A 230,618-nucleotide genomic window follows, 5' to 3' on the forward strand; every position below is an offset into this window, starting at 1 on the left:
TTTAAAAATGATGGAGGAGAAGCATTTAACTTATACGCTGAATTTATGACTACCTCTCCTTTGATCAGAATAGCCTCTATAATTCTTTACTCAGGTCTTATTTTACATATCATTTATTCCATTATACTTACCAGAAAAAACAATGCTGCCCGTCCTGTAGGTTATAAGCTTGCTCACCCAAATCAGAACAGTACATGGCGTTCTCGTAACATGGGTGTCTTGGGGACAATCGTTTTTATTTTCTTAGTTATACATATGCGTACCTTCTGGTACACCATGCATTGGGGCGATATTCCGGTTGAAAGTTATGGAGGAGCTGAAGTAAAAAATCTTTATAAAGTAGTAGTGTCTGCTTTTTCAGAGTGGTGGTATGTGCTGTTTTATCTTCTGGCATTGGTAGGGCTTGCTTTTCACCTTACTCATGGTTTCTGGAGCGCTTTTCAAACTTTAGGAATGAGCCATAAAAAATATACTCCTTTTATCAAGAGTTTTGGTCTCTGGTTCTCCATTATAATTTGTGCGCTTTTTGCCTCTATGCCAATTTACTTTTATGTACAAAGTTTGTGATCATATTTAATTACTAATCATATGAATTTAGATTCCAAAGTTCCGGAAGGTCCCATTGCCGAAAAATGGACCAAACATAAATTTAACCTTAAATTAGTAAATCCTGCTAATAAGCGAAAATATGATATCATTGTAGTAGGTACCGGCTTGGCAGGCGCTTCTGCCGCTGCTTCCTTGGCAGAACTGGGATATAATGTTAAAGCATTTTGCTTTCAGGATAGTCCTCGTCGTGCGCACAGCATTGCTGCTCAAGGTGGTATCAATGCTGCAAAAAATTACCAGAATGATGGTGATAGCGTTTTCAGGTTGTTTTATGATACCGTAAAAGGAGGTGATTATCGCTCTCGTGAAGCAAATGTTTATCGTCTGTCTGAAGTAAGTGTAAATATTATTGACCAATGTGTGGCTCAGGGTGTTCCTTTTGCCAGAGAGTATGGTGGCCTGTTGGCCAACCGCTCATTTGGTGGCGCACAGGTATCCAGAACATTTTATGCTCGTGGTCAAACCGGTCAGCAGTTGTTGTTGGGAGCATATGGTGCTTTGAGCCGCCAGATAGCCAACGGTAAAGTGAAAATGTATCCTCGTACTGAAATGCTTGATCTTGTAAAGATTGATGGTAAAGCAAGAGGAATTGTAGTGCGAAACCTGCTTACCGGAGAGATTGAGTCTCATAGTGCACATGCGGTAGTGCTTGCTACCGGCGGTTATGGCAATGTTTTTTTCCTATCAACCAATGCGATGGGTAGTAATGCCACCGCTGCCTGGAGAGCTCATAAGAAAGGAGCTCTATTTGCCAACCCTTGCTATACCCAGATTCACCCCACTTGTATTCCCGTTTCTGGGGAGTACCAGTCTAAGCTAACGCTTATGTCTGAATCATTAAGAAATGATGGCAGGGTATGGGTCCCCAAAAAGAAAGGGGATGAGAGAAAACCTCAGGATATACCTGAAGATGAAAGAGATTACTATCTGGAAAGAAAATATCCATCATTTGGTAACCTGGTACCTCGTGATGTTGCCTCAAGAAATGCCAAAGCAGTATGTGACGAAGGCCGGGGCGTAGGAGAAACCGGATTGGCTGTATATCTGGATTTTGCTGATGCTATCAAAAGGGATGGTGAAGATGTGATCTCTGCCAAATATGGTAACCTTTTTGAAATGTATGAGAAAATCACCGGCGATAATCCTTATAAAACACCCATGATGATTTATCCTGCTGTTCACTACACTATGGGTGGGCTTTGGGTAGATTATAATCTGATGACCTCAGTACCAGGTCTCTACTCTCTGGGAGAGTGTAACTTCTCAGATCATGGTGCAAACCGATTGGGTGCAAGTGCTTTGATGCAGGGCTTAGCTGATGGGTATTTTGTAATCCCTTATACAATAGGAGATTATCTGGCAGGAACATCCTACGATAAAATTCCCACTTCTCATGAAGCTTTTAAGAGTACTGAACAAGAAGTCAAAGAAAAGTTAAAGAAGATTGTCAGTATCAAAGGAGGCCAGACTGTAGACCAGTTGCACAAAAAGCTTGGCAGAGTGATGTGGGATAAATGTGGAATGTCTCGTACTGAGGAAGGCTTGAAAGAAGCTCGTGAGGAGGTGAAAAAAATAAAAGAAGAGTTCTGGAATGATGTGAAAGTATTGGGAACGGATGAGGAACTCAATCAAACGCTTGAAAAAGCAAGTAGGCTTTCAGATTTTATTGAATTAGGTGCATTAATGATTGAAGATGCACTTAACCGAAATGAATCTGCAGGTGGACACTTCCGTGAAGAATATCAAACTCCTGAAGGAGAAGCAAAACGTGATGATGAAAATTATTCATACGTAGCTGCCTGGGAATATAAAGGTGATGAAATAGCTGAAGCTTTACACAAAGAACCCCTTGTTTTTGAAAATGTAAAACTGACTCAACGCAGTTATAAATAAGATTTAATCATGAATGTAACCTTAAAAATATGGCGTCAAAAAAACGCTACTGATAAAGGAAAATTTGAAACGTATGAGATGAAAGACATTAATACCCATATGTCTTTCTTAGAACTTATAGATGTACTGAATGAGCGCTTAGAACAGGAAAGCAAAGAACCTGTTCATTTTGATCATGATTGCAGAGAAGGGATTTGTGGAAGCTGTGCGATGTACATCAACGGAAGACCCCACGGCCCGCAAAAAGGGACTACTGCTTGCCAGCTTCACATGAGGCATTTCAAAGATGGTGAGACTATTGTAGTAGAACCCTGGAGAGCGAAAGCCTTTCCTGTAATTAAAGATTTGGTAGTTGATCGTTCAGCTTTTGACAGAATCATACAGGCAGGTGGATATATATCGGTAAATACCGGTGGAGTACCTGATGCCAATGAAATCCCTGTTCCTAAAGAGATGGCCGATGAAGCTTTCAACGCAGCATCTTGTATTGCCTGTGGGGCCTGTGTAGCAGCATGTAAAAATGCCTCAGCCATGTTATTTGTGAGTGCTAAGATTTCTCAGTTAGCACTCTTGCCCCAAGGGCAGGTAGAACGCCAGCAGCGTGCCGAAAGGATGATTGCGCAGATGGATGCAGAAGGTTTTGGTGCATGTACCAACACTGGTGCTTGTTCGGCAGAATGTCCTAAGGAAATAGATATGGCCAATATCGCTCGCATGAATCGTGAGTTCTTAAAAGCGAAAGCTGGCTCATCTCAGATTGAAGTGAAATAGTACGGTTGGCAAATCAATAATAAGTACTAAAAGGTAGTCCGACAAGAATTAGCAAGCTCATGGCTTTTGTTTTACTCAAAAAAGCCAGCTTAATTCTGTCGGACTACTGCTTTATAGGGGAGAGAAGCGTAAAAAACTTCCTCTTAATGATTCATTCCCAGAAGCTAGTAATTTATTTTCTCCAGCCTAAGATCTAATTTTTTGTTGTTAGCATAATATTCAGAAATTAGCACATACCCGTGCTTTGCAGGCAATACCCGTACATCTGAAGCATCAACGCTCAGTGTAATCTTATCCAGTGCGTAATTTCCATCAGTATTAGAAACAGCACCAAAAGCCCAACCATTTTTTTCTCCTTTTCTTTTTTCAAAATCTACATAGCCCGTAGTCAAATTTGATTTGTCAGCACTTAGTTGAGTAAAAGTGTAGTCAAAATTGCCTACTGATTTTAAATAATGTCCCATTAGGGAGGTACTTACCCAACTATAACTTTGTGGTAGAGCAACTGAAGTTTTTTCTTTTTCAAAAATATCTACATCGGTTAAAATAAAATCCGGAGAAAATTTAAATATTACCAAGTCCTCTATTACCATTTTTACAACTGATGCACCACCTCCCATTGCCGCCATGGCGATTCCAAGACCATCAGCAGCCTTTCTATATTGTTCTGCAATAGCAAATACTTCACCTTTTGCATTTTTTACTATCTTATGAAAATAAAGGTATCCCATATCTTCAACTTTCCCTTTTTGACTTACAGGTAAAAACTGAGTAACATCTTTGAACCATGAAATATATTTTTCAGACGTTAGATTGCCTGACTTATCTATTTCTACCGAAAATATACCCAAACTACCGGATTTAAACATCTTGTCTTCTGCTGCATAATACTGCCCAAATAGGGTAGTATTGCCAGTCTGATCATCATGGAAGGAGTTGAGGATTTGAAGAGAAAATTGATTGTCTTCCATCTTTTTTTCAAACAGCTTTTTTCCGGTACGAATATCTAAACCCATCAGATAAAAGGTAGCATCCTTACTTAATATAGACGGCTTTTTTGCAACCACATTCAATATCATTTCAGAGGTAATGGTTGCCAATGAAGCTCCTTGTATTTCTTTAGATTCAGGATCTGAGGCATATGTCCAGCTTTTGAGACCGCTTTCAGGTATGAAGTCAATAGAATAACCAAGCTTTTTATTTTTTGTCAAATTATAATGTATAAATCCCTTGTCAGTGACAGCAAAGAGCTTATTTCCTTGAATTTCATTACTTGAGGCTTCAGTGTTAAATGTCGCAACATCATATTTTGATTCAACCTCTACTGTTTTTTCAGTGATTAACTTTCCTGACTGATCATATTGATGAAACTTAAGTTGCTTTTCTTTTACATCATAAAACTTTAGAAGAATTGACTTTTCGTTAAATGAACCTTCCAGAAGCGCTAAATATTTTGACTCTATAATCTCCCGGTTTCCAACTTCATTGAGATTTTGATCAAGTATCCTTAACTGATAAGCATTTGTTTTTCTGTCTACTTTATCTGTCTGGTAAAACATGTAATATCCTTTCACTTCATTACCTTCAATAATTGGCCCCATGTTTCTGAGTTTGACAGTCAGAAAGTCTGAAAAGTCTTTCTTTTGTGCTAAAATAGGGGAGACGGTAATCATGACAAGCGCCAAACATAGGCAGTAAAATAAAGTATTGGTTTTCATTTTTGAATTGATTAGATAATTAATATTGATTGATTTCTGAAGTGTACTTACCGTTAATGAATAAGGACTGATACTTCTCTCTGAGTAGTGATATTTCATCTGTTTTGTGCATCAGTTCGCAGGAGAGAATTTGAGCATGCAAGAAGTCTTCGTTTTCCTGATGATTTCTTGAATGTTTTTTCATATAGTAATATCCCACTTGGGCTAGCTCTGATAGCCTGAGGTGATGGATAAAATTCAATACCTTATTGTATTCCTCAGTATACTTTGGAGAGGGTAAATCAACATGAGAGGCAAGTACATGCTTTTCCTGTGCCTGATAGATTTGATACAGACATTTGCCTATCATACTATGTAAATAGGCTTGATTGGGATATTTTTGGAGCGCATTTAAGGTTAGATAAAGGCACCTTCCATACTGTTGGAACTTGTATTCACTTGAGATAATTTCTAATTCGCAGACAGCAAGCAGTTTGTCAAAATGTTCGTCTTCAGGGTTTTCCACTGAATACTCATTATCTGTATATATCTGTTTATTCTTTTCTTGTTGAAGCCAGTCAATTCTTTTCTGGCAATCTGGATGAGTTTTTAGTGAATCTTCATGTAAGTGATAAACGGAATTAGGAGTAGACCCAACGCCAAAACTCAAACTCTCTTCCAGTGCTAACCATTGATGATTAAATGGATATTCTGATGACTGAAAAACTTGTTCAAGTGATATTCCATTAACCGGGTTTTCTACATCAGTAGAATCCAGAATTTCTAAGGTTCTTATGGCCTGATTAAGATCGTATTTTGTATGATAAAAGTAGGATAATGCTAAGGAGTCTGCTGCCTTCTCATGTTTTCTACTGTGCCTTCTGCCTTTATATGCAATTTCTTTTAGCACCTCCGCAACCGCTGTTGTATTTCTGAATTTTCTCTTCTGAGCTTTCTTCAACTTCTTTTGAGTTTCCCGGGTATTCAAGGCTTTGATACTTTCCGCAATAGCGATATTTACATGATCTAAACTGTAATGGGCTAGTTCATGACAAAGTACAAAAGCTAGTTGGTCCGGATGCTCAAGCTTTCGTATCAAACCGATATTCAATAAAAGCGTCCCTTCTCCCAGACAACTGGCATTGGGCCAGGTGTATCTGCTGATTAGTAATCTGGGATTTAAGTTTTGTAAGTCAGGATTGGCTTGGATGATTTTATCAAAGATCTCATTGAAGTATGAGGTAAAATTGGCATCAGCAATAAAATGACCTTCATCAATCTGGTAGATCAAGTCATCATATCTCTGCTGATACACAGCAGCAATTTCTTCTTTATATGGACCCTGAAGTGAAGCAACATCATTGTTTAAGTTTTCAAATAAACTGTTTTTTAGTTCTGAGAAGTCACTGCTCTCAGTATCCAAAGGCTGATAGCTTTTCTGTGCTTGAGCGAAATGAGAATTGAAGGCCAGGACAATAAGTATAATATGCCCAAAGAGAAAGCTTAATTGTAACTTCATTTTTAAGTTTTTTAAAGTTCTTTAGGCTCTAAATGCTAATGATCATTTATCCTGAAAAGAGTGCTTCAAGGTAGGAGTTACCGGCCAACGATATAAGATTAGTTGAGTACTTTACTTACTGAAGTAAAGAATATAAATGCTTTAGTATGTACAAATACGTTGTATCAAAATCAAAATATAGTATGACTGGTGAAATATACTTATAGAGAAATGAGGGGAATTGCGTGGTTTGATTGCAATTTTAGAAAGGATAACCTTTAGATTTGCCGGGTGGAGTTGTGAGTGGGATTGTGCTTTTTTCACTCTTTTTCAATAGAGCATGGTTAATTTGTACAGTGATTAATATTTTTCATTGCACGGCATAAAAAAAAGGTAGCAAATCGCTACCTTTTTTATTAAAATTTATGAATAAAAGAGGATTACATCATTCCACCCATGCCACCCATTCCAGGGCCACCGGCAGGCATTCCACCACCTTTATCTTCTTCAGGCTCATCTGCAATCACACACTCGGTGGTCAACAACAGAGCAGCTATTGAAGCAGCATTTTCAAGCGCAAGGCGAGTTACCTTAGTAGGGTCAATAACACCTACGCTGAATAGGTTCTCATATTTGTCAGTACGGGCATTGTAACCGTAGTCATCTTTACCTTCACGTACTTTTTGTATTACTACTGAACCTTCCTGTCCTGCATTTTCAACGATTACACGAAGAGGAGCTTCAAGTGCAAGACGTACGATGTTTACACCAGTAGCTTGATCTTCATTTTCGGTGCTTACATTTTCTAAAGAAGAGATCGCACGAACCAGGGCAACTCCACCACCAGCTACAACACCTTCCTGAACAGCAGCGCGAGTAGCATGTAAAGCATCATCAACACGGTCTTTCTTCTCTTTCATTTCAACCTCAGTAGCAGCACCAATGTAAAGGATAGCTACACCACCAGAAAGCTTGGCAAGACGCTCTTGCAGCTTTTCACGATCGTAATCAGAAGTAGTATTTTCTATTTGCTGCTTGATCTGGTTGACGCGAGCCTGAATTTCATCCTGCTTACCAGCCCCATTGACAATGGTAGTGTTATCCTTGTTAATGTTGATCTTTTCAGCAGTTCCTAAGTAATCAAGTGTAGCATTTTCCAGTTTGTAACCTCTTTCTTCAGAAATTACAGTACCGCCAGTAAGGATAGCAATATCCTCAAGCATTGCTTTTCTTCTATCACCAAATCCTGGAGCTTTAACCGCTGCAATTTTTAGTGAACCTCTGATTTTGTTTACTACCAATGTAGCAAGTGCTTCACCGTCAACATCTTCAGAAATGATCAATAGAGGACGGCCAGTCTGAGCAACGCCTTCCAATACAGGGAGAAGTTCCTTCATCGCTGAGATCTTTTTGTCATAGATCAGGATGTAAGGGTTCTCAAGGTTAGCTTCCATTCTTTCTGTGTCAGTCACGAAATATGGAGAAAGGTAACCTCTGTCAAACTGCATACCTTCAACCAGCTTTACTTCGGTTTCGGTACCTTTAGCTTCTTCTACAGTGATTACACCATCTTTACCAACTTTATCCATTGCGTCAGAAATCATTTTACCGATTTCTTCATCGTTGTTGGCAGAGATAGAACCTACCTGAGCAATTTCATTTGAGCTGCTGATGGTTTTAGACTGCTTTTTAAGTTCAGCTACAACAGCTTCTACAGCTTTGTCTATACCACGCTTAAGATCCATCGGATTGGCTCCCGCAGCTACGTTTTTGATACCATGAGAGAAAAGTGCCTGAGCAAGTACGGTAGCAGTTGTAGTACCGTCACCAGCATCGTCAGCAGTTTTGGAAGCAACTTCCTTCACCAACTGAGCTCCCATGTTTTCAATAGCGTCTTTCAGTTCAATTTCTTTTGCAACTGAAACACCATCTTTTGTTACGGTTGGAGCACCGAATTTTTTATCAATAACAACATTACGACCTTTAGGTCCTAAAGTCACTTTTACAGCATTGGCCAGAGTATCTACTCCTTTTTTTATTCTGTCTCTAGCTTTGGTATTAAAAAATATTTCTTTAGCCATTTTCTTTGATTTTTAGGTTAGTGAATAAAAATTATAGAGTGCCAAAAATGTCAGACCCACGCATGATAAGGTATTCTTTACCATCAAAAGTGATCTCTGTTCCAGCATATTTACCATAGAGAACTTTATCGCCTACTTTGACAGTTAAAGGCTCATCTTTTTTGCCTGGTCCAACAGCTACGATTGTACCTTGCTGAGGTTTTTCTTTGGCAGTGTCAGGAATGATGATACCAGAAGCTGTTTTTTCTTCTGCTGCGGCAGGTTCTACCAGAACTCTGTCCTCATTAGGTTTGAATGATACTTGTGACATGTTGTTTAAAAATTAGTTTTTATTGTTCAAGAATTAAAGATAATCTGCATTGTGCCTATTGCATTTCTTATGCCAAGCTCAAAAAGTTCAATATTTGGCCGTTTTTAACGTCAATTTTTCAGTTTTGATAATTTAATGACAGAAGTAACGAATTTTGTCACTGACATTTTTTCACACTTGCTTTAAATGCTTCAAGTAATTAAATTTTAAAGATGTATAATATCCCATAAAAATTATATCTCTATGAAGTTAAACGAAGACTGGCTTACTAATGGACTAATTGATTTTGAGTACAAAAAATATCTCTTGCTGGCTTATCTAAAAGAGATTCAAAACCATTTTGAAGAAAAGAAACTTTATCCATTCCTTTCAGAATTAGTTTTTCACTATAACAATCTTCTTCGTTTAAAAGAAAACAAAAATCTTCTTTATGAAAATTTCCCTAAAAAGCTAAGTAAAGCTGACTTTGAAAAGCTAAAGCTTAGCTATCAGAGGATTATTCAGGATAGCGAGCTGATGAAGGTGATAGAAGAGATTGTCTACTTTGCAATTCCTAAACTGGAAGAAGGTTTGAACATAGGAGCAGATATTTATGAAGAGATAGCCAGACATATTGTCATTGAACCCGTTGGTATTGCGCCTCTTTTTAATGACGAAGGGTATTTGTTTATTTGTGAGTTTAACAAAAACTCAATTCACGTTTTTCGGTATCATATCACTACTTTCAAAGCATCCGAGGAGCAGTATAAGGGTATTCATACAGAGCTTTTAGATGTTAAGGAAAGAAATCTGGTAAATACTTTAGAGAAGATCAAAATAGAATTGATTCGTACAAATAAATCAATGCCCAATCCGGCAACTTTTGCAGCTATTGCTAAGCTCTATTGTCCTCTGGAAGAAACCCTATTACCAATTACCAAGCGAATGCTTATCAAGCAAATAGGACAGGCAGCATAAAAAAAGCCGGGACTAACCGGCTTCTATTTCATATTATCAAAGTTGATCTAAGGATTAACATCTTCTTCCGATAAATCTTCAAGGTCAAGTGTGGAGGTAGTATCTGCATTGTCATTACTACCGGGTACATCTGTATTCATATTAGGCAACACACTTCTATCTTGAGCACGGTCAATATTAGGACTGATACTACCATTTTCTGCAGTTTGGTTATCTATCAAAAAGCTAGAAGATAAGGTCAGTATTATTAATCCAATAGCCAACCCCCAAGTTAACTTTTCTAAGAGGTCTGTGGTGCGTTTTACGCCTATCATCTGGTTGGATGAACCCGCCCCTCCAAATTGAGAAGAAAGTCCGCCTCCTTTTGAGTTTTGTGATAAAACGACCAAAATGAGTAATACCGCTGCTACAATGGCAAGTGATATGATGAAAGTAAACATTTATTCAGCTTTTAAAGATTCTATTGTTTCCGCAAAATACGCTTTTTTCTGAGGATATTTCCAAATTAATTTCTGATAGATTTCAATTGCCTTATCTTTTTTCCCTTGCCTAGCGTAAATTTTTGCCAGATTCTCAGAAACAAGATTGTCACCTATTTCAGTACTCTGATGAGATAGATCCTCAACTTCTTCCACTTCATCAGATGAAGGTTTGATTTTTAAACTTAAGTTATCTTGAGAATTGATAAACTTATCAATTAGTTCATTTTGCAATTGCTGGTTATTTCCAAACTGAGTAGAAACAGATTCCTGGTTAGCTAATTCTTCAAGCACTATGGATGAGGGTGCATCAGATGAACTTGCATCAAGATCATGTAGGGAGTCAGAAGAATCAGCTATTTTTTTTTTTTCTTCGTCTTCGTCTTCAGAAAATTTATTCTTGCTCTCGCGTAATTTTCTTAGGTTTTCTTCCAGCTCATTATATACCTCATCAGATTGAATTACTTCATCTTCTTGGGCTGTCAAAGATGTATCAGAATCTACAGGTGGTTCGTAGCTTTCAGGTGTGCTAAAAGACTCACTACTTGAAATACTATGATGCTCATCAGCAGAAGAAACCCCTTCTTCAATATTTTCTTCACTAGAAGCTTGAGCATGATCAGCATTTCGGTCTATGTGAAGATCTTCATAAAAGAGAGCTTTCAGTAGGCTCCTATTAGGCGCATAGATAGCGGCTTTGCTCAAGGCATCATATGCATTAGGTGCTTGCTTATCGTGTAAGGCTTTAGCAAATAATGAACGAGCTAACTGAAAATATGGATAATTTTCTATGGTTTCCACAAGTTCAGCAACTTCACTGTCTGAGATTTCATTCGGATACGACATCAAATTAATTAATGTCTGCTTATTTAAACCCATAACTCAAATTTGTTAAACTAACAATTCTAAATGTTTAATCACCAGTTGGCCACAGATGCATTGAAGATATCAAAGATGATTTGATCAAAGATTTCATCAATAAGTTCATCTTCAACCGAGGAAGGATCTTGCTCAGCATTAAAATCAGCAAAGAAGGAAAAACTTCTATTGTCAAAGTTGAACTCATCATCCTGCGTATTAATATATGAAGCAGTGATTGTAATATTAAGTCTCATCAAACTCGCTACATCTGCCACTTCATCACTACCGGAGGATCGGGGAGCTACTGGTGTAAAGTCATATCTGGTAATGCTCCCTTCCAGCAGCAAATCACCATTATCGTCTACAAGGCTTAAATTAGTATTTTGTTGGTAATAATCTTTGATCTTTTCAGTGAAAACCTGACTCATGTTAGGAGGACCGCCTCCTGAGTCATCATAAAAGTTCTGAATTGAGATGGTTTGTATACCAGGCCCAAGGGAGGCGCCACTAAATGAATACACATTGCATCCATAAAAAAGAAAACCTAAAGCGATAAAAATTACTGAATTGATGATAAGGCTATTCAATTTCATACTGCTTAATTTTTCTGTAAAGCGTTCTTTCAGAAATACCAAGATCCTTTGCTGCATATTTTCTTTTCCTGTCATTCTTTTTTAAGGCTCTTATTATCATCTCTTTTTCTTTCTTTTCCAGCGATAGATCGTCGCTTTCCTCAGCCTCGTGAGTAATGTCTTCAATATTTGCTAACTCATAAGTATTATCATTCTCATTGCTCTTGTTAGGGTTAGCAATAAGGTAACGATGATTAGCTATTTCATTAGCTGTTTTGAAGGATTCTTCTGTCTCTTTTATCTCGTCTTCCACACCATTGAAGAAGTCCTGATGCTGTTCTAAAATATTAGAACCGTAATTTTCATTTTGTAGTACCTGATGCACCAGCTTTTTTAATTCATTCATATCATGGCGCATCTCAAACAAGATTTTGTAAAGAATATCTCTCTCAGAGAATTTTTCACTTTCTCCTGATTTTGCATAAAGTGCAGGCAAATTGCTTGTACTGGGAGGTAAGTAGCTTCTCAATTTTTCAGCATCAATCTCCCTGCTTTCAATTTCAAGGGTAGACATTCTCTCTACCAGATTTTTTAACTCTCTTATATTTCCAGGAAATCTATATTGTAGGAGTACTTCTTTGGCATCTTCCGTCAGGCTTATCGGCTTAGTGCGGTACTTTTCTGAATAATCCGCAGCAAACTTTCTAAACAACAAATCAACGTCATTACCTCTCTCTCTAAGAGGAGGGATATGGATAGGTACAGAACTGAGACGATAGTACAAGTCCTCCCGAAAAGTGCCTTTCTCCACTGCTTCCAGTAAATTTACATTGGTAGCGGCTACAACTCTAACATCGGATTTCAATACTTTTGATGAGCCTACTTTAATAAATTCACCATTTTCCAGCACTCTAAGGAGCCTTGCCTGGGTACCAATCGGCATTTCACCAATTTCATCCAAAAAGATAGTTCCTCCGTGGGTTACCTCAAAATAGCCTTTTCGTGAATCCATGGCTCCGGTAAAGGCACCCTTCTCATGACCAAATAATTCGGAGTCAATTGTTCCTTCCGGTATCGCTCCACAGTTAATGGCAATAAACTGACCATGTTTACGCGGGCTGCGATTATGTATAATCTTGGAAAATGACTCTTTACCACTACCGCTTTCACCGGTGATAAGCACAGACATATCTGTAGGGGCCACCTGTGCTGCAATTGCAACAGCATGATTTAGGCGGGAAGAGTTTCCAATGATGCCAAAGCGTTGTTTAATACTCTGAATTTCAGATTGATCCAACATAAAAATGCTTACTTGTTTAAAAAATATTCTTCTTCAGTTACCGCTTCTCCGATTAAAGTAGCCGCAGTACAATCTTTCACCCTGACATTAACGTAATCACCTTTCTTAAAGGACTCACGAGGAAACACAATCACCTTATTGGCAGAGTTTCTTCCCTGAAGATCAGCATCTGATTTCTTGGAAGTACCTTCTACCAGCACTTTGAAAACTTTTCCGATATCCCTTTGATTTCTCTCTAATGAAAGGTATTGCTGCTTTTCTATAATTTCTTTGAGTCTTCTTTTCTTTACTTCTAAAGGTATATCATCAGTAAATTTCTTGGCTGCCAATGTACCAGGACGCTCAGAATAGTAAAACATGTAGGAGAAATCATACTTTACATAATCCATCAGGCTCAATGTTTCCCGATGTTCCTCTTCAGTTTCTGTACAAAATCCGGCAATCATATCGGATGATATGCCACAATCATCTCCCAGAATAGTACGAATGGCATCCACTCTGTTGATGTACCACTTCCGAGTATAAGTACGATTCATAAGCTCTAAAACGCGGCTGTTTCCACTCTGAGCAGGTAAGTGAATATATTTGCAGATATTCTCATACTTTTTCATCGTATGAAGTACCTCATCGGTGATGTCTTTAGGGTGAGAAGTTGAAAAACGAACTCTCAAGTCATGATGCACCAAAGCTACCATTTCCAAAAGATTGGCAAAGTTGACAACCTCTGATACTTCAGACTTCTCAAGTCTAGCTTTATTATTTACTTCCGGCGACCATTTATAAGAATCAACATTTTGCCCAAGCAAAGTTACTTCGCGGTAGCCTTGCTCAAACAAAACTTTTGCTTCATTTACGATAGAATAAGGATCTCTACTTCTTTCCCGTCCTCTGGTAAAGGGTACCACACAAAAAGAGCACATGTTATCACATCCCCGCATGATGGAGATAAAAGCAGTCACACCGTTAGAATTTAATCTCACAGGGCTGATGTCAGCATAAGTCTCCTCTCTGGATAAGAAAGTATTTACAGAGCGTTCACCTTCATCTACCTGTCTGACAAGGTTAGGCAAGTCCCGATATGCATCCGGACCGGCAACCAAATCTACGATCTTCTCTTCTTCCAAGAGCTTACTTTTTAAGCGTTCGGCCATACAGCCAAGTACTCCTACCAGCAGTTCCGGCTTGGTTTTTTTAATTTTATTAAACTGGGTGAGACGTTTACGAACAGTTTGCTCAGCTTTATCCCTGATTGAGCAGGTGTTGAGCAGAATAACATCTGCACTTTCGTAGTCAGAAGTGGTATCAAAACCTTCTTTCTGCATAATAGAAGTAACTATTTCACTATCTGAGAAATTCATCTGACACCCATAGCTTTCTACATAAAGCTTTCTGTGCTTTCCTGTATTCTGATCTGGTGAAGTCTTAAACACTTCACAGTTTTCTTTAACCTCGTTTTCAGTGAGAATGTCTAAATCTTTAATTAGTTCTTGCATGCAGCTTTCTTCTGTTTTTGATAGGGCAAAGGTATATATTATTATTCAAAATATGTGACAAAATGGCAGTCATTTTAGTTCGTTTAAAATTGTCACAAATTTTTTAGAGAATAGGAGTGTTTTTTTCAAAAAAAAATGAGTTCTTACAAATCTTGAAAAATTACACTTTACTACTTTTTCAATAAATAATGATAATTATTGTAGCTTTTGGGTTAATTTTTTAGCATATTTGAGAAATTATAATGGGTTAAATACGTTTTATTTATAAAAACATAATTTTTGTTCGCTTAACTTACTTCAATTACTTATTCTACTATTATTAATTTGTTATTTTAATTAAAATATTAAAAGAATGACACAGAAAAATGCAATCATGAGAGTCTTTGTAACCTTGTTTATGGTCTCTGCTTTCTCAACAAGCTTTGTATATGCTCAAGACGAAGTTACTGATCAGCAACTTTATAAGTTTGCCATCGTAGAGGAAACAAAACAACTTTTCGCTGATGAACTTTCTGCGCAGATCACTGAATATGTAGAGGGTCAGGACCCTGCTATTAAAAATCGCTACAATGCACTTGCTGGTGGAGAAACTCCTGCAAATGATGCTGAAAAGCAATTCATAGGTCAAGTTCAGTCTATGGAATCAGATAGAAAAGAGGAGTTCACTGAAGCTTATAAGTCTTTGATAAAGAGAGTATTGGGTGCTCAGGATTATAGTGCAGTTAAGAAAGCAATAGCTTCTGATGCGAGAGTTAGAGCGAGATATTCTGAAATCGTTGAAGCTATTAGAGCTAGCAAAACTGATGCAAGTGCATCTGCCGGTGAATAGTATTAGATATTAAGCTAAAAAAAGGCTTGTCATTAATTTTGACAAGCCTTTTTTTATATCAGAAAATGAAAAAATTCAAACTTATCATTTAATACCTGATAGGCAATATGGTGTGCATCAAGCCTGCCAATCAATCCTTCATAATCTGCAGCTGACTGTAATTCAATACCTACCATAGCAGGACCTCTTTCTCTGTTGTTCTTTTTAGTATATTCAAAATGAGTAATATCGTCATTTGGTCCCAATACCTCTGCCACGAATTCTTTTAAGGCACCAGCACGCTGAGGAAAACGAATAATAAAATAATGCTTAAGACCATTATATAATAAGGCTCTTTCTTTGATTTCCTCCATTCGGGTAATATCATTGTTGCCTCCACTAACCACACAACATACGTTTTTACCCTTTATTTCCTCTTTGTAAAAGTCTAAAGCTGCCACTGACATAGCACCGGCTGGTTCTACTACAATAGCCTCCTCATCATAGAGTTTGAGAATTGTATCACATACTTTGCCTTCTGGGATTGTAGTAACATCATCCAGAACCTGTTGGCAAATTTCAAAATTCAGCTCACCAACTCTTTTGACTGCCGCACCATCAATAAATTTATCTATTTTATCCAGCGTAACCAACTCTCCTTTTTTTAGAGATTTAATCATAGCAGGAGCGCCTTCAGGTTCCAATCCTATTATTTTAGTATGAGGGCTGACTTGCTTAAAATAGCTTCCAAGGCCGGCAGAAAGGCCACCACCACCAATAGGTACGAAAACATAATCCAGAGGGACTTCAGTATCCAATAAAATCTCATAACCCACAGTACCCTGTCCTTCAATGATTTTTTCATCATCAAATGGAGGGATAAACTGTGCATTCTGTTCTTGGCAAAATGTCAAAGCTTTGGCATAGGCATCATCAAAAGTATCTCCAACAAGTTCAATCTGTATACTATCTCTACCAAACATCTTGACCTGCTTCACTTTTTGCTTAGGCGTTGGGTTAGGCATGAAGATAAACCCTTTAATCCCTAACTTATTACAAGCATAAGCTACTCCCTGTGCATGATTGCCTGCACTTGCGCAAACAACACCATTTGAAAGAGTTGAAGCATCTAGGCTGCTGATTTTATTGTATGCTCCGCGGAGTTTATAAGACCTTACTACCTGCAGATCTTCTCTTTTGAGATAAATATTTGCCTGATATTTTTCTGACAAATTGATGCTATGCATAAAAGGGGTATGATAAGCTACCCCTTTTATTCTTTGTGCTGCGTTGATGATATTTTCAACCGGTATTAGTTTCCTACCGGACTCAACTGTATCTTTCATAGAGTTTATTCTTTCGGACGAAGCTTTCTCACTTGAGCGCCAGCTTTCCACATTTCAGATTCTCTTAACTCATCCAGTTCTTTTTCCAGCTTAGGACGATAGTCTGATTTAGAGTTAGCTTCAATGGTTATTCTGGCTTCATTGCCACTGGCTACGCTGTCATAGAGGTCTTCAAATACGGGAGCTACGGCATCTCTGAATTTTTTCCACCAGTCTAAAGCCCCTCTTTGCGCTGTAGTTGAACAGTTAGCATACATCCAGTCCATACCATTTTCAGCGATCAGTGGATATAAGGACTCAGTAGCTTCTTCAACGGTTTCATTGAATGCTTCAGAAGGTGTGTGGCCTCTTTTTCTCAGCAAATCGTACTGTGCAGCGAAAAGTCCCTGGATAGCGCCCATCAGACTTCCTCTTTCACCGGTAAGGTCACTATATACTTCTTTTTGAAAGTTGGTTTCAAAAAGATATCCAGAACCTACACCGATTCCCAGCGCTATAACTTTTTCACGTGCTTTTCCAGAAGCATCCTGGTGAATGGCAAAGCTGGAGTTCAGACCCTTTCCTGCCAGGAATAGTCGTCTCAGACTAGTTCCTGAGCCTTTGGGGGCAACCAGGATAACGTCAACGTCCGCGGGAGGCTCAATACCTGTCTGATCTTTGTAAGTAACCCCAAAGCCATGAGAGAAATATAGCGTTTTACCAGGCTTCAGGTATGATTTTACTTTGGGCCAGAGAGCAATCTGTCCGGCATCAGAAAGCAAATATTGGAGGATAGTTCCTCTTTCACACGCTTCATCAAGTTCAAATAAAGTTTCACCGGGCACCCAACCGTCTGCAACAGCTTTGTCCCAGGTTTTTGAATCTTTTCTCTGCCCAACGATTACGTTGAAGCCATTATCTTTAAGGTTAAGAGCCTGGCCAGGTCCCTGGACACCATATCCAAGTACCGCGATGGTTTCGTTCTTGAGAACTTCTCTGGCTTTTTCCAGAGGAAACTCTTCTCTGGTTACCACTTCCTCTTCTACGCCACCGAAATTGATTTTTGCCATTTTTTAATTTGATTTTGGTTGTATTGAATGATTAAAATGAATGTTTTCCGTTGAGTTGAAGCTCATGAAATTCTTCGTCGGAGTACCACCCTTCCGGGTCCATGTTTTTCGCGTATTTGCTAAAACGATGCTGGTCTTTGACGATAGCAATCCTTCCCGACTTGCAGTATTCAACTACCCCATGAGGCTCCAAGAGATGAAGGGTAGTGGAAATGTCCTCTTCTTTTCCAGACTTCTCAATCACGATATAGTCATCTGAAGAGAAAGCAATTTTTGCCTGGTGCCGGTGGGCTATTTCCATGACTTTTTCTCTTTCTTCAAAAGAAGATGTTATTACCTTGAAGTAGGCAATCTGACCAAAGAAAACCTGATCATCTTCGTTCTCAAATACGACAAGTACTCCAATGATTTTTCTGATCTGTTGAATCAGTTTTCTGATTTTTGTTTCATCATAGTCAATCACAATGGTAAAACGAGAGATGCCTTTACGTTCAGTTTCTGAGACAGTCAGGCTCTCAATATTAATTCTTCTACGAGAGAATATGATGGTAATCCGGTTCAAGAGACCGAAATTATTCTCGGTAAATACGATGATTGTATAGCGCCTTTTCATAATATTTTAAATGCTTTTAATCAATGATTGATAGATTTCTTACTCAAGACGAATATCATCTACTCCCATACCAGATGGCATCATTGGGAATACATTAGCTTCTTTTTCTACAGAAATCTCCAGCAGGTAGGCTTCTTTAGAACTTAATAGTGTGTCTAGAGAGCTATCCAAATCATCAGCATGCTTACACTGATGCCCATTGATACCGAAACCTTTGGCAATGGTGATAAAATCAGGGTTAGATAGTTCTACAAATGAATAGCGAGTGTCAAAAAACAACTGTTGCCACTGTCTTACCATTCCCAGATAATTGTTATTGAGGACAATGATTTTGACTGGTAAACCGCTCTGAGCAATGGTGCCAAGTTCCTGAATGGTCATCTGGAAACAGCCATCGCCGATTACAGCTACTACTTCACGGTCAGGAGCACCCATTTTAGCACCAAAAGAAGCGGGGAGGGCATAGCCCATGGTTCCTAAACCCCCAGAGGTAAGCCAGCTGTCGGTTTTGCGAAATTTTGAGTAGCGGGCAGCAGACATCTGGTGCTGACCAACATCAGCTACTATTACTGCCTCTCCATTAGTTTTTTCAGAAAGCCTGCGGATTACCTCGCCCATCTTGATCTGGTCATCATGAGCGGAGAAGTCTTTTTCTATGACTTTGGTATACTCTTCATCGTAAAGCTTCTTAAATTCCTGATGCCAGCTTTCGTGCTTATTTTCATTAACCGCAGGAATTAATGCCTGCAAAGCTTCCTTGGCATCAGCGATCATAGCCACAGTGGGTGTCACATTCTTACCCATCTCCGCGTGATCAATATCTATGTGGATTACTTTAGCTTGTTTGGCATATGTATCCAGGTTACCGGTTACCCGGTCGTCAAAGCGCATACCCACCGCTATAATTACATCAGCTTTATTGGTAAGCTTGTTGGGTGCATAATTTCCGTGCATTCCCAGCATTCCTTTATAATTAGGATGATCTGAAGGGAAAGCAGAAAGGCCTAACAATGTACTGGCTACTGGTATATCTGTTTTTTCGATAAATTCTAATAATTCTTTCTCAGCTTTGGAAAGCAATACGCCATGACCAACAAAAAGTAATGGGCGCTTGGCCTGATTGAGAAGCTCAGCAGCCTTTGTAATGTCCTTTTCACGAGGCTTGCAGGCAGGTTTATAACCTTTGATTTGCTTACGCTTCTCGTATCTGAAAGGCTTAGACATTTCATCAAACTGGGCACATTTAGTAATGTCAATAAGCACTGGGCCTGGGCGACCAGACCTGGCGATATAGAATGCTTTGGCAAGTATGTATGGGATCTCATCCGCATCAGCAATCTGGTAACACCATTTGGTGATTGGCATAGCCAAACTCATTACATCAGTTTCCTGAAAAGCATCAGTTCCCAGAAATTTTTCAGCAACCTGTCCTGTGATACATACAATAGGTACAGAATCCAGCATGGCGTCAGCGATACCTGTAATCAGGTTGGTGGCTCCAGGTCCTGAGGTAGCAAAGCATACTCCCGGCTTACCGGCCATCTGTGCATATCCTTCAGCAGCATGGGTAGCACCCTGCTCGTGGCGAACCAGTATGTGATTCAGGGCATGACGATAATGGAAAAGCGCATCATAGATGGGCATAATAGCGCCACCCGGATAGCCGAAAATAGTATCCACTCCTTCCTCAATCAGTGAAAGGATGACGGCTTCAGACCCATTTACAATTTTATCGGTCTTTTCGTGTTTGGGCTTATTGCCCATAACAGCTAATTTTTGTGCATTTTCGGTGGCTATTGACATAGTTACTGGATTATAGATTCGTCAATAAATTTGAATTAAAATTGATCAGTCACACATCCTTCAGATGCTGACGAAACATTTTTCATGTATTTATATAAAATTCCGTTTTTTACTCGGGGCTCAGGTTTTTTCCATTCCTTTAGTCTTGAATGAAGTTCTTCGTCACTTAGTTCAACACTGAGTTGATTGTTGTTGGCATCAATGATGATTTTGTCCCCATCTTTAAGCAGGGCTATAGCTCCACCTTCGTAGGCTTCCGGTGTGATATGACCTACCACAAAACCGTGCGTGCCGCCTGAAAAGCGACCATCAGTGATCAGGGCAACACTTTTACCAAGACCAGCTCCCATGATAGCAGATGTAGGTTTTAGCATCTCTCTCATTCCGGGCCCGCCTTTTGGTCCCTCGTAGCGGATGACGACAACATCACCAGCTTTTACTTCATTGTTGGTAATGGATTTATTTGCGTCATCTTCACTATCAAACACTTTAGCAGCTCCTTCAAAGCGAAGGCCTTCTTTGCCAGTAATTTTGGCAACTGAGCCTTCAGGAGCCAAATTCCCGTAGAGCATCTGCAAGTGACCGCTTTCTTTGAGCGGGCTGGAAACCGGATAAATAACTTTTTGATCTTCTTTCAGCCCTTTCACTTCCAGCAAGTTTTCTTTGATAGTTTTGCCAGTGACGGTAAGACAATCTTCGTGAAGAAAGCCTTCCTCCAACAACATTTTCATGACTGCAGGTATTCCGCCTACATTGTGCAGGTCTTCCATGAGATACTTACCGCTAGGCTTAAGGTCAGCCAGGAAAGGCGTTTTATCACTCATTCGCTGAATATCATCCATATTGAGGCTAATTTCAGCAGCTTTGGCAATCGCAATGAGGTGAAGTACTGCGTTGGTTGAACCCCCCAAGGCCATTACCAGGGTTAGCGCATTTTCTAATGATGCTTTGGTAATAATATCTCGGGGCTTAATATCTTCTTTAAGCAAATTATAGATGGCCGGGCCGACTAGCTTTAACTCCTCTTTTTTGGCAGCACTGGTAGCTGGGTTAGATGAACTGTAAGGCAAACTCATACCCATGGCTTCTATTGCTGATGCGATAGTATTAGCCGTATACATACCCCCGCAGGCACCCGCAGTAGGGCAGGAGTGCTTGATAATTTCTTTGAAGTCTTCTGGAGTAATCTGATTGGTAATTTTTTTACCGTAAGCTTCAAAAGAAGATACAATATTGAGGTCTTCCCCTTTATAATGACCTGGGCTTATGGTTCCACCATATACAAGGATAGAAGGACGATTCAGCCTGGACAAAGCCATCATAGCACCCGGCATATTTTTATCACAGCCAACGATAGGCACCACGGCATCGTACCACTGGGCATTCACTACAGTTTCTATAGAATCAGCGATAATGTCACGGGAGGGTAGGGAGTAGGACATCCCTTTGGTACCCATAGACATCCCATCACTTACACCAATTGTATGAAAAATCAAACCTACAAGGTCGTTGGCCACTACAGATTCCTTCACATCTTTGGCGAAGCCATTGAGGTGCATGTTGCAGGTGTTTCCTTCATAACCCGTGCTGACAATCCCTACCTGCGCCTTTTCAAAGTCTTCATCTTTTAAGCCTACGCCATAGAGCATGGCTTGTGCAGCAGGTAATGACTCATCCTGAGTGATGGTCTGACTGTATTTGTTAAGTTTTTTTTCCATTGATAAGTAAGGCTGTGTGCTGTTTAATTTTTCGAATAAAAAAAGCCCTTCCCAGGAGTGAGAAGAGCTTACATATGATAATATAATTCTATTCTCACCCCGTCTTTTGAGTGACCACCACAATAATAAGGACGATAGAAAGAATAGAATTCACTGTCTTCATGATAAAACTCTGTATCAGTTATAAAAGTAAACATAAATAATCTTACTAATTGTTACAAACTTGTGAAGAGATTTTTATCATTTATTGAATAATCAATAATTAAGCATGTACTTTTTTAGACATGTACACCAGGGTTGCGATCTTATCGCCAACTTCTTCAGTACTATAATGCTTATCAGCATTGATATCTTCAGTGACATATCCTTCTTTCAAAGATTGATCTACTGCATTTTTGATTGCATTGCTTTCTTCTGTCATTCCAAAAGCATAGTTGAGCAACATGGCTGCAGAAAGTATTGCGCCTATAGGATTTGCTTTGGATAAACCGGCCACTTCAGGGTACGATCCATGGATAGGTTCAAATAGCTTTACTTTTTCTCCCATAGAAGCAGAAGGAAGCATGCCTAATGAACCGGTAATCACTGATGCAGCGTCGGTAAGGATATCGCCAAACATATTTTCAGTAAGCACTACATCAAAATACCCAGGATTCTGAATCAGTTTCATGGCAGCATTATCAATGTACATGTAATCTAACTTCACATCTGGATTGTCTTTGCAGCAATCACGAACCGTTTCACGCCACAGTCTGGAAGTTGCCAGTACATTGGCTTTATCTACCAGTGTAACGTGTTTCTTCCTCTTCTTCGCTGCTTCAAAGGCCAGCTTGCTTATCCTAAGGATTTCCTCTTTGGTATAGATGGAAGTGTCAAAAGCGGTATCTCCCTTTTCATTACGACCTCTGGGCTCTCCGAAGTAAATTCCACCGGTGAGTTCACGGAACACAACAAAGTCAACATCTTTTACAATATGCTCCTTCAAGGGAGATATATGGCTGATAGCTTCGTAACTTTTGACCGGACGTACATTGGAAAAAAGACCCAACTTTTTTCTCATAGCCAGCAAACCTTGTTCGGGTCTTACTTTAGCATTTGGATCATTATCATATTTAGGATGACCAATTGCCCCAAACAAGACAGCATCTGAATCTAGACAAAGCTCCTCTGTTTCTCTAGGAAAGGGATCCCCAGTTGCATCAATGGCTGCCGCACCTACCAACCCTTCCTGAAAAGTGAATTGGTGGTCGTAGGCTTTCGCAACCGCACGTAAAACCTTGAGTGCCTGCTTAGTTACTTCGGGACCAATTCCGTCGCCTGCTAGTACTGCTATTTTTTTCTGCATATTAGAATTAGATAAAGAATAATTAGTAAGTATTTTCTTGCTCGTAAGCCTCTATTTTTTCTTGTTGACTAAGTAGGTAATCTATATCATCGTAGCCTTGAGACAGACAGTATTTTTTATAATCGTTAATTTCAAAGGTTTCTTGCTTATCACTTCCTTCTATAGAAAGGGTTTGATCAGAAAGGTCAATCTTTAATTTCAGATCAGGATTTGCTTCATACATCTCAAATATGGATTGCAAGAAAGGATCAGTAACCTGAACTGGCAGAAGACCATTGTTCAAAGCATTGTTTTTGAAAATATCAGCGAAAAAGCTAGAGACTACCACTTTGAATCCATAATCGTATATTGCCCAGGCCGCATGCTCACGGCTTGAGCCACAGCCAAAGTTCTTTCCTGCCACCAATATCTTGCCAGACACCTCTGGATTATTAAGAATAAAGTCTTCTTTAGGCTTACCTTCATCATCATAGCGCCAGTCCCTGAAAAGATTATCGCCAAAACCTTCTCTGGTAGTAGCTTTAAGAAATCTGGCAGGTATAATCTGGTCAGTATCTATATTCCGAGTTGGAATTGGAACGATGGTAGATGTCAGTGTTGAAAATTTATCCATTAGGGTTATGTTCAGAAGTTCTTATTTAAATTTTAGTAGCTATAATCAGCCCAGTAGACCAATTCATTTTGGTTAAGTGGATATCATCTCGTTGCTCAAGATGAGCAATAAGCGATTCAACTTTTTCCTGATGTCCATCGGGCCAGTTGGCTTGAAAAAGCATATCATCAATCACATATAAGCCTCCCGTATTAAGCATATTTAGTGTCTTCTCAAGCTCGCTGTATTTTCCTGGCCAGGCATCGGCAAATACCAGGTCAAATCCTTCTCCACAATATTTGTTGATCCACTGGCTTCCATCCGTACAAATTAGCTGAACTCTTTGGTCATCTTTAAAAATCTCACTGGCAAAATTGATCAGGTCAGGATCATTATCAATAGAAATTACTTTGGAGGATTTGTCCATTCCTTCAACAATCCAGGAGAGTGACAAACCTGTACCGGTACCCAGCTCCAGGAAATTTCCCTGAGGTTTTGAGGCAACCAATGTTCTTAATATAGAGCCTACCTGACGATCGGAAGACATATTAAACCCAATGGATTTGGCTTTGTCTTCTATCAGGTCTAAAGCCGTAGGAATACCGGAGATCATGCTGTCATTCATTATGATACCAATTCTGGTTCTTCAAGCATTTCGCGTACGTCTGTGATGTAGCCTTTGAGCGCTGTAGCAGCAGCAGTCATCGGGCTGGCAAGGAAGGTCCTTGCCCCGGGACCCTGCCTTCCTTCAAAGTTTCTGTTGGATGTAGAAACACAGTATTCTCCTCTTGGTACTTTATCTTCGTTCATTCCTAAGCAGGCAGAGCAACCGGGCTGACGGAGTTCAAAACCTGCCGCTTCCAGAATTTTATCCAGACCTTCTTCACGGGCCTGTTTCTCAACTTGTCGGGAGCCGGGGATAATCATCGCATTCACATTAGAAGCTTTTTGTTTACCCTCCACCAACGAAGCTACCATGCGCAGGTCTTCAATACGGGCATTGGTACAGCTACCAATAAATACATAGTTTACAGCTTTGCCCAGGAGCTTTTCCTGTGGTGACAGCGCCATGTAATCCAATGATTTACTGAACGAAACCTGTTCGTCTTTTTCAATAGATTCTAAAGCAGGAACATTTTCCGTGATCTTGATGCCCATGCCCGGATTGGTGCCGTAGGTGATCATAGGTTCAATGTCTGATGCATCATAATGATATTCCAGGTCATATTCAGCATCGGGATCAGTAGGTAGTGTTTTCCAGTATTCAACCATTTTATCAAATTCTTCACCCAGAGGCGCGAATTTTCTGCCTTTTACGTAAGCAAAAGTAGTTTCATCAGGCGCAATCATTCCCCCTCGGGCACCCATCTCTATGCTCATATTGCAGATTGTCATGCGGGCTTCCATAGATAGGCTTCGTATGGTTGAACCAGTATACTCTACAAAGTAGCCGGTTCCACCACTGGCTGAAATCTTAGAAATGATGTAGAGAATGATATCCTTTGAAGTGACACCTTTGGCAAGAGTGCCATTAATCTCAATTTTCATCTTTTTGGGCTTGGCCTGAAGTACGCACTGCGTAGCCAAAACCTGCTCCACCTCACTGGTACCTATGCCAAACGCGATTGAACCAAAAGCACCATGCGTAGAAGTATGGCTGTCACCACAAACCATAGTCATGCCCGGCTGGGTAATGCCAAGCTCAGGACCAATTACGTGCACAATCCCTTGGTAAGGATGGCCAAGGCCGTACAATTCAATATCATGGTTAGCACAATTTTCTGTCAGTTTGTTGACCTGCGTACGAGAAAGTGCTTCTTTGATAGGCAGGTGCTGGTCTTTTGTAGGTACGTTATGGTCAGCAGTGGCAATAGTTTGTTTAGGACGAAAAACTTTGATTCCTCTCTTGTCCAATCCAGCAAAGGCCTGAGGACTGGTTACTTCATGAATGAAATGACGATCTATATAAAGTACGTCAGGGCCATTTTCAATACTGCTGACAACGTGTTTATCCCAAATTTTATCAAATAATGTTTTACCAGGCATAAGATTATGATTGCTGTTAATCCAGAAAGTAGTGTTAGTGAATAATGATTATGCTTATACTGACTTAGAAGAAAGTTCGTCAGCTAACTTTCGCAGGTCTTCATCCTGCACAATTTTGAGCTGGTCTGCCAGGTCCAGAAACTTTTCGTAGGCAACTTCTAGCTCATCTTTGGAGAGATCAACTCCAATGCTTTTAAGGTTGTGGTTGAGGGCGGCACGTCCGCTGCGGGCGGTAAGAATAATGGATGATTTGTCTACACCAACTTCTACAGGGTCAATAATTTCATAATTTTCGCGGTTTTTGATGACCCCATCCTGATGGATTCCGGAAGAGTGGGCAAATGCATTTTTACCTACCACCGCTTTATTTGCCTGCACCGGCATATTCATTAATTTGGATACCAGCTGACTGGTAGGATAAATCTGTCGGGTATTTATATTGGTAGTCAGGTTGATTTCAGGATGTTTCTTCATCACCATCACTACTTCTTCCAGCGATGTATTTCCTGCTCTTTCACCAATGCCGTTGATGGTACATTCTATCTGACGGGCACCATGTCTGACGGCAGAAATTGAGTTGGCTACCGCTAAGCCCAGATCATTATGGCAATGCGTAGAAAGTATAGCTTTGTCAATACCTGCCACATTTTCTTTGAGGTATTTAATCTTTTCACCGTACATATCTGGTAGGCAAAATCCAGTAGTGTCCGGAATATTCAGTACGGTAGCCCCTGCTTTGATCACAGCTTCTAGCACACGAGCCAAGTACTCTTGATCAGTTCTACCGGCATCTTCGGCATAGAACTCTACATCTTCCACATATTTTTTGGCATGTTTTACAGCAGCTACTGCTCTTTCCAACACTTTGTCTCTATCGGAGCGAAGCTTGGTATAAATATGTTGGTCGGAAGTTCCGATACCCGTATGGATACGTCCTCTTTTGGCAAACTCCAGGGCTTCCGCTGCCCGGTCTATGTCTTTTTCAACCGCTCTGGATAGTGCGGTAATCACCGGATTGGAAACCGCCTTGGAAATCTCAATGACTGATTTGAAGTCTCCAGGACTAGATATCGGAAAACCTGCTTCTATAACATCTACTCCCAACTGCTCTAGTGCTTTGGCAATGATTACTTTTTCCTCAGTATTCAATTGACAGCCGGGCACCTGTTCACCGTCTCTTAAAGTAGTATCAAAAATATAGACTTGGTCCGCCATAAAATTTAATTTTATTTATTTTTATGTTTTGCTGGAAAAATAGAACAATGATTTTGTGTAAAAAAGTCAAAAAAAATGATTTTTATCATGTCTGATGGTTTTGATTAAGGTTAATTATTAGCTAAATAGCCTATTATTGTAGGTTTTAAGGCTAAAATAAATACGATGTCAAAGCAGAAGTCGGAAGATTTATTTCACTTGATTAAATCTTTATCATCCAGTGAAAAGCGATATTTCAAACTACAGATGCAGGTGTATGGTGAAGACCAAAAGTCACTGAAACTTTTCCAAGCTATTGATAGGCAGAAAGTTTATGATGAGGATATGATCCTAAAATGTGAAGCTGAAATTAGCCCACAGCAATTTTCCAATCTCAAGGCACACTTATATCATCGGCTTCTTCACACCATGCGTTCTTTTCATCTCAAAAAAAATAAAGATATAAGTATAAGAGAGTTGATTGACCATGCCCAATTGCTCTTTGACCGTGGATTGTACAATCAGTGCAATAAGCTTCTGAAGAAAGCCAGGAAGCTGGCTCATAAAAATGATAATCTGGAGCTGATGCTGGAGATCCTGAAAATGGAGAAGCAGGTAGTCGCTCAGGGAATCGGGAATGAAAATCCGGAAAAGGTAAATGCGATTATCAATGAGGTTAAGGATGTAAACACCAGGATCTATAATATCAATACGCTATCCAACATCTTGGTACGGCTCAATAACTGGTATACAAAAACCGGGTTTGTGAGAAAAGAAGAATATCTGGAAGAGGTGAAGCAGTTTATCAGAAGTAGTATGCCAAGCTTTAACGAAGAAAATTTGTCATTTAATGAAAAACTCAACCTTTACAATGTTTATGTTGCCTATTACCTCTTTATTCAGGAGTTTGACAAAGCTTATGCCTATGCCAATAAATGGGTAAATCTATTTGAAGAAACACCTGAATTCATTCCGCTTAAGACCATTATGTACATCCGGGGAATCCATAGCCTGATGATTGCCCAAAACAAGCTGATGAAATATGGTGAATTTGTAGCCTCTGCTCAAAAACTAAAAAATGTTTATCATATTCCTGGTATAGAGCTCAATGAGAACATCAGGGCGATGTTGTTTAAGTACATTACTATTCATGATATCAACCGTTACTTCCTTACGGGGGATTTTAATGCGGGGATCTCGCTGGTAACCAAAATTGAACGCGATCTGGACCAGTTTGTAGATAAGTTGGGTAAGCACTCCACCATTATTTTTTATTACAAAATAGCCTGTATGTATGTTGGGAATAGCAACCATAAAATGGCTGTGTACTGGCTACAGAAAATCATCAATGAGCAAAATGTAGACCTTAGAGAAGATGTACATTGTTTTGCCCGAATTCTCAACCTGATCAGCCACTTTGAACTGGGCAATACTGACATTATTGATTATTATATCAAATCAACTTATCGTTTTCTGCTTGCCAAAGATGACCTGAACAACTATCAGAAGTATATACTCAAATTTTTGAAGAATTTGACCAAAGAAACTACTGAGAGCGAACTGGTCAAAAGGTTTGAGAACCTGAGATCGCAATTACTTACCTTGATTGACAACCCCTACGAAAGCCGTTCATTTAGCTACTTTGACATTATTTCCTGGCTGGAAAGTAAAATACAGAAAAGAAGTGTACAAGAAGTGATTCAGGAAAAAGCAAGACAAAAAATTAAAGAAGATCAAATGCGTGCTGCTTAACACAAAAGGGTAGTGAAGTTATTTTGCGAACAAGCTGATACCTGTAAAATCATTTGAAAAGGCTTAAAATCCTAAAGTGTCTTAAGTTAATATACTTAAGGAAATACTATACATATGACAAATTTTACTTTCAAAACTTAAAAAGAATGTATTTCTAAACTCTCAGTATTAATAAGTTGCGGATATCATTATGTCCTACTTTTTACAAAAAAATCAGTATTAATCTTAAAATTAGCCCCTTATTGTCAATCTGGTAGGCTTTCCCATACTGTATTTTTGATTTTTAAATTTCCTGAATTTTTTTAGATACACTTCAGCACACTATGCTATGATAAGGTAGCGGTGTAAGCTATTACTAGGTATTGAAACGAATTAATTCTTCTTTTTTGAGAACATTGTGCTGCGGATTCAAAAGATTATTCAACCAATCATTTTTTGTTGCACAAATATGAAAATTAAGAAGAAAATTATTTTATCAGTATCGCTGCTATTAAGTCTGAGCATACTGATCATCTGCTTTATATCTATTTATAATATCCGAACAAAGGGACAGAAGGAAATTATTGATTTTGAGAAGACCCAAATAGCGAGTAAAAAGGACTATCTGGTGGACATTGTAGATGTAGCCTACGGCATGGTCAAAACACAATATGAGAAGACCCAGGATACAGAATATGTCCTGAGCTATATCCATACCCTCCCGGAATATACTGAAAGTTTATCTGTTACGGAAGATGAAAACCTTCTTGACGAAGAAGACGATGTGACAGCTGAAGATCTACTTGCTACCTATGGCGATCAGGCCAGAGCGCAGATGATGAATGAGGTGTTGAAGGAGTTGGCAACTATTCGTTTTGATGGAGAGGAAGGATATTTCTGGATTACCGATAATGCTTTACCTTATCCTACCATGCTGATGCATGCTGCAAATCCGCAAAATGCAGGTAAAGTGATGAGTGATGAGAAATATAATACAGAAAAGCATCAGCAAAAGAATATTTATCAGGCCAGAGTAGAAGGTTGTGTCAAGCAGGGAGAAGCTTATATAGAATACATCATTGAAAAACCCGATACCAAAGAGGTGTTTGATAAACTTTCTTATTCAAAGCTGTTTAAGCCCCTGGGCTGGATTGTTTCTACAGGCATCTATATTGACCAGATAGAAGTAGTAGTAGCTGCAAAAGAAGCTGCCGTGCACGCACAGATCAAAGACATCATTATCAGATACATATTGGTTGCTGCGGTACTCTTGATAATAGGAAATGTGATAACCTTCAGATTCAGTGATAACCTCGCGCAAAGCATCAATAAGATACAGGAGCGCCTTGGGCTGCTCGCTGAGGGCAAAATGACAGATCTGCTGGAAGTAAAGCGCAAAGATGAGCTGGGGATGATGATGGCTTCAATGAACAATCTGGTAGAAGGAATGAATCAGTACACAACGTTTGCCAAGCAGATAGGAGAGGGGAAGCTTGACTCTGATTTCCAGGTACTCAGTGATGAAGATGTACTGGGTAACGAATTGATACAAATGCGCGATAAGCTGAAAGCTAATGCAGAAGAAAACGAAAAACGAAACTGGGTAACAGGTGGATTAGCAAAGTTTGTAGAAATTCTCCGAAAGAATAACGAAAATTTGGAGGTGTTGGGAGATGAAATTCTCAAACACATTGCGGATTACATGAAGGTAAACCAGGGAGCTATCTACATACTGGACGAAGAAGAGTCAGATACGCCATATCTCGTACAGATTGCAACCTATGCTTATGGAAAGAAAAAATTTCTGTCTAGTAAAATAGAAATCGGTGAAGGCCTTATCGGTCAGTGTTTTCTGGAAAGAGAGAAGATAGTTCTTACCGAGATTCCCGAAGATTATATCAAAATCACTTCCGGGTTAGGCCAGGCCCCTCCTTCCTTTATTGCAATTATACCACTGATCCATGATGAGGAAGTGATGGGTATTCTTGAAATCGCAAGTTTTCATGCATTACAAGATTATCAGTTTGATTTCCTGGAGCAGCTCTGCCAGAGTATTTCTTCTACAGTAAGCTCATTGAGGGTGAATATGCGTACCAAGAAGTTGCTGGAAGAAAGTCAGGGTATGTCCAATCAGTTGCAGGCTCAGGAAGAAGAATTGCGACAGAATCAGGAGGAAATGCAGGCTACTCAAGAGGAAATGGCACGCAAGCAGAAAGAACTGGAACAACTAAACAGAGAGCTGCAGCAGGAAATTGAGGCACTTAGAAGCCAAATAAAAACATCTGAAACTGCCTAAATCTATAGTAGTGAGATATACTTTACTGATTGTAATTTTCATTTTGGCAGGTATAGTTAACGTACATGCTCAATTCAAGCTTGGGGGAGAAATTCGTCCACGATTTGAGTATAGGCACGGAGCAAGAGATTTACCCGGAACTGAAGATAAAGCAGGTGTACATATTTCGCAGCGCAGCCGTTTGAATCTTGGCTATACATTTGAAAATAAATGGGAAGCTTATTTATCAATTCAGGATGTAAGAGTCTGGGGTGAACAGGGAGATAGGGGAGATGCATCAACATTTAATCTTTATGAAGGATGGGCACAGGCAAATATTGCAGATAAGTGGAAGCTTAAAATTGGCCGCCAGGAATTGGATTATGACGATGGTCATCTCTTTAATCCGCGTAACTGGGGACAACCAGGAAGAACACATGATGTTGGAGTGCTTAAATTTCAAGATTCCACTTTTCAAGCGCATTTAGTGGCTGGCTACAGCCAGAATAGGGCAAGTAACTTTGATAGCTTCTATGATCAGGAAGATTACTATAAAAATCTGCAAATGTTGTGGCTGGAAAAAGAGTTTTCCAAACAGTGGAGAGCTTCATTCAAAGCGATCAACCGGGGGCTACAGCGAGCTGATTCTACGATAGCTTATGATCATACAGTTGGAGGAAATCTGTATTTTCAACAAAATAGGTTTTCGTTCAGAGGGTTGGCGTATCGGCAATTTGGTGAAGGGTTAGATGTTGATCATAAACGTGCCTATATGATTTCTGCTCAGGCAGCTTATTATCTTAGCAAAAATTTTCAACTTTTATTTAAAGCAGACATTCTATCAGGAACCGACACCGAGAAAATGATGAATCCTCTTAATCAGGAAACTAATTCTTTTGATGTACTATACGGTTATCGGCATAAATACTATGGGCATCTGGATTACTTTTATCTAAACTTTACGCCCCCTACCGGCCTGGAGGATATTGTTTTTAGTTTCAAATACAAGCCTTTGCCTCGGCTTACCACAATGTTTGATTTACATTCTTTTTATACCCAGGCAACATTGGCTCCGATGTCTGATCTTCAATCTCCGGTTGAAAGCCATCTGGGAGAGGAACTGGATTTAGGTTTTGAATATGTTGCTTACGATAATGTGAAAATCAAGGGAGGCTATTCACAGATGTTTGCTACCGAAAGTATGGAAGTGCTCAAGGGAAGAGGTAGTAAGGATGAGCTTGCTAACTGGTTTTGGTTACAGGCATCTTTCAAATTTCAATAGAATTCTGAAAAAATTAAATTCTTTATTAACCAAGCCAAGTTAGGTATCTGGCAGAGAGGTTAGACTCTGCCAGAATCTGTTTTACCCAAATGCAGTTTCTACTGAGCCGCCATCCACACGGTAGTTGCTTCCGTTTACAAAACTTGCAAGGTCAGAACATAAGAAAGCAATGACACTGGCTACTTCTTCTGCCTGGCCTCTTCTCTGAACCTCAATGTGAGGCCTTTCATTTTTTAGAAACCATTGCACTGCTTCATCCACTGAAGTACCTCTTTCATCCGCCAGTTGTTCCATCATCTTATTGGTCATTGGCGTTTCTATGTATGCCGGAGAAACACAATTGACCAGCAGACCATCTTTTGCATACGCACGAGACAGACACTTAGAAAGATTGACAATTGCTGCTTTGCAAGCATTGTAAGGGCTTTCTTCTTCATAGGGCTGCATGGCATTTTCAGATGAAATTAACACCAATCTGCCCCAACCTTTAGATTGCATCTGCGGGATAAAAGCTCTGGAAACTCTTACCGCCCCCATCAGATCAATATCTATGGTTTCCTGCCAGTCTTCATCTGTTAGCTCTAAAAAATCACCGGCAGCGCCTCTGGCACCTGCACAATGCGCTAGGATATCAGCGCCCCTGTATTTGGCTTTTACTTCTTCGGCCAATTGTTCTACTTCTTTTAGGTTTTTCAAATTAGCCACAATGGTATTGACCTGATTGACACCACTTAAGTGAGAGCGAACTTCTTCTGCAGTCTTTTCCAACTGCTCTTTATCAATATCACTGATTACTATATTTACTCCTTCCTGAGCGAGCTTTATGGCAGTAGATTTGCCAATGCCAGAATCTGCACCGGTAATTACTGCTGTTTTTCCTTCTATTAATAAATTCATAAAAAAATTTGTTAGTACTGTTAAAAAATTAACAATAATACTAACCTGAAAATGGCGATTGTGTTATATCCTATTGAAGGAGAATACTAATAAACTCAGCTAGCTTTTTCTTTGGTAGATAATGAAAGTCTGAAAATAGAACTGATTAGAATGTATAACCCAGGCTCAATACAAATCTTCTGAGTAAGCGCTCTTCATCAATTATAGTTTCAGTCTGGCCTCCCCAGTCCCAGCCATTCATCGTATAAGTAAGGTGTGTGTTTTGCAGGCGGTAACCGGCACTTACAGTGAAAGCAGACTCTTTCATATTGATTTGATAACCCAGCCCTGCTTGCAGATGATATCCACCCTCAGCATCCTGATAATCTATCCAGTCAGCCTGGTCCTCAGGTTTCCACATAAATCCCCAGCCTCCATTGAAATAATAGTAGGGACTAACTTTGCGCTCCGTAATAAGCCCACGTAGGCTGGCATATAGTGGAGTGACCATAAAATCACCGTATTTGTCCAATCCAACCCCGCCACCGAGCATAAATCTGGGACTGAAAGCGAAACCATTTATGGTATGAAAAGAGACATTGGTGTAGCCATAGCCTTCGCTATCCTGCCCAAAAAGTAGCTGAAAGTTGATAGTATGAAAAAAGCCTCTTTCCCTTCGGAAAAAGGCTTTACTTGCTTCTTCAACTTCTTTTGCCTGGTATTCACCAAAATGAATGCTACTGATTTTCTCTATAGGAATGTTTTCTCTTTCCAGCTCACTGTATTCAAGGGTAATAAAATCTTCAAATACGGAGTGAACCAATGTGCCGTACACGATCTTTCCGTTTTTTAGTACAACATTTACTTTCTGTTGAGCCTGTAGTGCTACACTTATTAGAATGAGCAAACTTGTAATAAATACTGCCCTCATAGCGATGGAACTGAAATGATACTTAGTAGTTCAATATTGGTTGGGTCACTATAATCATATTGATACAGCCCATCATCACCGATAAGCATCAGCACATTATTCAGGGGGATGACATCGTAGGCATGGATATCATCAAAATGAGCCAATTGATTTTCACTGATAGCTTCTCTGTCACTAGCATCAAAAACTTTTAAGCCAAATTCACCTTCACATATAAATAATGTTCCCTCATCAATTCCCAGGCCGTGCGGATGTTCCATGGCATAAGTCTCTACCAATTGAGGATTGTAGGGATCTTCAATATCTATTACTTCCAGTTGGTTGACAAACCCCTGACACTCGGTTCCATTTCTTAAAGTTACATAGGCGGTATTTCCTTCAACCACTACGGGGTCACAACTTGTAATATGTTCGTAGGTTGATACATGTTGAGGATTTGCCGGATCAGCATTGTCATAGATATGCATACCATTCTGAGCACCGATAAAGAGTTTGTCTTCGTAAGGGAAAATGGTTTCTATCATAAATCCAACATTGATATCTTCGCCCTGCTCCTGAGGATTTGTCTCCTGACTGATGTCAAAAACCTGCATATTATAATCGTCAATGGTATACAGATAATCACCAACTATGGCAAAGCGAGCCATAGAACCACCGACTCCTTGTTGCCCACCAGAAGAACCTGAATTACTTTCTAAAGCGAAATTGGCTACATCTGCGGTGGCAGTAAAAGCAATACCACCACGGTAGTAGAACATTCCTGTTGCCAGCGGGTCCATTTCTCCTTCAATAACTTCAGTGGTTTCCTGCTCCACCCATTCGGTGATGACCTGTCCCTCTTCCACCGGAAAACCACCGTAGGAAGTATGGAGAGGAAATACGTTTTCTACTCTGTTTACCTCACGGATATCATTGACGTCACTAATGTCAAATACCAGTAAATCAATAAAGCTATCTGCGTAAAGAAAATTACCCTTTGCTGCCAGATCATAATTACCAGGGATATTGATAAAGGCCAATCTTTCAGGATCTGCCGGATTAGAATTGTCAATAATATGGATACCTTCTCCCGGATCGTTGAGAAAGAGGTGGTTATTGAGAAAATAAATTTTTCCGGCCTTTTTGATCGTGCGAGGAGGAAGCACATCCACCGAAGCACGTAACTCAGTAGTGGTCATATACACCGGTGTCATGTACTTGTAGGTACGAGTCACCTCTACCTTGTCGGTACACTGGTTCAACAGCAGTAGAGAAAAAATAGCTGTAAGGTTAAAAACCAGATAAAATAGTAACTTTCTTTTTGTTTGGGGAGCGATGGTAATGGTTTCCATAGTATTATTGGTATGGTGGAATACTTATTACTGAGACACTTAGATAAGGAGGAACGTTGGAATCGGGATATATTTTTTTGAAATATTGCCTTTAAGTTGCCTATTCTACAGAAAGGCTTAATTTCAACCCAAAATGATTTTTTATGATTTGCATTAAACTACCGTACACCGATTTTGAAGTAACAGAAATTGCTTTTGGAGCCTGGGCCATTGTAGGAGGATTCAACTGGGGCCCTCAGGATGAAAAAGATTCTATTGATGCGCTGAGAACTGCCTACGAAATGGGCATCAATTTTTTTGATACTGCCGAAATGTATGGCAGTGGCGCCTCAGAAAACCTGATTGACAAAGCATTAAGAGAAGTCAGAGAAAAAATAATCATCGCCACCAAGATCAAACCGGCTGACTTTTCATTTGATGATGTGAAGAAAGCAACTGAAGAACGCTTAAAAGCACTCAATACCGATCGTCTGGATTTGTTACAACTACACTGGCCAAATCCGGAAATACCCATTGAAGAGACTATGGGGGCTTTGGTAGAGTTAAAAAAAGAAGGTAAAATCAGGGCCTTTGGCGTCTCTAATTTTGGCAAGCAGGATTTGACTGAAGCATTTAAGTATACTGACGAAATCAGCAGTAATCAGCTTCCTTATAACCTTATCTGGCGGGCGATTGAATATGAAGTACTTCCCGAATGTAAAAACCGCCACCTACCCATCCTTTGCTATTCACCTATTATGCAGGGTTTGCTCACTGGCAAATTTTCAACTCCCGAAGAAGTGCCCGATGATAGAGCCAGAACCCGTCATTTTTCTTCTCAAAGATCACAGACCCGCCATGGGGAATCAGGTTTTGAAAAGGAAACTTTTGAGACCTTGAGGCAAATTAAAAGCATCGCAGACCAAATCGGTAAGCCCATGGTAGAAGTGAGTATTGCCTGGCTAATGGCGCAGCCAACAGTGGGTTCCGTGATCGTTGGCGGAAGAAATGCAGAGCAGGTCAAGAAAAATATCAAAGCTGCCGAGTTGAAATTGAATGATGATGTATTGGAGCAACTTAATAAAGCAACTGACCCACTTAAGCAGAAACTAGGCAAGAATCCCGACTTGTGGGAAGGAAAATCCAGAATTCAATAGCTTTAGGGAAACTTCTTTGATTCTTTATGTTTAATATATGAGTATCATTTTTTGATAAACAAAAAAATCAATGGGGCATCATCATGGAGAACATGATCATGAAGATGGACATCATCATGCGATAAGTAGCAATTTAAAAGTTGCCTTCTTTCTAAACCTTAGCTTTACGATCATAGAGTTTATAGGGGGATGGTTTACCAATTCTATGGCTATATTATCGGATGCTATTCATGATCTGGGAGATACTTTTGCTATCGGTTCTTCACTTTTTCTTGAGAATTATTCTCAAAAGGGGAGGAGTAATAAGTATTCATTCGGTTATAAACGCTTCTCTCCACTTAGCGCACTTATCAACTCAGTGATACTTTTAGCAGGTTCAGTAATAATTATTGTTGAAGCCGTACCCCGCCTGATCAATCCTGAATCAGTGAACGCTCAGGGTATGCTCTATTTGTCAATTGCCGGGCTTGTATTCAATGGTGCAGCAGTATTCCGATTGAAAAAAGGGGGTAAGTCTATTAACCAACGGACGGTGATGCTTCATTTGATGGAAGATGTACTGGGCTGGGCTGCCGTACTGGTCGGTAGTATTGTGATGATATTTGCTGACTTACCCATTATAGATCCAATTCTTTCTCTCTGTATTGCGGTTTATATCTTTTGGAACGCTTTCCAGAATCTGCGTCAGGTCATGAATATATTTTTACAGGCTATACCCGAAAATGTAGATATTGAAAAGGTAAAAGCTGCGCTGGCGTCCATTGAAGATATACAGGAAATGCATGATACACACATCTGGACATTGGATGGCAATTATAACATCCTGTCAGTTCATCTGGTAATCAGGGAAAATATGCGGCTCTCTGAATTAGCAGACCTGAGAACGAAAGTGAATGATGTATTAAAGAATTTTCAAATAGATCACATTACTACCCAATTTGAAGTGCCGGGAGAAGTATGTGAATTACAGAAACATTAAAGCAATGAAAACATCTACCATAAAGCAGGGTCAGGAAAGAAGCAAATGGTTACAAATTGCCTTCTGGTTGAGTATGGTTACTATCTTTTACAATATGATAGAAGGGGTAGTATCCACATATTTTGGTATGCAGGACGAAACACTCGCACTTTTTGGCTTTGGCGTCGATAGTTTCGTAGAGGTAATTTCCGGTATTGGCATTGCCCATATGATTTATCGCATGCAGACCAAACCTAATGTGGAGAAAGACCGCTTTGAACGTCAGGCGTTACGCATTACGGGTTTTAGTTTCTATCTATTGGCTGTAGGCATTGTGGCCAGCTCTGTATTAACCATTGTGGCTGGGGAACAGCCGGACACCACTCGGGTGGGTATCATTATCTCAGTAATCTCCATCATTACGATGTATGCCCTGGTACATTACAAAATTAAAGCGGGGAAAGCGCTAAACTCAAGTCCCATCATCTCAGATGCTAATTGTACAAAAACCTGCCTTTATCTTTCTTTACTTTTACTCACTTCCAGTGCTTTATATGAATTATTTCATATTCCATATATTGATGCAATAGGAGCATTGGGAATCGCTTTTTTTGCGTTTAAAGAAGGAAAAGAAGCTTTTGATAAGACAAAAGGTAAAGACTGTTGTGGGGGCGCCTGTAGCAGTTAACCAAGGTTCTTAAGTTGGATTTTGGGCGTTGACCTTTAGAAATGTAAATTTTTTAACCTTTCTCCAATGGAAAATAAGCTAGCGTACATTCATCAGGGTAGTGGAATTCCTATCCTGTTACTACATGGGTTTTGTGAAAGAAAAGAAATCTGGAATGATTTCATCCCAATCCTTTCTAAGGAAGCGCAGGTAATAGCACCGGATCTACCGGGGTTTGGTGAAAATCCTACTATTACCCAGGAAATTACCATAGATAGTGTTGCAGAAGAAGTTGCTGAATTTTTAAAAAGCATTAAGGTTCAGCGAGCTATCATTGTTGGACATTCACTGGGAGGATATGTGTCGCTGGCTTTGGCTGATTTGTACCCGCATCTTTGCAAAGGTCTTTGTCTTTTTCATTCTACTGCTAAAGCCGATAGCGGAGAGAAAAAAGCCAATCGTGATAAAGCTGCGGCTTTTCTGGAGAAAAATGGAACTGAAACTTTTGCTCAAAATTTTGTACCCTCACTTTTTGCCTCAGTAAATCATCAGAAAATGGCTGCTCAAATTGCAGTAATGAAGCAAATTGTGGCGGATACCCATAAAGATACTGCGGTAGCTTACACCAAAGCTATGCGAGATCGTCCGGAAAGACTTAATGTATTAGAAAAGGCAGTTTTTCCCTGTCTGTTTATCGCGGGCAAAGACGATCAGGCTGTACCTTATGACGATATGCTGCAGCAAAGTAAATTGCCGAGAGGAAATTCTGAACTGGTAAGCCTGGAAAATTGTGGACACATGGGAATGTATGAGCAGAAAAAAGAAAGCATTGAGGCACTTATTAATTTTATCAAAACCGTCAAAAGTAAGCCATAGTACTTGTAAATCAGCGGGAAAATAAGCAAGATTGTTTTTTTGATTTTCCAAAAAATTGATCAATGCAAATTGTCCGTTACTGCTCTATTATTTTAACAGCAGTTCTATTACAGCATAACCTAAAAGCACAAAGTTGGATAAGGATCAACCAGCTAGGCTACTTACCTGAATCGCAGAAAGTGGCTGTGCTGGTATCTAAGCAAAACTCTACTGTAAATGCTTTTACACTCCATGATGCGATGACTCATGAAGTAGTCTGGGAGGGGGGTAAAATACAATCTTTCGGAGCCTATGCTGCTTTTCAGAGTGGGCATAGACTCAATTTTTCTGATTTCAAACAACCAGGTGCTTATTATTTACAAGTCAATGAGACTACATCTCCTGTTTTCAACATTGGTCATGATGTTTACGATGGCTCAGCGGATGTTCTACTTCATTACATGCGACAACAGCGTTGCGGATATAACCCCTTTTTGAAAGACTCTTGCCATGTACATGATGGCTTCAGGATTTATCATCCATCCGCAGATTCTGCACATATCAATGTAACCGGAGGTTGGCATGATGCTACGGACTATCTGCAATACACTGCTACATCTGCCAATGCAGTATATCAACTGCTCTTTGCCTATCAGCAAAATCCAGATTCATTTGGTGACGAATATGATGCTACCGGACTGCCAGGGAGTAATGGAATTCCGGATGTATTAGATGAAGCTCGCTGGGGTCTGGAATGGCTTATGAAAATGAACCCCGCCCCTGGTGAAATGTACAACCAAATTGCTGATGACAGGGATCATGCAGGTTTTCGTTTGCCTAATCATGATTCAGTGTCTTACGGAAAAGGAAAAGAGCGTCCGGTTTACTTTATTACTGGTAAACCACAGGGCTTAAAATATAAAAATAGAGCTACCGGAGTATCCTCCTCAGCTGGGAAGTTTGCTTCTGCCTTTGCTATCGGAGCAATAGTTTTTAGCGAAAGTGATCCTGAATTAGCCAGAAAGCTTGAAAAAAAGGCTATTGAAGCTTTTGAATTTGGAGAATCAGACTTGGGCGTAAGCCAGACTGCTCCCGGCAATGCGCCTTATTTTTATGAGGAAGATAATTGGGTGGACGATATGGAGTTAGCTGCTGCGCAACTGCATGGTATGATGAGTGAAACCGAATTTTATGAAAAAGCGCTTTATTATGGAAAGTTGGAGAAGACAACCCCGTGGATGGGAGCGGATACCGCCCGTCATTACCAGTGGTATCCATTCTGGAATGTAGGTCATACTATTCTTGCTAATTCACAGGATTTGGTTCAAAACCAGTTTTTTAAAGCTTATATGAGATCAGGCCTGGAAAAAATCTACGCAAAAGGAAAAAATAATCCCTTTTTGATGGGAGTACCTTTCATATGGTGTTCCAATAATCTGGTTGCTGCCGCTGCATCACAAGCTCATTTATACCAAATAATTAGTGGGGATAGCGAATTTGCTGAGATGGAAGCTGCATTACGTGACTGGCTTTTTGGTTGTAATCCCTGGGGAGTAAGCATGATAGTGGGTTTACCTGAAGGAGGGAAATACCCTACCAAGCCACATTCTTCACTAACCCTGCTGGAAGGTTATGCACTTACCGGAGGCTTGGTGGATGGCCCTGTTTATGGCTCTATCTTCAATAATCTGAAAGGCTTGACCTTAATGGATGAAGATCCTTATGCGGATTTTCAGTCAGATCTGGTGGTTTATCATGATGATTTTGGAGACTATTCTACTAATGAACCTACTATGGATGGCACCGCCAGTCTGGTGTATTTTCTTTCTGCTTTAGAAAAAGAAGGACAAATTAAACGACCAGAAGGAAAGCTAAACTATTCTTTTGGAGCTATCAATAGGATGGATTCCACAAAGAAAAATATTAACCTTATGTTTTCTGCTCATGAATTTGCTGATGGTTATATACAAATTTGCAAGGCATTGAACCAACACCAAATTAAAGCATCATTTTTCTTTACCGGCGATTTTTATAGGAATCCGGAGTTTAGAGATATGATTATTAATTTGAAAAAAGATGGGCATTACTTGGGTGCACATTCTGATAAGCATCTATTATATGCCAGTTGGGAGAAAAGAGATTCAACATTGGTGAGCAGGAGTGTTTTCACTAAGGATTTAAAAAACAATTATCTTGAAATGGAAAAGTACAATATCCAAAAAGATGAGGCTCGCTTTTACCTTCCTCCCTATGAATGGTATAATGACACCATTGCTACTTGGACAAAAGAATTAGGTCTACAGCTAGTCAATTTTACAGCCGGTACTTCAAGTAATCAGGACTGGACATATCCGGAGTTGGGGGCTAATTATATCTCTAGTAAGCAAATCTTAGAAAATATTCTGAAAAAAGCAGACTCAGCACCTTCGGGCTTAAATGGACATAATCTGCTCATTCATTTTGGAACAGACCCCAGGAGAGAAGACAAACTTTACACTCATCTGGATAAATTAATTGCTCAATTGAAGGAGAAAGGTTATCAATTTAGCCGAATTGACGAAACTGCTTATTGATCATGCACTAAAGATTATGGCGGTTTAGAGCAACAGTACCGGATTATCAAGTATGGGCTTCTTCAGTTCGGGAGGTATTCCAAAATTATCATTGACAAAGCGATTGAGTTCATCCTGCGTTTTTTGTGAAAGAAGTTCTGCCATCTCGTCCATCGCCTGGCTGCTTATCATATATGGCATCATAGAGAAAACCATCTGGTTACCACGGCAATGGGCAAATATTTGATATTCAGTTTGATCTTTAATAGACTGACCGGTAAATGCACATTTACCAATCCATTCGTTAATATCCCAGTTATGTGCTTCTCTTAATTTTTGACTTTGCTCAACCAGATTACTTTTATGCATCATATATTTTTGCACTCTCTGTAGCGATTCTTTTGAGAGTTCATTTCTCATTTTTTCAGCACACTCTAAGCACATTGCGTATTCAAAGATTACATCAGTAGTTCCATATTCCGGATATTGTCTAATGGCTTTTTCAATTACGTACTCAGTTTCATTTTCCAGCAAAAGTTTGTTGCAACTTACGCAATGGCTAAAGGGTTCTTCTTTTTCAAAAGGATGAAAAATTGAAGGAATATCAGTTGCTGGAAATTTATGAAAATTCATCATGGTATTTTATTCGTCAATGTTATGTATGCCTATAAAAGTTTCAGTTTTCATCTGAAAAACAATCTTAATTATATTTACTTTTTTGGCAAAAGTGAATTTTAAGAAGAAAAAGCAGAATATCCAGTTAATAAATCTAAAAATTCTCTTTTTCGTATAACATTTTCAGATTCTTATGGATTTAACTGAATATGAATTTACAATCAGAAAAAATTATTTTGGAGAAAGAAAAAGAACCACTGAAATGGTCGGAGTTACCCGAGGGGTTTCAGAGATTACTTACCCGATCATACGATGAGTATAAAGAAATACTTTATGATCCTTGCCTCCACCCCTTGGCCAGAAAAATTCCTTCTTGGGAAGATTGGTTGAAAAAGCATGATATCTTTCTGGATAACTAAATAGGCTTAGACTTAGCCTTAGGTAGTTGATGAAGGATTAGAATGTCATTTTTTAGCTAAAGTCTAATCGTTAGACATTAATTTATTATAATTATTGGGTTCGTTTGCCAGTGAGATATGTACTAAAATATCAATAATTTCTGGCTACTTGTTTGTATTTCCATACTTTATCTCATTGCGTATCAGATAGATGCCATTTACAATTTTAAGATAAATTTTTTTGACAAAAATTTTATTTTGATTTGGAATAATATTTATCAAAAAATATTGATTTTTTTCATCAATGGAGAATTTTAATTTTTTTGATAAAATCATAAATTTTTAAACGAATTATAATTATTAGCTAGTAATTAGAGGAAATAAATCAAGTTTATAATGACAACTCAAATAAAAGTGAGTTTAGAAATAGATGTGGTTGTCAGTTTTTGAGTATTAAACATTCATTTGAATATAGAATTCTTATTCTATTAATTTTTGAATAGCCGTAGCGTACTTTTATGTGGGTTTTATGAGTATTTTTAATTAATTTTGAAGGAACTTTTATTTAACTATGTAGCTTTAAAAGTGACAATCATTCACTATCATTATACTTCGTTTATTTATATTTTTACAAAAACCGTTTACTTGAAGTTAAACATATATAATGATCATAAACTGAATTATTACTTCTCATAAGTTCCGATGTGAAGTATATAATTATGATAATGCACGTGAGTTTTAAATATCAAATTATCTTAATGATATTTATTTAAGTAAAATAATAAACTTATTTACGAGTTTTTAGTATAAAAGAAATGGTTAACATAATTAATATTTTTTGGTTTTACATGCCAATCTTAGACAGGAACTTATTAAAGAATTAGAATCAATATCATTTATACTTTTATTATGGAAGAAAGCCTATTAAGCGAAATCCAAGTAATATCTGACAACGGTAGTAACGATACTATCCATTATGATGACATTAAGGTAAAATCAGAATTACAGAATTTCATCACTCCTTTATCAGAAGACAGCCGAGAGCAGTTAGAAGAAAACATAAAACTCAATGGTTGCTTGGATCCGTTAACCCTATGGGATAAGAAGAACGGGGATTTAGTATTAGTTGATGGACACAACCGTTATCAAATTTGTTCTAAACACGATATCCCTTTTAGAGTAAGAATTATCAAGTTTGGCTCTGAGGAAGAAGCAAAAGACTGGATGATCAATCATCAGCTGGGACGAAGAAACCTTAACCCTGATCAGTTAAGTTACTTTCGTGGGCTTAAGTATGAGCGTATGAAAAAGAAGCGGGGAGGGTACGATAAAGTGCTCTCTAGTGGGCAAAGTGGCGATAAGACGTCAGAAGTGCTGGCTCGTGAGTTCAATGTGAGTGATCGTACTATTCTTCGTGATGCCGAATTTGCCAAGGGGATTGAGATTATTGCTAAGGGTAATCCCAAGATGAAGAATGATATTCTACTTGGTAGAATTAAGGTAAAAAAGAGTGATGTTCAAACCTTAGCTCAGGTCAAAGACATGCGCCAGATTGGCAAAATTAAAAATGAAGCTGATCTTTATAACAAAGCTAAGAGTATCCGTAAAGAAAAGGAAGCTCAAAAAGCTGAAAAGGTGCAGAATGAAATGGACCAGAGGGTAAATGAGGCCATTGAGACTATTAAAGGTAATGAGCCTGTTTTTACTAATAAAGAAGATAGGATCAAAAGGATAAAGGCCAATATTGTTTCTGCAGTAAACAAAACGATACAGCAGAAAGATAAAAATTCCCTTAAGGAAGTGAAAGCATATATTAAGCGATTAGAAGATGAGCTTTTCGGAAAATATGCTAATGCTTAATTACTAAACGCTTTACTATAACAAAAAAGGCTCTTATGAGCCTTTTTTGTTTAAGAAATTTACTAAAATAATACACAGGTTTTTACTAATTATTTGGAGGTGTTAAACAATAAGCTTCAATAGGCGCTTCTGCAGAATAAAAATTCATTTCCAAAGCTTTATTTAAATCTTTACATGCCAGTTGTGGATTACCGCTAAGGTAGTTTGCCAAACCCCTGTTAAAATAAATTTTTGCCTGAGTAGAATCCATTTGTAACGCAACATTAAAATCATTCACAGCTTCAGTATATTTTTTAATTTTGTAATACGTGTTACCTCTATTAATATATGCTTTAATGAGAGTAGGATTGAATTTTAAAGCATCTGAGTAATCTTCAAGAGCTCCATCGTAATCCATTATACTTTCTTTACTGTAAGCCCTCATCAACAACACTTCAGCATTTGTACTTCCAACCCTGATCGCTTGATTGAAGTCTTGTATTGCTTTCCTGTGCATGTTTTGAGACTGTCGCATCACACCACGGTTAAAAAATGACTGGTAGGTAGCTTGCTCACTTACTGCTAAGTCATAAGATTCATTTACCAGTTGCTTATACTGTGATTTTTTCGTTAGTTTTGACAAATTTGATAAAGCTACCGCATGGTCAATATGATGACTTAAAGCTTGCTGATACGCTTTAATGGCATTAAGAGTATCAGAATTAGCCTCCATCAAAAGACCTTTATTTACATAATAATCTGCTTCATTCGGATCTGTTAGAAGGGCTTCATTTAAATAGTATTCAGCACTATCTAAATGATTGAGTTTTAAATGCGTTAATCCTAAATAATTAAAAATTTCTGCCTTCATGTTAGACTGAAGGGTCGTTATGCCTGTAGCTGAAAATCCTGTAATATCATCCTTACCTTTAAAGTACACTGTAGCAGTTTCACCAGCAGGTTGTTTGAGCAAAACATGAAAATCCTCTAACGCATCTTCGCAGCGATTTTGGTGGAAATAAAGTTGAGCCCTGTTAAATCTTGCATCTGATAAACTAGGATCAATAAAAATGGTGATAGAATAATCAGTAATGGCTCCAAGGATATCATCCATTTTTTCTTTTATTTTTGCTCTAAGCAAGTAGCCTTCAATATAATCCTTGTCTTGAGCTACCGCCATATTAGTATATTCTAATGCAGGTCGGTACTGATGGTTCTGATAAAAAATATTAGCTTGTTTGTATAGTGCCTGAGGTGTTTCGTTTGCTCTTTGTGCAAAAATATATTGAGCAAATAGTAGTAGTATTAATGTATTGATGAATGCTTTCATGGAAATTAAACAGCTTTTTCAGTAAAAAAATTTGATTATGTCATCTATCAAATTCAAATATCCTGCTTCTTAATACTATAAGAACCCAATAAATATTTCATCTAAGACTCTATTTATATCCATTTATCCATTAACAGGCTCAATAGCAGGATTGTATAAGTTTATATTGTCTGCTATTGTATGAATCCTACAAAAATACTCGCTGAATCTATATGAACTGTACATAATGTTTTTATGATCCTCTTTAAATTCATCAAATGATTAGACTTTTACTTATTCACGTAAGATAAAACAACTATTTAAACTTAAGTTTGAGTAAGTAAGCAGGAAAACAACCAATAAGGTATAAAACACACGAATAGTCCTTTCATATTTGATTTTAAAGTATGGTAGCGGGTGATTTTGACAAAAAATAAATAAAACGCACAAGCGTAAGAAAGTCTGTCTCTGCATGATAAAACTAATGGAATAAACTCCGACTTTAGTATTTAGCATGGATACAAAAATAGACTTAACCTACATGATAAAACACCCTGACGTAATGTTACGTTTGGGAAATAAACCTATAATAAATTTGGTTGCTCTCTTTCGCATATTGCCAATTTGTTTATCTCTGCTTCTTTTAATATTAGTTGCAAAATCTTCTTTTGGAGTATCTTTCTTGGCTGAGAGAGATAGCTTATATGATGTAAGTGATCTGATAGATAAAAGTATATCTCAAAGTAAATCCGAACCTTCAAAAGCCTTAGAATTAGCCCTTCAAGCTTTAAAACAGGCTGAATATCTGGGGGATGAACAAAAACATGCTAAGGCTTTCCATACAGTTGGTCTGGCTTACGACTTATTGGGAGAGGATCAGTTGGCACTTAAGTACTTTCAATCTGCAATTAAGAAATACGAAATCCTTAAGGATACCTTAGGAATAAGTACTACACTCAACAATATAGGTGTTGTTTACGATGAATTAGGAGATTATAATGAAGCTTTATCTTATTATATCCAAGCCTTAGAGGCTACTAAGCAGTTGAATGATCCAGATGGTGAATTAAAACTGTATAACAATATTGGACTAATTTATACGGCAAATGAATTAGAAGTAAAAGCTTTAAAAAGTCTATACAAAGCTTATCAGATAGGAGTTGATAATAACTTAAATGTATCTATAACTTACCCCTTGCATAATCTTGGAGAGGCATATTTCAAGTTTGGTAAATATGATAGTGCCCTGTATTATTTTCTTAAGTCATATAAGGTTGATAAATCTGTTGAAGATAAGCAAGGACTAGCTATCAATCTACAGGCCATGGGGAAGGTATACCTGGCTCAAAAAAAATATGATAAAGCAAAATCCCATCTTTTAGAATCCTTAGAAATCCTCACTGAGATTGGAGATAAATACGAGCAAACCAACACGCTTACATTACTTGGGAAGTTATATTGCGGTATAGGAAAATATTCAAAAGGAATTGCTTATGCTGAAAAAGCATTAAAATTTGCTAAAGAATCAAATACCAAAAATCAAATCAGAGAGGCGTCTGAAATATTAAGTAACATTTACCGTAAACTTCCCAATTATAAAAAAGCCTTATATTATTCTGATTTAAGTAATGTTTACAAGGATAGTATTTATAATGAATTTAAGAGTAAGCAGCTTGTGCTTTTGGAGCTTAACAAAAAGGAAGTAGAAAATGCAGCACTATTGACTGACAATGAGTACAAGGCAGCCATTATGGATGATCAGCAGATACTTATTGAAAAACAAACATATGCCGTAATATTTGTATCTCTTGGTTTGGTATTAAGTTTCATTGCGGTTTCAGTTTTAGTAAATTCTAATAAGGATAAAAATCTAGCTAACAAAAAGCTGATCAGACAAAAAGAAGAAATTGAGAAGATTATCAGAGAACTAACCATTTTGAATGAAAATATCAATCTTCAAAAAAATGAGTTGCAGCAGTCAAATCAAATAAAAGATAAGTTGCTCTCCATTATTTCTCATGATTTCAGGAGTCCGCTGAATTCATTAGAAGGCATTCTGGATTTGATCACCCAGGGAAGAATCTCACCTGACGAAATGCAATTGGTTTCCAAGGAGCTAAGAGTGAAGGTAAATATCACTACAAGTTTGCTTGATAATCTTCTTAATTGGGCAAAGAGCCAGATGCAGGGAATCAAAACTAATCCTGCTTATTTTGACATCAAAGAACTTGTCAATGATACAATTCATCTTCTTTCTACTCAGGCAGAGAAGAAGGATGTCAGAATATTCAATCGGGTGGTAGATCCTCAGGAAGTGTTCGCAGACTATGAAATGACCAAGCTGGTAGTCAGAAACTTAATTAGTAACGCTATTAAATTTACTACTTCAGGTGATAAAATATTCATAAAGACTGTGCTCAAAGAGGATTTTTTAATGGTTATTATCAAAGATACCGGCAAGGGAATTTCTCGTGAAGAGCAGGTCAAATTATTTACCAGTGAAGCCAAATCCACATTAGGTACTGCTTATGAAAAAGGTACTGGCATAGGTTTGTTACTCTGCAAAGATTTTGTAGAGAAAAATGGTGGTATGATCAGCTTGGAGAGCGAGGAAGGGGAAGGCAGTACTTTTATGTTTAGTATACCTCTGGCAGATTATGAATGTGAAGAAAACGAACCTCAAAAAGAACTATCTACCAAACGGTAGATAGTTCATACTTTACCAGTAGCAGTTGTCTTATTCTGATTATTCAACCATCACCTTATGAGTAATTGAGGTATTTTTATCATGGGGAAGTCTAATTCTTAATATTCCGTGTTCAAAATAAGCCTCTATATCTTCCCTATTGATATACCTGGGAAGACTAAAGCCCCTGTAAAGTGATTTTGTATTATACTCTCTTCTGATATAATTTGGTCTAAAATCTTTTGCCTTGTCTTTCGTTTTTTCAGCTGTTACATTTAGTAATTCATCATTTACCTCAATACTAATTTCATCTTTCGTAAATCCCGGCAAAGCAATCTCAAGATCATATGCTTCTTCATTTTCTTTAATGTTTGTAGCCGGTGTCTCATGGCGGGTCATCCAAAGGTCATCAAATGGATCTCTGGAAAGAAATCTCTCGTTATCAAAGATACGAGCCGGCTCATCACCGATCCTGTGTAAGCCGTTGTGAAGAATATGTGGTCTCATGGCTTTAATAATTTGATCTATACTCTAAGATCACATATTATTAACAATAAAAATATGATATAGCTCATGAGAGGTAATGATCTAAATCATGTGAGCTCAATCTAGTAGTGCTAACTTTAATTTTTTTGAAAAGAAATTCATTATGCTGTTAATCATTTTTGGCTTGCCTGGATCAGGCAAATCTTATTTTGGTGAACATTTAGCCGACAATCTCAATTGGGAGTATATTAACAGTGACAGAGTGCGTAAAGAGTTCAAGATGCGTGGTAAATATGACCCTCAGGATAAGCAAAAAGTTTATGAATATATGTTTGAAGAAGCTGAGAAAGTTATCAAACAGAAAAAAAATATCATTATAGATGCTACCTTTAGTGATCCCGGACATTTGAAGAGAGCAAAAGCACTGGCTCAACAGCTTGGCACAGATTACAAACTGATTGAGATGAAAGCTGATGAAGCAACTATTAAAGCAAGGGTTAGTAAAGAAAGAAAATACTCTGAAGCAGGATTTGAAGTATACCAAAAAATAAAAAGTGAGTATGAAACCGTCAATGAACCTCATTTAATACTTGATACTTCAAATACATCTGTAGAAAATTTGATTGCTAAGGCTAAACAATACTTAAATTATGACTAAGGATGAATTTTCGCTCTTGAAAGAAAATGGGAAGATAGGAGATAAGCTAATTAGTGACAAACATCCTGAATTTTTAGAAACTCATATTTCTTACCTGCTCCTTTTTCCTGATTTTGTATACAAAATCAAGAAATCAGTTCAACTTCCATTCCTGGATTTTAGTAGTCTTTCACAAAGAGAGAAGTATTGTCATCAAGAATTAATGCTAAATCAACGTACAGCGCCATCTATTTACTTTGATGTACATGAGATTAGATCAAGTAATGGCGAATTAATTATCAATGGTTCTGAAGGGGATATCGTGGATTATTGTGTGCGCTTAAAGAGAATTGATAACAAAAAAGAAATGGATCATTTGTTAAGCCTTGGTGAAGTGAAAGTTCATCAAATGGATCAACTTGCAAAGAAGATCGCACATTTTCATCAGAGAGCAAAAATAGTTCGTAAAACTCAGTCTCTAGAACATTTGAGGTCAACTTATTCGCAAATACTTGAATGGAGTGAGACTGCAATTAAGAACCTAGGTCACTCTTATGATAAAATACTTCAAGACTCCTGTCAAATTTCCGATAAATACCTGGAGCAAAATATAGATAAGATCAACGCAAGAATTCAAAATGGTTTGATGAGGGATGTGCATGGTGATTTGCATAGTCATAATATTTTCCTGGAGGAATCACCAATAATATTTGATTGCATTGAGTTTGATGAAGATTTGCGGCAGATAGATTTGCTGAATGAAGTGGCCTTTTTTCTGATGGACCTGGATTACTATAACGCAACTGAGCTTGGGGTTCATTTTTACAAACAGTATCTGACTTATATGAATGAAGCTGGTATAAAAGGTCTGGAAGATGAAGGTTTGCTTGATTATTTTAAGATGTACCGCGCATCAGTGAGGGCCAAGGTGGAACTCATCAGCTTAGCAGGAAGCCAAAAAGATAATGAGCTTACTATGCATAAAAAAAATGCTGAACAATATCTCCAACTGGTTGAAAAGTATGCGAAACTAATTGTATAAAAAAAGTGGTACTTTGTAGCACCACTCTTTTATTTATGTAAGCAAAATTTAAGCTTTGAGAATTAATAATGGTCGTTGAGTGTGAAAAATCATGTGCTTGGTTCTGCTTCCATGGATTAGCTTGTCAATAAAGCTATGCTTTCTTGGAATCATCGCCAGCATAGAAGCTCCATGTTTTTCCAGGAACTTTTCTATGCCCTCGTTTACATTTTCACCTTCTATATCATAATGGTAAGTATGCCGGGTTTTTTTCAAAATACGATCCAAATCTTCTCCAGCCTCGAGTTCTTCTTCGGATAATTTCGTTTCTCCCTTACGTACATGAAGTATATCAACTTCAGCATGGAATATATTGACCATATTCAGCAACATGTTATAATCCTCTGGCTTTTGCACGTGTTGATAGTCAGTAGCAAGTACAATATTTTTCAACTGGCCAAAGCTTATCCCTTCAGGGATTACCAGAAGAGGAACTTTAGTGTGTTCGATAATATGACTGGTTGTACTTCCCAAGAGTTCTTGTAAGGCATTAGAGCCCCTGGTACCCATGATAACAAGGTCAATATTTTCTTTATTTATAGTTTCCAGAATATTTTCTTCAGCAAAACCTGACTGTAAGATGGTTTCAAAATTTAGTGTTTTGCTGGATAAGTAATCATTTTTGATTTTATCCATTTCTGCACTTACTTCTTTTCTCACATCTTCAATATCTACCATACCTTCAGGGTACATGCCACCCAGGGGGTAAGCAGTATCTGAAATAGCAGGTACACGGTAAGAATGAAGTACATACAATTTAGCATCAACTTCTTTGGCTAATTCCACTGCATATTTTAAAGCATTATTGGCTGTTTTGGAAAAGTCAGTGGGGGCTAGAATTTTCTTGATAGGTTTCATTACAATCAGATATTTAGTTTATGCAACAGATTCTTCGTATTGAGCTTGATAAGCATTCTGTATTACTTGTTCATTGATTAAAGCATTGATACTTCGGAGCAAAGACTCTTCTGTATTGATTATTTTCTGCAAAATTTTAGTTTCACTTTCAAATCCCACTACTCGCAGGTAGAGCGAAAGGGTCAAGTAGCTGCCCAGTTTATAATGACTGGCAAGCATAATTGTATTGAGAATTATAGTGTCGGTAATAATATTTGTACCTCCTTCTTTCATTGTCAGGAAAGCTTCTTTAAATATCCCGTTCATGCCTTCACCGGCAGAGGTATTAAGAGGCGATTTAAGACGACGAATTAGGTGATGATGTAAATGCAGTTTGTAATTTGTGCTTTGCTTCAGATCAAAAAGCAGGCTCTTTAAATTCTTGCCACTCGCTTTGTTGTCAAACACCTGTAAGTAGGTAATATACTGGTGTTCAGACCGGTACATTTTACTCAAAAGTGCAAAGGCAAGGTCCTGATAATTGTTAATCGCCTTCATAATTAAAAAAAATTTAGTATCTTATATTAAGTACTAATATTACATAGGTCTTATTATAAATATACTGCTAAAAGTCATCTTTTACTATGACTTTAATCATGTTATTTTTAGTTGATAAATAGTAACTTTTTAAAATACTAAACGGATACAGCTATGAAAACGCTTCACAAATTAGACAAACATGTAATTTATTTAAACGAGTTGGTTCTCCAGGTAGCTTCTAATCTTAAGCATCCAGATGATGTAAATTGTGCAGAGCGTGCAATTAAAGCTGTGTTGCTTACCGTAAGAAACTGCCTGAGCTTTGAGCAGTCAATTAAATTTTTAAATTATCTGCCCTTGCCTTTTAAGGCAATTTACATTAAGGACTGGCATATTGACGATCGTGTGCCTGAGCGTATTGAATCTATGAACGAATTCATGGATGAGGTCTACAAAATAGATCCGGGCTTATGTCAAAATGACTATAATGATCGTAATTCTATTAAGCAGGCTGTCAAGGCTGTTTTTAAAGTTATTGGCTTACACATTTCAAATGTTGACCTTAGGAAAGAACTGATGTTCCTTCCCGATGATTTACGTTTGTATCTTGAAGCTGAAGGAGTTGCAATAAAATCCAATGAGATGGATTCCAGTATTTGGTTATCTTAAAATGATTGTTACAAATAAAAGAAGGGTCTGAAATCCTGATAGATATTGCTGCAAATTATGAAAGCTGGCAAGACAACATTCTATAAACTAACCAACCTACCCTCATTTTTTGCTGATAGCTATGCCAGTTTATTTTTACCTGCTTTTTAAAATATTTTGCACTTATTCTAGAGATTGATCTATCTTAATTCTAATTATTTCAGTGTTGGTTTGGAAGTACCAGACATTATTAAGTACATTTCTACTATCAAATAGATGTAGAATGTTATTGAATTAATTAGATTGATATGAAAAATATTTTAACAAGTATAGATCATCCTGCAGTAGCTGCTGATGATGTTGATCAATTGGCAGATTGGTATTGTACCGTACTCGGCTATGAAAAATATCATAGAGATGATAAGCCGGTTTGGATGTTGAAAGCTCCTGACTCCAGCCTGATTGAAATAATGCCCAAGGATGCTACTCCCCGTCCTCAGCGTACTACCTGGACGCCCGGATGGTCTCACCTCGCCCTTAGAGTCAACAATATCGAGCAAGCCATTCAGGAGTTAGACAAACATAAAGTAGAGTGGCTGGGTGAAACAGTAGAGGCTATAGGAGGGGGTAAAGTACGCTCTTTTCAGGATCCTGAAGGCAATATGTTGCAGGTGGTTGAAAGAAAATTTAAATAACCCATTACCGCCACCATCGCCGCCAGAAGTCGGTGTACTTATCCTGACGGATTATCCCCAGAGGTCCATTATAAATACCGCCATCAATTATTTTATCAAACACACGGATAGTTATGGTATTGAGATCACCATATTTAAGTACCTCTGGGTTTAAATCATATTTTCTTACAGTAGTATATGCAAAATCATCATTAACGTTGTATTGTCCATTTTCATCAAAGCCGGTGCTGCCCACCAGCTGCCCATTTACAAAAGTCTGATCGTAGTCATCAATCATTCCCAAAAGTAGTATTTGATTTTCTCCCTCCATCTTCTTGGGCAGGTAAAAGATTTTACGGTACCAGGCATATCCATCATAATTAACAAAGCCCTGTTTTTCCCAAAATAATGGAGCCATCACTTTTTCCCAATGCATAGAACCCTTGTCTTCATCTTTCCATTTCATATTATCTCCCAATCTGAATTCCCATAATCCACTCAGGTCTACATCTAATCTGTTATAATCTGAGTTTGATACCAGGCCAATCATACCCGAAAGAATACCACCATCAATTTTGGCATCGTACACTCTTATGGCAATAGTGTTTTTCCCTCCGGGATTAAGATATTCGTCAGGTATGTGATAGCGACGAAAAGCACTGTAAGCAGTCTGAAAGTAAGGAGGGAAAGAACCTGAAAACCCAATAAGCTTACCATTAATATATACTTCATCCACATCGTCAATATATCCTAGTGATAGGTAAAGTTTTTCATGGCTTAAGGCTTCAGTTAACTCAAATGTCTTCCTGTACCATGCAAATCCATCATATGCGTGGAAACCCTGGGTTTCCCAGGCTGCGGGTACCTGTACCTCGTCCCACTGACTGTCATTGTATGTTATATCTGCCCATCGCTGATTATCTCCGATGTGGAATTTCCATTTTCCTTTCAAATCTAGTCTTAACTCCCATGAGGCTGCAATGGATATGAGAGGGCTTAAAACAAAAAATACAATGAAGCAATAGGTAAATTTATATTGGTAAGCTAATGGCATTAATAAAATTTACTAAAGATTCTTTTGATCAAAGTTTTCAATAAATATGCTGTGTAAATATATCGGTCAACCCACTTTTCAATACGGTATAAAAAGAAAACTGTTGGTTATCAGAATTGATTATGACTGCGTGCTTATTTGAAAAACCAATGTTTTTATTTTTGAAATCTACTCTGAAATCATATTTTTTCATGATATCAGAACCAATAATTCCCTGTACATTAATGTGAGTTTTATTTCTGACGGATGTCATTAATCTACTTAGGTCCATCGTATAAAAGCGAGCTTTGATCTCGCTATCACCAAGCGTTACACTAAGCTTCTTCGCCCAACTGAGCTGCTTTTTTTCTCCATTCAGTCCTTCAAGTTGATATGTAATATCTCTATTGACAGATGGAAAAAAACCAAAATATGCGGAAGATTTGATATTTAACACAGAAATATCCGAACCAGTGTCTACTATCAGATACGTTTTTTTTCCGTTGATCTTTGCAGCTACTATAGGTTTACGGTCCATATGAACTATCTCAATGTAGTTGTTATCAGATTGCTGAGCATGAAGATTGGAAGTGCAAACAGCTGATAAAAAGATAATTATTATTAATAAAGCTCTCATCTCTAGCGTGTTTATTACTGTTATATTAAACTAGTGTATGCCCAAGATGAGTATGCCATGTTAGCGTAAAAGAATGTAAAAAGATGTCATTTATATATAGTGTTGATTATCAATACTTTACGAGATAAAAAATTAAGTATAAAAAGTTAATACTTAAAAAAAGTATAAAATTGTTCTCTTTTTAAGTACAATTGTCTATATTAGCATCATCAACTTTAAAATATAATGATGATGGAAACAAAAACACTTTATCAGGATAAGTTGGAAAACGAAAGATATGGTCGTCCGCAAAACATCAGGGTATTGGTATCCACTTACCTTACTGAGTTGCGTGAGTCAAGTTCTGAGAACAAAAAAAGGCATGCTACTGCCGGATAAGCATCTTGTAGCCTATTCCGTGAACTGTAAGTATAATTTTTGGATTGGCAGCATCGGCTTCAATCTTATTTCTTAGTTTCACGATAAAGTTGTCTATTGTTCTTGTAGTGGGCTGTTCGTCTTCATAACCCCATATATTGTCCAGTAAGTCGTATCTGCTTACTATCTCATTCTGATGATCCCACAGGTACTTTAGTACCTCAAATTCGCGGTAAGTCATCTTTACTTCTTTACCATTTGCATATGCGGCATAGGTCAAAAAATTGAGACTTAGCTTACCAATTTGGACATTATTTTCTTTAGTATCCTTTGGCTCTTGCCCTCTTCTAAGTACGGCCTTAATGCGTGCTAATAACTCTCTAAGGCTGAAAGGCTTGGTGATATAATCGTCAGCACCCAATTCAAGCCCTAGTACTTTGTCTATTTCTTCTCCTTTTGCGGTAAGTAATATGATGGGAGTACGGTTATTTTGATTTCTAACTTGTTTACAAATGTCAAAACCTGACATATTAGGAAGCATCACATCCAGTAAGACAAGATCAAACCTGCCCTGAAGAATTGTTTCTAAGCCTTTTTTGCCGTCGGTTATGGTTTCAACTTGATAGCCTTCAAATTCCAGGTTATCTCTCAATCCCATGACCATACTGGGTTCATCTTCAACTACAAGAATACGGTTCATGAACTTTCTAAAAGTTTGGTGACTTTATATTTTATCGGAAAACAGAGCCGGAAAGTACTTCCCTCACCCAAATTGCTTATCAATTCCACCTTTCCATTATGTGCATCCATAATGTGTTTAACCAAACTCAAGCCCAGCCCTGTACCTTTTACACTATGAGAACCGCCACCTCTAAAAAACTTATCAAAAATAACTTTCTGGTTGCTTTCGGTAATTCCCTGACCTTTATCAGTAATCTCAGCATAATAGTACTGATCAGTGATTCCACTTGATACATAGATTTCTTTATTGTCAGGACTATACTTGATAGCGTTGTCAAGGAGATTAATAAGTGCCTCAGTAATGGCTTCAGGATCTCCTGAAATAGGCATTTCATCCGCTCCTGGCTCATATGCATACTTGAAACCCTGACTACTGATGTGGAATTCATAGGCATCTACCACTTCTTTAATGACTTCATTCAAGTTCAAAGGTTGCAGATTGTACTTACGTTTGCCTGCTTCTATTTTAGAAAAATTGAGAATCTTATTCACCATAGCCGTGAGTCTCAGGGTCTCCTGGCTGATGATTTTATAGTATTCTTGCTTTCTGTCTTCAGAACGAACGCGGTTGAGCATTAGGGTCTCTGCAAACATACTAATAAGCGAAAGAGGAGTCCTGAGTTCATGTGATACATTGGATACAAAGTCCGACTTGATTTGTGCCAACTCTATTTCTCTTTTGACATTGCGGAAAACAAACCAAACTCCGATCAATATGATGACATTCAGACATACAATCAAAATGATGTCATTCTTAATTCTCCTTTGTGCCAGTGCTTCAATGGTTTGACCATTTAAGTTGATGGTAAGGTAATGATTAGGGAAAAGCCAGAAAGGTAGTTGATGGAGTTGCCGGCCACTTTCATTCGTATTATCAGAAGTATACACAAGCAAATTGTCGTAATCACGGTAAGCTGATATTACGAACTTTTCCTGGGAGACAGCCTGTATTTTAGGCGCCAACACATTTTGAATAAAAGAAGAAGGGGTAAGGATAAATCCATAGATGAAGTTTGAAGGTTGATCAGCCTGCGGCAGGAAAATCTGGAGTTGGGAGTTTTGATCATCCAGAAGTGTAATGGGTTCAATTTTTCTGTACCCATTATCCAGATAAGAAAATAACCTATGAATCAGTGCTTTATTTTCTTCTAATGCCTCACTGATGCGCAAAACCAAAGTGTCATTTACATGGCGGCCACTACTTTCATTAAAAAGGTAAATATTGGAATAGTCAGCACTATCTACAGCAATGAGATAATTTAATGTCTGTTTTTCAGAAAAAAATGTTGAAAGTTTCGGTGTATTAAAAAAAGTGCTGTCTTCAAGAAGTAAGTCCACTTCAGAAGCCCATGCATTGAGTATATCCGCAGAATATTGGTTTACTGAAAAGAGTATAGCATCCAACTGGTTGTTGTAGATCTCTTCTATAATCAATTCATTTTTATTAAGAGAATTGATTTGGTATACAGAGAAAAACACAGCCGGAAGGAAAAAAATTAATAATAGTACAATCCCTATCTTGGTTAAGGTCTTGTTCATTGTATAAATTTTAGAAATGTCTTGCTACCGCTTAACACTAAAATAAAGTACCCCTCTCTAAATGCACTTCTAATTGAGGATTATTATTTGCAATGGCTTCCACAATGATTGGGTTTACAGGGGTTTCGTAAAGGTAGAGGTGCTTCAAGCCCTTCAACCTCAGTACATGCAATAGCCCTGCATCATCTACTTCAGTACTTGATAAATCCAGAACTTCTAGCGACTCTAAATTTTGAAGGTAAATCAATCCACTACCATTGATACGGGTTTGCTGAAGAAATAATGCTTTCAGTCCCTTCATTTGACTTATATGGTATAGTGCGTCGTCGCTGATATTACTGGCATTGAAGGATGCCCGGTGAATGTGAGGAAAAACAGCCTGAAGTTCAGCCAACTGATTATCATCAAAATCAGTGCAGGGAAATTTCATGCTCAGCGCTAATCCATTTTTGGTTTTCTCATCTTTTTCCAAAACAAAAGATTGCTCACTGTGTGCTACCAATTGAATTAACCCATCCAATTCCTGCTCTTTCTGAGCTTGTAAAAATATTTCTTGTTGAAGCTGTTGAGCCTGATCATTTAAGAGGGCGAAGAAAATGCTATCCTCACGAATTTCAGAAAGTGTAACCCCTTGCAGTGCTCCTTTTTCAATCCACTTTTCTAACAGTAGAATTTCCTGTTTTGTCAGAGGAGTTTTACCCTCGGGAGGCATATGATCATCATGACTTTCTTCCAGTGTGATTCTTTGATAAAGTTCACTATCATCAGGTTTACCGGGACTAACGGCAGTTTTACCACTTTTACCACCTTTGAGAAAATCATCAAAACTGGTCATCAGATAATCTCCTTTGGTTTTGTTCTCATTGTGACAAGCATAACACCTTGCATCCAAAGTACTTTGAATGACATCTTCAAATACCAGCATTTCTTCAATTGGTTTTTGCTGAATAGTGCTTGCTGGTAAAGTTTTGAGTGGAAAATGCTCAGTCAGAAAATCTTCACCGTGCGTTAATGAGCCTCCCAGGTGGCTGGTATACACCAGCAGAAGATTTGTCAGAAAGAGAATGGCCAGATAAGCATTAGTTAATCTGGTAAAATTTAACTGATAAGCTTTCCAAAAAAAGAGTAAAGAGATAAGTGCGCTCACTGCTACTGCAATTCCGGCATATAGGTGAGATTGAACAGTATCGCCTCCATACCCGCCACTCTGTACTAAAGCGAAGCCAATTAAAACTGCGGCCACACTAAAAAAAGTGGATAAGAAAAGTAAAAGCATTTGAAATGAGACTTGCCTTTCTATCCATTTAAGCCTCACTAAAGTTTCCCACAGCAAAAGGATGAATAGCAAAACGATAGGGAAGTGAATAACCAGGGGGTGAAAACGCCCGCTGAATAAAATCCATTGCGACACTCCCTCTTCCTTAAGGGGCCAGAAGGGTAAAGTCATCAGGAATAAAGAAAACAATATTGAAAAAAATAGCACTTTGTTAAACAGCTTTGTCTTCTTCAATGGGGCTAAAAGTTGATCGGACATACCTTTATCGCTAAGCATAAATTTCACAAAGTTCACCGGTACTATCTCCAAAGCACTCCTGAGGGATTTCATAAATATTGAGCATGGATTGATAAAGATTGGCTAGAGGTGTTTCTTCTTTGAATTGAAGATTCTGCCCTGTCCTTATTGCTCCGCCTCCTTTACCTGCCAGTAACACGGGTAGATTACGTGGAGAGTGGCGGTTTCCGTCCCGTATACCAGAGCCTAAGAGTACCATTGAATTGTCCAGCATATTTCCATCACCTTCGGGAATAGATTTCAGTTTGTTAAGAAAATAGGCATATTGTTCTACATGCCAGCGGTTGATGGTTTCATACTCATCCAGATGCTTAGGATCATCTTTATGATGAGAGATCTGGTGGTGGCTGCCAAAAACACCGGGCAGAAAAGTGAAATTTCTGTTGCTTACCGAGTTGCCAAACATGAAACTGCTTACCCTGGTCGCATCACTCCAGAAGGCAAGCACCATAATGTCCATCATCTGCCTGACCTTTTCAGTAATATCTACGCCCAGGTTCATTTCAGAATACTCATCAATACGAACATTGAGCCTGGCAATTTCTTCCCGAATATCATTGGTAATCTTGGATTCAAAAGCGCTTTGCTGCTCGTAGCTGTGTATCCTTTTCTCTACAGAACGAATGGATTCTAGATACTCCTCCAGTTTATCCTGATCGCTGCGTCCTAGTTTTCTTTGAAGACCTTTGGCATCATCCATCACCATATCAAGTACGCTTTGTTTCCATGGATCTTCTTCTTTTTTAGCATTAGGAACAAAGTTTCTGAACAACCTGTCAAAAGCTAAACGGGGGTTGATTTCTTTAGAGCAGGGTTGGGTAGGCGTTTGCCAGGAAATAGCTGAGCCATACAGCCGGGTAAAACCTACATTAGCATCAATGCCAGAACTAATCCTTTCCAGACCATATTGCAGTGAAGGAAACAAAGTCTGATGACCAATATGTTTGGCTATCATTTGATCTACGGATGTGCCCCCACTATGCAGATTATCTCCGGTCGTCTTAAATATGGGAAGGCAGGTTAAAAAGCTGGCTGTTTTGGTGTAATGACCGTCATCTCCCCGATAGCTACTGAGCCGATTTCTAAGCTCATTCAGTACCAGTATATCATCTTTGACATTTTGTAAAGGAGACAGAATAGGAGATAGCTCAAAGTTTCTTCCGTACTGAGTAGGAGTCCATTTATCGGGATGTACACCATTGGGCATGAACATGAAGGCTGCTCTTAAAGGAGGCTTTTGTAGTGGTGAAGATATCAGGCTATTTGGAACCATGGCATCCAGAAATGGCAATGCTATGCTTGCTCCTAAGCCTTTTAACATTCTGCGACGAGATATCTGCCAAGACTTTTTCATAGTACATCTAGTTTTCTTCCGTAATCATTCGTGCGGTAACGGAAGGGATATGAGTTTACAAGTTCTTTGATAAGGGCTGTAGAATTGAAATTACTTTCAATAAGTGCTTTGGTAAGATTTTGCATAGTAGGTTCATCTACAAACTCAATGGAGCGTCCAATGGCGTAGGTAAACATGCGTTCGGAAATAGTCCTTGCAAAATTGTCCTGCTTTTCAAATAATATTTTCTTAAGCTCTACCGGACCGTTAAAAGGCTCTCCACTAGCCAGTGTGTCCCAGGCAATGATAGGCTCTTCGGTACCATAAGTTTCTCTCCAGCGACCAATGGCATCATAGTGTTCCAGGCCAAAGCCAATGGGATCCATTTTTTGATGGCAGCTCCTACAGGCATCATTATCTCTATGTATTTCCAGCAAATTTCTAAGGCTGCTGCCTTCATGGGTTGACTCTTCAGGAAGCTCACCTACATCCGGAGGAGGTGGGGGTGGGGGAGTTCCCAGTATTTCTTCAAGTACCCATTTCCCTCTCAGCACAGGACTTGTTCTGAGAGGGAGAGAAGTTGAGGCAAGCACGCTGCCCATACCCATGACACCTCCCCTGCTACGATCCGTGAGCTTTACTTTGCGAATTTCTTCCCCTTCTACATTGGGTATGCCATAATGCTCAGCCAATGACTCATTCAGAAAAGCATAATCACTGTCAATCAGCTCAAGAAGCTTGTTACTATCTGTGATAATATGCGTGAAATAATCAACCGTCTCCTGGTACATGGCCTGTCTGAGTTTATCATCAAATTCAGGGAACTTCTCCGGGTCTACCGGGCTGTTGTTTTTTAGCTTAGTGATACCCATCCACTGGGTAATAAAACTTTCTGCAAAGCGCCTGGCTTTAGGATCTTGCAGCATCCTTTCTACCTGGGCATTAAGGACCTGTGGGTCATGAAGGTTTTGCCGGTAAGCCACTTCAAACAGTTCCTGATCGGGTAAACTGGACCATAAAAAATATGAAAGCCGACTGGCAAGTTCAAAGTTACTCAGGGGATAAGGCTTATCTACGGGCTGCTCATCTTCTACCTTATACAGAAACTGGGGAGAGATCAGCATCGCTTTAAGGCTTTCCTGGATAGCCGTATCAAAACGTTCATGGGTAGATAAGCTATCCGAACCTACATATACCTGCTGAAAAAGATTAATTAAATCATCCTTTTCTTCGGGCTTCAGAAAGCGGCGATAGGTTTTAGTAGCAAATGGGATAAGTACTTTTTTTGCAGCCAGGGTGGGATGCTCTAAGGGATCAATATCAGAAAAAACACGCTTTATCCAGAGAACAGCTTGCTGCCATATGGAAGGATTGTAGGGCTTAGGAACAATAGTTGTCCAGAGTTTGGGATTCTTATAAGTTTCCTCAACGATCTGATCTGCCGCTTCATAGTAGCGTTCCAGTTTTAGGGGAGTAAAAAATAGTGTTCGGGCATAATTGTCAAAACCGCTTCCTCCCGAGCCATCAGCAGGAAAAAAGGATTGAGCATCAAATTCTACTCCAATCAGATCTTTGATAGTGTATTGATACTCTCGGTGGCTTAACCTTCTAATTACCACACGACCTGAATTATTTTCTGTAAGAGAGCTTACCAGTATATCATTAATGCCTTCTACCAGTATCTCATATTCTTCATCAGTAAGTCGTGGCTTAGTATCTGGGGGCATCTGACCGGATTGCAGTTGTTTTACCACTTTGAGCCAGATATGACCATCATCCAGTAACCTACCCTGGTTTTCATACTTCTCCAGATTGATTCCTCCGGCTACTTTTCCCACATTATGACAGCTAAAGCAATGCTGATCCAGTACCGGACGAATATCTTCTATAAAATCATATTTGGGTTGGGCAGTAGATAATGTATAAGAGAGTAGAAGCAGAAATAATAAGACATGAGTAGTATTGATATTGATTTGTTTCATAAAAGCAATGGAATTGAGTGACTAAAAGTCAGCAGGAAAGCCCATCAATACCCATAATTTATAAAAAGTGCGGTATTTTTACAATCAAAACTTCCGCTCGTATCATCTTTGATGTTTTTATTTATTCATCTTCCACCTAATAATTAAAAGAAATAGCAATAATAACTTTATTATGAGCTATAACTTTACAATTTTGATTTCTTTTCATAAAGCTACTTTTTGTATCTGCTGACTAATTACAACAACCTATGAAATATTCTTTATTACCTTTATTGTTCTTCTTTTCAGCTTTTTCCCATCAGCTAAGTGCTCAGCAATCAGCCGAGCGGCTTATTAGTCATAACTTTCTTAGCGAATCATTTTCAAGCGTTCAGCTTCCTGACTTACTTATCCCTGTGAGTGAGTGGCATCCTTTTCCGACAAGTAGCGAGCGGCAGGCATGGGATAGTTTAGACGAAAAGATAAGATCCAGTTATATTAAGAAAGCTGAAGAAGCGCTTCAGGGGGAATGGAAAGATCTTCCCGCGACTGTTTTTCTGGAATTTGCCAGAAATGGCAATCGTTCAAATTTTCAGGAATTGCGTTCGTCCCGAAGAGAAATGCTTCTTCATCTGGTTCTGGGAGAATGTTTTGAAGGTAAGGGCAGGTTTACTGAAGCGATAATAAATGCGGTGTGGTCAATCTGTGAGGAATCATACTGGGGCGTTCCGGCTCATTTGTATCTACAGGAAGCGGGTCCCGGCTTACCTGATGTAGAAGAACCTACTATTGACCTTTTCGCTGCAGAAACTGCCGCGCTTCTTGCCTGGACTGAATATCTGCTGGGTGAACAACTGGATGAAGTTTCACCTCTGATTCTTAAAAGGATTTCGTACGAGTTTGATAAACGCATTTTTGAGCCATTTGAGATGCGTGACGACTTTTGGTGGATGGGCTTTGCCCGTGACCGGCATGTCAACAACTGGAACCCCTGGATCAATTCCAATATTTTGACGGCAAGCCTTCTGCACCTGGATGATCAGAAAAGAAAGTCTGCTATCGTACACAAGTCATTGCGTAGTCTGGACAATTTTTTGAATCATTATCCTGAAGATGGCGGGTGTGATGAAGGCCCGAGCTACTGGAACAGAGCCGCAGGCTCATTATTTGATTGCCTGGAAATATTATATGGTGCATCAGGAAATCAGATTGATGTATATGATGAAGCGCTTATTCAGAAAATGGGCTCATACATTTACAAGACATACATTGATGACGATTATTTTGTAAATTTTGCTGATGCTGCAGCTGTCAATACCATACAGGAGGATCTGGTTTTCCGGTATGGAGATCGGATTGGAGATAGCAATATGAAAGCTTTGGGAGCCAGTAAAGCCATGCAGCGTAATATTGAAGAAGACCTACCCACTGATGGTCGTAGCCTGGGGCGTCATCTTTACGCAATCTTCAACTGGGAAGATATAGCGCAATATCCAGTTACTGAAACCCCTTATGTCGCTGATGCCTGGTTTCCTGATCTGCAGGTGATGACTGCCCGAAGTGAGCAGGGTACACCACAGGGTCTATTTCTAGCTGCACAAGGGGGGCATAATGACGAAAGTCATAATCATAATGATGTAGGAAATTTTATCGTTTATGTGGATGGCCAACCAGCAATTATTGACGTAGGCGTAGAAGAATATACGGCTAAAACTTTCAGTCCTCAGCGATATGAAATCTGGACGATGCAGTCTGCTTTTCATAACGTGCCTACTATCAATGGGATGATGCAACTTCCCGGAAGGAAATATGAAGCCCAAGATGTTAAGTATGTACAAGATGTTCAGGAGATAAATTTTTCTCTGGATATCTCCAAGGCCTATCCTGTAGAGGCTGCTATAAATCACTGGAAAAGAAATATACAATTTGATCGTGATACCTGGGTACAAATCAGCGATGATTATGAACTGGAAGAGTTAAATGGAGAGTTGCATTATACTTTAATGACAGCATTTAATGTAGAAAAAGTAGAAGCAGGAAAGATTAAGTTAGTATACAGAGAAGGAATGAGTAATGCAGAAGCTTTTATATTTTTTGACGCAAATAAATTTGATCTTGAAACTGAAAAAATTGCGATTACTGATACTAAACTTCTCAAATCCTGGCCTGGCACAATTCACAGACTGCTCTTTACGGCCAAAAACCCCAAGAAAAAGGATCAATGGCGCTTCACCATTGCTAAAGATGAAGAGGTTGGAAAATACCTGTAGAGAGAAAAATTTAACCTTTGACTTATCATAATTCAATGAGAAAAATACTAAAACTACTAACATTAATTTTGGGCCTTCTGCTTTCAGGTCTGCAAGTTCATAGTCAGAACCTTACACTGCTTAATTTGGAGAACCTTCAGGAAGTTAAAGCCCATAGCAACTTTTTTAGGCAAGAAATCAAAGTACTATTGGATAGGGCTGATGTATTTTTAGATATGGAACCGGTATCGGTGATGGATAAAGGAGTAGTATCAAGCAGTGGAGACAAGCATGACTATATGAGCCAGGGACCTTACTGGTGGCCTGATCCGGATAAGCCTGCCGGATTGCCATACATAAGACGAGATGGAGAAAAGAATCCTGAAATTGAGCAGATTTCGGATAAGAAAGGCCTCCACGATCTGATTAGGGCAGTAGATATTTTAGGGCTGGCGTACTTTTATAGTGAAGAAGAAAAATATGCTAAGAAAGCTGCTGAATTGCTTAATACATGGTTTTTAGATCCTTCTACCCGTATGAATCCAAATCTGAACTTCGGGCAGGCTATACCCGGAAGAACTGAAGGTAGAGGAATAGGGATCATTGAAACCCGTGATTTTGGATACCTTTTGGATGCGATTACTCTTCTTGAACCTTCTGATGCACTGACACAAGAGCAGTACAGCGGTTTAGAGAATTGGGTAAAAGATTATCTGGACTGGCTGATCAATAGCCAGCATGGGAAGGATGAAGCAGTTCACGGGAATAATCACACTACCTGGTACTTCGTTCAAACCATGAGTATGGCAATATTTACCGGGCAAAATACATTGGCAAGGGAATTACAGGAAAGAGGACTAGAGTTGATCTTGGATCATCAGATTGAAGCTGATGGCAGTCAGCCCGAAGAACTTGCCAGAACCCGTACATGGGATTACAGTAGTATGAATCTGATGGCTATCTATTATTATGCAATTCTTTCAGAGAAACTGGGTAAACCAGTCTGGGATTATAAAGATCAGCTTATTCGTGAGGCTCTCAATTATTTGCTTCCTTATCTGAGTGATGACGTAGCATGGGAATATGAGCAGATTACCGAATTTAATGCAGACAGGCTGCTACCTGTCCTCAAAATCGCTGCGAATCATTATCCGGAAGGAATTTACGAGCATGTTTTTTACCAAAAATATGATATATCGCAAGATGAATTAATGCTCCCTTTACGCTTTCCGTAGATCTCTTCTATTCAATTGCAGATAAAACTATCTGTTTATTGAAACCTTTCATGTTTTTTTCTTTTTTAATTAGACTCTATCTAAATAACTATTAAATTGCGGCTGTCGTCCATGAATGAAGCGGAAATGCTCTTAATGAAAACTTTGGATCAACTTAAAGCCGGCGAAAAAGCCGTAATCAAAAATATCAAACCCTCTTCTTTAACAATCAAATTGTTGGAAATGGGTTTGCTGCCTGGAAAAGAAGTTAGCTTTAACTACCGTGCTCCGCTAGGAGACCCAATTTCAATTAGAATTTCAGGTTATAATTTATCCCTAAGAATTGACGAAGCGAGTCTTGTAGAAATTATATGAACTACCCTGCGGAAACATTAAGCCCCAGCCCCTCTCTAAAATCCAAACGCAGCATTGCGCTGGTTGGAAACCCTAATTCTGGTAAGTCCACTATTTTTAATCTGCTTACGGGATTGAATCAAAAGGTGGGTAACTATCCCGGAGTGACCGTAGATAAAAAAACCGGGAAGACAAAACTACCGGATAATACGGTGGCTGAAATCATAGACCTGCCTGGTACTTATAGTCTTTATCCCCGCTCTGCCGACGAAAAAGTAGTGCTGGATGTATTGATGCACCCAGAGAAAGAAAAGAGGCCGGATATTGCAGTAGTCATTGCAGACATGAATAATCTGGAGCGCAACCTGCTGCTCTTTACCCAAATTCGTGATCTGGCTATTCCTGCTGTATTGGTACTGAATATGGCTGATATTGCCCGTAGAAAAGGCGTTAATGTTGATGTAAATCTGCTTAGCCGTCGGTTAGGAAACGTACCAATAGTAAGCATGAATGCCCGTAATGGTGAAGGGATGGACGAGCTGAAAAAGGTGCTTAGCCAGGACATCGTTAGTCAGGAAGAGCCTTTTTTGGATGTATTCCCTCTAGCTTCGGAATGTATTGCTGAGGTAAAGCATATGTATGGGGTAAGCAATTACTATGAGGCTTATCAGTGGTTGCAAAGTGCAGAAAGTCTTTTGTTTATTGATGATCAACAGCAAGAACAAATAAAGAAAATACGGGATTCGTTTGGATTCCAGTCCAATGAACTCCAAATCAGGGAGACTACCGAACGATACCGAAAAATTCAGCAGATACTTCAGGATGCTATCAGTACTCCCAGTACAGCTCAAAAGCATTCATTTTCGGATCGCATTGACCGTGTGCTCACCCACAAAGTTTTTGGTTACCTGATATTTTTTGGAATACTCTTCCTGATCTTTCAGGCTATCTTTGCCTGGGCTAGCGTCCCTATGGACTTCATTGACTATATCTTTGCTGAATTTAGCGGATGGATACAGGATAATTTACCGGATGGAGTATTGACAAGCCTGTTAGCAGAAGGAATTATTCCAGGCGTTGGCGGAATTGTAATCTTCGTCCCTCAGATCGCTATTTTATTTGCATTCATCGCGTTACTGGAAGAATCCGGGTACATGTCCAGGGTAGTATTCCTGATGGATAAAATCATGCGAAAAGTAGGCTTGAATGGTAGGAGCGTAGTACCCCTGATTTCAGGTTTGGCCTGTGCGATTCCTGCGATTATGGCTACCCGTAGCATTGATAGCTGGAAAGATCGCCTGATTACTATCATGGTTACCCCACTGATGAGTTGCTCCGCCCGCTTACCTGTTTATACGGTTCTAATTGCCCTCGTGGTCCCCTCTACTCGTATCTGGGGCATATTCAACTTACAGGGTATAGTCTTGATGGGCATGTATCTACTGGGATTTGCCGCAGCGCTTGGTTCTGCCTGGGTGATGAAGCTTATCGTAAGAACCAAAGAAAGAAGTTTCCTAATCATGGAAATGCCTGCATATCGCTGGCCCCGTTGGAAGAATGTAGGTTTTACTGTGTTGGAAAAGTCTAAAACTTTTGTATTTGAAGCTGGTAAAATCATTTTTGCAGTATCCATTGTGCTATGGGTTTTGGCTTCTTACGGTCCGGGAGATGATATTGCGCAGGCAGAGCAGCAACTGAGGGAACAGGCCGAGAATTCTAATGATCTTGAATTCTTGGAGACTTTAGAGACTGAAATCGCTACTTCACGCCTTGAAAATTCTTATGCCGGTAAATTTGGCAAATGGATAGAACCCGTGATTAAGCCGCTAGGATATGACTGGAAAATTGGCATTGCACTGATTACTTCATTTGCCGCAAGGGAAGTATTTGTCGGTACTATGGCTACGCTTTATAGCGTAGGAGAGGACTTTGATGATGAAAGCACGATCATCGGACGAATGCGCTCCGAAAGGAACCCCGAAACGGGAGAGCAGGTTTTCAGACCGGCGGTAGCATTTTCGCTTCTGGTCTTCTATGCTTTTGCCATGCAGTGCATGAGTACCATCGCAGTGGTGTATCGTGAAACAAAAGGGTGGAAGTGGCCTGTTATACAAACAGTATATATGACAGTATTGGCCTATGTGTCGGCGCTACTGGTATATCAATTGTTTTCTTAAATCAGATTTTTTATGCTACAGGAAATTATTCTTATCGCCATATTTTTAGGCGCACTCTACTATCTGGGGCGCTTGATTTATAATAGTTTTGCATCTGATAAACCTTGTCCCAAAGGTTGCGGTAGTTGCGACGCTGTAGATTTCAAAAAAATACAGGAGCAGATCAAACAAAAAGAAGAAGAGAAACGGAAAGTAAATGCTTAGAAATTTCTTTATTCTTGGCATTTTATTGCTGCTAAGTGTCTCCTGTAATTCAGGGGAAGGGAAGGAGACTCAGGTGTTGCTGGTGCGGCATGCTGAAAAGGCACAAACTCCTGCGGATGATCCCCCTCTAACAGAAAAAGGACAAAGAAGGGCGGCTCAACTTTTTGAAAAATTAGGATCAGATACGATACAGGCACTTTATAGTACAGATTATCAGCGTACCAGGGCTACGCTAACTCCTATTTCAGAGCAACTAAATTTGCCAATCAATATTTACGAAGCACATGATTATTCTGGATTAGCTGAAAACATCCTCACCAATCATGCCGGGGAAGTTGTCCTAGTCTCAGGTCATAGCAATACAGTTATGCCTGTCATTGAAGCGCTCGTAGCTACTCCCCCTATTGACAGTATTTCTGAGCATGACTACGATTATATTTTCTCAGTAAAAATAGGTGCTGACGGAAGTGCGCAGGCTAAGGTAAGTGAAAGTCCGGTAGAGCAGTAAATAAACCACTATGTACTGCAAGTACATAGGTTCAGAAAAGAAAAAGAATGAAATTCTTATTCAAGGATAATGTTATCACTATGACTATTAGAAGGTCCACGATGATGCTCCAAATATTCTTGAACCATCTCATCAGTGATGTTCCCTGTACTCCAGGCACCATATCCTATTGCCCAAAATTGCCTACCCCAATACCGTTTACCAAGTTGCGGAAACTCTTCCGCGGCGGCCGCCTGAAGCCTTCGCGATGTCCTGCCCTTCAAGCGCTTTACAAGATTGCTGATACTCTGGGAAGGAGGATATTCTATATGGATATGTACATGATCTTTACTCACTACACCCTTCAGTATTCTTACATCTTCCGCATCACATATCTGTTTTATCAGACGGTTCGCTGCGCGATCGCGACAGCGTACCTGAACATCACCCTTAAGAACATGATAACGATACTTCGTTACCCATACTATATGGGCCGTCATCCAAGATACTGTATGACTGCTACGCCTTTGTTCCTTAATCATAAGGTAAATTTACAAAGGTGTGTAGCAACTAAAAGTCTTGCACAAAAGTGCATAGTTTTAACTAGCGATTGAGACCAATAAAAATAAGCATTCATTTACTATTATTCATAGCGAAGGGCTTTAACCGGATTGGCACGTGCAGATTTTAAGGTTTGTCCGCTGATAGCCAGAAGTGCAATACAAATAATAGCAAACCCAGGCAGTACAAATAGCCACCAACTTATGCCTATACGGTAGGCAAACTGTAGCAGCCATTCGCTCATAAGATAATTTGCAATAGGTATCGCAATAATAAGAGCGATGAGAATCAGGCGGAAATAACTTTTGGAGAGTAAGAACAAAATATTTCCTACGGAAGCACCCAATGCTTTACGGATGCCAATTTCTTTCGTTCTCTGAATACTGGTATATGAAGATAAGCCCAGCAGGCCCAGACAAGCAACTGCGATGGCCAGGCCAGCGAAAAGGCTAAATACCTTACCAAATCTGATCTCCGCCAAATACTGCCGATTATAAGTTTCATCCAAAAAGGAATATGAAAAAGTGCTGTTAGGAAAGATTCCTTCAAATGTAGCTTCCAACTGTTTAATACTACTTTGCACATTTTTAGTATTCAAACGAATATATTGGTAAGGGTTAAGTTCGCTATACCAGTGAATAAAAGGTGTAATGGGGTCTTTCAGAGAGTGAAAGTGATAATTTTCAACGACCCCTATGATGGTGGAAATGCTGTCAAACGTAAGCTTTTCACCAATCGCTTGCTCAGGATTTTCAAATCCAAGGATGCTTGCGGCTTCCTCATTGATGATAATTTTATGTGAATTATCTGTTCCTTTACGAAAAGGTTGCCCCGCCAGCATATTGGTATTAAGGCTTTGCAAATATCTGGCATCAATGCCATAATGATAATAGGTAGTGGATATGTCCCTTACCTCATCTCCTTCAAGGTTTATTCCAGAACTTGAGTTTAGTAAATTATAACCTGAACCAGGCATCGCTTTTGCTCCTGCTACGATTTCTACATCAGCAAGGCGTTTCCATTCCTCCTGTAGTGAGCTAAGCTTACTCGCGATTTGAGGATCATACCTTAAATCTAAAGGTAATTCAACTACCATTAACTGCTCAATGTCCAGACCAAGCTCCTGATCTCGCATAAAATTAAGCTGTAGGTATACCGTAAAGGTACCAATCATTAATACCACTGAAGCAAGAAATTGAAAAATCACTAAGCCCTGACGTAGCCAGCGGCCATGTGAACTACTTATTAGCTTTCCTTTTAGTACTGAAGTAGGTCGGAAAGATGATAAAACGAATGAGGGATAAAGTCCGGATAAGATGGTTCCAAATATAACCAGCCCAATGAGTAATAGACCAAATGAGGGGTCACTGAATAAACGAAATACCAACGGCTGACCACTTAGTTGACGGAAAGCTGAAAAACTTAGATACACCATAAGCACTGCCAGCAGCATAGCAGCAGTATTGGTGAGTAAAGATTCAAACAGAAATTGTTTTACCAGTTGAGCACGGGTACAACCCATCGCTTTTTTAATTCCTACTTCTTTGGCTCTTTCTACCGACCGCGCAGTGGCCAGATTAATATAGTTTACCCAGGCTATGATTAATATAAAAACCGCGATCACAGAAAGAAATGAAACTGTTTTGGCATCGCCATTTACATCAGGCTCATAAGTCTTATGAGAATGAAGATGTATATCCCGAATAGCTTGTATGACAAACTTTTCTTCACCAATTTGATCTTCCATGTCTTGGGTAAACTTATCAAGTTTAGCCTCAAAAGCTTTTTTATCAAATTCTGGAGCCATCAGTAGATAGGTAAATTCATTATTACCATTCCAGCTCAATTGATAATTGAGGGCTTCATCCTGAAGGGAAATAAAAGAAAGCAGGAAGTCAACCTTTAAGTGAGTATTGGTAGGTAAGTCTTTAATTACTGCAGTGATCTTGGCATTTTTCACTTCATATCCCATTCCATAAAGATCCAGCGATTTGCCTACCACATCTGTAGTGCCGAAGTACTGCCGAGCTTTGGATGCAGTAACCACAATTTCAAAAGGATCATCCAAGGCAGAAGAAGGATCACCTTGCAATACATCCACGCTGAAAATTGAAAAGAAGGAAGGATCAGTAAAGTAGAGACGAGTTTCTCTTTGCCGATTTTCTTCATGGCCTACTACTATTTGATTCTCGTCATGCAACCTTACGAAATCAACTACCTCCGGCATTTGTTCTTTGAGCTCAGGACCAGCCAGAGGATACATCTCTGCATCTTGTACCAGCAATACTCCCTCTTTATATCCATCCAGGGTAAGCCGATAAATATGCTCTGACTTTTTGTGAAAATCTTCGTAGCTCGTTTCATAATGAACATAATGCAATATCATCAGACACGCTGCTGTACCTAGGGCAAGTCCCAGTAAGTTTATAATTGAATAAAACTTATGCTTCAGTAGATTACGATAAGCGATAGTAAAATTCTCCCAGAACATAATTATGTAGGATTAATGTAATGCATTATTCATCATTAAGTTTTGATTTACAATGATTTTGCAGTGAGTGGTAATTTTTGTGCAGTAAGAGGATAAAAAGTGGAGTGAAAAAAAGCATAGCTTGGATAAGCTGACTTCAGAGTATCCTTATAATACAGGAGTGCATTTCATTAGCTTTTGTGAAAAAGCCGAAAAAAAATGCTATAAGATCGCAGAAAATGAATCGGGCCTTAGAGAAGAAAGAAGTAACATACTGTGTGAATTATGGTGTTGCGTAATGGAAAGAATTTAGAATCTTGGTATAGGCTGCCTATAAAAGGGATTAGAGAAAAAGCCTGAAATTAAACTTGCTGTCTTTAAGAAAACTGTATTAGTATTCTGTCTTCTTGTCTTGGGTTTCTTCTCAAGTGAATCCCAGGAATTGATGATTTTGTCAGAATTTTTATCAAAAGGAGATTGAGAAAGGAATAATCTATCACCAACAAATAATCAGCTTACCGATAGTACTGGGGAGATATTTCTGTTTTGGCCAAATGCGGACGTCAACGACAAAAAGAAGATAAGCATGAAGATCATGCTTATCCATAAATTTTCCTTACTGTCTTTTTTAAATTGCATACCAAATGGAATGTCTAACTGTACCAATCAAATTTAAAAAAATTGAAGTAAATACAAGTAAATCATTAAAAAATATCTTTTAAAGCATGAGATTTATATTTCAAAAACTCAAAAGGATCTGATTAACAGATTACACAAAGTCACTTGCCATTATAATGATATCGTTTCCTTTACATAAACTTGAGCATGATCCGGACACTATTGACTAAGTTAAAAGCGTTTTACTTTTATTATGTGAAACCTAACCACACCTACTCATGAAATCCTATCTGTTTTCTGTATCCTCCTTGCTGATTATTGGATTGTTTTGCTCTTTTATTTTTTCAATCAATAGTGATGATGCTCTCAATATCAAGGTAAAGGGCATTGAAACTAAAAATATTCTCAAAGAAGGAATCTCTCCTTCAGAATTTGCGCTGATGACGATTGAGCGCAACAATTCCCCAGTAAAAGTTCAGCAGTTTGAAATAGTACTTGCCAGAGGGACCCGCGCCATATTTCCTGGTTCTCAGACTGTTTCAGGCAACCAGTTTGATTTGGAGGACTTATCAGATGTAGCCAAAGCAGGAGATAGAATTGTCATTGAAATCCTAAAATTCAGTGGAGAGGAGAACATGGACAACAAATCTTCTTTCGTAGTTATCCAGGTAAAGTAACTGATAATCTCTACTTTAGATTGCTAAGCGTGCCCCTTGTCACTTTTTCTTATTGTGAAGTTGAGAAGTAAACATTTTGCGAGGAAATGGCTTTTAGCAGAAAGCAACAGCCATGAAAGCTCACATATTTTGTTTTCTCACTTTCATCAGTGCTTGTCTGTGGGCTTGTATTGATGAGTCACAACAGCAGTCGCCAATGCGCACACAACTTAGCTCCCCTTCGGGCAATATTGTAGTCAATTTCACTTTACTCAATGATGGTACCCCTGCATACTCTGTAAGTCACAAAGAATCACTTGTCATTGATACTTCTTCAATGGGTTTTGAATTTCAGGGGCAGGAACCTATGACTAGGGGGTTTGAATTGATCAGTACAGATACATCCTCAATGGATGATACCTGGGAAATGCCCTGGGGAGAACAGCGGACAGTCCGTAATCATTTCCGAGAACTAAAAGTAAATCTGAAAGAAAAAAATTCTCCGCAACGAAAGCTGGAAATTTACTTTCGTGCATATGACGATGGTATAGCTTTTCGCTACCATTTTCCTGAACAGGAAGGTGTGGATAGCCTGATCATTATGGACGAGCATACCCAGTTTCAGCTTACTGCAGATCACAAATGCTGGTGGATGCCCGGGGATTGGGATATCTACGAGCATCTTTTCAATACTACCAGTTTTTCTGAGATTGACGCGCTTGCCAAAAGAAATCATCCAGATCTTGCACAAACCTATATTCCTGAGAATGCTGTTAATACCCCGGTTACCATGCAAACCGCTGATGGTTTATATCTCAGTTTTCATGAAGCCAGCCTGATTGATTATGCAGGTATGACGCTTAAAGTAAATACTGACCAGTTGCTTATGGAAAGCGGGTTGGTAGGCTCAGATCGTCTGGGGTACAAAGTGAAACGGGCTTTACCTTTCAGCACTCCCTGGCGAAGTATCCAGATTAGTGAGGATGCCGGAGGTCTGATAGATTCCAAACTGATTGTAAATCTGAATGAACCCAACAAACTTGGTGATATAAGCTGGTTTAGCCCTATGAAGTATGTGGGTATCTGGTGGGAGATGCACCTGGGAATATCCACCTGGGATATAGAAGCTACTCAGGATATGTCAACTTTTACCACCAAAAAAGTAAGCAGCACCAAGCATGGAGCTACTACCGAAAACGCCAAAAAGTATATTGATTTTGCATCAGAGAATAATATTGGTGGACTGCTGGTAGAAGGGTGGAATACAGGCTGGGATCACTGGATTGGCTTTGAGGATCGTGAAGGCGTATTTGACTTTATTACCCCCTATCCTGATTATGATCTGGAAGAAGTGGTACGTTATGGCAAAGAAAAAGGTGTTGAGTTGATCATGCATCATGAAACTTCTGCTGCCCCACGTACCTATGAACAGCAGATGGACTCCGCGTATTCACTCATGCAGTCTTTGGGAATTCATTCCGTTAAAACAGGCTATGTAGGTAAAATCATACCCCAAGGTGAATACCATCATGGGCAATGGATGGTCAATCATTACAACAATACTATGATCAAAGCGGCTGATTACCAGATTGCAGTCAATGCCCATGAGCCAATCAAAGCAACGGGCTTGCGGAGAACTTATCCCAATATGGTTTCCAGAGAAGGCTTAAGAGGTCAGGAATATAATGCCTGGGCGTCGGATGGAGGTAATCCCCCTGAGCATTTGTCAATCATAGCTTTTACCCGTATGCTGGGTGGCCCTATTGATTATACTCCTGGTATTTTCAATATCAAACTTGCTCCCCATAAAGAAGGAAATCAGGTAAATACCACGATTGCACAACAACTGGCACTTTATGTGGTGATTTATAGCCCGGTACAGATGGCGGCTGATTTAGTAGAAAGCTATGAAGGCCAGCCTGCTTTTCAGTTTATCAGAGATGTAGGCGTAGATTGGGAACAGAGCAAAGTGCTCAATGGTGAAATTGGTGACTTTGTTACCATTGCCCGGCAGGAGAGGGGTACTGACAATTGGTTTGTGGGAGGCATCACCGATGAAAATGAAAGAAGCGTAACCATCAATTTTGATTTTCTGGAGCAGGGTAAGCGCTATAAAGCAATACTGTACCGCGATGGAGAAGATGCTCACTGGGATGATAACCCTACCAGCATTAGCATTGAAGAAATAGCGGTAGACCATACGACTGAGCAGACTATCAGAATAGCTCCTGGTGGTGGCTTTGCCATTAGCATTATTGCTGAAGATTAAGCAAACTGATTTATGGAATTGGAGCAAATCAGTCTTTATATCATGGCAGGCTTGTATATATCGGCAGGGATCAATCATTTTGTGATGCCAAAACTTTACCTGAAAATCATACCCCCCTGGGTACCCTATCCTATTATCACCAATTTATTTGTAGGAATAGCCGAAGTGTTATTAGGTTTACTATTGTTGGTATCAGCTTATAGGTCTTTGGCAGCCTGGGGCATTATCCTTTTGTTAATTGCCATATTTCCTGCTAACATTTACCACTTTCAACTCACCAGAAGAAAGGGAAAAGGAGTCTGGTTAACTCTTATTCGCTTGCCATTGCAGTTCCTGTTGATATATTGGGCATATCTTTACACTTAAGGTAAAATTATGCAAGCTGAGAATGAAATGCACATTGTTTTTGGGTAGCCTGTCAAAGATAGCATCCTTAATAGCCCACAAATCAATATTGCCGAGAAAAACCTGATTAGCCTGAATGATGATTTAAGGGTAGGACCTATTCTTGATCTGCATCAAAATGAGGGGCGCCAGCTACGACAAAATTGGCTGCAAAATTTAGAGTTTGATTTTCAAAAATTGTCAACTCAGGTTGAAAATGATTACCTGAAAATTCAGAAGATTAAGACAGATTTATCAGGAGGAAAGAAAGTGTATGTGTGGTCAGGGCGTACAGTTTTTGAACAATTAGCGGCTGCCCGTCTCTTGAGGGAACTGAATAAAGCTACTGATCTGCTTAAAATCCTTATTATTCCGCCTGATTTGAGCTTAACAACTAAAGCGGGAGGGAAATTTAAGCCAGAAACACCTGTAGTACTTGCCCCGGAACAGATGCATGTACTTCTGGAGTATTTTATTACGCTCAATGAAAAAGAAAATAAGAATTGGGTCAGGCAGTGGGAGACCCTCGCAGGTCAAACAGGAAATTTAAGAACCAGAAAGAACAAAGCAATAGAGCAGGTTGAGGAAGATTTTTTTGATAAAAATCTGCTAAGGTTTTGCAGTCAGGAATATATTGGAGCTGCCAGAGTTGTAGGCCATACGCTGATTGATTTAGATTTTAATGCAAGTGATGCTACTTTAAACTGGCGCTTACACAAATTGGTACGTTCAGGTCAATTAGTACATCAAGGTAGTCTGAGAGAATTACGTGATTACAGGGTCAAGCTACCCAATGCTAAGAGTAATGATGCGTCCAAACCTTAGTTTTCATCTTGGTTGAAAATAAAATGTAGAACACCCAAAAGGTATTCTACATTCAAAATCTATTACTTTTCCATAACAATATGGCTTAGATTGATGATATCATCATTCGGCTTATCCGGTTTGAGCACCATAAAGTAAACATCATGTCGTCCATTGATGGGTGAACTTAGGTCTGCACTTACTTTAGAGCGCTCTTCTCCAGTTGGCTCATAGCTTGTACTGGTAACCGCATCCGCTTCCTGAGAATCAAGCCTTACTTCAATAACTCCCGCTTTATCTGAAGCATATTCAAAAGTAAAGCCTTTGATACCACTAAGGTCAATGTTTTTGAGCAGTATGAATGATTTATGACTTCCGTCTCCCAGTGAATTTCCCCAGCGGGTAAACCCGGGATGTGCATCAGCAAAAGCTGTTCTTACCCGGGCATTTCGCAGCTTTATCATTTCTCTGCCTGCGAGTGGCCCTACACCATTGGCGCCTTGATCTGTATAGGTAGCGATCAGGTTATATTGACCATTAGGCTCCTCCTGAGCATTGTGCTGATCAAACTTGATAGACCCTTTCAGCGGAAGTGTTTTGAGCTGCTCCTTTGGTTCTGCCAGGGATAAGATGTATTCTGCCATCAGTTGGGCATCTTCCCGGGAGATCTGTGGATGAGCACTCATCACATGGGTAGTGCCCCAGTTTCCTGCACCACCATTGATGATTTTTTGAGCCAGTTGGTTCACTGCACCTGACTGACCTTTGTAGCGCTGTGCTACTGCCTGATAGGCAGGGCCAACAGAAACCTGATCTATGGTATGGCAGGCTTTGCAGTCGCTGTTGGCAATCAAGTTGCTACCAGGCATAATTCCTGCCAGTAAAGTTTCTTCCTGATGACCGGTCTGGTTTTCCTGGGGCACTAAACCGGGCTTAGGATTATAATCAAAATAGACCTTAACGTCCTGTTTATTAATCTCTTCTTCAGGATCGCTAACTTCTATGCTATAGTCAAAAGATTCACCCTCCCAGAAAAATGATTTGTTCTCATTGGTAACTATGGCTACTTCAGGTTTTGTGTTGCCTACTCTGACAGTAAGGGTATCCATAGCGGTCATCCCATCCTGGTCGCTTACTTTGAGTACGACATTATACACTCCGTTTTCAGTAAATGTATGGGTTGGATTTCGTTCTTCTGAGCCGACAGTTTTACCATCAAATAACCATTGGAAAGAAATTTCATCATCATTATCCAGATCTTTGCTTCCCCGGCTGGTAAAAGGTACTGTCAATGGTGCCTGGCCAGAGGCTTGTTGAAGAGCAGGTACTCTAGTATCTGAGGTAAGGCGCGCCACTTTCCTTCTAAAGGCCAACTCAGCAGTATCTAATATTCCTGCCTGTGCAATAGGCGCTCGGTTTCCTGTATTGTATTCAATCCTAACCAGCCTGGCATCATCATTATCAGCACCATAGACTGAGCCATATTCCAGCATATACATGATGCCATCTTTACCGAAAGTGAGGTCAATAGGCCTTCTGAAATCTCCATTGGTGGTCATAAAAGGTTCTGCACGAAGAAAGTCTTCATTTTCATCAAAACGGAGGGCCATCACCCAGTTGCGCATCCACTCCATAACGAAGAGCGTACCGTCGTAATATTCAGGAAAACGATTAGGAGAAGATGCATTTTCATCATAAGTATAAAATTCACCGGCCATCGCACTTCTTCCGCCTTCACCTAACTCAGGAAATTCTTCAGAAGCGGCATAAGGGTACCAGATCATGGGTGGGTTAGTAGGGGGCAGTTCTCTTAAACCGGTATTGTTTGGAGATTCATTGACCGGTGCTTCAGGGTCAAACTTTGGTCCGGCAGTTTCCGTACTAAAATCCCAATCTACATAGGCGTAATTATTCCCAATAAAATAGGGCCAGCCGAAGTTTCCGGGCTGTTTTGCCTGATTAAATTCATCATAACCACGGGGCCCCTGTATGCTGTCTTCTCCGGCATCAGGGCCAATTTCTCCCCAGTAAAGCACTGAAGTTTTAGGATTCACTGCGATACGATAAGGATTTCTCAGCCCCATAGTGTAAATCTCAGGACGTGTTTTTTCAGTACCTTCCGGAAAAAGGTTACCCTCCGGTATGGTGTATGTTCCATCATCCTGAGGGGTAATTCTGATAATTTTTCCCTTGAGGTCATTGGTATTGGCAGCCGATCGTTGAGCATCCAGACTTTCATTACCAGGCCGCTCGTCTATCGGTGCGTATCCTCCCGAAGGAAAAGGACTTGAACTGTCACCAGTAGAAAGATAAAGGTTGCCCTCTTTGTCCCAGGCAAAATCGCCACCATGATGCGCTCCGCTATTTTCCTGCACCGGAACTTGTAGAAGTACCTTTTCAGAGTTGAGGTCTAGTGTATTATCTGCTTTTACTGTGAATCTGGATAAATTAAAGAGAATAGGTTCTTTATCGTAAGGGGGGGAATAGTAGAGGTAAATCCAGCGATTCTCAGTAAAGTCAGGGTCAAGAGTAACACCTATGAGTCCTGTACCTCCTTCAGTGGCTACTTCAAAGCGATGGGAAAGTATATTTGTACTGTTTTGGGTATCATAGGCAAAGAGGTTAGCGGTTCTGAGTTCCGTATAGAAAATTACCCCCTCATCAGAAATATCCAATGTCATAGGCGTATTCAGGTCATTTACCAAAACACGCTTGACGAAGCGGTTTTCTTCAGGAGTCACTACCGCATAGGCTTTGCTATAATCCAATTTACTTTCTTCACCCATGGCATATTGTATACCTCCCAGCAAATGTTCCAGAAAAAGCGGCTCGGCATAGGCTTCATCGGTATGTCCACCTCCCGTATAAAAAGCTCTGCCCCCATCAAACTCATGGTACCAGGCAATTGGGTGTTCAGCCCCATTAGTACCACCGGTATAGGTATTTTCATCAAGCATGGCCAGTACCTGTATACCATTGTAAAATGAACGGTAGTTGTACCATTCATCAGTACGCGTCCAGTGCTCGGGCAGATGCGTGGTTGAAACATGGGAAGTATCAATTATATCCACGACCGCCTCACGCACATTAGAATTGCTGGGATGACTTTCAAAATGGGCTCCCATCAGCTTAGCATACCAGGGCCACTCATATTCGGTATCTGCTGCTGAATGAATGCCTACATAACCTCCTCCGGCTTGAATGTAACGCTCAAAAGCTGCCTGTTGCTCTGGGTTTAACACATCTCCGGTGGTATTGCAAAAGATGACTGCCCGGTAGTTTTTTAGCTTTTCATCTGTAAAATAAGAAGCATCTTTAGTAGTATCTACTGCAAAACCATGTTCCTCACCCAGTTTTTGTATCGCAGCTATACCAGCGGGTATAGAGCTGTGTACCCAACCTTTGGTTTTGGAGAATACCAGTACGCTGGGAGCATTTGAATACTGTATGCTGGAACAGGAAAAACAAACGAAAAGAAATAAACCAATGATTAATTGTGTAAAGACCTTCTTGAAAGTATACATCTAGCTAGACTTGAATATTTTTATGAATTTGTAAAATAATAGCTTCACTTTAATTTTCTTATAAGCACACTGATTTTTTTACAGATATTTTTATGAGTATTATTATAGGGTGACAGAAAAATTGGTTTTTAGAAATTGCAATTCAACAGCTATATTCTTGCATAATTTTGAGATTACTCATCATTGTTGTGCATTTATTACTAGCATTAAGAGCATCCTTCTCTATTATTTAAGTGGTTAAAGGGAAGTACATTTGAATGTGAAATGAGCATTATGGCATATTGAATTACATTAGATATGATAAATATCATTGTTCTCCATTGCAAAAAAGATCAAATTACACTTATTCAATATTTATTTACGCTATGGAAACCATTAGAAATATAGCACTGGCAAAAGAGGCAAATTGTGATTCGGATCATGTCCTTCAGTATGCGCTTAAGCTCACAGATAAACTGCAGGCAAAACTTACTATTGGTTTATGCTATCCTTCCGAGGCCAGTTCAATGAGTTTTTCCGGCTACATGAAAGACAATCCGGTTAAAAATGCTTTTCAATTTGTAAAAGAAGCTTATCTGGATCATGCAAATGTAGATTATCGCCTGGTGTCCTGCGAAACGGATATTTGTGATTATGCGGATGAGACACTAACAGTCTATCTGCCTGACTTATATCTAATGGACAAAACCCAGGTCAATGACTTGTATGCTTTCATTGATAGAGTGCATTGCCCGCTTATACTTTTACCTAAGAAGATAGAATTTAGAAATATTGAGCGCATGCTCATTGCAGCAGATCTAAACGATAAAGCAGGGGATTATACTTCAAGGTACGCTTTTCAACTAGCAGATATTTTTTCTTCTACTTTTGAAATGGTTGACATCAGCGATTTGAATGCATCAATCTTTAAGAATACTGTAAGTACTAAACAGGTAGAAGCTAAACATGATAAATCTGATCTTCGCATATATCCTCATGAACTGAAAAGCATGAAAAAGCCTGACTTATTGGTCATAATGGTGAAAGATAAGTTTTTTGGATTGATGAAATCTTTTTACGGACCTTCTATTGAACTTCTCAAAACACTGGATATCCCGGTGATGATTTATAAAGTATGATATTCTACTTAATGGTATAATACCAGAACTTTCTTTTTTCAAAGCTAAATTGGCTTCATATCTCTCAATACGTATCTTCGCATCTTCAGAAATTGAGTGTCAATCTTTTGTTCTGATATGTAAATTGCGTATTTACCTCTAACCTATTTTGATTAATATGAAGCAAGTTTTAGCCGCAGTTTGGCTGATGATTTTCATCACCAGTAATGCCAATGCCCAAAAGAGAGAATTAGCTGCTGACTCCACAGTGACCACCAATCATGAAGTAACGGTCAATGGTCAGCGTTTTTCATACACTGCTACCACGGGTACACAGCCTGTCTGGAATGAAGACGGAGAACCCATAGCCGCTTTGTTCTATACATATTACGAAAGACAGGGAGTCAACGACCGCGCAGCTCGCCCCCTGGTGATTTCATTTAATGGTGGACCCGGATCAGCCTCAGTATGGATGCATATTGCCTATACTGGTCCCAGAATATTGGCCATTGATGATGAAGGCTACCCGGTACAGCCCTATGGTATCAGAGAAAATCCTTATTCTATTTTAGATGTAGCCGATATCGTATATGTAAATCCTGTCAATACCGGCTATTCCAGAATATTGGATGAGGAAGTAGATAGAGAAACTTTTTTTGGAGTTAATGCTGACATTGAATATCTGGCCGAATGGCTAAATACTTTTGTTACCCGTAAAAACCGTTGGACCTCTCCCAAATACCTTATTGGTGAAAGCTATGGTACTACCCGGGTTTCTGGTTTAGCGCTAGAGCTGCAAAATTCTCAATGGATGTACCTGAATGGGGTGATTCTAGTTTCTCCAACCGGTTTGGGAATTGAGCGGGATGGACCAGTGGATGCTGCCAACCGCCTACCTTATTTCGCTGCTGCTGCCTGGTACCAGAAAGCTTTACCTGCTGAACATCAGCAAAAAGATCTGGATGAGCTTCTTCCTGAAGTAGAAGAATTTACCATCAATGAGTTACTTCCTGCTCTGGCAAAAGGAGGGTTTATTGCTGAAGATCGCAGGCAGGAGATGGCTGCTAAAATGGCTGAATACTCAGGGCTGACAGAGAAAGAGATACTTCAGCAGAACCTGGATGTACCTACCTCATACTTTTGGAAAGCACTTTTGAGAGATAAAGGTGGATATACTGTTGGAAGATTAGACTCTCGTTATCTGGGAATTGACCGTCAGCTGCTAGGAGAAAGACCTGATTATAATGCTGAACTGACTTCCTGGCTGCATTCTTTTACCCCGCCTATCAATTACTACTTCAGGAATGAGCTAAACTATATTACTGATATCAAATACAATATGTTCGGACCAGTCCATCCCTGGGACAGAAGTAATGATCAGACAGGTGAAAACCTGAGACAGGCAATGGCTCAGAACCCTTATCTGAATGTAATGGTACAATCAGGTTATTTTGATGGAGCCACTACTTATTTTAATGCAAAATATACGATGTGGCATCTGGACCCCAGTGGAAGGTTGCAGGACCGTCTGAGCTTCAAAGGCTATCGTAGTGGACATATGATGTATCTTAGAAGAGAAGATCTGCAGACGGCTAATGAAGATATTCGGGAGTTTATCAAGAGAACGCTACCTGGAGAAGGAGAACCAGCAATGTACAAATCAGAATAAACTTTCGCTTTCTCCTTCTTTGATAAGCCATTGGAGAGCTGTTTGTCGCTGTGAAGAATTACGCTGTGACACAGCTCTCCTCAATGCTCTTCTGCTTCCTACAAATACAGCTACTTTCTTCGCCCGGGTAAGTCCGGTATAGATCAGATTTCTGAATAACATATTATAGTGTTGCGTCAATAAGGGGATGATGACCACTGCAAATTCACTTCCCTGCGATTTATGAATAGTGATGGCATAAGCATGATCCAGTTCTGTGAGGTGGGCTTTTTCATAAATCACTTCTTTTTCATCACTACCCGAACCAAAAAGGACTGAACAGCTCATCTCTTCATTATCAATCTCTAAAATTCTGCCAATATCACCGTTAAAAACGTTAAGATCATAGTTATTTTTCCGCTGTATCACCCTATCATTCACTCTGAAAGTTCTTCCTCCAAAATCTAGCTGAGCTTTATCAGCCTGCTCGGGATTGACTGCTTTTTGTATCATTTCATTGAGATTATGGGTACCCAGGCTTCCTTTGCTCATTGGGCTTAATACCTGAATCTCCACATCTTTGCCAAAGTATTTTGGGATGATTTCCTGGTAAAGCTTTTCCACCATATCGACTGCGGAGAAGCCCCAATGCAAAGATGACCAGGGGTTCACCCTTCGCAGCACTTCTTTCAACTCATGTGTATGGGTATTGGCAGTAAGGAGCTTATCAATATCTACATGCGCAAATTTTTCTGGTATTACGAGGTTTTCCTTATACATCTCATAGCTGGATTCAGGTTCAGCAGCTACCAGACTCTCTTCATCATCCCGTTCGGCATATTTCTTAACTTTCTGTATAAAGCGAAGTTGCTCTTTGGTAGCTTCTTCCGAATCAATGAACAGGCAGTCTTCTCCCTTTTTCCAGAGGTTCGGGTGCTGGAAAGGAGTTGCAATTTTTGGAACTTGCCCCTGGTTGATCTGATGAGCGTACTGAATGATTTTGGATTGCGCTGCCTGCCGAAATACTTTGGTAAGGCGGGCACAGACGATCTTCTCAGATTCAATAAGATCTTTAAATACATTACCGGCACCTACTGAGGGTAACTGATCCGCATCACCGATGAGCAGCAGTTGTGCCTGCTGAGGTACGGCTCTGAACAATGAGGCAGCCAGGTGGACATCCAGCATGGACGATTCATCTACAATGACAAAATCACAATCCAGGGGAGTTTCTTCATTTCGCTTGAATCCGCCTTTCATAGGTTCCCACTCCAGTAAGCGGTGAATGGTTTTGGCTTCCTGTCCAATCACTTCACTCATACGTTGCGCTGCTCTGCCGGTAGGGGCAGCCAGCAGAACTTCTTTACGCATGGCTTTGAGCAATGCTACAATCACTTTGGTGGTAGTCGTTTTTCCACATCCCGGCCCGCCGGTTAGGATGCACAAACCACGGCTAATCACTTGCTGGACGCTAGCTTCTTGCTCTTCACTTAACTGAATTTCATGATAATCACAGTATTTTGTAATCCATTTACTGACTTTTTCCCGGTCTACAGTAATTTGCTCATTAGCCATGATCAGGCTTTTCTTGGCCAGATAATTTTCGTCAAAATAAAGAGAGTGGGCATAATAAGCAGTCTGTATACCTTCTGGGGTGGGTAAACTTCTGGTCTTGAGTTCATCCTCTTTTTCCATCAGCAAGAGTTCTTCTACTATTCTTTGTGAATCTTCAAGTTCCAGTAAAGCTGTTGTCTGCTCTACAATCTGGTCGGAGAGCAGGTAGCAGTGTCCTTCCTCACGAGCATTGTGTAAAATATGCCCTATGCCCGCCTGAACACGAGCGGATGAATCTTTGGCAAGCCCGAGGCTGAGGGCCACGCGATCTGCACTCATGAAACCAATACCAAAAATATCATGAGCCAGGCGGTACGGATTTTCCTGCACTACCGAAATAGCCTGTTGTCCGTAGGTTTTATAAATTTTGACGGCAAACAATGTGCTGATGCCATGAGACTGAAGAAACATCATCACTTCACGGATCTCCTGGTGTTCAGTCCATGCTTTCTGGATAGAAGCTAGCTTTCTCTGGGCGATGCCAGGAACTTCAGTAAGTCGGTCTATCTTTTTTTCAAAAACATCCAGAGTATCCTTTCCAAAATATTTGACAATACGACGTGCAGTCTTAGGACCTACTCCTTTGATAAGGCCTGAGCCGAGGTATTTTTCCAGCGCGTGTGCGGTGGCAGGTTTTCTTTCTTCTACCCTTTCAGCTTTAAACTGCCTTCCGTAAGTAGGGTGGTTGACCCATACGCCGAAGAAATTCATGGTGGCCCCGGCAAAAACCTTAGATTGATGCACAGTTACCGCGATTTCATTATTGGGTTGGTCAAAAGAATTAATTTTTAAGACTGACCATCCGGTTTCAGCGCTGTGAAAAGTTACCCGCTTCACGATGCCCGATAGCTTTTCTAAGTTTGGATTAGGGGAGGAGGTAGTAAGTGAATTCATGGTAAATTTTTCTCAAACCTGATAAGCCCTTTTTTATAGCTCATCTTCATCTTCTTCGTCTATTTGTTTTTGCTCCTGCTCACTGAAAATAATGGCTGACTTTATAAGTCCCAGAATATAATCTATTCGGCGGTCAAACTGGTCTTTTAGGTTTTTATATTGTCGGAGTACCTTGATAGGCCGCTCCAGATTTTCCAGTATCATTTTGCTGTATTCTGAAGGAGACTGAAGATGGCGGCTGGAAACTTCATTTTGTATTGCCTCAAGGTTGAGGATGGCTTTGGAAATATTACCGGCATCCCTTTCTCTATCAAGCTGTTCTTTTTTTCGTCGGTAATACAAATGATTGTAAAGTTTCTTCTCGGACTTATTCATACATTTTCATTTTCCTTCAAGCATAATGAGGGGTAAGATACTTAAATTAAGAATAATTTTAAACGCAAATCTTGATGAAATGATTGCGAATTGCAAGACCAAAATGCTGGAGATTCAAATATTTAGGTTTAACACAATCTTAAAATAAAGAGGTTGTAACTACTGTGGCTATACATTAGCTTTAAGCACGCATTGTGTCAATTGTAAAAGTGTTTTTCAATAAATCAAAATATGAAAATTAGCCTGATACCAGCCTTAATCCTTTGTATACTACTCATGTATGGAAATACCAAAGCCCAGTTTCTTGATAATAAAGTGATTGCTCACCGGGGAGCCTGGAAAGCGGAAAGATTACCCCAAAACTCAATTGCTTCTCTCAAACAAGCCATTGCATTAGGCTGCGAAGGCAGTGAATTTGATGTGTGGATGACGGCTGATGGCGTGTTGGTAGCCAATCATGATGCTGAAATTGAAGGGATGTCCATTGAAGAAAATAACTATAGCGATTTACTGAAAAAAAAGCTGCCTAATGGAGAAGTATTGCCCAGAGTGGAAGATTACCTCCGTGAGGGCATGAAGCAGAAAAAAACCAAGCTGATTTTTGAGATCAAAAGTTCGGATGTGAGTAAGGAAAGGACATTGGAGCTTACCCAGAAATCAGTAGAACTGGTGCGTAAACTGGGTGCTGAGGAGTGGGTAGATTATATTTCGTTTGACCTGGATGCCTGCAAAAAAATTGTGGAAATGGACGAAAGTGCCAGAGTAGCCTATCTGAGTGGAGATTTAAGCCCTCAGCAGGCCAAAGACGCTGGCTTCTGGGGATTAGACTATCATTTTAAAGTTTTTCAACAACATCCTGAATGGATAAAGCAAGCTCAGGATTTGGGACTTACCTTAAATTCATGGACTGTAAATGAGAAGAAAGTGATGCAGTGGTTGTTAGAGCAAAACTTTGACTTCATTACTACTGACCAACCTCAGCAATTGCTGGAGATGGTTGAATAAGGATATTAAATTTCACCTAACATTTTGGTAGTGTACGGATTAAAAAGTGTAAGTGGTAACTTTTTTGAATTGACAATAAAGAACTCATGCTTTTTTTTAACTTATTAACATTTACATTTTTTCTACTCTTCAGCTTGTTAGGATGTCAGGGTAAGCAGCAGGCTTCCGAACATGCAGAATCCTCTCAGGTCTCCCCCTCAGATTCAGCAGACTCAGATGTAGAGACTGAATACACAGGAGTATATAGTGAAGGGGAAAATTATAGCGAGTTCAAAGATTGCAGTTCCTGGGAAATTTATGCAATAGATTCTAATGATAGTAGATTATCATCAGCCTTTGATAGCCTTGGGTTGAGTTCTGGTGAAGCAATGTTTGTTCGCATGAATGGATCAATAGACCATTCGGGGCAAGATACATTGGCTGCTACTCAACCTAAATTTACAATCACTGAAGTTGTTGAAACCGCAATATACGATGGGCAAAATGCTTGTCAGTTGCCTCAGTCTAAAACTTTTACCTTTCGTGGAAATGAGCCTTTTTGGTCTCTGACAATCTCTTCAGATAGTATCATTTTTAATCATTTTGAACATGATGAGATGGCTTATCCATATGTTGAGCCGCAGTGGCAGGATAGTGTGTGGGTATACAATACATCACAAGACGGACAGAAATTGACTGCCCTTGTTTCAGAAAATGAATGTATGGACAGTATGTCTGGCTTTCGGTATCATACGCATGTCTATGTACAAACCCCGTTAGGTAATTTTGACGGATGTGGAGGATTAGAAGGAAGAGAGCATGATAATAGAGAAATATAAAATGTCAAAAAATTCACTGAATATGTTTCTGACAATGGGTGTACCTCTATGAGCATGTTCTTGAATATCTCCGATAAAATGAGTAATATAGACTATATATTTTAGCTGTATTTATGCTGATTATTTACCTTTTTAACCACGACATTTAGCACACCTCTGAGTGGTGTTTTTTAACCCTTATCAGAGTAATTATTTTATTTTTTAACCCTAAATATTTTTTGTCATGGGAATTTTCAGTAATTCAGAAAAACTATTAAATCTAAAAGATTTACTTCACTATGAGCTAAGAGACTTGTATAGTGGAGAAACGCAATTGATTGAGGCTTTACCAAAAATGGCCGAAGCAGCTAGTGATCCTCAACTCAAACAAGCTTTTCACGATCATCTTAATGAAACCAGGGCTCAACGAGAAAGACTGGATGAGATAGGTACTATGCTTGGAATTGATATGAAAGGTGAAAAATGCGAAGCTATGGCTGGCCTGATCAAAGAAGGTGAAGAGATCATAAAGTCAAAATCTACTCCTGAAATAAGAGATGCCGGTCTGATTGGCGCTGCGCAGCGTGTAGAGCATTACGAAATTGCTGGCTATGGAACAGCCAATAATTTTGCTCGCCAACTAGGATTGACAGAAGTTGCTGAAATCATCAGCTTCATTGAAAAAGAAGAAAAAATGGCTGATGATAAGTTGAATCGTTTAGCCAAAGAGAGCATTAATGTAAAGGCCAAAACTGCTGGCACAAGCCATAAAGCTTAAAGAAAACTTTCCAATTGTTAGTTAATTCAGTAAAAGGGGCTATCTATTTGATAGTCCCTTTTTTTTCTCTGTACTGTCAGATACTCTTTCTTCTCCACTTCTATGCATCCAACTCAAAACATGCTAAGCTCAAATGAGTTATAATAGTGGATTTTTTAAGCGAAAGTATTTCACAAATGCAGTCAAAATTTTTTAAAGTACACACATCGGTTTTTCAACAGTTGGCAGCTAATAAAAGATAGAAAGAAATGAATAATAGAAGTAGCAATGGTACCTATGCTAACTTTCTAATCCTTAAGGAAGTATTGGAAATCAATTTTCATCCTGATATTACTTTAAATCAGACCGTTTTAAATCAGGTAAATATGGAAAAGAAAGCATTTATGCTTACCCATGATCCTCTTCCTGAACTCTATGATATCAGCCAGGTGGAGAATGTGGTGTTGGACGGTAGTAAAGCGATTAATCTTGAAGTTAGAAAGCTGGCGGTCTACAAGGCTGATAAGGAAATAGAAAATATTGATCTTTTAAAAGAAATGGGCCAGATTGATGATGCCCATTATGGAGTTTTTGATGATAAAGATTCTGCCCGAGCGTGGTTGAATCAGGAATAGATATTCTTTTGGATTTTTTGTGAGAATTTTTACATGAATTAAACATATTTTTTATAAGCGATACCTCCACTCATGAGCATGACTAAAATTCAGCAAAGTAAAGCTATTATATTAGATCTGGACGGAATCATTACCCAAACCATGCAACTACATCAGGAAGTCTGGAAAAAAATGTTTGACGACTTTCTGGAAAAAGCCCATCCTTCTCAGCAGGAATTCAATGAGCAGGATTATTTGAAGTATGTAGATGGTAAGCCAAGATACGATGGTGTACGTAGCTTCCTGAAATCACGGCAAATTGAATTAGAAGAAGGCTCAGAAGATGATGATACTCAGGCTGATACCGTATATGGCCTGGGCAAAAGAAAAAATGAACGTTTTCTTAAGTTGCTTGAACAGCAGGGTGCTGAAGTGTATGAGGACACCCTAAAATATATTGAAAAGTGGAAAAAGGAAGGAAAAAAGCTGGCCGTAGTCTCTTCCAGCAAAAACTGTCGCCCGGTATTGGAACGAGCCGGCCTCATTGATATCTTTGATACTATCGTTGATGGTACTGATGCGGCACATCAATCTTTAAAAGGTAAACCCAATCCGGATATTTTTGTAGAAGCAAGCCAACGGCTGGACATCAGCCCTCAGGAAGCAGTAGTATTTGAAGATGCTGTAGCGGGGGTAGAAGCAGGAAGTAAAGGGAAATTCGGCTATGTAGTGGGGGTTAACCGAAACGACCATGCCGAGGCCATGAAAGATGCTGGCGCCGATATAGTAATAAATAGTTTAAGTGACCTGTGATAAAATAAAACAATGAAATTAAGAGAACTCCATGAACTCCCTTCAGCATTGGATCATGTAGATACTATTCTGAAGAAAAAAGGAGATAGACCATTTTTATTTTTCTTTGATTTTGATGGTACCCTCGCACCGATTGTTGATCAACCCGATAAAGCTGCCTTGACTGGTGAAAATCGTGAACTGTTACAAAAGCTTGCCGATATCTACAAAGTAGCTGTAGTCAGTGGCAGAGATAGGATGGATATAGAGAAAAAAGTAAACTTACCCAATCTATATTATGCAGGAAGTCATGGATTTGATATTGCGGGACCCAAAGATCTTAATCACCGGTACCCAGAGGCAGACGAAATCTTGCCGGAATTACAATCAGTAGCTTCCACCCTTGAAGAGTTATTCAAAGACGAGGATAAGATCAAGATTGAAAAGAAAAAATTTGCCATAGCAGTCCACCACCGGGGTGCTTCTACCGAACTGCTGAGTAAAGTTGAAGAAAAAGTAAAAGACAAAGTAGGTACAAGTGAAAGATTGAAGTGGGACAAAGGGAAGAGTATAATTGAAATCAAGCCTGATGTAAACTGGAACAAAGGTAAGGCAGTACTCTGGATCATGGATGAACTGGGGATGAGTTCTGATAAGTGCTTACCCATTTATCTGGGAGACGATACTACGGATGAAGATGCCTTTAAAGAACTTTGTGAAATTGGGGTCACTATTATGATAGAAGACCACGATCAGAAAACCTATGCACAGTATTGGCTAAATGATCAGAAGCAGGTAGCAGAGTTTATCAAACAAATTCTTTCTTATGTCTGAAATTCATGACTGGCAAATTGTCTATGACCAATATCATCCTGCGCAACAGCATCTTAGAGAATCACTTTGCACCCTGGCAAACGGTTACTTTGCCAGCAGAGGTGCGTATGAATTTGCCAGGGCTTCTTATGACTTTGAGGAGAACCCTCATTATCCGGGTACCTACATTGCAGGGGTATTCAATAAGCTTAAGTCACAGGTAGCTGATAAAGAAATTGAAAACGAGTCAATTGTCAATTGGCCTAATCCTTTTTATCTCACCTTTGAACATGCCGACGGAAGTGTATTTCACATTGATGAGGTTGAAATTCTGGATTTCCGTCAGGTGTTGGATTTAAAGAAAGCTAATCTTACAACTCAACTGACTTTTAAAGACGATCAAGGACGAGAAACGCGTCTGAAGAGTATCAAAATAGTGTCCATGGATAATTATCATCTGGCTGCTTTGGAGTGGGAGTTACAGGCCCTGAACTGGAGTGGTGAGATTACCATTATCTCCGGAATTGATGGCAACGTCAAAAATAAAGGCGTTCCCCGTTATAATGATCTGAATGGTGATCATCTAAAGATTGTAGAGTCAGGAGTATTTGATGATGAAGGAGAAGAAGGGCTTTTTATGCATTCCAAAACCAATAATACTGAAGTTAATGTAGCCCAGGCAGTCCGTACGGATGTGTTTGTGACAAATGACCAAACAGATTTTCAAAGGAGTATAGTTGCTCATGAACATCTGCTCACGCATCGCTACCGAGGAAATCTGAAAGAAGGACAGGTACTGAATGTCAGTAAAGTTCTTTCTTTATATACCATCAAAGATGCTGGTGTTGGAAATATTGTAAACGATGCCCAAAGGAAAGTGAGAAATGCCCCATCCATCAGGGATATGATGCAAAGTCATCAGATTGCCTGGGAAGCGATCTGGAATCGTAGTGATATTGAGGTGCAGGCCAAAGATAGTGTTCAGGTGTTGCTCAGGTTACATATTTTTCATTTACTCCAGGTAGCCTCTCCCAATACTTTGGATCTGGATGTAAGTGTGCCTTCCCGAGGGATTCATGGTGAGGCCTATCGTGGCAACCTGATGTGGGATGAGCTCTACATTTTTCCGGTCATCAATTATATGAAGCCTTCTATTACCCAGAATATGCTGAAATATCGCTTCTACCGTATGGGAGAAGCAAGAAGGTCTGCGGCGTCACATCATTACAAAGGAGCAATGTTTCCCTGGCAGAGTGGAAGCAACGGAGAAGAAAATGCTCAGGAAATTCATCTTAATCCAGAGTCTGGCCGCTGGATTCCTGATGATACGCATCTTCAACGACATGTGAACGTAGCAATCGCATATAACATCTGGACTTACTATAAAATTACCAATGACAGGATCTTTCTGGAAGATTATGGCGCGGAAATGATGTTCTCCGTCGCTTTATTCCTTTCCAGTATCACTACCTACAGTGAGGAGAAAAAAAGGTATGAAATTCGTAATGTTGTTGGTCCGGATGAATACCATACATCGTATCCGGATTCTGATCAGCCCGGCCTGAATAACAATGCTTATACCAACATTATGGTTGCCTGGGTGATGAAGCAAACTTTAAAAATGCATGATCGTCTTCCTAAGTTTGTGGTTGCCAACCTGGATAAAAAGCTAGCCATCACTGAAGAAACCCTAAAGCAATGGAAGGAAATTTCAGAGAAGATGTTTATTCCTTTTATTGAAGATGGTATCATTGAGCAATTTGAAGGATATGCCCTGCTGAAAGAGCTTGACTGGGAAGCTTACCGAAAAAAATATGGCAATATCCAAAGGTTAGATCGTATACTGGAAAGTGAAGATGATTCCCCGAATCGCTATAAAGTAAGCAAGCAGGCCGATGTGTTAATGCTTTTTTATCTGTTTACATCGTTTGAGCTGAAAGAAATATTTGATACACTTGACTACCCTTTTGATCCAATCAACATCATAAAGAATATTTCATATTATGAAAAGAGGACTTCTCACGGATCAACCCTTAGTAGATTAGTATATTCTTGGGTAATGGCAAGAGCACATCGTAAAATGTCATGGAAATTTTTTGAAGAAGCCCTGCGTAGTGATTTTGAAGACATTCAGGGAGGGACTACTGCTGAAGGTATACATTTAGGCGCTATGTCTGGTACGGTAGATATGGTTCAGCGTGCCTATACCGGAGCTTATGTTGACGATCATGGCATATTGTGGCTAAACCCTTCTTTACCCAGAGAAATAGACACAATTTCATTATCTCTGCGTTATCGTGGACAGTGCCTGCATGTTTACATCAGCAAGCACGAAATCAGGTTGCACCATCAAGAGGGCTGGTCTAAGCAGATTCGTGTTGGCATAAAGGACGAAGAGCATATCTACGAGCTGAAAATAGGAGAGAGCGTTTGTGTAGAATACTGATATTACCCTTACTTTATCAAAAATACTAAGTAGACGTAAGTTTCGTTGATGCAGTTGGGTATTTTTTGTTAATTGCCTGTCAATTTTGTTATTGATACTATTTATCAACAATCATGAACCAAACAAAGACTTTAGATCAATTAAGCATTAATACCATCCGTACGCTGTCTATGGATGCGGTGCAGAAAGCAAATTCAGGCCATCCGGGTATGCCCATGGGTGCTGCCCCTATGGCTCACGTACTGTGGACTCGTTTTTTAAGATACAATCCTGAAGACCCCAACTGGATAGGTCGCGATAGGTTTGTGCTTTCTGCTGGTCATGGCTGTATGTTACTCTATAGTTTGCTCCACCTTGCTGGCTATAAAGTAAGTATTGACGATCTGAAGAATTTTCGTCAGATACATTCTATTACGCCCGGCCACCCTGAATATGGCCTTACACCAGGGGTAGAGGTTACTACTGGTCCTCTGGGACAGGGGTTTGCTCATGCAGTAGGCATGGCAATAGGACAAAAGTATTTATCTACTACCTACAAGTCAGATGATTTTGATCCTTTTGACTATCATATCTATGGCATATGTAGTGACGGTGATTTGATGGAGGGTATATCTTCAGAGGCAGCTTCTATGGCGGGTCACCTTGCTTTGGGTAACCTCATCTTTTTATATGACGATAATGAGATTTCCATTGAAGGAGATACTGGTATCGCTTTTACTGAAGATGTGAAAAAAAGATTTGAAGCATTTCAATGGCAGGTACTGGAAGTAAAAGATGGAAACGATCTGGATGCTATTGAAAAAGCCATTGCTGAAGCTAAAGCGGATTCTACTCGCCCAACTTTAATCAAAGTACGTACGCAGATAGCATTTGGGAGTCCGAACAAAGTAGGAACAGCCGGATCTCATGGTGCTCCTCTGGGAGAGGATGAAGTGAAAGCCTCTAAAGAATATTTAGGCTGGCCCAGCGATAAATTTTTCTATGTACCGGACGAAGTCAAAAGCCAGTACAATGCACTAAAAGAAAAAGGCAAAAAGCTACAGCAGGAATGGAAAGACAAATGGAGTGAATACGCTAAAGCAAACGCTGATAAAGCCGAGATGTGGGAGGCTGCCAAAAGTGGAAAGCTACCTAAAGGTTTGGCAGAAAAACTACCCGTTTACAAAATAGAAGATGGTGCAGTAGCTACCCGTAAAGCTTCCGGCAAAGCGCTTAACTTTATTGCTGATCATTGCCCCTGGCTCATCGGAGGGTCTGCTGACTTAGCACCCTCAAACAATACAAACCTTAATGCTTTCAAATCATTCACGAAAGAAGACTATGGTGCTCGTAACTTTCACTTTGGAGTAAGAGAGCATGCTATGGCAGCAGCGGTAAATGGTATGAATTTAACAGAGGGTGTAAGAGCATACGGTGCAACATTTTTGATTTTCTCAGACTATTTGAAGCCTTCTTTAAGGCTGGCCGCCATCATGAAGTTACCAAGCATTCTGGTTTTTACCCATGATAGTATTGGCTTGGGAGAAGATGGTACAACCCACCAGCCGATTGAGCACCTGATGGCCATGCGCTTGATTCCCGGTGTGACAGTGATCAGGCCCGGAGATGCTAATGAGACCGTACAGGCCTGGAGGGTAGCAATGGAACATCATGATGGACCAGTAGCACTAGCGCTTACCCGCCAGGGATTGCCGACCCTTGACAGAAATGTGTATGCCAAGGCGGAAGAACTAGAAAAAGGGGCATATATTTTGAAAGAAGCAGAAGGTGAACCTCAGGTAATATTGATTGCCAGTGGCTCAGAAGTACAACTGGCAATAGATGCACAGCAGGAACTTGCTAAAGGTGGAGTTGCTGCCAGGGTAGTCAGCATGCCAAGTTGGGAGCTGTTTGAGGCGCAAAGTGATGCGTACAAGGAAAGTGTGCTTCCTAAAAATGTTAAAAAACGAGTTTCTATAGAAGCAGGCTCTACTTTAGGTTGGCATAAATATATCGGAGGAGAAGGCATGGCAATAGGACTGGATACGTTTGGAGAGTCGGCCCCAGGAGAGGAACTGATGGAGTTTTTTGGATTTACGGTGGAAAATGTTGTCTCTAAAACCAAGCTACTCCTTTAGAGAAGAAATTTGACTTTTAAAATACAAAAGCACACTAACTATAGTGTGCTTTTGCTATATATATACAAATATTATCATCAAAATATTATAAATCTCAGTAGTATATGGGATTTTTGATAGAAAATTCAGAATTTCAGTAGCTATTAATAATTTAAATTTTCTCTTTGTTAATCAGCGCTTATATTTATAAAAGTTAATTGAGTTTTCTTTTCAAATCAAGTGCATGTATAGGAGTCATTTTATTCTTGCGTGGCGTAATCTTCTGAAGCACAAGGCTTATGCGCTGATTAACCTCCTGGGGCTAACTCTGGGGATCAGTTGTAGTTTGCTGGTACTGTTGTACATCTTTGATGAACTCAATTATGACCAACATTTTCCTGAGGCAGAACATATTTACCGACTGAATTATCAGTATAAAAACGATACCTATGCGATAACAGGGTTTGTGAACTGGTGGGATGCAAACAAGGATGAACAGCTTCTGAAGTTATCCGCCTTTAAAGAAATCAAAGGGGTGGAAAAGGTAGCTCAGTTTAATGCTACTCATGGCGCCACCATGGACAAGCAACCTGTATATCTTAGTCTGCAAAAAAATGCGAATCGTGAGGAAAAATTTACTGAAAAAGAAGTGCTTCTTTCCAATACAGGAAAAGAGCTTTATGATATTTTTCAGTGGAAGCTTTTATACGGAAATCAAGAAAACAGCTTTAGTAACCCCTATGCTGCTATCCTTACCAGAGCCACTGCCGAGCGATATTTTGGTAAAAACTGGGAGGGTCGCGTTCGCGACCAGACCTTAAACTGGAAAGAGAACGAATATCCCATCACTGCTGTAATTGAGAATGAGGATGAAAACACACATTTTCATTTTGATGTCATCCTTCTTACTCCCGAGATACCTTCCTGGGGTGCCTATGTCTATTTAAAACTTACTCCTACAGCTTCACTTCATGACATAAATGTTGCTGTAAATGAACAGTTGGAACTAGTTGAGCCTTCCATCAAAGAAAACCCCGATGAGAAGGGAAGCTATTTACAGCAGATATCCGATATTCACTTTTCACGGAGTATTTTATTTGAACTTAGCCCTCCGGGTGATATACAGTATCTTTACATTTTTGGAGTCATTGGGCTGATTATTTTGTCCATCACTGTTACCAACTATATCAATTTATCTGTTGCCCTTTATTCAAGGAGAAGAAGTGAAATTGGTATGCGTAAAGTGATGGGTGCCCCCCGAGAGAGCATCACTTGGCAGTTTCTTGCTGAAGCTATATTGCTTTGTACAATCAGTTTGCCCTTATCTCTGTTGTTGTTAGAGCTTTGTATACCCTACTTCAATCAGATCATGAATCTGGAGTTAGAGAACTTATTCATCAATTCCTTTGGAAACGCTCTACTTGTATTGCTATTTACCATCATTGTAGGGCTGATTTCTGGTTTGTATCCTGCCTTATTGCTTTCTGGAAAAAATGTGCTGGATCTGATAAGAAGCCAAACAGGAGGAGTGAAAGAACGCTTTGCTCTTCGTAGGGTAATGTTTGTGTTTCAGTTTACATTATTGATTGCTTTGGGTTCTGCCACTATACTGGTAAATAGGCAGTTGAACTTTATTAACCATAAAAATCTGGGCTTTCACAAAGAAGGAATAGTCACATTTAATCCTGTTAGCTCAGAAAATTATCAAAGAATAAAAAACAGACTACTGAGATATCCTCAATTTACCCAGATAGGGCAGGGGATGGTTCCTGGGCTGGAGATGAGCGATAATGTATCGTATAAGCTGAGTGGGAGCGAAACGATGCATGACAACGCTGGTTTTTGGGAGATGGACTGGGACGCAGTCAAAGTATTGGGCATTGATATCTCTGATGTTACCGAAAGTAATGCTCCCAACGAAGTGATTATATTAAATCAGGCTTCGGCAATCAATCTGCAGGAGCAGCTAGGCATAGATGACAAAAATGAACTCCAGGGAAGAAATGTCACCACACATTTAGAATATCAGAACGAAGATGGCTCCTATGGTAATGAATATGTGATTGGAGGTTTTGTGGAGGATCTGCATCTATTATCTCTTAAAGAGAAGATTAGCCCAATGCTGATCAAGGTAGATAAAAATCCGGATATGGTTTACTGGGTAATATTGAAGGTAGATACTGACAAACTTTCAGAATCTTTAGATATTTTGAGGGAAGAATACGCTGAGGTGATTCCTGATACTCCACTGGAAATCAATTTTTTGGAAACCAGTTTACAGCAACTGTATGAGCAGGAACAACGGGTGGCCTCATTATCTTTTTACCTTAGCATAATAGCTGTAATAATTGCTACACTAGGGCTTATGTCTATGTCTGCCTATCTGGTAAGTTTGAGAACTCGTGAAATAGGCATCCGGAAGGTGATGGGGGCCTCGGTTATAGAGCTTTTGATGTTGTTGAGTAAGGAATTTATCTTCCTGGTAGGTGTGGCAACTGTCATAGCTACGCCTTTTGCTTATGTTTTTATCAACCGCTGGTTATCCGATTTTGCTTACCGAATAGATGTGAACATATGGATATTTTTGCTTACCGGCTTTATTGCTTTAATTGTTGCGGTAGCAATCGTAATTCTGCAAACCATCAAAACCGCCAATACCAAGCCAGCCATTACTTTAAAATCGGACTAAGGAATAGTTACGGTAAGTATTATGCAAAAAAAAGGGAGGCTAAAACCTCCCTTAGGTTTTAATAGAAATTGTTTTCTACACTTCAGCAGCTTCTGCCTCTTTACTGGTATGTAAAAAACCAACAGCCAATGAGTCTTCACCAAGGAAATGTTCTATATGGTGAGCTCTGTCTTCAGTTTTGAACAATAGTTTTTCCAATAAATTTTTGGTTGCATAGTCACCAAGCTCAAATGCGCTTTTGATTGACTTTCTCAACTCAATAGCAATCTTTTTCTCTGCTTGCATGTCGTTTTCCAGGCTTTCACGAATTCTGAAAACACCTTTGTTCTCATGCTCTACATATGATAGTTTAGAGAAGTCAGCAGGATTACTGGTTGGTGCATAACCCATCACTGTTAATCGCTCTGCGAGTTTATCAAATCCTTTATGCAACTCATCATAATTTTCTTCAAAAAACAAATGTAAATCGCGGAACTGTGGACCTTCTACCAACCAGTGATGCTTATGATACTGATGATAAAGGGTCATAAAAGCTGCAAGGTGACGATCCAGTTGTTCTGCCATTTCCTTTGCTACTTTTTTATCTAACCCAACCGGATTTCCATCGTACTCTTTTTGCTCTCTTAACTTATCCATAAAAATTCTTTTATTTTTAATTCAAAAAAGTTTAATTCTTTAATAATACAACTGGGAGAGGATGCTAGTGTTTTAACATTTGGTATGTGATTTTAAAATCAACATTTGTAAAGTCTATTTTTTCATATTGTAAGTAATAATGAATAACAACTCAATTGATACTGAGCGGAAGTCTATTCCTGAAACTAGTCCAAATGAAAGTATAGATCAGGAAAAAGATAAAACCATTAGGTTTTTGTTCGTTAGCCTGATGCTAGCGGTTCTACTGGTTTTGTCAATGCTTATCTACGTGGTGAATGAATATCTGGTAGTGCAAAATGCAAATGCACAATTTTTAAATGATCATTATAATTTTGGACCGGATCAACCCTTTTACAGAGAATCTGCTGAAGCTTATCTGAATTTTGTATTGCGGTTTATCATTATCTATGGGCTCATCAGTTTCTTCGGATTTGTATCATTCATTTTGCGGAGGCCCTGGCTCTATTTACTTATCATTGTTATGTCAGTAATTTCTGTGATCTATTTTTTTCTACTCTGAAACATTTTTAGCGCTTTCTTATTGATAGCTAAAAAAGGAAATGGCATATAAGAAAATTGCGCTGATTCTTGGTAATAGTCTTTTTCCGGAACACAGCTCACTGAATCCCAATCAACACACTTTGTTTTTTATGGCTGAAGATGTGGGGCTTTGTTCACACTTTAAATATCATAAGCATAAGCTGGTGCTTTTTCTGTCAGCAATGCGCTCTCATGCTGAGCAGATTGAGCAGGATTATCCTTTGCAATACTGGCAACTTTCTGAGAAGAATGCTCACCTTTCTTATGAGGAAAAACTGGAAGAGACAATTAATCAATATGCTTCCCTGGAAGAAGTAGTCAGTTATCAGATAGAAGATCATTTTTTTGAAAAGAGTATTAAAAAATTTTGTAGAGAAAAAGGGCTAAAATTCACCCAAGAGCCCTCTCCAGGATTCATCAATACCATTCAGGATTTTCAAGCTTACGTAGATGGTACAAAAAAGCCGTTTATGCAAACCTTTTATAAAGAGCAAAGAAAAAGACTGCACATACTGATGGAGGAGGAAGGTAAGCCGGTAGGCGGTAGCTGGTCTTATGATCAGGAAAACAGAAAAAAGCTTCCCCGCGACATTCACATACCCCCTCAGCCAGATAGTGAACATACTGCCCATACCCAGGAAGTAATTAGTTTGGTAGACAAATTATTTGAAGATCATCCGGGAAAAACGAATAATTTTAACTGGGCTACGACCCGCCGGCAGGCACTTTATCGCCTGAATGACTTTTTGGAGAATCGCTTTCAGCATTTTGGCCCTTATGAAGATGCCATAGATCGGCAACGCAATTTTTTGTTTCATTCGGTACTATCTCCCTACCTTAATCTAGGCCTGATCACTCCTGATGAAGTGGTAGACAAAGTATTAGCTTATGCTGAGGAACACGATACACATCTACCCAGTGTAGAAGGATTTGTTAGGCAAATAATCGGATGGAGGGAGTTTATGCGCGGTATGTATCATACCCACGATCTGAAAGGAAATTTCTTCCGACATAAAAGAAAATTAAAAGCATGCTGGTATGATGCATCTACCCAGATGCCTCCCTTAGATGACAGCATCAGGAAGGTAGTGAAGCATGCATACACGCATCATATTGAAAGACTAATGGTACTTGGTAATATCATGCTGCTCTCTGAAATCCATCCTGACGAAGTCTACAAGTGGTTTATGGAAATGTTCATTGATTCCTCCGACTGGGTGATGGTACCCAATGTATATGGCATGAGCCAGTTTGCCGATGGAGGGACTTTCGCTACCAAACCTTATATCGGTGGGGCAAATTATATCTGCAAAATGAGTGACTACCAAAAAAAGGGCGACTGGACAGATGAAATAGATGGGCTGTACTGGAGATTTATTGATAAAAACAGAAAGTTATTTGGCTCCAATCCCCGTATGTCCATGATGGTTTCTATGTATGACAAAATGGATCAACAAAAGAAAAAAAGACTACTGAGCGCTGCCGAGGCTTTTTTAAAGAGAACCACTACTGATTAATTTATTTGGCTGCATCTTTATTACCAATACATGTTTAATAAACTTGTGATCGCTTTTACTCTGATAATTTACTGTTAATACAAAGTTCTACAACTGCTATATCCCTTATTTATGTTGGTTTAGTTCTGTTAGCTTTTTAATTTGCTTGTTCTTAACAAAAGAAGCATAAGGATTTTTTTCTTTAAGCCCTAAAGCAAATGTAGAGCAGATAATCTAAGCTATTGAAGGGCAACTACTGACTACTATGAATTATTGATAATAAGATGAAAATAGCCATCATAAAATATAATGCCGGCAATGTGCAGTCGGTTATTTATGCATTACAGCGTTTTGGTTTGGAGCCCAAACTTACCGATGATGTAGAGTACATACAGCAGGCTGATAAAGTTATTTTTCCCGGTCAGGGAGAAGCCAGCTCTGCGATTCGTTATCTGAAAAGCAAAAAGCTTGATGAACTGATTATGAATCTCAAGCAGCCGGTCTTGGGCATTTGCATAGGTTTGCAACTGATGTGTGCTCATTCGGAAGAAGGAGATACACCTTGCCTGGGAATTTTTAAGGAAAAGGTGAAGAAATTTCCTCCTAAAGATAAAGTGCCGCATATCGGTTGGAATACCCTGGAAAATAAAAAAGGGCTGCTATTAAATGGTCTGAGGGATGATGCATACTTGTATTATGTACACAGTTATTATGCTGAAGTGGGGGAAGAAACAGTAGGGGAAACCAACTATATCCTGCCTTTTAGCGCTGTGATGGAAAAAGATAATTTTTACGCCATTCAGGCTCACCCCGAAAAAAGTGGTAAAGACGGGGAAGTAATCCTGAAGAACTTTTTAGACTTATAAGCAATATGGAAATCATCCCTGCAATTGACATCATTGACGGAAAATGTGTTCGTTTAACGCAAGGTGACTATGCTCAAAAAAAAGAATATCACAGCAATCCCTTAGTAGTTGCGAAGAAGTTTGAAGATCATGGTATCAAAAGACTTCACCTGGTGGATTTGGATGGAGCAAAAGCTAAGAAAGTAATCAATTATCATGTGCTGGAGCAAATTACCAAGCATACTTCACTAAAAGTTGATTTTGGTGGGGGAGTGCAATCTGATGCGGATCTCAAAATCGTATTTGAGATGGGAGCCCAGCAGGTTACCGGCGGAAGTATTGCAATACGCGAACCTGAAACTTTTATCTCCTGGTTAGCAACCTATGGTGCTGAAAAAATAATATTGGGTGCTGATGCCAGAGATAGAAAAATTGCCATAGGCGGCTGGCAGGAGTCTACTGGTCAAGATATTCTTGACTTCATCAAAGATTATCATGGAAAAGGAGTAAGCCATGTAATCTGTACTGATGTAGCCAAAGATGGAGTATTGGAAGGACCATCCATAGAACTCTATGAGGAAATTTTAGCAGTTGCTCCCAAAATCAAACTAATTGCGAGCGGGGGTGTATCGGGCATTGAGGATCTTCATAAGCTTAAAAAGATTGGTGTTTCTGGTGTAATCATTGGAAAAGCGATTTATGAAGGGCGAATTAATTTAGAAGATTTGAAGCCTTTTTTATAGTTTTGATGCACTCATTTTTCATAAAGCCCTTACCTTAGCGTTGTATTCTAGTTGAATAGCTTAATGCTGTTAATCAGTCTTTTAATTTAAACTCATGTTATCTAAAAGAATCATACCCTGCCTGGATGTCAAAGATGGCCGTACAGTGAAGGGTGTAAATTTTGTAGAGTTAAGAGATGCCGGAGATCCTGTAGAACTTGCAAAAATTTATGCAGAAGAGGGAGCAGACGAGCTGGTTTTTCTTGACATCACTGCTACGGTAGAGAAAAGGAAGACTTTGGTGGAGTTGGTAAGAAAAGTAGCCGAGCAGGTTAATATCCCTTTCACCGTGGGTGGAGGTATCAGTTCTGTGGAAGATGTGGCAGCTATGCTCAATGCCGGTGCAGATAAAGTTTCAATTAACTCAGCAGCTGTCAAACGCCCTGAGCTTATCAATGAACTGGCCGCCAATTTTGGTAACCAGTGCATTGTAGTAGCCATAGATACCCGTTTCGTAGATGGAAAGCATATTGTTCACACCCATGGGGGTAGGACACCCACTAACTTAGAAACTTTTGCCTGGGCGCGTGAAGTACAGGAAAGAGGAGCAGGAGAAATATTACTTACCTCAATGGACCATGATGGCACCAAGGCAGGTTTTGCCAATGCGCTTACCGGACAGCTTTCTTCTGAGTTGAGTATTCCAATCATTGCTTCAGGAGGCGCTGGTACCATGGCCCATTTTGTAGACGTATTTACCTTAGGGCGCGCAGACGCTGCCCTGGCGGCAAGTATATTTCATTACAAAGAAATTCCTGTACCCGAACTTAAAAATTATCTGGTAGGACACCAGATTCCCATAAGACTTACAGTCTAAGTTATGACTAAAAATAAACTTTCAGAGAAGAATTTAGCATTTATCAACCAGCTTTTAGAGATCATCAGTAGCCGTCATCATGAGGCGCAGAAAGATGCTGATTCTCCATCCTATACCGTATCATTATTCCGTAAAGGGATTAATAAAGTTGCACAAAAAGTTGGAGAAGAAGCAGTGGAATTAGTGATAGAAGCTAAAGACGATAATGCAGATTTGTTTAAAAATGAAGCCGCCGACCTGCTTTTTCATTATCTTGTTTTATTAGAAGCCAAAGGCTTTAGCCTGGTAGATATTATTGAGGTACTGGAAGAAAGACATAAGTAAAGCGTTATCTGCAAGTACCTACTCAAAAACAACACTTATGAAGTATTGGATATTTTCTGCGTTAGTGCTTGTGTGTATACATGCCAATGCTCAAAATGAACTGGAAAAACTGCCTATTAACTCTCAGGCCAACGAACAAAACCCTGTATTGAGTCCTGATGGCCAGACCTTGTATTTTGTACGTGAACATCATGCTGAAAATGAAGGCGGAAGCCGAGATGCTGGTGATATCTGGTACAGCCAAAAACAGGCGGATGGAAGCTGGTCCGAACCAAAAAATGAGCGCTCAATAAATAATCAGTTTTACAACAGTATTGTTGGGTTTGCCGAAGGTGGAAATAAAGTGTATTTGGTAGGCCATTACTTAGAAGGAGACAAGAAGCCTACCACCCAGGGAATATCATTTGCCAGAAAAGAAGGAAACGCATGGAGTGAACCTAAAGCGCTGAAGATTCCCTATTTCTATTCTAAGTCAGATCATCAGAGTGCTAGCTTACACAACAGTGGGCAGATTATGCTGGTGACGCTACAGTCGTATGATACCAAAGGCGCTGAGGATTTGTATGTCTTATTCAAACAGGGTGATGGTGCCTGGTCGGAGCCCAAAAATCTGGGTAATGACATCAACACGCCTTATCAGGAGATGACCCCTTACCTGGCTCCCGATGGAAAAACACTGTTTTTTGCCAGCAACGGCTATGAAGGGTTTGGCAGCAGAGACATATTTATGTCCGTAAGGCTTGATGATAGCTGGGAAAAATGGTCAAATCCCAAAAATCTGGGTGCCAGGGTGAATACTGAAGGAACAGAACTTTATTATTATTTGCCTACTGAAAGCGAATATGCTTATCTCTCATCCACTCAAAATAGTGATGGTCTGGGGGATTTGAACCGGGTAAGAGTTAATCCGGAAGAAGAGGAAATCTTAGAAGAAGTGGCTGATATCCCGCAAGTCCCTGAAGAGGATATGATACTTGAAGATGAGCCGGAAGAACCTACAGAAGAAATCGCTGTAGAAGTTGAACCAAGTCCAGAAGAAGAGGAAGAAGCAGCTGATTTAGTAGAATTCAGAGGGCAGGTGATGAATGAAAAAACCGGAGAGGTACTGGATGCTGAATTGATGCTGACATCATTAAAAAATGATACTTCACTAAACCGTAGCATTGAAGTTAATGATGATGGCTTTTTTACCGTCAACCTCACTGCGGATCAGGATTATGAAATTTCAGTAGAAGCTGAGGGTTTTATTAGAAAGCGTGATAGAATATTACTGAGTAACCAGACGCCAATTGACAACTCTGATATAATTGTCAGGAATTTTTCACTCTCTCCTATTGAGGTCGGAACTACAGTTAATCTTGAAAATGTACTGTTTGACAGAGGAAATGCTGAAATGCTCACAGGTTCTACAGAAACTTTAGATGAGGTAGTAGAATTTTTGAATGAAAACCCGAACGTTGTCATTGAAGTTTCTGGTCATACTGATAACCGTGGCCGTCCTGATCTTAACCTCATACTCTCTCAGGAGAGGGCTGAGGCAGTAAAAAGATATTTGGTAGCTCAGGGAATAGATGCGGCACGTGTTCAGGAAAAAGGATATGGAGGTACAAAACCTATCGCCAGTAATGCGATTGAAGAGGAAAGGCAGAAAAACCGAAGGGTAGAATTCACAATATTAGAAAAATAAAAACAAAAGCCTTCTAAACGTTCTCAGAAGGCTTTTTTTATACACACGCTTATTGTAGAATAGCGAAACTGATCGCTCCTAACTCTGTGATTTTCCCGACATTGACCTCTATATCATCTACAGTTTCAACATTTTCATTTTCAGGAAAATCTACTGAAATTTGGTATGTACCCGGCTTCACACCTTTGATTAAAAATCCACCTTCTTCATCAGTATAGGTAGTATAAGTGTAATCTCCATAGGTAGCGGTAATAAAAGCTTTCTCACCCATTAAAGCTATAATTCCTTCTATAGCCCCGCTATTTTCTTCAGCAGAACAATGAATTACTGGCTTTAGATTAAACTTATCTGAACCGGTAGACACTACAGATTGTCCAGCATCAAAATCCAGGATAAAATTATACGTAAATTCTTCTCTAAGTTCCTGATTCACATTAAGCTTCAGACCCGATTGCATTGCACTGGGTGTAGTAAGGGGAAACATTTCTCCATCAATTTTAAGCGTATTATTTTCTCCCAACACCAATCTAATCTGCGATAGTTTACCACTAGGAAATTCCGTATCTGCTAGAATTGCCTCTTCACCATTGACAAGACTCAAAAGATTGAAAACTTTGTCTTTACTTTCATCAGTAATAACTGAGCGCCATCCATTTTCATCTTCAGATGCATTAGCTTCACTGTGCACCAAAATGTCTTTTACTTCTACATTTACTTCCTCATAAGCTTCTGCCGGAGCATCAACCATTACGATTCTGAGTTTAGCAGATGTTCCATCTTTGTCGCTGCATGAACTGAAACAAATTCCACAGGCTAAGAACATTCCAATAAATAATTTTGTCTTCATAATCACATTTTATTTGGTTATGAGGACAAAATTAGGAGATTGCTGTATTTAAAAAATTCAATTAATATTTAAAAAGTACAATTTATCTTAGTTATTGACGGCTTCAGAATAGCATCATTGAAGTTGTGTTTATAAGCTATAATCATATAGAACTCCTTTAGATAATAACTCATATTGAGCCCAGCCGTTGAAGAGAAAACAATGGTAGATGATACTGAAATAGGAATCCATATTTACTAAAATTCATTTTTTTTAGCATAATCAATTTTTTAATTTTGTTGATGAAATTTTTTGAAAATGATAGTCAAAGAGACACATTAATATCACTTTTAAAATTATCGGGACCGATAGTTTTAGCCAATGTATTGCAGACTGCTTATCAATTAATAGATACATTTTGGTTGGGGAGATTGGGTGCAAATGCAGTAGCTGCAGTTTCTTTAAGTTTTCCTGTACTTTTTCTTATTATTTCTCTGGGAATAGGCCTGACACTTGGGGGGTCAATTATGGTAGCGCAATACAAAGGTATGGAAAACCAACGCATGGTTGATTATTCAAGTGCCCAGACTTTTTTTGTACTTTTCTTTATTTCCATCCTTTTGGCACTTCTTGGGTACTTTATCTCCGAACCCTTAATGATTATTATTGGAGCTAAGGGAGAAGTCTTGGAGGAGGCGGTGAGTTACTTTAAAGTTTCTTCAATAGGCTTCATCTTTCTTTTTCTATTTTTTGTGTTTCAATCCCTCATGAGAGGCATCGGTAATGTCGTAGTGCCTACTTATGTGGTACTTTCTACGGTTATCCTTAATTTATTTCTTGACCCGCTTTTTATCTATGGTTGGGGACCCATTCCACCGATGGGTGTTGCAGGTGCTGCAATGGCGAGTGTTCTGACCCAGGCATTATCTGCCATCATGGGTATCTGGATTTTATCAAATGGCAACTATGGGATTCAGCTTCATTGGAGTGATTTTAACTTTAACCTGAATTGGTTTAAAGAACTGATCAGAATAGGAGTTCCCTCAAGCCTGGAAATGTCTACCCGGGCTTTGGGATTAACTATGTTGGTTACTTTAGTTACTGGCTTCGGGAGTATGGTAGTGGCATCCTATGGTATAGGTGCTCGTATTCTTAGCTTCATCATTATTCCTGCACTTGGTTTATCTTCTGCAACTACTACCTTAGTAGGTCAGTACGTAGGGGCAAATAGAATTAACAAAGCACATGAAGTAGGCATACTGAGCGCTAAAGTCGCTTTTTATGGATTGACATTTGTAGGCTTAATACTTTTTCTGATGGCAAAACCCCTTACAGCTTTTTTTGTCCCCGGTGAAACTCAGGTGATTGAAAACGGTGCCTTATTCATTAAGATAATGGCTCCTAGCTTTGGTTTATTAGGCATTCAGCAGGTGATTAATGGTGTTTTTAACGGAGCAGGCTTCACCCTGGCTTCACTGTTGGTATCCATATTATCCCTTTGGATCATAAGGTTTCCACTGGCTTATTTACTGTCACATAATACGGGCTTGTCATATGACGGAATATGGTGGGCATTTCCTATTTCCAATCTTATTGCAGCTATTTTTGCCTTTTTGTGGTTCAACAGGGGTGACTGGAAAAGGAGAAAAAGAGTAAGTGTAGAATTTTAAGCGCTATAGAGATAATTTATTATCAGCAAAGTAAATCTCGGGTAGATAAGGCTTAAGCATACTGTAGTCTTTAAATACTTTCACTTTTACAATATTTTCCCAGGGTAAGTAGCTGGAGGACCAAACTTCAAAATAAATTCCTTTGATGGTATAAAGCTTGATGTAATAATTTTCTAGCGTTCTGGTCGCCAGATAGTTACCCTTTTCTCTCAGTAATCTAACTCTTTGCGTGAATGAAATCAGTTTAAAATCACTTAAATCCATAATTTCTCTATTTAATGCCTAACAATCAGTAATGTTGAAAAATTGTAACAATAAATAATCTCAAAAAATGCTACCAAATAAGGTAATTCTTGTTAATTGAATAAGAATACTCAGTAAATAAGATATTAATACTCATCAGTATAATCTACTGATTTATAAGTTAATTAAATATAAATTATTATGCCAATTTATGTAAAATCATAATATTATTTTACGAGATAGAGAATGATGGATTTGTAATATTTAAACAAAATTTTATAATGTTCAGCGGTATTGTAGTTAATATATAGCTGTAAAACTGATCAATATGTTCAGATTTTCTCACTTAACGTGCGCATTATTCACTAATAAGTGTCAATCAATTTTAGCCTCAAGGTTCTAATCTATTCCATTCTTAAATATATTAATGGAATAAGTACAAAAATGACTTATCACCACTTTTTTAGAAAAAGTCATAGGTGTAAGAATATAATTTTTTTAATAATTGATATGCTTCTAATATCAGTACTTTAGCCTGATAACCAACTGAAGTACATAATGCTTAAAAGTTTTTATTTGTACCTGACAATTTTGGTCTGTACGATCACACATACACAGGCACAAAAAGTGGTAGAATATGAATTGGTGAATATGGGTAGGGATGTGAATAGCATCTATCATGATTCTACCCCAATTGTTAGTCCTGATGGAAATACCCTTTATTTTACGATTACCAATCATCCTGAGAACACTAAGGGAGTAGAAGGAAGTCAGGATATATGGTATTCGGTGAAAGATTCTAGCGGAAATTGGTCAAAATCTGTGCATATGGATAAACCATTTAACCGAAATAGATACAATCAGGTATTGAGTGTTTCTTTGGATGGCAACCGACTTTTAATACGGGGTGGTAATGGAAGTGATGATCTGGGGTTTTCAATTTGCCGGAAAGTTAACGGTGTATGGCAAAAGCCTGAAGCACTGGATATTCCCGACTTTGATGATATGTGTAAAGGACAATTCAATGGTGCTTTTTTATCTTATGATGATCAGGCATTGCTTTTATATTTTAGTGAAAGACCAAAGAGTAAGTATAGTGATCTTTATGTAAGCTATCCTCAGGGTGGAAGCCACTGGACCAGGCCGGTATTGATCAAAAGCTTAAATACTCATATGGATGAATTTGGACCTTTTCTGGCGCCAGACAATAAAACCTTATACTTCGCCAGCAACCGCGGAGGTGGTATGGGGAATATGGATGTCTATGAAGCCCAAAGGAAGGGTGAGAGCTGGCTGAAATGGTCAGAACCAAAAAATATTGGTGCACCAGTAAATACCGGCGGCTTTGACGCATATTATTCTGTAGGACTGAATGATACCCTTGTCTTTACCACCAGAGCTTTCATGTCTGCTGATGGTGGCCATCTGGACATTTTTTCACTCAAAAGAATTATCAAAGAGGACCCTAAGATCAGGCTGGAAGGAGTAGTGATGAATAAAAATAACTGGGAGCCGGTTAAGGCCCATATTCGTTACAGTAAAGCCGAAGAAGTACTAGGAGTGATGGAAAGCAGCGAGGAGCGTGGAGAATTTAGTACTGCGCTTGCAGATACCGCTAAATATTATTTGGAGGTGAATGCAGAAGGATTCTTCAGTCATGAAGATAGTGTGATGGTTTACGGTAATATTCAGTCTGATACTGTTTTTTACAAAGAGATCTTCCTGAAACCTATTGAAGTAGGTGTCTCAGTACGTTTAAATAATATCTTTTTTGATTACAACAAATCCTCCCTACGCCCTGAGTCTTTTCCTGAACTCAATAAGGTAGTAGAATTCTTACAGGAAAACCCAAAACTGGAAGTAGAGATCGCTGGCCATACTGATGACAGGGGTACCGACGAATATAACGAAAAGTTATCTCAGGGTAGGGCTGAGGCAGTAGTTAAATATCTGATTGATAACTGGATAGATGAGTATCGTGTCAAAGCCAAGGGATACGGAGAAAGCAAGCCTGAAGTAGAAAATGATAGCGATGAGAATCGTCAGATCAATCGTAGAGTAGAGTTTACCATTCTTAAAAATTAATAAGTTGGAAGTTAATGGTAGGAAGCTTGAAGTGGGAAGTAGGAAGTAAAAAAACTTCTCTCTTCCCACTTCAAGCTTCCTGCTCCTCACTCCAAGTTTCCCTCTTCCTCTCAATAAGGCATAAATCTTTCATCTTTATAGCACCATGCCCAGTGCTCTCCTCTTTCGGCAGAAGTAACTACTGGATGTCCGGTTTCATGGTAATGCTTTGTAGCATGTTTGTTTACTGAACTGTTGCAGCAGTGTACTCCACCGCAGGTCTGGCATACCCTGAGATGTACCCAGCTGTCACCGGTTTTCACACATTCCTGACACTCCATGGCAGGAGCAGTCTTAATATGTTCTTTGTCAAAATGTGCACAAGGCGTAGGATCAACGGGCATAGCTTTAAGATTTTAGTTGAAAGTTGGTACCGGATTAGATGAAAGTTTAAAGGTCAGCGGTAATATAAAATACATCTGAACAGATTTACCCATTTCTTTACCTGCTTTCCACTTATCGTATTTTTTTACTACACTTTCTGCTTCCTCGCTAAGAACCTGATGAGGAGAACTGATGGCTTTGGCTTCTATTAACTTTCCCTCTTTATCAATAACAAACTTAATCAGTACTTTACCCTGAATATTGTTCTGGCGAGCAAAAGTTGGGTATTCTAGTTTTTTACCTACAAATTCGTAAAAAGCATCCAACCCATCACCTGGTTCTGCTTGCTCAATCTTTTTCTGATAATATATTTTGTTTCCTTCTTCATCAAAACGATGAGCCTGAACGAGTTCTCCATTATTGTATTCTTCCTCAAAGTACAGCTCTCCTTTTTGGGTATAACCGCTCCAGAGACCTTCTTTTTTGTAGTCTACAAATTGACCTTTTTCTTTTAGCCTGATTGAAACATACTCATAAAAGGCTTCATATTCCCCTGTACCCCGATCAACTTTTAAGTTGCCTTGCTCATCCCAAAACTGGTCAACGTAAAGTTGTCCATTTTCAAAGTATATATTTTGTCGGGGGCTTCCATCTTTATAATAGTATTTCCAAGCGCCAACTTTTTTATCATTATCATATCTGCCCTCGGATTTTGTCTTGCCGTTCTCATGATAACTGACAAATTCACCTTCTTTGTTACCATTGATATATCGGCCCTTTCTGTAAATATGGTCATTTAAGTAATAGTCAGTAATAGTACCGTTGCAGTTTAGGGTATTCAATTCATTCGTGAGGCGATAATATGTAGCATTTTCTTCTTCACATTTTTCCCAATTTTGATCAAAATAGAGTCTGATCTCATTTGGTAAAAAATCAAGAAAAGGATAATCGGATTGAAGAATGTTGGGAGCATACATGAACCTTTCAGTATAGCTAATGCTGTGAGGTAAAAAAATCCCCTTTCCCAAGGGATCATTGGTTTTATTGCTTACCACTCCTAATGAATTGTAAGCTTTTCCGGATTTAAATTCGCCTTCTTTGTATTTTTCTTCATACAGTCTTGTTCCACTATCGTCATAGTATACCCACCAGTCATCTTTGAAGCCATTAACCACCTTTCCAGAGACATATACAGTATCTTTCAAATTCAGTGAGAAATAAAACCCTTCCCACAGGCCATTACCACCTTTCACTTTTTCCGTACCACTCTTATCATAGTAGGAAAGTACCTTAAAGTCATTTGTTGTAAATTCTATGCTTTGTTTAGGGTTGCCATCAGGATAAAAATACTCCCATATGCCTACCATCTGGTTATCCTGAAACTCACCTTGCATCTTTTTCTCTCCATTGAGGTAATAAAAAGTGAAATTTCCGGACTTTACTCCTCCTACATATTTGCCTTGCATGGCAAGTTTACCTTCAACATAATAATCCATCACGGGTCCCAGAAATACATAATATGTGGTATCTATCCAAGAGTTTCTGAAGTAGCTGGCCTGTGCTTTGTTGTTGAGCGCCCAGACAGAGTCATAATACAGGCTGGCCCTACGTTGGGTATACCCTGATTGTGTGCAGATCATCAGAAAAAATATCAGGCTTATTTTCAACTTCATGGATTTGGCAGCGATTATTTTTTTGAAGTAATGATAGCAATCCAGTTTTCCTCACTCGGAGCGCTGATGCTGGTTTCAGAGTCTGTATTTGTTGTTTTTATTTTGTCCCATTGATTTTTTAGCAACTCTACCCACTGAATTTCTGCTTGTTCGCCCAGCGCAGATAGGTCAAGTATTACTTCTCCACCTTGGGGAAAGTAAATTACATAGGTTTTATCGGGTACCGCTCTCAGGTAAGCTTCATTTTCTTCTCTGTTCTGTAACAGATGGTTACATGCTTCTGCCGAATAATGATCATAACTATTCACTACCTTCCTCATGCAAGCTATTACTGCCTGTGCGGTATCACTTAGCCCCAAGCCAGAAGGGGGGCGATGAAAGCGGATGGAAGCAGCACCCAATAAGACATTTCGGACAAAGCGCTCCACTGCATCCTGATGGTTATGTCCGAATTTATTGCCATCCGCCCCGTAGACTTTTACATTGTTCACCGGACGTGTATGCTCTGAAAGGTGGATGCGTTGAATCTGATTAAGTCCATTGTCCCAGTGGACTTGTCCTTTATTGTGGTTATTTTGAGAAATATCTACAAAGTCATAAATCTCAGGATGGTCAATCGTAGAGCGATGGGCAACATGGTTCAGGTCCCAGGGGTCCCACATCTCTGTGGTAAATATTTTTTTGTCATATCTTTCCTCGGCTACTTTTTTGATGTAGCCCGACCAGAATGCACCCCAGTCGGCAGTGACGCTGGTTTCATTGTCCATGCAGTACAACACATGATCGTACTGCAAACTATGCTCAAGTAGCTTATCAATATATTTCTGCTGAAACTCCAGCACCCTGAAGTTACTTAACTGAGAAGGAACAGTTCTGAAGAAGTTATTTTCAGTATATACCGGATGGGAATCAACGACTTCACTCAGTTTGCTTCGTCTCTGATCATAATTAACATTGTTTTTTGGATTGAAAGGGTTGACATCCCAGTTTTCCCGGTAGAAATCAAAAGTGGCCCAGAGTTCTATCTGGACCACAATATCTCTTTCAGCCGTAAGCTGAAGAAAATGGGCAAATCGTTCCCAGTAAGCTTCATTAAACTGATTCAGGTCGTACAGACCTTCTTTATTTTTTGCAAAGGCCCAAAGATTACCTTCGTCTCTACTGGACATGGTGCAGCGCACATAGTTTCCACCTGCCTCCTGAAGCTGGTCCAGATGAGTTTCCAGCTCAGAGTATTGAAATAAGTTATCTTCAGTGGAGCCTCCCAGTAGTATGGTAGGTTGTCCATCATAAGACCAGAAGCGGGGATGATCAGCACTTATGCTTATACCTTGAGAAAAAATTAAATTGCAGGATAGTAAGAAACAGGTTGTAAGTATTGATACCTTCCACATATGCAAAAGTCATTAATTACCTAGCAAACAATATAGATAATTAAGAGGACTCTTGCCGAATTTTGTGTAAGAAGTCTTTAAGCAAGCTTTTTATGCGTAGCTAATATTTACAACATTATGCAGGTGATGCTCCCAATCGCTTCAATGCTTTAATATGTGAATAGATTGCATCGCCGAAAGTAGGTTTCACATTATAAGGCAACTGAAACTCAGCGGCGGTCTTTTCTACAATCTCGGAAATTTTGCGATAATGAACATGACAGATATTAGGAAAGAGATGATGTTCAATCTGGTAATTTAATCCGCCAATAAACCAGTTCAGCAGGCGGTTATTACGGGCAAAGTTGGCGGTGGTTGTGAGCTGATGAATCGCCCATTCGTTTTCCATATTTCCCTCATCATTAGGGAGTGGCTGCTCAGTGCCTTCTACAACATGAGCCATCTGGAAGATGGTTGAAAGTATAAAACCCGCCGTAAAGTGCATTGCCAGGAAGCCGATGAGTACCTGCCACCACAGTAGGGGAGTTACCAGTACCGGTAATACAAGCATAAAGAATACATATAAAACCTTAAGTCCAAGTAAAGACATGTACTCTCGGTCAATATTAGCATTTTTACCTTTGTACTCACCAGCCTTATGATATCTCAATAATTTATAAAAGTCATTGCTGAACATCATTAAGGTCATCAAACCATATAGGAACCAAACATATAGGTGCTGATAAGCATGAAAAGCTTTGCGCGGTGCATGTTTGGATAATCTGATGACTACTTTAGTATCTATATCTTCATCCTTTCCATGAATGTTGGTATATGTATGGTGATGGAGGTTATGTTGTATTTTCCAAACGTTTGCATTAGCACCCAGCAGGTAAATACTATTCCCCATCAGCTTGTTAACAAAACTGTTTTTAGAGTAAGAACCGTGCAGTGCATCGTGCATGACCGTCATACCTACTCCGGCTTTGGCAACCCCCATAATTATGGCCAATGGAAGCAGAAATGCAGCTGACCAGGGGAGCAGCAATACGCCAATATAGGCAGCCAAATAAATACCAATAAGCGTTATGGATTTAATTACCATTTCACGATTGCCATAGCGTGAAATGTTATTATCGGTAAAATACTGATTTACTCTGCCTCTAAGTGTTGTGAAGAAAACAGATTTGTCTTTGTTAATAAATTTCATGTAAAGAGATAAAGAGAAATAAGATGCTTAATACTAAGCGAATAATTTTTAAAAATACTCACTAAGTGTGGATAATCCTAACTAGCCAAATTCCTTAATATTTACTATAGATTATAGTCAAAAAGCAAAGTAGTGATGTAGTTGAAAAGACTTTGTCCTTTAATGAATAATAATCAATTTGATACAAGTAGAACACATATTAAGTTTAATTGTTGAACAATCAACTAAAAATTAAAGCATTAAAAAAATACATTTTTATAGAAAAAAGATCAGTACCTTGGACCAATGCAGCCTTATAGACAAATACAGCTATTTGGTACTTTTCTTTCTGCTCTTGAACCTATCGTCTAAAAACTGGTGAAGAAGGTCGTAATTACTTTGGTTAAAGATAGAGCTTATGTTTCGCTGTTTGCCATCTTTAAACAGCATATGGACAGCATGGAATTCTCCCCACCACAAGTAATAAGCTTTCTGTACTTCCCAGCTTTGCAGTTCGCTTTCCAGGTTAATTTTTTTTGTACTTAAGGGATATTTCATCACCAGCACATCATCTTCCATGTTTAAATCAACTCTTCTTCTTACAAAGAACAACAAAGGGACGACCAGTAAAAGTAGAATAACACAAGTGATGACAATGAGAAGAGTAGTGTTCATAGAATTCAAGTTTAAAAAGTGGGTTTACGCTATATAAAGCTTTGAGATAGCTTTAGTGTTTAAACTTTTTTAATAACTCATAACCATAATTACATCAAATGAATAGACAGCCATTATGGATATCCTGATTTTTTAAACTCACTTTTGCCCCAGTCCGAGCAAGCTATTCAGACTAATTTTGGCCTGTAAATTCGGTAAGGGCAGTGCCAGTTTATCCCCGGATTGGTGTATACTGATATTTTTATAGGTAGTAGGGGCAGGCGTCCGATGTACTTCTATTTCGTTTTTGTTAAGGTTTACCAGCCAAAGTTCCGCAATACCCGCCGAAGCATACAAAGGTCGCTTGATCTCATAGTCATAATCCCAGGAAGAATCCGCTACTTCAATGACAAATAAAACATCATCTGGCTGAGGTGTACGATCAACGTAAAAATCAGGATCAGCTTTCAGTAAACTAATGTCTGGTTCTGGTTCACTATGTTGAGGAATAGAAATAGGACTTTGAATTCTTACAATTGCTTCATCTTTAAGGTAGTTATTCAGAATTTTATTGATTCTGTCAACAACGGAAGCATGCTTTTTACCTATAGGACTTTTTTTGATGATTTCGCCATGAATTAATTCTACCTTATCCTCTTCGCACAACATACCCAGCTCTATCATGCGGTGGTAGGTGTTGGTATTTATAGTATGTCGCTCAAGACCTACAGCCATATCAGTCATTCAACATTGGTGTTAAAACAAAAATACAAAAAGATAAGGGAATATGTTTAAACAGATTTATTACACATATTGCTAACCCATAATGTCATCCAACTCTGTTAGACAATAAAAAGTGGTCATACTTTGCTATTAAAAGTGGATTACATTGGGTATCCAGTGTAAGCCAGTTCTGCTATCAAAAGTGGTCCACTTTCAATACCAGAACTCGACTACTTTTGTATCCTGATATGGCTTATTATTTAGCCGGTATAATGTTAGCATTTGTGAGTTATATCTCAGAAAAATCCAAGCACAGTGCCATAACATCAGATAAGTTTCCTTGCGGCGTGCAACGCCTGAATGAAGTTGAGGAGTTTGGAGATCAACTTCCTGTATATTCATACATTTAGTATTCTCCCTGATCTTGGTATCCAGGCGGGCAATAAACGAGATTTATTGATAAAATGTATGTTATACTCTTCCCCCTGTCCTCCAGCACTGCGTGCCGCGAAGGGATCTTTTTATGAATTAGCAGGGATTTTTGAAAAGAGCGTACTTTCTACTCTAAGCCCAAAGCTACCATCATAGCAATTCCAAACAGGTTTCCTTCGCGGAGCGCAGCTCTGAATGACAGTTGCGCAATAGTGGCTCGTATGGCAGCAAGTTTGTATTATGTAGTCATGAAAATCAAGCCAGCCTTCTGCTTATGGTAAAAGCCTCAGCAGGATTGTTGACCAAAATGGTCTTGATTTCTTTTTCACTGAAGCCATTATCGCGCATGGCGGGCAGCATAAATTCAAAAATATCAGTATAGGCTCTGAATTTTCCTCCATCGGGTTCACCGGGCCTGTACCATCCGGCATCGTGAGAAAGTAGAACTTTATCCAGTAATTGATTGGCTTTGAGTAGTTTTAATATATCCAGATACCTTTCTACGCTGCTTTCGCTGAGGCCATCCAGACTTACCCAGGCACCTTGCTGAGCAGCTTCCACATGCTTTTGATTGTCTTCTTCATTTTGTGAGTGTACCCATATAAAAGCATTGAGGGCTACGCCTTCTTCAGTGAGAATCTTCATTTCTTCAAATGCAGGCAATGCCGGGCCGGTATGAGAAGCAATGGTGAGCCCCGTGGCTTTATGGGTAATTGCGGCTGCTCTTACTAACTTGCTGTGCATGTCGGAAAGTGGACCGGAATCCACACCAATCTTCATAAAGCCCGGTTTGATGGTGGTGCCATCTATTCCATTCTCAAATTCATCAATCCAACGCTCTGCCAGTTGTTCGGCACTTTCTGAAAAGGCATGCTGAGGCAGGTGCTGATTTTCTCTTGCCCCATAATATCCTGTGTTGGTGATGATATTCAGCTCACTTCGTTGCGAAAGCTCTTCCAAGAGACGGGCATCTCGGCCCAGATAGGCAGGTGTACACTCTACCAGAGTCTTTACTCCCAGATCTCTGATTTCTATAAGATAGGGAAGTACCTTTTTCACCACCTGCTCCCGATCCCAGCGGTCAAAACTGATCTCGTCAGCTCCTATAAAGTCTACCAGGATATGTTCATGTATAAGTGTCATTCCTATTTTGCGTGCTTTGATAGAGCCACCTACCGTTATGACTTCTGAGGCCTTGGCAGATGCTGACAATGCGGGAAAAGGCATTGAGCTGGCGGCAGCCAGACACACACTCTGTCGGAGGAAGTTTCTTCGAGATACTTTCATGAGCTTAAGGTATTTTAGGTAATGTTGTTGTTATTTTCTGAGTCAACTAATCTAATACTCTGATGTTGATGGCTTGCACTTTAGGATTTTTTTCGGGCGATAAACTAAAAAATACTTCGGCATCTCCCTGTTCTCCTTTAAGAACAAATATGCCTCTCAACTGATTGATGGCTTTGATCTCTCCAATGTTTTTAATATTTCCTATTTGTTGGAAAGTCTCTTCTGCAGCAGCCTTACGGTGACTTCGGGATTGGTCAAGGTAAAAATTTTCGGCAAGAATTTCATTTCCAAGACTTTCATCCCAAGTTTGTATGAGTTCGGCTACCTGATCTTTACGAGTCTTCAAAATCTCAGAAGCTGGTAATTGAGGGTGAGGGAGCTCAGCTTTTTGAAGAATCAAATCCATCACTTTGGCATTGGCACTACCGGCCGGTGAATAAGTACGGTTGGCAAAGGAAATGATGCCTACCCCATATTCCGGATAGAAGCGATACTCACTTCCATAACCGGGTAATCCTCCGCTGTGACTTATTCGGGTATCTCCGTGACAATCTTTGCGAATACCCAGGCCAAAACCATAGCCAATCATGACAGAACAATCATTGCCCTGCCCGTCTTTAGCATCGGTAAAGAGTCGGGGATGGTGTATCTGTTGCATTTGGCGGAGAGAACTTCTTTTCACCGGACCATCACCCGTCGCATTGGAAGGTGGCCAGGCTGATAAATGGAAACTAACATATTTAGAAAAATCACTTAGAGAGGTGATTAGCCCTCCCATTGCCCCAAAAGCACCATCATGTAGCATGGGTTCTGGCTTCCACTGCTCATCTTCCCAGCGGTAGCCAATCGCTAACTGATCTTCGGGAAGTCCTTTATATTCCCAATGAGTGTCTGTCATGCCCAGGGGGAGAAAAATATTCTTCGTGATATATTCCTGATAAGGCATACCCGATACCCGGCTGATGATATAGCCCAACATAGCATAGCCCAGATTGCTGTATTCAAAATCTTCATTGGGTACATTGGACATGCTAATGCCATTGCTCAGAAAGTCCAGAAACTCTTCATCGGTATCTTCCAACTGACGATCACCCCAGGGATTATCTTCCGGAAAACCTGCTGTCATAGTCAGCAGATTAAAGATTGTGATAGGTGCTGCATCCCTGGTAGGATATTCAATATTGGAGAGTTCCGGCAAATATTGTTGTGCAGGGGCATGCAGATCAAGTTTACCTTCTTCGTTTAACTTCATGATGCCCATAGCTGTAAAGCTTTTGGTCATGGATGCAATCTTAAATAGCGACTGCTCATCAACTCCCACCTGATTATCCAGGTTGATTACACCATAGGCATCAGAAAAAATAAGAGAATCATCTACCACTATTCCGTATACATAGCCGGGAAAGTGCTGTTCTTCCGCATGGTCATTGAAAATATTGCTTATCTCTGGTGCTAGCTTTAGTATATTTTCTATGCGATGGTCTTCCTCAAACTTAGGAGGCTGATAGGTATTGGAATAACTTAGCTGAATAGCTTCAGCCTTAATTTCCTTTTTTTCAGCTGTATCTTTTGTCTGTGGGCTACAGGCCCACAAAAGAAGAAGCAGGCATACTGTGAGGCTAAGGTTAGGTAGTTTTTTCATACTTATAAATATAGCTGAATACAGTAAAAGGGGAAAGCGATAGATGCTTCAAGGTTTAAGATTGAAATGTTATGTTTTACGTTAAATGATAAATAGCTTAACCACTTTTGGATTTAGGACACTAACAAGAATTGTAAGAGGAATATGTAATGAAGTACAGAAGAGTAATAGTGATAAGGGTAAGCCAAAAAAAATGCAGCCAAATCACTTTGGCTGCAATGAGGTAAGCTTTTAATGCGACTTATACAGCAGCAACATGACCAGCTGTCTGCCCTCCGGCTGGTCCCTGGTAGGTGGAGCTACCAAAGGCAAGTACCGGGTAGAAAACAAAAGACAAGAGCAACAAACCGATGGTGAAACCTTCGCTATTGCCAAAGCTTTTGGATAACAGGTTTGTCGTCCAGACTGCTGCTACAATGTTTACCAAAGGAATAAAATAGAGAATAATCCACCAGGCTGGTTTGCCTACTATTTCCAGTAGTATGATGATATTGTAAATTGGAATGATAGACGCCCATCCTGGTTTACCCGCTTTGGTGAAAATCTTCCACATGGAAGCGATGATTAAGACAATAACTGCCAGATAAATGATTACAATCCCAATTCCCATGGATTGTGCTACTTGTTCGTTCATGATTTGTAAATTTAGTTTGAAACTATATGTAATTATATTAATAATTTATTGCACTAATTTTATTTAAAGCTCAGTTCTCTTTCAATGTAATTTTCCTTTCAGGATTTAGATGGAAGCTTATTCTGTAGCTATAGAAAAGAATGGAACTTAAATAAATGATAGGGAATTGTTTCTTCCTGATTCATTGTTGTACCTTCGCATCTCAAAATTTAATTCAATGATCACAGCCAATAATGTATCCCTGCAATACGGGAAAAGAGTTTTATTTGACGAAGTAAATATTAAGTTTACCCAGGGTAACTGCTATGGCATTATAGGTGCTAACGGAGCGGGTAAGTCAACTTTTCTTAAAATCCTTTCGGGAGAAATTACACCCACACGGGGTGGAGTGAGCATAGATACCGGCAAAAGGATGGCTGTCCTTAAGCAGAACCACTACGAATTTGATGAGGAGCAGGTATTGAATACCGTGATGATGGGACATAGTGTGCTGTGGAATATCATGAAAGAAAAAAATGAATTGTATGCCAAGCCTGATTTCTCAGATGCTGACGGAATACGAGCCGGAGAGCTGGAAGAAAAATTTGCTGAAATGGATGGCTGGAATGCAGAATCTGATGCTGCTGCTTTACTTTCCGGTTTAGGAATCACCGAAGCTGATCATTACAAACTGATGAAAGAGCTTAACGGCACCCAAAAAGTTAGGGTGTTGCTGGCACAGGCGCTATTTGGTAATCCTGATATTCTGATTCTGGATGAGCCTACCAACGACCTGGACATACAGACCGTTTCATGGCTGGAAGACTTCCTTTTAGACTTCAAAAACACTGTCATTGTTGTCTCTCACGACCGTCACTTCCTGGATACGGTTTGTACGCATATTGCCGATATTGACTTCAGTCAGATACAACTGTACACCGGAAACTATTCTTTCTGGTATCAGTCCAGCCAGTTGGCTTTGAGCCAGCGCAGTGCCGCTAATAAGAAAGCGGAGGAGAAAAAGAAGGAATTGCAGGAATTTATCGCACGTTTTAGTGCCAATGCCTCCAAATCCAAGCAGGCGACCAGCCGTAGGAAGTTACTGGACAAGATTAATGTGGAAGAGATCAAGCCTTCCTCGCGTAAGTATCCGGCAATTATCTTTAACCAGAACCGTGAGGCAGGTGACCAGATCCTTCTGATTGAAAATCTGAGTAAAAAGGTGGATGGTAAAACGCTCTTTAGCGATGTAAATATCAGGGTAAATAAAGGTGACAAAATAGCAATCCTGAGCAGAGAAAGCCTGGCAATTACCGCTTTCTTTGAAATACTGGCCGGTAATGAAAAAGCTGATGGAGGAGAATTCAAATTTGGACAGACCATTACGCCTGCTTATTTGCCTAATGAGAATGCTGAGTTTTTTGATACCAATCTTAATCTGATTGACTGGTTGAGACAATATTCCGAAGAAGAAAAAGATGAAGTGTATATCCGTAGCTTTTTGGGTAAAATGCTCTTTACCGGTGAAGAAACGCTCAAGAAGGCCAATGTACTTTCGGGAGGGGAAAAAGTTCGCTGCATGATCTCACGAATGATGCTTACCGGAGGAAATGTACTGATGTTGGATGAACCTACCAATCACCTGGACCTGGAATCTATTACTGCTTTTAATAATGCTTTGAAAGACTTTCCCGGCACAGTACTCTTTACTTCACATGACCACGAATTTACCCAGACCATCGCCAACCGTATCATAGAGATTACACCTAATGGTATTTTGGATAAACTCATGACATTTGACGAATACATGGAAGACGAGTACATCGCTTCTCAAAGAGATCAACTCTACGGTGGTAAGCTGGTAAAAGCTTAGTGAGATTTGTAATAGATATCTATTGAAGTTTCTTTAAAGTGTCTACAACACAAAAATTAATAAGGCTGACAGTGAGTGTCAGCCTTATTTGATTTAGCTCATTTTTTTTTCCTCTTTGGACGATAAATATGAGTTGCATGTCCATAAAGTACATCTGCGGCTTCCATAATAGTCTCAGACAGGGTAGGATGAGGATGAATCGTCAGCGAGAAATCTTTAGCAACCGCTGCCATCTCAACAGCCAGTACGGCCTCAGGAATTAAATCACCAGCGCTCTTTCCTACGATTCCTACACCTAGAATACGTTCTGTCTCAGGGTCAAAGATCAGTTTTGTGAGGCCATCATTTCTTCCCAGCGTAGTGGCTCTACCTGAAGCCGCCCAGGGAAACTTGACCACTTTTACCGGTATATCTTCTGCCTTGGCCTGCGTTTCAGTAATACCACACCAGGCAATTTCCGGATCGGTGAATACTACCGCGGGGATAGCTTTAGGCTCATAAGCTACTTTTTCTCCGGCAATGGCTTCAGCAGCTATCTTACCTTCATGGCTGGCTTTGTGCGCCAGCATCGGCTCTCCGCTTACATCACCAATCGCATAAATAGAGGGCTCAGCAGTTTGCCTTTGTTCATTCACCTGGATAAAGCCTTTGTCATCAGTTTCTACTTTGGTGTTTTCTAATCCTAAATTATTTGTCCTGGGCTTTCGGCCGATAGCGATTAAGACTTTATCAAACTTATGTTCCCCTTCGTGTTTGCCTTCCAGCTTTACCTTCAGCTTGCGCTTGCCCGTTATTTCAGCAACTTTAGTTTCCAGCATAATTTCCTCAAACAGATCTTTATTTCTTTTGGCAAAGATATCAACCAGGTCACGATCTGCTCCGGGCATCAACTTATCTGTCATCTCAACTACTGAAACTTTGCTACCCATACCAGCATAGACAGAACCAATCTCCAGACCAATATATCCTGCACCTACCACCAACAGATTATCAGGTACATCAGGTAAGTCAAGGGCAGTGGCTGAACTCATTACATTCTTAGAGAATTCAATGCCGGGAATTGAGGCAGGTTCAGAGCCGGAAGCGATAATGGCGTGCTCAAAGCTTACTTTTTGCTTTTTCCCATCATGTTCCACTTCCAGCGTATTGGCGTCTTTAAATTTTGCCATGCCACGGATATGCTCCACTTTCCTTTTACTACTCAGTTGGCCCAGACCACCTACCAGCTTTTGCACCACGCTATTTTTCCATTCTCTTATCTTCTTCACATTGATGTCCGGCTCGTCAAAGCTTAAACCGAATTCTGAGGCTTCCAGCGCTTCCTGTTTGAGTTTGACTACATGCAAAAGTGCTTTTGAAGGTATGCAACCTCTATATAAGCAAACTCCACCCGGATTTTCTTCGGGGTCAACCAAGGCTGTTTTCATACCCAGATCAGCTGCCATAAAAGCAGCGGCATATCCTCCCGGACCTCCTCCAACGACTACTACTTCATATTTTTGCTCTGCCATTATATTCCTCCTTCCATTAACATGACAAACGGGTCTTCCATCACCTGACACATCCAGCGCAGAAAGCGGGCTGCCTCGGCTCCATCTATTGCACGATGATCATAGGATAGTGAAAGAGGAAGCATGGTCTTGGGTTTAAACTCTCCATCTTCATACACCGGCTCTATCTGATTGCGGGACACTCCCAGAATAGCTACCTGGGGATGATAAACGATAGGGGTGAAGTTGGTACCACCTATACCTCCCAGGTTAGAGACTGTAAAGTTTCCGCCTTTCATTTCATCCATAGAAAGCTTGCCTTCGCGAGCTTTTTCGGCAATTTCCCCCAGCTCCAGGGCGATACTGGTAACCGATTTGCGGTCAGCATCCCGAATGACGGGTACGAGTAATCCGTTTTCAGTGTCTACCGCTACGCCAATGTTAATGTATTTTTTGTAGATAATCTCCTGATTTTCAATATCTACGCTGGCATTGAATTTTGGAAAAGCACGTAGCGCTGAAGCTGAAAGTTTCACCAGGACCGCGGTTACGGTAAGCTTGGCTCCGGCTTTGGCTGCCTTGGCTTCGTACTGCTCCATAAAGTCCTGAAGAGTAGAAATATTGGCTTTGTCAAACTGCGTGACATGGGGAACCGTTCTCCAGGCATTGCCCATGCTCCTGGCAGTAGCTTTGCGAATACCACTCATTTTCTTCCGCTCAACTTCACCCCACTGTGAAAAATCAGGTAGGGAAGTATCCCCGGTTTGAGAAGATGATTCTTTCTCTTTTTTAGGTGCTTCTCCGTTCGCAGCAGCTTTGACATCATCCGCAGTAATACGTTCACCGGGTCCGGTACCTTTTACAGCGTAGATATCCACATCCATCTCACGGGCCAGGCGACGAACCGAAGGAGCAGCAGGAACCTCACCTTTGTCTTTTTTCTTTTCTGAAGATTGCTCTTGCTCTTCCTGGTCTTCTTCTTTTTTCTGCTTAGATGCTTTCTCTTTCTCTGCTGCTTCTACCTCATCATCATCATCATCATCTTTTTCTTCATCGTCATCAGTATCTTCCTCCTCATCTTCTGAGTCCTGTTCTTCATCCTCAGCTTTGGCTTTTTTCTTATCTTCAGAAGTATCTTCTTCAGATTCATCTTCCTCTTTTTCATCTTCTCCGTCGTCTCCTGCTTCTAAAATCAGAATGACGTCACCGACATTGATTTCATCACCTTCAGATACTTTGAGTTCTTTCACTTTTCCTCCGGCTTCTGCTGGTACTTCCACCGAGGCTTTATCACTTTCAACGGCAATAATGGATTGTTCTTCTTCAATCGTATCACCTTCGCTCACCAACACCTCTACTATGGTGCCTGATTCGGCATCCTCAGAGATCTGGGGCATTTTAATTTCTGTTGCCATGCGTTATAGATTAAAAAGTTTTGTCTAATCGTTTATGTAAGGGAAAATTTCCGGGCTTTTTAGTGCAATAAACTGTTTAATAAGAGTCTGGCTTCATTTTATCAGCATCTATCTTTAAAGTTTTCATTGCTTTCTGATAAGTATTCTTTTTGATTTTACCTTCCTGCAGAAGCCCGTAGAGCGCAGAAAGTGCGATATGTCGTTGGTCTACCTCAAAAAAGTCACGCAGCTCGGGACGATTATCACTTCTGCCAAAACCATCAGTACCCAAGGCAATAAATGGCTTGGGAAACCACTGCGCTACTGATGAGGGTAATGCTTTGACGTAATCTGAAGCTGCTACATATACACCTTCTTCTTCACCTGTTAGTTCTGTAATGTAATTAACAACTTCATCATCAGGGTGAAGACGATTATGTCTTTCTATATCCAGGGCATTATGATACAGTTCCTTATAACTGGTCACACTCCATACATCGGCGGAAACACCATAGTCTTTTTCTAATAAATCTGCAGCTTTTAGAGATTCTTGAAGAATGGCACCACTGCCCAGTAAATGCACTTTTTTCTTACTCTTCTTCTCCGAGATACGAAAGCGATACATTCCTTTAAGGATTCCTTCTTCTACTCCCTCTGGCATGGGCGGCATATGATAGTTATCGTTCATGATGGTGATGTAGTAGAAGATGTCTTCCTGCTCCTGATACATGCGTCGGATACCTTCTTTTACGATTACCGCCAGCTCATAGGCAAAGGTAGGATCATAAGCCTTTAAGTTCGGTAAAGGGTAAGCCAATATATGACTTTGTCCATCCTGGTGTTGCAATCCTTCTCCGGGAAGGGTGGTTCTACCCGAAGTACCCCCGATGAGGAAACCACGTGCTCGGGCATCGGCAGCTGCCCAGATAAAATCTCCAGTGCGCTGGAAGCCAAACATAGAGTAGAAGAAGTAAAAAGGTATGGTATTGATCTGGTGGTTGGAGTAAGCAGTACCTGCCGCAATAAAAGTTGATATTGAACCTGCCTCTGTAATTCCTTCTTCCAGGATAGCTCCGGTCTTTGATTCTTTATAATACATGAGGCTATCCTTATCTACCGGCTCATATTGCTGCCCGATATGGGAGTAGATTCCAAACTGACGAAAAAGGGCATCCATACCAAAAGTACGTGATTCGTCAGGAACAACCGGGACGATGAGCTTGCCGATATTTTTGTCTTTCATCAGCTTGGACATCATCTGTACCATCACCATGGTCGTTGCTACCTGACGGTCGCCGGCTCCTTCTCGGTATTCTTTAAATGCTTTGTCATCAGGCTCCTTAAGTGCTTCTGACTTTGTCTTTCTAAACGGTATCAAGCCTCCCAGCTTTTTTCGTCTCTCCAACAGATATTTGATCTCTTTGCTACCTTTTTTGGGACGGTGGAAAGGAGCGTCAGCAATTTGTTTGTCAGAAATGGGCAAATCAAAACGGTCGCGATAGGCTTTTAGCTCATTTTCATCCAGTTTTTTTCTTTTGTGGGTAACATTACTGGCTTCTCCTGCTTCTCCTAAGCCATAGCCTTTAATGGTTTGGGCAAGAATAACAGTTGGTCCATCCTTGTATTCAGTAGCTTTTTTGTACGCATTATATACTTTAGTAGGATCATGACCGCCACGGTTAAGGTCGCTCAGCTCTTCATCGGACAAGTCTTCAACCATTTCCTTCAGTTCATCTGACTGACCAAAGAAATCTTCTCTGACATACTTTCCACCCTTAACGGTATAAAGCTGAAACTGCCCGTCTACTACTTCACCCATCCTTTTTACCAATGCTCCGTTTTGGTCCTTTTGAAGTAATGGGTCCCATTTGTTACCCCATACCACTTTGATCACATTCCAACCTGCACCCTTGAAGATTCCTTCCAACTCCTGTATTACTTTATAATTTCCTCTTACCGGGCCATCAAGACGCTGAAGATTACAACTGACTACAAATATCAGGTTGTTCAGGTTTTCACGACTGGCGTTGGGTAATGCACCAATAGATTCTGGCTCATCCATCTCACCGTCACCCAGAAAAGCCCATATTTTCTGATCTTTCTTTTCTTTTAATTTTCTGTCTTCCAGGTACTTGATAAAACGTGCATGGTAAATAGCCTGCACTGCGGTTAGCCCCATTGACACCGTAGGAAAACTCCAGTATTCCGGCATCAGCCGTGGGTGAGGGTAGGAGGAGAGGCCATCTTTACTGGCAAGTTCTCTTCTGAAATATTCAAGATTACTTTCTTTGAATCTACCTTCAAGATAAGAGCGAGCGTAGACTCCCGGGGAGGCGTGACCCTGAAAATAAACAAAGTCACCCCCGCTTTCATCTTCAGGACCTCGGAAGAAGTGCTGAAATCCTACTTCAAATAATGTTGAAGATGATGCATAGGTAGATATATGGCCACCAATACCGCTGGAGTTACGATTAGCTTTTACAACCATTGCCAGAGCATTCCAGCGAATCAGGTTGGTAAGCGTGTTTTCAATATCCAGATCTCCGGGGTATTCTTCTTCCTGATCAGCGGGGATTGTATTAATGTATGGTGTGTTTATGCTGTCATGTAGCTTTACTCCTTCAGATTGCGCTTTTTCTTTGAGTTTACCGAGGATTTCCCTGACCCGTTCTGGGCTCTCGTTTTCAAGAAGATATTCTAGAGAATCAAGCCATTCCTGATTTTCAAATGCATGGATTTCTGCAAGCTCTTCTTTAGACATAAGTGTAGATTAAAAAGATTGAATTAATAGTTAAAAATTGGGCTTACATTTATAAGCAGAATCATTTAAAATTGTTTGTGGAGTATGTGTACCCGCCATTTCAAAAAGTAGCGCAAACAACAATCAGTTCATGCTGTTATCCAGTTGTAACTTAATTTTTTAATCTTAAATACGAAATGATGGATAAGGAACTGAAAAACGAATACCGTGATAAACTGAGAAGATTTTTAGCTACTCCACACAGTGCAAAAGCCCATTTTGATACTTATCAGCAGGAACACAAGGAAGCCACATTTGATGAGTATACCAAAAAATTGGAGAACTTGCTGGATGATCTGGATGATGGTAAAATGGAAGATAAATCAAGTTTTTGCAAACAGATCAAATCTCTGAAATTACCACACAACCAGTTTGGATGTTGATAAGCAGGCAAAGCTGATCTTTAAGCAGCCCAATCTTTATATTTAAGAAGTGCTTTTTCTTTTAAGTTGTCGTTCGTACATCTGCTTAAATTGTAAATCTCCATAACCGTAGATGCCCTCACGCTTGGAGAAGATTTTAAAGGCAGTAGCAAAGTCATCAGATTTAATTTCCCGGATGATTTTCTGAATTGCTCTTTCAGGTCGGCTTAGCTCTCCAATTTTTGGATACCGCTCTATATGTGCCTGGATAACATCAGGCAGATAGGGGTAGCGGTTCTTTACCAGTAAAGACTGTTGCCTGAGTGTCTCCAAATCATTATGGATGAAAGCTTTCCACAGGTCAGTAAATAGTTGTATATCATCCTGACGCAGCTGTATTTTTTGCTCAAACGTTCTCATAAGTTCTTCGCTACTCATGTTACCGAAACCTGTCCACTCCTGATGATTAGGTAATATCAGAAATAGATAGTGATTTTTTATGCAAAGGGTTTTCTTAATAAAATAGAGCGTAAACCATAAATTAATCTGGCAGAAGAGGTCTCTTTCAAACCACAGGTATATTGAAGAATTGTCCGGAATCTGACCTATGGCTTCAAATTCATTTCTGGTCTTTTCTATATATTCATCAGTGGAAATGTTGTAATTTTTAGTCAGAAACTCAGCTCTCACTTCCCAAAAATTATCCAGGGTCTCGCTTTTCACCTCTCCATCCATCAGGCATTCGCGAACAACAAAAAATTTTCCTTTCAGAGTTGTTTGCTTCAACTGCTCATTTAGTGCATCTCCGTTTAAGATATGGTATTTCATAGGGGAACCTTATTAATGAAAAAGATGAGTTTACTGAATGTTTATTTATGGTGTTGAATCAAACAATTTAGAAGCTTAGCTGTATCTAATGTTGATAAAGTTATTATCGTTTAAGTATCATTCTTAATAGTAAGAAAATTAAAAACAACCACATGACACTTGAACAATTTAAATCCTCTATCCATCAGGATGAACCCATCAAAGGCCTAGACTCTACCCTGGAGGCAATGTGGTATGATGCCAAAGGTAACTGGGAAGCTGCTCACAATATTGCCCAGGACATACACACCAAAAATGGCTCGTGGATACACGCATATTTACACAGAAAAGAAGGTGATCTTTTCAATGCAAAGTATTGGTACAACAAGGCAGGAGAAACTATATTCAAAGGATCATTAGACCAGGAGTGGGAATACATAGTGAATTCCCTCCTGAATGAATAATATTAACAAAATGCATAGTTAAATTAAAAATATTATAATATTAATGTTTGCAAAAAGTTTGTTTTGCTAATGTGATATTACATTTTATCAAAATAGTTTGTGCATTATTGTGTACCAATTAATTTATACTTAATTTTATTTCCATATTTTTTTAACCCAAAAAAATCTCTTTATGTTTAAAAACTACTTTTCACAAGCAAACTCCTACTTAAAGATTTCATTGGTATTTATGGGCCTGCTCTTGGTATGGTCCTGCGAAGATGATGAAGTAGATATTGGAGACCCACCTATTGAGGGTGCTATCACTTACCAACTGGCCGAACAGAATAACTCGGGCATCAATGGATTTATCAAATTTTATGAAGTTGATGGTGTGGTAGAAGCACAAATCCAACTGGCTGGAACAGAATCAGGAAATATGTATCCGGCACACATCCATGGCAACTCTGCAGTTGAAACCGGAGATATTGAAGTGACATTTGAACCGGTAGACGGAAGTACGGGAGAAAGTATTACCACACTGACCAATCTTAGTATGGAAGATATTGAAAACTATGATGGTTATGTGAATGTGCATCAGAGTGAAAGCGATGATACAGTCATTGCACAATCTGACATTGGTAGCAATGAGCTAACCGGTAATACGCAAGGCTATGACCTTAACTTCATGACGGAAGATAGCATAAGTGGTACAATACTTTTTGAAGAGAGAGAAAATGGTTTTACCAAAGCCACTATAACGTTAGACAATACTCCAGGCGGTGGTACACATCCTGCTCATATCCATCAGAATACTGCTGCTGAAGGCGGTCCTATAGCTATCTCATTCAATCCGGTAAATGGTAGTACAGGCGTTAGTGTAACCAATATCAGAAGCTTTGACAATGGTGATGCGATTACCTATGAGCAATTGCTTGATTATGATGGTTATGTGAACGTTCATGAAAGTGCTGAAAACCTGGGAACTATATTATCTCAGGGAGACATCGGGCAAAATGAATTGAGTGGTGAATCTATCACCTATGATTTGGAGGAAAGAGCAGTGGAAGGCATTTCAGGTATCATTACTTTTGAAGAAAGAGTAAATGAAGAAATTTTAGCCACCATAATGTTGGAAGGTACACCTGAAGGTGGTTCTCATCCTGCCCATATCCATGAAAACTCTTACGTTGAAGGTGGAGGTATTGTGCTGACATTCAATCCGGTAGATGGAAATACAGGAATGAGTAGGACTAACATTACCTCTTTTGATGACGGTGGAGAAATTTCTATCGCCATTATAGAAGATTATGATGGTTATGTAAATGTGCACCTGAGTGCTACCGAACTGGGCACAATTGTAGCTCAGGGCGATATAGGTGCTAATGAACTTACCGGTGAGTCAGTAACCTACAATCTTGACGAAAGAGCGGTAGAAGGTATCAGCGGTACGGCTACCCTTTACGAGCGACAGAGCGGAAACTCTTTGATGGTAGTAGACCTGGAAGGTACTCCTGATGAAGGTAGTCATCCTTCTCACATCCACGCAAATACTGCTGCTGAAGGTGGACCTATCGCAATTTCCCTGACTCCTATCAATGGTACTACAGGTATGAGCATGACCACTATTCGTCAGTTTGATGATGGAACTCCAGTATCTTATGGCGAACTCCTGGATTATGATGGGTATATCAATGTGCATCTTAGTGCTAGTGAACTGGGAACCATCGTAGCGCAGGGTGACATGGGCCAAAATGCCCTTACCGGAAATTCTACCGTTTATACACTCAATGAAGTAAATAGCTCAGGCGTAAGCGGAACCGCAACTTTCTACGAGAGAAATAACGGTTATACTTTGGTAGAAATAATGGTGGATGGTACTCCTGCTTTAGGAATTCATCCGGCACATATACATTTCAACTCAGCTGAAGAAGGTGGTGGAATCGCTATTGATCTTACCAATGTGGATGGTGATACCGGAATCAGCAGAACCAGCATAGTAGCTCAGAATAATAACAAAGATATTACTTATGATCAGTTGCTGGAGTTTGATGGATACATCAACATTCACTTGAGTCCCCTGGACCTTGCAACTATTGTTGCTCAGGGTAATATAGGGTCAAATGTGACTGCTGAGGAACAGTAAACATAATTTGATACAAAAAGTAAAGGCTACCAGATTTTGGTAGCCTTTTTTAGTTATGCTTCAATAAGCTCCTGAGTGGCAATTAGTTGTTTTTGAAGATCGTAGGGGACAGGTGCAAATTCTGAGAAGCGTGTGCTGAAACTTGCCCTTCCCTGGGTAATTGATTTTAAGGCACTACAATAGTGAGTGATTTCTTTCAGCGGGACCCTGGCCTTAATGATCTGATACTGGTTTCGTGTGTCAATACCCTGAATGATCGCCCGGCGGGTTTGAAGGTCCGTCATCACCTCTCCCATCAGTTCCTCAGGCACCATCACTTCCAGTTCGTTGACCGGCTCCATGATTTTGGGATCTGCCTGTAGAAAAGCTCTTTTGAAAGCCTGCAAACCAGCTATTTTGAAGGAGATATCGTTGGAATCAACGGCATGCATTTTACCGTCATGTACCAGTACGCAAATATCACGGGCATATGAACCAGTGATGGGACCATCTTCCATTTTCTCCATGACTCCCTTGAGTATGGAAGGCATGAAACGGGTATCAATTACGCCTCCCACTATACAGTTGTAAAAAATCAGCTTACCTCCCCAGCTTAGGTTGATTTCCTGCTTATCTCTGATGTTAAAGCCCTGAGGGTCAGCCATACCTTCATTGTAGGGCAGTATGGTCATGGTAACTTCAGCAAATTGTCCAGCTCCACCGGATTGCTTCTTATGTCTGTAAGCTGAAGTAGCTTGTTTTTGAATGGTTTCACGATAAGAGATTCTTGGGTCTTCGTAGTGAACTTTTAGGTTATACACATGCTCCAGTCTCCATTGTGTGATGGATAAATGGAGCTCACCCTGCGCTGATAGAATGAGTTGTTTCAGTTCATTTGAGAATTCTATGCTCAGCGTAGGGTCTTCTTCATGCAGGTCTTTGATGACTTCACTCAGCTTTTCCTCGTCATTCTTACTTTCTGCCACGATAGCCACTCTAATTCTCGGTTCGGGAAAAATCATGGGAGCAAGCTTAACCTCATGGCCTATTTCATTAAGCGTATGGTTAGTGCTGCTGTCTTTAAGCTTTACTGTAGCGCCTATGTCTCCGGCAACGAGTTTCTGTACAGGATGGCGCTCATTACCATCCATGATATAAAGTTGATTAATTCGTTCGGTAACTCCGGTTTGAGCATTTACCAAATCCATACCCGTAGTAATTTCACCAGAACAGACCTTGAAAAAAGATACTTTTCCCAGATAAGGCTCAATCATGGTCTTGAAAATAAACAGGCTTAGCTTACCGTCGGCTTTGCATTCATAATCAGCTCCTTCTTCCGTCTTTTCACTCAACAGATCAGCTGCACCAGGGGCTACATTATCAATAAATCCCATCAGGCGGCCACTACCCATATTTTGCTTTGCTGAAAGACAGAAGATCGGGAAAATATCATGTTTTAACATGCCTACTCTGAGTCCTTGTCTTAATTCGTCTTCATCCAGATTACCCTTCTCAAAATATAGCTCCATTAATTGTTCGTCATTGATAGCTGCTTTTTCTACTAATTCATTATGCAGTTGAGTGGCTTTATCTTTTTCAGCCTCAGGAATCGGAAGTTTTTCAGGTTTACCACCATCTGCTGGAAATTTGTACATGGTCATTTTAAGCAGGTCAATGATTGCGTTGAAGCCATCACCAGGATTGTAAGGGTACTGCATAAGTGCAACAGCATCTCCATAACTGTTTTTCAACGAATCAAGCGTACCCTCAAAGTCAGCTTTATTGTGGTCCAGATGATTGATAGCGATAAGGGTTGGTTTTTTAAACTGGTCTATGTAATTCCAGATAATTTCGGTGCCCACTTCCACTCCATGCTGCGCATTGATGGTCATGACGCAGGTATCGGCAACTCTTACTGAAGACACAATTTCACCGATGAAGTCATCCAATCCTGGTGTGTCAATGATGTTGATTTTGTAACCCCGCCATTCGGTATGGAGAGGGGTAGCATAAATAGAATTCTCTCTTTGATGCTCAATTTCATGAAAATCAGATACAGTGTTATGGTTTTCCACTGTTCCACGTCGGTTCAAAAGTCCGGCTTCAAACAACATGGTTTCAGCCAGGGTTGTCTTGCCGGACTTGGGACTGCCCAACAGGACAACATTTTTGATGTGTTGATTGTCGTACACTTTCATAGTGAGAGGGGATTAGTGATAAACAATAGGTAAGAAAACGTTGCTAAACGCTCTTTAGCGGGAGTAATTTTAATTTACCAAAAAAGGGAGGGAAAGGAAACCTCAGGATATAAAAAAATAAATGAAGCTGCCGTAAAATTATCAGTTTCTTAACGGCAGCTTCTGAATGTACATAGGAGTATTTATTTGAGGGCAGTTTTTTTGACGCCTAACTGCTCCAGCAACCACTGATCAGTTTTTTCAACCTGTTCAGGAAAGCGCCAGTGGGCAGTTTCCTGGGCCAGCAACAACTGCTTGGGAGCATCCACTACATTATACACTGAATAAGTGGTGGTAGGAGGGCATACATGATCATTGTAGCCCCATGAAAAATATCCGGGCACTTTGATATGCCGGGCAAAGTTAACTACATCATAATAACTGGCAGTTTCCACTTCTTTAGGGTCAGCTCCGGAAGGATTGTCTTTATATTCCGCAAACATATGCGGCCAGCCACCAGCTCTTCCATGCAGGTATCCACTCATATCGCTGAGGGCAGGAAAGTAAGATACATAATATTGTACTCTATCATCCAGCGCTGTGGTAATTACCGACAAAGCTCCGCCCTGGCTACCCCCTTCCACTGCTAATTTACCATTGTATTCAGGTAGTGTCTCAATAAGGTCAATTGCACGAACGCAACCGAGATAGACTCTTTTGTAGTAATAATCGTCTTTGTCATCCAGGTTAGCATTCCAGTAGCCATCAAGGGCTCCATAACGAAGATTGTCATACACTACGGGGTCCAGATTTACCGGGATGCCATGTATGCCGATCTGAAAAGTAATTACACCCTGCTCTGCCAGGCCTACATCACCATTATATGGGCGCACGCCAGCACCGGGTACATTCAGTATTGCGGGATATTTTCCCTCTGCTTTGGGTACGCAAAGAACACCATACATCTTTCCTCTTTGATTGTAATTATTAATACTCACATGGTAAACATTTACCTTATCGGTACAGCGTTCGGGCATTAGCGTAAGATTGGGTTCTAAAGGAATTTTAGAAGATTCTTCAACCGCATCCTGCCAGAAGTCCCAAAAGTCATCAGGCTCCTTCACCGTTGGCTGTATGGATAAAGGGTCAAAGGCTGCAGTGGCTCGTCCTTCATACTTTTTGCCATCAATCTCAACACTGGCTTCGCAACGCAGAAAACCGGGTTGATTCATGCTTCCTCCCTTAAGTTTTGTCTGACCATTTTTGAGCGTAATGGTTTTACTTTCTCTTGCTGGCATCAGCTCGGGCATAATTTCATAGCTTAGCTCAAGGCCTTCAACCGGATTACCATTCCGGAGTACCTGTATGTGAAAGTCTACATTTTCACCGGTTTCATATATCCAGTCGTCATGGTCGGGTGAGATCACAACTTTGACCATTTCCTGCTGCGGCTGCGCATTTAACAAGATTGGAAAGGCCAGTATGACAATTAGGCTAAGTTTTTTTAGCATGTTACAGTTAGTTGTTGTTATTTAAAAATGAAGAAAGAAATCAAGGTTTCAAAGGTATCATATAGAAAGCAAAATTGCCCAAAACAATAAAGGATGAATCAGGTAAGCAAAATAAGTGGAATAAGGTGGATGGTAGTGCTTTTTTTTCTGCTCACCATCATCATGAATTATATTGCCCAGATTAACCCCTTTAATGGACAGACCAACGGGGAAGTTTCTGACAAATACAGTACGCTCATTACACCTGCTGATTATGCTTTTTCTATCTGGGGGATTATTTATCTGGCATTGGGAATATATGTTTTCTATCAGGCATTGTGGGCTCCAACCGAGCAAAAGGTATTTGATAAAATTGGCAAATGGCTCATCGTCAGTTTTATAACCACTAGTTTATGGTTGCCTGCTTTTCAGTATGAGTTGCTGGGCCTCAGTGTATTGATCATGCTAGTGATATTGCTATCTCTCATTATGACTAATATTATTCTGTTAAAAGATAAAACTATTATGGGTGCTGAGCGTGTTCTGCTCAAAATTCCTTTCGGCCTTTATCTGGGCTGGATCTCGGTGGCAACGATTGTAAATACTACCGTTTTACTCAAGTACACAACCACATTTTTCCTTAGTGCAAGTGAAATTCTGTGGTTGTGGATCATACTAGCTGTAGGATTTATTTTGGTAATTTTGGTAACTAAATTCAGCAGAAATGTGAGTGTATCACTCGTATTTGCCTGGGCATATTTTGCTATTGGAAATAAAGAAAGTCAGACAGAAGATACGACTACCATTGCCATTATAGCCGCAATAGTCCTTTTGGTAGTTTCTGCTATTTTCGCATTTCAATTTTATAGCACAAGCAGAAAAGTAGGGTTTGGAGGGAGGTGAAGTAAAATATATAGGTTTTGACTTACATCTTTTTTTTATATTTTACTGACCCTACACTAAAAATTACGAATGACAGCTATTAACCTAGATAAAGAGCCATCCAATGGGTGGAAAGGACTCGTACATTTTTGGAAAAATGATCTGGTTGCAGCCATCAGCGTAGCCCTGGTAGCTTTACCACTTGGACTGGGTATTGCTGTAGCTGCCGGTGCTCCTCCTATGTCAGGGCTCATTTCTGTAGTAGTAGGCGGGGTAGTAGCTACTTTTTTGAGAGGAAGTTATGTAGCAGTTAACGGTCCTGCAAACCTCTTGGTGGTAGTAGCATTAGCAGCTTCTGAAAATATGAGCGTAAACGGTGAGTCTGGTTTTCAGTATGCCATGGCTGCATTTGTAGTTTCAGGTTTCATTCAGTTGATTTTAGGTTTCTTTCGTTTGGGAAAACTCGCCAATCTGGTACCAGCAGCAGCTATACACGGGATGCTGGCAGCGATAGGTTTTTTGATTATTGGCACACAAATCCATTATGTACTGGGAGTTGAGGCAGATGTTTTAGCTTCTCTTAAACAAGTTCCCTCTGCATTACTGAGAATTAATCCATTTATTCTCATTATCTCCATTGCGAGTTTGTTGGTATTGGTATATTATTCTAGGATAAGCTATCGCTTTATAAGACTGCTGCCTGCTACCATGTGGGTGTTATTTATTGCTGTTCCTCTTTTTTTCTTATTTGACACTTTAGCTGCATCACAGTTTCTGGGAAGGTGGCAAATGGGAGAAGATTATCTGGTTCAGTTACCTCAGAGTATCACTGAGGATCTTATTCTTCCTGATTTTTCAAGAATGGATGAGCCTATCTTCTGGTTGACTGTATTTCTGGTTACTGTGGTTTTGTCTGTTGAATCATTGGCAATTTCAAAAGCGGTAGATAAGCTGGACCCTTATAAAAGAATCACAAATTTAGATAAAGATTTACTTGGAATAGGAGCGGCAACTGTCGTATCCGGCTTTTTAGGAGGACTCCCCGTGACTACGGTAATTGCTCAAAGTTCAGTAAATATTAACAATGGCGCTAAAACTAAGTGGTCCAATCTAATGCATGGCTTATTGGTTATGCTTTTCATACTGGCGTTTACCGGCATTATTCAACTGATCCCGATCGCAGCCTTAGCGGCAATACTTATCTATACTGGTTATATGCTTACTGCTCCTAAAGTATTTAGAAGGGCCTATCAACAGGGATGGGAGCAATTGGCAATTTTGGTGGTTACTCTGGTGGCAATTCTAAGTATCAGCTTGATCAGCGGATTATTTATTGGGGTGATATTTACCATCATACTTCACTTTTTCAGAAGTGGCATGCCACTAAATTTATTTATACGCTATACACGTAGTCCTTTTGTGAAGATAGTGCAGGAGACCAAGCGTACTTACCTTTTTAAGGTGAAAGGAATTGCAAATTTTGCCAACATCCTACAACTACAGAATAAGCTTCGGAGGCTAAAGGATGATAAGAAAATCATCATGGATTTTTCTCATGCCCGTCTGGTAGATTTTACAGTGCTGGAATATCTGCACGAACACGCTGAGAAATACAACAGAAATGGTGGTGAATTCCATTTCACAGGGCTTGATGTTCACATGACGTCTTCTCACCATCCCTACGCACTGCATGTGCTTAAAGCTCCTAAGCCTAAGAAAATTCGTCTGACCCGCAGGCAAAATGAGTTGAAACAGCTCGCCCAGTACAAATTATGGGATTACGATCCTGAAATTGAGTGGAATGTCACAGATCTGCAACGTTTTATGTTTTTTAAAACCAGACCGGTAGAATATCAGAAAAATCAATTGAATGGTGAAAATGAGGTTTTGGGTGTAAACTGGAAAATTTGTGACATAGCGCTGAAGAATGCTTTTGTGGCCTTTGAAAATTACCGGCTTACCGTGGAGGTACTTTCACTTCCTTTTGAAATTCCAAAGTTCTCCATGGAAGAAGAGTCTCTACTGGATAGGATGACGCTCATTGCTGACCAGAAAGATATTGATTTTGATGAGTACAAGAATTTCTCCAAAAAGTTTCTGGTGCAGGGACCGGATGAATCAGCCATCAGACATCTGTTTACTCCCGAACTGGTGAGATTTTTTGAGAGAAGTGAAATATATCATCTGGAAAGCATCGGCAAAGAACTATTGATTTTCCGTCATTTGCGTCTGACAAGTCCTCGTGAGATTGTGAAAATGGTTACCTACAGTGAAAAATTGGTAGAAAAGCTGCAAGAAGCAGCTTTGCTCAAAGCATAAAAAAGCCTTTCCAATTTGGAGAGGCTTATATTACTTTTTTTATAAATAAGTTATTAATTTTAGAAACGGACGCCTAATAAAATACTTAACGCACTATTATTAATTTCACTATTCACAATTTCTCCATTATCAGAAATCATACTGGGACTGGAACTGATATTGTTTAGCCCCTGGTAAAAACCAAATTCTATAAATGGAGTAATAATTTCCAAAGGCAAACCTAACCCTGCTTTTAACTGTACCCCATGATCATTACTGCCAATACTATTTGGAGTTCGCGATATAATAGGATTGTAAGAGAGTAAATAACCATATCTGTAATTTGCGCTTACAAAAGGCTCAATAGCATTGATCTTCTTTTTGGTACCTATCCCCGCACTTGCGTACAGATATTGCATTAACATTTCATTTTCAAAACTGCTTTGCTCAACACGCCCTCCCATTTGAGCATATCCTATTTCTATCGGAACAAACAAAAGATCAGCCAGAGGAAATGATTTTGCCACACCAAGTTGTATACCTCTACGGCTATCCAGAGCCACTTTTTCATTTCGTATCATATTTTCCTGTTGGGCAAAATTAGCCCCGGCTTTCACTTCCATATCCTTATAGAATTGAGCATGAAGAGAGGAAGAAAAAGTGAATAAAGCTAGAATTATGATATACTTTCTCATGCATATGAATAGTTTCATTATCACTGTTTGCATTAAATTATTTTTTGCAAAAACTAAACCTCAGACGATAAATTTAAGTGTATAAATGTGATTTTATAAGTATATTAAGTGTATTGTCTTACATGATCCAGTATTACTATTTATTTCTCACATTTAAACTTCTACGAAACGGATTAAGAAAAGTGATAACATTAACTATTTAGTGGAAAATTTCAGCTTTGATAATGAGATATTAATCTTGCTACTCACTCCTCAAAGATCTGGCAGGGTCAGTTCTGGCAGCTTTAAGTGATTGAAAACTTACGGTAATCAGTGCTATCGTAATCGCCAGCAGACCTGCTAATATAAAAGTAGCCACGTCTATAGGAATACGAAACGCGAAGCCTTCCAACCATTTTTCCATCACCCAGTAGGCTACCGGTACGGCAATCAGGAAAGCAATTCCAATCAGCTTGGTAAAATCTTTAGAAAGTAGAACCAAAACATTTAATACAGAAGCGCCCATAACTTTGCGTATACCAATTTCTTTGGTGCGCTGTTCGGCAGTAAATGCAGCCAGGCCTAACAGCCCAAGACAGGCAATGAAAATGGCTATAGCGGTAAATGTGGTAAACACCTTGCCTAACCTTTGCTCAGCCCTAAAAAGGGCGTCAAAATCTTCATCCAGAAAAGTATACTCAAAGGGTTCACCCGGTGCTTGTTCTTTCCAGAACCGCTCAATACTCCCCAGGCTTTCTGATAGTTTGCCAGACTGCAAACGAACTGAAAGGAAAGCACCATTCTTAGTATATAGCATTGCGATCGGGCGGATATTCTGTTTCAGACTTTGAAAATTAAAATCCTTCATCACACCTATCACTTTGAGCGTTCGTCCTTCGTTGTCACCATAGAAATTAATTTCTGCATTGAGGGGCGACTCCAGATTAAGTTCTTTCACAGCTGCCTGATTAAGAATGACTGCCGCAGTATCACTGGGAAATGATCTTGAGAAATTACGTCCTTCCAGAAGCTCAATTCCTAAGGTTGGAATATACTCATAATCACCATAATGCCAGGTAAGCAGATGGTCTTCATCCGATCCTTTCAAACGGAAAACTGAAGTATTATTAATATCAGGTGGAACATTAGTAGAAACAGCAGCACTTTCTACCACAGCTAAATTTGTAATCTGATCGCGAACGGTTTGAATTTTGTCTCCCAGCCTTCTTCCATTTTTGATGATCAGTACATTCTCTTTGTTAAATCCCAGGTTAATATTTCTGGTATATTCAAGTTGTTTGTAAACCAGAATAGTACATACTATCAGGGCAATAGAGATAAAAAACTGAAATACCACCAGGCCATTGCGTATATAGCTGCTCTTGAAACCTGATCTGATCTTGCCTTTCAATACATCTGCCGGGCGGAAAGCCGAAAGATAAAAAGCCGGATAACTACCTGCCAGTAATCCTACTACAAGGATAATCAGGACAAATACCCAGGCAAGCCAGGGTTGGGTGATGATGTTGAAAGAAATGTCTTTGCCAGAAATCTGGTTAAAAGGCTCAATCGCTAGACTTATCAACAGAATGGCGATGAGGGTGGCGATAGTACTTACCAAAATAGACTCGGTAAGGAATTGAGCAATCAGGTGACTCTTTACCGAACCCAAGGTCTTTCTTACACCCACTTCTTTTGCCCGGTTGGCAGATCTTGCGGTAGCCAGGTTCATAAAATTGATACAGGCAATAATAATCATGAACATGGCGATTGCGGCCAAAATGAAAACGTAGGTAATATTTCCGTTAGGTTCTATTTCAGCATCCAATTGAGAGTGAAGATGGATATCGGTGAGTGGCTGAAGAAAATATCCATATTGCCCTCCCTGTTTTTCAAACTCTTCCAGAGAGATGCCCATAAACTGCTGAACCTCTGGTCCAACATACTTTTCTACCAATACCTTCATTTTGTCCTCCAACTGAGCGACTTGTGCTTCAGTGTTTAGTACAAGATAAGTATATAGAGAATTAGAAAGCCAGGCATCATCTCTGCTAAAAGGAAGGGTTGACATGGAATATAACATGTCAAAGTGAAAGTGAGAATTGGCAGGTGTATCCTTTACAATTCCAGTTACTTCGTAATTAGAGAAGAAATCTCCAACATTTAGCGTTTTACCTAGGGCCGATTCATTACCAAAATATTTTTTGGCAGTAGACTCACTGATTACAATAGTATGAGGCTCTTTCAGTGCTGTGGCCGGGTCACCAGCCAGTAGTTCAAAATCAAAAACATCAAAAAAGCTGGAGTCAGCAAAAAACACTTGCGTCTCCGTAAAAACAACATCTTCGTATCGGACTACTTCACTTGCAAGTTTATAAAGTCGGGTATAATTATCTACCTCGGGAAATTCATTTTGAGCTACCTGACCTAAAGGAGGGCAGGTGACAGCTACAGCGATTTCCTGGCCGGAAATTCTTCCCTGAAGTCCCACTCTGTAAATTTGCTCAGCCTTGCTGTGAAATTTATCGTAGCTGACTTCATCCACCACATAAAGTACAATGAGCATGAAACTGGCGACGCCAACGCTTAATCCCAGGACATTAAGCAGGGTATAGAACTTCTGTTTAAGTAAGTTACGTAGACCTAGGGTAATGAAATTTTTGATCATCTTTTTACTTACAGCATAAGCCGGAGTTTTGAGTTTATGTTAATATAGATTGGGTGAATTTTATAATACTAACCTGTAAATTTGCGAATAATTTTGTTATTGATCTCTAAGTATTTTTACCGGATTACTATTGGCAGCCTTGTAGGTTTGAGACCCCACTGTAATCCAGGCAATGAGTAAAGCAAACAAGCCAGCCGCCAGAAAACTCCACCAGGGTAGTGCATCATGATAGGCGAATGTTTCCAGCCAGCGGTTCATGATCCAATAAGCAATAGGACTGGCAACTGCAAAAGACAAGATTACCAGCAAAGTGAATTTTTTTGCCAGCAATAACAGTATCTGAAGTACAGAGGCACCCATCACTTTCCTGATGCCTATCTCCTTAAATCTTTGTTCAGCAGTATAGGATGCTAATCCCACCAGGCCCAGTGCTGCAATAAACAGGGCAAGCAAAGAAAAGTAGGTTACTACTTTACTGAGGCGATCTTCAGCATTGTATTGTTCCTGAAACCGGTTTTTGATGGTATAATAGTCAAAAGGAAGATCAGGCATAAAATAAGACCACTGTTCCTGTAAATAAGCCAGGCTTTCATCCCATTGGTCCTCAGCTACTCTCACGATGATATTATTGGCTCTACCATTGGTCACCAGGAAGATAATGGGGGAAATGGGCTGATGCAATGACTCAAAATGAAAGTCTTCTACTACGCCTATAATTTTTCCACGACGGTTTCCTCCTCCATAATCAACACTTTTATCAATAGCTTCCTCTGGTGATTTCCATCCCATAGCGGAAACAGCTGATTCGTTGATAATAAAAGCTTCGGTTGAATCACTAACCAGCTTACGGTCAAAGTACCGGCCAGCAATCAATTCAACCTGAAGTGTATTGAGGTAATCGTGATCCACATGAATGTCAGCAACACGAAAGTTAACCTGCTGCATCTCTCCATCTACTTCAGCAGAAATGCCTTGAGAATCCAGTAATCTGCCAGAGGGAACCCTGCTACTCATACTTACATCACTAATTCCGGGCTGCTGTAGAAGCCTATCTTTGATGTTTTCGTATTGATTGTATATGTCTTCATTAATTGGGAGTACAGCGAGATGGTTATCATTGAAATTTAGCGGTTTGCTTTTTACATAGGCCAACTGCTTTTCAACGGTAATTACACCGATAATGAGTGCAATAGAGATTGTAAACTGAATTACTACCAGTGCAGAGCGCAAATACGGATGTTTGCCTTTAGGCTGCTGACTAGCCCTTAGAATAGTACTTGGCTGGAAGGATGACAAAATGAAAGCTGGATAACTTCCCGCAATGATGCCTACCAAAGCAATAGTGAGAATGATGGCTGTGATAAACCATACATTTTCCGTAAAGTCCAGAGAAATGCTCCGCTGAACAAAGTCATTAAAGTCAGGAATGAAAATGGCAAGTAACAGTAATCCCAGAATTAATGCTGCAAATGAAAGTATAATGGATTCGGTAAGAAACTGACGAATTAAATGTACCCTTAATGCGCCCATTACTTTTCTAACGCCTACTTCACGGGCTCGGCGCATGGATCGGGCAGTAGCCAAATTGATAAAATTGATACAGGCTATGACCAAGATGAAAATTGCAATGATACTGTATATGTATACATATTTGATGTCTCCATTAGCCTCAATTTCACTATCCAGATGTGAATGAAGGTGGATATCGGTTACTGGCCACAGGTGTAAAAGATTAAATTCTCCGGCAGGTATTCCGTTAAATTCGCCGAGGTGGCTGGTAATAAAATCGGGGAATTGGGCTTCCAGGGCTTGTGGATCATAACCTTCAAGGAGTAAAAGATAAGTAGCATAATTATTACTGCCCCATTGTTGCATCAGCTGCTCTCTGCCAAAGAAATTTTCAACAGCTTTGAAGGAAGCAATCAGTTCCGGATGAAAGTGAGAATTGGCAGGAATATTCTCCATAATACCACTCACCTGAAATTCAGCCTCATCATTGTAAATTAAGGTTTTACCTATTGGGTCTTCATTTCCAAAATATCTTTGGGCAGCAGTTTCAGAGATTACAATAGCATTTGGTTCTGCCAGTACCGTATTAGGATCTCCCTCCAAAAGTTTCCAGGAAAACAGTTTGAATGCTTCCTCATCCGCAAAGAAAAAATGCTCCTCTACAATTTTGATATCATCTTCTTCATTGGTAACAATGGGGTTATCACCCAGAAACCTGACTGCTTCTTCAACTATGCCCGGAAAATCATTCTCCAACAATGGGCCGAAAGGAGGAGCTACATGGCCTAAATGTAGACTTGTTTCTTTATCCTGGTTAAGCCATTCTCTGGAAACCCGGTAAATACGATCTGCCTTATCGTGATAAGTATCATAGCTCAGTTCGTACTGAACAAATAAAAATATCAGCAGGAAGGCCGTAATACCGACGGTAAGTCCAAAGAGATTAATGAAAGTAACCTGCTTGTATTTCCACAAGTTGCGGATGGCAATGTTCAGGTAGTTTTTCCACATGGGCTAAGTTGTTTTAGTTTAGGCGGTGTATTATACTTTATGTAACAAAATCAATTCATATGCCATGCTTCCAAACCTCTAAATTCAGCGATAATCGGGGTTTTACGAGATAACAGTTGTTCATATACGTACACGTTTGTACGGTAGTGGACAAAAAAAAGCGCCTTAAAAGCGCTTTAAATCAAGATTATTGTTTATAAATAAATTACGTTTTCCTATTTTGATCATAACCCTGACCATCATCCAGGCTAAGGATATGACTGGGTAAATCGGCAATGATAGATTTGTCTCCCAATATACCGATGGGAGTTTTCATAAGATGGGGGTCATGTTTCAACACGCTTAACCATTCGGTTTCTTCCATATTTTTACCCTCATACTTTTCCTTAAAAATATCCGATTTGACATCTATTAGCTTTTCAACACTTACCCCTAGTTTGGTTAGCAGTTGTGCCAACTGACTTTCAGTAAGTGGGTTTTTGGATATATCTACCTCATTTACATTCTGAGCAATTTGCTTAGCATAAGCAATGGCCTCCCGGTCTCCTTGCTTATCAAAATTGTAAATAAGCGTAATCTCTTTAGGGTTAAATTCCATAAAAAATAAATCTTGCTGTAAAAAATTAGTTTAACAAGTATAAGTTAATAACTGTATATGTGAATTAAGGTTTCTTATCTTCTTCTGCAAACGAAGGAATTACTGGTAAATGAGATTGCTCATTTGCCAGTTTTACCTCAAATGTTTCAGTTTTATAATCGTATTCTATGAGATATAGGCACAGGTTGGCATGACCAAATTCATCCATCTTACTTAGATCATAACCAAGCATCAAACATAGCAAGATACGCATCGCTCTTCCGTGCATGCATACTAGTACGGTATGTTCGTCAGGGTTAGCAATGATTTTTTCAAGGGCAGGCTTTTGCCTTTCCATCACCATATTTGGACTTTCGCCTCCTTCAATTGCCCTATCCAACTCCCCTTTGGTCCATGATTTTATAATAGAGGCATAGTACTCGCTATCTTCAGCATTGGCTACTTTCCCTTCCTTTTCTCCCCAGTTTATTTCATTCAGCCCTGCCAGCTTGGTGTGTGGCAAATCCATTTCCAAAAAGTGCTCCACCGATTGTATACTTCTTTGTAATACCGACGTATACACATGTTGAAATGGAATATCCTTATAGCTTTCGTAGAAGTGCCTTGCCTGAAGTCTTCCCAAATCGTTCAGCGGGGCGTCAATACCACTTCCCTGTACTACTCCTTTTCTGTTATATTCAGTTTGTCCGTGTCTTATTAAATATATTTTCTTCTTTTGCATCTGATAAAGTTGAGTTCAAAATCCCGAAGTTAAGAAATTTATGATAGATACTAATGTCAGCATTGAAACGATCAACGCACTATGTAAAGGCAATATGTGCGAACATTTGGCTATAGAAATAACAGATGTGAGCGAGAAGAGTTTAAGTGGTAAAATGCCGGTGGATCATCGCACCAAGCAGCCGATGGGTTTGTTACATGGTGGAGCCTCGGTAGCATTGGCTGAAACCTTGGGTAGCATTGCCTCAAGTTTGTGCATCAATAATAAAAATCAGTACCCTGTCGGGCTGGAGATAAATGCCAACCACCTAAGAGCTGTAAAGCAGGGGTTTGTTTATGCAAAAGCAGAAGCAATACACATTGGCAGGAAAACGCATGTTTGGGAGATTCGTATTACCGATGAACAGCAAAAACTAATATGTATCAGCCGATTGACCGTAGCAGTGATTGATAAATAGCAGCTAAAAATTATGGAAGAAGCCGTAGATATCAAACAGTCTTCAATATTAGATACGCAATTAGTACATGACCATTTTCTGGCGATAGGAAAAAGTAGAAATTATCCGATAGCTGCATGGCGACTGCCGGATGATGATGTACAACATATTATCATGGATGTTTCTGGTGAAGTAAAGCTGGTAGATATTGAACTGGAAACTATGCCTCCGGGATTTATCGTGAGCCCTTTTGCAAAAGATTTTTCTCAAGAAGCAAGCAAGGCAAATTTTATATACGCAGATCTGCATTATGATAGCCGGAGTAGAAGTATTCAGGCAAACTCGCTGAACCGTAATGGAAGGGCAGATGCAGAAAATATTAAGTCTCAAATCCTAAATGCTATAGAGAATCATAAAGAAATCCATCCTGAGCAGGAGGAAGGCGTAACGTATGAGCTTAAGCGCAATCAGCAAATGAGTCATGAGGCATTTCTGAAACTGATTGAAGATGCAAAGGAACAAATCAAAGATCAGCGTTTCAAAAAGGTAGTTCCGTCACGTTGTCAATATGTTCGCCTGCCAGATGATTTTAACATTGCCGCTACTTTTCAGCGCATGTGTAATACGTACCCTCATGCTTTCGTCTCAGTCATCGCTATGCCTGAATTGGGGGTTTGGCTGGGTGCTTCTCCTGAAATACTCGTGAAGACTTTTGTACAGGATGGGCAGAAAATGTTTAGCACTATGGCTTTGGCAGGAACTCAAAAGCTGGATGAAGAAAATAATGTTAAAAATGCAGCCTGGAGAGGAAAAGAGATTGAAGAGCAAGCGATGGTAAGTCGTTACATTATTAACTGTTTTAAGAGAATTCGTTTGCGGGAGTTTGATGAGGATGGGCCGCATACTGTTGAAGCAGGGAACCTGCTTCATCTACGGACTGACTTTACAGTGAATATGGATGTGGTGAATTTTCCCGAATTAGGATCAGTCATGCTAAAATTGCTCCATCCAACTTCAGCAGTTTGTGGTTTGCCCAAGGAGCCTGCTTTGCAATTCATAGATCAGCATGAACATTATGATCGGGAATTGTTTGCCGGTTTCCTCGGACCAGTCAATATTAACGAGGAGGTTAACATATTTGTGAATCTCAGATGTATGCAGTTACAGGGAACAAAAGCATTGATCTATGCTGGTGCAGGTGTCACTGCCGATTCTGAGCCAGAAAGAGAATGGATAGAAACATCAATCAAAATGGAGACTTTGAAGAAGGTGTTATATTAAAAAAGCTGCCAACAGGCAGCTTTTTTGGGATGTATTGTCAGTTTTGTTTGAGGGTACCTTTATAATATTCCAGTGCTGCTTTTTGAAAGATAATCTGATAGTCGGCCTGAGCTTTGGTAGAAAGCGCTTCCACATAAGCCGCATTGACACGATTAAGGTCAAGAATATTACCTACCCCTAGTCTGAATCTTTCTTTTTCTGCTTCCAGCGCTTTTTCAGCTGCTCTTACCTGAGCTTCAGCGGCAATAATTCTCTCCTGAGAGGTTTCATAATCAGCAATTGCAGTCTGAACCTGTTCAAAGATATTTCTTTCTAAATCTTCCATATCCAGGATTGAGTTGTTCAATAACTGTCTGCTACGTTGAACCTGAGTCCTGGTATTGAGATTATTAAATATGGGTATACTTAAATTTACATAGAGTACCTGTGATTGATTAATATCAAATAACTGTTCATTGAAACCGTAACGGACTTCTAAGTCAGAGTACTGTGAATATAGTTCATATCCAAGTATTAATCGGGGGTAGTATAACCCTTTGGTGGCTTTAAGCCCAAACTTATTAGCTTCAATACTCGTCTCCTGCTGTTTTATGTCAGGACGGTTTGCAATGGCAGTATTATATACTTCTTCTAATGAAATACTTTCCTGTAAAAGTTGATCTTTTGATAAGTTGGGTTCTCTAAATTCCCAATCCTTGAAAGGATCAATTTGTAAAAGTCTGATTAATTGAACCCTACTAATTTTGAGTTGATTTTCACTTTCAACAACAGTTAGTGCTGCTCGTTTAGCTTCAGCTTCCTGGTTATATTGATCCGCTATATTTCTTGTGCCTGCTTCTACAAATGTCTTGATACTCTCTGCTAATTCATTTTGCTGCTCCAAGTTAGCCTTGGCTATCCTCAGCAACTCCTGATTGAGTAATACTTGTAAATATTGTTGTGATACATCAAAAACTACATCCTGCTTAGTTTGATTGATCTGGTAGAGTTGTGATTCAGCAGCATGTTGCCTTTGTTTAATGGTATTGATAATGGTAAAACCATTGAAAAGAGTGATGCTAGAACTTAATCCACCATTTAAGCGGTTAACTTGCTCATCAGTAAATCCTCCGGAGGTATTATCAAACTGCCTTCCATAAATACGTTGTCCGGTAACACCGAAACTTAGAGATGGTGCAAGATTAGCATAAGCTTGTGCACGTTCGGCTCTGCTTGTCTCCAGTATGTTTTCTTGCTGCTTGATCTGGATATTTTCTCGTAGGGCAATATTTACAGCTTCCTCGTAGGTAAGCGCCAGGTCTTCCTCCTGCGCTTTTACAAACGTAGATAGGTATGTAGTCAGAATAAGGGCTAATGTGGATATGCGGATTAACATAGGACTATGCTTCTTGTTCTTTTTTTATGATTTCATCACTTTCCAGCGCACCATCTACAATCTGAATGATACGGTCGCTGTAGCTCGCATTATCTTCAGAATGGGTTACCTGGATAATGGTCATACCTTCTTTGTTGAGCTGTTTAAAGAGTTCCATCACTTCACGACCCTGCTCAGAATGTAGGTTACCGGTAGGCTCATCTGCCAAAAGTAACTTTGGCTTACCAGCTATGGCACGCGCTACTCCTACCAATTGCTGTTGTCCACCGGATAACTGCTCAGGAAATAAATCTTTTTTGGCTACCATCTGGAACCTGTCCAGGAGCTCGGCTACTCTTGCCTTACGCTCTTTGCCTTTCATATTTTGATAAAGTAAGGGAGTCTCAATGTTTTCAAATACTGTCAACTCATCAATGAGATGGTAAGCCTGAAACACGTATCCAATGGTATGTTTTTGCAATTCACTTCTGTGTCTTTCTTTAAGCTTGTGTACAGGCTGATCCAGTAAGAAATATTCTCCGGCTGATGGTGGGTCCAACAATCCGATAATATTGAGTAGGGTGGATTTACCAGCTCCACTGGGTCCCATGATGGTTAAAAATTCACCTTCTTTTACTTCCAGGTCAATCCCTTTTAGAATGAAAGTTTTTTTAAAACGGGACTGAACGTATTTGTCAACATCAATGAGCTTTAGCATAATAGAAGTTAGAGTTTATGGTTGTAAAATGAGTTTGCCAATAAGTATGCCAATGAAAAATAGCTTTATTTCATAGCATTAAAGCATATTTTGTAAATCTGAGCGTCCGATTTTGAATAATGGATGTACGATATCGTACATGATGTACTTTTTGAGGTATAATATTAAAGAATCAAAAAAAAATCTTTTAAATCAAAGTGGCTTAGAATTTGTTCAATGAGATCATCGTAAAAAATCAGCTTTTAGACCCTGATAATTTACTTCTAATGTCTAAGGATTGGGTCCCTGATACATTCTTACTATGTAATATGACAGCCGGATTGATATTGTATTTTTCTAACATTAAGTATTAATTTGAATAAAAATTTTAACAGACAGGAATATGAAGAAAATAGCAATTGCTTTGGTTTCAGGAGTTCTCTTGAGTGGATGTTATGCGCATGTTTGCCCTACTTATACTGTAAATCCGGAAAAGAAAGAAATTCAAAAGACTGTGAAGGTAGAAGAACTCAAAGTAGAGAAACCTTCATAATTTGTTGTAAACAATAAGGTGTAATGAATCAAAGCAGCCAAATTGGTTGCTTTTTTTTATAACTGTAGCGTAAAAGTTGTACCCTTTCCTACTACCGACCTCGCAGTCAAATTTCCATGGTGCATCTGCATAATACGTTGAGAAAGGCTCAGGCCAATTCCAGAACCATGATTTTTAGTCGTATAAAAGGGAATGAATATTTTTTCTAATGCTTCCGGTTCAATGCCTGGCCCGTTGTCAGTAATTTCAATAAATACCCTTTGCTCATGATCAGTAAATACAGAAACTATGATGGCTGGATCCTCAGTTTCTTCCAAAGCCTCAGCGGCATTTTTTAAGATATTAATGAGTACCATTTCAATCAGCTTAGGGTCTATTCTCACAATAAGGTGAGGAGGGTTGATCTTAACACTGATTTTCACATGAGATTTAGCCACGCCTGCTTTAATCAATTGCACTACTTCTTTGATGATATCGTCAATCTGTACTCTCTCAAAGTCTGGTTGAGGAATACTGGTGAAATTACGGTATGCTTCAACAAAAGTCACCAGTCCTTTCGTCCGGTTTTCAATGGTTCTCAGACTCATAGTGATATCTTCATAAGATTCTTCATTGAAAGAGACCATACCATTTTCGCAGATTACATCTTCCTGAATGATATCAATGGCGGTACCTGCGAGAGAGGCGATTGGAGTGATGGAGTTCATGATCTCATGACGCAATACTTTGGTAAGGTTTTGCCAGGCCTCTATTTCCTGCTGTTGTAATTCAGACAAAATGTTCTGAATGGATACTAGTTTGTAGGAACTTCCTCTAAGTCTAAGTTCAGTAGCATTGATAGACAGATGTAAATCAGGACTTGGCTTGTAAAGCGTTTTGGAGCCGGGAGGTAGCTGATTAATAATGTTATACAAATCATAGTTTACCCTGGCCAGATCGCTGATCTTATTGAGCTGATTGGTTTTAAGAAACCTTTTAGCCGTGTTGTTTACTAATTCAATCTTTCCTGTTTCATCATAGGACAACAGACCAACATTTACATGCTGTACTACGGTTTTGAGATATTGCCAGTTTTCCTCTTTTTCAGCTCTTGCTTTTCGGAAGGCATCAAATACCTCATTAAACATACGGTTGAGGTCACCAAAACTTTCTCCCAACTTGCTATCTCGGTTGAAACCGGCAGTAAAATCAGAGTATTTTACGGCTTCCAGAAAGCGGGTTAGCTTTCGGTTGGTCTCCAGCACATACTGATAAAGTTCGTAGATCTGGTAGGCAACCAGTAATGAAACGATAACTCCACTTGCAATACGGTTGGTGTAAAAGATAAAGTATAAGCAAAGCAACATACTGGCCGCGAGGAGAAGTATCCTGACCAGTAATGCCCATTCAAAACGGTTATATATCATACTTTTCAAGCCTACGGTATAAAGAGGCCCTGGTCAGCCCAAGATCTCCTGCTGCTTTGGAAATATTTCCATTGTGCTTTTTCAATACTTTTCTGATCAGCAGCTTTTCTACCTCTTCCAGGTCGTACTTTTCAATATGCAGCTCTTCCTGACCTTCGGTCTGTTTGTTATTATCAGCATTAAAGAAAAAGTCCTCTGCCTGTAGAGTAGGCTTACTGCTCAGAATTACGGCTCTTTCTACCGAATGCTGTAGCTCTCTGATATTACCCGGCCAGTGGTACTTTTGCATTCTTTTGATGGCGCTTGGGCTGATAGAATGTATTGATTTATTGTACTTTTTAGAATACAGGCTCAGAAAGTGCATAGCCAGGGGCTCAAGATCATCCAAACGTTCACGGAGAGGAGGTAAGTGAACCTCAATGGTATTAATACGATAGAGTAAGTCCTGACGGAATTCATTCTTTTTAACCATGTCGTAAAGCGGCATATTGGTAGCAAAGATCAGCCGGACATCTACATCAATCATTTTGTTAGTACCCACCGGGGTGATTTTTTTGCTCTGCAATGCGGTAAGCATTTTGGCCTGCAAAGGAAGTGATAAGTTGCCAATCTCATCCAGAAAGAGTGTACCATCAGATGCAGCTTCAAAACGACCCACTCTGTCTTGTTTGGCATCTGTAAAAGCCCCTTTAGCATGCCCGAAAAGTTCACTTTCAAAAAGGGTTTCAGTTACCGCTCCTAAATCCACGTTGATAAATACATTATCGGCCCTTTTGGAACGACGATGTATAGCCCGGGCAATTACCTCTTTACCAGTACCATTTTCACCGAGGATAAGTACGTTGGCATCAGTGCTGGCAACCTGCTCTATGGTTTCAAATACTTTAAGCATAGATGGGCTACTTCCGATAATGTCTTTAAATTTTGAATTGATATCCTCATTCATGATCTCCTGCTGAGACCTGAGCTGGTGGGCTTCATGGCGTGACTCACGTAAGCGCATAGCAGCGAGTACAGTTGCCAGCAGCTTCTCATTATTCCAGGGCTTAAGTACGAAGTCTGTGGCTCCTTCTTTAATGGCTCTTACCGCCATATCTACATCGCCATAGGCAGTAATCATGATGACCACTGCGGAAGGATCTCTTTCCAGTATCTGATCCAGCCAGAAGAACCCTTCTTTACCACTACTTACATCTTTGGTAAAATTCATGTCCAGCAGGATTACATCATATTGCTCATTGCTGATGAGCGCCGGAATGGCACCAGGGTTCTTGTCGGTATCTACCTGCAAAAAATGTCTTTTAAGAAATATCTTGGCGGCTTGTAATACATCCTCATTGTCATCAATGATGAGAATTTTGCCGGTCTTATTAATTTTTCTGCTCATACTTTTTAGAGTGAGGTTGTTTTTTGTTTTACACAAAAGTCAAAGACTGTACCGTAGCATATTGAAAATTAGCAAGAAAAGATAAAACATTAGTTTAAAGCATCCTAAGGGTTTTCAGAGGACACATTTTGTAAAACTGAAAATTTTAAATTTTTGAAAGTTAAATTGTTAAACGTACACAAACGTACAAAAATTGTTCGTTAACGTACACTTGATCCTCAAATAAAAGGCAAAATCAGGTGTTTGGGGCCGTTTTTTCCTTTGGCACAGTGTTCGTAAAGTTTGAGAGTGAATCAGGAGTCTAATTTGTGTAAATCTTGATTAATTGTTAATAATGCACAAAGTCCGGGAACATCCGGAAGCACAACCGCAAAAATTTCTTCATATGGGAATGGATCGTAAAATAAAAAAGAAAAAATGGACGACAAGCAGAATCATCGGGCTGGTACTGGGAGTAGGACTGCTTTCATTCATTTTATATAGTTTTCTCTTCGCAGATAATCGCTCAAAATTAAATGTGGAAAAAGAGAAAATTACAATTTCAGAAGTTTCTAGGCAGATCTTTCAGGAGTACATCCCTGAAACTGGGATTGTAATGCCAAGCCAAACTATCTATCTTGATGCGGTTGAAGGTGGGGTTGTGGATGAAATCATCCTGGAATCCGGCGCGCTGGTGGATGAAGGCGATACCATCATGACTTTGAATAACTCTAACTTACAACTTAGTGTGATGGAGAGAGAAAGCCAGTTATACGAACAATTGAACTTACTTCGTCAGACACGTTTGCAACTGGACCAGAATGACTTGAATCAGAAAGCCCAACTTGCACAAATTGACTATCAATTACAGTTACTCAAGCCTCAGTATAGCCGTTTTAAAGAACTTGCGGAGAAAAAACTGATATCCCAGCGTGAACTTGAGGAAGTGGAAGAGGAGTTTGAATATAATAAGCGTCGTCATGAGCTAACCTATGCATCGTATAAGTCTGATTCTATTTCCAGGTCTATGCAGCTAAAGCAAATCAGTATGTCTGAAGAAAGAATGCTCAAAAGCCTTGATGCTGTAAGTAACCTGCTTAATAATTTGACCATAACCGCACCAACTAAAGGATTATTTACTTCTCCTGATTGGGAACCTGGTCAATCCATAAATGCAGGGGAGCGCTTGGGACAAGTAGCATTATTGGATAGCTTTAAGGTAAGAGTAGCCATTGATGAACTATACTTACCTCGCATAGAAGTAGGACAGCAGGCTTCCGGAACTTTATCTGATGGTCAGGATTACCGACTGGAAATCTACAAGAAGTATCCTACAGTTTCCGAAGGTAATTTTGAGGTGGATATGCGTTTTATCGGCGAAGTTCCTGATGGCATTCGTCGTGGCCAGTCCCTTAGAATACGGCTTGAACTGGGAAGTTCTGAAGAAGCGGTGCTGCTTGCAACCGGGGGGTTCTTCAGAGATACCGGTGGTAACTGGGTGTTTGTTATGAACAATGATGGAAGCCGGGCTTACAAAAGAGATATTCGTCTGGGTAGAAAAAATTCTGAATACTATGAAGTATTGGAAGGGGTAGAACCTGGCGAGAAAGTAATTACATCTTCATACGAGAATTTTGGGGAAAACGAAGTGCTCGTATTCTAACTAAGTATCTTCTAAAAACTAAACTTAACTAATCTCATTCATTAAAATCTAACACTATGATTCGTACTCGTAACCTCAAGAAAGTCTTTACCTCGGATGAAGTAGAAACTACTGCACTAAATGATATCAATATTGAAATTAAAACCGGAGAGTTTGTAGCCATCATGGGACCTTCCGGATGTGGTAAATCCACTTTACTAAACATTATGGGCCTGCTTGATAACCCCAGCAGTGGTGAGTACCATTTTATGGATCATGAAGTGTCCAGATATTCTGAAAGACAGAGAGCGCAGCTTCGTAAAGGAAACATAGGATTTGTATTCCAGAGCTTTAATTTGATTGATGAACTCACAGTGCATGAGAATGTTGAGCTTCCGTTATTGTACCTTAAAGTACCTTCCTCAGAGCGTGAGAAGAAAGTGAAAGATGCGCTGGAGCATATGAATATCATGCACCGCAGAAACCACTTCCCTCAGCAGTTGTCCGGTGGTCAGCAACAGCGTGTGGCTATTGCAAGAGCCGTAGTAGCCAATCCTAAGTTTATACTTGCGGATGAGCCTACTGGTAACCTGGACTCTACCAATGGAGAAGAGGTAATGAGCCTGTTATCAGAACTAAATAAAGCGGGTACTACGATTGCCATGGTAACGCACTCACCTCACGATGCTACTTATGCCAACCGTGTCATCAACTTATTTGACGGTATGGTGGTGACCGAAAATATCAAAGAGAAATTCCATGTATAGATGGTTTTAAGCGAAAATACTCCAGCGGCAGTACTGAATAACTTGCCGCTTTTTTTATGTCCAATCCACTGAGGTGTGCAAAATTGAACAACAAATGTTCGGAAACGGCCATAATAAGAATAGGTTATTCATGTATTTTCCTGACTTTCAGTGTATTATGGGTAGGGCATGGGCTTTGGAAGTGTGGTATAATATCATCTAAACTGCCAAGTTTATGTTCCAAAATCTTATCAAAGTGGCAATCCGAAATATGGCTAAGGAAAAGCTTTATAGTCTCATCATTATTCTTGGATTAACCATTGGTATTGCAGTGATCATAGCTTTTCCCTTAGCATATTTCCTGATTGAGGAATGGCTCAGTGACTTTGCCTATCAAACAGATATTAAGGTTTTCACTTTTGTTGCTGCTGTATTACTCACCGTAGTCATTACCAGCCTTTCAGTAGGTTTCCAAACACTGAGAGCTGCTACAGCTAATCCAGTCAAGTCATTAAGAGATAATTAAAGCAAGTTTTAGTTTTTTTACACTACTGGAGTATGCTTAAAAATTATCTGCTTACAGCCATAAGGAATATCAGAAGAAACAAGCTTTCTTCCACGATAAGCATATTTGGTCTATCCATTGGTATTACTGCTGCCTTTCTCATGTTCAGATATATTCAATTTGAATTAAGCTATGACAATTATCATCAGAAGCAAAAACGCATATACAGACTAAGCACGGTGCTTTCAGGTGGCGCAAAAAGTGAACACTTAGCACCAACCGCTATGGCAGTCGCCCCCCAGATCCAAAAATTACTGAAAGAAGAAGTAGCACTTTCGGCCAGAGTTGTTCCATTAGAAGTGGTAGTAAAAATCAGTGATTATGAAGTGTTTAGAAATGATAAATTTTTTCAGGTTGACCCTGAGATCACGAAGATACTTGATGTAAAGTGGCTGGCCGGGGATTCTGTTCACTCCCTGAAGATGGCAAATGCACTGGTGCTGACTCAAAGCCTGGCTCAGGCTTATTTCAGTGATGTATCCTATGAAGATATTCTGGGAAAGACTCTAATACTGAACCGTAAAATTTTTACAGTAGAAGGAGTGATTGAAGATATTCCGCTTAATTCTGATTGGTATTTTGAAGCTCTTGTTTCTTTACAGAATAGTAAATATGAATGGTATGATTTTCAGGCCTTTACTTATGTTTTGCTAAAAGACAATGTTAATTTCGGAGATTTTCAGTTGAGCTTGCAGAATTTTGATCAACATTGGTTTTCACCGCTGATGCAAAAAGAATGGGGTACGGAAGAAACCTATGTTTACCATAAAGTAATTGCGCTTACTGATCTGCACTTTACTAACGATTTGATTGGTGATATGAAAGGTAAGGGCAATATGAATCTTATCATTGTACTTAGCCTTATCGCAATATTTCTGATAACTATTGCTGCAATTAATTTTATCAATCTGTTTATCGCTCAGTCTATCAAGAGAAATGTAGAAGTTGGCATAAGAAAGATAGTAGGTGCCCGCAAAACTCAGTTGATTCTACAGTATCTAAGTGAGTCAATTCTTTTTGCATTAATTTCAAGTGGTATCGCAGTTATTCTCATTCAGTCGGTGGAACCTTTATGGTATAATTATACCGGTATCAGCCTTGAATTCAATAATATATTTGATGAGAACATATTTTTTTACCTGATTCTGGTAATACTCATCATAGGATTATTTGCTGGAAGTTATGCAGCTTTTTTTCTCGCTTCTTCAAATCCGGTTAAGGCGCTCAAAAATAATTTTAGTTTCAACTCACCGAAGAGCTTTCACAACCTACTTCAACTCATTCAGTTTGCAATTGCCACAGGTATGGTATTGTGTACTCTGGTTTTTTATAAGCAACTGGATTTCCTGCTGAATAAGCAGTTGGGCTATGATGAAGAACAGGTAATGGTTCTGAATTTAGCTGATGCTCCTGATAAGATGGAGAGAATGAGCGCATTTAAAAGTTACCTGTTAGATAAGCATTATGCTGAAAGTGTTGCATTGGGCACCAAACCGGGAAATTTACACTTAAAAGGAACGGTGATTCAGGAAATGGATGGACAAAGTATTGAAGTTCCTGTCAATGCCATCTATGCAGATGAAGATTATCTGGAGGCATTAGGAATTTCATTAGTAGAGGGGAATAACTTTTTCAATGAAGAATGTGACTGTGGAAATCAATATCTGATTAACGAAGCTTTAAGTAGGGAGCTTCAATGGGATAAGCCAGTAGGAGAAAGTCTGAGTTTTGATGTTGAAGGGAAAATAATCGGAGTGGTAAAAAACTTTCATTACCAATCCCTTCATCACACCATTGAACCATTGATTATTATATTAAATCCTGAAGGAAGTACCCACGCATTGATTAAAATAAAGGGCGAAAAGATAGGAAACATTCAATCAGCCTGGCAGACATTTTTTCCCACCACACCCATCAATTATAGTTTTTTGGAACAAGAGCTTGCCGCTCAGTATACCACCGAAAAGCATATGATTGACCTTTTTACTTTTTTCTCTATCCTTACCATAGTGATTTCCTGCATGGGGCTTTTTGGTATGAGTGCTATGAATGCGCAGCTTAGAACAAAAGCAATGGGTATACACAAAGTGATGGGAGCCAGAAGACTTCAAATATTTTACCTCCTCAGTAAAGATACACTGAAAAATGTGTGCTTCGCTATTTTCATTTCCTTACCGCTGACTGGCGTAATTATGTTCCGATGGCTGAGCATGTTTGAATATCATGTAGCATTTGATTGGGTACAACTTTTTGTGGCAGGAACGATTGTGTTTTCACTAGCTATGTTCACTTCTTGCTATCATAGCTTACATATTACCAGAACTAATCCGGTACTTTCACTAAAAGACGAATAAAATTAATCTTCGCACATTGAAAAGCACTTCTTGCGTTTTCGGCAAGCATTTTGTATAACTATCTTCATCTGAATTTGTGTTGTTTGAAGACAGTTAGCATACTGGTAAGTTTTTTTGCTTTTTAGAAAGGTAAAATCTGCTGGTAGGTATATAAGAAGTGTGAAAACTATTGAAATAGTAGAAAAAACGTACTCTCTTTTGGCATATGCACGAAAATATGTTTGTATAATTGTACTTAAAAATGCGGCCCGTTTGTTATCATGTCTGCTTTCTAATGTCGATTCTATTGTCTTTCTGATAAAAAATATTCAAAAACAGTCTCATATTACATTCGCATAACCTAATAATTATTAATTGATCAAACTATGGAGATCAACACTGTACAAAAAAAGCAACCGGATAAATTGATGTTTTCGGTCAGAATTTTCAAGTCAATAAGTATTGCTCATATCGTAATGCTATTATTAATCGGTGGAGCTGCTGTGGGTACCAGTGGTTGTAAGGCCAAGAAAGAAGCACGTGCTGCCGCTGCTGCCAAAGCAGAGCGCATTGCTGAAGCAAGGGCCACTCTGCTAGCGATCATCAATGATAATGGTTCTATGAGTCTGGATGAAAAAGAAAGAGAGTTGAATCGTGTTAAAGACATGAATATTGATGATGCTGAAATTCAAGACCTTATTGCAAGGGCTGAGGCCATAATAGCGCGTGAGCGTGATGCCTCTGAAAGAGTAAGAGAAGCTACCGGTGGTAGAAAAGAAGCAGTAGCAGAAGATGCCAATACGCAATTAACCAATATTTTTAACGAACTCTCATCATCCAGAAGTACCTCTGATGCTAATTATCGTATCCGCGAGGCATTAGATATGTTTGCCTCACCTGATACGCCTGTACTCATTATCATCAGCCAGAGTGGTGGTACAACAGACTATGACGAACCTACTACCATCAGAAAGTATCTTGAATATCTGAAAGATACCAATAGTCGTCCAGCTGCAATTCATAATCTGGAAGTTGATGCTAATGGTAAAATCAAAGAAGTTGAACTTATTAAAAACTACCGATAATGCTTAACCTTAAATCTATTTTAGCTGCACTACTGTTGCTAAATTTAATCGTATTTGCTGCTCAGGCCCAAAGTGAATCCATCAGCCCCCAAAGGAAACAAGCCATTGACTCATTAGCGCTGGAAAAAGTACGCGATCTGAGTAAATATATCAGCATAGTGGGTAATAAGGATACTCCCTTTTCAGAAGCTAATCGCGTTATTGACCGTGCTGAAGAGCTTTTTGCTACAGGTGCGGAAATAGGAGTTTCTTCCCTCAATCGCTCAGAAATAGAATATTATGGCATAAGACCTTACTTTGAGCATCTTATGGCTTTGAACTATGATGAGGTTACAATTCGTTGGTATGATATTCAGTACATCAGTGATCTGGAAAGACAGCCTGACGGCACCTACGTGGGAGTGATTACCATCTACCAGCGTTTTGAGGGTAGATCAGACGATGGGCTGGAATATAAGGATACAACAAAGAAGGATATTACCGTATTTGTACAAAAGAAAGAAACCCAAATTGGTGGGAGAGTAATTGATTTTTGGGATGTGCTGCTAGGAGACATCCGTGTGTCAGAAACCACAACATAATGACGAAAATTTCTTTATTGCTGGGATTGTTACTCATGTCCTGGGCTGCTCAGGCTCAGGGCATTGGGGAATATTTAGGAGATGAAAGTGTTTTATACGCAGAAACCAAGCAGATCAATCAGTTTTTTCGCAGATTTAATGGGGAAGAGGACCAGGAAGGTAATCGCTACTATGCTGGAAATAAAAATTTTCAGGCTCCCCAGCTAAGAGATAAATATCTTAAAATGTTGTTTGACAATCAGAATCCAAGTTTGTCAAATGCTTTGAAAAGCGAATTCATTGATGAAGTGAACAGTAAGTCAGACCCAGTAATACTTGATTTTCATGGTGGAGAATGGTTTGCAGAGGTAAATGCCCGCTTTACATATAAAGGACGTGAGGAAAATGCTATACTCTTTCTAAGGTTACAGGAGGAAAAAGTGGGCTCAAAGTGGATTATTACCCGTGCTTATTTTGCTCCTTTTGCCAAGCTGTTTAGTAGTGATACCACCGGAGGTGTAGAGTTTTTGCATCCCATGAGTCATGAGCTGGATTTCATGAATCTTCGTAAAGTATTTCAGGATAATAAAGAAAAAGTTGATCAGTTTACTGCCAGAGGCTATCAACCTGATTATCTTTCTATTATGCTTTATGAAATCAAAAATTCTAACCTTAGGTTTAAAACGGTATCCAATGTTAAATTTCATTTCTTTCAGGTAGATGGCTGGTATTTTCAATTATCAAAATTTAATCGTCCTGGCTATAACCGGGGCTGGTTAATTTCAGATCTTGTAAAAGTAACTCCTAAAGAAAGAGAGATATTGACCAAGTACATTTATTACGAAAAATGAAAAAGCTTAAGCTTTACTACACATTCTCCTGCCTTAGCCTTGTATTTATTGTTTTTTCGTCCTCTGCTTATGCTCAATCACAGCAAAGAGAACTCTCCTCAGAGCAGGTAGACGAATATAAAGAACAGGCTACTCAGATGGTTTCTTTCCTGCAATCCATGATGAATATACTGGGGAGTGATAAGCCTACAACCAAACAGAAAGAAACAGTTATCAATGAGAGCTATAAAAAACTGTTTGTAGATGAAGAAGTGCAGATAGAAGATGACCTGGATGAAGAAAGGGTAGTAGTAACTAATAAAAATGTACAGGCTTATCTCAAAGATATTGATTTCTTTTTTAAGGATGCACGCTTTGAATTTAACGTAGACGATGTAAGCTACTATGTAACTGATGAAGGTAAAATATTCTTCAGGTTAACTACCAACAGAAATTTGCAGGGTGTTACTGTAGGCAATGATACGATTAACTCCAATCAGTTAAGATATATAGAAGTAAATTTAAATGAAGCTGAAAAACAGCTTAAAATTGCCAGTATTTATACTACCAAGCTTAGTGAAAGAGAAGAACTGGCCAACTGGTGGAATGAAGTTCCTTATGAGTGGCAACAGCTTTTCAAAAAAGAAATTGATGTAAGTATTGATAGTGTAAACTTCAGAATGCTCAAAGAAATTGCCGCTTTGGAGAGATTGGATGTCTCTGGCAATCGTTACATCCAGACGCTGGAGCCCCTTAGCCGGATGAACAACCTCACTTATCTTGATATCTCCGGCACAAGTATTTCTGATATTGTGCCCTTAAGAAATCTCACCAAGCTGGAAACCTTGATTTGTAGCCGTACTGCTATCAACAGTCTTGAACCCTTAAAATACTCTACTGACCTGAAAGAGCTTATTGCAAATGGTACCAAAATTAGCGATTTAAGCATTCTTACTAATTTTTCTCGCCTGGAGAAGTTATACATCAATAGCACATCCGTTTACGAATTGGTACCCCTCACTGGTATCAAAGATTTACGTTTTGCCAATACTGCGGTGACTTCGCTTGATAATATCTCAGGACTTGTCAGTCTGGTACACCTTGATTGTTCAAGCACCAATGTCAAAAACTTAGCACCTATCAGTGGAGCTGGCGCTTTACAAACATTGAATATTGAATACACGCCGGTAGATGACCTTAGTGCGTTATCTGGGCTTACCAATCTGGAGATTTTGTACTGTAATAATACGCCTATCAGATCACTTGATCCCTTGGCTGGTTTGCCTGCTTTGCAAAAAGTGTATTGCGATGAAACACCCATTACTCAGCAAGATGCTACCCGCTTTATGATGGTAAACAACAGTGTACTGGTTATTTACGAATCTGAAGCGCTACAAAGCTGGTGGGCAGATCTGGACAATTACTGGAAAGATATATTTACCCAGTATGTTACTTTTGATACTTTGAGCAAAGAAAAGCTGGCAGAGATGGCTAACCTGACCAGTATAGATATTAGTAATAAGCAGGGAATAACCACGCTTGAACCTTTAAGCAGGCTGCGCAACCTTAGAAAACTAAACTGTGCCAATACCAGCATACAAAGTTTAGAACCCCTCAGAGAACTTCTTGACCTGCAGAACCTGGATTGTTCCGGTACACTGGTAGATAGCATTGGTGCTTTGAGCGAAGCTTCTAATCTTAGCATACTAAATATTGAAAAGACCGGAGTAAGTAGTTTGTCTCCATTAAGTGGTTTGAGTAATATGGAGCATCTAAGTTGTGAACATACTCCACTAAATGAACCTGAAATACTATCATTCATCCGTGAGCATCCTGGTTGTTTGGTCATATATAAGTCTGATGAGCTTAGCCTGTGGTGGAACGAGGCATTATCTCCCGCATGGAAAGAAGCTATGAGAAATCAGATGTCTATCTCCGGAATACCCAGCAAAGATCAATTACATGAAATCGTTTTCACGGAAAAGCTGGTGATAAGTAATAATAGTGAGATTTGGGATCTTTCTCCCATCAAAGAATTTGTAAACCTGAAGGAGTTAGAAATCACGAATACAGCCGTTTCAGATCTCTCGCCTTTGAGTCAAATGAACTCACTTGAAAAATTGATATGTGCGCGCAATCCAATCAAATCATTGGAACCTATCGGTGGGCTAACAAACCTCAAATATCTGGATTGTCAGAATACTCCCATTGAAGATCTGAAACCTATTAGGAATTTAATAGAACTTGAAGTGCTTAACTGTTCGGGTACGCAGGTCAAAAAACTTAAGCACATATCTTCATTGATCAATTTAAGGGTATTAGAGTGTTTTAATACCAATGTGAAGAAGCTGAAAGCCCTGAAAGGATTATTTCAACTGGAGAGGCTTGCATGTTATAATACGCGTGTATCAAGTAAGGATGTGGAAAAATTTAAAGAAGATTACCCGGATTGTGAAGTGGTTTTTTATTAAATAAAAACATTCTTTAGGGTATATTAGGTTTACCATATAAAACCTGGAGTATGCTCTCTAATTTTTTCAAAAAAGCTTATTTGCTGATTCGGGAGACTGTAAAAACCTTTCAGGAAAACGATCCTGTGGTTTATGCAGCAGCAATCGCATTTTTTACGGTTTTCTCCTTACCATCTGTTCTCATCATTATTGTCAGAGTAATAGGTGATGTATTTTCGGTAGAAGAAATTCAGCAAAACCTTGCCAATCAGATAGGTGAACTGATCGGACCTGCCAGTGCGGATGAAATCATCAATATTATTGAAAGTCGTTCTACCAACGATTCCGGACTGCTATTCGGTATAATCAGTATTGTTTTTCTGGTCTTCAGTGCAACAGTAATTTTTGCTTTTTTGCAAAAAGCACTGAATGCAATCTGGAACGTTAAACCAAAGCCAAAAACAGGTGCGCTGAAATTTGCCCGTGATAGGTTGCTTTCATTTTCAATGATTATCATCCTAGGCTTTTTAATGCTGGTTTCATTAGCACTAGATGCGATTTTATCGTTTGCACGTAGCTTTCTGGAGCGTATCCTCTCAGACTATACAGTCTATGTGATGGAAGTGGCTAATTATTTTCTTGGCCTAATCGTAATTTCAGTAATATTTGGTCTTATTTTTAAATTTCTTCCTGATGCGAAGATAAGATGGAGAGATGTAGGAGTAGGGGCAGTGGTTACCGGCTTGCTATTTACGATTGGGAAATTACTGATCGGGTTAATGCTTTCAAATACCAACATTACTTCTACATATGGGGCAGCAGGTTCATTGGCTGGCATATTAATTTGGGTTTTTTACTCTTCAATCATTGTATTGATTGGTGCGATGTTTACCAAAGTATATGCTGCCAACATAGGAAGAGCGATCACTCCCAAGAAACACTCAGTGAGGATAGAAACCCGTGAAGTTGAAAAATAGGGGAGAAATATTTTTAATAACTCCCCTAAAATGATGAATTTATACAGCAGGATAGTTCCAGGGTGACCGATATTCCCGGGATAACAGCTTATTAGCTTCAGGGTCATTGGGGATGGATTGAGAATCTACATCCCACTCAATGCTTCTGCCTAATTTGCTGGAAAGCATAGCGAGTAAGCTCATATTGGTAGAATGATGCCCAATCTCAATATCACATACGGGCAGCTTATCACTTTCTATTGACTGCATAAAATCAGCCCACAATTCTTTGATATTCTGCTTATCAGGGTCGTGTAAAGTAGGCTCCTGATGAATAATTTGCTTTTTGTTATCTGCCGGATAAAAGGTCCAGCCATCAAGCCAACCCATGTGGAAAGTGCCCTCCGTACCGTAAAAATAGCAACCGATATTGTGTTTTTCTGCATGATTGGCAGCATAAAGGCGATGTTCCCAGACTGCAGTAAAATCCTCAAACTCGTAATTGACCACCTGGGTATCGGGAGCAGTAGTATTGTCCTCTTTTATATGTCTTGCTGAAAAAGAGTGGATTGACTTCGGTGCTTTTTCCTCTGTCCACCAAAGTATCTGGTCCAGCCAGTGAATCCCCCAATCCCCGATTTGACCGTTGGCAAAGTTGAGAAACTGTCGGAAACCTTTAGGGTGAATGCGAGGGTTATAGTTAACCAATGGAGCCGGGCCGCACCACATTTCCCAGTCTAAACCTGCTGGTGGCTCAGTATCTGGTGTAGGTTCACCCGGCCCTCCACCATAATGGACAAAAGCTCTCACCATACCTATTTTTCCAGCTTTACCGGATTTCAGAAATTCCATTCCTGACATATTGTGAGGTGAAACGCGGCGGTGTGTACCTACCTGTACTTTACGATTATTGGCTCTGGCTGCTTTCACCATAGCTACACCCTCATTTACGGTGTGTCCGATGGGTTTCTCTACATAGACATGAGCTCCATTATTCACTGCTTCAATGGTAATCAGAGGATGCCAGTGGTCAGGAGTGGCTACAATGACAATTTCGGGTTTTTCCTGAGCAATAAGCTCACGAAAATCTCTGTAACGTTTTGGCTGGTCGCTGGTGAGCTTGGAGGTTTCTTCCATCGCACTATCCAGTTGATTTTGGTCCACATCACAAAGGGCTACTACTTTGGAGGAGCCCGAGGCAATAGCTTCTCTGAGGATATTCATGCCCCACCAGCCGCTGCCGATGAGAGCAGTAGTATATTTTTTTTGCTGAAAGGAAGGTTGAAAAGTCCAGGCAGAAAAAGCCATGCTACTCGCTGCCGAGGTTTTAATAAAATTTCTGCGATCCATAGGTTTAGGTTGTTCAAGATAAGTCTATAAAGTAACTCTTAATTTATAAATATTATCCTATGGGTAAAAGAAGTGTGGTAAAATTGTGCTGTTAATGTGACGCAACTCTGCTGGCTCTCACCATCTCCGCTTTACCGGGAGGTCCGGCCAATGTTTCAAGCAATAAGCCTAAAGATTTAAGATCACGTTTGAGTTGTCCTTTTGCGCAATAGGTCACAAAAACACCTTCAACATCAAGTAGACTGCAAACCTTTGAAACGGTATCTAAGGTCCATAGTTCAGCCTGTTTGTTGGGAGCGAAAGCATCATAGTATATAATATCAGTACTTTCAGGAATGAGCTGAAAATCTTCCAGCTTTTGATGGACTTTTTTCATCTTGAAATTGGGTAATATTTCTACCCAATTATTCCATTCCGCATTATGAATATTTTCAAAAAGTTTGAATAAACGCTCATCCTGAAGCAAATCCAGATAGTTGAGCTTATGAATTATTTCCTCAGAAAGAGGATAGGCTTCAAGGGTAAGGTATTTAAAGTTCATTTGCGGTAGTTGTTGGGCCAGTTGTAGCGTAAGTATCAGGTTCAGGCCTGTACCCATACCCATTTCAAAAATCCGGATGTTATTTGCCTCAGGATGTAAGTTCAGCCAATGTTTGAGACCGGCGTTGATAAATACGTGTTGAGATTCACGAAGAGCACCATGTCGGGAGTGATAGGTTTCATTTAGCTCTATATTCAGTAAAGTGTGAGAGCCATCTCTCGTATGCATGATTCTTATCTCTTCCTCTTTCTCCATCTTTATTTTTTAATACTCTGAATTAGTGCTACTGCATGCGCTGCTACACCTTCTTTTCTCCCGACAAACCCCATCTTCTCTGAAGTTGTAGCTTTGATGGAAATGTCATTTACATCTACCTGCATCACTGCGGCCATTGTTTTCTGCATCTCAGGAATGTGAGGGTTGACTTTAGGAGTTTCCAGGCAAACTGTAGCGTCTAAGTTACCCAATTCGTATCCATACTTTCTTATCAAATCCATAACGTTGGCAAGTAGTTTTTTACTGTCAATACCCTTGTATTGAGGATCTGTGTCGGGAAAATGAAAACCAATATCTCTGAGATTGGCTGCACCCAAGAGGGCATCACAAATAGCATGAATTAATACATCAGCATCAGAATGACCTTTGGCACCGTGAGTATGGGAAAGTTGAATGCCTCCCAGCCAAAACTCCCGGCCTTCTTCCAACTGATGTACATCATAGCCGTAACCGATTCTTATTTTCATAATCTTACAGTGCTAAGGTGTTATAGTATTATGGTATCATAGTGCGATGGTGTCATTGGTATGGTTTAGATAGAAATAAAAAAACTATAATACCATAACACTTAGAACTATTTGATCCAGCTCTCTACTTCTTCTTTAGTAGGGTTTTTTACCTCTTTCAGCTTCATCTTTTTCCGCATTCCGCAAACATCATTAAATAGCTTATTGGGAGATGATTCCTGCAATTGTTCTATGGTAACGATGCCTAGCTTTTGAAGTATGGGAATCAGTTCTTCTCTTACTCCAATTTTTATGAAATCTTCATCTGAAGCTGTTTTTGCTTTTACTTCCGGCTTCATCTGAGGGAAAAACAACACTTCCTGAATTGATGGCTGGTTGGTCATGATCATGCTAAGGCGGTCAATCCCAATGCCAAGTCCGGCGGTAGGAGGCATGCCGTACTCCAAAGCTCTCAGGAAGTCTTCATCCAGGACCATTGCTTCTTCATCCCCTCTTTTCCCGAGCTTGATCTGGTCTTCAAATCGCTCACGCTGATCAATCGGGTCGTTGAGCTCAGAGAAAGCATTGCAGATTTCTTTTCCATTGCAAATGGCTTCAAATCGCTCTACCAGTCCGGGCTTAGAGCGGTGTTTTTTTGCCAACGGGGACATTTCTACCGGATAGTCGGTAATGAAAGTTGGCTGAATCAAAAAGGGCTCACATTTTTCGCCGAAGATTTCATCTATAAGCTTTCCTTTACCCATGGTATCATTTACTGGAACTTCAAGCTGATGGGCAGTCTCCCGTATTTGCTGCTCGTCCATTTCACTGATGTCAATCTTGGTGAAGTGCTCAATGGCTTCAAACATGGTAAAACGTTTCCAGGGGCGCTGGAAATTGATTGTATGTTCTCCAACCTGTACTTCGGTGGTACCATGAATATCCATCGCGATTTTTTCCACCATTTCCTCAACCAACTCCATCATCCATTCATAATCACGGTAAGCTACATAAAGCTCCATTTGCGTAAACTCAGGATTGTGGAAGCGCGACATTCCTTCATTTCTGAAGTCTTTGGCAAACTCATATACGCCATCATAGCCACCAACAATCAAACGCTTCAGGTATAATTCATTGGCGATACGCAGATAAAGGGTAGTATCTAAGGTATTATGATGGGTTTTGAAAGGGCGGGCAGCAGCTCCGCCGTATAAAGGTTGAAGTATAGGGGTCTCAACTTCCATATAACCTTTGTTACTCAGGAAAGAGCGCATGGAATTCACCAGCATGCTACGTTTACGAAACACCTCTTTTACCTCAGGATTTACGATCAGGTCAACATAACGCTGACGATAACGCTGCTCAGGGTCTTTAAAAGCATCATACGTTTTGCTACCCCCTTCACCTTTTACTTCTTTTACGATCGGAAGGGGACGTAATGATTTGGTGAGCAGTTTGAGTTCTTTTACATGCAAGGTGATTTCCCCAGCCTGTGTTGTAAATACAAAGCCCCTGATACCAATGATATCTCCAATATCCAGTAATTTTTTGAAGACGGTATTGTAAAGAGTTTTATCTTCTTCTTCACAGATATCATCTCTGCGTACATAAATCTGCATGCGTCCCGTAGCATCCTGGATTTCGGCAAATGATGCAGAGCCCATTACTCTACGGCTCATCAGTCTTCCTGAAAGACTTACATCTTTATAATCTGTTTTTCTTTGTTCGTAATATTGCAGAATATTCTTAATACTTACATTCACTTCAAATGGCTCGGCAGGGTAGGGATTAATTCCCATTTTCATGAGCTCCTCACGCTCTTCTCTTCTTCTGACTTCTTGATCGCTTAAAGGCATAATGGTTATTTTGTTAAGAGGCGCAAAAATAAAGATTAATCCTTAATCTTTAAACCTAAGTGATAGGATATATAAAGTAAAATCATCTCATTGATGATACTCCAGCTATGATCCTGACCTTTTAGGTTTTAACTTATTGTGGATAAAGAGCAAAAGAGGAAAATTTGTTGCAGTTTTTTTAAATCTGAGTTACAGAATTTTACAACAGTATTTGATGTTTTAGCTTTTCAAAATTTGCAATTTGCATAATTCTGGTACGTATAAAGGTTATTGGCACATAGGCTAACAAAATTTCGTTAACATTGCACTAATTCTGTATACTAGAATACTGAGGATTAAAAAATGAGGCCCATTAAAACCACAAAGTTGATCTCAACAAGGCTTATTTTTTTCAGTTTCGCTATCTTTTTGCTGCACGCGTGTGCTACCAAAAAGAAGGTTGCTGAAATCAATGCCCCAGCTCCCCTTAGCCTTTCCGAACAGGCTATCTTCACATACGGACAAGATTCTGTAATTGCTGATGACTTTCTGTACGTCTATCTGAAGAATAATGAAGATTCCCTACTGAATTTGGACAATGATGCCCTGGAGCAATCGGTAAAAGACTATCTGGAGCTTTACATCAATTTTAAGTTGAAAGTAAATGCTGCCTATGAGGCTAATTTACATCAGGCACCTGCTTTCCAGCAAGAGTTTGACAAGTACAGAAAACAACTGGCGAAGCCCTTCATGGTAGAAAACCGTTTTAAGGAGATGCTGGTGCAGGAAGCTTATGACAGACTGAAAGAAGAAATCCACGCATCTCACATTCTCATTAGTGTGCCGGAGCAAGCTACTGGAGCAGACACTTTGGAGTACTACCAGAAAGCGGATAGCATCCGATCACTGGCACTTGAGGGTAAGTCATTTTCTATGCTGGCCGAAAAATATTCTGAAGATCCTTCAGCAGCCCAAAATGGTGGAAATCTGGGATATTTTTCAGGCTTACAAATGGTGTACCCCTTTGAAACTGCTGCTTTTGGTACTCCTGTTGGGTCAATTTCTCAGCCGGTAAGGACTAATTTTGGTTATCATATTATCAAAGTACATGATCGTAGACCATATCAGGGAAAAGTGAAAGTAGCCCATATCATGGTCAGGTTCCAGAACGATGAAGAGGAAGAAGAGGAATCAAAATCCTATCAAAAAGCTATAGAAATTTATAATGAACTGCAGGCTGGAGCGGATTGGAATGAGATGACTGAGCGTTTTTCAGAAGATCTTTCCACACGATCCAGTGGGGGAGAGTTTCCTTATTTTTCTGCCGGGGGTAATTTGAATAACTTTGAAGAGGCCGCTTTCCGCTTAAGTAAGCCAGGAGATATTTCTAAACCAGTGAAGACTAAATACGGTTGGCATATTATCAAGCTCATTGACCGTAAAGGACTTGAGCCCTTTGAAATGCTTCGTCCACTCATAGAAAGAAAAATAGAAAGTAATCTCCAGCAGATGCAGGTAGAGGATAAAACAGTGGCACTATTAAAAGATGAAAATCATTATGAGCCTAATCAACCTATGATAGGTCAGGCTATTACTTATCTAAGTGCTGCACCAGAAATTGCCAAGCCTCACCGATTGGGAGTTTTGTTTTCTATCAGTGATACAGTTTTTACATTTTCTGCGCTGGAAAACTTTCTGGAGGAAAAAGAAATAAAACTACCGGTGGACAGTAGCAGAGCTTACCAGCTTTATGCTGAATTTGAAGAAGAAAGAATACTGTCTTACGAAGAAGCGCATTTAGCAGACAAATATCCCGAATATCGTCGTTTAGCTCAGGAATATAAAGAAGGCATACTTCTTTTTGATATTATGGAAGAAAGAGTCTGGGGCAAGGCCAGCGAAGACGAGTCAGCATTAAGGGCGTTTTACCAGAATCATAAGGAAGACTACCGCTGGAAGAAAAGAGTGGATGCCATCATTTTAGACGCAAAAGATGAAAAGACACTCAAACAGGCTAAAGAGCTTATTGGGCAAAAAACACTCACCGAGGACTTGATTGAGGAAGTAGAGACTAAAATAAATCAGGATTCACCCCTAAACCTTCAGGTTCATTTAGGTATATATGAAGAAGGTGATACACGAAGTGAGCCAGAGAAAGTGATAGATCAGGTAAACTGGAAAGTTGGAAACTATGAACTCAATCAAAATGAACGGTTTTATTTAGTAATAGTACGTGAATTTATTTCTCCTTCTCAAAAAGAATTTGAAGAAGTGAAAGGCAGAGTAATTTCAGATTTACAGCAAGAGCTTGACCAGAACTGGATTGAATTTTTAAGAAAAAACTATCCTGTAAATGTAGATGAGAAGGTATTGGCGCAATTAATACAACAATTAAAAGACGAAAATGAATAAATTAGCAATCCTTTTAGGATTCTTACTGCTCTTTGGTGCATGTAAAGAAAGAAATCTTCCCTCTTTTTTGAGGTTTAAGAACCAGGATGCTGAAGAAGGTGTAGTGGCTGTACCCGTTGCCAGAGTTTACGATAACTACTTATTTCAGCAGGATTTGGAAGGAATTTTAGACGATGATGTTAGTCCAGCCGATAGTACGAGTATCATCAATCGTTACATAGACTCCTGGATCAAGAAGCAATTGTTGATCGCAGAAGCGGCCACACAGATAAATTTTGACGAAGCTGAGCTGGAAAGAAAAATTTTAGATTATCGTTATGCCCTCATGGTATATGAGTTTGAGAAAAAATACGTTAATCAAAGAGTAGACACTGAGGTTTCAGAAGAGGAAATAAAAGCGTATTATCAGGAAAATAAAGATAACTTTGAACTGAAACAGAATATTATCAAGGGTATTTTTGCCAAAGTACCTCTGGAAGCTCCCCGAACCGGACGTTTGAGGAAACTGTTTCAGAGCAAAATGGATGAAGCAGTAAGAGAAGAAATTAAATCTTATTGTCTTAGTTTTGCAGCTTCTTATTCTCTGGATGATTCTGTATGGTACGATTTTGAGGATGTAATTAAAAATACACCTTTGGTGAGTATCCCCAATAAGGTTCAGTTTTTAAGAGAAAATGAGTTTATTGAAACCTCTGATGATATTTACGTGTATTTTGTTAAAGTTACCGATTACAAAATTACAGATCAGATATCGCCACTGGAGTTTGTAAGAGATGATATCATGAAAATCATCACCAATAAGCGTAAGGTGGCATTAACCCAAAAGCTGGAGGAAGAAATCTTCCAGGAAGCTAGTGAAAATAATGAGTTTGAGATATACACACCCACAACCCATGATCAAAGAAATTTTGCACAAGGTGAACCTTAGTGCCATTGCTTTTTTAGCAGTATTCATTTCGTTGACCTTTGCTCAGGAGCTTAGAGCACAATATAGCGGAGGCACTACCATTGATAAAATTGTTGCAAAAGTAGATAACTACATTGTGCTGCGCTCTGATTTGGAAGCAGCATTTTTGGAGTCTCAGCGTGATCCCAATGTAAAAATAGGGCGTTGCGATGTATTGCGTCAATTGGTGATTGAAAAAGTGCTACTCGCTAAGGCTGAAATTGACTCGGTAGTAGTATCTGACGATGAAGTTAATGCTAACCTTGATCGTCGTCTGCAGGCTTTTATCAGCCGATATGGCAGAGAAAACATAGAAGAGCAATTTGGCAAATCAGTAGAAGAATTTCGTGACGAACTTCGTGGAGACATACGCGATCAGCTAACTGCACAGCAAATGCAACAGACCATCACCCAGGATGTTAAAGTTACTCCATCAGAAGTAAGAAAATTCTTCCAGAACATTCCACAGGACAGTCTTCCTTTTTATTCAACAGAGGTTACTGTTGGGCAAATCGTAAAATTACCCACCGTAAGTAAAGACCAGAAAGATATTACCCGGAAAAAACTGCTGGAAATCAGAGAAAGAATATTGTCAGGTGAAAGTTTTGCTGAGTTGGCTGAAGAATACTCTGAAGATCCAGGCTCTGCTGTACAAGGCGGTGAGCTGGGATATATGGAAAGAGGACAATTAGTACCAGAATATGAAGCTACTGCGCTCCAGATGCAGCCAGGAGAGCTTTCTCAACCGGTAGAATCAGAGTATGGTTTTCACCTGATTCAACTTATTGAAAGAAGAGGTAATCGTTATAACAGTCGTCACATTCTTCTAAAGCCCAATTCTTCTGATTTGGATATTAAAAATGCTGAAGTGTTCCTGGATAGCTTGCGAGACAAGATCATGAATGATACCCTTGATTTTGCCAAAGCCGCGAAAGAGCATTCAGATGATAAAGAAACAGCGGGTAGCGGAGGCTTTTTCATGAGTCAGGATGGTTCTAACAGAGTGTCTACTGATCAAATAGATCCAGTAGTATTCTTTGCCATTGATACTATGGAAATTGGCGACATAACTCCTCCACTGGAGTACCGTATGCCTGACGGAAGAAAAGCTGTACGCATGCTTTATTACAAGGATAGAACCCGTCCCCATCAGGCCAATCTTAAAGATGACTATCAAAAAATTTATGATGCTGCTTTGCAGGAACGCAAAACCGATGCGCTCCGCAGGTGGTTCAATAGCGCTAGAGATGAAGTTTTTATAGAAATTGATCCCGAATATAGTCGTTGTGATATTACTGGCAGCATTTGACGCTGGTTCATTTCACAGTATTTATTTTTGATCGCTTTTTTTTCTAAACCAAACCTAAACAATGGATCAGCAGAATACGGAAATAAAACTAGCTGACAAGCTACATGAAGACTATCAAAATTTAACAAATGAAATCAGCAAAGTTGTAATTGGACAGGAAGAGGTGGTTAAGCTTCTTCTCACTTCTATCTTTTGTCAGGGGCATAGTTTACTGGTTGGTGTACCCGGTCTTGCCAAGACACTTCTGATACATACCATCGCTTCGGCAGTAAATCTAAGTTTTAATCGTATTCAGTTTACACCAGACCTGATGCCTTCAGATATATTAGGTGCTGAAACTATTGATAAGGAGAGAAATTTCAGGTTTATCAAAGGGCCGATCTTTGCCAACATTATTCTGGCAGATGAGATTAACCGAACTCCGCCCAAAACTCAGGCTGCTTTGCTGGAAGCTATGCAGGAGTATTCTGTGACAGTGGCTGGGGTTCATTATCCTTTGGAAAGACCATTTTATGTGTTGGCTACCCAGAATCCCATTGAACAGGAGGGAACTTATCCTTTGCCTGAAGCACAGCTTGACCGTTTTATGTTCAATATTCTGCTGGATTATCCGGCCTACAAATCTGAGGTTGATATAGTAAAAAATACAACTTCTGACAAAAATTATCAGGTGCAGGAGGTATTGACTGGTGAGCAGATTGTAGCTTACCAAAGATTGATCAGAAGAGTGCCAATCGCTGATAATGTGGTAGAATATGCTGTTACATTAGTTCATAAAACACGCCCTCAAACGTCAGGTGCTAGTGATGTGGCTAACGAATTTTTGGAGTGGGGAGCAGGACCCAGAGCTTCTCAGTATCTGGTGTTAGCTTCAAAATGTAATGCTTTGCTAAGTGGTAAATATTCGCCCGATATTGAAGACGTTCAGGCAGTTGCTAAGCCCATTTTGAGACATAGAATTGTGCGGAATTTTAAAGCAGATGCCGAAGGCGTGAGCATTGATAGCATCATTGAAAAAATGCTTTAGTAATTTCAATATTTAGCTAAAAAAGAAAACCGGACTTGTCCGGTTTTTTTATTTGATCCTCTTCAGAATCCATCGCCATTATAAATATTGAGGTAGTTACCGTCCAAAAAAGTTTGGTACTGCCGCAAGGGGTACTGAGCTAAACCTCCACTCGGGTTACCCTTAAAATCGTATACTGAATTCGCACAGCCTTCTCTCAGGAAAAGTCCTGAGGGATCTACATAAACGTACGCGCAGGCTTCATCTGTACGATAAGGACTAGCTTTTTCAAATGCACGGTAGGTACTGGCATTTTCACGATAGATCAAGATTCCTTTATATCCTCCCAGAATTTCAACGTAACCACCATCAATTCTGAGAGGAAGGTATTGCTGATTACTAAGATTTATGGTCGTATCTACCAGAACATAAGGAATGGGTGAAACCCAATTATCCTGTTCACAACTACTAAGTGACAGCGTAACTGAGCATACAAATACTAAAAAGAAAGATGCCTTTAGGCTTTTAATCATCATACTCTATTGATTTGCAATATGTTGTAAACAGCAAACGCAAATAAAGCAGGAAATGTATCAGTTAAACTGAGAAAATTGTTTTAGGAAACGAATATCATTTTCTGTGAATAGACGAAGATCTTTAATCTGATACTTGATCATTGCAATACGCTCTATTCCCATACCAAAGGCAAATCCGGTATATTCCTCTGGATCAACGCCACAACTCTCCAGTACAAATGGGTCTACCATACCGCAACCACCTATTTCTAGCCAACCAGTGCCCTTGGTAATTCTTTTATCAGCCTCAGACTCATTACCCCACCAGATATCCAGTTCTGCACTGGGTTCAGTAAAAGGAAAATACGATGGTCTTAGGCGTATTCCAGTTTCAGGTCCGAAAAGTTCTTTTGCAAAATGAAGCAGGGTTTGCTTGAGGTCTGCAAAACTTACATTTTTATCTACATATAAACCTTCAACCTGATGGAAAACACAGTGGGCACGCGCGGAAATCGCTTCATTTCTAAATACTCGCCCTGGCATAATCGCTCGGAAAGGCGGCTCTCCTTCTTCCATCATGCGTATTTGTACAGAAGATGTATGTGTCCTCAGAACCATATCAGGATTCTTTTCAATAAAAAAAGTGTCCTGCATTTCTCTTGCCGGATGGTTAGGAGGGAAGTTTAGTGCGGTGAAGTTGTGGCGATCATCTTCAATCTCTGGTCCATCAACCACCTGAAAGCCAATCCGCTCAAATATTTCTACTATACGGTTTCTTACCTGGGTAAGAGGATGAATGGCACCTAACTCATCGGGAATGGGAGGAAGCGTGAGATCAGGGACATCTAAAGACTGGGTACTTGCTTTTTGGGATTCCAATTCAGCAATCAATGTTTTAAACTTGTCCTGAGCAGCATTTTTCAGCTGGTTCAGTTTCATCCCTGCTTCTTTTCTTTTTTCTGGCTCTACATCTTTGATAGAACCTAAAAGGTCACCAATGACGCTTTTCCGGCTAATGAAGCGCATACGGTAGGCCTCAAGTTCGTCTTCACTTTGAACGGTATATTGATTGATTTCTTCCTTCAGTGCGTTTATTTGATCTTCCATTTTTTATGCTTCATTTCTGAATATTTCCTAACCAAAATATTTGGTAGAGAATTCTAGCTGATAAAGCGCAAAGTTAAAAGACCTTTGCTTTTCATTGCAATTTAGTAGGTATTTTTAGCGCGTTTATTTAAATAGTTGTATGTCTCTTTTTAAGAAAAACAAATACTATAAGCTATCAATCATAGGGGCTGGCAATGTAGGCACCCATCTCGCTATTGTATTAGAAAGTGCAGGTCATGCTATCAGAGAAGTGTACAGTAGACATATTAATAATGCTCAAGCATTGTGCGAACAACTCTATGAAGCTGAAGTTAAGCAGGATTTAAACTTCATTTCAAGTGATGCGGATATTATTATTCTTGCTGTGCCAGATGATAAAATCAAAGAGGTAGCTGAAAAACTGCTCGTGCCTGCCAATGCGATTCTCTTACATACTTCCGGGAGCATGCCTATGGAAGTTCTTGAAAAAAATAACGGAGCTTGGGGAGTAATATATCCTTTACAAACCTTCAGCAAACACAAACCGGTAAATTTTCAGGAAATTCCAATATTAGTGGAAGGCAGTGATCACGAAACACAAAAAACTATCCTAAGACTTAGTCAAAGCATAAGCAAAAGAGTGGAAGTAATGAGTTCAACCCAAAGAGCCGTTTTGCATGTTTCTGCAGTATTTGCCTGTAATTTTACTAATCATATGATCAGTGTAGCTGAAGATTTAGCAGGTTCATATCATATTAACTTTGAGCTACTCAAACCATTGATTGCTGAAACCATCAATAAAAGTTTATCCGCTGGACCTAAATTCGCCCAAACAGGACCAGCAATCAGAGGTGATATTGCTACTCTTGAGCGACAAGAAGCATTTTTGAAAAAAAAAGATAACCAGCTCGCTAAAATTTACAGATTATTATCAAAAAGCATCATGAATATGCACAGTTGAATAATTACTAAAGATATTGTGCCATTTCTTCCTGTAGCTTTTGAGCTTCTTTTCTTGCCTGCTCGGCAAAATCATTACCCTGTGAGGCATAAATAATGCTTCGGGAGGCGTTGATCAACAAGCCAATATCGTCGTTCATTCCGTATCTAACCACTTCGCGCAGGCTTCCTCCCTGCGCTCCCACTCCTGGTACTAATAAAAAATGCGAAGGAATTATTTTGCGTATTTCAGCAAGCGAACTTGCTTTTGTAGCACCTACTACGTACATCAGGTTCTGGTCAGTCCCCCACATTTTACTTTGTCTAAGTACTCTTTCATAGAGCTTTTCACCCTCTTCCTGAAGGATTAATTGCTGAAAATCCCGACTACTTTTATTGGATGTCAATGCTAAAAGTATGACCCATTTGTTTTTAAATTCTAAAAAGGGAGCCACGCTATCCTCCCCCATATATGGGGCAACAGTTACAGAATCAAAATTTAATTGCTCAAAAAAGGCTCGGGCATACATACTGGAAGTATTCCCAATGTCACCTCGCTTGGCATCGGCTATTGTAAAAATATTCTTTGGAATATATTCAATTGTTTTTTGTAAACTTTCCCAGCCACTTACCCCCAGACTCTCGTAAAAAGCAAGATTAGGCTTATAGGCAACACATAAATCTGAAGTAGCATCAATAATCTGCTTATTAAATGCAAAGACCGGATCTTTCTCTTTAAGCAAATGAGTAGGGATTTTTTGAAGATCAGTATCCAAACCGATACATAAGAATGATTTCTTCTCCCGTATTTGATCTATAAGTGTCTGTCGTGTCATAGTAGGCAATAAAAAAACCGGTAACTTATGCTACCGGCTGCAATTTAGAACTTATTATTTTTTTAACGAAGATCTACAACTTCTACTCCTTCGTAGTTACTGGTATCAAATGAAAATACAGAATTTGAAATTTCAGCATCAGGATTAAAATTACTGATCTCATAAGTATAGATAGTACCATTTTTATCAAAAATCTGCCATTGCTTCAGAGTTTTATCATCCTGACTAATATGCAAGCGAATTTTGAAAAACTGATTATTATTATTTTCAGGAAGAAGATCAATCACATCGTAAGTTTGACCGTTCATGCTTTCTTCTTCCACATACACATATTTGAAACCTCTTTTGTAGGCATTATATATCTGCGTTGGAGAGATATCACCCTCTGAGGGGTCGTAGTTATCAATGTTGACTTCATTAACTTCTTCCAGATAAGTCCAAACGGTATTGCCATCATTGATAATTTCCTGACCACCCATTTTCAGGCGGTATTTATCTCCATTGACAATTATTTTTCCTTCAAAATCTTCGCTTATAGATTGTGTAGTGTTTTCCATGGAATAGGAAAAATCTGACTCAAAAGATCCTATTTTCTGATATCTTTCACTCATGGCATCCAAAACCTCCTTAGCTTTTGGGTCATATTGAGCATATGCAGTCTGTACTATTAGTATTAATAATACCATCAGACTTCCTATCGCTCTATTTATAGTTATTTGTTTCATTCGTTAGATACGTAATTAGTTTTATTATTTATTATCAATATTATTCAATAACTGTTCCAAACTATATTCATCCTGAATCAGAACTTCACGGGCTTTACTACCTTCAAATGGACCTACCACTCCGGCTGCTTCCAGTTGATCAATGATCCTACCGGCGCGATTATATCCAAGCTTAAGCTTACGCTGAATCAGCGAAGTACTGCCTTGCTGATGATGCACAATGAGGCGAGCAGCATCCTCAAACATAGTATCCCGATTCTTCAGGTCTACTTCGGTGATATCATTACTTTCACCTTCTTCACCTACAAATTCGGGCAGATGATATGCGGAATCATAACCTCTTTGTGAGCCAATAAAATCACAGATTTCATCTACTTCAGGCGTATCAATAAAAGGACATTGGAGACGAATCAGTTCAGAATTGAGTGATAAAAGTGTATCACCCTGTCCAACGAGTTGCTCAGCGCCTCCGGTATCCAGAATTGTTCTGGAATCTACTTTAGAAGTTACTCTAAATGAAAGCCTTACCGGAAAATTGGCTTTGATAATACCAGTAATTACGTTTACTGATGGTCTTTGGGTGGCTACCACTAAATGAATTCCTATGGCTCTTGCTAACTGTGCCAGACGTGCGATGGGTGTTTCAACCTCTTTACCGGCTGTCATCATCAAGTCGGCCAACTCATCTATAATGAGTACAATATAAGGCAAGAAGCGATGCCCCTGCTGGGGATTAAGTTTACGATGGACAAACTTATGGTTGTATTCTTTGATATTTCTACATCCTGCATCTTTTAGCAGGTCGTAGCGATTGTCCATCTCAATACAAAGAGAATTCAGTGTATAAATTACCTTTTTCGTTTCCGTAATGATAGCGTCGTCACTGTCTGGAAGTTTTGCGAGAAAGTGTCTTTCTATTTTATTATAAAGCGTAAGCTCAACCTTTTTGGGGTCAATAAGTACAAATTTAAGTTGAGAAGGATGGCGCTTAAAGATCAGAGAAGTGAGTAAAACATTCAATCCTACTGACTTACCCTGACCAGTAGCTCCTGCAATCAGCAGGTGAGGCATTTTTGCCAGATCTGCAATATAGAGCTCGTTGCTAACTGTTTTGCCCAAAATAATGGGAAGCTCATTGCTGCTCTTCATGAACTTATCAGTAGTCACCACAGAGTTCATACTGACGATTTCGCGATTTTTATTGGGCACTTCAATTCCTATGGTTCCCTTGCCAGGTATCGGGGCAATAATCCTGATGCCCAATGCCGCCAAACTCAGTGCAATATCATCTTCCAGGTTTTTAATTTTGGAAATTTTGACCCCTGCTTCCGGTACAATTTCATACAAAGTCACGGTAGGGCCGATTGTAGCTTTAATGGATGAAATACCAATCTTAAAGTTGATCAGGGTCTCTACAATATTGTCTTTGTTATTCTCAAGCTCTTCTTTAGTAACTTTTACTTTCTGAGTATCATATTTCTCCAGAAGGTCCGGGGTGGGATAACGATAGCCAGAGAGATCAAGCGTCGGATCATAATTTTCCATCTGGCTGGAGAACTTTTCTTCCTTTTGCTCCTCCACTTCCAATTCATAATCAGCGTGGGTTTCGGGAGTGGAAGGAACATTATCTCTAGCTGGTTCTTCCTGAGGTAGGTTGACTTCTAACTCCGGTGAGTCTGAAACTGAATTTTTTTCTTTAGAAGATCTGGAATCTTCGTTAGTATCTAAGTCAAATGAATATGTATCATCAGCAGCTTCTTTTGTTTCTTCCTTCTTTTCTACAGTCTCTTTTTGCTGATAAGCAGGAGTGGTAACGCTTTCTGTATTCTCAGTCTGTATTTCCTCTTTCGGCTTTGGTTTCAGGTGAAAGAAAGTAGTGATATTAAAGAAGTAAATTACGAATACGAGCAAGGAGAAAATAAGTAATAGTATTGTTCCCCAGCCCATTAAGCCATTAGAAAGTAATGCAAGCTCATACCCCACGCCTCCTCCTAAGAAACTCCAGGGTGAGGGCCCTTCCTGACGAAAAACAATATAGCCAAGCAGAATGCTTGTCCAGATCAGAAAGAATGCTACAAATTTAAAGGCATTGTAGGGAGAAGCCAGTTCTCTTCTAAATACGACTTTTACACCAATAATGAAGAGTAGGGGGGGGATGAGCATAGAGGCAATGCCAAACCAACGATAAATAAAAAGATAACCCGAAAGAGCACCTATTAGACCCAACCAATTTTCTACTTCCAGTCCTGAAGCTTTTAGGTCTGTATCAAACACTGCCTCAGCTACACTTTGGTCAGCCTTACCGGTGAAGATGAATGAAATAAAAGCTATTGTGAGAAATACAGACAGTATAATAAGAAAGAAACCTCCCGCAAGATGAAATCTCTTATCATGATAAAAAGTGATCCTTTTCTTCTTCTCCTGTTGCTTTTTCGCCTTTTTATATGTGTTTGATTTATAGGTTTTCTCCGCCATACCTTTATTTTAGAACTGCCAAGATGCGATCAAAATTATAAAATAGGTTTCAATATACATAAAGCATACCCAAAACGAATGATTTATGTCCTGATGATATAAGTGTGCTAAAGAAAGAAAAAAAGAAAAATTTATAGCGTTGTAATCAATGTTTTTTGATCAATTTCTGTTACTCAACTGAATCTTATTTAAAAGGAATTATATGCAGCAGTTTTTAATAATTATTGAATAGCCTAGTCATGTCAAATCAAGAGAATACTATTTTGTGTGAATCTGAAAACGGACATGTAAGTATTTTGAACAGCGGAATTGCTTACAAACTTCATTTTAAGGGTATAATGCTGATTCTGACCTCACAACAGCTTCACGCCCTAAAAAAGTATTTGGAAAATCTAAATCCAGAAACCTGGTTCTCAACACCCCACGAAGAGTTTGCATTTATCTATTTTACGCCTCTCTGTGCAGATTATCTTATGTCGCGAGATGATTTGAAAGAATTACTTCAATTGCTGCTGGAGGCTACCGCAATGGTTAAGGTGCACCAAAGGTTATTTTTCAAAAACGAGAAAACTCGCATCAATTAGAAAAAAATTGCCCAACCTATTATTTAGGTTGGGCTGATAATACCCTTATGCATGAACTGGATTAAAAGTATTGGTTTTTTTGCCTTAGCCTTAGGAACTATAGTTTTGCTGGTCGCTTCCTACGTTTCTCTATCAAACAATCAACTTGTAATTGAACCTTACGCACTTGGCTTGGCTGCTATACTTGCAGGCTTTGTCTGTGTTAAAAAGTCTACCGAAGAATAATGTTTTCTTAACCTAAATTCACTCTATTCTTCTACCGATAGAATGCTATTTCCTTCCAGACTTTCAATTAATTCCAGTTTATAATTACTATCTGCCTGAAGGAAACCTACCCTTGAAACGATTGTTGCTCCTAATTTTCTCTTTTCAGTATTAGCTGTAAGCCCTAGCTGTACTTTACTTTTGCCTAATTCTTTTGCCCTCATTATTGCCTGAAAGAGCGCTTGCTTGTACACTTTTAGTTCAAAGTAAGTATAGTCAAGTCCCAGAATTACGCCCTGATAACTGTTTTTTCCTTTGTGGTTAAAAGCTACACCTATTAATACATTAGTTTCTCTTGAATAGTAGCAAATGCTTTCCCAATTAGGGTCTTGATTTAATGTTTTAAAAAGCTTTTTGGGGTAGGCTATATTATTAAATGCATGGTTTGCTTTATGTACTTGCCAATATAGTTCGTATGCTCTCTCCAATTCGTCTTCAGATAAGTTCTCTTTAAATTTTACTGTGATTTTATCTTTGTTTTTCAAGATATCTTTTCTCACATGACTTCTTGATTTTGGTGAAAGGCTGGATATATATTCTTCAGCATCGTTGAAATCAAGAGAGGCAAGCTCTGAGCCCTCGGGTAAATCTATTTTCAGGTATCCTTGTTGATAAAAGAAGTCTTTCAGCTCATCGTCATCAGCCAGTATATCTCTGATCATTACCATTTTAGTCTCAAACTTAGTTTTGAGCACTTCTATCTGACTACATAATATTTTCAGCGCTTCCTGATAATCTCTATGTTGCCGATCCAGAAAAAGGTGCTCTCCATCAGTAATTAATGAACCCATTGACAAAACTTTACTCATCAGGTAGTAAGGGTTACTTTCTCGTATTAACTCTAGTTCTTCCGACACACTTGATTTTGATAATGCATCATCTTTCCACAAGCCTACCGTAAAAAAAGTTGCCAGTATTATTTTGCCAGCTTCGTCTCTGATCATCAGGTAGATAAATTCCCAGTTATGATCCTCTCTTTCATTACCTTGAAATGCTTTTTCTAAAGCTTCCAGCCCTTCATAATCAAATATCCCTTTGTCTTCAAAACAACTATCCCAACTGGCTTTATTTATCATATTTATAGAGCGCTCTACCTGTACATTTAACTGATGAGTTTTATGCAACATACCCTCATTCTCATCTACCAATGGCAATTTAAATGTAGCTCTTACATTGTTGAGGTTGGTTCCTTCTTCACTCAAACTCTTTGGATAATGATGTACCATGGCATCCACCAATGCTTTGATTTCTTCTTTTTGGTTATGTCTTGAAATAGTAAATCTTATTCCGGTGTTCCGTACCGGTACTACCGGAAATGTTGCTACATTGATGTAAAAGCCTTCATTCATCAGTCTTTTGGCAAAATTGTAAGCCAATGCGGGCAAGCCGGTTCCTATAAAATGGACAGGGCATTTGTTTTCCTGGATTAAGGGAAGGTTGGTTTGTCTGATAAGTTGATTGCAGTAATCTACCTTTTCTCTCAGTTCATCTTGTAACAGATAAATCTCATCAGAAAGGTGAATTTTTGCAGAAGCCAAAGCGGCTGCGACACTAGAGGGCTCTAGTTGGGCCGAAAATGTTTGTGGACCACCAAAAATTTTACAGGTTTCATATAATTTTTCATCACCAAAGGCAACTACACTCCCGCTTGCTCCAAAAGTTTTGCTTAATGTACCTACTAAAACCATTTTTTCTGCCAGATCACCCACCTGACTCATCACATAGCCTGCTCCGTGTTTTCCGGCCCAGCTCATGCCATGTACATCATCAATATATAAGTGCAGCTGGGGATAAAGCTCTTGTAAATACTGTAGCTCATGAACTGGAACAGTATCTCCATACATTGAGTAAACACCATCTGCAGCATACCATACCTTATTGAATTTTCCTCTTGCTTTCTTCAGCAGATCTTCCAGCATATTCATATCATTATGCTTTACAAGCTGTACCGCTATTCCTCTTGGTTTTAGCAGTTGAGCAGCATTTTGTACACTGGCATGCACCTGTTGATCGAGGATAAGGGTATCTTCATCTCTTACAATGCTTGGTATGATTCCGATATGGGCTAAGGTACTGTTCTTGGTAATAACGATGGGCTTGCGGTATATTTTTCTCAATGCCTCTTCCAGTTCTTTATAGATTACAAAAGAAACATAAGTTTTTGAGAGGGGAAACTGTGTTCCATAGCGCATAATCGCATCACAGGCGGCCTCTTTGAGTCTTATATCCTGCTCAAGCCCCAGATATCCTGTAGTGCCAAAATGATAAAGCTGCTTTCCATTGATATGAATATGCCTTCCATCAAAATAATCTCCTTCAGTATACAAATGTGCGAGACCTTCTTTTTTTGCATTTAGAATCAAATCACCAATCGTGTCAAGTATATTATTGTGTTTAGACTTAGCCATTCTTGCTGGGGTATGTATTATGTGTTTATACTCAAATAACTCTTTCCTGTGATACGAAGAAATAATAACTGAAAGGATCTTTCTTATGGATAATGTCGGAAATCACAGAAAGAGAAAAGCTTTTTAAAATAGCATGTTGAGAGATATCTTTTCTTAGGGTTTCCGCATCTGACAATTTGTTGAAATATAAGAATGTAAGAAGCCCTTTTTCCTGGATCAGGAAATCTTTTCCCTCTCTTAAATTATACTTTTGACATAAGACGTTGATCATAACTTTTGATTCTATATTTGATTATTAAAAGTAGAATCAATTCTGTTAGCGTTCAATACTTTTTAGGGTTTATGTAATATTTCTTATGTATTTGTTTCTATGCACTGACTTAGTTTACTGAATTATTTTAAAAATTCGTGAAGATCATGAAATACTCATGATACTTATATTTTTAGTTTTTAATAGTTTTTTCAATAGTTTTTATTTAACTATTTTGGTTTGAAATTTAGTTCATTCCATCTAGATTATCTGGTTTTTTAGAGCATAAATACTTAAGTATAAGTTGCGTGTTTGGGCTCAACGCCTTCATTAGATTGTATATTCTTAAAAAAAGAATAAATTCTTTGATAAAATACTTATTTTAAGTATTTTTGACATTGATGTAAATAGTCACCTTAAACTGTTTGTACTATGAAAATAGATACTGGTACTTACCCAATACTTACACTAGACTTGTTTTCAATTGGTACTTCCGAACCATTGGTATTATCATTATTTGAATCGGATATTCCTGCCGGTTACCCGGCTCAGGCTGATACCCGGATTGCTCTGAAGTTGGATTTGAATCGTCATCTCATTAAGCATCCGGCTGCAACCTTTTATGCTAGAGTCAAAGGAGGAAATATGGAAGAATTAGATTTGGAGGATGGAGACATTTTGGTAGTTGACCGAGCTGTAGAATTAAGAGAAAACGACTTAGTAGTCTGTAAGGTTGATGAAAACTTTACAGTTAAAAGGGCTTATTTGAACGATTTGAGGCATAACTTAAAAACTGAGAGCCTGTCTTCTTATTTGATTCGGACTTTTGAACAACAGAATTTTCATGTTTGTGGCGTAGTAACTTTCATCATACATAAACCATAAAATGTTTGCCCTCATTGATTGTAATCATTTCTATGTCTCATGTGAGCGGGTTTTCAAACCTTATTTAGAAAATAAAGCTGTAGTTGTATTATCCAATAATGATGGCTGCATTATTGCGATTTCACCTGAAGCCAAAGCTTTGGGAATCAAAATGGGAGCGCCTGTTTTTGAGATTAAACGTTTTATCAGGAACCATAATATCACTGTTTTTTCATCCAATTATCCGTTGTATGGAGATATGTCAAAGCGGGTAATGAATACACTTCGTCAATTTTCTCCTGATATTGAAGTATACTCTATTGATGAAGCTTTTTTGCAATTGGATAAAGTTAGCGTACAATATCAGAACTGGAGACATTGGGGCACTCATCTTAGAGATACTGTTTATCAGTGGGTCGGCATACCTACTTGTGTAGGAATTGCTCCTACCAAAACACTGGCCAAAATTGCTAACCGGTTGGCAAAAAAAAGTGGTGAGCAGGTTTATACCCTTGAACATACTAAAGAAATAGAGCAGGCCTTACTGCTTACCTCAGTAGAGGACATATGGGGAGTTGGAAGACGTTATGCAGCTTTTCTTTACCAGTCTGGTATTGAGAATGCCCTACAGTTTAGCAGAACAGAAGAAAGCTGGGTAAGGCAACATATGGGTGTAGTAGGGCTAAGACTGTTTTATGAGTTAAGGGGTAAGAGTTGCGTTTCTCTTGAAACAGTTAGCAATTCAGGAAATAAAAAAATGATTGGTTCTTCTCGCTCTTTTGTCAAGCCGATTACCAAGCAGGCTGACTTGAAAGAAGCTATAGCCACCTATTGCACCAGAGTAGGAGAAAAGTTGAGAATGCAACAAAGCTGTGCGAGTATGGTTACAGTGTATATCAGAACAAATCGCTTTAGCAATAAGACAGAGCAATATGCAAATGCTCAGGTTATGCATTTACCGGTACCTACTGACAGTACTCTGGAACTTATTCATTACGCACATAAAGCATTAGATAAGATTTACCGTAATGAGCTAAATTACAAGAAAGCGGGAGTTTTGGTACAGGGTTTGGTGCCAGCTTACAGGTGTCAGAGGCATTTATTTGATGAAGTTAATAGGGCCAAACACCATAAAGCAATGCAGGCAATGGATGAGATTAATCGTAAGTACGGACGTTTTAAATTACGATCGGCCTCTATGGGATTTAAAAACAGCGGTGAAACAATTCAGGGAAGACTTTCTCAAAAATACACCTCAAATTGGAAAGAAATTTTAGAAGTAAATGCCTGAAATTTGTCTGAAATAGTGTTTTTTTATGATTAAAAGTTGTTTTAAAACAAATTTACTGTAAGTTTAATCAATAGTTTGTTACTTGGGTATGCAATAGCTTTTGTGTATATTTTTGGTATTAAATACTTACTTAATATAAAAGTAATATTTTCTAGACTTTCTTTACATTAACTTAATATGATGATAAGAAATGTTTAGTAAATTTATTAATTGCGAAATTTTTATTAACAAAGATGAGTGCAACCAGAACTTTTTCAGACCGTCACCAGGTTTTTCAGCAATCTTTTCAGACTAACGGGGAGCAGACCAATCATACTAAAGAAGCGTATGATTTACTCACATTGGTAAATCAGAGTTATCAAGCTTTAGACATAGGTCAACTGGGTAGCATTGATGATTTGCGTCGTGCTTTAGAAGATGTGGAATCTGTCAGAAAATCTTTCATGGAAAATAATTTTCCATCAGATACTGAAAGCCTAGGCTTGGCGTCGGCGATTAATTCCAGTGAGGAATTGGAAACTTTTGAACGTATGGTTTCTTTCTACGAAAAAAGAAAGCCTCCACAGGGAATAGACTGGGAGCTGTTTACAATCAAAGATGGAAAACTATATTTAAAAAGTAATGAAGAAAGAGCATCAACTTTGTTGGCCACCCAAAAGAGAAAGGCAGTAGAGCAACTCATTAAAGCGATTCAGCAAGTAGAATCGCTAGGTCTTACTCCATTCAATAGCTTTGAATCTTCTCTCATTACCAAACAGGGGAATACTTATATGATCAAGAAGTAAAGCAATTTAAGGCCTTCCGAAACCCCCGCCTCCCGGTGTTTCAATGGTAATGCTATCTCCAGCAGACATTTCTGTTTGATCATTACCTTTAAGTTCTTCTATTGTATTGTGTTTGCGTGTAATATATTGCCTGCCAGTCTTTCCGTTTTCTCCACCTTTGATACCATAAGGCGTCTGAATGCGGTGTTGAGAGAGAATCGTAAGGGAAACATCTTCAAGAAAAGTAATTTGCCGAACAATCCCATTTCCACCTTTCCACTTTCCATTACCACCTGAAGACTTTCTGATCCCAAACCTTTCTAAGCGTACCGGGTAACGAAATTCAAATATTTCCGGATCAGTAATGCGGGTGTTGGTCATATGTTGATGCACACCATCAGCACCATGAAAACCTTCCCCTGCCCCCGTTCCTCCGCCAATGGTTTCGTAATACCCAAAACGGTCGTTACCAAAAAGAAGATTATTCATAGTACCCTGACTACAGGCAACGATACCTAGTGCTTTGAGAAGCGTATCAACGACACGCTGGCTTGTCTCAGTATTGCCCCCAACCACCGCAGGACATTTGTGAGGATCATCATGAAACTGAGGGTTAAGAAACGTATTTACAGGTACATATAAATCTACAGCTTGCATTAAGCCTTCATTGAGGGGAATAAGTTGTTTGATAAGTAAGCGAAGCACATAGATTACAGCACTGTTAACAATGGCAAGCGTAGCGTTTAGGTTAGCTGGGTGGACTGCACCACTGCCACTAAAATCAATTCCGATTCTTTTATTTTGAATTTGAAGTTTAACCTGAATGGGAGTTTTATCATCAAGAAACTCTGTTGCTTTAAAATCTCCTTTTTCAAAATTTTGAATACTTTCCACCATACAGGAATGAGCATAATCTTTAATAGCCTCCATATAGTGTCTGATCGATTCTGAACCATGTACCTGGCAAAGTTTTGTAAGCGATTCTTGCCCGGAATGAATGGAAGCCAGAGCCCCCTTTAGATCTGCAATGTTTTCTTCTATTGCCCGGCTGGGATATTTTCCTGAGGTCAGAATTTTCCGTATCTCTTCCCATTGTACTTCACCTTGTCTGACAAGATATGTAGGAGGTATTACCACGCCTTCTTCAGCTAATGATTTAGCGTCCGGAGGCATAGAGCCTGGTCTTTTCCCTCCTAACTCGGCATGGTGAGCGCGATTAGCAACATAGCCTACCAATTGGTCCTGATAAAAAATCGGACTGATTAGCGTAATGTCAGGGAGATGAGAACCTCCGTAACGAGGATGGTTCGTAATAGCAACATCACCTTTTTTAAGTTCCAACTTATCCTTGACGCTACGCACACAAATACCCATGCTTCCTAAATGTACGGGAATATGAGGAGCATTAACCACTAATTCACCTTCTGCATCCAAAAGTGCGCAGGAGAAATCAAGTCTTTCCTTGACGTTCACCGAAAAAGAGGTTCTTTCCAGCAAGGCCCCCATTTCTTCTGCGATAGCGCCAAAACGGTTGGTAAAAAGCTCTAACTGAACTTCTTCAGGTTGATCAGATTGGATACTTTTTTTGGTAGGTTGATGATTTAAGATGGCCGTACAATAATGATCAATAAGTAAAGACCATCCCTGGTCTAAAGTCAAAGTACAGTTATTACTGACTATTAATGCAGGGCCTACTATTTGTGCGCCTGCATTTAAAGATTCCCAATAAAAAACCGGTACTTCATTCCACTGGTCTACCACCCAACATTGTTGTGTATCATCAGCTTGAGGCTCAAACTTATGAAAAGACTGAGAATGAGAGGGTTCCTCTGAAGTAGTGGTAGAGGCCACTACTTTAATAGACTCCAGTTCAATTTTTTGATCTTCAAGCCAGTGCCCAAAAAGGGTAGAATACTGATCACGAAAGGCCTGCTCTAAATCTAATTCATCTTCATAATCAATTTCAAGACTACTCTCCTGCCCCTGAAAACGTAAGTATAATTTGATGAAGCGAATTTCAGTATCTTGAGCATTATAACCTTCCTTCTTTAAAAGCCCAAAAGCTTCTTTTTTCAAGTCTTCAATGATAATTTTTAAATCAGATACTGCTTCCAGAAGTTGAAGAATTTGCCTGGTGGCAAAACGTTCTACTTCAGCCTTCCCCATACCATAAGCGCTTAGTAGACCTGCATCATAAGGAACAATTACTTTCTGTATTCCCAAAATCTCTGCAATCTGACAAGCATGCTGCCCACCAGCACCACCACAAGCCAGTAAGGCATGATCCTGAGGATTATACCCTTTGCGCACTGAAATTTTGCGAATAGCGTCGGTCATTTTTTCATTGGCAATGGTCAGTAGTCCGAGAAGAATTTCTTCGTCTTTATAGGAGCTTCCTTTTTGTTCCTCCATCTGCTTCTTAAGTTCCTGCAGGGCCATCTTCGCATTTTTTTTGCTGATCGGAATACCGAAACGATCATCACTAATTCTTCCCAGTAACAGATTTACATCAGTAATTGTCAGTGGTCCTCCAAATCCGTAACAAGCAGGACCAGGACGGGCGCCAGCGCTTTCAGGACCCACGCTTAGTTTATGTCCATCAAAAGTACAACATGAGCCACCTCCGGCAGCCACTGTTTCAATTGCGAGAGCCGGGCTGTACAGATTAATATCTCCTACCTTTGTTTCATAACGATAATCAAACTCACCATCATAGCGAGAGACGTCTGTGCTGGTTCCACCCATATCAAAGGCGAGTATTCTTGAAATTTCCGGATCGGTCTTTCCTGCCTGCTTACAAATATGAGAAGCTCCAACGACACCTCCTGCAGGGCCGCTCAATAAGCTATCTTTGGGTTGGTAAAGGTCGGCACTGACCAAACCGCCAGCACTGGTCATCACCTTTAGAGAACTTTTATCTAACTTACTTTTGACAGACGCAAGGTAGTCTCCAACCTGAGGAGAAAGGTAAGCATTGATCAAAGCGGTTTTAGCGCGAGGTAATATTTTGATTGAGGGAGCAAGGGCAGCAGAGGTAGAAACATACACAAAGCCGGCTTTTTCCAAAGCATCGGCCAACTGATCCTCATGTGCACTGTTAAAATAGCTATGCATAAAAGCGATGGAAACAGCCTGTACATCGCTGTTTTTAAGCTGTTTGACAATCTTATTCATTTCCTCTTTGGTGAGAGAAGTTAAAATATTACCCCTGGCATCAATCCTTTCAATTACTTCTATCACCTCCTGATAATAAAGTTTAGGTTTAATGATATTAAGAGAAAATATATCAGGACGTTGTTGGGTATCTATCGCAAGGAGGTCGGCAAAACCTTGAGTGAGAAGGACAGCTGTCTTAGCTCCTTTATGTTCTAACAAAGCATTGGTTCCTCTGGTAGAGCCAAGTCGCATTTCCATAGGTGGGAGGGGCTCTATAAGGGAAGTTTCGGTAGCTAATCTGGCGGCTAAAATCGGAGCTTCCTCATGAGCATAAATTTCAAAGTCCTTTCCTTCCAGTTGATCAAGTTCAGATAAGTTACTAAGTCTGATTTCCTGATTTTTAGTATCATATGCGTCAACGAAAATGGTGGGATGATCCATACCAAGAATACTAAATTGGTATCCCTGAAAAATATCTTTTGACACGGGCCATTGGGCTGAAATTCTAATCGTATTTGCCTCAACTATTGCTGTGATTCTTCCTCTTAAAGCACTGATGCTCAGTACTTTTATCCTTTTAATTTGATCTTTCGGATTAAATGCAATACAATCTGTGAAAGTGCCGCCGGTATCTACCCAGATTTTCCAATATTTTTCTTTGCCATTCATGGGTAAAAGTTTAGCAAAAGCAGAATTAAATCAAAATAGATTCACAAAATGCAGGCTAAAAAGAGGGCAGAAATAAAAAAAATAGCGCCAATAAGCTAAAACTATAATGGCGCTATAAAAGTGTGATTTTATGGAAGTTAAATATTTTCTTTCACCTGTGCGGAAAGAAAAGCTACCAGATTTCTGATCTCTTTTTTGGTTAAAAAGTTTTTCATATCCGGCATGCTGGAAGGAGCAAAATTAAGATCAACTACTTGTTCTTTGACAATAACAGTATCAGGTCTGCCACCTATTTTGAGGGTAATACTCTCATCAGTCTCTCCCTGGTACACACCGCTTATAGACTTACCATTATCCATATCCAGAGTAACCGTACCATAGCCGGGCGATATACGTGCACTGGGATTGATGATAGCCTCCAGAATCTGTTGTCTGCTTAATTTACTGCCAATACCATCCAATTTAGGAGCTACATTACTGCCATAATCTTCAATGGCATGGCATTTCATGCATTGGGCAGTAGGATGGCGGTAAAGAATTCTCTGTCCCTGCTCTGGATCACCACCGTAAAGCGCACCCTGATAGGATGCTAACAATTCATCGGGAGACATATTAGCCTGTATTTCATTATACCTGTCTTGCAGATCTTCAGCGTGTGTGCTATCTATAGCTTCGGCCAGTTCCAGTTGCACACCGGGATTTAGTTCTCCACTTTCCAACTCATTGAGTAATTGTTCAAAAGTACTTTTGGTCTCCTCTACAGGCAAACTACCTAAAGTCAAAAGAGCAGCCTGTTTTTCTTCAACTGTTCTTTTGTCAATCACTTCAGAAAGTAATACTACTTTTAGATTATTAGATATGTCCATCTGCTTCATCAGGTCCAGTCCGGCTACTCTCACCATCTTTTCACTGTCAGTCAGTGCCTCTTCTATCGCCTGATCCATCTGATCGGTGTTCATGGCAGCCAGTGCCCTCAGGGCAGCTACTCTTACCTCAGGGTCAGCATCATTCTGTAAGACTGCCATCAGACGATTACTTCCGTTTTCAATGTTGAGCTTACCGATTGCCTTAGTAGCACTCAAGCGGATAGGAGTCTCTGAGCTGGCAGTAAGGTTGATCAAAGCATCACCGGCTTTCATCCTCACCTCAGCAGGATCTCTTTGAATCTCTCCTCTGTATCTTCCGGTCACTCTGTCCAGCACAGAAGGTTTGGCCCAGGTACTCAAAGCAGCCACTGCTTCTGCCCTCATCTCAGCAGGAGCAGAAGTTCTCAAAGCATAATCAATCAGGTTCTGCATGGCCTCTTCAGTACCTACCCTGAGGTTGGCATTGATCGCTCTTCTGATGAGCGCTTCATTGATGAATCTTTCTTTTTGCAGCACATCTCCCAAAGCAGGCAGGGCAGGCTCAATAGAGAAGTCATCATTGATGGCGCGGGCGGCTTCAGTGACAATAAGCTCATCCTCATCGTCCAGGAAGTTGGTGATGCCGGCATCACCCATTCTTCTCAGTGCCAGTACCGCCCCCATTCTTACCGCTCTTGAAGGATGATCGTGCAGGTCTACTACAGCTTCCACATTATTGATTCTGGCCAGTGCCAGGCTGGCAGCATGCCGGATGTAGGCATCCTCATCAGCATTGGCTTCCAGCAGGCTGATCAGAGGTTGTACTGCATCGTCATAGGCGATTCTTCCCAGGGCTTCGGCAGCAAAGAAACGGGCACGAGCATAATCATCATCCAGCAGAGGGATAAGTTCATCACCTGCTTCCTGATAACGGATATCACCCAGCCACTTGGCCGCCTGAGCTCTGATCTCGGAGTCGGAGTCCTGCAGCAGAGCAACTAAGGGTTGGGCATAGCTGAGGTCCTGCATGCGAGCCAGTTGGGCCAGTCCCCAGATGCTGTTGACTCTGGCAAGTTGGTTATCGGTTTGAGCAAGATTCTCTTCAAAGACAGCAGCCCCGTCATCACCACGCTTGGCCAGTTCAAACTGTGCTTTCTGACGTACCCTCAGATCAGGGTTTTTAAGTAATTCGCTCAGGTGATCTACAGGAAATTCAGTGAAGTTTTCAGCAAGAATTGCTTTAGTTTGCTGACGTAATTCCCATTGATTTCCATCATTATCATCAAGTTTCCAGATTCTACCGTAGTCTTTGGTATTCCAGCCATCAATCCAGTCAGCTACATACATGCTACCATCAGGACCAAAGTCAAGACCAGTGGCTAATACATTGCCTAGAATCTTTTCAGTTTCACTCAACTTAAAGGAAGCTCCTTCGGGTTGTAATTTGAAAGCATGTATTCCCGAACGGGTAGGGGTACCTGCAAACTCAGCTACAAAAAAAGTGTTTTTCCATTTGGGACTCAGCGCTGTACCTGGATTGTACAACATGCCAGTGGGGCCGTTGACATAATTCTGTATACAGGGAGTAATGTAGGCAGCCTGCCCTTCAAAGCGAGGTTTATACATTTCTTCATCCATCCAGACCTTGTATTCATTGTTATCAGGATCGCGATACTTTCCAAATTGCCAGTTGATGCGCCAACCTGTATCAGAACCATTGACCAGATAAACCAGTCTTTCGCTTTCGCCAGGATGGTCACCGTCATTGTCTACACTGATGAGATTTCCATATTCATCAAAGACAAACTCATGGGTATTGCGCAGGCCCATCGCAAACACTTCAAAATCTGAGCCATCGGGATTGGCTCTTACGATTACCCCACGGTTAGGGTACTTCCATTTATTACCATCGGGACCAACACCATTGAAACCAATATCACCAATTCCCCAATAGATTCTGCCATCGGGACCCATTTCCAGACCAGATAAATTGTGCCCCCCAAAACCTATGTGTACTCCGAAACCATGTGCTATAGAAGTTTTTTCGTCAGCTAAGCCATCTCCATCAGTATCTTCAATTTTCCACATATCAGGTGCGACACCTACAAAAAGGTCATCATCATGCGTAAGTACTGCTCCGGCAATGTCAGTAAGTTCATCTCTGAACCCTTCTACTACCAACTGTGAAAGGTCAGCTACACCGTCACCGGATACATCTTCCAGACGATAAATTTGCTCACTTTCTACAGTCATATCCCGCCAGTCATTTACACCATCACCGTTCAGATCATCCAGCCATTCATGCTGATCACTATTTTCTGCAGAGAGCGTATTGCGTAAAAATTCTCTGCGATCTTCAACCGATTGCATTCTTATGGATGCAGTTTCCCAATTAGGGTGGGCTCTGATGTCCAATTCAGTACTTTTACGACGAGTAGTTCTGGTGTAGTAGAGGCGACCCTGATCATCAATATCTATAGCGATAGGGTCAGCCACAAGAGAGTCAACTCCCCATATATTTAGAGAGATACCTTCGGCAAGCTCAGGGTTTACATCAGCCTCAATGTCTTTGGCCATTTGGGCAGTCTTTTCGGAGGGCATCTCCTTGATTCTTCTGTCAACAGGAGCTTCCTGACAATGGGTAAGAAATAAAAAGATCAAAAATAGGCTGCTGAGCTTAGTAAGGATAGGAATTTTCATGCTTTGCTTGCTTACTTGATTTAAGGAACTGGCGTTCAATTTAAAATACATTTTGCAAAACTTATAACAAATACAATTTTCAGTTGCTATTTCTTAACCACAACAAGAATATGAAAGTTTTTATTCCTCATTTTTCAATGAATTTACTTTTATTAAGAATGAAAGAATATTCTAAATTATGATTCCTAAGCCTGTACAGGAGTAGTTTTATTAGGCATAAGTTTGAGCTTAATTACTACCAAAGATCTTATAACAATGAGTATCAGGACAGGAATTAAAGAGTTGTGCAAATCCTGAGGTAGCCATGTCCAGAAAAACAGCAAAAAGCTGGAAACCAATGCAGTTAGTATAAAATAGAATTTCAATAACCTGGGAGTATTGCGGATCAGTAATAAAAATGCGGCGATGAAGTGGGTAGGCCATCCCCAGAAAATATTCCAGTTATTAGCAGCTGCTGTGTGGTTCGTAAAAAACCAGAGAAAAATAAGAAGTAAGCCGTACAAACCTAATAAAGCGAAGAAAAGGAAGTCAAATGCCAGTAGCTGATATTTTTGTTTCCATAGTTCAAAGGCTGAGCCTACAGCCAGAAGTATTAATAACAACCAAAAAACCAGATTTGGGGTAAATGCAAGACCGGTGGGGTCAACTTGTGGTTCACCCTGAAACAACGTATTTGTACTTTTAACCAGCGGGCGTGTGCTGCCATCAGGATTAGTAAGCCTTGCGCCTTCAAAAGCCAGAAAAAGAAACTCAGGTTGGTACATGTATTCAAATGGAGTGGCTTTATGATCTATATTAGCACCCAATCCTAAGTCTATCCCCAAATCACCCCAGGCATATTGATTTTTATCTTCTATATAGCGATCTATTAAGCCCCTGATGGTATAATCCAGTTCATCTGCGTAGCCGTAATCAAACTGTAGCGAATCTCCCAGGATTTCTATAAACACATCACGAGGGCGGGTAGAGCAATTGTCATAAAAATAATCGTAATAATAATCTCTGTTTTCAGGAAGGCTATTGATTTGCAAAAATTTAAAAACGGCTTGTTTCTGAGCATAACTTAAATTAAGTAGCTGTGCTTCAACCGTTCTATTGAAATATGCATACTGGTATAGAAAACGTTCAAATTCCGCCGTGCCAAGTTTATAAAGCAGATAACCTTTGGCAAAGTTGAGGTAGAAGTTTGGCTGATCAAAATCAAAAACACCGTAATTATAAGCCACATCAAAGCCTGTAACTGGGTCATGGATGCGAATAGCGGTATGACCAAAAGCTTCAAAAAGTGCCGAACCTGGAGCACAGGTAATCAGGCTAATTTCTGCTTTAGGTGTTATAGTTTGTTGTGATTGAGCTATTGTAGATATTGATAATAAGAGAGGGAATAAAACAAATAGACTTCTGTAATTTATAGTTTTATGCATACCTGCAGTTTTTTTAGATGCTGCAATTTAAAACTTAATCCAGAGGAGATATAGTATATGTATACATAAAAAAGCCTTTACTTTATTACAGTAAAGGCAAAAGTATGGTTAAGTCTTTATTACAATCCTGAAAGGCCTGCTTCAGCCACAGCATGGTCATTTTCCACAGTACTTCCTGAAACCCCTATGCCCCCGATAATTTCTCCCTGAGCATTTTTGATAGGTAAACCACCAGGGAAGGTTATAAGTCCACCATTGGAGTGTTCAATATTATAAAGCGATCCTCCAGGTTGAGAAAGTCCTCCAATATCTCCGGTAGGCATGTCAAAAAACCTTGCAGTCTTTGCTTTTTTTATGGCAATGTCTACTGAGCCCAGCCATGCGCCATCCATACGGGCAAAAGCTACCAGATTGGCTCCTCCATCCACTACTGCTATATTCATTTTTAGCTTCATTTCTTCAGATTTCTTTTTTGCGGCAGCTACGAGTGCCTGTGCTTTTTCTAGTGAAATGTTCATGTGATTAAACTATTTAATTGTAAAAAGTAAGTGATAAATTTAAGCTTTCGGACTGTATGGTGGTTTAGTTAAAAAAATATGATAATTAACAGTCTTCTATCAAACTATGATGCTCTTTTAATTAGAACAATGGAATGCAGTGAAGTTTGTTTCATAAAAAATGCTTAAGCTTAATAGATTAAACAATACAACTGACCTTTTCTAGTAGTATGAAAGTAACAACTCACATCAAACCTCCAAATTTCTATTCTTTAAGCAAGCTCTATATTTTGATCATTTTTTTAATTGGGTGTTCTGGGGCGTCTAAAAATGATGAGGAAACCATAGCACAGACCGATAGTTTAGAAATATCCAAAATGGATGGTTACAAAGGCATATGGTTTACGCTAAATCAGTTTTATGAGTACGGGGACAAATATTCCGGAGGGCTGGGAACTTACACCGCCAAGCATATTCCGCTTTCAGTCTATGCTCCTAAAGTAGACAAAACCTTTTTTGTATACGGAGGAACTACTGCCGAAAAAGATCGCTACTTATTGTGTATGATTGGTAGTTATGATCACTCTACGGGTATGGTTTCCAAGCCCACAATTGTACATGACAAGGGTGGAGTGGACGATCCGCATGATAATCCCAGCCTATCTATTGATGAAGAAGGTTATCTCTGGGTGTTTGTCAGTGGAAGAGGTACCAGCCGGCCTGGTTTTAAGTACAAAAGTACCGCTCCCTATAGCATAGGTGGCTTTGAGCAGGTTTCCGAGGAAGAGATGACCTATCCTCAACCCTGGTATATACCCGGTAAAGGATTTTTGCATCTATTTACTAAATACAGTGGCGTAAGAGAGCTATACTATGAAAGTAGTCCTGATGGAGTAAACTGGACAGACGACCGTAAACTTTCCGGCATCAGAGAAGGAGAGGATGAAAAAGGTGGACACTACCAGATGAGCAACAGGCTGGGGCATAAGGTAGTTACTTTTTTTAACTGGCACCCCAACGGCAATGTAGATAAGCGTACTAATCTATACTATTTACAAACCACTGATTTGGGCGAAACCTGGACAACAGTAGATGGTAATGAGGTGCAACTTCCGTTGTCAGAACTGGAGAATGCTGCACGTGTTAGAGATTATTATAGCCAAGAAAAAAATGTATATCTGAAAGATGTGAATTTTGATGGTGAAGGTAATCCTGTAGGTCTCTATATTACCAGTGGTGGGCATGAACCTGGGCCTTCCAATGATCCCCGTGAATGGCATGTGGTTCATTGGACTGGCAGTACGTGGGAAGATTATGTACTGGGTATTTCCGATCATAATTATGACATGGGAAGTATTTTTATCAATGATAGAGATTGGTCGGTCGTGGCTCCCACAGAGAATAGTCCGCAACTTTACGGTGGCGGTGGAGAAGTGGTCATCTGGAAAAGCAATGACCAAGGAAAAAGCTGGACTAAAGCTAACCAAGTAACAGAAGATAGTGAAAGAAACCATAATTATGTACGCAGAGTAGTAAATTGTAAAGATCCTTTTCTTTACTTCTGGGCAGATGGTAACCCTGATACTTTAAGCATCTCCAAGATGTATTTTGGCGACAGCCAGGGGAATTACTGGCAATTGCCTTATGAAATGGAAAGTGATGAGGCCAAACCTCTGGAAATGAATTAGTACCATTTAGACGAAACTTCTTTTAACAGAACGGATTTAAATAAAAAAATTGAATCATTAACTGCAAGATTCATTTTCAAACAGAGACTAATTTTTTGATTTGTTACACACATGAAAAATTTATCCCAGTATCTTCAGCGAATAGGTTTTCAGACTAAAGGAAGTTTGAGCGTTGATACTCTGAATCAACTACACAGGGCACATGTATCTCAAATTCCTTTTGAAAATCTGGATATACACTATCACCAGTGGATTAGCTTGGATACTGACAAGTTTTATGCTAAAATCGTAGATCGTAAGCGCGGTGGATTTTGCTATGAGTTAAACGGTCTCTTCCTTGAGGCCTTAAAAAATTTAGGCTTTGAGGCTTATTTTATTGCCTGTAGTGTTTACGTTCAGCCATTGCAGAAATTTGGGCCTTACTTCGCGCATGTGGCTATTGTGGTTGAACATAAGAACGAGCAATGGTTGGTTGATGTAGGCTTTGGAAGCAGTTTTCCTGAGCCATTGAAGATAGAATTTGATAAATCCCAAAAGCAGGATGGAGTCATTTACAGCATGCGGAAAATCAATGATACTGAAATTTCCCTTGATCGCTCATTTGATGATGGCGACACATTTATTCCCATGTACAAATTTACTTTGCATCCAAGGACACTTTCAGACTTTCAGGAGATGTGTGAGTTTCATCAGACCTCTGATCAGTCTCCTTTATTTCAGAAAAAACTGTGTTCAATTGCCACAGCAAATGGAAGGATTACGCTTACACCAAACCACCTGATCATAACAGAAAATGAAAAGCGTACTGAAGTTGAGGTAAAAGATGAAGAGGATTTTCAACAGAAACTTGATACGTACTTTGGTTTTCAGATGAGTGCTCAAAAACAAGATTAATTCGCAGAAAGACTGTCTTTCTACCGATCAATGATCCGTTTAAGAAATTTACTTGCTTAACACTGAAATAGGGGTTAAAGCCACTTTTCTGAATTCTACTTCAACACCTTCGGCTTGCAGTGCAATCTGTCCCGAACTGGCGGTGCAGTTGTACCCATGATTGACCAGTTCACCGTTAAGCCAGACTTTTACCTCATCATTGAGGCATTCAATTCGCATGCTATTCCATTCACCCAGAGGCTTCTCAGTTCCGTCCGTAAGGTTCAGTATTCTTCTGCCTTTCCCTTCCGTAATACCCCAGTCCTTTTTAGGACCTCTGCGCTCAACCATATTGGGTACTTTGATATCTTCCACAATGCACCAGAAGTCACCTGCGTTTTCGTGCATCATTTGCACTTCAATGGATTTTGGAAACATTTCGTAAAGCGCTCTTGGGGTAGAAGCGTGTACCAAAACACCACAATTTCCCGGCTCATTGGCAAAACGGTACTCTACTTCCAGCCTGTAATCCTGGTAATTTTCATCAGTAATCAGATGACCACCGGGGGTACCTAGACTGACCAGCATGCCATTCCTTACTACGAAAGGGTTTCTGGCATCAGGATTCTCATCCATTTCAGGTACATCTACATGCCACCCGTCTAAATTCTTTCCATTGAACAGGCTTCTGGTTTGTGCCAGTGAAATCTCAAAAGTGATGGCGAACAGAAATATTAATAGAAGAGCACCCTTTTTCATAAAGCAGTGTTTAGGTTGTTGCTGATAAATTTTGTCCTGAATATAAGCGCTGTTTATCGCTGATACAATCTGTGGTCAATAAGAAAAGGTGTAGTGTCTAAAGTTTTTACATTCTTCATTCCACTATGCTGCGGGTTGATCAACATATTATTCTCTTGGGGTACAACGGCAGAGGGGACTCTAAGCATGAGTGTTTCCTGTCTTTCTAACCAACTATCCCCGATTGCTGCACACTTATTTTGAGGGGAGTAGCTTCGCCATTGTTTACTTAGATCCTGCGTGCTTAGGGTTTTGATGTCATGTGCAGGAACTTCAAGGGTAACCATCATCAGGTCTTTGAGTGGTAAAGGATTATTAACTCTGTATTCCAACACTGCCAGCGATCTATGCTCAGCCGTGTACAATAAAGGTTTACCTACCGAATTCCAACGACCCCCGAATAAAGCGGCTCCTTTTCCATCCAGTTGCTGAGCATAGGCTTGTCGTACAAGTCTGAAGACCAGCATCAGGAATAAACTCCATAAGCCGCCCTGCCCAGTACTGTATTTACCCACTGAATCCCCACCGGAGTATCCAGCAAATGGATGGGAATTTCATCATTCAATGCGCGTATAGGAGTTCGCAACCATTGTTTTGCCAAAGCATCATCACCTAACGCTTCTACTGCACTGCTGTATATTCTTGCAAGTTCAAGCAACTGTCCGGAAGCTGCCGGGGGAAGCTTATCCTCATCCTTCATTCGCTGCAGGGTACGAGGGGTGAGGTGCAGGAGCTTAGCCATTTCCTTCTGGGAAAGGTCCATAAGCTTCTGAACCTGGAGCATAGTGGATTTGGAAACCCCTTCCCGGGCCAGATGGATCAGGTCCAGTGGTTCATGATAATCATCTCCTAAAATTTGGGCTACTTGCATATGTTATGATCTTTGTCGCTTTAATATACGTAAATTTTCGTTTCATGTTATTGGTAAGGTTTAGTAAACATGCCCATGTGTCCATTCAATATATTGGAAAATAATATGGTGGCGCAATGCCATTCCGATTACTAAAGCTTTTCAAATCAGCAGTAAAAAATTATCTTGGTTATCAGCCTAAGATTTACCCGATAAACATCATGATCAAACCTATTACAACAACCTTAATCCTGGCTATGGTCTGCTTTGGCTGTAGTCAGCAATCCTCAGATTCCGGAGAGAATCAAAGTACTTCTCAGCAGCCGACGGAGCTTAGCATAGAGCAGGAAGATGAAACCATATCAGTATTTTCAGCTGAGGGTTCATCGCCTGTTTTAGTACAGAATACTAAAAAAGATTTTCGCCCTTATCTGCATCCCATCAAATCACCAGATGGAAAAAGCATGTTGACCGAATATAGCCCGGGGCATCATACACATCAGACGGGATTGTACTGGGGTTTTACCCGTGTAAATGGCCGTGACTACTTTCATCACCCGGAAGGAGACTACTGGCAAAAGGTGTCGGATAGTGTACAGGTAAGTGAAGGCGAAACAGTAAAATGGCAAACTGTATATAATTTACTGGACGAAGAAGGGGAAGCGGTAATGGAAGAGACGCAAAACTGGAGTATGCATGCTCAGGACGGTAAATACCTGCTGGATTTGGAATGGAAAGGAAAAGCGCTCAAGGATATTACAATTGGTGAATACGATTATGGTGGGCTATTTCTTCGGATGCCCTGGGCTGAAGGTATGCCTGCCGAAGTAGTAAACGCAGCCCGACAGCGCGATGAAAAAGCAGAAGGCCAACGTGCTATGTGGCTGGATGTAGGCATGCAGATAGAAGGGCGAGATGATTTTGCCCATATTGCTATTTTTGATCATCCTGAAAATGAAGGTTTTCCGCAGACCTGGCGGGTAGACGGGCAGTTTGGCGTAGGTCCTGCACGTGCTCGTATGGGAGATTGGACCATTGAAGAAGGTGAAACCGAAGTGATTCGCCATCAATTGGTGGTCTATACTGGTAAACTGAATGATTTAGAGCTTACCAATATGTGGGAAGAATACCAGGGAGGACAATCCATGTATTCAACCGCTTCGCTGTGGGAAATTGCCCAGAAAGAGGGGAGGGAGGCTAAATTTCTTATGCCCGAAGAGGCGGTAAAAAGCATGACTTTAAAAGATGGATTTAAGGCCAATGTATGGGCTTCGGAACCGATGATGTCGCAACCGATGGCTTTTTGCTGGGATGACAAAGGAAGGCTTTGGATTGCTGAAAACCTGGATTATGAGTCCCGAGGAAGTGGTTTTTCCAATTCCGGTGACAGCCGTATTCTGATTCTGGAAGATACCGATCATGATGGTAAAGCAGATAAGCGCAAGGTCTTTCTGGAAGGCATAGCTTTTCCTGCGGCTCTGGCGGTTGGTTTTGACGGACTTTTTCTGGGTGCACCCCCAAATCTGCTCTTCGTGCCCGATCGGGATGGTGATGACAAAGCGGATATGGACGACATGGAAGTACGTCTTACTGGCTGGGGGATTCGCGACCGGCATGAAACCTTAAACAGTCTCCACTGGGGACCAGATGGCTGGCTCTATGGGTTGCAGGGTTTTGCCACGCCTTCCAAAGTAAGAAAGCCTCAAGGAAAAGGGCGCTTATATAAACACAATGACCCCTTTCCTGAAGACCTGATGGAAGGAGAAGGGACGGATATCAACGGAGGGGTGTGGAGGTACCATCCTACCAAAGACCGTTTTGAAGTGGTGGCCCATGGATTCAGTAATCCCTGGGGTATAGACTATGATGCTAAAGGACAGCTATTCATCAGCGCCTGTGTGATTCCGCATATGTGGCATGTCATTCCTGGAGGAATTTACCATCGTCAGGGAGGACAGCATTTTAATCCTTTTGTATACAACGACATCAAAACGATTGCCGATCATCGCCACCGCTCAGCGCATGGTGGGGCCAGAATATATCAGTCGGATGCTTTTCCGGAAGAACATCAGGGCAGAATTTTTATGGCTAATATCCATGAGCATGCTGTTCTTTCCGATGTGCTGGAAAGGAAAGGATCGGGCTTCACTGCGCATCATGGAGATGATTTCTTGATGGCCAACAATGCCCAGTGGGTGGGTTTTAGTATGGAAGTAGGGCCGGAAGGAGCACTGTATGTACTGGATTGGCATGATGCTGATATTTGTGGACAGGAGGTGCTCAACAGCGAGACAGGACGGATTTTCAGGATTACGCCAGAAAGCTCAAAAGCTGAAGCATGGGAGGGAAGGTATGAGGATTTATCAAAAATGACGGATGCAGAACTGGTGAATCTACAGACGAGCAAAAGTAACTGGCATGCAAGAAGGGCGAGAGTGATTCTGCAAAACAGAGCCAGTAAAAGTGAACTGAATGAGAACACCCATACACAGCTTCGCCAACTTTTTCTAAAAAGTCCTAATTCAGATCACCGCCTCCGAGCCATGTGGGGATTACATGTCACCGGAGGTTTCAATGATGATCAGCTTATTGATGCGCTGAATGACAAGGATGAATATGTTCGCGCCTGGGCTATACAATTACTTTGCGAGGACAAGGGCCCTTCTGTAAAAGCTTTGGATAAGTTCAGATTAATGGCAGTGGAAGACCCATCACCTGTGGTAAGGCTCTATCTGGCATCGGCAATGCAAAGAATGAAACTAGAAGACCGCTGGGAAATTGCTGAAGCATTGATGCAGCATAGAGAAGATTCTGAAGACCATAATTTGCCAAAAATGATCTGGTACGCTACTGAGCCACTGGTTGAGCAGAATCCTGAACTTGCTCTGGAAATGGCCGGTAAAAGTAAAATTCCGATGCTGTCGCAACACCTGGCAAGAAGAGCAGTAGATGCCGATGCCATTGATCAACTGATCGTGAAAATTGGAAAGTTTAATACCACAAAAGCCAGCCTATTGGAAGGAATGCGAGATGGGTTGGAAGGTCGCACTGATCTGTCTACTCCAATAAAATGGAAATCTGTCTATGCTGATTTGCAAGCATCTACAGATCAAGAGGTAAAGCAACTGGCATTAGAAATAGCCCAGCTGTTTGGTGATACCGAAGCCGCACAACAATACCTGGCTACTATTAAAGACAATAATTCTCCGATTGAGCAAAGGCGTAAGGCTTTAAATAGTCTGGCAAGTAAGCAGAGAGAAGAATTAATCAATGTACTGCCATCGCTGCTGAATGATAAAAATTTAAGAACAGAAGCTATACGAGCTATTGCAGAGTATGATCATGAGCCGCTGGGAAAATTACTGCTCAATCAGTATGATGATTATGAAAAGGCTAACCAATTGGAGGCAGTGCAAACTTTGGCTTCTCGTCCGGCTTATGGCTGGATGCTGACGCAGGCACTCAAACAGCAAAGTATACCTAAGTCTGATGTGCCTGCTTACGTAGCCCGACAACTACGCAGGGTAGTAGGCAGCGGTTTTGTAGAAGTATGGGGACCCATTGATGATTTAAATACCAATCAGAATGAAGCCTATGCACATTATCAGGCTTTGCTTACGGATCAGGCTTTGGTTAATGCTAATCCGACTAATGGGCGTGTGTTATTTCAGCGCACCTGTGGACCTTGCCATAAAATGTATGGAGAGGGTGGAAATATTGGTCCGGACATCACTGGCTCAAATCGTACTAACCTTGATTACCTGCTCAGCAACGTACTTAATCCCAGCGGTGAGATTCAGGATGACTACAAAATGGTGGTAGTGACCACACGAGATGGACGAACCTACACCGGAAATGTTGCTGCTGAAAATGAACGTCAGCTTACGCTTAGAGTAGTAGGACAGGAGGGAGTGCAAATCAATAAGTCGGAGATACAATCTCGAGAAACCACAGCAAGTTCTATGATGCCACCCGGTTTGTTTGAAACTTTGACTGATGAAGAAGTAATTGATCTGATAGCTTATTTACAAAGCAGTGAGCAGGTAAATTTGCCATAGTAGTTATTGCAATTACCTTAAGTGTGTAATGCAAAAAAGGATAATTTTCTGTAAACTGCCTCATAATGGAAACAATTAATAAAACTAAACACAACAACATGAAAACGAAATTGCTTGGGGTATTTATGCTCAGTATTATTTTAGCGATGGTCCCTGCCAAGGAACCTAAAATGAAGAAAATTTTTAATGGTAAAAATCTGAAAGGCTGGGTAATTCCTGAAAATAATATTTGGTGGAGTGCAACGGATGGCATACTAACCGCTAAAAGTGGCCCTGATAAAAAAGGTTCTATTCTATGGACGAAAAAGGAATATGGTAACTTTATCGTGCAGGCTGATTTTAAAATGGGAGGTGGCACGGTTGATTCAGGGATTTTCCTTCGCTCAGAAGATCAGCAAATTCAGATCGGTGAATCTGGTTCTTTAAAAAGAGATATGACGGCCTCTCCTTATATCCCTGGTAAAGGTTATCCGGTTGAAGCTGAAGGAATCAAAGAATTGCTGAAAATGGATGACTGGAATACCATGAAGGTGAGAGCAGAAGGTAATAAGTACACTGTCTGGTTGAATGGTGAGGAAGTGATGAACTATACTTCTGAAAATGTTCCTGAAAAGGGGCAAATAGGATTACAATTGCACCCCAATAGAGAAATGGATATAGAATTTCGCAATATTATGGTTGCTGAATTGTAAACGGAAATAAGATCACAGAATAAAAATTGAGCATGGGCGTTTTACTGCCCATGCTTTTTTTTGATTACACTGCATTCACCTTACTTTCTCTGTCCCAATACCTGATTTTCCGGCAGGCCATAATAAAGTCTTTGGAAGCATCAGTATCATCCAGATTAATACATCCTTCATCCAGGCTTTCTGCTATGCCTGCTTTTTTCAACAAAGGCATCGCAACTGAAGTATAACCGATGAATTTCATATGTGCAAAAGCATCCGCTACAAAATCTCTGGCGGTAGACTCATGCTGAAGCGTTTTAACTCCTTCATCGGAAAGCAATATGACAACTGCATCATAGAGTACAGATGGCCCCCCGTCTATCTTTTGTTTAGCTTCAATCCAACTGCCGTCGCTCGCTTCAACACCACCAACCATTGGCGCTACAACCTCAATCATAGCCCCTTCTTCATCCGCTGCTTTTTTGATTGTGTTAAAAGTATTGATATCAGCTCCGTCGCTAAGAAAAACTCCTATTTTGCGCCCTTTGAAGCTCTTGGGAGTATTTTTTAAAATACTCAGTGCGGATGATTCTTTTAAATCCATCTTGGTAGGCTTGGCAGCTTCAGCGGGTTTTGGCATTTCTTTGAGGCGTAAACCTTTTGCCACTTTTTCTGCCAGGCTATGATCAATATTCAGCAAGTGAGCTACCAGACGTGTTCTTATTTCCAGTTTTTCTACTTTACTAAGTTCAAATACCAAAGCATCGGCAATATGGTTTTGCTCAATAGGTGTTTGGCTGATATAAAATTGTCTTGCCTGGCTGTAATGATCAGCAAAACTTTCTGGTCTTACCCTCTCTTTAACGCCGCTTTCATGGCTGGGATAGGAATGAAAACCTTTTTCAGGAGATTCACGTGGCCCACCTTCAACTCCCCAGGAGTTAGGCTCGTAATTGGCTCTTCCCTTAGGATTTGTCATTGCCATGTGTCCATCCTGCTGAAAATTCATGAATGGACATTTGGGAGCATTGATAGGGATATGGGTAAAGTTTGGTCCTCCCAAACGCTTCAGTTGGGTATCCAGGTAGGAGAAATTACGTCCCTGTAGCAATGGATCATTGGTAAAGTCTACTCCGGGAACGATATTTTGGGTACAGAATGCCACCTGCTCAGTTTCTGCAAAGAAATTGTCCACCACACGGTCAAGCACCAGACGCCCTACCGGACGAACAGGCACCTCCTCTTCGGGAATAATTTTGGTAGCATCCAAAACATCAAAATCAAATTTGTCCGCAAAGTCTTCGTCAAATAACTGCATGCCTAGCTCCCACTCAGGATAATCTCCACTTTGAATGGCATCCCAAAGGTCACGACGATGGAAGTCAGGGTCGGCTCCATTGATTTTGACAGCTTCATTCCACACTACAGATTGAAGCCCCTGCTTGGGTTTCCAGTGAAACTTAACAAAAGTAGATTTGCCTTCTGCATTCACAAGTCGGAATGTATGAACCCCAAAACCTTCCATAAATCTGAAGGAGCGAGGGATAGCCCTGTCCGACATGGTCCACATGATCATATGCATGCTTTCCGGCATTAAAGAAATAAAGTCCCAGAAATTATCATGAGCAGTTTGTGCCTGGGGAAAGCCACGATCCGGCTCAGGCTTAGCTGAATGGATAAGATCGGGAAATTTGATAGCATCCTGTATAAAGAATACAGGGATGTTGTTACCCACAATATCCCAGTTGCCTTCTTGCGTATAAAGCTTTACTGCAAATCCCCTTACATCTCTCGCCAGGTCAAAAGAACCCTTGTTACCTGCTACTGTAGAAAAGCGCACGAAAGCTGGTGTTTTTTCTCCCTTTCGCTGGAAAAGATCAGCTTTGGTATACTCAGAAAGCGTATCATATGTTTCAAAAAAACCATGCGCACCAAAGCCGCGTGCATGTACTACCCGTTCCGGGATACGTTCGTGGTCAAAATGAAACATTTTTTCACGAAAGTGAAAGTCTTCAAGTGCTGTAGGGCCTCTACGGCCAACTTTTAATGAATTTTGATCATCTGAAACCGGGATTCCCTGTTGAGTGGTAAGAATATGATCTTTTTTGTTTGAGGTTTGATGGATTTCTCCACCATTACCTACTTCTTTTTCTTCAGACATGTGCTAGAAAATTAAAAAGTGATGAATTAATTGTTAAAAAAATAAATGCATATAAGCATAAATCACTCTTAAAATTAATGCTAAAGTATCAGGATAAAAAAGGCTTGATGTGATTTTTTGATAGTTATAATTATTTATTCAACTGATAATATTTCAATAAAATACTAGTCATTAATTACTAATTGAATTCGTCTTTTCTTTATAGAAATGATAGAACAGGGATTAGTAGTCAGTGGTTGTATGTTATAATTTCTGATACCTCCAGCATCATAAGAAGTATTCAATCTATTCATTTACATAATTTCAAACACATGTGCTTTTGCTCTGGCTTTGTATGAATTGACTTTAATGAATGAAAGTACATTTGGGGACTAGAAAAAAATAATTTTATGAAGCATCCCCTGGTATATATTCTTGCCTCCTCTCGCATAGCAATAGAGACAGCAATGAAGAAAAAAGCAATTCTTTCTAAACTAGAAAAAGTAGGATATGACCTGCCTAAATTAAAAGAAGGAAAAGCATTGAATGAAAAGGCAACCATTATGCAAATGCTTAGCAAGGATGAGGAAGCAACAGATGAAGGTTTTAGCAAAAGAGATTTGAGGGATCATAATAATACAGAAAAGTGCTTCACCAGGCACTTGCAGCTTGCCCGTCTGACATTTCATGGAAATGAGGAAATGAATAATCTACTGGGGCTTACAGAATTGAATGAGTTGAGCGCATCTTGGTTGGACAGGGCAGATCAATTTTACAGTTTGTTATCGGAGAAAGAGATTTCAATTTACGGAATAAGTAAGGAGGAAATCACTCAAGCCAGGGCTGAAGTGCATGCCTTACTTGAAGATAGGAGCAAGGAATTGACATTTGAGGAAGAAGCTCAGACCCATCATTCGCACAAGAAAAAAACCTTTGACGAACTGGAAAAATGGATGCATTTGTACCGTGATGCTGCCATTACAGCTTTGAAAGATCATCCTCAGTTATTGGAGGATTTAGGCTTCAATAAAACAGTGTCACAATAAGTAAGGAAAGAATCAGCTTTAAACTTTTATTCCGCCCTTTCTATTCGCACACCCACTGATAATAAATCTTCTAAAGTATCCGTGCGCATGTATTGCTCAAGCCTTATCTGATAAACTCCTGCGCTATCAAACTCATATTCAGGTAATGCCATAATCTGATGAGAAAAAATATCACCGCTACCACTACCATAGGGTTTCCCAGTTTTAGGATCAAAAAGAAGCATGTTGTGGAGGTCAGTGGATATGGTTCTCCCTAAAGTATCCTCAAGATAGTAAGTAAGATATAAGTTACGGAAAGGATAGCTAATGGTGTTTCTTACATTCCAATAGATATTGTAAGAATCATTGGGTTCAGCAATTTCAAAACGAAATGTAGGAATAGTATCTATGAGCCATTTCTTGTCTGCAAAATTGTAATTCTCTTCGTATACACGATTGTTGTCACAAGCAGTAAAACTCAAAATAGCTGCAAAAAGAAAAATGATGATTTGTGGTTTGTTGGCTTTCAAGAGTGAAATTTCTTTGAGACTAAAGATGAATCAAAACTAAAAAATAAAATGCATCCTAACAGGCTATCTGTTAAGATGCGTAAGTTTTTTTAATCATTTTTTTTGTTTCTCTTCTTCCTTCGGCCCGACTTTTTCTTTTTGCGTTTCTTCTTTTGATACTTTTTATCCATTTTGACCAAATCGTTATTCAGAATATCCTGTTCGCTTTGGGTAGAAACAGCGTTATCCTGCAAGGTGTCAGGAGAGATATTTTTCCTGTTCAGTTCTAATATTTCTTTGACGCGGTTTACCTTCAGCGGTATCCAGGAATTTTCTTTTTCATAGCTAAACCACATGATTTTCCTGAAAATATCTGTTTTCTGTAGCGTAGCAGGGCCTGTTTTAGTTTGTAGGGGTGCATCTAACTCCGGAATATCTTCCAGTGCGGTCATATAAGTTTCAAGCTCATAATTAAGACAGCATTTTAGCCTACCACATTGTCCGGAAAGCTTGCTTGGATTCAGTGATAAATTCTGATAACGTGCTGCAGAAGTAGACACACTCTTGAAATCGCTTAACCAGGTTGAACAACAAAGCTCACGGCCGCATGAGCCAATTCCTCCTAATCGTCCGGCTTCCTGTCTGAGACTGATCTGCCTCATTTCCACTCGTATTTTAAACTCACCGGCCAGGACTTTAATTAGTTCTCGGAAGTCTACCCGGCTATCTGCTGAATAGTAGAAGGTTGCTTTGTTGTTATCAGCCTGATACTCCACATCGGAGAGTTTCATGGAAAGCTTAAGCTCTTCAATGATTTTGCGGGTACGGTAAAGCGTAGGCATCTCGCGGTTGATTACTTTTTGAAATGCCTCCATATCTTTATCATTGGCTACTCTGTAAACTTTTCGTATGTCATCATTATTGGCAATTTTCTTTTTCTGCATCTGTAACCTCACCAGTTCACCTTGCAAAGAAACATAGCCAATGTGATGACCATTGGGAACGTCTACCACCACCGGATCTCCGGTTACCAGTTCTAAATCATCAGTATTTCTAAAAAACTCTTTTCTTCCTCCTTTAAATTTTACTTCAATGATATCAAATGTGTTGTTTCCCGGAAGGTCCATATTTGACAGCCAGTCAAACACATTCATTTTATTACAGGCTCCGGTTCCGCATCCACCGTTGTTTTGACAACCGCCGACACTTGTACCGTTACCTGAGCTACAAGTACTGCATCCCATAATTTAATCTATATATTTATCAGAAGTAGCTAGCATCCTTATGATACTACCCATTTCCTAGCTTGTGAAAATATTTAAGCTTTATTGATTCAATCTTTTTCTAAACCTGAGTTTTTCTCATCAGTAAGCTTAAATAGAATAGCGAAGATATTAAGTAAAAATTACATTACAATCAAATTAAGATAAGCTGGAATACCAATAAAAATAAAATGCCTGAGCGATTTATGACTCAGGCAGGCTGGATATCAGTTAATCAAAAAGGGTAATTCTTTCTAAAGTGTTAAAGCTTCAGCAAATCTTGCCCTATGTCTTTTCTGTAATACAAGCCATCCCATTGAATTTTTTGAATGGCATTATAACTATTGTTCAACGCTTCACGAATAGAGGAGCCCTTTCCGGTTACTGCCAATACTCTACCTCCATTGGTTAGCACTTTTTCCCCATCAGACAAGGTACCGGCATGAAAAACCTGGGCCTCGGAAGCACTTTGGACACCAGCAATTTCTTTTCCTTTTACATAAGATCCAGGGTAGCCTTCTGCTACCATTACTACAGTGGTTGCAACATCTTTAGAAATTGTAAGTTTAGCAACTCCTAGTTTTTGATTTGCAGTGGCAAGTAGTAAAGGGAGAAAGTCATCCTCAATGCGCGGAATAACCACCTGAGTTTCCGGGTCACCCATTCGTACATTGTACTCTATGACGTATGGATCACCATTTACATTCATTAATCCTATAAAGATAAACCCTCGGTAATCAATATTCTGCTTTTGAAGTCCCTTTATGGTAGGCTGAACAATACGTTCCTCTACTTTTTTAAGAAAATTCTCATCCGCAAAAGGAACCGGGCTTACTGCTCCCATTCCACCAGTGTTGGGACCCGTATCATTTTCACCTATCCTTTTGTAGTCTTTTGCTTCAGGCAGCAAAAGGTAGTCCTGTCCATCACTTAATACGAATACTGAAAGCTCTATCCCATTTAAAAAATCTTCTATTACTACCTTTTCACTGGCAGAACCAAACTTTTCATGCAAGAGCATTTCTTTCAAAGTAGCTTTTGCCTCGTCATAAGCATGGCTGATAATAACTCCTTTACCGGCAGCTAAACCGTCTGCTTTGAGCACAATGGGTAATGATCTGGTTTCAATGAAATCCAGACCTTCATCAATAGTTTCTTTGGTAAAAGTACGGGAGGCAGCGGTAGGTATTTGATTATTTTGCATGAAATCTTTGGCAAAGTCTTTACTACCTTCCAAAGCTGCGCCATCTTTTCCCGGTCCCACAATCGCTAAATCTTTAAAATCATCCTGCTCTTTCAAGTAATCGGTGATTCCTGCCACTAATGGCGCTTCGGGTCCCACCACCAAAAGCTCAATGTTATGTTCAGCGATAAATTCAGCGATCTTTTTTTTGCCCTGCTCATCAAAAGTCTTTCCAAGTTCAGGGACATTAGTAGCAATTTGTAAAGTCCCGGCATTACCAGGAGCCACAAAAAGTTGATCACATTCAGGACTTTGGCTGATTTTCCAGGCTAGTGCATGCTCACGACCTCCGGAGCCAAGAATCAGTACGTTCATAAAAAAAGATGGTTAGGAGTTGCAATTAGCCCGTAAAGCTAAGAAAAAAGCACTGCAACCCGCAACCATCTTTTAAAAGTAAACTGAAAATATCAGTTGGCGTATTCAGACATAAATTTCACCCGCATCAGCCTCAATTCTTCTTCTGAATAATCACTTCCAAATTCCTCTAAAGCCAACTCAATGCTATCAGAATCTACACTTAGAAAATAATCATATAGCTCATCCTGCTGGTCTTCGTCAAGTATCTGATCTATGTAATAATCCAAGTTAAGCTTTGTACCCGAGTTACAGATTAGCTCAATTTCATCCATCAGTTCATCCATGGAAATAGAACGAGATTCAGCTATTTCTTCCAAATCTACCTTTTTATCTATCTGCTGAATGATGAAGATTTTATTTTTGGACTTATTTACTGCGGATTTGATGACTACATCAGCAGCAGTGACTATATCATTTTCTTCTACATACTTGCTGATTACCTCAATAAATGGTCCGCCAAATTTCATGACTTTACCCATTCCGACTCCATTGATAGCAGCAAGCTCATCTTTGGAGGTAGGGTAGGTAGTCGCCATTTCTTCCAGAGAAGGCTCCTGAAAAACTACATAGGGAGGCACATTCTTTTTCTTGCTGACATCTTTACGCAGTTTCTTCAAAATGTCGTACAAGTTCTGATCGTAGGATTTAGCATTGTGCTGTGCTCCTGCGCTGCCATTGGAAGAAGTTTCAAACTCTTCTTCTTCCCCTAAGTCCTCGTATACATGATCTTTGGACAAGGTGATTGCATGAGGATTAAGAATAAATTCTCTCCCTTTGTCAGTGAGTTTTAGTGAACCAATATTTTCAATATCCTTTTCCAGATATTCAAAAAGTAAGGTTTGTCTCACCACAGAATTCCAAAAGAAATTATCCTGTTCTTTGCCTTTGCCGTATACTGAAAGCTGGTTGTGATCATAACTCAACACATACTGGTTTTCTGAACCACGAATTACATCTACCAAATGCTGTATACCAAATCTTTCACCCGTCATCTGAACTGTCTGGAGTACAGTTTCTACATAAGCCTGAGCCTCATATTGCTCTTTGGGCTTAATACAATTGTCGCAGAAACCGCAATCTTTCTCTAGATTTTCACCAAAATAATGCAGTAACTGACGCTTTCTACATACGGATGACTCTGAATAAGCGATCATCTCATGTAAAAGCATGCGGGCATTGTCACGCTCGGTTACGGGTTTGTCCTTGTTAAATTTTTCAAGCTTGAGAATATCATTGTAGCTGTAAAACATCAAACAGTTACCTTCCAGACCATCTCGTCCTGAACGTCCTGTTTCCTGATAGTAACCTTCCAGTGATTTAGGAACATTGTAGTGGATTACAAATCTTACGTCGGGTTTATCAATACCCATTCCAAAGGCAATCGTAGCGACAATAACATCAATATCTTCATTAAGAAACGCGTCCTGGTTACGCATACGAACTGAAGGGTCAAGTCCGGCATGGTATGGAGCAGCATTGATGTCATTTACTCTCAGGAATTCGGCTATCTCTTCAACTTTTTTCCGGCTCAGGCAATAGATAATTCCTGACTTGCCTTTATGTTGTTTGATGAATTGTACCAGCTGCTTTTTTGCCTGCTTTTTAGGTCTTACTTCATAATATAAATTTTCCCGATTGAAGGATGATTTAAATAAATCGGCATCCTCCATTTGGAGATTCTTCTGAATATCAAGCTGGACTTTAGGAGTAGCAGTGGCGGTAAGCGCGATTACGGGTACGTTCTCGCCCAACTGACCAATAATAGCTTTTATTCTTCTGTACTCAGGCCGGAAATCATGGCCCCACTCTGAAATACAGTGTGCTTCATCTACTGCTACAAAAGTAATATTAGCTTCCTGAAGAAACTTAATATTTTCTTCTTTGGTCAAAGATTCCGGAGCAACATACAGAAGCTTAACTTCGCCACTCAAAGTTTCTCTTTTTACCCTGCTTATTTCAGTTTTGTTGAGGGTAGAATTCAAAAATTGGGCGTTAATATTGAGAGCATTAAGTTGATCAACCTGATTCTTCATTAAAGCGATGAGAGGGGAAATTACGATCGCAGTTCCGTCTTGGATGATGGCCGGTAATTGGTAGCAGAGCGATTTACCGGCTCCGGTAGGCATGATTACAAAAGTATTTTTTCTATTTAGTATATTTCTTATAATTAACTCCTGATTACCTCTAAACTGGCTATATCCAAAATACTTTTTTAGATATCCTTTGAGGTTAGTTTGCTGTTCCACCATTATCTAATCAATGTTATTTTATTTCTTCCACAAATGCAATTTATTGAATTTCGCGAAAAACGTTTATGAAGTTAGCGAAAAAAATTGGATTAAAATAATTCCACAAATCACTACAAATAATTCTTTAGAAACGTTCTTATATTATTAAATTATAAAAAAAAAAAATATTGCTTTGCAATGCATGAATTTTAACGTGCAATCCATTAAATACGATTAATTGTTATACTAAGTTTTTTGCCTGGTTTAAAGTATACATATGACACAAGAAGATACTTATGTATTAATTACTTTATTTAGCAGTAATAGTACCAACTTTTGGCCTTTTAGTCGGAAGAATCTTCCTAAGCAGTTTTTGGACTTATTTGGTAATGGGCGATCACTTCTCCAATTAACTTATGAAAGGAGTAAGGGAATTTGTCCGGAAAAGAATATTTACATTTCAGTACCTAAAGAGTATCATGCTACTTTTAGGAATCAGTTACCTGAATTTCCCGAAGAAAATATTCTTATTGAACCAGTAAGAAGAAATTCAGCGCCTTGTATTGCTTATGCTTCTTATAAAATAAAGAAACTCAACAAAAATGCGGTGATCGTGGTATGCCCTGCTTCACATGCTGTGTTTGGAGAGATTGCATTTGTTAGAGATGTAAGAAAGGCAGTGGAGGTAGCGCATATGGATAAGAATGCTTTGCTGATTATGGGTATTAAACCTCACAAAGCTGAAACATCCTACGCATATATCCAGTACCATTTTGATCAGATAGGATTGGTGAAACGTGTGAAATCTTTCATGGAAAAACCCCAGCATGAGCTAGCCAAACTTTTTCTTGAGAGCGGTGATTTTGCCTGGAATACAAAAATTTTTGTTTGGCATGTGGATGCCATCCTGGAGGCATTTGAATATTACCTTCCAGAAGTGGCAGAAATTTACCGTGACTGTATACCTTATTTCTTTACGAATGAAGAAAACCAGAGTATTGTCAAAGCGTATTCTATTTGCAAAAATGTATCCATCAGTACTGCTATTCTGGAAAAGGCAGATAATGTATTTTTGATCATGGGAAATTTTGACTGGTCAAGTGTGAGCTCATGGCAATCTTTATATGACCTGAAAGACTCTAAGGAAGAAAAAAACCTCATTGAAGCCAACGCATTGATGTTGGATAGTAAAAACTGCTTTGTTAAAAGTAATTCAAAGAAGCTGATAGTGGTTCAAGGCCTCAAGAATTACCTGGTAGCGGATAGTGATGACGTATTGTTAATTTACCCTAAAGACAAAGACATATCTCTGAAAAGCGTGATGAGCGAGGTAAAAAATCAGAAAGGAGATAGATACTTATAGATTATGCATTTGCTAAGCTGCGCTGCCTTACCACTTCGTAGAGGCAGATGGAAGTTGCTACTGAAACATTCAGAGAAGCAATATTCCCCTGCATAGGAATTCTCACTTGTTCATCAGTCATTTTCAAGTAAGCAGGGGAAACTCCATCTTCTTCTGAGCCTACCAACAATGCAAGAGGCCCATTCAAGTCAGCTTCATGGGTAAGCTTCTCAGCTTTCTCACTGCAGGCGATAACTCTGATTCCACTTGACTGGAGAAATTCAATAGTAGATTTAAGGTTATCTTCTCGGCATACGGGTATATGGTGTAAGGCACCAGCCGAAGCTTTAACGGCATCGCCACTAATTCTGGCGCTACCTTTGGAAGGTATCAGCAAGGCCTGCGCACCCAGACATTCGGCAGAGCGGGCTATAGCCCCGAAGTTTCTTACATCAGTAACTCTGTCTACAAGAATGAGCAGTGGATCATGACCTTTTGAATAAGCCTCATTGATAATGTTATCCAGAGATGCGTAAATCACCGCTGATATAAAAGCGATGCTTCCCTGGTGATTTTTACGAGTAATCTTATTGAGCTTCTCAATAGGAACAGTGGAAAAAGGGATCTGCCTTTCTTTCAGCAGATTGATAAGTTCCTGTGACAGTTCGTTGCGTACTCCTTTTTGTAAAAGCACCTTTTCTAATTCCTTCCCGGCTTCTATCGCTTCAATAATAGCACGAGTGCCGAAGATAACTTCTGACTTTGATAAACTCATATCTGTTTTCTGCCTTTTCTCCAGAGGTCAATGTTTCTGTACCAGAACTTTCTATAATCTTCGTCTCTGAGGAGGTTATAATGTCGGGTAGTGAAAATATTGCGGACCTTTACAAAGGTAAAAGAAATGCTCTCCATTAAATCATTTTCCGAATTATAAATCCATCTTTCCTGCCCTTCTGTACGCAATACCTGATCGGGTTGTCCAAAAAGAACATATACCATACCCTGCCCGGTTTTCCAACCTTCTTTATAAGTGGTAAAAAGAATATTGGCATTTGTTACCTGGCGGTAATAATTTTTAATGACATCTTTTGCCCTCTCCTGCGACCTGGTCACTTTAATCCAGTATCGGTCCAGGGCGGCTTTGGCCTCTTCGCTTTCAGCAAGATTTTCCATCTCATCTGAAGTACTGATATACCTTAAGGGATCTACCAATTCTTCAGCAGTGACAAAGCGCGGATAGTACTTGGTACTGATCCTGAAAGAAATTCCTGAAAGTGATGTAGTATCTAGCTGACAGAAATATAAACCTTCATTGTCAAAAGAAAGTGTTTGGTTAAGTTGAACCGTAAAAATTGAATCAATTTCAAGGTTTTTCTGAACATCCGCTCCGGTTTCTGCCATGGGAGGTGGGTTGGGAGGAAATTCATGATTGTAATAGTAAAGATAGGCACTTAAGCTGTCTTGGCCGTAGAGGGAAACAATCCTGAAATCTGCATTATTAGAAATAGTACTAGTAAAAATAGGAATATCTTCTTCCGATTCCATTACCAGTAAGTCAGTTAAAGGAAAATTTTGATCATTATTGAGAGAGATATCATAACGGTAGTTGATGCTGCCTCCGGAGGACACCCCTTCTACATACACAAAAACATAATGACTCTCTTCACTTACAGGCACCTCAAATCGATAATAGGAGATATTATTTTCCTGTTTAAGCAAATGGCTTTCGTTTAAGTCGGCACTGCGAATTACGTTGGCATCCCCATAATTACTTTTTACTTCGTAATGTATACGGCTAATATTAACGGTTTTTGCTCTTTGAGCAAGTCTTAAGAAAATAGTAGCTTCAGTATCTCCGACCGCAACCTCATACTCCCCATAGATAGGGGCTGTGAGGTCATAAAGATAAGCCTGATTCAAGGGAGCTTGACCACTGCTTTCACTTTGAGCATTAGCCTGATTGAAAATCCCTATGCTCAATATCAATGTCAAAAAATAGGTTATGCGCGCCATAGTGATTGTGAAGTATAAACTATGATCATTAAAAAAACTTGCCAGTGTTACAGCAAGTTTTTTTAATATTATTGTTTTCTCATCTGATGTAATCTATCAAAATTTCAGAGTCAGTAAGCATTTATTATAATGAATTGATCTGATTGTAATGCCGGTTAAGCATGTCATCATATTTCTGACCTAACTCAGACTGCCCCGCACGATTAAGTGCCTGTGTAACGCCATTTAATATAATTAATTGCTTCTGAATCTCAACATTCTGCCCCTGTGATCTTGGATATAAATAAGTGAGCATCTCATCGGCTCTGTCTCCCAATACCTGAGCCATTTCAATGGCCTTTTCATCTTCTCCTACTTCAAATAGTAAGGGAAGGGTCTGGGATGACACATAATCAAAGGGGATAGTCACATCCGGAATTTCTTCCAGACTCTTATTAAGGACAGCTTTTGCTCGCTCTATATCACCCTGCTGAATCAGATTTCTGGCAAGTGTATTAAAACTTGAGCGATGGTTGAGGGCAAAGTTCCGGTAATCTTCATTATAGTATACATCAGGATTACTAAGCTCTCTCCAGAAGAAGTTTTCCATCATGTTCTTATACATCACCTCGGTATTTACAAACTCATTGTTTGGGTTTGGATTTTCAATAGGCAATAGACGGAATGTATTACCTTCCTGAACTACGTATGGACGGAAATCCAGATTTACTCCCATCAGAGAGGTATTATTAAAGTAAATAGGACGTTCCCATTTGTTAGCTGCGATCAAATCCAATATCATCAAATCTTTCTTCTCAAGGGCACGCCCTTTAAGGTCAAGATACATTCTGTCAATGTAATTATCCTGCATATCCGCGGGAATGATTTCTGCCAGATGAGCAGGTATCTGAGCTGCAACTTCTGTGGTATCATCTGCATTGCTACTGGCAGATTCAGACTCGTTTACATCATAAGTATTGATGTCCAAGAAGAAAGTCTGGGCAGGCACAGTATTATAACTGGCTCTGGCATTGGGGATTTTGAGTGCCTGAGAGTTTTCTCTGACCAAACGTAAAAACTGCTCCAGGTTGATGGCACCTTTGATATTGGGACGTTCTACATACGGAAGGTAATCATTAGGGCCGCCTTGCTTATAATTTTCCTTAGTAAGTGTAAAAGGTAAAGGTTCAGATTCATAAGCCGGTCTTGTCATCTGTTCAATATACCAGTCGGTATTGAAGTAACTCAATACAATTACCCGTACATCAGTTCTAAATCCTTCCACTTCCTGAACATACCACAGAGGGAAAGTATCATTATCTCCACCAGTAAATAGTATCGCATTAGGAGCGCAGGATGCCAGAAAATTCCGAGCAGAGTCTACCGAGAAATATCTGTTGGAGCGATCATGATCGTCCCAGCCCTGAGCTGCCATGACGGTAGGTACAGCCAGACACAGGATGGTAGCTACGGCTCCGGTAGCCATTTTATTTTTCATAAACTGACCAATGAATTTTGCAAGGGCTATTACTCCGAAACCTATCCAGATGGCAAAAGCATAAAAAGCTCCTACGTAAATATAATCCCTTTCACGAGGCTCAACTGGGGGTGAGTTCAGGTACACCACCAGCGCTATGCCAGTAAGAATAAAAAGGAGGCCAATGACTGAGAAGCCTTTTAAATCTTTCTTGTATTGGTAGAACAAGCCGATCAGTCCCAGGATTAAGGGAAGCATGAAAAAGTTGTTTCTGGCTTTGTTTGTGGCAATTGAGTAGGGGAGATCATCATTTCCCTCCCAGGGAGCTAGCCAACCGGCGTCTTTAATGTCGCTTTCTCTACCCGCAAAGTTCCACATAAAATAGCGCATAAACATATGGCCTACCTGATAGCGGAAGAAATAGTAGAGATTGTCGGCAAAATTAGGCTTTTCATTAGGTCTTAAGCCCATCCAGTTTCTATACAACTCCACGTGATTATCTTGGGTACTATATGCCCGAGGAAAAATCGTACTCTCTTTTGGGTCGTAAGTGTTTTCTAACTTATAATCGGTGATGATGTATTCGTCTTCACCTTTTTCATAAATAGGTGCTCCATTTTCCTGGTCTACTAGTTCTGCAGTAAAATATTGTCCATATAATAACGGACGGCTTCCGTACTGCTCACGCTTCAAATAAGAAACGAAGCTTATGATGGTTTCAGGATCGTTCTCATCTATGGGAGGGTCATAAGCCGAACGAATCAAAACCAAAGAGTAGGAGCTATAACCGATCAGGATAAATGTCAGGCAAATCAAGGCAGTGTTCATGATCACTTTGCCTTGCTTGTAAGAATAGTAAAGTCCATAGATAAGCCCTCCACCTAGTACAAGCAGCAAAAAGACCACACCTGAACCAAAAGGCATGCTGAGGTTATTCACAAAGAAAACTTCAAGCGTACCTGCCAGAGAGGGTAATCCAGGAATAATTCCTACCATAATCAGTCCTATGATAACCAGACTGATAATAAGCGTAGTGACTACCCCTTTGGTGGTCGTATTTTTATAATTATGAAAATAATAAATAAGGCCTAATGCTGGAATGGTAACCAGGTTGAGCAGGTGAACACCTATTGACAGACCCATCATATAGGCGATAAGTACCAGCCAGCGGTTAGCGGCTGAAGTGTCTTCTATCAGCTCCCATTTGAGAATTGCCCAAAATACAAAAGCTGTAAAAAAGGAAGAAAGAGCATATACCTCAGCTTCAGTGGCTGAAAACCAGAAAGAATCAGAAAAAGTGTATGCAAGTGAGCCAATTAATCCGCTTCCGATAAGTAAAACTGTCTGTTCGCGAGTTTCTGCACCATGCGTTACTTTCAGAATTTTTTTACTCAGCATCGTAATACTCCAGAATAAAAACAGTATGGTAAAACCACTGCTTACTACGCTTAGCATGTTGATCCAGAAGGCTACCATTTGTTCATTACCCAGAGCCAGAAATGAGAACATTCTACCCAAGAGCAGAAAGAAGGGTGCGCCGGGGGGGTGAGGCACTTCAAGTTTATATGATACCGCAATAAATTCACCGCAGTCCCAGAAGCTGGCTGTTTCTTCTACTGTCAGCGCGTAGGTGACCGTGGCAATGATAAAGACCAACCATCCTACCAGATTATTGATGTTCTTGTAGTTATCCAGCATTGACTTCTGCTTGTGTTTTTGTGATAAGACTGTCATGCTTTGTGAGCACTCTTTGTTTTAAAATGTTTTGCAAGATTAGCCTCTACAAATGAAAATTCCAATTATGACATCTGCATTAAGCTAGGGTAAGTTAATACAAGTGCAACGCACAGCCAAAGGCTTTATGATAGGATTGAGGAAAAAGTAGCGATAAATTGATTATCGCTTACTGAGTTTATTATGTGAGATGTGTTTTTGCCTACTACTTTTAAAGCGGAGTGAATGCTTTTTTTTGCGATGTTTGGTGGCTCTGCCCTGTACTCTTTTCCGCCATATTTTCCAGGAACTTTCTTTCATCTCCTTCTTCATCAGGCGTATGACGTCCTTTTCAGGAACCCCAAACTGATCTTCTATAGCATCAAAAGTTGTGCGGTCTTCCCACGCCATTTCCACTATTCTGTCTACGTCACGGTCACTTAGCTGGTATTTTTGGATGAGCTTCATATATGCACAACTCACCGCAAAAGGCTTTGTTATAAATAAAAAGCCCGCCGAAGCGGGCCTTTATTTTGCGCATTATTTAAGAGAAGCAATGAGTTTATCATTAAGCTTTACATAATCTGAATTGCCTGCTTTGTCGGCCAGAGTTTTAGACTTTTCTGCCGCGGCTATGGCTTTTTCCTTATTATTCAACTTGGCATGAATTTTAGCTTGCAGGTGCATTACCCAGAATTTCTCATCATTAATTTCAACTGCTTTATCCACCCACTCAGCAGCTTGCTTTAGGTCTTTATTATTTTCAAAGTAATAGGTTGCTGCAGCGAAGTAAACATTATCATTATCACCAGCAGTAGGCATCTGCTCATTGATCTGAGCCATTACTTTTTCATCTACATCCGGGTCAGTAATAGTGAAAGGAACCAGAGTATTTTCCCAGATAATATTGATTTTTGCTGAGTTATCTTTTACATCTGAAAACATAATGGTAAATGACTCATAATCCATTTTGGTTTTCTGAGACATTACCGTAAAACGAGCAGCATCTTTGGATTCATCATAGGTCGCTTCACTGGCTTTTGCATCTTTATTGAGAATTACAGTCCATTCACTTTTTCCTGGAATAGTGAAAATAGAATACTCACCGGCAGCTAGTTCTTTTCCTTCTATCTGCATTGGCTCAGAAAAACTGATTTTAGTGGCAGCATTAGCTCCTGTTCTCCAGAGTTCACCATAAGGTTCCAGTCCACCAAAAATTTTTCTGTCTCTCATTGCAGGTCTGGAGTATGCTATTTCTACTTTAGTAAGACCTACAACCTGGCTAACCGTTGAGAATGGGCTTGGTGCAGGCGTACTCAACTGTGCATAGGTTTGCTGAGTAATAACAATAAATAATAAACAAATCAGTACACTTATTTTTTTCATTTTTTACGAATTAATGGTTGATCTTTAAATCTATTTTATTTTAGCAATTTTAGTAAGAATTTATCAATGAACATTATTCCAAAGGCCTTTTATCTTCAAGATGATGTAGTTTCTTTAAGTAGACAGTTTTTAGGTAAATATCTATTTACCAAAGTCAATGGACATATTAGTGGAGGGATGATTGTTGAAACTGAAGCTTATTCACATATCAATGATAAAGCATGCCACTCTCATATGCATAAACGTACCCCCCGTACTGAAATTATGTTTCATGAAGGAGGAGTGGCATATGTGTATAAAATTTATGGTATCTATGACCTTTTTAATATCATAACCAACATAGAAGGTAAAGCGGACGCGGTACTTATCAGAGCACTTGAGCCTACCGATGGGATTGACCTTATGCAGCACAGGCGTAACCTAAACGATTTTTCTGTACGTCTTACCGCTGGTCCTGGTATGTTGAGTCAGGCATTAGGCATTACCAAAGCCATGTATGGTGCCGACCTTACTGAAGCAGAGCAAATCTGGATAGAAAACCGAAACACCGAGATTAGTGATGATGATATTATTGCCAGCCCCAGAGTCGGGATTGATTATGCCGGAGAAGATGCTTTGCTTCCCTGGAGATTCAGAGTAAAAGGTAATCGCTGGACTTCAAAAGCAAAATAAATGGGTATAGTATTAATCTTTAATGACAGACCTGCTGAGCCCTGGAAAAACGAACTGCTAAAAGTTGATTCTAAGCTAAAGATAGATATTTGGCCAGAAATTGAAGACTCTTCTTCCTACACAACCGCAGTAGTATGGAAACATCCCAAAGGTTTATTAAATCAGTTTCCGAATTTGAAGCTTATACATTCTCTAGGAGCAGGTGTAGACCATATTTTATCCGACCCGGATTTACCTCCAGCAAGTATTTGTAGAGTGGTTGATGAAAAACTGGCCGCTGATATGAGTAATTATATCATTGCAGGCATCATCAACTATCAGAGAAAACTGAGGCAGATCTGGCATAACCAACAGCTTAAACGATGGGAGAAAGTTTTACCTCTTGCACACCCACTTAAGATTGGAATATTAGGGCTGGGTGTATTAGGTCAAGATGTTGCCAGAAAACTTCTGCTGTTGGGATATGAAGTATACGGATATTCTCAAAGTCCGAAGGAGCTAGAGGGAATAAATACATTTACTGGAGAAAAGGGACTTGAAGATATGCTTATGCAGGTCAATGTACTTGTTTGTTTGCTTCCCTTAACTTCCAAAACGAAGAACTTTTTGAATCACTCTATTTTTGCTAAACTGCAAAAAGGCAGTTACCTGATCAATGTAGCTCGTGGAGAACATTTAGTTGAAGAGGATTTGATACAAGCTTTGAAAAATGAACAGCTTGGCGGAGCATTGCTTGATGTATTTCATGAAGAGCCATTACCTTCCAATCATCCTTTTTGGGAGCTTTCAAATGTCACAATCACGCCCCATATCGCAAGTATCACAAATCCTGCATCAGCTGCCCGACAGGTTGTGGAAAACCATAAACGTATTTTGAGTGGCCAAGCGTTGATCCATCAGATAGATAATGACAAAGAATATTGAATTGAGTGTATAGGTAGGAAAGCGATTTTTTTTAACTTCATGATTAATAACAACCATTTTTTAAGATGAAAAAAATACTTTGCCCCATTGACTTTTCTTCTGATTCCATTCATGCTTTGGAGTTTGCTGCACATGTTGCTGAACAACATCATGCTACTCTTACACTCATCCATGTATTTACAGAAGAAGAATTTAATGAAACCCTGTCAAAAGGATTATTGAGCGACATTGAAGAAAATAAAGAGTGGGATAACCTGATAGTGAGAGCTGAAAATGTACTTAAAAATCTTACCGCCGAAGTCAACAGGCTAAGTAAGCCCAAAGGAATGCAGCTTTGTGACTATCATTTCACCTATGGCCCCCTGGAACGGCAGATTACCAACTATGCTAATGAACATGAATATGAACTTATCGTCATGGGGACCACCGGAGTAAAAGATGTAGTAGAAAAATATATAGGAAGTAACACTGTTCGCACCATTTCACTGGCAGAATGCCCTGTAATGTGTATTCCTCAAAATGCCAATTATCATAAAGTAAAGAAGATAGTTTATGCCTCAGACTATCAGATGGAAGATAAGGATGTATTGAACAAGTTGATTGCATTTACTGCTGCTACAGATGCTCAACTTGACATCGTGCATGTTTGTCATGGAGATAACCAGTTTGAGGAAGCGATGTATAATGAATATGTAGAAGAAACCAGATCATATCTGGATTACGAGAAGCTCAATTTTGTGGTAGAGCAGCATGAGAACCCTGCCAGAGGCATAGATGAATATGTGATAAGAGAAAATGCAGATTTATTAGCGATGTTGTACAAGCCAAGGAATTATATCCAGCGCATATTTAATGAAAGCACCACCAATGAAATAGCATATTTTGCTACTTATCCCGTCCTTGTCTTTAAGGAGTAATATTTTTTCATCAAAAATTTTTTAGACATGAAATATAACATTTTAGGAAATACAGGTTTGTTGGTTTCCGAACTTTGTTTAGGCACAATGACATTTGGAGGAAAAGGTTTTTGGGAAGCCATTGGAAAATCTGGTCAGGATGTAGCGAATGATATAATCTCTAAGTCACTTTCTGCTGGAATTAATTTCATTGATACAGCTAATGTATATTCCGAAGGACTTTCTGAAGAGATTACAGGCAAAGCGCTTAGAGATTTAGGTGTCAATAGAGATGAAGTAGTATTGGCTACTAAAGTAAGAGGAAGGATGGGGAGGGGACCTAATCAGGTGGGGCTTAGCCGTTCCCATATCATTCATCAAGTAGAAGAATCATTGAGACGCCTCCAAACAGATTATATTGATCTCTATCAAATTCATGGGTATGATCCACTCACACCTTTGGAAGAAACAGTAAGGGCGCTGGATGATCTGGTGAAAGGTGGAAAGGTAAGGTATATTGGCTGTAGTAATCTTTCTTCCTGGCAATTGATGAAGGCTCTGGCATATTCAAAGTATTCAGGATTAGCCCGATTTCAGTCATTGCAAGCCTATTACACTATTGCTGGCAGAGATCTGGAGAGAGAAATCGTGCCATTGTTAAAAGATCAAAAAGTCGGTTTAATGGTTTGGAGTCCATTGGCCGGTGGATTACTGAGTGGTAAGTTTCGCAAAAATAAATCCGGACCGGAAGGCTCACGCAGAGTAGACTTTGATTTTCCTCCGGTAGATAAGGAAAGAGCATTCTCTATCGTTGATGCGTTGACTCCAATGGCTGAAAAACGTAATTGCTCAGTAGCAAGATTAGCATTAGCCTGGTTGCTGAAACAGGAAGTAGTGACTACCGTGATAATTGGAGCTAAAAATAAAGAGCAGTTGGATGATAATCTTAAGGCAGTGGAAATTGAATTTACCGAGGGTGAAATGAATCAATTAGATGAGCTAAGCAAGCTACCGGCAGAATATCCGGGCTGGATGCTGGAAAGGCAAGGTGGGGACCGAAAAATAGCTAACTAATATAAAAACTAAAAGCCCTTTCACTGACGAAAGGGCTTTATCATTTTAGCGGGAAGCAGTACTAGAGGGTACTACTTTCATCACGCCCCTCATAACCTTTGAATGGCCGGGGAATGTACAAACATATTTATATTCATCTACTTCCGGGGCAATAAAATAGATGCTTTCACTGGTTTCTGGTTGCAGGATACAAGTGTGGTAAAGAATATCATCTGATTTTGGAACATATCCTCTTTGAGGGCCTTCTAAGCCCATTTGCATGGACGCATCACTCACCTGCTCTATCGTACCGGGCTTGGTTATCACCAGGTTGTGAAGCATATCGTCATTGTTATTAAAAGTAAGTTGAACCCTGGCCCCAGCAGGTACTTCAAAATTAGTCACGCTATATTTCAGGCCTGGCTCTGTTCCTATATTAATCACGATATCAGGACCCTCATTCCAGTCTGAAGGCATTTCGGTTATTCTTTTGGAAGCATCCCAGCCACAAGTAGTTTCTTCACTCTGGTTTTCAGCAGTTGATGATGCCTGGGCTATCATGGGTGCAGTGCTTTCCCCTTCAGGAATGTTATTCAAAGTATAGTACCCTACCGGATGCAATAATGATTTGCCTTGGCGTGAAAGTATTCCATTCGCTTTGATCTCATGTATATAACCTTCTCTTAAACCTTCTATATACAATTTTACCTTTCTTCCATCTTCAGAAAGGCTGGCGCCAACGATTTCGCAGTTCTGTTGCTGTATGATAGGGCTACCATAACTTCTGTGGTAACTGTAGATGAAACTGGTCATGGAATAAGATGCAAGATTCTCAGCAATGGCCTTCTGAACAGGCTCTGTGAATTCCAGCTCAAAACCGTTACTCATTGCTTTCATGGTTTTAATTTCAAATGGTGTTTTCCCTGTCCATGAAAGTTTTTGCAAACCATACTTATCCTCACCGGTAGAAGCCCAGCCTCGGCTGGTCATGCCTACAAACAGAGAACCATCCGTCCCCCAGGCAAAGCGAAGCACTCCTGAAGAGAAACCTTCTTTAAAAGGGAAGCAAGCTCCCTGGTATTCGCCATTTACTTTTTCCAGGGCTACTCTCATAATCTTGCTATGTCCCTGATCACCTACTAGCATCTGACCTTCAAACGGGCCAAACTTACCTCCGGTGGTGTCAGTAAGAATTGCAGAAGTTGATATTCCCATAATTGTGTGTGGGAACCAGATTGTAGGAACTTTTAGACTTGAAACATTTTTGGCAAATTCGTGCATGAGTCCCACGGAGTCAGGGATGACTTCCGGTTTTAAAGCCAGAGGTGACATAGGCTCGCCTGTCCAACGCAAACCAGCGGGATTTCCAGCAAAGTCACCTTTTTCTAAATGTGTAATCCTTCCCGAACCAATCCAATCTCCTTGATTTTCTGCATAGAAAACTTCTCCTTCTTTGTCAAAACCAAAACCTGCCGGTGAGCGCAATCCGGTAGCGATGGGTGTCATTTTTCCGTCTTCAGTAACTTTGAGCATCCACCCCCTCCATTTTACAAGGCTGGCACCATATCCAACCCAGGCCAGGTTCAGGGTGATTAACATATCTCCATTGGGTAAAAATAAAGGACCATATGAATACTCATGATAATTTCCGGATAATGGCCAGGAGAAAATGGTTTCAAATTTATCACCTGCATCATCTTTATCGGTATCCGTTATTTTGGTAAGCTCAGCCCTTTGTGTAGTGTAAAGAGCTCCATTATGATACGCCAAGCCAAGAGGTTCATGAAGTCCGGAAGCAAATCGGGTGAACTTTGGCTGTTGTGTTCTTTTCATGTACGGATCATCAATCAGCCAGATTTCACCTCTGCGGGTAGCTGCTGCCAGACGGTTGTCCGGTAAGAAAGCCAGTCCTCCAACCTCTAATACAATATCCTCAGGAATTGGTATGCTTGTAATTTGATAATACTCACTTTCTTTATCACTCATTTCTTCCTGGGCAAATAGTAGGTGGCCTGATAAAATGAGTATGCTGAGTAAAACTAAAATATTTTTGAGTGTCATAGGTTGATTTTTTACCAGATGAGGCTGTATTTGAGATGGCTTTCAGAATCAGTGTTACCAAGAGCAACGATTAATTGCTGCATATTATCCTGATCTCTTAAAATAGGCTTGGTTTCATTTCCGATTATATTCAAGTAATAGGTTTTATCATCAACGGCATAACTACCGTCTTCCAGCTTTTCAATACTATCTCCTTCTGCTAAAAGGCAATAAATGGCATTGGTAGTTGATGGAATGCTGATTTCTCTCATCAAACCATGGATTTCGGCATCAGGCGTTATTTTGTCTCTGATCATCACCCCATTGTAAGTGTACAGATAGGTTGGAATTCCTTGAGTAGAAAGTTCATATCCTTTATATACGAATGGGTTATTATCAGCCGCTAATGAGTCAGGCCAGTTGCTGGAAGAAGAAGCTAAAGTGGCAAAGGTTGGTTTTGCTGAAAACTCCTGAGCGCTACCCAGAGGTTGAATCAGCTGAGCTTCACCTCTTTCATGCCACATGTCGGTAGCATCAATAAATTCTCCGCGCCAGCCTTCCAGAATTGCTCCATTACTGATCTCTAGTGCATAGTTGATATGATCAGGAGTTCCTAATGTAATAGCATGCGTTCTCTTGGTGCCATTATGCATCAAAAAACCTCTTTGCAAAGCGACTTCTTGATCAGCACTTACGATCAAGGGTTTAGGAGGCGGTGGGGTAGGAACAGATGATTGGGCTTGTAAATATGTTTTGGGTATTTCAGGTCCTTCATACGCAAGGCTCATTCCTCTTCTCCAGGGTCTTTCATTTTTCAGAAAAGTAAGCTGAAAATTGTGATTTCCTTCACTCAATGTAATTTCTCCATACCCAGGATCACTCATATTTTGAGACAGCATATTTTCAGCTACCAGTTGGTCATCAACCATTAACCTCACTGGACCATAACCTCTTATATCAAAGAGGTAAGTTCCCTGCTTGGGAGCAGTCAACAATCCTTCAAACTGAATAGCATATATATCAAAATCTCCAGCAGCCTTAAAAGTTAAAGAATCTGTAGCATCTTCTTTTGAAGGGCTAAGTGAAAAAAGTGTATCAAAACTGTCAAATGAACCCTGGTAAAATTTATAGCGCATGTCAGCCAATTGAATTCTATCCTGCTCATATAATTTATAGCGAAGGTTCCGAAAAGCTATGGGGCCGTGATCTCCCTGTAGGATAAGCGGACCTCTTGGAGCTTCATTATCAAAAAAGGCGCTTCTTGTTGGCCCCGTTACTTCTACATTTTCATGGATGAGTGCATTGTTTAAAATCACTTCTTTGAAACGGGCATTTGCAATTTTATTACCGTTATTATCAAATTTAGGAGCCTGGAAAACAATTCTTAGATGTTGCCAAAGTCCAGGAGCTTTACAGGCATTTACTCGAGGAGCGGTGCCTTCATATCCACTTTCAGTTTGTTCATTCCATCTTTGATAGATGCCCCCACAATCAGCATGAGTTACTGAGTCTTTTCCCCAACTGTCAAAAAGTTGTATTTCATACCTTCCCTGTAGATAGATTCCAGAATTTGATCCTTTTGGCATCATAAAGTCAACTTCCATTTCAATGTCTCCGTGTTCAAAAGTTGAGCTTAGCTCAGCAGCATTTTCACCTTCTGGAAGATTTGCTAATACCCCAGAACCATCTTGAATTTCTAAGTGCCTTTCCTTATGACGGTTGGCATAAACGTTTCCTACAGTTAGCCAATTATCAGCATCTGATTGACTGAACGAATTTAAAGAATTGAACTCAACTGTAGTGAAAGGTAATGAAGTGCGAACAGCTTGTTCATGTTTAGCATTGTCAGAACAGGAGAAGAGTAGAGTAGAGGCAGTTGCTAGTAGTAGTAATCTTTGTTTAAATTTTCTAATCATTATTTATCAGAATTGAAGAAATTCTAATATAGTAAATTCTGGTCTTATGAAATTTTATTATTGAAAGTTAGTTATTACAATTTTTTTGAGAGGGTTCAGTTCGCACAATCGTATTAATGTATTTTTCCATCCATTCATCTTCGTAGCGACTTAGTTCCGATATATTTCTTTTTTGGGCTTTGAGCGCTTCTTTTCTGCAAAGGTATGCAATCAAGAAATTTGCAACGATAGGTATGATGCAGCCTATGAAAAACCATTTCCAAAATGACTTACCATGACTGTAAGCAAAGTATCCTGTGATTGCCGGTATAGAGAAAAGGAAGGCTAGAAATACGAGTGCAATGTCTATAAGCATGGCTGAAAACTGATAGAATTCGAAGTATAACTAATTTTCTGACCAATTAATTTCAAGGTTGGCCTTATATAGAAACAGTTTTTTATGTAAGAAATGTTTGCCGCTTCTAAAAATAGAACTTTTTCAAGATCTAATAATTATGAATATTCAATAGTTTGAATTTTTCTTAGGTGGATTTGCCGGTTTATTGAAGGGATGAATAAAATCACAACAAAGTAATATTTTTCATCTATTTAGTTTTACTATTCTAATAAGTAGGTTCATATTTGTAAATGACTACAAGGAAAAAGCTAATTAAAATTTAAAACCATTTACATGAAAAAGTTATTATTGATCTGCTTCCTTCTTAGCATAGCCTCGCTCAGCTTTGCACAAGAGTATAAGTATCATCCCATTTTTATTTACAACTTCAGCAAATATATTGAATGGCCGCCAGATAAAGCCAGTCAAGACTTTGTAATAAGTGTTGTAGGAAATAATACTGCATACCGTGAAATGCTGGGTATTATGGAAAAAAAGAAAACCATTAAGAATAGAAATCTGGTAGTAAAAAAATGTGCTACCCTGGAAGAAGTTGGACAGAGCGATGTGGTTTTTGTAACAAAGTACGAGAAAGTAGAAGAGAGTGAGTTGACAGCAATGTTACATAATAAAGGAACTTTACTTATCACCGAACATGATAATATGGCCGCCAATGGTTCCCATATTAACTTTATAATCACTGATGATTCTAAAATTGGATTTGAATTAAACAGTGGATCAGCCGAAAGTGCAGGACTAAAAGTTTCTAGCTCGCTCGCTGGTTTAGCAAAAAGGACTTATTGATGTAGTTTTTTACTTTGTGGTTTGAGCTAAGGCCTCGGCGAGTTGCTTCTGCATCATTGCTGAGGTCTTTCTTATTTATTACCTGATGTTACGCATGATTGGATTATAGTTGATTAAAGTTACGATATTAGCCAGAAAGAACCGAGCAGAATTTCAGCCATGAACTTTCATTTACTTGATTTATACACAGATTATCTTCTAGTCTCTACTAGCCAAGCAAGTGCTACAGGCCTGTCTCGCATGCTTGA

General features: G+C 39.7%; 184 protein-coding genes and 1 pseudogene (1 of these 185 only partly in view). 90 read left to right on the top strand and 95 right to left on the bottom strand.

Features of this window, described 5'->3' with window-relative positions; genetic code table 11:
• The 3 genes in view from WJR50_RS10185 to WJR50_RS10195 are tightly spaced (at most 21 nt apart) and all read left to right on the top strand, a layout consistent with a single transcriptional unit that may run on beyond the window.
• Window positions 1-567 carry the 3' portion of a succinate dehydrogenase cytochrome b subunit gene (locus WJR50_RS10185; protein WP_341293160.1) on the top strand. It extends 117 nt beyond the left edge of the window, so 567 of the gene's 684 nt are visible here — the last part of the coding sequence; its start codon lies beyond the left edge, outside the window; it ends in the stop codon at window positions 565-567.
• Window positions 568-588: 21 nt separating this feature from the next.
• Entirely contained in the window at window positions 589-2,502 is a 1,914-nt protein-coding gene (locus WJR50_RS10190; RefSeq protein ID WP_341293161.1) for a fumarate reductase/succinate dehydrogenase flavoprotein subunit, read from the top strand.
• 9 nt (window positions 2,503-2,511) lie between these two features.
• On the top strand, window positions 2,512-3,273 hold the full coding sequence (locus WJR50_RS10195; RefSeq protein ID WP_341293162.1) for a succinate dehydrogenase/fumarate reductase iron-sulfur subunit: 762 nt from the start codon (window positions 2,512-2,514) through the stop codon (window positions 3,271-3,273).
• Between the two features lie 164 nt (window positions 3,274-3,437).
• Here the strand turns inward: WJR50_RS10195 and WJR50_RS10200 are convergent, their stop codons facing one another.
• The 4 genes from WJR50_RS10200 to WJR50_RS10215 form a co-directional block, all read right to left on the bottom strand.
• Complete coding sequence (locus WJR50_RS10200) at window positions 3,438-4,991, bottom strand: DUF6770 family protein (protein ID WP_341293163.1); 1,554 nt, start codon at window positions 4,989-4,991, stop codon at window positions 3,438-3,440.
• Between the two features lie 19 nt (window positions 4,992-5,010).
• Complete coding sequence (locus WJR50_RS10205; protein WP_341293164.1) at window positions 5,011-6,489, bottom strand: M48 family metalloprotease; 1,479 nt, start codon at window positions 6,487-6,489, stop codon at window positions 5,011-5,013.
• Between the two features lie 419 nt (window positions 6,490-6,908).
• Complete coding sequence (groL, locus tag WJR50_RS10210; RefSeq protein WP_341293165.1) at window positions 6,909-8,549, bottom strand: chaperonin GroEL; 1,641 nt, start codon at window positions 8,547-8,549, stop codon at window positions 6,909-6,911.
• 31 nt (window positions 8,550-8,580) lie between these two features.
• Window positions 8,581-8,859, bottom strand: coding sequence for a co-chaperone GroES (locus WJR50_RS10215; protein WP_341293166.1), 279 nt, complete (start codon window positions 8,857-8,859; stop codon window positions 8,581-8,583).
• 243 nt (window positions 8,860-9,102) lie between these two features.
• Here WJR50_RS10215 and WJR50_RS10220 point away from each other — a divergent pair, with 243 nt between their 5' ends.
• Window positions 9,103-9,816, top strand: a complete 714-nt coding sequence (locus WJR50_RS10220; RefSeq protein WP_341293167.1) for a hypothetical protein — start codon at window positions 9,103-9,105, stop codon at window positions 9,814-9,816.
• A gap of 47 nt (window positions 9,817-9,863) precedes the next feature.
• Here the strand turns inward: WJR50_RS10220 and secG are convergent, their stop codons facing one another.
• From secG to miaB, 5 genes are read right to left on the bottom strand one after another with little or no spacing between them, the layout of a single operon-like run.
• Entirely contained in the window at window positions 9,864-10,256 is a 393-nt protein-coding gene (gene secG / locus WJR50_RS10225) for a preprotein translocase subunit SecG (protein WP_341293168.1), read from the bottom strand.
• Entirely contained in the window at window positions 10,257-11,174 is a 918-nt protein-coding gene (locus WJR50_RS10230; RefSeq protein WP_341293169.1) for a tetratricopeptide repeat protein, read from the bottom strand. It abuts the gene before it with no gap.
• Window positions 11,175-11,212: 38 nt separating this feature from the next.
• Entirely contained in the window at window positions 11,213-11,749 is a 537-nt protein-coding gene (gene lptE, locus WJR50_RS10235; protein ID WP_341293170.1) for an LPS assembly lipoprotein LptE, read from the bottom strand.
• Window positions 11,736-13,028, bottom strand: a complete 1,293-nt coding sequence (locus WJR50_RS10240; protein WP_341293171.1) for a sigma-54 interaction domain-containing protein — start codon at window positions 13,026-13,028, stop codon at window positions 11,736-11,738. The genes lptE and WJR50_RS10240 overlap by 14 nt, the downstream gene beginning before the upstream one ends.
• 8 nt (window positions 13,029-13,036) lie before the next feature.
• Window positions 13,037-14,521: a tRNA (N6-isopentenyl adenosine(37)-C2)-methylthiotransferase MiaB gene (gene miaB / locus WJR50_RS10245; protein WP_341293172.1), complete on the bottom strand. Its 1,485-nt coding sequence runs from the start codon at window positions 14,519-14,521 to the stop codon at window positions 13,037-13,039.
• A gap of 352 nt (window positions 14,522-14,873) precedes the next feature.
• Between miaB and WJR50_RS10250 the strand changes: the two genes are divergently transcribed.
• The gene (locus WJR50_RS10250) at window positions 14,874-15,350 is read left to right on the top strand and encodes a hypothetical protein (RefSeq protein ID WP_341293173.1); all 477 of its coding nucleotides are present in this window, start codon (window positions 14,874-14,876) and stop codon (window positions 15,348-15,350) included.
• A 53-nt stretch (window positions 15,351-15,403) separates the two neighbouring features.
• Here WJR50_RS10250 and ilvA read toward each other — a convergent pair whose 3' ends face one another.
• From ilvA to WJR50_RS10300, 10 genes are all read right to left on the bottom strand, one after another.
• Window positions 15,404-16,675, bottom strand: coding sequence for a threonine ammonia-lyase (gene ilvA / locus WJR50_RS10255; RefSeq protein ID WP_341293174.1), 1,272 nt, complete (start codon window positions 16,673-16,675; stop codon window positions 15,404-15,406).
• A gap of 5 nt (window positions 16,676-16,680) precedes the next feature.
• On the bottom strand, window positions 16,681-17,724 hold the full coding sequence (ilvC, locus tag WJR50_RS10260) for a ketol-acid reductoisomerase (RefSeq protein ID WP_341293175.1): 1,044 nt from the start codon (window positions 17,722-17,724) through the stop codon (window positions 16,681-16,683).
• A 31-nt stretch (window positions 17,725-17,755) separates the two neighbouring features.
• Window positions 17,756-18,337: an acetolactate synthase small subunit gene (ilvN, locus tag WJR50_RS10265; RefSeq protein WP_341293176.1), complete on the bottom strand. Its 582-nt coding sequence runs from the start codon at window positions 18,335-18,337 to the stop codon at window positions 17,756-17,758.
• A gap of 39 nt (window positions 18,338-18,376) precedes the next feature.
• Complete coding sequence (ilvB, locus tag WJR50_RS10270) at window positions 18,377-20,140, bottom strand: biosynthetic-type acetolactate synthase large subunit (protein WP_445223460.1); 1,764 nt, start codon at window positions 20,138-20,140, stop codon at window positions 18,377-18,379.
• A 35-nt stretch (window positions 20,141-20,175) separates the two neighbouring features.
• Entirely contained in the window at window positions 20,176-21,858 is a 1,683-nt protein-coding gene (gene ilvD, locus WJR50_RS10275) for a dihydroxy-acid dehydratase (RefSeq protein ID WP_341293177.1), read from the bottom strand.
• 262 nt (window positions 21,859-22,120) lie between these two features.
• Window positions 22,121-23,203, bottom strand: a complete 1,083-nt coding sequence (gene leuB, locus WJR50_RS10280) for a 3-isopropylmalate dehydrogenase (protein WP_341293178.1) — start codon at window positions 23,201-23,203, stop codon at window positions 22,121-22,123.
• A 22-nt stretch (window positions 23,204-23,225) separates the two neighbouring features.
• Window positions 23,226-23,816, bottom strand: coding sequence for a 3-isopropylmalate dehydratase small subunit (leuD, locus tag WJR50_RS10285; RefSeq protein ID WP_341293179.1), 591 nt, complete (start codon window positions 23,814-23,816; stop codon window positions 23,226-23,228).
• 25 nt (window positions 23,817-23,841) lie between these two features.
• Window positions 23,842-24,420, bottom strand: coding sequence for an O-methyltransferase (locus WJR50_RS10290; RefSeq protein ID WP_341293180.1), 579 nt, complete (start codon window positions 24,418-24,420; stop codon window positions 23,842-23,844).
• Window positions 24,420-25,841: a 3-isopropylmalate dehydratase large subunit gene (gene leuC / locus WJR50_RS10295; protein WP_341293181.1), complete on the bottom strand. Its 1,422-nt coding sequence runs from the start codon at window positions 25,839-25,841 to the stop codon at window positions 24,420-24,422. The genes WJR50_RS10290 and leuC overlap by 1 nt, the downstream gene beginning before the upstream one ends.
• A gap of 54 nt (window positions 25,842-25,895) precedes the next feature.
• Window positions 25,896-27,056: a 2-isopropylmalate synthase gene (locus WJR50_RS10300; protein WP_341293182.1), complete on the bottom strand. Its 1,161-nt coding sequence runs from the start codon at window positions 27,054-27,056 to the stop codon at window positions 25,896-25,898.
• A gap of 165 nt (window positions 27,057-27,221) precedes the next feature.
• Between WJR50_RS10300 and WJR50_RS10305 the strand changes: the two genes are divergently transcribed.
• The 3 genes from WJR50_RS10305 (at window position 27,222) to WJR50_RS10315 (ending at window position 32,323) form a co-directional block, all read left to right on the top strand.
• The gene (locus tag WJR50_RS10305; RefSeq protein ID WP_341293183.1) at window positions 27,222-28,787 is read left to right on the top strand and encodes a hypothetical protein; all 1,566 of its coding nucleotides are present in this window, start codon (window positions 27,222-27,224) and stop codon (window positions 28,785-28,787) included.
• Window positions 28,788-29,235: 448 nt separating this feature from the next.
• Entirely contained in the window at window positions 29,236-31,062 is a 1,827-nt protein-coding gene (locus WJR50_RS10310) for a cache domain-containing protein (protein ID WP_341293184.1), read from the top strand.
• A gap of 10 nt (window positions 31,063-31,072) precedes the next feature.
• Window positions 31,073-32,323: an alginate export family protein gene (locus WJR50_RS10315; protein ID WP_341293185.1), complete on the top strand. Its 1,251-nt coding sequence runs from the start codon at window positions 31,073-31,075 to the stop codon at window positions 32,321-32,323.
• Between the two features lie 81 nt (window positions 32,324-32,404).
• Here the strand turns inward: WJR50_RS10315 and WJR50_RS10320 are convergent, their stop codons facing one another.
• The 3 genes from WJR50_RS10320 to WJR50_RS10330 all read right to left on the bottom strand — a co-directional run bounded on the left by WJR50_RS10320 (window position 32,405) and on the right by WJR50_RS10330 (window position 35,461).
• Complete coding sequence (locus WJR50_RS10320) at window positions 32,405-33,220, bottom strand: SDR family NAD(P)-dependent oxidoreductase (protein WP_341293186.1); 816 nt, start codon at window positions 33,218-33,220, stop codon at window positions 32,405-32,407.
• 145 nt (window positions 33,221-33,365) lie between these two features.
• Complete coding sequence (locus WJR50_RS10325) at window positions 33,366-34,130, bottom strand: hypothetical protein (RefSeq protein ID WP_341293187.1); 765 nt, start codon at window positions 34,128-34,130, stop codon at window positions 33,366-33,368.
• Window positions 34,127-35,461 (bottom strand): LVIVD repeat-containing protein, encoded by a 1,335-nt coding sequence (locus WJR50_RS10330; RefSeq protein WP_341293188.1) that lies wholly within the window; start codon window positions 35,459-35,461, stop codon window positions 34,127-34,129. Before WJR50_RS10330 ends, WJR50_RS10325 begins: the two co-directional genes overlap by 4 nt.
• 143 nt (window positions 35,462-35,604) lie before the next feature.
• Here WJR50_RS10330 and WJR50_RS10335 point away from each other — a divergent pair, with 143 nt between their 5' ends.
• The 5 genes from WJR50_RS10335 to WJR50_RS10355 all read left to right on the top strand — a co-directional run bounded on the left by WJR50_RS10335 (window position 35,605) and on the right by WJR50_RS10355 (window position 41,650).
• The gene (locus tag WJR50_RS10335) at window positions 35,605-36,597 is read left to right on the top strand and encodes an aldo/keto reductase (protein ID WP_341293189.1); all 993 of its coding nucleotides are present in this window, start codon (window positions 35,605-35,607) and stop codon (window positions 36,595-36,597) included.
• Between the two features lie 70 nt (window positions 36,598-36,667).
• Window positions 36,668-37,576, top strand: coding sequence for a cation diffusion facilitator family transporter (locus WJR50_RS10340; protein ID WP_341293190.1), 909 nt, complete (start codon window positions 36,668-36,670; stop codon window positions 37,574-37,576).
• A gap of 4 nt (window positions 37,577-37,580) precedes the next feature.
• Complete coding sequence (locus WJR50_RS10345; protein ID WP_341293191.1) at window positions 37,581-38,243, top strand: cation efflux transmembrane domain-containing protein; 663 nt, start codon at window positions 37,581-37,583, stop codon at window positions 38,241-38,243.
• Between the two features lie 66 nt (window positions 38,244-38,309).
• Window positions 38,310-39,098, top strand: coding sequence for an alpha/beta fold hydrolase (locus WJR50_RS10350; RefSeq protein WP_341293192.1), 789 nt, complete (start codon window positions 38,310-38,312; stop codon window positions 39,096-39,098).
• A gap of 62 nt (window positions 39,099-39,160) precedes the next feature.
• Window positions 39,161-41,650, top strand: a complete 2,490-nt coding sequence (locus WJR50_RS10355; RefSeq protein WP_341293193.1) for a bifunctional glycoside hydrolase family 9 protein/polysaccharide deacetylase — start codon at window positions 39,161-39,163, stop codon at window positions 41,648-41,650.
• Between the two features lie 24 nt (window positions 41,651-41,674).
• Here the strand turns inward: WJR50_RS10355 and WJR50_RS10360 are convergent, their stop codons facing one another.
• Window positions 41,675-42,265 carry a hypothetical protein gene (locus WJR50_RS10360; RefSeq protein ID WP_341293194.1) on the bottom strand — a complete coding sequence of 197 codons (591 nt, stop codon included), beginning with the start codon at window positions 42,263-42,265 and terminating at the stop codon, window positions 41,675-41,677.
• A 188-nt stretch (window positions 42,266-42,453) separates the two neighbouring features.
• Between WJR50_RS10360 and WJR50_RS10365 the strand changes: the two genes are divergently transcribed.
• Together WJR50_RS10365 and WJR50_RS10370 are read left to right on the top strand one after the other, a co-directional pair.
• A complete protein-coding gene (locus WJR50_RS10365) occupies window positions 42,454-42,663 on the top strand; it encodes a hypothetical protein (RefSeq protein ID WP_341293195.1) in 210 nt (69 codons plus the stop codon).
• 888 nt (window positions 42,664-43,551) lie between these two features.
• Window positions 43,552-44,502, top strand: coding sequence for a ParB/RepB/Spo0J family partition protein (locus WJR50_RS10370; protein ID WP_341293196.1), 951 nt, complete (start codon window positions 43,552-43,554; stop codon window positions 44,500-44,502).
• Between the two features lie 85 nt (window positions 44,503-44,587).
• Here the strand turns inward: WJR50_RS10370 and WJR50_RS10375 are convergent, their stop codons facing one another.
• Window positions 44,588-45,811: a tetratricopeptide repeat protein gene (locus WJR50_RS10375; protein WP_341293197.1), complete on the bottom strand. Its 1,224-nt coding sequence runs from the start codon at window positions 45,809-45,811 to the stop codon at window positions 44,588-44,590.
• A 493-nt stretch (window positions 45,812-46,304) separates the two neighbouring features.
• Here WJR50_RS10375 and WJR50_RS10380 point away from each other — a divergent pair, with 493 nt between their 5' ends.
• Window positions 46,305-48,497, top strand: a complete 2,193-nt coding sequence (locus tag WJR50_RS10380; RefSeq protein ID WP_341293198.1) for a tetratricopeptide repeat-containing sensor histidine kinase — start codon at window positions 46,305-46,307, stop codon at window positions 48,495-48,497.
• A gap of 39 nt (window positions 48,498-48,536) precedes the next feature.
• Here the strand turns inward: WJR50_RS10380 and WJR50_RS10385 are convergent, their stop codons facing one another.
• Window positions 48,537-48,983, bottom strand: coding sequence for an Hsp20/alpha crystallin family protein (locus WJR50_RS10385; protein WP_341293199.1), 447 nt, complete (start codon window positions 48,981-48,983; stop codon window positions 48,537-48,539).
• A gap of 142 nt (window positions 48,984-49,125) precedes the next feature.
• On the opposite strand from WJR50_RS10385, the gene WJR50_RS10390 reads away from it, so the two are divergent.
• The gene (locus WJR50_RS10390) at window positions 49,126-49,620 is read left to right on the top strand and encodes a P-loop nucleotide/nucleoside kinase family protein (protein WP_341293200.1); all 495 of its coding nucleotides are present in this window, start codon (window positions 49,126-49,128) and stop codon (window positions 49,618-49,620) included.
• Window positions 49,613-50,641, top strand: coding sequence for a hypothetical protein (locus tag WJR50_RS10395; protein WP_341293201.1), 1,029 nt, complete (start codon window positions 49,613-49,615; stop codon window positions 50,639-50,641). Before WJR50_RS10390 ends, WJR50_RS10395 begins: the two co-directional genes overlap by 8 nt.
• Window positions 50,642-50,689: 48 nt before the next feature.
• On the opposite strand, the gene WJR50_RS10400 is transcribed toward WJR50_RS10395, so the two are convergent.
• Both WJR50_RS10400 and WJR50_RS10405 read right to left on the bottom strand, forming a co-directional pair.
• Window positions 50,690-51,538, bottom strand: coding sequence for a universal stress protein (locus WJR50_RS10400; RefSeq protein WP_341293202.1), 849 nt, complete (start codon window positions 51,536-51,538; stop codon window positions 50,690-50,692).
• Between the two features lie 18 nt (window positions 51,539-51,556).
• Window positions 51,557-52,075 (bottom strand): DUF892 family protein, encoded by a 519-nt coding sequence (locus WJR50_RS10405; protein WP_341293203.1) that lies wholly within the window; start codon window positions 52,073-52,075, stop codon window positions 51,557-51,559.
• 153 nt (window positions 52,076-52,228) lie between these two features.
• Here WJR50_RS10405 and WJR50_RS10410 point away from each other — a divergent pair, with 153 nt between their 5' ends.
• Together WJR50_RS10410 and WJR50_RS10415 are read left to right on the top strand one after the other, a co-directional pair.
• Entirely contained in the window at window positions 52,229-52,726 is a 498-nt protein-coding gene (locus tag WJR50_RS10410) for a DUF2267 domain-containing protein (RefSeq protein ID WP_341293204.1), read from the top strand.
• Between the two features lie 287 nt (window positions 52,727-53,013).
• Window positions 53,014-53,400, top strand: coding sequence for a VOC family protein (locus WJR50_RS10415; RefSeq protein WP_341293205.1), 387 nt, complete (start codon window positions 53,014-53,016; stop codon window positions 53,398-53,400).
• 4 nt (window positions 53,401-53,404) lie between these two features.
• On the opposite strand, the gene WJR50_RS10420 is transcribed toward WJR50_RS10415, so the two are convergent.
• Both WJR50_RS10420 and WJR50_RS10425 read right to left on the bottom strand, forming a co-directional pair.
• Window positions 53,405-54,331, bottom strand: a complete 927-nt coding sequence (locus tag WJR50_RS10420) for a beta galactosidase jelly roll domain-containing protein (RefSeq protein ID WP_341293206.1) — start codon at window positions 54,329-54,331, stop codon at window positions 53,405-53,407.
• Window positions 54,332-54,470: 139 nt separating this feature from the next.
• A complete protein-coding gene (locus WJR50_RS10425; RefSeq protein ID WP_341293207.1) occupies window positions 54,471-55,049 on the bottom strand; it encodes an aspartyl protease family protein in 579 nt (192 codons plus the stop codon).
• 225 nt (window positions 55,050-55,274) lie between these two features.
• Between WJR50_RS10425 and WJR50_RS10430 the strand changes: the two genes are divergently transcribed.
• On the top strand, window positions 55,275-55,427 hold the full coding sequence (locus WJR50_RS10430; RefSeq protein ID WP_341293208.1) for a hypothetical protein: 153 nt from the start codon (window positions 55,275-55,277) through the stop codon (window positions 55,425-55,427).
• Here WJR50_RS10430 and WJR50_RS10435 read toward each other — a convergent pair.
• Genes WJR50_RS10435 through WJR50_RS10455 form a run of 5 tightly spaced genes read right to left on the bottom strand, consistent with a single transcriptional unit; the run spans window position 55,414 to window position 62,574 of the window.
• Entirely contained in the window at window positions 55,414-56,106 is a 693-nt protein-coding gene (locus WJR50_RS10435) for a response regulator transcription factor (RefSeq protein ID WP_341293209.1), read from the bottom strand. The genes WJR50_RS10430 and WJR50_RS10435 overlap by 14 nt on opposite strands.
• On the bottom strand, window positions 56,103-57,686 hold the full coding sequence (locus WJR50_RS10440) for a sensor histidine kinase (RefSeq protein ID WP_341293210.1): 1,584 nt from the start codon (window positions 57,684-57,686) through the stop codon (window positions 56,103-56,105). The genes WJR50_RS10435 and WJR50_RS10440 overlap by 4 nt, the downstream gene beginning before the upstream one ends.
• Before the next feature lie 37 nt (window positions 57,687-57,723).
• On the bottom strand, window positions 57,724-59,292 hold the full coding sequence (locus WJR50_RS10445; RefSeq protein WP_341293211.1) for a c-type cytochrome domain-containing protein: 1,569 nt from the start codon (window positions 59,290-59,292) through the stop codon (window positions 57,724-57,726).
• Entirely contained in the window at window positions 59,231-60,613 is a 1,383-nt protein-coding gene (locus tag WJR50_RS10450; RefSeq protein WP_341293212.1) for a DUF1552 domain-containing protein, read from the bottom strand. The genes WJR50_RS10445 and WJR50_RS10450 overlap by 62 nt, the downstream gene beginning before the upstream one ends.
• Window positions 60,610-62,574 (bottom strand): DUF1592 domain-containing protein, encoded by a 1,965-nt coding sequence (locus tag WJR50_RS10455; RefSeq protein WP_341293213.1) that lies wholly within the window; start codon window positions 62,572-62,574, stop codon window positions 60,610-60,612. Before WJR50_RS10455 ends, WJR50_RS10450 begins: the two co-directional genes overlap by 4 nt.
• A 248-nt stretch (window positions 62,575-62,822) precedes the next feature.
• Here WJR50_RS10455 and WJR50_RS10460 point away from each other — a divergent pair, with 248 nt between their 5' ends.
• From WJR50_RS10460 to WJR50_RS10485, 6 genes are all read left to right on the top strand, one after another.
• Entirely contained in the window at window positions 62,823-64,823 is a 2,001-nt protein-coding gene (locus WJR50_RS10460) for a heparinase II/III domain-containing protein (RefSeq protein ID WP_341293214.1), read from the top strand.
• A 35-nt stretch (window positions 64,824-64,858) separates the two neighbouring features.
• Window positions 64,859-66,037, top strand: coding sequence for an alginate lyase family protein (locus tag WJR50_RS10465; RefSeq protein ID WP_341293215.1), 1,179 nt, complete (start codon window positions 64,859-64,861; stop codon window positions 66,035-66,037).
• A 111-nt stretch (window positions 66,038-66,148) separates the two neighbouring features.
• The gene (locus tag WJR50_RS10470; RefSeq protein WP_341293216.1) at window positions 66,149-66,391 is read left to right on the top strand and encodes a FeoA family protein; all 243 of its coding nucleotides are present in this window, start codon (window positions 66,149-66,151) and stop codon (window positions 66,389-66,391) included.
• A complete protein-coding gene (feoB, locus tag WJR50_RS10475; protein WP_341293217.1) occupies window positions 66,388-68,547 on the top strand; it encodes a ferrous iron transport protein B in 2,160 nt (719 codons plus the stop codon). The genes WJR50_RS10470 and feoB overlap by 4 nt, the downstream gene beginning before the upstream one ends.
• Before the next feature lie 12 nt (window positions 68,548-68,559).
• Window positions 68,560-68,751 (top strand): hypothetical protein, encoded by a 192-nt coding sequence (locus WJR50_RS10480; RefSeq protein WP_341293218.1) that lies wholly within the window; start codon window positions 68,560-68,562, stop codon window positions 68,749-68,751.
• Complete coding sequence (locus tag WJR50_RS10485; protein ID WP_341293219.1) at window positions 68,744-69,259, top strand: histidine phosphatase family protein; 516 nt, start codon at window positions 68,744-68,746, stop codon at window positions 69,257-69,259. Before WJR50_RS10480 ends, WJR50_RS10485 begins: the two co-directional genes overlap by 8 nt.
• 56 nt (window positions 69,260-69,315) lie before the next feature.
• Here the strand turns inward: WJR50_RS10485 and tnpA are convergent, their stop codons facing one another.
• Entirely contained in the window at window positions 69,316-69,777 is a 462-nt protein-coding gene (tnpA, locus tag WJR50_RS10490) for an IS200/IS605 family transposase (RefSeq protein ID WP_445223461.1), read from the bottom strand.
• Between the two features lie 104 nt (window positions 69,778-69,881).
• Complete coding sequence (locus WJR50_RS10495) at window positions 69,882-72,290, bottom strand: ABC transporter permease (protein WP_341293221.1); 2,409 nt, start codon at window positions 72,288-72,290, stop codon at window positions 69,882-69,884.
• Between the two features lie 875 nt (window positions 72,291-73,165).
• Between WJR50_RS10495 and WJR50_RS10500 the strand changes: the two genes are divergently transcribed.
• The 4 genes from WJR50_RS10500 to WJR50_RS10515 all read left to right on the top strand — a co-directional run bounded on the left by WJR50_RS10500 (window position 73,166) and on the right by WJR50_RS10515 (window position 77,021).
• Window positions 73,166-73,564: a GldM family protein gene (locus WJR50_RS10500; protein WP_341293222.1), complete on the top strand. Its 399-nt coding sequence runs from the start codon at window positions 73,166-73,168 to the stop codon at window positions 73,562-73,564.
• Window positions 73,565-73,676: 112 nt separating this feature from the next.
• Window positions 73,677-75,812, top strand: a complete 2,136-nt coding sequence (locus tag WJR50_RS10505; protein WP_341293223.1) for a glycoside hydrolase family 97 protein — start codon at window positions 73,677-73,679, stop codon at window positions 75,810-75,812.
• A 12-nt stretch (window positions 75,813-75,824) separates the two neighbouring features.
• Window positions 75,825-76,178: a DoxX family protein gene (locus tag WJR50_RS10510; protein WP_341293224.1), complete on the top strand. Its 354-nt coding sequence runs from the start codon at window positions 75,825-75,827 to the stop codon at window positions 76,176-76,178.
• Window positions 76,179-76,265: 87 nt separating this feature from the next.
• Window positions 76,266-77,021 carry a DUF3658 domain-containing protein gene (locus WJR50_RS10515; protein WP_445223462.1) on the top strand — a complete coding sequence of 252 codons (756 nt, stop codon included), beginning with the start codon at window positions 76,266-76,268 and terminating at the stop codon, window positions 77,019-77,021.
• A gap of 62 nt (window positions 77,022-77,083) precedes the next feature.
• Here the strand turns inward: WJR50_RS10515 and WJR50_RS10520 are convergent, their stop codons facing one another.
• A complete protein-coding gene (locus WJR50_RS10520; RefSeq protein WP_341293225.1) occupies window positions 77,084-80,524 on the bottom strand; it encodes a ThuA domain-containing protein in 3,441 nt (1,146 codons plus the stop codon).
• A gap of 365 nt (window positions 80,525-80,889) precedes the next feature.
• Here WJR50_RS10520 and WJR50_RS10525 point away from each other — a divergent pair, with 365 nt between their 5' ends.
• Both WJR50_RS10525 and WJR50_RS10530 read left to right on the top strand, forming a co-directional pair.
• Complete coding sequence (locus WJR50_RS10525) at window positions 80,890-81,642, top strand: putative universal stress family protein (RefSeq protein ID WP_341293226.1); 753 nt, start codon at window positions 80,890-80,892, stop codon at window positions 81,640-81,642.
• Between the two features lie 187 nt (window positions 81,643-81,829).
• On the top strand, window positions 81,830-83,290 hold the full coding sequence (locus WJR50_RS10530; RefSeq protein WP_445223463.1) for a S10 family peptidase: 1,461 nt from the start codon (window positions 81,830-81,832) through the stop codon (window positions 83,288-83,290).
• On the opposite strand, the gene recD2 is transcribed toward WJR50_RS10530, so the two are convergent.
• Entirely contained in the window at window positions 83,282-85,777 is a 2,496-nt protein-coding gene (recD2, locus tag WJR50_RS10535; protein WP_341293228.1) for an SF1B family DNA helicase RecD2, read from the bottom strand. The two genes, WJR50_RS10530 and recD2, sit on opposite strands and share 9 nt — an antisense overlap.
• 33 nt (window positions 85,778-85,810) lie before the next feature.
• Entirely contained in the window at window positions 85,811-86,152 is a 342-nt protein-coding gene (locus WJR50_RS10540) for a hypothetical protein (RefSeq protein WP_341293229.1), read from the bottom strand.
• Between the two features lie 231 nt (window positions 86,153-86,383).
• On the opposite strand from WJR50_RS10540, the gene WJR50_RS10545 reads away from it, so the two are divergent.
• The 9 genes from WJR50_RS10545 to WJR50_RS10585 all read left to right on the top strand — a co-directional run bounded on the left by WJR50_RS10545 (window position 86,384) and on the right by WJR50_RS10585 (window position 98,161).
• A complete protein-coding gene (locus WJR50_RS10545; protein ID WP_341293230.1) occupies window positions 86,384-87,157 on the top strand; it encodes a glycerophosphodiester phosphodiesterase in 774 nt (257 codons plus the stop codon).
• 86 nt (window positions 87,158-87,243) lie between these two features.
• Window positions 87,244-87,975, top strand: coding sequence for a COG3650 family protein (locus tag WJR50_RS10550; RefSeq protein WP_341293231.1), 732 nt, complete (start codon window positions 87,244-87,246; stop codon window positions 87,973-87,975).
• A 223-nt stretch (window positions 87,976-88,198) separates the two neighbouring features.
• Window positions 88,199-88,732 carry a YciE/YciF ferroxidase family protein gene (locus tag WJR50_RS10555; protein ID WP_341293232.1) on the top strand — a complete coding sequence of 178 codons (534 nt, stop codon included), beginning with the start codon at window positions 88,199-88,201 and terminating at the stop codon, window positions 88,730-88,732.
• Window positions 88,733-88,980: 248 nt separating this feature from the next.
• Window positions 88,981-89,346, top strand: a complete 366-nt coding sequence (locus WJR50_RS10560) for a hypothetical protein (protein WP_341293233.1) — start codon at window positions 88,981-88,983, stop codon at window positions 89,344-89,346.
• A gap of 72 nt (window positions 89,347-89,418) precedes the next feature.
• A complete protein-coding gene (locus WJR50_RS10565; RefSeq protein ID WP_341293234.1) occupies window positions 89,419-90,138 on the top strand; it encodes an HAD family hydrolase in 720 nt (239 codons plus the stop codon).
• A 12-nt stretch (window positions 90,139-90,150) separates the two neighbouring features.
• Entirely contained in the window at window positions 90,151-90,951 is an 801-nt protein-coding gene (gene otsB, locus WJR50_RS10570; protein ID WP_341293235.1) for a trehalose-phosphatase, read from the top strand.
• Window positions 90,944-93,376 (top strand): glycoside hydrolase family 65 protein, encoded by a 2,433-nt coding sequence (locus WJR50_RS10575; protein WP_341293236.1) that lies wholly within the window; start codon window positions 90,944-90,946, stop codon window positions 93,374-93,376. Before otsB ends, WJR50_RS10575 begins: the two co-directional genes overlap by 8 nt.
• A gap of 113 nt (window positions 93,377-93,489) precedes the next feature.
• A complete protein-coding gene (gene tkt, locus WJR50_RS10580; protein ID WP_341293237.1) occupies window positions 93,490-95,493 on the top strand; it encodes a transketolase in 2,004 nt (667 codons plus the stop codon).
• Window positions 95,494-95,716: 223 nt separating this feature from the next.
• Window positions 95,717-98,161 (top strand): ABC transporter permease, encoded by a 2,445-nt coding sequence (locus tag WJR50_RS10585; protein WP_341293238.1) that lies wholly within the window; start codon window positions 95,717-95,719, stop codon window positions 98,159-98,161.
• Between the two features lie 75 nt (window positions 98,162-98,236).
• Here WJR50_RS10585 and dpsA read toward each other — a convergent pair whose 3' ends face one another.
• Window positions 98,237-98,797 (bottom strand): DNA starvation/stationary phase protection protein DpsA, encoded by a 561-nt coding sequence (gene dpsA, locus WJR50_RS10590; protein WP_341293239.1) that lies wholly within the window; start codon window positions 98,795-98,797, stop codon window positions 98,237-98,239.
• A gap of 139 nt (window positions 98,798-98,936) precedes the next feature.
• On the opposite strand from dpsA, the gene WJR50_RS10595 reads away from it, so the two are divergent.
• The 7 genes and pseudogenes from WJR50_RS10595 to WJR50_RS10625 all read left to right on the top strand — a co-directional run bounded on the left by WJR50_RS10595 (window position 98,937) and on the right by WJR50_RS10625 (window position 105,309).
• Window positions 98,937-99,338, top strand: a complete 402-nt coding sequence (locus WJR50_RS10595; protein WP_341293240.1) for a hypothetical protein — start codon at window positions 98,937-98,939, stop codon at window positions 99,336-99,338.
• Between the two features lie 40 nt (window positions 99,339-99,378).
• Entirely contained in the window at window positions 99,379-100,875 is a 1,497-nt protein-coding gene (locus WJR50_RS10600; protein WP_341293241.1) for a cryptochrome/photolyase family protein, read from the top strand.
• Window positions 100,876-101,138: 263 nt separating this feature from the next.
• On the top strand, window positions 101,139-101,720 hold the full coding sequence (gene hisH / locus WJR50_RS10605; RefSeq protein ID WP_341293242.1) for an imidazole glycerol phosphate synthase subunit HisH: 582 nt from the start codon (window positions 101,139-101,141) through the stop codon (window positions 101,718-101,720).
• A 5-nt stretch (window positions 101,721-101,725) separates the two neighbouring features.
• Window positions 101,726-102,442: a 1-(5-phosphoribosyl)-5-[(5-phosphoribosylamino)methylideneamino]imidazole-4-carboxamide isomerase gene (hisA, locus tag WJR50_RS10610; protein ID WP_341293243.1), complete on the top strand. Its 717-nt coding sequence runs from the start codon at window positions 101,726-101,728 to the stop codon at window positions 102,440-102,442.
• Between the two features lie 94 nt (window positions 102,443-102,536).
• Window positions 102,537-103,298: an imidazole glycerol phosphate synthase subunit HisF gene (gene hisF, locus WJR50_RS10615; RefSeq protein ID WP_341293244.1), complete on the top strand. Its 762-nt coding sequence runs from the start codon at window positions 102,537-102,539 to the stop codon at window positions 103,296-103,298.
• Between the two features lie 33 nt (window positions 103,299-103,331).
• Window positions 103,332-103,622: pseudogene (hisE, locus tag WJR50_RS10620) on the top strand (phosphoribosyl-ATP diphosphatase); the annotation flags it as partial.
• 37 nt (window positions 103,623-103,659) lie between these two features.
• Window positions 103,660-105,309 carry an OmpA family protein gene (locus tag WJR50_RS10625; protein WP_341293245.1) on the top strand — a complete coding sequence of 550 codons (1,650 nt, stop codon included), beginning with the start codon at window positions 103,660-103,662 and terminating at the stop codon, window positions 105,307-105,309.
• Between the two features lie 49 nt (window positions 105,310-105,358).
• Here WJR50_RS10625 and WJR50_RS10630 read toward each other — a convergent pair whose 3' ends face one another.
• Window positions 105,359-106,156: a DUF4382 domain-containing protein gene (locus WJR50_RS10630; protein ID WP_341293246.1), complete on the bottom strand. Its 798-nt coding sequence runs from the start codon at window positions 106,154-106,156 to the stop codon at window positions 105,359-105,361.
• A 281-nt stretch (window positions 106,157-106,437) separates the two neighbouring features.
• Here WJR50_RS10630 and WJR50_RS10635 point away from each other — a divergent pair, with 281 nt between their 5' ends.
• Window positions 106,438-107,805: an MATE family efflux transporter gene (locus WJR50_RS10635; protein WP_341293247.1), complete on the top strand. Its 1,368-nt coding sequence runs from the start codon at window positions 106,438-106,440 to the stop codon at window positions 107,803-107,805.
• A gap of 3 nt (window positions 107,806-107,808) precedes the next feature.
• Here the strand turns inward: WJR50_RS10635 and WJR50_RS10640 are convergent, their stop codons facing one another.
• Window positions 107,809-108,069, bottom strand: a complete 261-nt coding sequence (locus tag WJR50_RS10640; protein ID WP_341293248.1) for a hypothetical protein — start codon at window positions 108,067-108,069, stop codon at window positions 107,809-107,811.
• A 537-nt stretch (window positions 108,070-108,606) separates the two neighbouring features.
• On the opposite strand from WJR50_RS10640, the gene WJR50_RS10645 reads away from it, so the two are divergent.
• Window positions 108,607-110,133 (top strand): OmpA family protein, encoded by a 1,527-nt coding sequence (locus WJR50_RS10645; RefSeq protein WP_341293249.1) that lies wholly within the window; start codon window positions 108,607-108,609, stop codon window positions 110,131-110,133.
• Between the two features lie 110 nt (window positions 110,134-110,243).
• Here WJR50_RS10645 and WJR50_RS10650 read toward each other — a convergent pair whose 3' ends face one another.
• The 9 genes from WJR50_RS10650 to WJR50_RS10690 form a co-directional block, all read right to left on the bottom strand.
• Window positions 110,244-110,516 (bottom strand): UBP-type zinc finger domain-containing protein, encoded by a 273-nt coding sequence (locus WJR50_RS10650; RefSeq protein ID WP_341293250.1) that lies wholly within the window; start codon window positions 110,514-110,516, stop codon window positions 110,244-110,246.
• A gap of 12 nt (window positions 110,517-110,528) precedes the next feature.
• Window positions 110,529-112,169, bottom strand: coding sequence for a TonB family protein (locus WJR50_RS10655; protein ID WP_341293251.1), 1,641 nt, complete (start codon window positions 112,167-112,169; stop codon window positions 110,529-110,531).
• Between the two features lie 14 nt (window positions 112,170-112,183).
• Window positions 112,184-113,563 (bottom strand): putative collagen-binding domain-containing protein, encoded by a 1,380-nt coding sequence (locus WJR50_RS10660; RefSeq protein ID WP_341293252.1) that lies wholly within the window; start codon window positions 113,561-113,563, stop codon window positions 112,184-112,186.
• A gap of 115 nt (window positions 113,564-113,678) precedes the next feature.
• Window positions 113,679-114,752 carry a fatty acid desaturase family protein gene (locus WJR50_RS10665; protein WP_341293253.1) on the bottom strand — a complete coding sequence of 358 codons (1,074 nt, stop codon included), beginning with the start codon at window positions 114,750-114,752 and terminating at the stop codon, window positions 113,679-113,681.
• Window positions 114,753-115,061: 309 nt separating this feature from the next.
• Entirely contained in the window at window positions 115,062-115,406 is a 345-nt protein-coding gene (locus WJR50_RS10670; RefSeq protein WP_341293254.1) for a hypothetical protein, read from the bottom strand.
• Window positions 115,407-115,544: 138 nt separating this feature from the next.
• Window positions 115,545-116,129: a Uma2 family endonuclease gene (locus tag WJR50_RS10675; protein WP_341293255.1), complete on the bottom strand. Its 585-nt coding sequence runs from the start codon at window positions 116,127-116,129 to the stop codon at window positions 115,545-115,547.
• 666 nt (window positions 116,130-116,795) lie between these two features.
• Window positions 116,796-117,827 (bottom strand): phosphotriesterase family protein, encoded by a 1,032-nt coding sequence (locus WJR50_RS10680; RefSeq protein WP_341293256.1) that lies wholly within the window; start codon window positions 117,825-117,827, stop codon window positions 116,796-116,798.
• A gap of 46 nt (window positions 117,828-117,873) precedes the next feature.
• Window positions 117,874-119,469, bottom strand: a complete 1,596-nt coding sequence (locus WJR50_RS10685) for a serine hydrolase domain-containing protein (protein WP_341293257.1) — start codon at window positions 119,467-119,469, stop codon at window positions 117,874-117,876.
• Window positions 119,470-119,710: 241 nt separating this feature from the next.
• Window positions 119,711-120,103 carry a DUF5684 domain-containing protein gene (locus tag WJR50_RS10690; RefSeq protein ID WP_341293258.1) on the bottom strand — a complete coding sequence of 131 codons (393 nt, stop codon included), beginning with the start codon at window positions 120,101-120,103 and terminating at the stop codon, window positions 119,711-119,713.
• A 217-nt stretch (window positions 120,104-120,320) separates the two neighbouring features.
• Here WJR50_RS10690 and WJR50_RS10695 point away from each other — a divergent pair, with 217 nt between their 5' ends.
• On the top strand, window positions 120,321-121,955 hold the full coding sequence (locus WJR50_RS10695) for an ABC-F family ATP-binding cassette domain-containing protein (protein ID WP_341293259.1): 1,635 nt from the start codon (window positions 120,321-120,323) through the stop codon (window positions 121,953-121,955).
• A gap of 98 nt (window positions 121,956-122,053) precedes the next feature.
• Here WJR50_RS10695 and lpdA read toward each other — a convergent pair whose 3' ends face one another.
• The 3 genes from lpdA to aceE form a co-directional block, all read right to left on the bottom strand.
• Window positions 122,054-123,466 (bottom strand): dihydrolipoyl dehydrogenase, encoded by a 1,413-nt coding sequence (gene lpdA, locus WJR50_RS10700; protein WP_341293260.1) that lies wholly within the window; start codon window positions 123,464-123,466, stop codon window positions 122,054-122,056.
• The gene (locus WJR50_RS10705) at window positions 123,466-124,860 is read right to left on the bottom strand and encodes a 2-oxo acid dehydrogenase subunit E2 (RefSeq protein WP_341293261.1); all 1,395 of its coding nucleotides are present in this window, start codon (window positions 124,858-124,860) and stop codon (window positions 123,466-123,468) included. The genes lpdA and WJR50_RS10705 overlap by 1 nt, the downstream gene beginning before the upstream one ends.
• 76 nt (window positions 124,861-124,936) lie before the next feature.
• Window positions 124,937-127,600 (bottom strand): pyruvate dehydrogenase (acetyl-transferring), homodimeric type, encoded by a 2,664-nt coding sequence (aceE, locus tag WJR50_RS10710; RefSeq protein WP_341293262.1) that lies wholly within the window; start codon window positions 127,598-127,600, stop codon window positions 124,937-124,939.
• A 176-nt stretch (window positions 127,601-127,776) separates the two neighbouring features.
• On the opposite strand from aceE, the gene WJR50_RS10715 reads away from it, so the two are divergent.
• A complete protein-coding gene (locus WJR50_RS10715) occupies window positions 127,777-128,022 on the top strand; it encodes a hypothetical protein (RefSeq protein ID WP_341293263.1) in 246 nt (81 codons plus the stop codon).
• Between the two features lie 42 nt (window positions 128,023-128,064).
• On the opposite strand, the gene WJR50_RS10720 is transcribed toward WJR50_RS10715, so the two are convergent.
• Entirely contained in the window at window positions 128,065-128,829 is a 765-nt protein-coding gene (locus WJR50_RS10720; protein WP_341293264.1) for a DUF1835 domain-containing protein, read from the bottom strand.
• Window positions 128,830-128,981: 152 nt separating this feature from the next.
• Between WJR50_RS10720 and WJR50_RS10725 the strand changes: the two genes are divergently transcribed.
• Window positions 128,982-129,272 carry a hypothetical protein gene (locus tag WJR50_RS10725; RefSeq protein ID WP_341293265.1) on the top strand — a complete coding sequence of 97 codons (291 nt, stop codon included), beginning with the start codon at window positions 128,982-128,984 and terminating at the stop codon, window positions 129,270-129,272.
• 172 nt (window positions 129,273-129,444) lie between these two features.
• Window positions 129,445-131,397: a CHRD domain-containing protein gene (locus tag WJR50_RS10730; RefSeq protein ID WP_341293266.1), complete on the top strand. Its 1,953-nt coding sequence runs from the start codon at window positions 129,445-129,447 to the stop codon at window positions 131,395-131,397.
• A gap of 53 nt (window positions 131,398-131,450) precedes the next feature.
• Here the strand turns inward: WJR50_RS10730 and fusA2 are convergent, their stop codons facing one another.
• Window positions 131,451-133,574, bottom strand: coding sequence for an elongation factor G2 (gene fusA2, locus WJR50_RS10735; RefSeq protein ID WP_341293267.1), 2,124 nt, complete (start codon window positions 133,572-133,574; stop codon window positions 131,451-131,453).
• Between the two features lie 182 nt (window positions 133,575-133,756).
• On the bottom strand, window positions 133,757-135,064 hold the full coding sequence (locus WJR50_RS10740; RefSeq protein WP_341293268.1) for an acetylxylan esterase: 1,308 nt from the start codon (window positions 135,062-135,064) through the stop codon (window positions 133,757-133,759).
• 93 nt (window positions 135,065-135,157) lie between these two features.
• On the opposite strand from WJR50_RS10740, the gene WJR50_RS10745 reads away from it, so the two are divergent.
• A complete protein-coding gene (locus WJR50_RS10745; protein WP_341293269.1) occupies window positions 135,158-135,946 on the top strand; it encodes a TspO-related membrane protein in 789 nt (262 codons plus the stop codon).
• A gap of 69 nt (window positions 135,947-136,015) precedes the next feature.
• Entirely contained in the window at window positions 136,016-138,244 is a 2,229-nt protein-coding gene (locus tag WJR50_RS10750) for a SulP family inorganic anion transporter (RefSeq protein WP_341293270.1), read from the top strand.
• A 59-nt stretch (window positions 138,245-138,303) separates the two neighbouring features.
• Here the strand turns inward: WJR50_RS10750 and WJR50_RS10755 are convergent, their stop codons facing one another.
• From WJR50_RS10755 to WJR50_RS10775, 5 genes are all read right to left on the bottom strand, one after another.
• On the bottom strand, window positions 138,304-138,918 hold the full coding sequence (locus WJR50_RS10755) for an outer membrane beta-barrel protein (protein WP_341293271.1): 615 nt from the start codon (window positions 138,916-138,918) through the stop codon (window positions 138,304-138,306).
• 241 nt (window positions 138,919-139,159) lie between these two features.
• Window positions 139,160-141,565 carry an ABC transporter permease gene (locus tag WJR50_RS10760; RefSeq protein ID WP_341293272.1) on the bottom strand — a complete coding sequence of 802 codons (2,406 nt, stop codon included), beginning with the start codon at window positions 141,563-141,565 and terminating at the stop codon, window positions 139,160-139,162.
• Between the two features lie 96 nt (window positions 141,566-141,661).
• Entirely contained in the window at window positions 141,662-144,085 is a 2,424-nt protein-coding gene (locus tag WJR50_RS10765) for an ABC transporter permease (RefSeq protein ID WP_341293273.1), read from the bottom strand.
• A 205-nt stretch (window positions 144,086-144,290) separates the two neighbouring features.
• The gene (locus WJR50_RS10770) at window positions 144,291-144,683 is read right to left on the bottom strand and encodes an arsenate reductase family protein (protein ID WP_341293274.1); all 393 of its coding nucleotides are present in this window, start codon (window positions 144,681-144,683) and stop codon (window positions 144,291-144,293) included.
• A gap of 64 nt (window positions 144,684-144,747) precedes the next feature.
• A complete protein-coding gene (locus WJR50_RS10775; protein ID WP_341293275.1) occupies window positions 144,748-145,404 on the bottom strand; it encodes a histidine phosphatase family protein in 657 nt (218 codons plus the stop codon).
• A 40-nt stretch (window positions 145,405-145,444) separates the two neighbouring features.
• On the opposite strand from WJR50_RS10775, the gene WJR50_RS10780 reads away from it, so the two are divergent.
• Window positions 145,445-145,861 carry a hotdog fold thioesterase gene (locus WJR50_RS10780; protein WP_341293276.1) on the top strand — a complete coding sequence of 139 codons (417 nt, stop codon included), beginning with the start codon at window positions 145,445-145,447 and terminating at the stop codon, window positions 145,859-145,861.
• 12 nt (window positions 145,862-145,873) lie between these two features.
• The gene (locus WJR50_RS10785) at window positions 145,874-147,121 is read left to right on the top strand and encodes a chorismate-binding protein (RefSeq protein ID WP_341293277.1); all 1,248 of its coding nucleotides are present in this window, start codon (window positions 145,874-145,876) and stop codon (window positions 147,119-147,121) included.
• Window positions 147,122-147,158: 37 nt separating this feature from the next.
• Here the strand turns inward: WJR50_RS10785 and WJR50_RS10790 are convergent, their stop codons facing one another.
• On the bottom strand, window positions 147,159-148,496 hold the full coding sequence (locus tag WJR50_RS10790; RefSeq protein WP_341293278.1) for a TolC family protein: 1,338 nt from the start codon (window positions 148,494-148,496) through the stop codon (window positions 147,159-147,161).
• Between the two features lie 4 nt (window positions 148,497-148,500).
• Window positions 148,501-149,193, bottom strand: coding sequence for an ABC transporter ATP-binding protein (locus WJR50_RS10795; protein ID WP_341293279.1), 693 nt, complete (start codon window positions 149,191-149,193; stop codon window positions 148,501-148,503).
• A gap of 382 nt (window positions 149,194-149,575) precedes the next feature.
• On the opposite strand from WJR50_RS10795, the gene WJR50_RS10800 reads away from it, so the two are divergent.
• Window positions 149,576-149,725 carry a hypothetical protein gene (locus WJR50_RS10800; protein WP_341293280.1) on the top strand — a complete coding sequence of 50 codons (150 nt, stop codon included), beginning with the start codon at window positions 149,576-149,578 and terminating at the stop codon, window positions 149,723-149,725.
• Window positions 149,726-149,781: 56 nt separating this feature from the next.
• Here WJR50_RS10800 and WJR50_RS10805 read toward each other — a convergent pair whose 3' ends face one another.
• On the bottom strand, window positions 149,782-151,131 hold the full coding sequence (locus tag WJR50_RS10805; protein ID WP_341293281.1) for a sensor histidine kinase: 1,350 nt from the start codon (window positions 151,129-151,131) through the stop codon (window positions 149,782-149,784).
• Window positions 151,121-152,518 carry a sigma-54-dependent transcriptional regulator gene (locus WJR50_RS10810; protein WP_341293282.1) on the bottom strand — a complete coding sequence of 466 codons (1,398 nt, stop codon included), beginning with the start codon at window positions 152,516-152,518 and terminating at the stop codon, window positions 151,121-151,123. The genes WJR50_RS10805 and WJR50_RS10810 overlap by 11 nt, the downstream gene beginning before the upstream one ends.
• 334 nt (window positions 152,519-152,852) lie before the next feature.
• On the opposite strand from WJR50_RS10810, the gene WJR50_RS10815 reads away from it, so the two are divergent.
• The 9 genes from WJR50_RS10815 (at window position 152,853) to WJR50_RS10855 (ending at window position 163,685) form a co-directional block, all read left to right on the top strand.
• On the top strand, window positions 152,853-154,160 hold the full coding sequence (locus tag WJR50_RS10815; RefSeq protein WP_341293283.1) for an efflux RND transporter periplasmic adaptor subunit: 1,308 nt from the start codon (window positions 152,853-152,855) through the stop codon (window positions 154,158-154,160).
• A gap of 56 nt (window positions 154,161-154,216) precedes the next feature.
• Window positions 154,217-154,906, top strand: coding sequence for an ABC transporter ATP-binding protein (locus WJR50_RS10820; protein ID WP_277479960.1), 690 nt, complete (start codon window positions 154,217-154,219; stop codon window positions 154,904-154,906).
• Window positions 154,907-155,120: 214 nt separating this feature from the next.
• On the top strand, window positions 155,121-155,411 hold the full coding sequence (locus WJR50_RS10825) for a hypothetical protein (protein WP_341293284.1): 291 nt from the start codon (window positions 155,121-155,123) through the stop codon (window positions 155,409-155,411).
• A gap of 32 nt (window positions 155,412-155,443) precedes the next feature.
• A complete protein-coding gene (locus WJR50_RS10830; protein ID WP_341293285.1) occupies window positions 155,444-157,804 on the top strand; it encodes an ABC transporter permease in 2,361 nt (786 codons plus the stop codon).
• Window positions 157,805-158,169: 365 nt separating this feature from the next.
• Entirely contained in the window at window positions 158,170-158,868 is a 699-nt protein-coding gene (locus tag WJR50_RS10835) for a hypothetical protein (RefSeq protein ID WP_341293286.1), read from the top strand.
• Window positions 158,868-159,449, top strand: coding sequence for a hypothetical protein (locus WJR50_RS10840; RefSeq protein WP_341293287.1), 582 nt, complete (start codon window positions 158,868-158,870; stop codon window positions 159,447-159,449). The genes WJR50_RS10835 and WJR50_RS10840 overlap by 1 nt, the downstream gene beginning before the upstream one ends.
• Window positions 159,449-160,279: a hypothetical protein gene (locus tag WJR50_RS10845; RefSeq protein ID WP_341293288.1), complete on the top strand. Its 831-nt coding sequence runs from the start codon at window positions 159,449-159,451 to the stop codon at window positions 160,277-160,279. Before WJR50_RS10840 ends, WJR50_RS10845 begins: the two co-directional genes overlap by 1 nt.
• Complete coding sequence (locus WJR50_RS10850; RefSeq protein WP_341293289.1) at window positions 160,276-162,729, top strand: leucine-rich repeat domain-containing protein; 2,454 nt, start codon at window positions 160,276-160,278, stop codon at window positions 162,727-162,729. The genes WJR50_RS10845 and WJR50_RS10850 overlap by 4 nt, the downstream gene beginning before the upstream one ends.
• 50 nt (window positions 162,730-162,779) lie before the next feature.
• Complete coding sequence (locus tag WJR50_RS10855; protein ID WP_341293290.1) at window positions 162,780-163,685, top strand: YihY/virulence factor BrkB family protein; 906 nt, start codon at window positions 162,780-162,782, stop codon at window positions 163,683-163,685.
• Between the two features lie 39 nt (window positions 163,686-163,724).
• On the opposite strand, the gene WJR50_RS10860 is transcribed toward WJR50_RS10855, so the two are convergent.
• The 4 genes from WJR50_RS10860 to lysS form a co-directional block, all read right to left on the bottom strand.
• Window positions 163,725-165,014 carry a Gfo/Idh/MocA family protein gene (locus tag WJR50_RS10860; RefSeq protein WP_341293291.1) on the bottom strand — a complete coding sequence of 430 codons (1,290 nt, stop codon included), beginning with the start codon at window positions 165,012-165,014 and terminating at the stop codon, window positions 163,725-163,727.
• Window positions 165,015-165,105: 91 nt separating this feature from the next.
• Entirely contained in the window at window positions 165,106-165,810 is a 705-nt protein-coding gene (mnmC2, locus tag WJR50_RS10865) for a tRNA (5-methylaminomethyl-2-thiouridine)(34)-methyltransferase MnmC2 (protein WP_341293292.1), read from the bottom strand.
• Between the two features lie 2 nt (window positions 165,811-165,812).
• Complete coding sequence (gene ispF / locus WJR50_RS10870; protein WP_341293293.1) at window positions 165,813-166,298, bottom strand: 2-C-methyl-D-erythritol 2,4-cyclodiphosphate synthase; 486 nt, start codon at window positions 166,296-166,298, stop codon at window positions 165,813-165,815.
• Window positions 166,299-166,405: 107 nt separating this feature from the next.
• A complete protein-coding gene (gene lysS, locus WJR50_RS10875) occupies window positions 166,406-168,133 on the bottom strand; it encodes a lysine--tRNA ligase (RefSeq protein ID WP_341293294.1) in 1,728 nt (575 codons plus the stop codon).
• Between the two features lie 342 nt (window positions 168,134-168,475).
• Between lysS and WJR50_RS10880 the strand changes: the two genes are divergently transcribed.
• The 4 genes from WJR50_RS10880 (at window position 168,476) to WJR50_RS10895 (ending at window position 173,806) form a co-directional block, all read left to right on the top strand.
• Window positions 168,476-170,524 carry a peptidylprolyl isomerase gene (locus WJR50_RS10880; protein ID WP_341293295.1) on the top strand — a complete coding sequence of 683 codons (2,049 nt, stop codon included), beginning with the start codon at window positions 168,476-168,478 and terminating at the stop codon, window positions 170,522-170,524.
• Window positions 170,517-171,452, top strand: a complete 936-nt coding sequence (locus tag WJR50_RS10885) for a peptidyl-prolyl cis-trans isomerase (protein ID WP_341293296.1) — start codon at window positions 170,517-170,519, stop codon at window positions 171,450-171,452. Before WJR50_RS10880 ends, WJR50_RS10885 begins: the two co-directional genes overlap by 8 nt.
• Entirely contained in the window at window positions 171,418-172,779 is a 1,362-nt protein-coding gene (locus WJR50_RS10890; protein ID WP_341293297.1) for a peptidylprolyl isomerase, read from the top strand. Before WJR50_RS10885 ends, WJR50_RS10890 begins: the two co-directional genes overlap by 35 nt.
• A 61-nt stretch (window positions 172,780-172,840) precedes the next feature.
• On the top strand, window positions 172,841-173,806 hold the full coding sequence (locus WJR50_RS10895; RefSeq protein WP_341293298.1) for an AAA family ATPase: 966 nt from the start codon (window positions 172,841-172,843) through the stop codon (window positions 173,804-173,806).
• Between the two features lie 62 nt (window positions 173,807-173,868).
• Here WJR50_RS10895 and WJR50_RS10900 read toward each other — a convergent pair whose 3' ends face one another.
• Window positions 173,869-174,321 (bottom strand): hypothetical protein, encoded by a 453-nt coding sequence (locus tag WJR50_RS10900; RefSeq protein ID WP_341293299.1) that lies wholly within the window; start codon window positions 174,319-174,321, stop codon window positions 173,869-173,871.
• A 57-nt stretch (window positions 174,322-174,378) separates the two neighbouring features.
• Window positions 174,379-175,407, bottom strand: coding sequence for a phenylalanine--tRNA ligase subunit alpha (gene pheS / locus WJR50_RS10905; RefSeq protein WP_341293300.1), 1,029 nt, complete (start codon window positions 175,405-175,407; stop codon window positions 174,379-174,381).
• A 139-nt stretch (window positions 175,408-175,546) separates the two neighbouring features.
• On the opposite strand from pheS, the gene WJR50_RS10910 reads away from it, so the two are divergent.
• A complete protein-coding gene (locus tag WJR50_RS10910) occupies window positions 175,547-176,347 on the top strand; it encodes a Rossmann-like and DUF2520 domain-containing protein (RefSeq protein WP_341293301.1) in 801 nt (266 codons plus the stop codon).
• Window positions 176,348-176,354: 7 nt separating this feature from the next.
• Here the strand turns inward: WJR50_RS10910 and pyrF are convergent, their stop codons facing one another.
• The 3 genes from pyrF to WJR50_RS10925 all read right to left on the bottom strand — a co-directional run bounded on the left by pyrF (window position 176,355) and on the right by WJR50_RS10925 (window position 180,361).
• Window positions 176,355-177,161 (bottom strand): orotidine-5'-phosphate decarboxylase, encoded by an 807-nt coding sequence (pyrF, locus tag WJR50_RS10915; protein WP_341293302.1) that lies wholly within the window; start codon window positions 177,159-177,161, stop codon window positions 176,355-176,357.
• Window positions 177,162-177,223: 62 nt separating this feature from the next.
• Complete coding sequence (lolA1, locus tag WJR50_RS10920) at window positions 177,224-177,886, bottom strand: outer membrane lipoprotein periplasmic chaperone LolA1 (protein WP_341293303.1); 663 nt, start codon at window positions 177,884-177,886, stop codon at window positions 177,224-177,226.
• A gap of 24 nt (window positions 177,887-177,910) precedes the next feature.
• Window positions 177,911-180,361, bottom strand: coding sequence for an FtsK/SpoIIIE family DNA translocase (locus WJR50_RS10925; RefSeq protein ID WP_341293304.1), 2,451 nt, complete (start codon window positions 180,359-180,361; stop codon window positions 177,911-177,913).
• 239 nt (window positions 180,362-180,600) lie between these two features.
• Here WJR50_RS10925 and WJR50_RS10930 point away from each other — a divergent pair, with 239 nt between their 5' ends.
• Window positions 180,601-180,945 carry a DUF6686 family protein gene (locus WJR50_RS10930; RefSeq protein WP_341293305.1) on the top strand — a complete coding sequence of 115 codons (345 nt, stop codon included), beginning with the start codon at window positions 180,601-180,603 and terminating at the stop codon, window positions 180,943-180,945.
• A 51-nt stretch (window positions 180,946-180,996) separates the two neighbouring features.
• Entirely contained in the window at window positions 180,997-181,170 is a 174-nt protein-coding gene (locus WJR50_RS10935) for a hypothetical protein (RefSeq protein ID WP_341293306.1), read from the top strand.
• A 23-nt stretch (window positions 181,171-181,193) separates the two neighbouring features.
• On the opposite strand, the gene WJR50_RS10940 is transcribed toward WJR50_RS10935, so the two are convergent.
• Window positions 181,194-183,617: an aminotransferase class I/II-fold pyridoxal phosphate-dependent enzyme gene (locus WJR50_RS10940; protein ID WP_341293307.1), complete on the bottom strand. Its 2,424-nt coding sequence runs from the start codon at window positions 183,615-183,617 to the stop codon at window positions 181,194-181,196.
• A 682-nt stretch (window positions 183,618-184,299) separates the two neighbouring features.
• On the opposite strand from WJR50_RS10940, the gene WJR50_RS10945 reads away from it, so the two are divergent.
• The 3 genes from WJR50_RS10945 to WJR50_RS10955 all read left to right on the top strand — a co-directional run bounded on the left by WJR50_RS10945 (window position 184,300) and on the right by WJR50_RS10955 (window position 186,807).
• Complete coding sequence (locus WJR50_RS10945) at window positions 184,300-184,752, top strand: LexA family protein (protein ID WP_341293308.1); 453 nt, start codon at window positions 184,300-184,302, stop codon at window positions 184,750-184,752.
• 1 nt (window position 184,753) lies between these two features.
• Window positions 184,754-186,022, top strand: coding sequence for a Y-family DNA polymerase (locus WJR50_RS10950; protein ID WP_341293309.1), 1,269 nt, complete (start codon window positions 184,754-184,756; stop codon window positions 186,020-186,022).
• Between the two features lie 233 nt (window positions 186,023-186,255).
• On the top strand, window positions 186,256-186,807 hold the full coding sequence (locus WJR50_RS10955) for a hypothetical protein (RefSeq protein ID WP_341293310.1): 552 nt from the start codon (window positions 186,256-186,258) through the stop codon (window positions 186,805-186,807).
• A gap of 6 nt (window positions 186,808-186,813) precedes the next feature.
• Here the strand turns inward: WJR50_RS10955 and WJR50_RS10960 are convergent, their stop codons facing one another.
• The 4 genes from WJR50_RS10960 to WJR50_RS10975 form a co-directional block, all read right to left on the bottom strand.
• On the bottom strand, window positions 186,814-190,611 hold the full coding sequence (locus tag WJR50_RS10960) for a hydantoinase B/oxoprolinase family protein (protein WP_341293311.1): 3,798 nt from the start codon (window positions 190,609-190,611) through the stop codon (window positions 186,814-186,816).
• Window positions 190,612-190,748: 137 nt separating this feature from the next.
• Entirely contained in the window at window positions 190,749-194,156 is a 3,408-nt protein-coding gene (locus tag WJR50_RS10965; protein WP_341293312.1) for a HEAT repeat domain-containing protein, read from the bottom strand.
• Window positions 194,157-194,341: 185 nt separating this feature from the next.
• Entirely contained in the window at window positions 194,342-195,580 is a 1,239-nt protein-coding gene (locus tag WJR50_RS10970) for a lipoprotein N-acyltransferase Lnb domain-containing protein (protein ID WP_341293313.1), read from the bottom strand.
• A 119-nt stretch (window positions 195,581-195,699) separates the two neighbouring features.
• On the bottom strand, window positions 195,700-196,098 hold the full coding sequence (locus WJR50_RS10975; protein ID WP_341293314.1) for a GlcG/HbpS family heme-binding protein: 399 nt from the start codon (window positions 196,096-196,098) through the stop codon (window positions 195,700-195,702).
• A gap of 269 nt (window positions 196,099-196,367) precedes the next feature.
• Between WJR50_RS10975 and WJR50_RS10980 the strand changes: the two genes are divergently transcribed.
• Window positions 196,368-197,765, top strand: coding sequence for a BNR-4 repeat-containing protein (locus WJR50_RS10980; RefSeq protein ID WP_341293315.1), 1,398 nt, complete (start codon window positions 196,368-196,370; stop codon window positions 197,763-197,765).
• Window positions 197,766-197,876: 111 nt separating this feature from the next.
• Window positions 197,877-198,659 carry an arylamine N-acetyltransferase family protein gene (locus WJR50_RS10985; RefSeq protein WP_341293316.1) on the top strand — a complete coding sequence of 261 codons (783 nt, stop codon included), beginning with the start codon at window positions 197,877-197,879 and terminating at the stop codon, window positions 198,657-198,659.
• Between the two features lie 48 nt (window positions 198,660-198,707).
• Here WJR50_RS10985 and WJR50_RS10990 read toward each other — a convergent pair whose 3' ends face one another.
• From WJR50_RS10990 to WJR50_RS11000, 3 genes are read right to left on the bottom strand one after another with little or no spacing between them, the layout of a single operon-like run.
• Window positions 198,708-199,397 (bottom strand): 3-keto-disaccharide hydrolase, encoded by a 690-nt coding sequence (locus WJR50_RS10990; RefSeq protein WP_341293317.1) that lies wholly within the window; start codon window positions 199,395-199,397, stop codon window positions 198,708-198,710.
• 53 nt (window positions 199,398-199,450) lie between these two features.
• On the bottom strand, window positions 199,451-199,951 hold the full coding sequence (locus WJR50_RS10995; RefSeq protein ID WP_341293318.1) for an RES family NAD+ phosphorylase: 501 nt from the start codon (window positions 199,949-199,951) through the stop codon (window positions 199,451-199,453).
• The gene (locus tag WJR50_RS11000; protein WP_341293319.1) at window positions 199,903-200,307 is read right to left on the bottom strand and encodes an Xre family toxin-antitoxin system antitoxin; all 405 of its coding nucleotides are present in this window, start codon (window positions 200,305-200,307) and stop codon (window positions 199,903-199,905) included. Before WJR50_RS11000 ends, WJR50_RS10995 begins: the two co-directional genes overlap by 49 nt.
• Window positions 200,308-200,507: 200 nt before the next feature.
• Here WJR50_RS11000 and WJR50_RS11005 point away from each other — a divergent pair, with 200 nt between their 5' ends.
• Together WJR50_RS11005 and WJR50_RS11010 are read left to right on the top strand one after the other, a co-directional pair.
• Window positions 200,508-204,344: a PVC-type heme-binding CxxCH protein gene (locus WJR50_RS11005; RefSeq protein ID WP_341293320.1), complete on the top strand. Its 3,837-nt coding sequence runs from the start codon at window positions 200,508-200,510 to the stop codon at window positions 204,342-204,344.
• A gap of 98 nt (window positions 204,345-204,442) precedes the next feature.
• Window positions 204,443-205,036 (top strand): 3-keto-disaccharide hydrolase, encoded by a 594-nt coding sequence (locus WJR50_RS11010; protein ID WP_341293321.1) that lies wholly within the window; start codon window positions 204,443-204,445, stop codon window positions 205,034-205,036.
• A gap of 64 nt (window positions 205,037-205,100) precedes the next feature.
• Here WJR50_RS11010 and katE read toward each other — a convergent pair whose 3' ends face one another.
• On the bottom strand, window positions 205,101-207,176 hold the full coding sequence (katE, locus tag WJR50_RS11015; protein WP_341293322.1) for a catalase: 2,076 nt from the start codon (window positions 207,174-207,176) through the stop codon (window positions 205,101-205,103).
• Between the two features lie 389 nt (window positions 207,177-207,565).
• Here katE and WJR50_RS11020 point away from each other — a divergent pair, with 389 nt between their 5' ends.
• A complete protein-coding gene (locus WJR50_RS11020; protein ID WP_341293323.1) occupies window positions 207,566-208,201 on the top strand; it encodes a PQLLE family protein in 636 nt (211 codons plus the stop codon).
• Window positions 208,202-208,227: 26 nt separating this feature from the next.
• On the opposite strand, the gene WJR50_RS11025 is transcribed toward WJR50_RS11020, so the two are convergent.
• From WJR50_RS11025 to recQ, 4 genes are all read right to left on the bottom strand, one after another.
• Complete coding sequence (locus tag WJR50_RS11025; protein ID WP_341293324.1) at window positions 208,228-208,710, bottom strand: gliding motility lipoprotein GldH; 483 nt, start codon at window positions 208,708-208,710, stop codon at window positions 208,228-208,230.
• Window positions 208,711-208,799: 89 nt separating this feature from the next.
• Window positions 208,800-209,933, bottom strand: a complete 1,134-nt coding sequence (locus tag WJR50_RS11030; RefSeq protein ID WP_341293325.1) for a PSP1 domain-containing protein — start codon at window positions 209,931-209,933, stop codon at window positions 208,800-208,802.
• Between the two features lie 280 nt (window positions 209,934-210,213).
• Window positions 210,214-211,509, bottom strand: a complete 1,296-nt coding sequence (purD, locus tag WJR50_RS11035; protein WP_341293326.1) for a phosphoribosylamine--glycine ligase — start codon at window positions 211,507-211,509, stop codon at window positions 210,214-210,216.
• Between the two features lie 92 nt (window positions 211,510-211,601).
• Window positions 211,602-213,800: a DNA helicase RecQ gene (gene recQ, locus WJR50_RS11040; protein WP_341293327.1), complete on the bottom strand. Its 2,199-nt coding sequence runs from the start codon at window positions 213,798-213,800 to the stop codon at window positions 211,602-211,604.
• Window positions 213,801-214,056: 256 nt separating this feature from the next.
• On the opposite strand from recQ, the gene WJR50_RS11045 reads away from it, so the two are divergent.
• Complete coding sequence (locus tag WJR50_RS11045; RefSeq protein WP_341293328.1) at window positions 214,057-215,142, top strand: mannose-1-phosphate guanylyltransferase; 1,086 nt, start codon at window positions 214,057-214,059, stop codon at window positions 215,140-215,142.
• Window position 215,143: 1 nt separating this feature from the next.
• Here WJR50_RS11045 and rlmB read toward each other — a convergent pair whose 3' ends face one another.
• The 5 genes from rlmB to WJR50_RS11070 all read right to left on the bottom strand — a co-directional run bounded on the left by rlmB (window position 215,144) and on the right by WJR50_RS11070 (window position 221,689).
• Window positions 215,144-215,896: a 23S rRNA (guanosine(2251)-2'-O)-methyltransferase RlmB gene (rlmB, locus tag WJR50_RS11050; protein ID WP_341293329.1), complete on the bottom strand. Its 753-nt coding sequence runs from the start codon at window positions 215,894-215,896 to the stop codon at window positions 215,144-215,146.
• Entirely contained in the window at window positions 215,893-217,134 is a 1,242-nt protein-coding gene (locus WJR50_RS11055; protein ID WP_341293330.1) for a GWxTD domain-containing protein, read from the bottom strand. Before WJR50_RS11055 ends, rlmB begins: the two co-directional genes overlap by 4 nt.
• 124 nt (window positions 217,135-217,258) lie before the next feature.
• Window positions 217,259-220,324 carry a glycosyltransferase family 117 protein gene (locus WJR50_RS11060; protein WP_341293331.1) on the bottom strand — a complete coding sequence of 1,022 codons (3,066 nt, stop codon included), beginning with the start codon at window positions 220,322-220,324 and terminating at the stop codon, window positions 217,259-217,261.
• Between the two features lie 162 nt (window positions 220,325-220,486).
• The gene (locus WJR50_RS11065) at window positions 220,487-220,771 is read right to left on the bottom strand and encodes a TIGR03643 family protein (protein WP_341293332.1); all 285 of its coding nucleotides are present in this window, start codon (window positions 220,769-220,771) and stop codon (window positions 220,487-220,489) included.
• Window positions 220,772-220,843: 72 nt separating this feature from the next.
• Complete coding sequence (locus WJR50_RS11070) at window positions 220,844-221,689, bottom strand: DUF2911 domain-containing protein (protein WP_341293333.1); 846 nt, start codon at window positions 221,687-221,689, stop codon at window positions 220,844-220,846.
• A 66-nt stretch (window positions 221,690-221,755) separates the two neighbouring features.
• Between WJR50_RS11070 and WJR50_RS11075 the strand changes: the two genes are divergently transcribed.
• From WJR50_RS11075 to WJR50_RS11090, 4 genes are all read left to right on the top strand, one after another.
• Window positions 221,756-222,361 (top strand): DNA-3-methyladenine glycosylase, encoded by a 606-nt coding sequence (locus WJR50_RS11075; protein ID WP_341293334.1) that lies wholly within the window; start codon window positions 221,756-221,758, stop codon window positions 222,359-222,361.
• On the top strand, window positions 222,362-223,285 hold the full coding sequence (locus WJR50_RS11080) for a 2-hydroxyacid dehydrogenase (RefSeq protein WP_341293335.1): 924 nt from the start codon (window positions 222,362-222,364) through the stop codon (window positions 223,283-223,285). It begins immediately after the preceding gene.
• Window positions 223,286-223,350: 65 nt separating this feature from the next.
• A complete protein-coding gene (locus tag WJR50_RS11085) occupies window positions 223,351-224,202 on the top strand; it encodes a universal stress protein (protein ID WP_341293336.1) in 852 nt (283 codons plus the stop codon).
• A 27-nt stretch (window positions 224,203-224,229) separates the two neighbouring features.
• Complete coding sequence (locus tag WJR50_RS11090; protein ID WP_341293337.1) at window positions 224,230-225,255, top strand: aldo/keto reductase; 1,026 nt, start codon at window positions 224,230-224,232, stop codon at window positions 225,253-225,255.
• A gap of 45 nt (window positions 225,256-225,300) precedes the next feature.
• On the opposite strand, the gene WJR50_RS11095 is transcribed toward WJR50_RS11090, so the two are convergent.
• Both WJR50_RS11095 and WJR50_RS11100 read right to left on the bottom strand, forming a co-directional pair.
• Window positions 225,301-227,295: a plastocyanin/azurin family copper-binding protein gene (locus WJR50_RS11095; protein ID WP_341293338.1), complete on the bottom strand. Its 1,995-nt coding sequence runs from the start codon at window positions 227,293-227,295 to the stop codon at window positions 225,301-225,303.
• 11 nt (window positions 227,296-227,306) lie between these two features.
• Entirely contained in the window at window positions 227,307-229,190 is a 1,884-nt protein-coding gene (locus WJR50_RS11100) for a 3-keto-alpha-glucoside-1,2-lyase-like domain-containing protein (protein ID WP_341293339.1), read from the bottom strand.
• A 670-nt stretch (window positions 229,191-229,860) separates the two neighbouring features.
• Here WJR50_RS11100 and WJR50_RS11105 point away from each other — a divergent pair.
• Window positions 229,861-230,370, top strand: a complete 510-nt coding sequence (locus WJR50_RS11105; RefSeq protein ID WP_341293340.1) for a YfiR family protein — start codon at window positions 229,861-229,863, stop codon at window positions 230,368-230,370.
• Window positions 230,371-230,618 lie beyond the last annotated feature (248 nt).

The organism is Catalinimonas locisalis (assembly GCF_038039535.1).
GTDB lineage: Bacteria > Bacteroidota > Bacteroidia > Cytophagales > Cyclobacteriaceae > Catalinimonas.

Bases quoted from the DNA above. Each gene is read 5' to 3' on its own strand.
- WJR50_RS10240 (WP_341293171.1), bottom strand. From the start codon at position 13,028: ATGTTGGATCAATCTGAAATTCAGAGTATTAAACAACGCTTTGGCATC.
- ilvC (WP_341293175.1), bottom strand. From the start codon at position 17,724: ATGGCAAAAATCAATTTCGGTGGCGTAGAAGAGGAAGTGGTAACCAGA.
- WJR50_RS10190 (WP_341293161.1), top strand. From the start codon at position 589: ATGAATTTAGATTCCAAAGTTCCGGAAGGTCCCATTGCCGAAAAATGG.
- pheS (WP_341293300.1), bottom strand. From the start codon at position 175,407: ATGGAAGATCAAATAAACGCACTGAAGGAAGAAATCAATCAATATACC.
- WJR50_RS10355 (WP_341293193.1), top strand. From the start codon at position 39,161: ATGCAAATTGTCCGTTACTGCTCTATTATTTTAACAGCAGTTCTATTA.
- WJR50_RS10630 (WP_341293246.1), bottom strand. From the start codon at position 106,156: ATGAAGACAAAATTATTTATTGGAATGTTCTTAGCCTGTGGAATTTGT.
- WJR50_RS10795 (WP_341293279.1), bottom strand. From the start codon at position 149,193: ATGCTAAAGCTCATTGATGTTGACAAATACGTTCAGTCCCGTTTTAAA.
- WJR50_RS10655 (WP_341293251.1), bottom strand. From the start codon at position 112,169: ATGAAGTTGAAAATAAGCCTGATATTTTTTCTGATGATCTGCACACAA.
- WJR50_RS10890 (WP_341293297.1), top strand. From the start codon at position 171,418: ATGATCAAAGAAATTTTGCACAAGGTGAACCTTAGTGCCATTGCTTTT.
- WJR50_RS10460 (WP_341293214.1), top strand. From the start codon at position 62,823: ATGAAATATTCTTTATTACCTTTATTGTTCTTCTTTTCAGCTTTTTCC.
- katE (WP_341293322.1), bottom strand. From the start codon at position 207,176: ATGTCTGAAGAAAAAGAAGTAGGTAATGGTGGAGAAATCCATCAAACC.
- WJR50_RS10400 (WP_341293202.1), bottom strand. From the start codon at position 51,538: ATGAAACCTATCAAGAAAATTCTAGCCCCCACTGACTTTTCCAAAACA.
- pyrF (WP_341293302.1), bottom strand. From the start codon at position 177,161: ATGACACGACAGACACTTATAGATCAAATACGGGAGAAGAAATCATTC.
- WJR50_RS10820 (WP_277479960.1), top strand. From the start codon at position 154,217: ATGATTCGTACTCGTAACCTCAAGAAAGTCTTTACCTCGGATGAAGTA.
- WJR50_RS10625 (WP_341293245.1), top strand. From the start codon at position 103,660: ATGAAGTATTGGATATTTTCTGCGTTAGTGCTTGTGTGTATACATGCC.
- WJR50_RS10200 (WP_341293163.1), bottom strand. From the start codon at position 4,991: ATGAAAACCAATACTTTATTTTACTGCCTATGTTTGGCGCTTGTCATG.
- feoB (WP_341293217.1), top strand. From the start codon at position 66,388: ATGAACTACCCTGCGGAAACATTAAGCCCCAGCCCCTCTCTAAAATCC.
- WJR50_RS10545 (WP_341293230.1), top strand. From the start codon at position 86,384: ATGAAAATTAGCCTGATACCAGCCTTAATCCTTTGTATACTACTCATG.
- WJR50_RS10455 (WP_341293213.1), bottom strand. From the start codon at position 62,574: ATGAAACAAATCAATATCAATACTACTCATGTCTTATTATTTCTGCTT.
- WJR50_RS10640 (WP_341293248.1), bottom strand. From the start codon at position 108,069: ATGGATTTAAGTGATTTTAAACTGATTTCATTCACGCAAAGAGTTAGA.
- ilvD (WP_341293177.1), bottom strand. From the start codon at position 21,858: ATGGAAAAAAAACTTAACAAATACAGTCAGACCATCACTCAGGATGAG.
- WJR50_RS10970 (WP_341293313.1), bottom strand. From the start codon at position 195,580: ATGCATAAAACTATAAATTACAGAAGTCTATTTGTTTTATTCCCTCTC.
- WJR50_RS10730 (WP_341293266.1), top strand. From the start codon at position 129,445: ATGTTTAAAAACTACTTTTCACAAGCAAACTCCTACTTAAAGATTTCA.
- WJR50_RS10430 (WP_341293208.1), top strand. From the start codon at position 55,275: ATGATGATGGAAACAAAAACACTTTATCAGGATAAGTTGGAAAACGAA.
- WJR50_RS10470 (WP_341293216.1), top strand. From the start codon at position 66,149: ATGAATGAAGCGGAAATGCTCTTAATGAAAACTTTGGATCAACTTAAA.
- WJR50_RS10560 (WP_341293233.1), top strand. From the start codon at position 88,981: ATGAATAATAGAAGTAGCAATGGTACCTATGCTAACTTTCTAATCCTT.
- WJR50_RS10440 (WP_341293210.1), bottom strand. From the start codon at position 57,686: ATGAACAAGACCTTAACCAAGATAGGGATTGTACTATTATTAATTTTT.
- WJR50_RS10705 (WP_341293261.1), bottom strand. From the start codon at position 124,860: ATGGCAACAGAAATTAAAATGCCCCAGATCTCTGAGGATGCCGAATCA.
- WJR50_RS10230 (WP_341293169.1), bottom strand. From the start codon at position 11,174: ATGGGTTTAAATAAGCAGACATTAATTAATTTGATGTCGTATCCGAAT.
- WJR50_RS10405 (WP_341293203.1), bottom strand. From the start codon at position 52,075: ATGAAGGCGATTAACAATTATCAGGACCTTGCCTTTGCACTTTTGAGT.
- WJR50_RS10695 (WP_341293259.1), top strand. From the start codon at position 120,321: ATGATCACAGCCAATAATGTATCCCTGCAATACGGGAAAAGAGTTTTA.
- ispF (WP_341293293.1), bottom strand. From the start codon at position 166,298: ATGAAAATAAGAATCGGTTACGGCTATGATGTACATCAGTTGGAAGAA.
- WJR50_RS10370 (WP_341293196.1), top strand. From the start codon at position 43,552: ATGGAAGAAAGCCTATTAAGCGAAATCCAAGTAATATCTGACAACGGT.
- WJR50_RS10885 (WP_341293296.1), top strand. From the start codon at position 170,517: ATGAATAAATTAGCAATCCTTTTAGGATTCTTACTGCTCTTTGGTGCA.
- aceE (WP_341293262.1), bottom strand. From the start codon at position 127,600: ATGTCTAAAGAAGAGCTTGCAGAAATCCATGCATTTGAAAATCAGGAA.
- WJR50_RS10930 (WP_341293305.1), top strand. From the start codon at position 180,601: ATGTCAAATCAAGAGAATACTATTTTGTGTGAATCTGAAAACGGACAT.
- WJR50_RS10305 (WP_341293183.1), top strand. From the start codon at position 27,222: ATGTCAAAGCAGAAGTCGGAAGATTTATTTCACTTGATTAAATCTTTA.
- WJR50_RS10975 (WP_341293314.1), bottom strand. From the start codon at position 196,098: ATGAACATTTCACTAGAAAAAGCACAGGCACTCGTAGCTGCCGCAAAA.
- WJR50_RS11045 (WP_341293328.1), top strand. From the start codon at position 214,057: ATGACACAAGAAGATACTTATGTATTAATTACTTTATTTAGCAGTAAT.
- WJR50_RS10880 (WP_341293295.1), top strand. From the start codon at position 168,476: ATGAGGCCCATTAAAACCACAAAGTTGATCTCAACAAGGCTTATTTTT.
- WJR50_RS10500 (WP_341293222.1), top strand. From the start codon at position 73,166: ATGAAATCCTATCTGTTTTCTGTATCCTCCTTGCTGATTATTGGATTG.
- WJR50_RS10540 (WP_341293229.1), bottom strand. From the start codon at position 86,152: ATGAATAAGTCCGAGAAGAAACTTTACAATCATTTGTATTACCGACGA.
- WJR50_RS10565 (WP_341293234.1), top strand. From the start codon at position 89,419: ATGAGCATGACTAAAATTCAGCAAAGTAAAGCTATTATATTAGATCTG.
- hisF (WP_341293244.1), top strand. From the start codon at position 102,537: ATGTTATCTAAAAGAATCATACCCTGCCTGGATGTCAAAGATGGCCGT.
- WJR50_RS11060 (WP_341293331.1), bottom strand. From the start codon at position 220,324: ATGACAGTCTTATCACAAAAACACAAGCAGAAGTCAATGCTGGATAAC.
- WJR50_RS10690 (WP_341293258.1), bottom strand. From the start codon at position 120,103: ATGAACGAACAAGTAGCACAATCCATGGGAATTGGGATTGTAATCATT.
- WJR50_RS10450 (WP_341293212.1), bottom strand. From the start codon at position 60,613: ATGAAAAAGTCTTGGCAGATATCTCGTCGCAGAATGTTAAAAGGCTTA.
- WJR50_RS10215 (WP_341293166.1), bottom strand. From the start codon at position 8,859: ATGTCACAAGTATCATTCAAACCTAATGAGGACAGAGTTCTGGTAGAA.
- WJR50_RS10425 (WP_341293207.1), bottom strand. From the start codon at position 55,049: ATGAGAGCTTTATTAATAATAATTATCTTTTTATCAGCTGTTTGCACT.
- WJR50_RS10830 (WP_341293285.1), top strand. From the start codon at position 155,444: ATGCTTAAAAATTATCTGCTTACAGCCATAAGGAATATCAGAAGAAAC.
- WJR50_RS10680 (WP_341293256.1), bottom strand. From the start codon at position 117,827: ATGAAAGTATCTCGAAGAAACTTCCTCCGACAGAGTGTGTGTCTGGCT.
- WJR50_RS10775 (WP_341293275.1), bottom strand. From the start codon at position 145,404: ATGCAAAAGAAGAAAATATATTTAATAAGACACGGACAAACTGAATAT.
- lptE (WP_341293170.1), bottom strand. From the start codon at position 11,749: ATGAAATTGAATAGCCTTATCATCAATTCAGTAATTTTTATCGCTTTA.
- WJR50_RS10375 (WP_341293197.1), bottom strand. From the start codon at position 45,811: ATGAAAGCATTCATCAATACATTAATACTACTACTATTTGCTCAATAT.
- WJR50_RS10365 (WP_341293195.1), top strand. From the start codon at position 42,454: ATGAATTTACAATCAGAAAAAATTATTTTGGAGAAAGAAAAAGAACCA.
- miaB (WP_341293172.1), bottom strand. From the start codon at position 14,521: ATGCAAGAACTAATTAAAGATTTAGACATTCTCACTGAAAACGAGGTT.
- WJR50_RS10810 (WP_341293282.1), bottom strand. From the start codon at position 152,518: ATGAGCAGAAAAATTAATAAGACCGGCAAAATTCTCATCATTGATGAC.
- WJR50_RS10650 (WP_341293250.1), bottom strand. From the start codon at position 110,516: ATGCCCGTTGATCCTACGCCTTGTGCACATTTTGACAAAGAACATATT.
- WJR50_RS10685 (WP_341293257.1), bottom strand. From the start codon at position 119,469: ATGAAAAAACTACCTAACCTTAGCCTCACAGTATGCCTGCTTCTTCTT.
- lpdA (WP_341293260.1), bottom strand. From the start codon at position 123,466: ATGGCAGAGCAAAAATATGAAGTAGTAGTCGTTGGAGGAGGTCCGGGA.
- WJR50_RS11020 (WP_341293323.1), top strand. From the start codon at position 207,566: ATGAAGCATCCCCTGGTATATATTCTTGCCTCCTCTCGCATAGCAATA.
- leuC (WP_341293181.1), bottom strand. From the start codon at position 25,841: ATGCCTGGTAAAACATTATTTGATAAAATTTGGGATAAACACGTTGTC.
- hisA (WP_341293243.1), top strand. From the start codon at position 101,726: ATGGAAATCATCCCTGCAATTGACATCATTGACGGAAAATGTGTTCGT.
- WJR50_RS10340 (WP_341293190.1), top strand. From the start codon at position 36,668: ATGGGGCATCATCATGGAGAACATGATCATGAAGATGGACATCATCAT.
- WJR50_RS10485 (WP_341293219.1), top strand. From the start codon at position 68,744: ATGCTTAGAAATTTCTTTATTCTTGGCATTTTATTGCTGCTAAGTGTC.
- WJR50_RS10360 (WP_341293194.1), bottom strand. From the start codon at position 42,265: ATGATGAATTTTCATAAATTTCCAGCAACTGATATTCCTTCAATTTTT.
- WJR50_RS10445 (WP_341293211.1), bottom strand. From the start codon at position 59,292: ATGAAATCCCTCAGGAGTGCTTTGGAGATAGTACCGGTGAACTTTGTG.
- recD2 (WP_341293228.1), bottom strand. From the start codon at position 85,777: ATGAATTCACTTACTACCTCCTCCCCTAATCCAAACTTAGAAAAGCTA.
- WJR50_RS10350 (WP_341293192.1), top strand. From the start codon at position 38,310: ATGGAAAATAAGCTAGCGTACATTCATCAGGGTAGTGGAATTCCTATC.
- WJR50_RS10855 (WP_341293290.1), top strand. From the start codon at position 162,780: ATGCTCTCTAATTTTTTCAAAAAAGCTTATTTGCTGATTCGGGAGACT.
- WJR50_RS10335 (WP_341293189.1), top strand. From the start codon at position 35,605: ATGATTTGCATTAAACTACCGTACACCGATTTTGAAGTAACAGAAATT.
- WJR50_RS10805 (WP_341293281.1), bottom strand. From the start codon at position 151,131: ATGATATATAACCGTTTTGAATGGGCATTACTGGTCAGGATACTTCTC.
- WJR50_RS10525 (WP_341293226.1), top strand. From the start codon at position 80,890: ATGGAAACCATTAGAAATATAGCACTGGCAAAAGAGGCAAATTGTGAT.
- WJR50_RS10725 (WP_341293265.1), top strand. From the start codon at position 128,982: ATGACACTTGAACAATTTAAATCCTCTATCCATCAGGATGAACCCATC.
- ilvN (WP_341293176.1), bottom strand. From the start codon at position 18,337: ATGAAAAGGCGCTATACAATCATCGTATTTACCGAGAATAATTTCGGT.
- WJR50_RS10670 (WP_341293254.1), bottom strand. From the start codon at position 115,406: ATGAACACTACTCTTCTCATTGTCATCACTTGTGTTATTCTACTTTTA.
- WJR50_RS10520 (WP_341293225.1), bottom strand. From the start codon at position 80,524: ATGTATACTTTCAAGAAGGTCTTTACACAATTAATCATTGGTTTATTT.
- recQ (WP_341293327.1), bottom strand. From the start codon at position 213,800: ATGGTGGAACAGCAAACTAACCTCAAAGGATATCTAAAAAAGTATTTT.
- WJR50_RS11005 (WP_341293320.1), top strand. From the start codon at position 200,508: ATGATCAAACCTATTACAACAACCTTAATCCTGGCTATGGTCTGCTTT.
- otsB (WP_341293235.1), top strand. From the start codon at position 90,151: ATGAAATTAAGAGAACTCCATGAACTCCCTTCAGCATTGGATCATGTA.
- WJR50_RS10755 (WP_341293271.1), bottom strand. From the start codon at position 138,918: ATGAGAAAGTATATCATAATTCTAGCTTTATTCACTTTTTCTTCCTCT.
- WJR50_RS10965 (WP_341293312.1), bottom strand. From the start codon at position 194,156: ATGAAAATTCCTATCCTTACTAAGCTCAGCAGCCTATTTTTGATCTTT.
- WJR50_RS11095 (WP_341293338.1), bottom strand. From the start codon at position 227,295: ATGACACTCAAAAATATTTTAGTTTTACTCAGCATACTCATTTTATCA.
- WJR50_RS10835 (WP_341293286.1), top strand. From the start codon at position 158,170: ATGGAGATCAACACTGTACAAAAAAAGCAACCGGATAAATTGATGTTT.
- WJR50_RS10635 (WP_341293247.1), top strand. From the start codon at position 106,438: ATGAAATTTTTTGAAAATGATAGTCAAAGAGACACATTAATATCACTT.
- dpsA (WP_341293239.1), bottom strand. From the start codon at position 98,797: ATGGATAAGTTAAGAGAGCAAAAAGAGTACGATGGAAATCCGGTTGGG.
- WJR50_RS10895 (WP_341293298.1), top strand. From the start codon at position 172,841: ATGGATCAGCAGAATACGGAAATAAAACTAGCTGACAAGCTACATGAA.
- WJR50_RS11075 (WP_341293334.1), top strand. From the start codon at position 221,756: ATGAACATTATTCCAAAGGCCTTTTATCTTCAAGATGATGTAGTTTCT.
- WJR50_RS10395 (WP_341293201.1), top strand. From the start codon at position 49,613: ATGACTAAGGATGAATTTTCGCTCTTGAAAGAAAATGGGAAGATAGGA.
- WJR50_RS10955 (WP_341293310.1), top strand. From the start codon at position 186,256: ATGAGTGCAACCAGAACTTTTTCAGACCGTCACCAGGTTTTTCAGCAA.
- lysS (WP_341293294.1), bottom strand. From the start codon at position 168,133: ATGCCTTTAAGCGATCAAGAAGTCAGAAGAAGAGAAGAGCGTGAGGAG.
- WJR50_RS10780 (WP_341293276.1), top strand. From the start codon at position 145,445: ATGATAGATACTAATGTCAGCATTGAAACGATCAACGCACTATGTAAA.
- WJR50_RS10925 (WP_341293304.1), bottom strand. From the start codon at position 180,361: ATGGCGGAGAAAACCTATAAATCAAACACATATAAAAAGGCGAAAAAG.
- WJR50_RS10985 (WP_341293316.1), top strand. From the start codon at position 197,877: ATGAAAAATTTATCCCAGTATCTTCAGCGAATAGGTTTTCAGACTAAA.
- WJR50_RS10900 (WP_341293299.1), bottom strand. From the start codon at position 174,321: ATGATGATTAAAAGCCTAAAGGCATCTTTCTTTTTAGTATTTGTATGC.
- WJR50_RS10940 (WP_341293307.1), bottom strand. From the start codon at position 183,617: ATGGCTAAGTCTAAACACAATAATATACTTGACACGATTGGTGATTTG.
- WJR50_RS10195 (WP_341293162.1), top strand. From the start codon at position 2,512: ATGAATGTAACCTTAAAAATATGGCGTCAAAAAAACGCTACTGATAAA.
- WJR50_RS11010 (WP_341293321.1), top strand. From the start codon at position 204,443: ATGAAAACGAAATTGCTTGGGGTATTTATGCTCAGTATTATTTTAGCG.
- WJR50_RS10600 (WP_341293241.1), top strand. From the start codon at position 99,379: ATGGCATATAAGAAAATTGCGCTGATTCTTGGTAATAGTCTTTTTCCG.
- ilvB (WP_445223460.1), bottom strand. From the start codon at position 20,140: ATGTCAATAGCCACCGAAAATGCACAAAAATTAGCTGTTATGGGCAAT.
- WJR50_RS10595 (WP_341293240.1), top strand. From the start codon at position 98,937: ATGAATAACAACTCAATTGATACTGAGCGGAAGTCTATTCCTGAAACT.
- WJR50_RS10845 (WP_341293288.1), top strand. From the start codon at position 159,449: ATGACGAAAATTTCTTTATTGCTGGGATTGTTACTCATGTCCTGGGCT.
- WJR50_RS11065 (WP_341293332.1), bottom strand. From the start codon at position 220,771: ATGAAGCTCATCCAAAAATACCAGCTAAGTGACCGTGACGTAGACAGA.
- WJR50_RS10585 (WP_341293238.1), top strand. From the start codon at position 95,717: ATGTATAGGAGTCATTTTATTCTTGCGTGGCGTAATCTTCTGAAGCAC.
- WJR50_RS10770 (WP_341293274.1), bottom strand. From the start codon at position 144,683: ATGGAATTTAACCCTAAAGAGATTACGCTTATTTACAATTTTGATAAG.
- WJR50_RS11070 (WP_341293333.1), bottom strand. From the start codon at position 221,689: ATGAAAAAAATAAGTGTACTGATTTGTTTATTATTTATTGTTATTACT.
- WJR50_RS10310 (WP_341293184.1), top strand. From the start codon at position 29,236: ATGAAAATTAAGAAGAAAATTATTTTATCAGTATCGCTGCTATTAAGT.
- WJR50_RS10765 (WP_341293273.1), bottom strand. From the start codon at position 144,085: ATGTGGAAAAACTACCTGAACATTGCCATCCGCAACTTGTGGAAATAC.
- tkt (WP_341293237.1), top strand. From the start codon at position 93,490: ATGAACCAAACAAAGACTTTAGATCAATTAAGCATTAATACCATCCGT.
- ilvA (WP_341293174.1), bottom strand. From the start codon at position 16,675: ATGAAAGATACAGTTGAGTCCGGTAGGAAACTAATACCGGTTGAAAAT.
- WJR50_RS10800 (WP_341293280.1), top strand. From the start codon at position 149,576: ATGAAGAAAATAGCAATTGCTTTGGTTTCAGGAGTTCTCTTGAGTGGA.
- rlmB (WP_341293329.1), bottom strand. From the start codon at position 215,896: ATGAGTTTATCAAAGTCAGAAGTTATCTTCGGCACTCGTGCTATTATT.
- WJR50_RS11090 (WP_341293337.1), top strand. From the start codon at position 224,230: ATGAAATATAACATTTTAGGAAATACAGGTTTGTTGGTTTCCGAACTT.
- WJR50_RS10660 (WP_341293252.1), bottom strand. From the start codon at position 113,563: ATGTGGAAGGTATCAATACTTACAACCTGTTTCTTACTATCCTGCAAT.
- WJR50_RS11085 (WP_341293336.1), top strand. From the start codon at position 223,351: ATGAAAAAAATACTTTGCCCCATTGACTTTTCTTCTGATTCCATTCAT.
- WJR50_RS10250 (WP_341293173.1), top strand. From the start codon at position 14,874: ATGACACAGAAAAATGCAATCATGAGAGTCTTTGTAACCTTGTTTATG.
- WJR50_RS10530 (WP_445223463.1), top strand. From the start codon at position 81,830: ATGATTTTCATCACCAGTAATGCCAATGCCCAAAAGAGAGAATTAGCT.
- fusA2 (WP_341293267.1), bottom strand. From the start codon at position 133,574: ATGAAAGTGTACGACAATCAACACATCAAAAATGTTGTCCTGTTGGGC.
- WJR50_RS10345 (WP_341293191.1), top strand. From the start codon at position 37,581: ATGAAAACATCTACCATAAAGCAGGGTCAGGAAAGAAGCAAATGGTTA.
- WJR50_RS10645 (WP_341293249.1), top strand. From the start codon at position 108,607: ATGCTTAAAAGTTTTTATTTGTACCTGACAATTTTGGTCTGTACGATC.
- WJR50_RS10380 (WP_341293198.1), top strand. From the start codon at position 46,305: ATGGATACAAAAATAGACTTAACCTACATGATAAAACACCCTGACGTA.
- WJR50_RS11000 (WP_341293319.1), bottom strand. From the start codon at position 200,307: ATGCAAGTAGCCCAAATTTTAGGAGATGATTATCATGAACCACTGGAC.
- leuD (WP_341293179.1), bottom strand. From the start codon at position 23,816: ATGGATAAATTTTCAACACTGACATCTACCATCGTTCCAATTCCAACT.
- WJR50_RS10205 (WP_341293164.1), bottom strand. From the start codon at position 6,489: ATGAAGTTACAATTAAGCTTTCTCTTTGGGCATATTATACTTATTGTC.
- WJR50_RS10300 (WP_341293182.1), bottom strand. From the start codon at position 27,056: ATGGCGGACCAAGTCTATATTTTTGATACTACTTTAAGAGACGGTGAA.
- WJR50_RS10575 (WP_341293236.1), top strand. From the start codon at position 90,944: ATGTCTGAAATTCATGACTGGCAAATTGTCTATGACCAATATCATCCT.
- WJR50_RS10785 (WP_341293277.1), top strand. From the start codon at position 145,874: ATGGAAGAAGCCGTAGATATCAAACAGTCTTCAATATTAGATACGCAA.
- WJR50_RS11080 (WP_341293335.1), top strand. From the start codon at position 222,362: ATGGGTATAGTATTAATCTTTAATGACAGACCTGCTGAGCCCTGGAAA.
- WJR50_RS10505 (WP_341293223.1), top strand. From the start codon at position 73,677: ATGAAAGCTCACATATTTTGTTTTCTCACTTTCATCAGTGCTTGTCTG.
- WJR50_RS11105 (WP_341293340.1), top strand. From the start codon at position 229,861: ATGAAAAAGTTATTATTGATCTGCTTCCTTCTTAGCATAGCCTCGCTC.
- WJR50_RS10465 (WP_341293215.1), top strand. From the start codon at position 64,859: ATGAGAAAAATACTAAAACTACTAACATTAATTTTGGGCCTTCTGCTT.
- WJR50_RS10960 (WP_341293311.1), bottom strand. From the start codon at position 190,611: ATGAATGGCAAAGAAAAATATTGGAAAATCTGGGTAGATACCGGCGGC.
- WJR50_RS10740 (WP_341293268.1), bottom strand. From the start codon at position 135,064: ATGCTAAAAAAACTTAGCCTAATTGTCATACTGGCCTTTCCAATCTTG.
- WJR50_RS10290 (WP_341293180.1), bottom strand. From the start codon at position 24,420: ATGAATGACAGCATGATCTCCGGTATTCCTACGGCTTTAGACCTGATA.
- WJR50_RS10320 (WP_341293186.1), bottom strand. From the start codon at position 33,220: ATGAATTTATTAATAGAAGGAAAAACAGCAGTAATTACCGGTGCAGAT.
- WJR50_RS10435 (WP_341293209.1), bottom strand. From the start codon at position 56,106: ATGAACCGTATTCTTGTAGTTGAAGATGAACCCAGTATGGTCATGGGA.
- WJR50_RS10990 (WP_341293317.1), bottom strand. From the start codon at position 199,397: ATGAAAAAGGGTGCTCTTCTATTAATATTTCTGTTCGCCATCACTTTT.
- WJR50_RS10665 (WP_341293253.1), bottom strand. From the start codon at position 114,752: ATGAAATTTATTAACAAAGACAAATCTGTTTTCTTCACAACACTTAGA.
- WJR50_RS10950 (WP_341293309.1), top strand. From the start codon at position 184,754: ATGTTTGCCCTCATTGATTGTAATCATTTCTATGTCTCATGTGAGCGG.
- purD (WP_341293326.1), bottom strand. From the start codon at position 211,509: ATGAACGTACTGATTCTTGGCTCCGGAGGTCGTGAGCATGCACTAGCC.
- WJR50_RS10325 (WP_341293187.1), bottom strand. From the start codon at position 34,130: ATGAGGGCAGTATTTATTACAAGTTTGCTCATTCTAATAAGTGTAGCA.
- WJR50_RS10790 (WP_341293278.1), bottom strand. From the start codon at position 148,496: ATGTTAATCCGCATATCCACATTAGCCCTTATTCTGACTACATACCTA.
- WJR50_RS11055 (WP_341293330.1), bottom strand. From the start codon at position 217,134: ATGGCGCGCATAACCTATTTTTTGACATTGATATTGAGCATAGGGATT.
- WJR50_RS10555 (WP_341293232.1), top strand. From the start codon at position 88,199: ATGGGAATTTTCAGTAATTCAGAAAAACTATTAAATCTAAAAGATTTA.
- WJR50_RS10415 (WP_341293205.1), top strand. From the start codon at position 53,014: ATGAAAAATATTTTAACAAGTATAGATCATCCTGCAGTAGCTGCTGAT.
- WJR50_RS10815 (WP_341293283.1), top strand. From the start codon at position 152,853: ATGCACAAAGTCCGGGAACATCCGGAAGCACAACCGCAAAAATTTCTT.
- WJR50_RS10385 (WP_341293199.1), bottom strand. From the start codon at position 48,983: ATGAGACCACATATTCTTCACAACGGCTTACACAGGATCGGTGATGAG.
- WJR50_RS10850 (WP_341293289.1), top strand. From the start codon at position 160,276: ATGAAAAAGCTTAAGCTTTACTACACATTCTCCTGCCTTAGCCTTGTA.
- secG (WP_341293168.1), bottom strand. From the start codon at position 10,256: ATGTTTACTTTCATCATATCACTTGCCATTGTAGCAGCGGTATTACTC.
- WJR50_RS10945 (WP_341293308.1), top strand. From the start codon at position 184,300: ATGAAAATAGATACTGGTACTTACCCAATACTTACACTAGACTTGTTT.
- WJR50_RS10550 (WP_341293231.1), top strand. From the start codon at position 87,244: ATGCTTTTTTTTAACTTATTAACATTTACATTTTTTCTACTCTTCAGC.
- WJR50_RS10760 (WP_341293272.1), bottom strand. From the start codon at position 141,565: ATGATCAAAAATTTCATTACCCTAGGTCTACGTAACTTACTTAAACAG.
- WJR50_RS10390 (WP_341293200.1), top strand. From the start codon at position 49,126: ATGCTGTTAATCATTTTTGGCTTGCCTGGATCAGGCAAATCTTATTTT.
- WJR50_RS10750 (WP_341293270.1), top strand. From the start codon at position 136,016: ATGACAGCTATTAACCTAGATAAAGAGCCATCCAATGGGTGGAAAGGA.
- WJR50_RS10410 (WP_341293204.1), top strand. From the start codon at position 52,229: ATGAAAACGCTTCACAAATTAGACAAACATGTAATTTATTTAAACGAG.
- WJR50_RS10935 (WP_341293306.1), top strand. From the start codon at position 180,997: ATGAACTGGATTAAAAGTATTGGTTTTTTTGCCTTAGCCTTAGGAACT.
- hisH (WP_341293242.1), top strand. From the start codon at position 101,139: ATGAAAATAGCCATCATAAAATATAATGCCGGCAATGTGCAGTCGGTT.
- lolA1 (WP_341293303.1), bottom strand. From the start codon at position 177,886: ATGAAACAAATAACTATAAATAGAGCGATAGGAAGTCTGATGGTATTA.
- WJR50_RS10910 (WP_341293301.1), top strand. From the start codon at position 175,547: ATGTCTCTTTTTAAGAAAAACAAATACTATAAGCTATCAATCATAGGG.
- WJR50_RS10720 (WP_341293264.1), bottom strand. From the start codon at position 128,829: ATGAAATACCATATCTTAAACGGAGATGCACTAAATGAGCAGTTGAAG.
- mnmC2 (WP_341293292.1), bottom strand. From the start codon at position 165,810: ATGGAGAAAGAGGAAGAGATAAGAATCATGCATACGAGAGATGGCTCT.
- WJR50_RS10745 (WP_341293269.1), top strand. From the start codon at position 135,158: ATGAATCAGGTAAGCAAAATAAGTGGAATAAGGTGGATGGTAGTGCTT.
- groL (WP_341293165.1), bottom strand. From the start codon at position 8,549: ATGGCTAAAGAAATATTTTTTAATACCAAAGCTAGAGACAGAATAAAA.
- WJR50_RS10675 (WP_341293255.1), bottom strand. From the start codon at position 116,129: ATGACTGATATGGCTGTAGGTCTTGAGCGACATACTATAAATACCAAC.
- WJR50_RS10715 (WP_341293263.1), top strand. From the start codon at position 127,777: ATGATGGATAAGGAACTGAAAAACGAATACCGTGATAAACTGAGAAGA.
- WJR50_RS10480 (WP_341293218.1), top strand. From the start codon at position 68,560: ATGCTACAGGAAATTATTCTTATCGCCATATTTTTAGGCGCACTCTAC.
- leuB (WP_341293178.1), bottom strand. From the start codon at position 23,203: ATGCAGAAAAAAATAGCAGTACTAGCAGGCGACGGAATTGGTCCCGAA.
- WJR50_RS10825 (WP_341293284.1), top strand. From the start codon at position 155,121: ATGTTCCAAAATCTTATCAAAGTGGCAATCCGAAATATGGCTAAGGAA.
- WJR50_RS11030 (WP_341293325.1), bottom strand. From the start codon at position 209,933: ATGGGATGCAGTACTTGTAGCTCAGGTAACGGTACAAGTGTCGGCGGT.
- WJR50_RS11100 (WP_341293339.1), bottom strand. From the start codon at position 229,190: ATGATTAGAAAATTTAAACAAAGATTACTACTACTAGCAACTGCCTCT.
- WJR50_RS10330 (WP_341293188.1), bottom strand. From the start codon at position 35,461: ATGGAAACCATTACCATCGCTCCCCAAACAAAAAGAAAGTTACTATTT.
- WJR50_RS10860 (WP_341293291.1), bottom strand. From the start codon at position 165,014: ATGGATCGCAGAAATTTTATTAAAACCTCGGCAGCGAGTAGCATGGCT.
- WJR50_RS10495 (WP_341293221.1), bottom strand. From the start codon at position 72,290: ATGTTCTGGGAGAATTTTACTATCGCTTATCGTAATCTACTGAAGCAT.
- WJR50_RS10510 (WP_341293224.1), top strand. From the start codon at position 75,825: ATGGAATTGGAGCAAATCAGTCTTTATATCATGGCAGGCTTGTATATA.
- WJR50_RS10220 (WP_341293167.1), top strand. From the start codon at position 9,103: ATGAAGTTAAACGAAGACTGGCTTACTAATGGACTAATTGATTTTGAG.
- WJR50_RS10840 (WP_341293287.1), top strand. From the start codon at position 158,868: ATGCTTAACCTTAAATCTATTTTAGCTGCACTACTGTTGCTAAATTTA.